The 230,686-nt window shown below is 36.6% G+C and carries 213 protein-coding genes (2 of these 213 running past the window's edge); 79 read left to right on the top strand and 134 right to left on the bottom strand.

The window, feature by feature from the left end; translation table 11 throughout:
* From RM706_RS11405 to RM706_RS11380, 6 genes are all read right to left on the bottom strand, one after another.
* Positions 1-202 carry the beginning of a substrate-binding domain-containing protein gene (locus RM706_RS11405; protein ID WP_311351562.1) on the bottom strand. 647 nt of this gene lie to the left of the window's left edge, so the window shows 202 of its 849 coding nt (coding positions 1-202); the start codon lies at positions 200-202; its stop codon lies off the left edge, out of view.
* The gene (gene ppk1 / locus RM706_RS11400) at positions 189-2,231 is read right to left on the bottom strand and encodes a polyphosphate kinase 1 (protein ID WP_311351560.1); all 2,043 of its coding nucleotides are present in this window, start codon (positions 2,229-2,231) and stop codon (positions 189-191) included. The genes RM706_RS11405 and ppk1 overlap by 14 nt, the downstream gene beginning before the upstream one ends.
* Positions 2,232-2,285: 54 nt before the next feature.
* Complete coding sequence (locus tag RM706_RS11395; RefSeq protein WP_311351558.1) at positions 2,286-3,152, bottom strand: nucleoside phosphorylase; 867 nt, start codon at positions 3,150-3,152, stop codon at positions 2,286-2,288.
* A 1-nt stretch (position 3,153) separates the two neighbouring features.
* A complete protein-coding gene (locus RM706_RS11390; RefSeq protein WP_311351556.1) occupies positions 3,154-4,086 on the bottom strand; it encodes a DUF1835 domain-containing protein in 933 nt (310 codons plus the stop codon).
* A gap of 148 nt (positions 4,087-4,234) precedes the next feature.
* Entirely contained in the window at positions 4,235-4,564 is a 330-nt protein-coding gene (locus RM706_RS11385) for a translation initiation factor (protein WP_311351554.1), read from the bottom strand.
* A gap of 2 nt (positions 4,565-4,566) precedes the next feature.
* Positions 4,567-5,517: an isopenicillin N synthase family dioxygenase gene (locus tag RM706_RS11380; RefSeq protein ID WP_311351552.1), complete on the bottom strand. Its 951-nt coding sequence runs from the start codon at positions 5,515-5,517 to the stop codon at positions 4,567-4,569.
* 111 nt (positions 5,518-5,628) lie between these two features.
* On the opposite strand from RM706_RS11380, the gene RM706_RS11375 reads away from it, so the two are divergent.
* From RM706_RS11375 to RM706_RS11320, 12 genes are all read left to right on the top strand, one after another.
* The gene (locus RM706_RS11375; protein WP_311351550.1) at positions 5,629-7,605 is read left to right on the top strand and encodes an alpha-ketoacid dehydrogenase subunit alpha/beta; all 1,977 of its coding nucleotides are present in this window, start codon (positions 5,629-5,631) and stop codon (positions 7,603-7,605) included.
* A gap of 95 nt (positions 7,606-7,700) precedes the next feature.
* Positions 7,701-8,183 (top strand): lipocalin family protein, encoded by a 483-nt coding sequence (locus RM706_RS11370; RefSeq protein WP_311351548.1) that lies wholly within the window; start codon positions 7,701-7,703, stop codon positions 8,181-8,183.
* 4 nt (positions 8,184-8,187) lie between these two features.
* Complete coding sequence (locus tag RM706_RS11365) at positions 8,188-8,880, top strand: YiaD family glycine zipper/OmpA-like lipoprotein (protein ID WP_311351546.1); 693 nt, start codon at positions 8,188-8,190, stop codon at positions 8,878-8,880.
* Positions 8,881-8,955: 75 nt separating this feature from the next.
* A complete protein-coding gene (locus tag RM706_RS11360; protein ID WP_311351544.1) occupies positions 8,956-10,071 on the top strand; it encodes an NAD(P)/FAD-dependent oxidoreductase in 1,116 nt (371 codons plus the stop codon).
* A complete protein-coding gene (locus RM706_RS11355) occupies positions 10,071-10,781 on the top strand; it encodes a methyltransferase domain-containing protein (protein WP_311351542.1) in 711 nt (236 codons plus the stop codon). Before RM706_RS11360 ends, RM706_RS11355 begins: the two co-directional genes overlap by 1 nt.
* Positions 10,782-10,784: 3 nt before the next feature.
* Positions 10,785-11,840, top strand: a complete 1,056-nt coding sequence (locus tag RM706_RS11350; protein WP_311351540.1) for a type III polyketide synthase — start codon at positions 10,785-10,787, stop codon at positions 11,838-11,840.
* Positions 11,840-12,628: an SDR family oxidoreductase gene (locus RM706_RS11345; RefSeq protein ID WP_311351538.1), complete on the top strand. Its 789-nt coding sequence runs from the start codon at positions 11,840-11,842 to the stop codon at positions 12,626-12,628. The genes RM706_RS11350 and RM706_RS11345 overlap by 1 nt, the downstream gene beginning before the upstream one ends.
* Positions 12,625-13,071, top strand: a complete 447-nt coding sequence (locus RM706_RS11340; protein WP_311351536.1) for a 3-hydroxyacyl-ACP dehydratase FabZ family protein — start codon at positions 12,625-12,627, stop codon at positions 13,069-13,071. Before RM706_RS11345 ends, RM706_RS11340 begins: the two co-directional genes overlap by 4 nt.
* Positions 13,061-14,341, top strand: coding sequence for a beta-ketoacyl-[acyl-carrier-protein] synthase family protein (locus tag RM706_RS11335; protein ID WP_311351534.1), 1,281 nt, complete (start codon positions 13,061-13,063; stop codon positions 14,339-14,341). The genes RM706_RS11340 and RM706_RS11335 overlap by 11 nt, the downstream gene beginning before the upstream one ends.
* Positions 14,338-14,592, top strand: a complete 255-nt coding sequence (locus RM706_RS11330; protein ID WP_311351532.1) for an acyl carrier protein — start codon at positions 14,338-14,340, stop codon at positions 14,590-14,592. The genes RM706_RS11335 and RM706_RS11330 overlap by 4 nt, the downstream gene beginning before the upstream one ends.
* Positions 14,589-15,017, top strand: coding sequence for a hypothetical protein (locus RM706_RS11325; RefSeq protein WP_311351530.1), 429 nt, complete (start codon positions 14,589-14,591; stop codon positions 15,015-15,017). The genes RM706_RS11330 and RM706_RS11325 overlap by 4 nt, the downstream gene beginning before the upstream one ends.
* A gap of 168 nt (positions 15,018-15,185) precedes the next feature.
* Positions 15,186-15,548, top strand: a complete 363-nt coding sequence (locus RM706_RS11320) for a hypothetical protein (protein WP_311351528.1) — start codon at positions 15,186-15,188, stop codon at positions 15,546-15,548.
* Here the strand turns inward: RM706_RS11320 and RM706_RS11315 are convergent.
* Together RM706_RS11315 and RM706_RS11310 are read right to left on the bottom strand one after the other, a co-directional pair.
* Positions 15,526-16,032 (bottom strand): YceI family protein, encoded by a 507-nt coding sequence (locus RM706_RS11315; protein ID WP_311351526.1) that lies wholly within the window; start codon positions 16,030-16,032, stop codon positions 15,526-15,528. The genes RM706_RS11320 and RM706_RS11315 overlap by 23 nt on opposite strands.
* Positions 16,033-16,092: 60 nt before the next feature.
* The gene (locus RM706_RS11310) at positions 16,093-16,401 is read right to left on the bottom strand and encodes an HPF/RaiA family ribosome-associated protein (RefSeq protein WP_311351523.1); all 309 of its coding nucleotides are present in this window, start codon (positions 16,399-16,401) and stop codon (positions 16,093-16,095) included.
* A 203-nt stretch (positions 16,402-16,604) separates the two neighbouring features.
* Here RM706_RS11310 and RM706_RS11305 point away from each other — a divergent pair, with 203 nt between their 5' ends.
* Positions 16,605-16,928, top strand: coding sequence for a hypothetical protein (locus RM706_RS11305; protein WP_311351521.1), 324 nt, complete (start codon positions 16,605-16,607; stop codon positions 16,926-16,928).
* 53 nt (positions 16,929-16,981) lie between these two features.
* Here RM706_RS11305 and RM706_RS11300 read toward each other — a convergent pair whose 3' ends face one another.
* From RM706_RS11300 to RM706_RS11270, 7 genes are all read right to left on the bottom strand, one after another.
* Entirely contained in the window at positions 16,982-17,953 is a 972-nt protein-coding gene (locus RM706_RS11300) for a tetratricopeptide repeat protein (RefSeq protein ID WP_311351520.1), read from the bottom strand.
* 15 nt (positions 17,954-17,968) lie between these two features.
* Positions 17,969-19,708: a gamma-glutamyltransferase gene (ggt, locus tag RM706_RS11295; RefSeq protein WP_311351518.1), complete on the bottom strand. Its 1,740-nt coding sequence runs from the start codon at positions 19,706-19,708 to the stop codon at positions 17,969-17,971.
* Positions 19,709-20,619: 911 nt separating this feature from the next.
* Complete coding sequence (locus RM706_RS11290; protein ID WP_311351516.1) at positions 20,620-21,087, bottom strand: cupin domain-containing protein; 468 nt, start codon at positions 21,085-21,087, stop codon at positions 20,620-20,622.
* A gap of 8 nt (positions 21,088-21,095) precedes the next feature.
* Complete coding sequence (locus RM706_RS11285; RefSeq protein WP_311351514.1) at positions 21,096-21,866, bottom strand: carboxymuconolactone decarboxylase family protein; 771 nt, start codon at positions 21,864-21,866, stop codon at positions 21,096-21,098.
* 10 nt (positions 21,867-21,876) lie between these two features.
* A complete protein-coding gene (locus RM706_RS11280) occupies positions 21,877-22,350 on the bottom strand; it encodes a cupin domain-containing protein (protein ID WP_311351512.1) in 474 nt (157 codons plus the stop codon).
* An 11-nt stretch (positions 22,351-22,361) separates the two neighbouring features.
* A complete protein-coding gene (locus RM706_RS11275; RefSeq protein ID WP_027067147.1) occupies positions 22,362-23,477 on the bottom strand; it encodes an alpha/beta hydrolase in 1,116 nt (371 codons plus the stop codon).
* A 46-nt stretch (positions 23,478-23,523) separates the two neighbouring features.
* On the bottom strand, positions 23,524-24,285 hold the full coding sequence (locus RM706_RS11270) for a hypothetical protein (RefSeq protein ID WP_311351507.1): 762 nt from the start codon (positions 24,283-24,285) through the stop codon (positions 23,524-23,526).
* Positions 24,286-24,435: 150 nt separating this feature from the next.
* On the opposite strand from RM706_RS11270, the gene RM706_RS11265 reads away from it, so the two are divergent.
* The gene (locus tag RM706_RS11265; RefSeq protein WP_311351505.1) at positions 24,436-25,350 is read left to right on the top strand and encodes a helix-turn-helix domain-containing protein; all 915 of its coding nucleotides are present in this window, start codon (positions 24,436-24,438) and stop codon (positions 25,348-25,350) included.
* 307 nt (positions 25,351-25,657) lie between these two features.
* On the opposite strand, the gene RM706_RS11260 is transcribed toward RM706_RS11265, so the two are convergent.
* Both RM706_RS11260 and RM706_RS11255 read right to left on the bottom strand, forming a co-directional pair.
* Positions 25,658-26,548, bottom strand: coding sequence for an alpha/beta hydrolase fold domain-containing protein (locus RM706_RS11260; RefSeq protein WP_311351502.1), 891 nt, complete (start codon positions 26,546-26,548; stop codon positions 25,658-25,660).
* A 35-nt stretch (positions 26,549-26,583) separates the two neighbouring features.
* Positions 26,584-27,135: a cyclic nucleotide-binding domain-containing protein gene (locus tag RM706_RS11255; protein ID WP_311351500.1), complete on the bottom strand. Its 552-nt coding sequence runs from the start codon at positions 27,133-27,135 to the stop codon at positions 26,584-26,586.
* Between the two features lie 173 nt (positions 27,136-27,308).
* Here RM706_RS11255 and RM706_RS11250 point away from each other — a divergent pair, with 173 nt between their 5' ends.
* Positions 27,309-28,169: a hypothetical protein gene (locus RM706_RS11250; RefSeq protein WP_311351497.1), complete on the top strand. Its 861-nt coding sequence runs from the start codon at positions 27,309-27,311 to the stop codon at positions 28,167-28,169.
* Between the two features lie 404 nt (positions 28,170-28,573).
* Here RM706_RS11250 and RM706_RS11245 read toward each other — a convergent pair whose 3' ends face one another.
* Positions 28,574-29,236: a LytTR family transcriptional regulator DNA-binding domain-containing protein gene (locus tag RM706_RS11245; protein ID WP_311351495.1), complete on the bottom strand. Its 663-nt coding sequence runs from the start codon at positions 29,234-29,236 to the stop codon at positions 28,574-28,576.
* A gap of 250 nt (positions 29,237-29,486) precedes the next feature.
* Positions 29,487-30,755 carry an amidohydrolase family protein gene (locus RM706_RS11240; RefSeq protein ID WP_311351493.1) on the bottom strand — a complete coding sequence of 423 codons (1,269 nt, stop codon included), beginning with the start codon at positions 30,753-30,755 and terminating at the stop codon, positions 29,487-29,489.
* A gap of 293 nt (positions 30,756-31,048) precedes the next feature.
* Here RM706_RS11240 and RM706_RS11235 point away from each other — a divergent pair, with 293 nt between their 5' ends.
* Positions 31,049-34,303 carry a WD40/YVTN/BNR-like repeat-containing protein gene (locus RM706_RS11235; protein WP_311351491.1) on the top strand — a complete coding sequence of 1,085 codons (3,255 nt, stop codon included), beginning with the start codon at positions 31,049-31,051 and terminating at the stop codon, positions 34,301-34,303.
* Positions 34,304-34,393: 90 nt separating this feature from the next.
* On the opposite strand, the gene RM706_RS11230 is transcribed toward RM706_RS11235, so the two are convergent.
* The 7 genes from RM706_RS11230 to RM706_RS11200 all read right to left on the bottom strand — a co-directional run bounded on the left by RM706_RS11230 (position 34,394) and on the right by RM706_RS11200 (position 43,198).
* Entirely contained in the window at positions 34,394-34,537 is a 144-nt protein-coding gene (locus RM706_RS11230) for a hypothetical protein (protein WP_311351489.1), read from the bottom strand.
* A gap of 73 nt (positions 34,538-34,610) precedes the next feature.
* On the bottom strand, positions 34,611-35,762 hold the full coding sequence (locus RM706_RS11225) for an NCS2 family permease (protein WP_311351487.1): 1,152 nt from the start codon (positions 35,760-35,762) through the stop codon (positions 34,611-34,613).
* 418 nt (positions 35,763-36,180) lie between these two features.
* Positions 36,181-39,270, bottom strand: a complete 3,090-nt coding sequence (locus RM706_RS11220; RefSeq protein WP_311351485.1) for a VPS10 domain-containing protein — start codon at positions 39,268-39,270, stop codon at positions 36,181-36,183.
* Entirely contained in the window at positions 39,270-40,724 is a 1,455-nt protein-coding gene (locus RM706_RS11215) for an aldo/keto reductase (RefSeq protein ID WP_311351483.1), read from the bottom strand. Before RM706_RS11215 ends, RM706_RS11220 begins: the two co-directional genes overlap by 1 nt.
* Positions 40,721-42,199, bottom strand: a complete 1,479-nt coding sequence (locus tag RM706_RS11210; RefSeq protein WP_311351479.1) for an APC family permease — start codon at positions 42,197-42,199, stop codon at positions 40,721-40,723. The genes RM706_RS11215 and RM706_RS11210 overlap by 4 nt, the downstream gene beginning before the upstream one ends.
* Positions 42,200-42,450: 251 nt before the next feature.
* Positions 42,451-42,978 (bottom strand): GNAT family N-acetyltransferase, encoded by a 528-nt coding sequence (locus RM706_RS11205; protein WP_311351477.1) that lies wholly within the window; start codon positions 42,976-42,978, stop codon positions 42,451-42,453.
* Positions 42,956-43,198 carry a hypothetical protein gene (locus RM706_RS11200; RefSeq protein WP_311351475.1) on the bottom strand — a complete coding sequence of 81 codons (243 nt, stop codon included), beginning with the start codon at positions 43,196-43,198 and terminating at the stop codon, positions 42,956-42,958. The genes RM706_RS11205 and RM706_RS11200 overlap by 23 nt, the downstream gene beginning before the upstream one ends.
* Before the next feature lie 71 nt (positions 43,199-43,269).
* On the opposite strand from RM706_RS11200, the gene RM706_RS11195 reads away from it, so the two are divergent.
* The gene (locus RM706_RS11195; protein WP_311351473.1) at positions 43,270-43,665 is read left to right on the top strand and encodes a winged helix-turn-helix transcriptional regulator; all 396 of its coding nucleotides are present in this window, start codon (positions 43,270-43,272) and stop codon (positions 43,663-43,665) included.
* Positions 43,666-43,814: 149 nt separating this feature from the next.
* Here RM706_RS11195 and RM706_RS11190 read toward each other — a convergent pair whose 3' ends face one another.
* A complete protein-coding gene (locus RM706_RS11190; RefSeq protein WP_311351471.1) occupies positions 43,815-45,836 on the bottom strand; it encodes a serine hydrolase in 2,022 nt (673 codons plus the stop codon).
* A 57-nt stretch (positions 45,837-45,893) separates the two neighbouring features.
* Positions 45,894-47,138, bottom strand: coding sequence for a serine hydrolase domain-containing protein (locus tag RM706_RS11185; protein WP_311351469.1), 1,245 nt, complete (start codon positions 47,136-47,138; stop codon positions 45,894-45,896).
* Positions 47,139-47,317: 179 nt separating this feature from the next.
* On the opposite strand from RM706_RS11185, the gene RM706_RS11180 reads away from it, so the two are divergent.
* The 3 genes from RM706_RS11180 to RM706_RS11170 all read left to right on the top strand — a co-directional run bounded on the left by RM706_RS11180 (position 47,318) and on the right by RM706_RS11170 (position 49,842).
* Positions 47,318-48,316, top strand: a complete 999-nt coding sequence (locus RM706_RS11180; RefSeq protein ID WP_311351467.1) for a sensor histidine kinase — start codon at positions 47,318-47,320, stop codon at positions 48,314-48,316.
* Positions 48,309-49,001, top strand: a complete 693-nt coding sequence (locus tag RM706_RS11175; RefSeq protein ID WP_311351465.1) for a LytR/AlgR family response regulator transcription factor — start codon at positions 48,309-48,311, stop codon at positions 48,999-49,001. Before RM706_RS11180 ends, RM706_RS11175 begins: the two co-directional genes overlap by 8 nt.
* A 70-nt stretch (positions 49,002-49,071) precedes the next feature.
* The gene (locus RM706_RS11170) at positions 49,072-49,842 is read left to right on the top strand and encodes a 3-keto-disaccharide hydrolase (RefSeq protein WP_311351462.1); all 771 of its coding nucleotides are present in this window, start codon (positions 49,072-49,074) and stop codon (positions 49,840-49,842) included.
* A gap of 42 nt (positions 49,843-49,884) precedes the next feature.
* On the opposite strand, the gene RM706_RS11165 is transcribed toward RM706_RS11170, so the two are convergent.
* From RM706_RS11165 to RM706_RS11070, 20 genes are all read right to left on the bottom strand, one after another.
* Complete coding sequence (locus RM706_RS11165) at positions 49,885-51,474, bottom strand: L-serine ammonia-lyase, iron-sulfur-dependent, subunit alpha (protein ID WP_311351460.1); 1,590 nt, start codon at positions 51,472-51,474, stop codon at positions 49,885-49,887.
* A 16-nt stretch (positions 51,475-51,490) separates the two neighbouring features.
* On the bottom strand, positions 51,491-54,517 hold the full coding sequence (locus tag RM706_RS11160) for a VPS10 domain-containing protein (RefSeq protein WP_311351459.1): 3,027 nt from the start codon (positions 54,515-54,517) through the stop codon (positions 51,491-51,493).
* Positions 54,518-54,563: 46 nt separating this feature from the next.
* The gene (gene ggt / locus RM706_RS11155; protein WP_311351457.1) at positions 54,564-56,261 is read right to left on the bottom strand and encodes a gamma-glutamyltransferase; all 1,698 of its coding nucleotides are present in this window, start codon (positions 56,259-56,261) and stop codon (positions 54,564-54,566) included.
* A 28-nt stretch (positions 56,262-56,289) separates the two neighbouring features.
* Positions 56,290-59,424 carry a WD40/YVTN/BNR-like repeat-containing protein gene (locus RM706_RS11150; protein WP_311351454.1) on the bottom strand — a complete coding sequence of 1,045 codons (3,135 nt, stop codon included), beginning with the start codon at positions 59,422-59,424 and terminating at the stop codon, positions 56,290-56,292.
* Positions 59,425-59,455: 31 nt separating this feature from the next.
* The gene (locus tag RM706_RS11145; protein ID WP_311351452.1) at positions 59,456-62,527 is read right to left on the bottom strand and encodes a VPS10 domain-containing protein; all 3,072 of its coding nucleotides are present in this window, start codon (positions 62,525-62,527) and stop codon (positions 59,456-59,458) included.
* Between the two features lie 118 nt (positions 62,528-62,645).
* On the bottom strand, positions 62,646-64,289 hold the full coding sequence (locus RM706_RS11140; protein WP_311351450.1) for a hypothetical protein: 1,644 nt from the start codon (positions 64,287-64,289) through the stop codon (positions 62,646-62,648).
* A gap of 152 nt (positions 64,290-64,441) precedes the next feature.
* The gene (locus tag RM706_RS11135) at positions 64,442-65,302 is read right to left on the bottom strand and encodes an MORN repeat-containing protein (RefSeq protein ID WP_311351448.1); all 861 of its coding nucleotides are present in this window, start codon (positions 65,300-65,302) and stop codon (positions 64,442-64,444) included.
* Positions 65,303-65,335: 33 nt separating this feature from the next.
* A complete protein-coding gene (locus tag RM706_RS11130; RefSeq protein ID WP_311351446.1) occupies positions 65,336-66,169 on the bottom strand; it encodes a DUF2490 domain-containing protein in 834 nt (277 codons plus the stop codon).
* Complete coding sequence (locus RM706_RS11125) at positions 66,169-68,139, bottom strand: hypothetical protein (protein ID WP_311351444.1); 1,971 nt, start codon at positions 68,137-68,139, stop codon at positions 66,169-66,171. The genes RM706_RS11130 and RM706_RS11125 overlap by 1 nt, the downstream gene beginning before the upstream one ends.
* 107 nt (positions 68,140-68,246) lie before the next feature.
* Complete coding sequence (locus tag RM706_RS11120) at positions 68,247-68,705, bottom strand: cold-shock protein (protein WP_311351442.1); 459 nt, start codon at positions 68,703-68,705, stop codon at positions 68,247-68,249.
* A gap of 162 nt (positions 68,706-68,867) precedes the next feature.
* Complete coding sequence (locus tag RM706_RS11115) at positions 68,868-69,917, bottom strand: MBL fold metallo-hydrolase (RefSeq protein ID WP_311351441.1); 1,050 nt, start codon at positions 69,915-69,917, stop codon at positions 68,868-68,870.
* A gap of 132 nt (positions 69,918-70,049) precedes the next feature.
* Positions 70,050-71,252: a PQQ-dependent sugar dehydrogenase gene (locus RM706_RS11110; protein WP_311351439.1), complete on the bottom strand. Its 1,203-nt coding sequence runs from the start codon at positions 71,250-71,252 to the stop codon at positions 70,050-70,052.
* Positions 71,253-71,336: 84 nt separating this feature from the next.
* Positions 71,337-71,891, bottom strand: a complete 555-nt coding sequence (locus tag RM706_RS11105) for a DUF4251 domain-containing protein (RefSeq protein WP_311351437.1) — start codon at positions 71,889-71,891, stop codon at positions 71,337-71,339.
* Positions 71,892-72,042: 151 nt separating this feature from the next.
* Complete coding sequence (locus RM706_RS11100; protein ID WP_311351435.1) at positions 72,043-73,680, bottom strand: N-acyl-D-amino-acid deacylase family protein; 1,638 nt, start codon at positions 73,678-73,680, stop codon at positions 72,043-72,045.
* Between the two features lie 100 nt (positions 73,681-73,780).
* Positions 73,781-74,539, bottom strand: coding sequence for a LytR/AlgR family response regulator transcription factor (locus RM706_RS11095; RefSeq protein ID WP_311351432.1), 759 nt, complete (start codon positions 74,537-74,539; stop codon positions 73,781-73,783).
* The gene (locus RM706_RS11090) at positions 74,520-75,554 is read right to left on the bottom strand and encodes a histidine kinase (RefSeq protein WP_311351430.1); all 1,035 of its coding nucleotides are present in this window, start codon (positions 75,552-75,554) and stop codon (positions 74,520-74,522) included. The genes RM706_RS11095 and RM706_RS11090 overlap by 20 nt, the downstream gene beginning before the upstream one ends.
* Positions 75,551-76,549, bottom strand: a complete 999-nt coding sequence (locus RM706_RS11085) for a sensor histidine kinase (RefSeq protein WP_311351428.1) — start codon at positions 76,547-76,549, stop codon at positions 75,551-75,553. The genes RM706_RS11090 and RM706_RS11085 overlap by 4 nt, the downstream gene beginning before the upstream one ends.
* Before the next feature lie 106 nt (positions 76,550-76,655).
* Positions 76,656-78,107 (bottom strand): hypothetical protein, encoded by a 1,452-nt coding sequence (locus RM706_RS11080; protein ID WP_311351426.1) that lies wholly within the window; start codon positions 78,105-78,107, stop codon positions 76,656-76,658.
* 158 nt (positions 78,108-78,265) lie between these two features.
* On the bottom strand, positions 78,266-78,955 hold the full coding sequence (locus RM706_RS11075) for a 3-keto-disaccharide hydrolase (protein WP_311351424.1): 690 nt from the start codon (positions 78,953-78,955) through the stop codon (positions 78,266-78,268).
* Between the two features lie 41 nt (positions 78,956-78,996).
* Positions 78,997-79,914 (bottom strand): EamA family transporter, encoded by a 918-nt coding sequence (locus RM706_RS11070; RefSeq protein WP_311351422.1) that lies wholly within the window; start codon positions 79,912-79,914, stop codon positions 78,997-78,999.
* Between the two features lie 113 nt (positions 79,915-80,027).
* Between RM706_RS11070 and RM706_RS11065 the strand changes: the two genes are divergently transcribed.
* Positions 80,028-80,645, top strand: a complete 618-nt coding sequence (locus tag RM706_RS11065) for a hypothetical protein (protein WP_311351420.1) — start codon at positions 80,028-80,030, stop codon at positions 80,643-80,645.
* Position 80,646: 1 nt separating this feature from the next.
* Here RM706_RS11065 and RM706_RS11060 read toward each other — a convergent pair whose 3' ends face one another.
* From RM706_RS11060 to treF, 5 genes are all read right to left on the bottom strand, one after another.
* On the bottom strand, positions 80,647-81,291 hold the full coding sequence (locus tag RM706_RS11060) for a class I SAM-dependent methyltransferase (protein ID WP_311351418.1): 645 nt from the start codon (positions 81,289-81,291) through the stop codon (positions 80,647-80,649).
* Between the two features lie 2 nt (positions 81,292-81,293).
* Entirely contained in the window at positions 81,294-84,548 is a 3,255-nt protein-coding gene (locus RM706_RS11055) for a WD40/YVTN/BNR-like repeat-containing protein (RefSeq protein WP_311351416.1), read from the bottom strand.
* 100 nt (positions 84,549-84,648) lie between these two features.
* Positions 84,649-85,056, bottom strand: coding sequence for a DUF3052 domain-containing protein (locus tag RM706_RS11050; protein ID WP_311351414.1), 408 nt, complete (start codon positions 85,054-85,056; stop codon positions 84,649-84,651).
* 35 nt (positions 85,057-85,091) lie between these two features.
* On the bottom strand, positions 85,092-86,177 hold the full coding sequence (locus RM706_RS11045) for a DUF2652 domain-containing protein (protein WP_311351412.1): 1,086 nt from the start codon (positions 86,175-86,177) through the stop codon (positions 85,092-85,094).
* Positions 86,178-86,236: 59 nt separating this feature from the next.
* Positions 86,237-87,826 carry an alpha,alpha-trehalase TreF gene (treF, locus tag RM706_RS11040; protein WP_311351410.1) on the bottom strand — a complete coding sequence of 530 codons (1,590 nt, stop codon included), beginning with the start codon at positions 87,824-87,826 and terminating at the stop codon, positions 86,237-86,239.
* An 86-nt stretch (positions 87,827-87,912) separates the two neighbouring features.
* Between treF and RM706_RS11035 the strand changes: the two genes are divergently transcribed.
* Complete coding sequence (locus RM706_RS11035) at positions 87,913-88,572, top strand: GntR family transcriptional regulator (protein WP_311351408.1); 660 nt, start codon at positions 87,913-87,915, stop codon at positions 88,570-88,572.
* 299 nt (positions 88,573-88,871) lie between these two features.
* Positions 88,872-89,012 carry a hypothetical protein gene (locus RM706_RS11030; RefSeq protein ID WP_311351406.1) on the top strand — a complete coding sequence of 47 codons (141 nt, stop codon included), beginning with the start codon at positions 88,872-88,874 and terminating at the stop codon, positions 89,010-89,012.
* Here the strand turns inward: RM706_RS11030 and RM706_RS11025 are convergent.
* The 12 genes from RM706_RS11025 to RM706_RS10970 form a co-directional block, all read right to left on the bottom strand.
* The gene (locus RM706_RS11025) at positions 89,009-90,088 is read right to left on the bottom strand and encodes an amidohydrolase family protein (RefSeq protein ID WP_311351404.1); all 1,080 of its coding nucleotides are present in this window, start codon (positions 90,086-90,088) and stop codon (positions 89,009-89,011) included. The genes RM706_RS11030 and RM706_RS11025 overlap by 4 nt on opposite strands.
* 18 nt (positions 90,089-90,106) lie before the next feature.
* A complete protein-coding gene (locus tag RM706_RS11020) occupies positions 90,107-90,709 on the bottom strand; it encodes a nucleotidyltransferase family protein (protein WP_311351402.1) in 603 nt (200 codons plus the stop codon).
* Positions 90,702-91,709 carry an XdhC family protein gene (locus RM706_RS11015; RefSeq protein WP_311351400.1) on the bottom strand — a complete coding sequence of 336 codons (1,008 nt, stop codon included), beginning with the start codon at positions 91,707-91,709 and terminating at the stop codon, positions 90,702-90,704. The genes RM706_RS11020 and RM706_RS11015 overlap by 8 nt, the downstream gene beginning before the upstream one ends.
* Position 91,710: 1 nt before the next feature.
* A complete protein-coding gene (locus RM706_RS11010) occupies positions 91,711-92,907 on the bottom strand; it encodes a molybdopterin molybdotransferase MoeA (protein WP_311351397.1) in 1,197 nt (398 codons plus the stop codon).
* Entirely contained in the window at positions 92,904-93,686 is a 783-nt protein-coding gene (locus tag RM706_RS11005; protein ID WP_311351395.1) for a sulfite exporter TauE/SafE family protein, read from the bottom strand. Before RM706_RS11005 ends, RM706_RS11010 begins: the two co-directional genes overlap by 4 nt.
* A complete protein-coding gene (locus RM706_RS11000) occupies positions 93,677-94,747 on the bottom strand; it encodes a ThiF family adenylyltransferase (RefSeq protein ID WP_311351393.1) in 1,071 nt (356 codons plus the stop codon). Before RM706_RS11000 ends, RM706_RS11005 begins: the two co-directional genes overlap by 10 nt.
* Positions 94,740-95,336 (bottom strand): NTP transferase domain-containing protein, encoded by a 597-nt coding sequence (locus tag RM706_RS10995; protein ID WP_311351391.1) that lies wholly within the window; start codon positions 95,334-95,336, stop codon positions 94,740-94,742. Before RM706_RS10995 ends, RM706_RS11000 begins: the two co-directional genes overlap by 8 nt.
* A gap of 14 nt (positions 95,337-95,350) precedes the next feature.
* Complete coding sequence (gene moaA, locus RM706_RS10990) at positions 95,351-96,334, bottom strand: GTP 3',8-cyclase MoaA (RefSeq protein ID WP_311351389.1); 984 nt, start codon at positions 96,332-96,334, stop codon at positions 95,351-95,353.
* Positions 96,335-96,362: 28 nt separating this feature from the next.
* On the bottom strand, positions 96,363-96,617 hold the full coding sequence (locus RM706_RS10985; protein ID WP_311351387.1) for a MoaD/ThiS family protein: 255 nt from the start codon (positions 96,615-96,617) through the stop codon (positions 96,363-96,365).
* 5 nt (positions 96,618-96,622) lie between these two features.
* Complete coding sequence (locus RM706_RS10980) at positions 96,623-98,857, bottom strand: xanthine dehydrogenase family protein molybdopterin-binding subunit (protein ID WP_311351385.1); 2,235 nt, start codon at positions 98,855-98,857, stop codon at positions 96,623-96,625.
* Between the two features lie 11 nt (positions 98,858-98,868).
* Positions 98,869-99,330: a (2Fe-2S)-binding protein gene (locus RM706_RS10975; RefSeq protein WP_311351383.1), complete on the bottom strand. Its 462-nt coding sequence runs from the start codon at positions 99,328-99,330 to the stop codon at positions 98,869-98,871.
* A gap of 104 nt (positions 99,331-99,434) precedes the next feature.
* Positions 99,435-100,373 (bottom strand): polysaccharide deacetylase family protein, encoded by a 939-nt coding sequence (locus RM706_RS10970; RefSeq protein ID WP_311351381.1) that lies wholly within the window; start codon positions 100,371-100,373, stop codon positions 99,435-99,437.
* 94 nt (positions 100,374-100,467) lie between these two features.
* Between RM706_RS10970 and RM706_RS10965 the strand changes: the two genes are divergently transcribed.
* Together RM706_RS10965 and RM706_RS10960 are read left to right on the top strand one after the other, a co-directional pair.
* Entirely contained in the window at positions 100,468-101,556 is a 1,089-nt protein-coding gene (locus RM706_RS10965) for a vWA domain-containing protein (protein WP_311351379.1), read from the top strand.
* A 66-nt stretch (positions 101,557-101,622) separates the two neighbouring features.
* The gene (locus RM706_RS10960) at positions 101,623-102,543 is read left to right on the top strand and encodes a 3-keto-disaccharide hydrolase (RefSeq protein WP_311351377.1); all 921 of its coding nucleotides are present in this window, start codon (positions 101,623-101,625) and stop codon (positions 102,541-102,543) included.
* An 18-nt stretch (positions 102,544-102,561) separates the two neighbouring features.
* Here RM706_RS10960 and RM706_RS10955 read toward each other — a convergent pair whose 3' ends face one another.
* On the bottom strand, positions 102,562-103,167 hold the full coding sequence (locus RM706_RS10955) for a 3-keto-disaccharide hydrolase (RefSeq protein ID WP_311351375.1): 606 nt from the start codon (positions 103,165-103,167) through the stop codon (positions 102,562-102,564).
* A gap of 173 nt (positions 103,168-103,340) precedes the next feature.
* On the opposite strand from RM706_RS10955, the gene RM706_RS10950 reads away from it, so the two are divergent.
* Positions 103,341-103,508, top strand: a complete 168-nt coding sequence (locus RM706_RS10950; protein WP_311351372.1) for a hypothetical protein — start codon at positions 103,341-103,343, stop codon at positions 103,506-103,508.
* Here RM706_RS10950 and RM706_RS10945 read toward each other — a convergent pair.
* The 5 genes from RM706_RS10945 to RM706_RS10925 are packed head-to-tail and all read right to left on the bottom strand — an operon-like array spanning position 103,505 to position 108,480.
* Entirely contained in the window at positions 103,505-104,983 is a 1,479-nt protein-coding gene (locus tag RM706_RS10945) for a M14 family metallopeptidase (protein WP_311351369.1), read from the bottom strand. The genes RM706_RS10950 and RM706_RS10945 overlap by 4 nt on opposite strands.
* A gap of 5 nt (positions 104,984-104,988) precedes the next feature.
* A complete protein-coding gene (locus tag RM706_RS10940; RefSeq protein ID WP_311351367.1) occupies positions 104,989-105,657 on the bottom strand; it encodes an N-acetylmuramoyl-L-alanine amidase in 669 nt (222 codons plus the stop codon).
* Complete coding sequence (locus RM706_RS10935; RefSeq protein ID WP_311351365.1) at positions 105,654-106,085, bottom strand: 3D domain-containing protein; 432 nt, start codon at positions 106,083-106,085, stop codon at positions 105,654-105,656. Before RM706_RS10935 ends, RM706_RS10940 begins: the two co-directional genes overlap by 4 nt.
* On the bottom strand, positions 106,082-107,563 hold the full coding sequence (locus RM706_RS10930) for an FG-GAP repeat domain-containing protein (protein ID WP_311351363.1): 1,482 nt from the start codon (positions 107,561-107,563) through the stop codon (positions 106,082-106,084). Before RM706_RS10930 ends, RM706_RS10935 begins: the two co-directional genes overlap by 4 nt.
* A gap of 44 nt (positions 107,564-107,607) precedes the next feature.
* A complete protein-coding gene (locus RM706_RS10925; protein WP_311351361.1) occupies positions 107,608-108,480 on the bottom strand; it encodes a pirin family protein in 873 nt (290 codons plus the stop codon).
* A gap of 57 nt (positions 108,481-108,537) precedes the next feature.
* On the opposite strand from RM706_RS10925, the gene RM706_RS10920 reads away from it, so the two are divergent.
* Positions 108,538-109,872, top strand: a complete 1,335-nt coding sequence (locus RM706_RS10920; protein WP_311351359.1) for a serine hydrolase domain-containing protein — start codon at positions 108,538-108,540, stop codon at positions 109,870-109,872.
* A gap of 458 nt (positions 109,873-110,330) precedes the next feature.
* On the opposite strand, the gene RM706_RS10915 is transcribed toward RM706_RS10920, so the two are convergent.
* From RM706_RS10915 to RM706_RS10905, 3 genes are read right to left on the bottom strand one after another with little or no spacing between them, the layout of a single operon-like run.
* Positions 110,331-111,176, bottom strand: a complete 846-nt coding sequence (locus RM706_RS10915; RefSeq protein WP_311351357.1) for a 1,4-dihydroxy-2-naphthoyl-CoA synthase — start codon at positions 111,174-111,176, stop codon at positions 110,331-110,333.
* A 2-nt stretch (positions 111,177-111,178) separates the two neighbouring features.
* A complete protein-coding gene (locus tag RM706_RS10910) occupies positions 111,179-111,535 on the bottom strand; it encodes a hypothetical protein (protein WP_311351355.1) in 357 nt (118 codons plus the stop codon).
* Between the two features lies 1 nt (position 111,536).
* Positions 111,537-112,166: a SatD family protein gene (locus RM706_RS10905; protein WP_311351353.1), complete on the bottom strand. Its 630-nt coding sequence runs from the start codon at positions 112,164-112,166 to the stop codon at positions 111,537-111,539.
* A 311-nt stretch (positions 112,167-112,477) separates the two neighbouring features.
* Between RM706_RS10905 and RM706_RS10900 the strand changes: the two genes are divergently transcribed.
* Together RM706_RS10900 and RM706_RS10895 are read left to right on the top strand one after the other, a co-directional pair.
* On the top strand, positions 112,478-114,085 hold the full coding sequence (locus RM706_RS10900) for an MFS transporter (protein ID WP_311351352.1): 1,608 nt from the start codon (positions 112,478-112,480) through the stop codon (positions 114,083-114,085).
* Between the two features lie 16 nt (positions 114,086-114,101).
* Complete coding sequence (locus RM706_RS10895) at positions 114,102-115,484, top strand: GH1 family beta-glucosidase (RefSeq protein WP_311351350.1); 1,383 nt, start codon at positions 114,102-114,104, stop codon at positions 115,482-115,484.
* A gap of 107 nt (positions 115,485-115,591) precedes the next feature.
* On the opposite strand, the gene RM706_RS10890 is transcribed toward RM706_RS10895, so the two are convergent.
* Together RM706_RS10890 and RM706_RS10885 are read right to left on the bottom strand one after the other, a co-directional pair.
* Positions 115,592-116,830: a glycosyltransferase gene (locus RM706_RS10890; RefSeq protein ID WP_311351348.1), complete on the bottom strand. Its 1,239-nt coding sequence runs from the start codon at positions 116,828-116,830 to the stop codon at positions 115,592-115,594.
* Between the two features lies 1 nt (position 116,831).
* Positions 116,832-118,343, bottom strand: a complete 1,512-nt coding sequence (locus RM706_RS10885; RefSeq protein WP_311351346.1) for a DEAD/DEAH box helicase — start codon at positions 118,341-118,343, stop codon at positions 116,832-116,834.
* Positions 118,344-118,584: 241 nt separating this feature from the next.
* On the opposite strand from RM706_RS10885, the gene RM706_RS10880 reads away from it, so the two are divergent.
* Entirely contained in the window at positions 118,585-119,448 is an 864-nt protein-coding gene (locus tag RM706_RS10880) for a sigma-70 family RNA polymerase sigma factor (protein ID WP_311351344.1), read from the top strand.
* A gap of 548 nt (positions 119,449-119,996) precedes the next feature.
* Entirely contained in the window at positions 119,997-121,229 is a 1,233-nt protein-coding gene (locus tag RM706_RS10875) for an interleukin-like EMT inducer domain-containing protein (RefSeq protein ID WP_311351342.1), read from the top strand.
* Positions 121,230-121,239: 10 nt separating this feature from the next.
* Here RM706_RS10875 and RM706_RS10870 read toward each other — a convergent pair whose 3' ends face one another.
* The 7 genes from RM706_RS10870 to RM706_RS10840 form a co-directional block, all read right to left on the bottom strand.
* Positions 121,240-122,571, bottom strand: coding sequence for a YaiO family outer membrane beta-barrel protein (locus RM706_RS10870; RefSeq protein ID WP_311351340.1), 1,332 nt, complete (start codon positions 122,569-122,571; stop codon positions 121,240-121,242).
* A 4-nt stretch (positions 122,572-122,575) separates the two neighbouring features.
* Positions 122,576-124,909 (bottom strand): LTA synthase family protein, encoded by a 2,334-nt coding sequence (locus RM706_RS10865; RefSeq protein ID WP_311351338.1) that lies wholly within the window; start codon positions 124,907-124,909, stop codon positions 122,576-122,578.
* 9 nt (positions 124,910-124,918) lie between these two features.
* Positions 124,919-126,349 (bottom strand): glycosyltransferase family 2 protein, encoded by a 1,431-nt coding sequence (locus RM706_RS10860; protein ID WP_311351337.1) that lies wholly within the window; start codon positions 126,347-126,349, stop codon positions 124,919-124,921.
* Position 126,350: 1 nt separating this feature from the next.
* Positions 126,351-128,333: a HEAT repeat domain-containing protein gene (locus RM706_RS10855; RefSeq protein WP_311351335.1), complete on the bottom strand. Its 1,983-nt coding sequence runs from the start codon at positions 128,331-128,333 to the stop codon at positions 126,351-126,353.
* A 143-nt stretch (positions 128,334-128,476) separates the two neighbouring features.
* A complete protein-coding gene (locus RM706_RS10850) occupies positions 128,477-128,857 on the bottom strand; it encodes a response regulator transcription factor (protein ID WP_311351333.1) in 381 nt (126 codons plus the stop codon).
* A gap of 16 nt (positions 128,858-128,873) precedes the next feature.
* Positions 128,874-130,613, bottom strand: coding sequence for an ATP-binding protein (locus tag RM706_RS10845; RefSeq protein ID WP_311351331.1), 1,740 nt, complete (start codon positions 130,611-130,613; stop codon positions 128,874-128,876).
* Positions 130,614-131,150: 537 nt separating this feature from the next.
* On the bottom strand, positions 131,151-131,555 hold the full coding sequence (locus RM706_RS10840) for an acyl-CoA thioesterase (RefSeq protein ID WP_311351329.1): 405 nt from the start codon (positions 131,553-131,555) through the stop codon (positions 131,151-131,153).
* Between the two features lie 197 nt (positions 131,556-131,752).
* Between RM706_RS10840 and RM706_RS10835 the strand changes: the two genes are divergently transcribed.
* The gene (locus RM706_RS10835) at positions 131,753-132,604 is read left to right on the top strand and encodes a phosphatidylserine decarboxylase (protein WP_311351327.1); all 852 of its coding nucleotides are present in this window, start codon (positions 131,753-131,755) and stop codon (positions 132,602-132,604) included.
* Here RM706_RS10835 and RM706_RS10830 read toward each other — a convergent pair.
* Positions 132,601-133,497: a DUF72 domain-containing protein gene (locus RM706_RS10830; protein ID WP_311351325.1), complete on the bottom strand. Its 897-nt coding sequence runs from the start codon at positions 133,495-133,497 to the stop codon at positions 132,601-132,603. The two genes, RM706_RS10835 and RM706_RS10830, sit on opposite strands and share 4 nt — an antisense overlap.
* Positions 133,498-133,648: 151 nt before the next feature.
* Between RM706_RS10830 and RM706_RS10825 the strand changes: the two genes are divergently transcribed.
* The 3 genes from RM706_RS10825 to RM706_RS10815 all read left to right on the top strand — a co-directional run bounded on the left by RM706_RS10825 (position 133,649) and on the right by RM706_RS10815 (position 138,063).
* A complete protein-coding gene (locus RM706_RS10825) occupies positions 133,649-134,416 on the top strand; it encodes an outer membrane lipoprotein-sorting protein (RefSeq protein ID WP_311351323.1) in 768 nt (255 codons plus the stop codon).
* Between the two features lie 60 nt (positions 134,417-134,476).
* Positions 134,477-137,509, top strand: a complete 3,033-nt coding sequence (locus tag RM706_RS10820) for a WD40/YVTN/BNR-like repeat-containing protein (protein ID WP_311351321.1) — start codon at positions 134,477-134,479, stop codon at positions 137,507-137,509.
* Positions 137,510-137,652: 143 nt separating this feature from the next.
* Positions 137,653-138,063, top strand: a complete 411-nt coding sequence (locus tag RM706_RS10815; protein ID WP_311351319.1) for a glyoxalase — start codon at positions 137,653-137,655, stop codon at positions 138,061-138,063.
* Here RM706_RS10815 and RM706_RS10810 read toward each other — a convergent pair.
* The gene (locus tag RM706_RS10810; protein WP_311351317.1) at positions 138,052-138,732 is read right to left on the bottom strand and encodes a DUF2461 domain-containing protein; all 681 of its coding nucleotides are present in this window, start codon (positions 138,730-138,732) and stop codon (positions 138,052-138,054) included. The two genes, RM706_RS10815 and RM706_RS10810, sit on opposite strands and share 12 nt — an antisense overlap.
* Before the next feature lie 101 nt (positions 138,733-138,833).
* Here RM706_RS10810 and epsC point away from each other — a divergent pair, with 101 nt between their 5' ends.
* Both epsC and cysM read left to right on the top strand, forming a co-directional pair.
* On the top strand, positions 138,834-139,625 hold the full coding sequence (epsC, locus tag RM706_RS10805) for a serine O-acetyltransferase EpsC (RefSeq protein WP_311351315.1): 792 nt from the start codon (positions 138,834-138,836) through the stop codon (positions 139,623-139,625).
* Entirely contained in the window at positions 139,618-140,502 is an 885-nt protein-coding gene (gene cysM / locus RM706_RS10800) for a cysteine synthase CysM (RefSeq protein ID WP_311351313.1), read from the top strand. The genes epsC and cysM overlap by 8 nt, the downstream gene beginning before the upstream one ends.
* Here cysM and RM706_RS10795 read toward each other — a convergent pair.
* Positions 140,491-141,231, bottom strand: coding sequence for an alpha/beta hydrolase (locus RM706_RS10795; protein ID WP_311351311.1), 741 nt, complete (start codon positions 141,229-141,231; stop codon positions 140,491-140,493). The genes cysM and RM706_RS10795 overlap by 12 nt on opposite strands.
* A gap of 46 nt (positions 141,232-141,277) precedes the next feature.
* Complete coding sequence (locus RM706_RS10790) at positions 141,278-142,153, bottom strand: alpha/beta hydrolase (RefSeq protein ID WP_311351309.1); 876 nt, start codon at positions 142,151-142,153, stop codon at positions 141,278-141,280.
* A gap of 122 nt (positions 142,154-142,275) precedes the next feature.
* Between RM706_RS10790 and RM706_RS10785 the strand changes: the two genes are divergently transcribed.
* Complete coding sequence (locus tag RM706_RS10785; RefSeq protein ID WP_311351307.1) at positions 142,276-143,502, top strand: DUF418 domain-containing protein; 1,227 nt, start codon at positions 142,276-142,278, stop codon at positions 143,500-143,502.
* A gap of 1 nt (position 143,503) precedes the next feature.
* Here the strand turns inward: RM706_RS10785 and RM706_RS10780 are convergent, their stop codons facing one another.
* Positions 143,504-144,967: an AAA family ATPase gene (locus tag RM706_RS10780; protein WP_311351305.1), complete on the bottom strand. Its 1,464-nt coding sequence runs from the start codon at positions 144,965-144,967 to the stop codon at positions 143,504-143,506.
* A gap of 2 nt (positions 144,968-144,969) precedes the next feature.
* Positions 144,970-146,133 (bottom strand): vWA domain-containing protein, encoded by a 1,164-nt coding sequence (locus RM706_RS10775; protein WP_311351304.1) that lies wholly within the window; start codon positions 146,131-146,133, stop codon positions 144,970-144,972.
* Positions 146,134-146,210: 77 nt separating this feature from the next.
* Between RM706_RS10775 and RM706_RS10770 the strand changes: the two genes are divergently transcribed.
* On the top strand, positions 146,211-147,020 hold the full coding sequence (locus RM706_RS10770; RefSeq protein WP_311351302.1) for a DUF1853 family protein: 810 nt from the start codon (positions 146,211-146,213) through the stop codon (positions 147,018-147,020).
* A 47-nt stretch (positions 147,021-147,067) separates the two neighbouring features.
* Here the strand turns inward: RM706_RS10770 and RM706_RS10765 are convergent, their stop codons facing one another.
* From RM706_RS10765 to RM706_RS10755, 3 genes are all read right to left on the bottom strand, one after another.
* Positions 147,068-147,508 (bottom strand): hypothetical protein, encoded by a 441-nt coding sequence (locus RM706_RS10765; protein WP_311351300.1) that lies wholly within the window; start codon positions 147,506-147,508, stop codon positions 147,068-147,070.
* Between the two features lie 164 nt (positions 147,509-147,672).
* Complete coding sequence (locus RM706_RS10760) at positions 147,673-148,521, bottom strand: DUF4249 family protein (RefSeq protein WP_311351298.1); 849 nt, start codon at positions 148,519-148,521, stop codon at positions 147,673-147,675.
* Positions 148,522-148,524: 3 nt separating this feature from the next.
* Positions 148,525-150,930 (bottom strand): TonB-dependent receptor, encoded by a 2,406-nt coding sequence (locus tag RM706_RS10755; protein ID WP_311351296.1) that lies wholly within the window; start codon positions 150,928-150,930, stop codon positions 148,525-148,527.
* 263 nt (positions 150,931-151,193) lie between these two features.
* On the opposite strand from RM706_RS10755, the gene RM706_RS10750 reads away from it, so the two are divergent.
* Positions 151,194-152,753: a sulfatase family protein gene (locus tag RM706_RS10750; RefSeq protein WP_311351294.1), complete on the top strand. Its 1,560-nt coding sequence runs from the start codon at positions 151,194-151,196 to the stop codon at positions 152,751-152,753.
* Between the two features lie 372 nt (positions 152,754-153,125).
* On the opposite strand, the gene RM706_RS10745 is transcribed toward RM706_RS10750, so the two are convergent.
* On the bottom strand, positions 153,126-155,561 hold the full coding sequence (locus RM706_RS10745; RefSeq protein WP_311351292.1) for a TonB-dependent receptor: 2,436 nt from the start codon (positions 155,559-155,561) through the stop codon (positions 153,126-153,128).
* A 241-nt stretch (positions 155,562-155,802) separates the two neighbouring features.
* Between RM706_RS10745 and RM706_RS10740 the strand changes: the two genes are divergently transcribed.
* The 8 genes from RM706_RS10740 to RM706_RS10705 all read left to right on the top strand — a co-directional run bounded on the left by RM706_RS10740 (position 155,803) and on the right by RM706_RS10705 (position 161,550).
* Positions 155,803-156,936: a sensor histidine kinase gene (locus RM706_RS10740; RefSeq protein WP_311351290.1), complete on the top strand. Its 1,134-nt coding sequence runs from the start codon at positions 155,803-155,805 to the stop codon at positions 156,934-156,936.
* Entirely contained in the window at positions 156,933-157,661 is a 729-nt protein-coding gene (locus RM706_RS10735) for a LytR/AlgR family response regulator transcription factor (RefSeq protein WP_311351288.1), read from the top strand. The genes RM706_RS10740 and RM706_RS10735 overlap by 4 nt, the downstream gene beginning before the upstream one ends.
* A gap of 124 nt (positions 157,662-157,785) precedes the next feature.
* Positions 157,786-158,328, top strand: coding sequence for an RNA polymerase sigma factor (locus RM706_RS10730; RefSeq protein WP_311351286.1), 543 nt, complete (start codon positions 157,786-157,788; stop codon positions 158,326-158,328).
* Positions 158,328-158,864 carry a hypothetical protein gene (locus RM706_RS10725; protein WP_311351284.1) on the top strand — a complete coding sequence of 179 codons (537 nt, stop codon included), beginning with the start codon at positions 158,328-158,330 and terminating at the stop codon, positions 158,862-158,864. The genes RM706_RS10730 and RM706_RS10725 overlap by 1 nt, the downstream gene beginning before the upstream one ends.
* Positions 158,848-159,933 (top strand): hypothetical protein, encoded by a 1,086-nt coding sequence (locus RM706_RS10720; protein ID WP_311351281.1) that lies wholly within the window; start codon positions 158,848-158,850, stop codon positions 159,931-159,933. Before RM706_RS10725 ends, RM706_RS10720 begins: the two co-directional genes overlap by 17 nt.
* A 79-nt stretch (positions 159,934-160,012) precedes the next feature.
* Positions 160,013-160,678: a hypothetical protein gene (locus tag RM706_RS10715; protein WP_311351279.1), complete on the top strand. Its 666-nt coding sequence runs from the start codon at positions 160,013-160,015 to the stop codon at positions 160,676-160,678.
* A gap of 27 nt (positions 160,679-160,705) precedes the next feature.
* Positions 160,706-160,843, top strand: a complete 138-nt coding sequence (locus tag RM706_RS10710) for a hypothetical protein (protein ID WP_311351276.1) — start codon at positions 160,706-160,708, stop codon at positions 160,841-160,843.
* A 56-nt stretch (positions 160,844-160,899) separates the two neighbouring features.
* Positions 160,900-161,550: a head GIN domain-containing protein gene (locus RM706_RS10705; protein ID WP_311351274.1), complete on the top strand. Its 651-nt coding sequence runs from the start codon at positions 160,900-160,902 to the stop codon at positions 161,548-161,550.
* Positions 161,551-161,629: 79 nt separating this feature from the next.
* Here the strand turns inward: RM706_RS10705 and RM706_RS10700 are convergent, their stop codons facing one another.
* The 23 genes from RM706_RS10700 to RM706_RS10590 form a co-directional block, all read right to left on the bottom strand.
* Positions 161,630-162,574, bottom strand: coding sequence for a hypothetical protein (locus RM706_RS10700; protein WP_311351272.1), 945 nt, complete (start codon positions 162,572-162,574; stop codon positions 161,630-161,632).
* A 12-nt stretch (positions 162,575-162,586) separates the two neighbouring features.
* Positions 162,587-163,087: a Cif family virulence factor gene (locus tag RM706_RS10695; protein ID WP_311351270.1), complete on the bottom strand. Its 501-nt coding sequence runs from the start codon at positions 163,085-163,087 to the stop codon at positions 162,587-162,589.
* Positions 163,088-163,315: 228 nt separating this feature from the next.
* The gene (gene hisIE, locus RM706_RS10690; protein WP_311351268.1) at positions 163,316-163,912 is read right to left on the bottom strand and encodes a bifunctional phosphoribosyl-AMP cyclohydrolase/phosphoribosyl-ATP diphosphatase HisIE; all 597 of its coding nucleotides are present in this window, start codon (positions 163,910-163,912) and stop codon (positions 163,316-163,318) included.
* Entirely contained in the window at positions 163,909-164,664 is a 756-nt protein-coding gene (hisF, locus tag RM706_RS10685) for an imidazole glycerol phosphate synthase subunit HisF (RefSeq protein ID WP_311351266.1), read from the bottom strand. Before hisF ends, hisIE begins: the two co-directional genes overlap by 4 nt.
* The gene (locus tag RM706_RS10680; protein ID WP_311351264.1) at positions 164,665-165,186 is read right to left on the bottom strand and encodes a DinB family protein; all 522 of its coding nucleotides are present in this window, start codon (positions 165,184-165,186) and stop codon (positions 164,665-164,667) included. It abuts the gene before it with no gap.
* Positions 165,180-165,956 (bottom strand): 1-(5-phosphoribosyl)-5-[(5-phosphoribosylamino)methylideneamino]imidazole-4-carboxamide isomerase, encoded by a 777-nt coding sequence (locus RM706_RS10675; RefSeq protein ID WP_311351262.1) that lies wholly within the window; start codon positions 165,954-165,956, stop codon positions 165,180-165,182. The genes RM706_RS10680 and RM706_RS10675 overlap by 7 nt, the downstream gene beginning before the upstream one ends.
* Entirely contained in the window at positions 165,956-166,372 is a 417-nt protein-coding gene (locus RM706_RS10670) for a GNAT family N-acetyltransferase (protein WP_311351260.1), read from the bottom strand. Before RM706_RS10670 ends, RM706_RS10675 begins: the two co-directional genes overlap by 1 nt.
* Position 166,373: 1 nt before the next feature.
* Positions 166,374-166,952 (bottom strand): imidazole glycerol phosphate synthase subunit HisH, encoded by a 579-nt coding sequence (gene hisH, locus RM706_RS10665; RefSeq protein WP_311351259.1) that lies wholly within the window; start codon positions 166,950-166,952, stop codon positions 166,374-166,376.
* Positions 166,953-168,089 carry a bifunctional histidinol-phosphatase/imidazoleglycerol-phosphate dehydratase HisB gene (gene hisB, locus RM706_RS10660; RefSeq protein ID WP_311351256.1) on the bottom strand — a complete coding sequence of 379 codons (1,137 nt, stop codon included), beginning with the start codon at positions 168,087-168,089 and terminating at the stop codon, positions 166,953-166,955.
* Complete coding sequence (hisC, locus tag RM706_RS10655) at positions 168,089-169,132, bottom strand: histidinol-phosphate transaminase (protein ID WP_311351254.1); 1,044 nt, start codon at positions 169,130-169,132, stop codon at positions 168,089-168,091. The genes hisB and hisC overlap by 1 nt, the downstream gene beginning before the upstream one ends.
* Complete coding sequence (gene hisD, locus RM706_RS10650; RefSeq protein ID WP_311351252.1) at positions 169,129-170,412, bottom strand: histidinol dehydrogenase; 1,284 nt, start codon at positions 170,410-170,412, stop codon at positions 169,129-169,131. Before hisD ends, hisC begins: the two co-directional genes overlap by 4 nt.
* Positions 170,412-170,864, bottom strand: coding sequence for a GNAT family N-acetyltransferase (locus RM706_RS10645; RefSeq protein ID WP_311351250.1), 453 nt, complete (start codon positions 170,862-170,864; stop codon positions 170,412-170,414). Before RM706_RS10645 ends, hisD begins: the two co-directional genes overlap by 1 nt.
* Positions 170,864-171,721, bottom strand: a complete 858-nt coding sequence (gene hisG, locus RM706_RS10640) for an ATP phosphoribosyltransferase (RefSeq protein WP_311351248.1) — start codon at positions 171,719-171,721, stop codon at positions 170,864-170,866. Before hisG ends, RM706_RS10645 begins: the two co-directional genes overlap by 1 nt.
* A 198-nt stretch (positions 171,722-171,919) precedes the next feature.
* A complete protein-coding gene (locus RM706_RS10635; protein WP_311351246.1) occupies positions 171,920-172,735 on the bottom strand; it encodes a prohibitin family protein in 816 nt (271 codons plus the stop codon).
* An 11-nt stretch (positions 172,736-172,746) separates the two neighbouring features.
* Positions 172,747-174,777, bottom strand: coding sequence for a VWA domain-containing protein (locus RM706_RS10630; RefSeq protein ID WP_311351244.1), 2,031 nt, complete (start codon positions 174,775-174,777; stop codon positions 172,747-172,749).
* A 27-nt stretch (positions 174,778-174,804) separates the two neighbouring features.
* Entirely contained in the window at positions 174,805-175,551 is a 747-nt protein-coding gene (fabG, locus tag RM706_RS10625; RefSeq protein WP_311351241.1) for a 3-oxoacyl-[acyl-carrier-protein] reductase, read from the bottom strand.
* Between the two features lie 102 nt (positions 175,552-175,653).
* A complete protein-coding gene (gene sucD, locus RM706_RS10620) occupies positions 175,654-176,526 on the bottom strand; it encodes a succinate--CoA ligase subunit alpha (RefSeq protein WP_311351239.1) in 873 nt (290 codons plus the stop codon).
* Positions 176,527-176,592: 66 nt separating this feature from the next.
* A complete protein-coding gene (locus RM706_RS10615; RefSeq protein WP_311351237.1) occupies positions 176,593-177,528 on the bottom strand; it encodes a UDP-3-O-(3-hydroxymyristoyl)glucosamine N-acyltransferase in 936 nt (311 codons plus the stop codon).
* A 7-nt stretch (positions 177,529-177,535) separates the two neighbouring features.
* A complete protein-coding gene (gene efp / locus RM706_RS10610; RefSeq protein WP_311351235.1) occupies positions 177,536-178,102 on the bottom strand; it encodes an elongation factor P in 567 nt (188 codons plus the stop codon).
* Positions 178,103-178,104: 2 nt separating this feature from the next.
* Positions 178,105-178,890, bottom strand: coding sequence for an acyl-ACP--UDP-N-acetylglucosamine O-acyltransferase (gene lpxA, locus RM706_RS10605; RefSeq protein ID WP_311351233.1), 786 nt, complete (start codon positions 178,888-178,890; stop codon positions 178,105-178,107).
* 1 nt (position 178,891) lies between these two features.
* Positions 178,892-180,295: a bifunctional UDP-3-O-[3-hydroxymyristoyl] N-acetylglucosamine deacetylase/3-hydroxyacyl-ACP dehydratase gene (locus tag RM706_RS10600; RefSeq protein ID WP_311351231.1), complete on the bottom strand. Its 1,404-nt coding sequence runs from the start codon at positions 180,293-180,295 to the stop codon at positions 178,892-178,894.
* On the bottom strand, positions 180,279-181,313 hold the full coding sequence (lpxD, locus tag RM706_RS10595; protein ID WP_311351229.1) for a UDP-3-O-(3-hydroxymyristoyl)glucosamine N-acyltransferase: 1,035 nt from the start codon (positions 181,311-181,313) through the stop codon (positions 180,279-180,281). Before lpxD ends, RM706_RS10600 begins: the two co-directional genes overlap by 17 nt.
* 23 nt (positions 181,314-181,336) lie before the next feature.
* Positions 181,337-182,563 (bottom strand): HD domain-containing protein, encoded by a 1,227-nt coding sequence (locus tag RM706_RS10590; RefSeq protein WP_311351227.1) that lies wholly within the window; start codon positions 182,561-182,563, stop codon positions 181,337-181,339.
* Between the two features lie 36 nt (positions 182,564-182,599).
* On the opposite strand from RM706_RS10590, the gene porX reads away from it, so the two are divergent.
* The 6 genes from porX (at position 182,600) to RM706_RS10560 (ending at position 187,120) form a co-directional block, all read left to right on the top strand.
* Positions 182,600-184,144, top strand: coding sequence for a T9SS response regulator signal transducer PorX (gene porX / locus RM706_RS10585; RefSeq protein WP_311351225.1), 1,545 nt, complete (start codon positions 182,600-182,602; stop codon positions 184,142-184,144).
* 8 nt (positions 184,145-184,152) lie between these two features.
* On the top strand, positions 184,153-184,563 hold the full coding sequence (gene tsaE, locus RM706_RS10580; RefSeq protein WP_311351223.1) for a tRNA (adenosine(37)-N6)-threonylcarbamoyltransferase complex ATPase subunit type 1 TsaE: 411 nt from the start codon (positions 184,153-184,155) through the stop codon (positions 184,561-184,563).
* A 180-nt stretch (positions 184,564-184,743) separates the two neighbouring features.
* Complete coding sequence (locus tag RM706_RS10575; RefSeq protein WP_311351221.1) at positions 184,744-184,872, top strand: hypothetical protein; 129 nt, start codon at positions 184,744-184,746, stop codon at positions 184,870-184,872.
* A gap of 89 nt (positions 184,873-184,961) precedes the next feature.
* Positions 184,962-185,522: a hypothetical protein gene (locus RM706_RS10570; RefSeq protein ID WP_311351219.1), complete on the top strand. Its 561-nt coding sequence runs from the start codon at positions 184,962-184,964 to the stop codon at positions 185,520-185,522.
* 42 nt (positions 185,523-185,564) lie between these two features.
* Entirely contained in the window at positions 185,565-186,764 is a 1,200-nt protein-coding gene (locus tag RM706_RS10565; RefSeq protein ID WP_311351218.1) for an alanine dehydrogenase, read from the top strand.
* Positions 186,764-187,120: a DUF4258 domain-containing protein gene (locus RM706_RS10560; RefSeq protein WP_311351216.1), complete on the top strand. Its 357-nt coding sequence runs from the start codon at positions 186,764-186,766 to the stop codon at positions 187,118-187,120. The genes RM706_RS10565 and RM706_RS10560 overlap by 1 nt, the downstream gene beginning before the upstream one ends.
* On the opposite strand, the gene RM706_RS10555 is transcribed toward RM706_RS10560, so the two are convergent.
* Positions 187,117-188,283: a proline dehydrogenase family protein gene (locus RM706_RS10555; RefSeq protein WP_311351214.1), complete on the bottom strand. Its 1,167-nt coding sequence runs from the start codon at positions 188,281-188,283 to the stop codon at positions 187,117-187,119. The two genes, RM706_RS10560 and RM706_RS10555, sit on opposite strands and share 4 nt — an antisense overlap.
* Before the next feature lie 91 nt (positions 188,284-188,374).
* Here RM706_RS10555 and aroB point away from each other — a divergent pair, with 91 nt between their 5' ends.
* Both aroB and RM706_RS10545 read left to right on the top strand, forming a co-directional pair.
* The gene (aroB, locus tag RM706_RS10550; protein ID WP_311351212.1) at positions 188,375-189,430 is read left to right on the top strand and encodes a 3-dehydroquinate synthase; all 1,056 of its coding nucleotides are present in this window, start codon (positions 188,375-188,377) and stop codon (positions 189,428-189,430) included.
* Between the two features lie 94 nt (positions 189,431-189,524).
* The gene (locus RM706_RS10545) at positions 189,525-189,821 is read left to right on the top strand and encodes a hypothetical protein (RefSeq protein WP_311351210.1); all 297 of its coding nucleotides are present in this window, start codon (positions 189,525-189,527) and stop codon (positions 189,819-189,821) included.
* 11 nt (positions 189,822-189,832) lie between these two features.
* On the opposite strand, the gene RM706_RS10540 is transcribed toward RM706_RS10545, so the two are convergent.
* Positions 189,833-190,360, bottom strand: coding sequence for a DinB family protein (locus RM706_RS10540; protein ID WP_311351208.1), 528 nt, complete (start codon positions 190,358-190,360; stop codon positions 189,833-189,835).
* Between the two features lie 12 nt (positions 190,361-190,372).
* Complete coding sequence (locus tag RM706_RS10535; RefSeq protein ID WP_311351206.1) at positions 190,373-190,852, bottom strand: Lrp/AsnC family transcriptional regulator; 480 nt, start codon at positions 190,850-190,852, stop codon at positions 190,373-190,375.
* 439 nt (positions 190,853-191,291) lie between these two features.
* Between RM706_RS10535 and RM706_RS10530 the strand changes: the two genes are divergently transcribed.
* The 3 genes from RM706_RS10530 to RM706_RS10520 are packed head-to-tail and all read left to right on the top strand — an operon-like array spanning position 191,292 to position 192,883.
* Positions 191,292-191,651 carry a helix-turn-helix transcriptional regulator gene (locus tag RM706_RS10530; RefSeq protein WP_311351204.1) on the top strand — a complete coding sequence of 120 codons (360 nt, stop codon included), beginning with the start codon at positions 191,292-191,294 and terminating at the stop codon, positions 191,649-191,651.
* 36 nt (positions 191,652-191,687) lie between these two features.
* Positions 191,688-192,065, top strand: coding sequence for a DNA topoisomerase IV (locus RM706_RS10525; protein ID WP_311351202.1), 378 nt, complete (start codon positions 191,688-191,690; stop codon positions 192,063-192,065).
* Positions 192,066-192,067: 2 nt separating this feature from the next.
* Positions 192,068-192,883, top strand: coding sequence for a TerC family protein (locus RM706_RS10520; protein WP_311351200.1), 816 nt, complete (start codon positions 192,068-192,070; stop codon positions 192,881-192,883).
* A 44-nt stretch (positions 192,884-192,927) separates the two neighbouring features.
* On the opposite strand, the gene RM706_RS10515 is transcribed toward RM706_RS10520, so the two are convergent.
* From RM706_RS10515 to RM706_RS10495, 5 genes are all read right to left on the bottom strand, one after another.
* Positions 192,928-193,884, bottom strand: coding sequence for a sterol desaturase family protein (locus RM706_RS10515; protein ID WP_311351197.1), 957 nt, complete (start codon positions 193,882-193,884; stop codon positions 192,928-192,930).
* A 66-nt stretch (positions 193,885-193,950) separates the two neighbouring features.
* Entirely contained in the window at positions 193,951-196,581 is a 2,631-nt protein-coding gene (locus tag RM706_RS10510) for a DNA gyrase/topoisomerase IV subunit A (protein ID WP_311351195.1), read from the bottom strand.
* Positions 196,582-196,608: 27 nt separating this feature from the next.
* Complete coding sequence (locus RM706_RS10505; RefSeq protein ID WP_311351193.1) at positions 196,609-198,465, bottom strand: DNA topoisomerase IV subunit B; 1,857 nt, start codon at positions 198,463-198,465, stop codon at positions 196,609-196,611.
* 103 nt (positions 198,466-198,568) lie between these two features.
* Positions 198,569-199,663: a redox-regulated ATPase YchF gene (gene ychF, locus RM706_RS10500; RefSeq protein ID WP_311351191.1), complete on the bottom strand. Its 1,095-nt coding sequence runs from the start codon at positions 199,661-199,663 to the stop codon at positions 198,569-198,571.
* A 56-nt stretch (positions 199,664-199,719) separates the two neighbouring features.
* On the bottom strand, positions 199,720-199,848 hold the full coding sequence (locus RM706_RS10495) for a hypothetical protein (protein ID WP_311351189.1): 129 nt from the start codon (positions 199,846-199,848) through the stop codon (positions 199,720-199,722).
* Between the two features lie 136 nt (positions 199,849-199,984).
* On the opposite strand from RM706_RS10495, the gene RM706_RS10490 reads away from it, so the two are divergent.
* Positions 199,985-200,761 (top strand): agmatinase family protein, encoded by a 777-nt coding sequence (locus tag RM706_RS10490; RefSeq protein WP_311351187.1) that lies wholly within the window; start codon positions 199,985-199,987, stop codon positions 200,759-200,761.
* Positions 200,762-200,767: 6 nt separating this feature from the next.
* On the opposite strand, the gene RM706_RS10485 is transcribed toward RM706_RS10490, so the two are convergent.
* Entirely contained in the window at positions 200,768-201,121 is a 354-nt protein-coding gene (locus RM706_RS10485; protein WP_311351185.1) for a 4Fe-4S dicluster domain-containing protein, read from the bottom strand.
* 83 nt (positions 201,122-201,204) lie between these two features.
* Between RM706_RS10485 and RM706_RS10480 the strand changes: the two genes are divergently transcribed.
* The 9 genes from RM706_RS10480 (at position 201,205) to RM706_RS10440 (ending at position 209,578) form a co-directional block, all read left to right on the top strand.
* Complete coding sequence (locus tag RM706_RS10480) at positions 201,205-202,251, top strand: acyl-CoA reductase (protein WP_311351182.1); 1,047 nt, start codon at positions 201,205-201,207, stop codon at positions 202,249-202,251.
* A 127-nt stretch (positions 202,252-202,378) separates the two neighbouring features.
* Positions 202,379-203,443 (top strand): 3-phosphoserine/phosphohydroxythreonine transaminase, encoded by a 1,065-nt coding sequence (serC, locus tag RM706_RS10475; protein ID WP_311351180.1) that lies wholly within the window; start codon positions 202,379-202,381, stop codon positions 203,441-203,443.
* Position 203,444: 1 nt separating this feature from the next.
* Positions 203,445-204,395: a D-2-hydroxyacid dehydrogenase gene (locus RM706_RS10470; protein ID WP_311351178.1), complete on the top strand. Its 951-nt coding sequence runs from the start codon at positions 203,445-203,447 to the stop codon at positions 204,393-204,395.
* 79 nt (positions 204,396-204,474) lie between these two features.
* Positions 204,475-205,116 carry a DUF937 domain-containing protein gene (locus RM706_RS10465; protein WP_311351176.1) on the top strand — a complete coding sequence of 214 codons (642 nt, stop codon included), beginning with the start codon at positions 204,475-204,477 and terminating at the stop codon, positions 205,114-205,116.
* A 66-nt stretch (positions 205,117-205,182) separates the two neighbouring features.
* Positions 205,183-205,644 (top strand): DUF6146 family protein, encoded by a 462-nt coding sequence (locus RM706_RS10460; RefSeq protein WP_311351174.1) that lies wholly within the window; start codon positions 205,183-205,185, stop codon positions 205,642-205,644.
* Positions 205,645-205,673: 29 nt separating this feature from the next.
* Positions 205,674-206,195, top strand: a complete 522-nt coding sequence (locus RM706_RS10455; RefSeq protein WP_311351172.1) for a DUF6787 family protein — start codon at positions 205,674-205,676, stop codon at positions 206,193-206,195.
* A gap of 48 nt (positions 206,196-206,243) precedes the next feature.
* A complete protein-coding gene (locus RM706_RS10450; RefSeq protein ID WP_311351170.1) occupies positions 206,244-206,546 on the top strand; it encodes a hypothetical protein in 303 nt (100 codons plus the stop codon).
* A gap of 55 nt (positions 206,547-206,601) precedes the next feature.
* Positions 206,602-208,998, top strand: coding sequence for a TonB-dependent receptor (locus RM706_RS10445; RefSeq protein ID WP_311351167.1), 2,397 nt, complete (start codon positions 206,602-206,604; stop codon positions 208,996-208,998).
* 22 nt (positions 208,999-209,020) lie between these two features.
* The gene (locus RM706_RS10440) at positions 209,021-209,578 is read left to right on the top strand and encodes a type 1 periplasmic binding fold superfamily protein (protein WP_311351165.1); all 558 of its coding nucleotides are present in this window, start codon (positions 209,021-209,023) and stop codon (positions 209,576-209,578) included.
* A 466-nt stretch (positions 209,579-210,044) separates the two neighbouring features.
* On the opposite strand, the gene RM706_RS10435 is transcribed toward RM706_RS10440, so the two are convergent.
* The gene (locus RM706_RS10435; RefSeq protein ID WP_311351163.1) at positions 210,045-211,427 is read right to left on the bottom strand and encodes an SH3 domain-containing protein; all 1,383 of its coding nucleotides are present in this window, start codon (positions 211,425-211,427) and stop codon (positions 210,045-210,047) included.
* A gap of 165 nt (positions 211,428-211,592) precedes the next feature.
* Between RM706_RS10435 and ggt (RM706_RS10430) the strand changes: the two genes are divergently transcribed.
* The 6 genes from ggt (RM706_RS10430) to RM706_RS10405 all read left to right on the top strand — a co-directional run bounded on the left by ggt (RM706_RS10430) (position 211,593) and on the right by RM706_RS10405 (position 218,658).
* A complete protein-coding gene (gene ggt, locus RM706_RS10430; protein ID WP_311351161.1) occupies positions 211,593-213,290 on the top strand; it encodes a gamma-glutamyltransferase in 1,698 nt (565 codons plus the stop codon).
* Between the two features lie 346 nt (positions 213,291-213,636).
* A complete protein-coding gene (locus tag RM706_RS10425) occupies positions 213,637-215,040 on the top strand; it encodes a YfcC family protein (protein ID WP_311351159.1) in 1,404 nt (467 codons plus the stop codon).
* 5 nt (positions 215,041-215,045) lie between these two features.
* Positions 215,046-216,212, top strand: a complete 1,167-nt coding sequence (argE, locus tag RM706_RS10420; protein WP_311351156.1) for an acetylornithine deacetylase — start codon at positions 215,046-215,048, stop codon at positions 216,210-216,212.
* 58 nt (positions 216,213-216,270) lie between these two features.
* Positions 216,271-217,545: a dipeptidase gene (locus RM706_RS10415; protein ID WP_311351154.1), complete on the top strand. Its 1,275-nt coding sequence runs from the start codon at positions 216,271-216,273 to the stop codon at positions 217,543-217,545.
* Between the two features lie 10 nt (positions 217,546-217,555).
* Positions 217,556-218,074 (top strand): DUF6702 family protein, encoded by a 519-nt coding sequence (locus RM706_RS10410; RefSeq protein WP_311351152.1) that lies wholly within the window; start codon positions 217,556-217,558, stop codon positions 218,072-218,074.
* A gap of 2 nt (positions 218,075-218,076) precedes the next feature.
* Complete coding sequence (locus RM706_RS10405; RefSeq protein ID WP_311351150.1) at positions 218,077-218,658, top strand: HupE/UreJ family protein; 582 nt, start codon at positions 218,077-218,079, stop codon at positions 218,656-218,658.
* A 197-nt stretch (positions 218,659-218,855) separates the two neighbouring features.
* Here RM706_RS10405 and RM706_RS10400 read toward each other — a convergent pair whose 3' ends face one another.
* Entirely contained in the window at positions 218,856-219,044 is a 189-nt protein-coding gene (locus RM706_RS10400; RefSeq protein ID WP_311351148.1) for a molybdopterin-binding domain-containing protein, read from the bottom strand.
* 84 nt (positions 219,045-219,128) lie between these two features.
* Here RM706_RS10400 and folE (RM706_RS10395) point away from each other — a divergent pair, with 84 nt between their 5' ends.
* Positions 219,129-219,791 carry a GTP cyclohydrolase I FolE gene (gene folE / locus RM706_RS10395; protein WP_311351146.1) on the top strand — a complete coding sequence of 221 codons (663 nt, stop codon included), beginning with the start codon at positions 219,129-219,131 and terminating at the stop codon, positions 219,789-219,791.
* A gap of 11 nt (positions 219,792-219,802) precedes the next feature.
* Here folE (RM706_RS10395) and RM706_RS10390 read toward each other — a convergent pair whose 3' ends face one another.
* The 4 genes from RM706_RS10390 to msrA are packed head-to-tail and all read right to left on the bottom strand — an operon-like array spanning position 219,803 to position 222,401.
* Entirely contained in the window at positions 219,803-220,855 is a 1,053-nt protein-coding gene (locus RM706_RS10390) for a succinylglutamate desuccinylase/aspartoacylase family protein (protein WP_311351144.1), read from the bottom strand.
* Positions 220,856-220,899: 44 nt separating this feature from the next.
* Positions 220,900-221,181: a hypothetical protein gene (locus tag RM706_RS10385; protein WP_311351142.1), complete on the bottom strand. Its 282-nt coding sequence runs from the start codon at positions 221,179-221,181 to the stop codon at positions 220,900-220,902.
* 54 nt (positions 221,182-221,235) lie between these two features.
* Positions 221,236-221,835, bottom strand: a complete 600-nt coding sequence (gene folE, locus RM706_RS10380) for a GTP cyclohydrolase I FolE (RefSeq protein ID WP_311351140.1) — start codon at positions 221,833-221,835, stop codon at positions 221,236-221,238.
* Positions 221,836-221,837: 2 nt separating this feature from the next.
* Complete coding sequence (gene msrA, locus RM706_RS10375; RefSeq protein ID WP_311351137.1) at positions 221,838-222,401, bottom strand: peptide-methionine (S)-S-oxide reductase MsrA; 564 nt, start codon at positions 222,399-222,401, stop codon at positions 221,838-221,840.
* A 151-nt stretch (positions 222,402-222,552) separates the two neighbouring features.
* Here msrA and RM706_RS10370 point away from each other — a divergent pair, with 151 nt between their 5' ends.
* Entirely contained in the window at positions 222,553-223,215 is a 663-nt protein-coding gene (locus tag RM706_RS10370) for an ABC transporter ATP-binding protein (RefSeq protein WP_311351135.1), read from the top strand.
* Between the two features lie 10 nt (positions 223,216-223,225).
* Positions 223,226-223,990 carry a TIGR02757 family protein gene (locus RM706_RS10365; protein WP_311351134.1) on the top strand — a complete coding sequence of 255 codons (765 nt, stop codon included), beginning with the start codon at positions 223,226-223,228 and terminating at the stop codon, positions 223,988-223,990.
* 3 nt (positions 223,991-223,993) lie between these two features.
* On the opposite strand, the gene RM706_RS10360 is transcribed toward RM706_RS10365, so the two are convergent.
* The 3 genes from RM706_RS10360 to RM706_RS10350 all read right to left on the bottom strand — a co-directional run bounded on the left by RM706_RS10360 (position 223,994) and on the right by RM706_RS10350 (position 229,639).
* The gene (locus RM706_RS10360; protein WP_311351132.1) at positions 223,994-226,051 is read right to left on the bottom strand and encodes a fasciclin domain-containing protein; all 2,058 of its coding nucleotides are present in this window, start codon (positions 226,049-226,051) and stop codon (positions 223,994-223,996) included.
* A 111-nt stretch (positions 226,052-226,162) separates the two neighbouring features.
* Entirely contained in the window at positions 226,163-228,007 is a 1,845-nt protein-coding gene (locus tag RM706_RS10355; RefSeq protein ID WP_311351129.1) for a cytochrome-c peroxidase, read from the bottom strand.
* An 81-nt stretch (positions 228,008-228,088) separates the two neighbouring features.
* A complete protein-coding gene (locus RM706_RS10350) occupies positions 228,089-229,639 on the bottom strand; it encodes a PhoX family protein (RefSeq protein ID WP_311351127.1) in 1,551 nt (516 codons plus the stop codon).
* Between the two features lie 499 nt (positions 229,640-230,138).
* On the opposite strand from RM706_RS10350, the gene RM706_RS10345 reads away from it, so the two are divergent.
* Positions 230,139-230,686, top strand: the start of a protein-coding gene (locus tag RM706_RS10345) for a VCBS repeat-containing protein (protein WP_311351124.1). Its footprint extends 2,686 nt past the window's final position; 548 of the gene's 3,234 nt are visible here — the first part of the coding sequence; its start codon is at positions 230,139-230,141; its stop codon lies beyond the right edge, outside the window.

The following is a 230,686-nucleotide window of genomic DNA, read 5'->3' as shown; positions in this document are numbered from 1 at the left end:
TACTTTTTATAAGCCCTTCGGTTAAAATAATGGCTAAGTCAGTCTCTCCGTCAGCCAACATTTTAGACATTCTGCCGGTACCCTCAGGGATATCGGTCCATTCTAGGTTGATACCGCGTGTTTCAAAAGCTCCATCTTCAATGGCCAAATGCCAGGGTAAGTTAAAGTGTTCTGGTACTCCAATGATGTCAACTTTTTTCATGAAGTCTATCTTTCAAATAATCATAAATCGCATATTGCGAGCGTATCGAATTTTCATTGGGCTCTTTCTTCACCCGAGTGTTAGAATCTTCAATATCTAAAATACGGGCTTTTACATTATCGGCAAGTTGAATTTCTAAAATATCCTTTAACTCCTTAAAAATATCCTTATCTAAAATAGGGGTCAATACTTCAATACGTTTATCTAAATTTCGTGTCATCCAATCCGCAGAACCAATATACATGAGTTCTTCACCCCCGTTTTCAAAGACATAGATTCTGCCATGTTCCAAAAATCGGTCTACGATACTGGTGATATAAATTGGTTTTTCTCCTGGAAGTAATTCAGACTCCTTTTTGGGAATCAAGCAACAGAAACCACGCACCAATAAACGTATTTCAACCCCAGCCTCACTTGCCTCGTAAAGCGCGGCAATCATTTTAGAGTCTTCTAAACTGTTCATCTTAAGGGTGATTTTTGCTTGTTTATTCCGCTTAGCGTTGTCTATTTCGTTTTTAATAAGCTCTAAGAATGTACTGCGCGTGGTAAATGGAGACACCAGAAGGTATTTCAGTTTAGGAATTATAAGCTTGCGTTCAAGAATGTCAAAGACTTGTGATAGCTCTTCTGTTATCTTATGATGAGCAGTGAACAATCCGTGATCACAATATAACTTTGCCGTTTTGGCGTTAAAGTTTCCTGTGCCGATATACGCATAACGTTCGACTTTGTTATCTATGAGTCGCGCTACCAAGGCAATCTTTGAGTGCACTTTTATGTTTGGTACACTGAATAAAACAGTGGCGCCTTTTTCTTCAAAAATTCTACCCCATTTTATATTATTTTCTTCATCAAAGCGTGCTTGCGCTTCAACAAACAGTAGCACTTTTTTTCCGTTCTCCAAGGCTTTTAAAATGGAGTCTGTAAGCTTTGAGGTCTTTGCAATTCTATATAAAGACATCTTTATACTGGAAACAGTATCATCTGAAGCAGCCTCATTTATAAAACGTTCAACCGTTTCAAACTCTTGATATGGAAAATGGACCAATTGGTCTTTTTCTGCAATAACTTTAAATATATTCTTGGTTAATGATAAGGTAGGGTGCTTTAAAGGTGGTTTGGACATATATTGCAATACAGTACTATTTTCGGGGGTTGGAAACCCAAAAAAATCGGACATATTATGATATCCCCCCCCTAAGAACATATCAACATCACTGATATCTAGTTGTTTTTTTAAGGCATCTTGCAATTCTGTAGGCATGTTCATATCATACAATAAACGGGTAGGTTGTCCCGATTTTCTTTTGCCTAAAGATTGATATATTTTTTCGACCAGGGCAGCATCTGTATAATCATCTTCTAAATAGAGCTCAGCATCTCTAGATAATTTGATAGCATAAGAATTGATCACAGTCTTCCCTGAAATTATTTTGTGTATATTAAGTCTGATTGCATCATCTAAAAAGATATAATTGCTTCCCGCTCCAGGGATTTGAATAAACCTTGAACATTGCTTGGTAGGAATTTCAATGACATCAAAATCATCTGATTTAATATGAACAACAAGGTACAAATGCCCATCTTTTAAATCAGCTGGACTAACAATATCAATGGTTTTGCAATGAACTAGTATTGAAGTGTCAAAAAAGGAATCAAGAAAATCTAACTGCTCTTGATTAAGTTCACTTCTTTTTCTAATGTAGGTATCATGTTGCCTAAGCTCTGTTAAAGTTTCTTCAATAATCTTTCCGAACTGGGTTTGTTGCTCAGAAACTTTAGCCAAAATAAACTTCAACTTCTTATTTGCTTTGAGAACCAGTTTTTTTCTCAATTCTTTGTCAACAGCTTTTAATTGCCTTAATTGCGAGATTCTAACTTTGAAAAACTCATCAAGATTAGACGAGAATATGGCTAAAAACTTGAGACGTTCTAGTAGGGGGGTAGTTTTATTTGCGGCTTCGAGCAATACGCGCTCATTAAAATACAGCCAATTGACATCACGGTTTTTAAGTTTTCTATTTTGCATAACTACATTTTCTCAAAAATAGTTATTAGAATTACCAGCAACTTAAAGCTAATGTTAAGTCAATTGTTGTAAGCAATACTGAATTAAAGAATCAACGGTTTTATTGGGTTCTTTTGAAAATGCCCCAGTAGCTCTATTGGCTAAAATAGCATTCATGGAAACTGCCTTGTGCCCAAGTAATTTGGATAAACCATAAATACCTGCGGTTTCCATTTCAAGATTTGTAATAGCCCTATTTTTAAAACGAAATTCTTGAAGTTTTTGATGGAAGTCCGCTAAGTTGGGTTTCAAACGTAACTGCCTTCCCTGTGGAGCGTAAAAACCAGCATTTGTTATGGTAACACCTAATCGTATATGATTTCCCAAAAATATTTTCGCTACAGTTTCATCACAGTCAAATGCGTAAGGCCTGATGCCTTTATGGTTCCAGTTTAAGTATGGTTCCAACTTTTGGAGTAATTCATTATTCTGGAGGTTTTTTTCTGAGTAAAAGTGTAAAAGTCCATCCAAGCCTATTGCAGTTTGCGACAAAAGAAAAGTATCTACAGGAATATCCTTTTGAATCGCCCCGGATGTTCCAATTCTAATAATATCTAGACTGGATTTTTGCTGTTTTACCTTTCTGGTCCTCAAATCAATATTGACCAATGCATCAAGCTCATTTAAAACAATGTCAATATTGTCAGTTCCTATGCCTGTAGAAATGACAGTGATTCGTTTTTTATTTAAAATGCCGGTGTGGGTAATGAACTCACGCTTCCCTTTTTTTAATTCAATGCTATCAAAATACTTGGAAACATCATGAACACGTTCTGGATCACCAACCGTTACAACTGTTGGTGCAATGTCTTCTGGAAGAAGGTTTAAATGGTAAATACTGCCATCAGGATTGAGAATCAACTCTGATTCGGCTATGGACATATTATAATTTTAAAATTCTGTCGGTATCAGTATTGTATAAGAAGTTATATTTTAAAGCACCACCTAAAAATGCTTCATTATCGCGAAGCGATGCGTAATAATTACTTTCATTAGCTAAAACTTGCTTGCCAACTTTGGTAACCCTAACAGGGTTGAATGAAGAAAACAAAGGTTTTATTGAAGTTAGTAGTCGTTCATATTGAGTATCACCATACCCATAAAGGTTAGGCGTGGTTAAAATCTTTCTTAAAAAGTCTTTTTTAGACTTGGGCTTTTCAGTAAGCGCAATGTTCAACATACTGCTTTCAACTGCATTAAGTCCATTCTTGATACTCGGGAATCTTTTCAAGTGCGCAGTAACGGCATCAGAAAGGTAATCAAACTGGTAATTTTCAAAATCTGTCAAGTTTTCTAATCGTATCGGATTGTCGCTACAATAAAGTTGCCAAACATAATCGGCATATTCGACATCGTCTTGAGATAGAACTATACGATTTTCATAAAGCCCCAATAATTGCTCATCGTTCAATTCTCCAAGAGCATAAAGCTTATCTGTTTCGTCTTCTTTACCACTGCATATCAAAGAAATTTCAGCATGCCTTCGGTGTGTTTTCAACCAACTCAATACGGCTAACATATTTATTTGGCAGAAGAGATCATATTCAAACCATAGAACTATTTGATCTTGTTGTTTGTGGTTACAAAGCGACCGATATTCCTTTAGGGTCTTTTCTACAAACCAAGATTTTGAAACTTTATAATTTTTATTGAGAAATTCAAAACGTGTTTTCCAAAAGGTTTCACTGCCCACGTTACAAAGGGTCTGGCCTTCACAGAGCATTTCTCTCCAGGTAATAATATCGCCTTTCAGGGGGAGCGATTGTAGTTTATTTGTGAAACTGTCCCCGTTGGTAATATGCAACAGTGATTTCATTTTCAGTCTTAGTTTCGTTGGTTAGAATTTCTAAAAGTAAACTTAAAACAAAAAAAACAAAAATAATTTCATGAAAACATAGGTCGTTCGTCGTTAAATTTAACAGTTGGTCGAATAATCGAACATAATAAAGCAACCTTTTAGAGCATTACCCCCCAACTCTTTTTACTAAAAAGCCTTTGTCTTTCAAGAAGTCCATTATCTTATCGCGATAGTCCCCTTGAATAATGATCTTATCATTTTTATAACTTCCACCGACGCTCAAAAACGATTTAATTTCTTTTGCTAATTGTTTAAAGTCCTTATCTGCACCAGTATACCCCTCTAAAATAGTAATCGGTTTACCCTTACGTTTTTCATATTTGCAGATAATGGGCATTTCTTGCATCCAAATATTCGAATCTGGAATTTTGGCTGAAGTATCTTCTTCAGGAGTATGGTCTGGAAATAGATTCTTGAGTTGGTCGCTTAAATCCATAGTTATTTCTTTACCAATCCCAATTCAATTAAACGCTCTTGCAAGTAGGCACCAGCAGTAATATCCTCAAAGTTTTTTGGGTTATCGGCGGTCACACAATCTTCAAGGCAATTAAGCGGCATCTCGCTCACTGGGTGCATAAAAAAGGGAATGGAATATCGAGAAGTGCCCCATAACTCTTTAGGTGGATTCACTACTTGATGAATTGTAGATTTTAATTTATTGTTCGTCAATCGCGACAACATATCACCAACATTAATCATTAATTGGTCTGGTCTGGCTATGGCATCTACCCATTCTTCATTGTGATTTTTTACTTGCAAGCCTTTACCGTGTGCGCCCATCAATAAGGTTATAAGATTGATGTCGCCATGGGCAGCTGCCCTTACCGCATTTTTAGGTTCTTCCTTTATGGGCGGATAGTGTATGGGCCTTAGAATTGAGTTGCCATTCTTAATCCATTCGTCAAAATAGGTTTCTTCCAAATTTAAATGCAAGGCCAAGGCACGAAGTACATACTTTGCTGTTTTTTCAAGCATCTGGTAGGTTTCTTTGCCAACCGAATTAAAATTGGGCAATTCTTCAACCATAACATTATTAGGATATTCAGCTTCCAATCTCGGGTTGTCTTCAACATACTGCCCAAAATGCCAAAACTCTTTTAAATCACCTTCTTTTCTTCCTTTAGCATGTTCTTTTCCAAAAGAGGTGTATCCACGTTGACCACCAATCCCTTCAATTTCATAGGCATCTTTTGTTTCTTGCCGCAGTGCAAAGAATTTTTTGATTTCATCATACAATTGAGCTACTAGCTCTTCGGAAAGAAAATGCCCGCTCAGCGCAACAAACCCGATGTCTTCGAACGCACTTCCAATTTCTTTGATGAACTTGGATTTACGTTCTGGATTTTCTGAAATAAAGTCCTTTAAATCAACACTTGGTATAGCACTCATGACGAAAATGATTTTAGAGAATCAAATTTAAACATTCTTGACTAACCTATTCATATGAAATACAACTGTGCCTAGCTTTTTTACTACATTTAACCCATTGAAAATTTAGGTATGCGTTATCATATTGGCGATTTAGACCAAGAAACACTTTTAGGGCTTTATGAGAAGATGTTAAAGCCCAGAATGATAGAAGAGAAGATGTTGATTTTGCTTAGACAAGGCAAAATTTCAAAATGGTTTAGTGGTATTGGGCAAGAGGCTATTTCGGTAGGGGTAACTGCAGCTTTAAAAGAAGAAGAATATATTTTGCCAATGCATCGCAACCTGGGTGTGTTTACCACAAGAGATGTCCCGTTAAATCGTCTTTTTTCGCAATGGCAGGGCAAAGCTAAGGGGTTTACAAAAGGTAGGGACAGAAGCTTCCATTTTGGTTCTCAAGAACATAGAATAGTGGGTATGATTTCGCATTTAGGCCCTCAGTTGGGTGTTGCTGACGGAATCGCATTAGCTGATGTACTTCGCAAAAAAAGAAGGGTCACCGCCGCATTTACCGGCGAGGGAGCTACTAGCGAAGGAGATTTTCATGAAGCTTTAAATGTGGCTTCAGTTTGGAACTTACCAGTGTTATTTTGCATCGAAAATAATGGATATGGACTGTCAACCCCCACAAACGAACAGTACAATTGCGAGCATTTGGTGGATAGGGCGAAGGGTTATGGAATGGAGTGTCGTATTATTGATGGCAATAACATTCTTGAAGTCCATTCTAAAATAGTAGAGTTATGCAAAGCGCTAAGAAAACGTTCACGACCAGTTTTATTGGAATTTAAGACCTTTAGAATGCGGGGTCATGAAGAGGCAAGTGGCACAAAATATGTGCCTGAGAAATTAATGAAACAATGGGCCAAGAAAGACCCCATCTCAAATTATGAAACCTTTCTTTTGAAAGAAGGAGTACTATCGGAAAAAAAAATTGAAGGGTTAAAAGAAAAGATAGCTGAAGAGATCAACGCTAACCTTGAACTTGCTTTTGCAGAAGACGCTATTAATTCAAATGTAAGTAATGAATTAAATGATGTGTATCATGGTTTTAATTATCAAGAATTTAAAAGAAATAATGAAGTAAAAAATATTCGGTTTGTTGATGCGATTTCAGATGGGTTGCGGCAATCTATGGAGCAGCACAATGAGTTGGTGATTATGGGGCAAGATGTTGCTGAATATGGAGGTGTTTTTAAAATTACGGAAGGTTTTGTAAAGCAGTTCGGAAAAAAACGGGTCCGAAATACGCCTATTTGCGAATCCGCTATTGTTTCGGCTGCCATGGGCCTATCCATTAATGGCATGAAGGCTGTGGTTGAGATGCAATTTGCAGATTTTGTAAGCTCAGGGTTTAACCCTGTAGTCAATTATTTGGCAAAGGTGCATTACCGTTGGGCACAAAAAGCAGATGTGGTTATTAGAATGCCATGTGGAGGTGGTGTTGGGGCAGGACCTTTTCATTCTCAGACCAATGAGGCATGGTTTACAAAAACACCAGGATTAAAGGTGGTCTATCCTGCTTTTCCAGAAGATGCGAAAGGACTTTTGATTACAGCGATAAACGATCCGAACCCTGTTCTGTTTTTTGAACATAAAGGTCTATATCGAAGTGTTTATGGTGATGTTCCAGAAAATTATTATTCAATTCCTCTTGGTGTTGCCAGCCTTTTGAAGGAAGGTGATGAAGTGACTATTGTCAGTTATGGCGCAGGGGTGCATTGGGCATTGGAAACTTTAGAAAATCATCCTAAACTTCATGCAGACTTAATTGATTTAAGAAGCTTGCAACCTTTGGATTGGAAAGCAATATACTCATCAGTACGAAAAACGGGAAGATTAATAATTCTGCAAGAAGATACCTTATTTGGGGGGATAGCTAGTGATATTGCCGCACAGGTTATGGAGCAATGCTTTGAATATCTTGATGCTCCTATTAAAAGGGTAGGCAGTATTGAAACTCCAGTTCCTTTTGCTAAAAACCTAGAAAATGACTACTTACCTCGAAAACGTTTTGAAGATGTCTTGCTAGAATTGGTTGCTTATTGATACTTGTTATTGGTCGATTTTAACAAATATTAACAAAAGTTGGAAGTCGATTTTTTAACCTGTGCGTATATAAATAAACACTCAAAAATTTAATTATGCGAACGACACGATTTTTATGGATAATGACCTTTGTTATCATCCTATCTTCTTGTTCAGTTTCTAAATCTGCTCGAGAACAGCGAAACCTTTTAAGCGGAACCTGGCAACTGAACGATATTTCTTATCAAAACAATACTGGAAACTTCAAATCTGTAATCTTTGGAGATGCCGAAGACATCTGCTTTGAGGGCAGTGATTGGTTTTTTAGGGATAATAACAGTACGGGGCGCTATACAATAAAGAGTAGTTCACTTTGTCAATCTGGAGATCGTTTTATAAAATGGTCCGTTATCGAACCAGCAGACCGATTGAGCCAATTACAGTTCAAGTTTATTGATGAAAAACGAAATGATGTGTCAGGCGGTCGCGGATATAGGTTGGACATAGCGAATCTAAATGCGCAAACCATGACATTGAAATCTAATGTTTCTGTAGATGGCGAGCCAATTACAATTGTATACGAATTCACAAAAAAATAAAACGATGAGAAGACTCATAAAAAAGAGTACACTATTATTTTTAGCATTTGGATTGCTGTTAGGATGCAAGACCATTCAAAACGCTAACAACAAGCAAAAGGGAGCGGTTATTGGAGCTTCCGGCGGCGCCGTTCTTGGTGGGGTCATTGGTAACAACGTCGGTAAAGGAAATACTGCCTTAGGTGCGATTATAGGCGCTGTAGTAGGTGGTGCGGCTGGCGGATATATCGGCAACCGAATGGATCGTCAGGCCGAGCGAATTGAGGAGGAGATACCTGGTGCTGAGGTAGTGCGCGTAGGAGAAGGCATCAATGTTACTTTTAATGAGGATGCCGGAGTCTATTTTGACACCAATAAATCTGAAGTTAAAGGCACTTCAGCAACAACCTTAGATAAACTGGCTAGTATTTTTAGTGAATATCCCAACTCAAATATTTTGGTAGAAGGCCATACGGATAGTGCAGGGAGTGATGAGTACAATATGTCGCTATCTCAACAGAGAGCTGAATCTGTTACAAAGTATTTAGTAACCAAGGGAGTTAACAATAGTCGTTTTAGTACTAAATGGTATGGAGAAAACCAACCAAAGGCCAGTAATGAAACCGCAGAGGGCAAAGCGAAAAATCGAAGAGTAGAATTGGCGATTGTTGCTAGTGAAGAGCTAAAACAAGAAGCATTTGATCAGACTAAGAATTAATTCTATCCAATTTTAAAAATAAATCCCGGCCAATTGGTCGGGATTTATTGTTTTAAGAGGTATCTTCCTGCCGCTATGAATTATGATGTCGTTATCATTGGAGGCGGTTTGGCGGGACTGACCGCTGCCCTTCATTTAAACCAAAGTGGTTTTCAGGTCTCGGTCGTTGAAAAAAACCAATATCCAAATCACAAGGTTTGTGGCGAATATGTTTCAAATGAAGTCAAGCCTTATCTAAAAAACCTAGGAGTTGACTTGGATAACATGGAGTGCCCCCAAATTGATACGCTACAACTCAGCACGCATTCTGGTCAAAGCATTACTGCTAAACTCCCCTTGGGTGGTTTTGGGATCAGTCGATATGAGCTTGATGCTATTTTATATCAAAATGCATTGGTTAGAAATATTCCGTTTTTCTTTGGAACGGCCACTGATATTCAATTCTTAAATGATAATTTTCACATTACTGTTCCAGGCCATCAAAAGCTTAAGGCAAAATGGGTCATTGGTGCATATGGTAAGCGATCTATTCTTGATAAAAAGTTAAATAGGACCTTTATGTCCAACAAATCACCTTGGCTTGGTGTCAAGTGCCACTATGCCTATGATGATTTCCCTAACAATTTAGTGGCATTACACAATTTTAAAGGTGGTTATGGAGGCCTCTCAAAAACGGAGCGAGGACACGTGAACTTTTGTTACCTAACCACTTTTGAGAGTTTTAAAAATTACAAAAACGTGGCCGAGTTTAATCTAAAAGTTGTTTCTCTAAACCCCTTTCTCGGGCAATTCTTAAGAAATGCAAGTCCAGTTTTTGAAAAGCCGATAAGTATTGCTCAAGTATCTTTTGAAAGAAAAAAACCGGTACAGAACCATATTTTAATGTGTGGTGATAGTGCAGGGCTTATACATCCACTTTGTGGCAATGGTATGGCCATGGCTATCCACGCAGCTAAAATCGCATCTGAATGCATAATCCAAAGTAAAGTTCAGAGCAGGGATTTCATAGAAAAAGCGTATGCTAAAAGATGGAAAAAAGAATTTCGCAATCGGTTGTGGACGGGGAGGCAGCTTCAAAGGTTGTTGATAAGTGAATTCGGTGCAAATATGGCGATAAGGACGGTGACAAAGTCTGAAAAATTATTGCGGAGCATGATTAGGCGTACTCATGGAAAACCTATATTAGTATAATGGACTTTACATCGCGTAGCAAAGAATCAGAATTGATGGATGATCCAAAAATGGATGCTGAAAAGTATCGCGAAGCATATTTAGACATTAATCGGTGCAACAGATTATTAGGCGGATATGGAATAACCATCAATGCAGTTAAAAGTTTGCTCAAGAAGCCTGTTAAAAAATCGTATACGATTTTGGATATGGGATGCGGAGATGGTGAAATGCTAAGAAGAATCTCGAAAGCATTTGAAAAACAAGGACTTGAGGCCAAACTAATAGGAGTAGACTTAAGGGATGATGTGTTGGATATAGCAAGGTCAAAATCAAAAGAATACACAAACATAAATTTTACAAAACAGGATATTCTTGAGTTAAAGGATGATTTTGATTGCGATATTGTCTTGTGTACTTTGACCATGCATCACTTTACCGATGAGCAAATACATATATTTTTAAAAAAGTTCAATACTCTTGCAAAAATAGGAGTCGTTATCAATGACTTAGAACGAAGTAAACTGTCTTACGGTCTTTTTAAACTGTTCAGTATAGTATTTATTAAAACTGCAATTGCTAAATATGATGGTTTGGTTTCCATTAGTAAAGGTTTTCGAAAAAAAGAACTATTGACTTATTCAAGACAATTAAAAACAGCAATCCATACCATAAAATGGAAGTGGGCCTTTCGCTACGTGTGGGTAATGCAAACAAATCGACTAAATTAAGCTATGGGTATCGTAAAGATAGCGGGTGTTTCAAAAGCATTGCCAAAATATACCAGAACAACATCTGACATTATTCCTTTTGTAAACCTTTGGCTTGCAGGTAAAGATGAGCGTTTTCGTCGAAAGGTGGTGAAGATATTTGAAGGTGCCGGAGTGGATAAACGCTATGGAATTATGGATATTGAAGAGGTTTTTACCGCTACTTCATTTAAGGCTAAAAACGACATCTATGTTCGGGAAGTAAAAGATTTAGGCTCAAAGGCCCTGACAAGGGCCTTGACTAAGGCCAATTGGGATGCTGGGAGCATTGATTATATCATTACCGTAAGTTGCACTGGGATCATGATTCCGTCATTGGACGCCTATTTGATCAATGACTTGGGCTTAAAACAGGACGTTGTTCGCTTACCAGTCACTGAAATGGGGTGTGCTGCAGGGGTTTCAGGTATCATCTATGCGGCCAACTTTCTAAAGAACAATCCAGGAAAAAGAGCCGCGATTGTCGCTGTTGAGAGTCCGACAGCAACCTTTCAGCTTGACGACTTTTCAATGGCAAATATGGTGAGCGCAGCAATTTTTGGTGATGGGGCTGCTGCCGTACTCTTATCATCAGAAGTAGGTGCCACTGGTCCGCATATAGTTGGCGAAGAGATGTATCATTTTAAAGACGCTACACATATGATGGGCTTTGATTTGACCAATACTGGCTTAAAGATGATATTGGATCCTTCGGTGCCAGCGGTTATTGCAGAACACTTCCCAAATATTGTACATCCTTTTTTGGCTAAGCATGATTCTTCCATTGAAAAGGTCAATCATTTGATATTTCACCCAGGAGGAAGGAAAATTGTTCAAACCGTGGAAGAATTGTTTGGTAAATTAGGGAAAGAAATTGATGATACCCGTACTATTTTGAAAGAGTACGGTAATATGAGCAGTTGCACCGTGCTTTATGTTTTAGAACGATTTCTAAATAAAGAAATATCAAAAGGAGAACAAGGTCTGATTTTGAGCTTTGGGCCTGGTTTTTCCGCGCAACGTGTACTTATTGAATGGTAATGAAAAAAGAAGACAAAAAGGATTGGGCATTAATTCTTGGAGGTAGTAGCGGTTTGGGCCTGGCAACAGCAATTAAACTCTCAAAACACAATTTTAATATTATTGTTATACATAGAGACAAAAGGTCTGATATAGAATTAATTAATGATAAATTTCAAGAAATTACTTCAAGTAGTTCAAAACTGATTTCTTTTAATGCGGATGCCACCAATGGCGCAAAGCAAAAGCTATTGATGGGTGAAATAGCGCATGCGTTGGCTGGTGCTAAGATTAAGGTGCTGGTGCATAGTATTGCGAAGGGTAATTTGAAACCCATGTATGCTAAAGAGGGTTTGGAGCTGCAGAATCAAGACTTTAACCTAACCATAGATGCTATGGCGGTTTCATTTTATGATTGGGTAAAGCTTTTGGTGTCTGATAGCTTATTTACTGAAGATGCCCGTGCGATTGCATTTACCAGTGAAGGCAACTCAAAGGCATGGGTGAATTATGGTGCCGTATCCGCCGCCAAAGCCGCACTTGAGGCAATAATGAGGAACATTGCTTTGGAATTCGCTTCGGTTGGTGTGAAAGCGAATTGTATTCAGGCCGGAATAACCCTTACCAAGTCATTTGAAATGATACCCGGGAGTGTTGTTTTAAAAGAATCTGCGCTCGAAAGAAATCCCAATGGTCGTCTAACAACACCCGAAGATGTTGCCAATGCATTGTATTTGCTGACCATGCCGGAAGCAAAATGGATTACGGGAACCATAATTAAAGTTGATGGAGGGGAGAGCTTACAATGACCAACGAAGAAATTTTAAAAAAACTACCGTATTCCGAACCCTTTCTTTTTGTGGATCTACTCCAAGAAGTAAATGAAAACGTTGTGGTCGGTAGCTATACCTTCTCAAAGAATGCGGCTTTTTACAAAGGGCATTTTAAGAACAATCCCGTTACTCCAGGGGTGATTCTAACAGAATGCTGCGCGCAAATTGGGGTGGTATGTTTAGGGATTTATCTATTGAAGCAAGAGTTGAAAAAGACTATTCAAATTGGACTTTCAAGTGCTGAGATGGAATTTCTTTTGCCTGTTTATCCTAATGAAAAGGTGAAAGTGGTTTCAGAAAAGGTGTATTTTCGATTTCAAAAACTGAAATGTAAAGTGAAAATGTACAATGCTGCTGACAAATTGGTCTGTAAAGGCACGATATCCGGTATGTTTAAAGCTAATTCTAATGAAAAATAGGGTAGTGGTCACTGGTTTAGGAGTGTGTGCCCCTAATGGTGTTGGGCTAGGGACTTTTCGGGAATCGCTTGTTCAGGCAAAAAGCGGAATAACACATTATGAAGATTTACAGAAACTTAAATTTTCATGTCAAGTCGCTGGAAAACCGAATATTAATACTGTTAACTTGAATGAGTACTTTAGTAAAGTTCAGCTGAGAGGACTTGACTCAAGCGGACTGATTTATGGTGTTCTTGCTGGAGTTGATGCTTGGAAGGATGCGCAGCTAGTGAAGTCGAACGACACCAATCCGGATTGGGATTCAGGAATTGTATTTGGAACTGGAATTTTAGGCGTGGATAAGTTCCGTGACTCCATTTACAAGCTTGATAAAGGTGATGTAAGGCGATTGGGCAGCACTTCGGTCATACAGACCATGGCTAGCGGAATAAGTGCTTATCTGGGCGGTATTTTAGGGTTGGGCAATCAAGTAACTACTAATTCTTCGGCCTGCACCACAGGAACGGAGGCTATTTTAATGGGTTTTGAACGCATTCAATCGGGCAAAGCAAAAAGAATGTTGGTCGGTAGCTGCTCGGATAGTGGGCCTTATGTTTGGGGCGGATTCGATGCTATGCGGATCCTGCCAAGAAAGTTTAACGAAACTCCTGATAAGGCAAGTAGGCCAATGAGTGCCACCGCTGCTGGATTTGTGCCAGGAAGTGGGGCCGGGGCCTTAGTTTTAGAATCTTTGGAAAGTGCGTTGGCAAGGGGTGTCAAGATATACGCTGAAGTTTTGGGAGGCGCCATAAATAGTGGTGGTCAAAGGGCAGGAGGGAGCATGACCGCACCCAACAATGCTGCAGTTCAACGGTGCATTCAAGAAGCAATAGCCAATGCAGGCATTGATGCAGAGGCTATTGATGCTATAAATGGACATTTAACGGCAACCACAAAAGATACCACGGAGATTGAAAATTGGTGCCAAGCCTTGAATCGAAGAGGTGATGAATTCCCTTATGTAAACTCCTTTAAAAGCCATTTTGGGCATTGCTTGGCTGCTGCAGGCAGTATAGAAAGTGTGGCGGCAGTATTGCAATTGGAACAGCATCAGCTATTTGCAAATTTAAATTGTGAAGATGTGCATCCTGATATTTTAAAACTGGTTTCCAATGATAAAATTCCAAGAGAAACCCTTAATTTTCCAGCAAAAATTATTGCTAAGGCGAGTTTTGGATTTGGCGATGTCAATGCTTGTCTTATTCTTAGCAAGTATCAAGATAGTCTATGAAAGAAGAAGAAAAATACCAAAAATTAAAAGAAATTGTTAAAACATATCTACCTGATGATGTGGATGTTGAATCAATTCAATTAGAAAGTAACTTTACCACTGAGCTGAACATCAATTCTGCAAACCTGGTTGATATCGTTTTGGATGTAGAGGATGTTTTCGACATTCGTTTGGAGAATGAAGACATGGATGGTATGCAAACTGTTAACGATGCTTTGATGATTATAAACAAAAAGATAGCAGGAGAATGAATGAGTTTTTGGACTGGGCATTGCCCAAACTCAAGGTTGATACAAAGTTAGTGCTAACCTATTGTATTATTTATTTTTCTTGGGGGCTCTTAATGAATTGGTTTGGCGCGGAAGTTCAAATTGCCAAATTCACCTATTGGTGGCAAGTCATTACATGTTATATCCTTTATATGGTGCCAATTTCCCTTTTATTAAGGGGGTTGCCCTTTCATGCCCAGTATGCTTATGGCCTTGTTGCCATGGGCTTGTTGGAGTTTGGAGGTTATGCATTGGAAACTTCGTATGCGTATCCCAATAACCTGTTAGATCAGTTTTTTAACGAACGTAATTTCAGCTTAGGGATGGCGCTCTTCTTTGCGTTATACTTTCCTATTGGTAACTGGGGTGTTGGTAAGATTCATCAAAGCGTATTTGGCAAGGCCTAGCCTTTTGGCGATTAATTCCTCCAGTTTATAGAAGCCTCATTGGGCCTTTATTGCATCGCTCTCGATATGTTGTTGTTTATTATCGTTGAAATGTTGTTTTTAGCTTCATTTTATGATTTCAATAAAAAGCTATAGTAAATTTATTCCCAGAACACTAGATGAAATAGAATGAAAGGAATGTATTGCCTGCTTTCTTTTGCATTCTTGGCACTTAATTTGAGTGCGCAAGAGAGTGCTAAAGAGGTTATGCTCAAAAAGCAAAAAGCGTACAACGATCGAACCATGGTTCAGCGATTTGAAAAAAAGATGATTCCTACCGCTGCAGATCGCATTAGAATCCGTCAGGAAAATGAGGAGAAACGAAAAAGTCTGTTGGTAATGATTGATACTTCAACAGTCATTAAAGATAAACTGAGGGCGCGATTAAAGCACGATGTAATGCACGATCCATTTTCAAGTCGTTTGCAAAAATTCGTGGCTTTATATAAAGTTGAGAAAATGCCTATGGCTATTGCTCAAAACGAAAAGTAATCTTCACAAGGTTGTCTTCGCGTTTTTTCTTGATTTTTATATCAAAATCATAGGAGTAGAGCTCCGCACTACCAACTAGGGTATCACCGTCTCGCTTAAACTCGATGACTAAGGGCTTTTTTATCCCTTTTAAGGTCAAAACGCCTTTAACCACATAGTCAATACCATTTTGGTTTATTTCAGAGCTTTTGAAGTGTATTCTCGGATAGTCGTTTTTGTCAAAATACTTACCGCTTTTTAGAGACCAATTGCGAAGTCCATTATTGGTGTCTAAGGTTTCTACGGCCACAGAGCCTTCGAAATAAGAATTTTCGAGTTGATTCCAATCTATGCGCGACTTTGATTCGAAGCCCGATATGGTTCCTTTTACTTCTTTATTAACAAATTCAAAACTAATGGCACCTTTTCTAATATTGGATTGTTGTGCCTGTATGGTAAGGCCATAAGAAAGGAAAAGGAACGTATATAGAAGCTTTTTAATCATTTTTGACATTGTTTTGCCTTTAAAACTAAGTCAAAAAACCCACAAAAACTTATATATGACTTAATGTGAAAGCATTTTACCCTTCTTTTTTGATAATTGTGATTCAAGTTCATGAATAACATCAAGCATTGCACTTTCTAAGTCCCCTTTATTGGATTCTGCGAAAAGCAAGGGGCCGGGCACACTTAATCTAATGGTACAGATTTTACCCGAAGTAGGGGAGTAGGAATGGGTAAGTTCAGTCTTGAAGAAAACGATGGCCCTTACCACAAAACTATATTTAACTGCGAGTTTGTTTAACTTTTTTAATGTTTTTTCTTCCAGTAGATTACTGGCTTTAACGCCTTTATATTCGAAGATAACTTCCATAGTATTTTAGATTTTAAAAACAATAGAATAGATAATTACAATGACAATTAATTTATTTTCAATGTGTTATTGAAAACTTAATACAAAGGTAAGGGGTGTTAAATTTTTAAAAGATGACATTTGTCATAGAATAAACTATAAGATTTTTCGTAATTTATACTCAGATAATACGATAAACAAAGTAAGACGTAAAATTTATATTTGTGACAACGGTAGGAGCTATAAAAGATTTAGATCAATTGGTCGTTCGTTTAGAACGAAATCACAGATGTGTGCTCCGCCAAATTAATAAGATGAATTCTTATCGTTTTGAACCCAAAGACTATGAATGCTTTATCAGACTGCGAGATTTGCGATTGAGTTTAAAACAGCTATCACAAGACCAAATGAACTTATTTGATCAATTACAAAGAAACACCTATCAATTCAATGAGGCTACCGAATTGGTTGAAGAAGTATTACAGCGTTTTAAAAAGATAGAAGGTGAATTGGCGTCTTATTTGTTGGACACTAAGGGGTATTACTAGCTTATTGTGATAAGCACTCTTCAAAGCTAATTAAAATGGGTTGAAAGCCTTTTTTATTCTTTTTTTGTTGTTCTTATGGCTAGCTCTTTATCGGTCACCACGAAAGCCCAAGAATTCCAAAATGGGGTTTTAACTATATTTTTATAATATTTTAGCGCGGTTGCTTCATCACCATTATAAAGATACCAACTGCCTATTCCATAGGCACATGTCATTTCGCTGCCATTCCACTCTGACACTGGTTTTTCAGGTGCTATTAATTCTTCAGGTTTTAGTACCCCTTTATATACCATTAGTCTTTTGAAATACACATAATTATGATCCGTGTCATAATCTTTAGGAATGGTTTCCAACAGTGCCATAGCGCTTTTAGAATTACCATTTTTTTGATAACAATTGTACAACCAATCCGTAGCACCGACGCTGTTTTTGCTGGTTATGGCGGTTGACAAACACTTTTTATAGGCCTCGGCTGCTTGAGCGAAGTCTTGATTTAAATAGTGGTATAACCCGATATGATACCAAATCCAAAATTCAAAGGTACCTTTAGGCTTTCCGTCTGCGTAGTATTCTATATCCTTCGCAGAAACTTCATTCATTAAGCCTTCTGCTTTTTTCAAATCGGTGATGGCTTTATCGAGCTTCCTGATATTGAGGTATCGATGTCCTCTGTGGCGTAATAATCGATAGGAGTTAGGGTATTTTTCTAATCCCTCTGTATACACCCCAATCGCCTTGTTATATTGATTTAACTCGATGTGGTACCCACCTAAGACCTCATAGTCGAGTTCAGTTAGTGTACCGATAGCATGAACGGAATCTATGCGCTTTTTGTATTTGATGAGTTTGGTCGAATCAACCTCCCTTTGAAATAGTTTTTCGCCCCCAAAAGAAGTAGCTTCCACAATTTTGTCTTTGATTTTTGAAACTGTTTCCTTTTGTTGTGGTGGGCTTATTGTTTTCTCTTTACATCCCACCATTAAAAAAATAAAAAGACCAACGATAATACTATTTTGATTTTTCATTTTAGAAAATTTAATTCAATACCCTGCTGCTACAGCATCTCCGGTGCGCGTGTTATCAGCTGCCCCTTCAAAAGAGCCGTCTTTTCGAACCAATATGGCCTCGGTTCTGCCCAATTGTTCTCTAACCAGTATTTGATGCCCTAGCGCTCTTAACTTTCCGGCAACTAAGCTGTCAATGGAACCTTCCTCGGCAATAATCCTATCGGGCAGCCATTGTGAGTGCAGTTTTTTAGCGTCTACTGCTTCTTGCATGGTCATACCATGGTCAATAACATTTAAAATATTTTGATAATTGATATTGATAATTGTTGAACCACCTGGCGTACCGACAACCATAAAAAGGGCTCCATTTTTCTCCACAATAGTAGGGCTCATACTGCTTAACATACGTTTATTAGGGGCAATGGCATTTGCTTCGCCACCTACGAGCCCGAAAATATTAGGAAAACCAGGTTTAATGCTAAAATTGTTCATTTCATTGTTCAAGAAAAATCCAGCACCGTCAACCATTACTTTACAGCCAAAATAACCAACCAGGGTAACTGTAATGGATACTGCATTGCCATCTTTATCGGCGATGGAAAAGTGGGTGGTTTCCAAGCTTTCAATTTTGTCCACTTTGCCCGCTTTTATTTCTTCTGAAGGGGTGGCTTTAGCCAAATCGATAGTGGCATTTCGATTGGCGATATAAGCGCTGTCCAATAACATATCCATAGGAACATCATAAAAGGCCAAATCGCCCATGTGTTCCGCCCGGTCTGCATAGGCACGACGCTGCAATTCGGTCATTACGTGAATACTTTCTGCAGTATTGTGCCCCATCTCTTTTAAGTTATAGGCATTGGAGCCTTTAAATAATTGGGCAAGAATGAGTCCGCCACTAGAGGATGGAGGCATAGAAATAATTTTATATTCATCTCTATAATCAACCTCGATAGCGTCGCGCCAGACCGATGTATAGCTGTCTAAATCTTCTTGAGTGATGATACCACCACCAGATTTCATTTCTTTAATAATCAAATCGGCAACTTCACCTTTGTAAAAGCCATCTCTGCCGTTATCCCTAATGGCAGTCAATGTTTTGGCGAGGTCTTTCTGTACAAGAGAATCGCCTTCTTTCCACTCTTTAAGAAACAACATGGTAGAATCGTTCACTTTTTTTAACTGTGGCTGTGAGCGGTTAAAATACCAAGCATCATAATCTGAAATAGCTACGCCGCTTTCTGCGAGATCAATGGCAGGTTGAATCAATTCTTTAAAATCAACGGAACCAAATTTTTTGTGAATTTGGTCCATACCATCAACGGTGCCCGGGGTACAGGCCGCTAAATGCCCCAAAAGTGCCTTTTGGTTCATCACAGAATCGGTTTGAGGATCTATGAACATATTTCGAGAAGCAGCGGCAGGAGCGGTTTCACGAAAATCAAGCGCGCCTTTTTTTCCTTCGGCAGTTCTATAGACCATATAACCGCCACCGCCTAAATTTCCTGCCTTTGGCAAAACAACGGATAGCGCATATTTTACGGCAATGGCGGCGTCAAAAGCATTACCGCCATTTTTTAGAACGGCCAAACCAACTTTAGTGGCTATGGGGTGGGCGGTAACGACCATACCATTGGCGCCAACAACACCTTCATTTTCCGTTCTGGGAATTTGAACTTCAGCTAATTTGTTGTTTTTATCGGTTTGATTCGTTCTACAATTACATAGTAGTATGAAAAATAAAAGTGTGCATAGTTTTTTGGTCAGTTGCATTAGGCTATGGTATTGATGTAGATTACAAATTACAATTTTATAATTTATGTTTTAAGAGTAGAGGATTTAGGAGACTGGAATAGAGTTGTTGCAGGGAACATCAAAAATCCTATTTTACATAATATAAATTATAGTACAAAGTATAGCATTTGAACCACACAAAAGAATATACGTTTGTAAGCTATAATTCTATATTATATAAAATATCCCTCAAGCTCTGAGAATCGATTAAAACTTACAACAGGGTCATTAAACTTTTTTAAGCGGTGTCTGCGACGCATATTTTCATTTGTACCATAATTTGCCGTTATGTAAAATAGCCGCTGCCAAACGCTCGATTGCTTTTTAAAATCAAATTGCTCAGGCAATTTATTTTAAACACAATTTGCCACCGCTTGCCAACGCCATTTAAAAGCTAGCATTTTAGATTCTTTCAAAATTTGAGTATTCGAGGAAATGTGTGCAAAATTTTTTTCTACGACATTCTCGTCAGCTTGCCGCAACAGCTAAAAATTACTCTGCGAGATAATTTCTTAGCCCTTGCTACTTCTCGTCTTGTTTGAAGTTTTTTTGAATGTGTTCCTAACATTATGTAAAATAGACTTTTCAGCATTGTACGCGTAAGCGTTTTTATTTATCTTTTTTTCTTGATAAAAAAAGAAACAAAAAAATCAAGGCTTACAGATAATTTTAGAAACAATGTACGGCTAAGTCGCTATATTCTAGAAATCATTTTAACTCTTAAGACCACTTTGAACTCTTTGAAACATTAAGATGGTCAACAAACCTTATAACCAGCCATCTAGAATATGGCCGCTCCCCTCGCCTATTGTTTAGCTAAAATTCTCTTAGGCCATAACGTTTACTTCAATAACCAACATTTTAGAAACTACTTTTGAATAGAAAATTATTCAGATACCATTATATTCTTCGTCTAAAACCGGTTTAAACCACTGCGTGGGTCCTTTATCGCGACTTGAAATTGCTATATGTGCAAACTCGGAATTTGGAGCGGCACCATGCCAATGTTTAATATTTGGTAAACACTTTATCGTCTCTCCAATGCGTAATATACGTTTGGGTTTTCCTTCTTCTTGATAGTAACCTTCACCTTGGGTTACGATTAATATTTGCCCTGCCGGATGTGAATGCCAATTGGTACGTGCAGCGGGTTCAAAAGTAACCAAACCGGCATACATGGTATTTAAACTGTCCGGTGCTGCCAACATATTTAACCATGCGGTACCTGTAAAATTCGAATTTTCTATTTTAGTCCCTTTCTCGAAAAGTTGAACTTCCTTTTTACTTTCCTTTGGCGTGTTACATGCTGTCAAAAGTATCAGTAAAATGGCAATAGTATAGTATCCAGTATTTTTCATGGTTGTTTTTATTCAGTTCGTCTTTTCAATACTTCTGTAAGGACTGTTTTTGTTGCAAAAACATTGTCTTCAGTTGTAGTAATCACTAAGGTTTCAGTAAACTCTTTCAATTGTTCGGCTTGCCAGCCAACGTTCAATGAAAGGTTTAAGTGGCTTCTTAGCATAGGCTTTAAACTTCCCAAACTTGCAATGACGGAAATGGTCACCAGTTCACGTTGTTTATAGGTAAGCACATCTCGCTCAAAAATATCCGCAAATAAATGCTCTTTAAGAAACCTGTCCATTTCGGGTGAAAACTTTTGGTATTCTGGTTTTCCATCTAACGGTCGTCCAACAAGTTCTTCCAAAATAGTCTTTCCTCGTTCATATTTGCTTCTAGAATCGTCAATAGTTGTGGCTTCTGGGCCCCATTCATCTTCTATACCTTTAGCCGTCCTTTCTTCCAGTACTACTAAAAGTGTTTGCAAACCGCGTATACTTCTTGGGAACCCGGCATAGGCGTACAAATGAACCAATACCTCTTTGGCTTCATTCACGGTTAGCTTATGATCTAATCCTTCATGGAGAACATCCTTGAGCTGAGATAAATTGCCTTGGGCAGTGTGACTTGCAATTTTGATCATACTTTTCTCTTGGTTGGATAAAGCATTGTCTGATGTTGCTTGTTGCGCTATTGATTGACAGCTGATAAATAATACTAACCCGACGAATATATTCGCCGTGCGAAAGATATTTTTTAAACGCATGATAGGTACTGGTCTTGATGACGTTACTTTCATTAGTGGTGAATTAGTCGTTCAGTTGATCGGCAACACTATCATAATATTCTTGTGTTAGCACTTCGGTCCATGTGGTGGGTTGTCCTCCTCCATAAATTGCTAAATAGGTAACATCACTATCTTTAGTGGAAGCATGCCAGTGCTCTGTTTCTTTATCACATTTGATCACATCACCTGCTTTAAGTATCACAGGGTCTTTTCCTCTTTCTTGATAATAACCTTCACCGTCTACGTAAATAAGAACTTGAGAGGTTGAATGTTTATGCCAGTCTAACGTAGAATTAGCCTTAAAAGTGGCTTTGGTAATATTAAAGTCGGTTTCATCATCAGCCTGTAATACACCGTTCAACCAAGCTTCGCCAATATAATGCGTATTGGGTGCCTTGAAGCCCTCGTCTTTGTATGAAGACACTTTGTAGTCCGTATTTTGGGCAAAAATGCAAATAGGAAGCATAAACAGTACTGTTGTAATTAGATTTTTCATTTCTTTTTTTTTTAGTTTAATTTCTTTTCTTCTAGCCAATTGTACATCACATCGGCTATTTCTTGATTATTTAAATCGGACATGGGAAAGTGTGTATTTCCTTTGATTCCTATTTCTGGTAACACTACTAAAGTAACGTCACCACCAGCGTCATTTACGGTTTTTTTCCATTTACGAGCCATAGAAAGAGCGGCACGCCATTGGTCTTGACCAGGGTTTTCAACCTCAGTTTCAGGGATGTAATCCCCATAATAAATTACAATAGGAATCTTGGTCAGTTTTTGAAACTCTTCCATAGAAACACCTTTAGCACGTAATGTTCCGCCCACATAAGAAATGGGCTCAGGAATGTTATCTTCCGGAAAAACAAAATTACTACCAGGTTCGTACGCTACTATAGCTTTTATTCGATTGGTCTTTAGAGCGGCACTCCAACCTTGTCCGCCACTATGGGAATGGGTAACAAGGATTCCGTCACCAATTTTTCCGAATAATTGAGAAACCGCTTCAATATTAAGATTGATGTTTAAAGGTCCCGTATCTGGAGTACTACTACGGAAGAATTGATTTAAAGCTTCAGGGTCCTTAGAAAATTGAACGTTCGGATAAAAACGTTTACCCTCGCCCATTCTGAATATGCCGAACCACAGTTGGTCTTCAGTTTTAGCTTCCAATGTTTTTGGTTCTAAGCTTTGTCCTGCCAATCCCCTTCTGGGTTGATCTAATAAATAGACAGGATACCGTTTTTTAAGGAATATACTTTGAAATCCTTCCCTGCCATCTGGAGTGCTTTGCCAAGTTCGCATGGACTGACCGTAGCCGTGCCAAAACACTAGAGGAAGCTTACGCGGTTCCGTAGGAATTTGATAAAATACCGATGCGTGATCACCATGCAAGGTCTGCCCTTCGGTACTTTGATTTGTGGGATTAAAAGCACCATGGGCAATGGGGTCAAAAGAGCCTGGACTTTGCTTAACCGAACCACCAACGGCAAAAGTCCCCTGTTTTTGAATAGAAATAATATCATTTGATTCAACAGGAGTATCTGCTATTTGCTTGTTTTGTTCATTACAGCCAATACATAAAAGTATGCTTGTAAGTACTAATGTATATTTTAGCTTTATCATGTATTACTTTGTTTTTGTAGTCATTTTAATAAGGGTATGCCTTTTCTTAAATCTTTCTCTTTGTTGGAAAGCTATAGTTCAATAGCACGCTCCAAGTGAAATCATCATCGGGCAATATTTGGGTGCTTATGCCTTTATTTACAACACCTGTCAACGAAAATGGACACTGTTCTTTACCAATGGTCAAGAACGCTGAGGTATAATATCCGGTGAGATCGTCAGAGGTAAGATAGTAAACTTGTGGTGTAAAATTCATATAAAACGATTCTGAAATGGGAATTTGACTAAAGGTAGCATTAAGCACCAAAAAATTAGTTTCTTTTACCCCTTCATCAAAACCGCGGGCATACAGGTAATACATACCAATACTAGTATGCTTTGATAATTTATAGCTGGGTACCACTTCGGCACCTAAATATCTTCTAGAATCTAAAAGTTCTTCGGTATTTCCGTTTCTAATAACATTTACAGTTCTAAAATTCAGTCCGGGATGCGCCCCTACCCTCAGTGAAAACTTTTCTTTTTCAATCGCCTTATAGCGAAACCAAAAAAGCATAGTCCACGGTTTGGCATCGAGAGAAAAACGCATGTCAGGCTCAAAACTTAACTTTTTTTTGGTGAATTTTAAATCGAACAGCAAAGCGGGATCATCTAAAGAAAAAGAAGGAACTAATGAAACGCCATTATGGGTTATACTTGCACTTCCTCTAAAGTCATCTAAAAACCTATAGTTTTTATCTTTTGCATTTTCCTGCGCATTAGCAGTACTTAATAACAGCAATAACATTAAAGTTCCTATCTTCTTCATTGTACGTGATTACAATGCCAAAATTAGGGGAAGAACTTAGGTGCGGTACTACCCAAATAACGGATGTTTATACCAAAATTACAGATAATACATATGTAGCTTGATGATGTGATCATCAATAGGTTATCTTTATTTCAAATACAATGAGTCGTGAAGAATATTTTAGAAATTAAAACCATTGTAGACTACTTTAAATTGAGAAATTACGAAGTTCTGCATCCTTTGGTAGGTATTGTCGATTTTAAAAAGGTAAACCAAACCGGATATACCAATCAGAAGTACGACGGATTTCATTACAGCTGTTATGCTATTTTTTTGAAGGATGCCGTGGGCTGTAAATTAAAGTATGGAGGTAACTCATATGATTATGACGAAGGTACTTTGGTTTTTATGGCGCCCAACCAGACTATTGAACTTGGCGGTTATGAACCGGGTTTTGTACCCAAAGGCTATGCTTTGCTTTTTCACCCAGACCTATTGCTGGGTACAAGTTTGGCAAAAAAGATTCACGAATTTAATTTCTTTGCGTACTCAAGTAATGAGGCTTTGCATTTATCCGCTAAAGAGCGAAAGCTAATCTTGAGTTTATTGGAAAAAATTCAGTTTGAATTGGAACAGCCCATTGATAAACATAGCAAGAAACTGATTGTGACCAATATTGAGCTATTTTTAGACTATTGCCTTCGTTTTTATGACAGGCAATTCATTACACGTGAAGTAGTGAATAAGGGTACTTTAGAGAAGTTTGATCATCTACTTTCTCAATATTTTTCATCGGAAAAGCCAAAAATTAATGGTTTACCTTCAGTAGCATATTTTGCGGATCAGCTTCATTTATCTTCCAATTATTTTGGTGATCTGGTTAAAAAGGAAACCGGCAAATCTGCCCAAGAATTTATTCAAGCGAAATTGATAGATGTAGCTAAGGAAAAAGTTTTCGACCCTAACAAATCAGTGAGTGAAATCGCCTATGAACTAGGTTTTAAATATCCGCAACACTTTAGTCGGTTGTTCAAACAAAAAGTAGGGCGTTCCCCTAAGGAGTTTAGGACCTCTATTAATTAATTGAGGTTAAAACCATTTCACACACATTACACTCCCCTCCTACCGTCGGCTCGTATAATAAGTGTTCCATTACCTTTAGAAGAAAGTTTTTAGAAAGAAAAAAACAAGGAAAAAAGTAGAAACTTTCGCTTTTAACCAAAGCTCAAGTTACATAACGCGGAACATTATGATACATTTTGTATTATTGGTTTAGCCAGTGGCTGAAGCAAAAATCAAGAAAGATGATGCGGCTGCCAATATACTGTAAAGGTTAAATCAAAAACGTAAATCATAATTCTATTATGTCAAATATCCCTTCCAAAGCCGGTTATTGTTTCAAATACTTGTCCAAAAAAGTAATGACTTTACCTATATTTTCTTTATTTGAAAATTTAGCTCCGCCGTGCTTACCGCCCTCAATTACTTCAAATCGTACGTCTTCCTTACCCAACACTTGGTACAATTTATGTGCAAAACTTTGACTCTGAATATATGGGATAAGAGGGTCTTTGTTGCCGACTTGTACATAAAATGGAGGGTCGGAATCATCAATATAGGTTTCTGGATTCGCGCTTTGAACTAGATGGAAGTTTTCAGGGGCTGATATATCAGCTCCGATATACTTGCTCTCAAGGACTACGTTAAAAGACTCTTTAAATCCCAACTGTTTCGCATCGCGCTTCATTGTGGTAAAATCAATAGGTCCGAACCAATCTACGCAAGCCTGTATTTTGGTCGACTCATTTTTGAAAAAGCCCACACTACCATCTATGTATTTGTTTCCCGCCGAGGTTCCTATCATGGCCGATAGGTTACCGCCTGCAGAAGAGCCCCAACACCCAATTCTATCAGGGTTAACGGAGTAGTTAGCCGCATTTCCCCTTGTAAAGCGGATGGCTGCCTTAATATCGTGGATCGCAGCCGGAAAGATCGCTTCTCCACTCAATCTATAGTTCACGCAAATGGCTACATATTCATTGGCGACCAGTATCTTTGCCAAGGAATACTTGGCTTTCTTGTCCCCTGATTTGAATCCTCCACCGTGAATTAAAAGCACCGCTGGAAACGGACCAGCACCATCTGGTATAAAAATATCCATCTTTTGTGCTGCCGAGTCGTTGGCGTACCTCACATCACGATGCTGATTCTCTATTGAGGACATATTAGTACACCCATATAGAATTACATAAAGCACTAAGAGCCAAGTCTTTGTTTTCATAGCTTTTGGAAATCAGTTATCTACGCTTACTAAATTCACTTAATTCTGCTTAACCATTCGGCTGATACCCCAATAAATTCTGCGATATATTTAGCTGGTATTTGTCTTACAACTTCAGGACACGCTTCGCTCAGATATTGATACATCCTTTTGGTGGTAAGGGTTATTAATTTAGTATGGAATTCGTTGATTGCCAAAAGAGCATATATAGTTTCTTCCATATAAGCCTTTTTTAAGGAATCATCTTTTTCTAGTCTTTTTAGTATAACACTCTTTTGAAGAACAAGCAGTTCTGAATGCATTATAGCTTTGAGCTGGGAGTTGGAAATGGAGTCGCTGAAGTAGCTATCAATTACGGTCATTATTGGATGAAATGATTGTAGATGGAAGTTGATTGTGCGCAAACTGTCGAAGACCACATTATAGTTTTGGCAAACAAACCCACCATTCAAAATCAAAAAAACCTTATCACATTTTTCTCCTATATCCACAATGCATTCAGAAGGTCTTACCGTCTTATGAGTGCCCTTCTCTTTAAAAAAATCAAATATCTGGTTTTTATGATGGTATCTCGATTGGTCTATCATACAAAAGTCGATTTAATTGGTAAGTACGCACAAAACAGATTAAGACAAATGTTACGAAAAAATAAATGAAAAAATCTTTAATTAAGTCAATTTCATTTCTACTTGATAGTCCTAATTTTAAGTTGATGATTCGTCTAAAGTAATGCAATAAATCAACCGTTAAAAAAACTGATATGAGCCAATCAAAAAAACTAATCGTTCCGAAATCCAGAGATTTTGGTTGGGAGCTGAAACCCATCACATCAACCTATTTTAAGGTGCTGAGGAACAGATCCAATCAAATTTGTGTGGTATTAGAGCATTCACTACTTCGAGGAGTGACCACAGAAATGATTTATTGGTGGTTCAAGCATTTTACTAAACTGCAAGTGAAATTGATAGATATTCCGGGCTATGAAGGACAGAAAGTACCGGGGTATTTGTTGTGGCATCCATCAGATCATGTTAGTGCAGAACTAAAGGGCAAACTAGGCACGGAAGGCACGGCAAGGGCTGGAGCGAAGATCCATATTAAAGAGGTCATGCAATATAAAAAGTATCAATTGAAGTATCCGGTAGATCAAGAGTTGAGTATATTTTATCATGAACGGGATGGTTGGGGCATGGGAAAAAAAGTTCCATTTATCGGTCCAATGATGTCGCTGCGAATAAGCTATAAAGATGTCTATGAAGACAATAAAATCATAGGGGTGCATTATCATTATGAAGTAGTCGCCGGATCTCATAAACAGAACATTTTCGCCAAAAAAATCACGCAGAAAATCGTTGGAAATTTTGATACTGAATTTTGGGAAGCCTGGCTGACCCATAATACCATAGAAGTGGGTGTGTTCGAAAATTTTTTACCAGCCTTGTTTGAGCAACGTCATGATATAAACAATCTCACCTACTCTAAAAAAATGAACACCATAACAGAGAGTGCTGCAAGCCAAAGTGGTCATAACAAAGCATTATTTGAGGAACGCGTAAAGGGCTATAGCGAAAGTAGGGATGCTTTTCAGTATCAAGGAGTAACGAAAAAGAGCTTTTTGTGAAATAATAGCTTGTGAGTGATCAACAAAAGTAGTCAATCGTTTATTTGAACTTTGATTTTAAATAAATTTCCGATAGAATATGTGATTAAGAATAATTCTAAAGGCAATCTGAATAAGTCAAATAAAATGCAAAACATACTCCAACAATATAAAACTTAAGAAATAACTGGGCTTTTAATCATTCCACACACATTACACTCTCCTTCTCCGATAGCTATCGAGATCAGCTTGTATAACAAGTGTTCATTGCTTTTTTTATGAGAATTTTTAGAAGAAAAATTTAAAGGGAGAATTGGTCAATTCGTTTGCCGGCCGTCATCTAGTTCCTACTTCAAAAGGTTTAGAAAACCTTTTTTATCCGGTGCTCCTAAGCTCAAGTTATCCTTCGACTACGCTTGAAACCTTTAGCGCTCTATTAGTTTATTGCCAATAATAGATTGATAAACTTGGATGCGAAGGGCCCTACTAATTTTAATTTTAGTTTTCCCTATGTGAATTAAATTACCTTCTAGCTTGCTCACATGATTTATACCAATCAAATAATATCGATGAACCCTCATAAATTTTTCCGCAGGTAGTTCCTTCTCAATATTCTTTAAAGAAACCAAAGTTAGGTATCTGTCTTTATGAATTGTGTTGATATACACATAGTCGTTAGCAGTTTCTATATACGTTATATCATCTAAAAAGACTTTGACCACCATACCATCTGACTTAATAAAAATATGGCTCTGACCATTTTTTGTATTTACTTTCTCATCTAACATTACATAGATATTGTTTAAGGAATTAAAGAGAAAGTGTTGGTTTATTTGATTGTTCGTAAAACCTATCTCAGATTCCAAGTGCTTTTGCTCTAAGTCTTTTATTAATTGCTCTTTTTTATACCATTCATCTATCAAAAACAAAGTCATGGATAAACATAATGATATAATAACTTCAGTAATAATAGCTACTCTTCCTCTTAAGGAAGTAAAAAAGTTAGACGTTTGTATATTGATATTTTCAAAGTAAAACGCCAAGTAAGATGACGCCAGCAGCGTGATACCTACCATACTTAAAGCCATTAGCAAAATGTAACTTGAAATTCTTTTTTTTAATAGATATCTGGGAATTAAAACATACAAGTTGATATATATTAAAGCTGCATAAGACAAAAACGGTACTGCATTTGTCTTTAAGTTTTCTAATATGCTACTATTATAGTTTAGATCATGTACGCTCCATAATAAGAGATATAGCAGCCAAAATATGATATGCTTTGAGATTTTACTGAAGTTAAAAACCATGGAGTTGAAGTTAAGTATTTGAATATAATTATTTTAGCAAACAACCTTCTTTAACTCTAAGAACTATACTTTTATTAATATTTGAAATATCGTTTAATGGGTTTTTATCCAATACCAAAAAACTGCCCTCATAACCATCTTCGAGCTTCCCAACTTTGCGGTTTGGAAAAATGGTACCTACCGCGTTCTCTGTCCACATCTTTAACAATTCCAAATTCGAAAAGACCTGCAATTCATGTAAAAAATTAAATTCATCAACAGAATTGTCATTATAAATGTCTGAGCCAATAGCCAATTTTACCCCTACCTTTTTTAATAATTTCAAATTGTTAATTACATTAGCCACTAGGTCTTTATAATTTTCTTTATCCTTATTCTTTTTAACCAAAGAGATTGTCGTTACCACTGTAATACCTTTTTTTTTAGCCAATAGGGCATCTTCAATGGCAATGGGTTTTCCATTATGAATCTCTGGTAAATGTGCAATCTCGTCAACATCTGCATTGACCGCTACATGAAAATCATAAGCTGTGTTGGCATGCACGCTGACTCTTAAATTAGATTGGTGAGCTTTCTTCACCACTTCCGGAAAAATCTTTGGGTCCAAGCCCTTTCTTCCAAAAAAAGCGGTATCATTTTTTCGTTTATCATAGGCTTCAGAATGTAGTAACATTGTTTTTATAAAGTCAGGGGAAAAAGATAGAATCGAATCCCACTTTATATGTAAATCTTCAAGAGTATTGATAATGACATATCCATGATACTCCATTTCTTCTACAGAATTGAACAATCCTTTAAAACGTCCGTAACCAAAAAACTTTTCTCGTAGCGCAATGGGGTGTCCACCCTTAGCAGTCAATGGAGCATGGGCCATACTCACATCTAAACCGTCAGGTTTGTTATAATGATACATTAAAGGCGCGATTCTTTTTTTTATTGAGGATAGTAGTTTCACATAAAACACGCCATTATCTAGATAGCTATTAATTCGTTCCTCCAATTTATAAGCACTTTCAAGATTATGATTATGGGCTTCGGCGAACGGAGGAATTATATATTTTCCAAATAGATTTATAACAGTATCTATTTCTGCCTCTTTTTCAAAACTTATTAAACTGTTTTTTAGCCAGACCGTTTTCTTCTTAAATGTCTTTCCATTGAACCAATTACCTTCAATAAATTTTATCGTTTGATTATTGGGGTTTTTTTTCTCGGAATCTATGCCGTCAATTTTTTGTGAAGAATTACGAGATAAAGTTAAAAATGCCAATAAGGCGAGCATGTAGCATTTTTTCATTTGTATTTGCTTTTTCGCAAGCTTATTGTGAAAAAAACTAAAGCTAAAAATTAATCGCTCCGTGGTAAGTCGCAGTAGGTAGAAGGCAATAGTAATAGGTAAATGTATTTAATAGTAATGCCATTTCATAAACCTGGGTGCCGGTAGGCAGGCATTATTGTATATTATGATTTAAATTAAGGTAAAATTCTTTTGACCAAGCCGATATAAAACTCTAAAAAAAGTCTTGTGCATTTCCGTTAATGATGATACAGAATTTGATTATTTTTAGAAGGTAACTAACTACAAAAAAAATGAAAACACCTTTCCGTATTTTTTGCACCTTTATTTTCGCGCTCTTAACGAGCTATACAACTACGGCCCAAGAGTCTGATGCTACTAGCAGCCCCTTTGATGGCCTTAAACTTCGAAGTATTGGTCCGGCCTTTATGAGCGGACGAATTGCCGATATTGCGATTCACCCCTACAACGAAAACATTTGGTATGTTGCCGTAGGTTCAGGTGGTGTATGGAAAACCATGAATTCAGGTACTACATGGACACCCATCTTCGAAAAGGAAACCTCCTACTCTATCGGAACCGTGGCTATAGACCCAAACCATACGGAAACCATTTGGGTAGGCACCGGTGAAGATTCTGGAGGGCGCCATGTTGGATTTGGCGACGGTGTCTATCGTAGTGATGATGGCGGACAAACATGGACCAATATGGGCCTAAAAGAAACACAACATATCTCACGCGTTATTGTACACCCAGAAAACAGCAATACGGTATGGGTTACGGCACAAGGGCCGCTTTGGAACAAGGGTGGACAAAGGGGACTGTATAAAACTACCGATGGCGGTAAAACCTGGAAAAAAACACTAGGTGACGATGCTTGGACCGGGGTTACGGAGTTGGTCTATAATCCCACAAACCCGGATCGTATGTACGCAGCTACTTGGCAGCGCCATAGGACTGTTGCAGCTTATATAGGCAATGGCCCGGGAACGGCCTTATATCGTAGTGATGATGGTGGTGATACTTGGGAGAAACTCACCAATGGGCTGCCTAAAACCCCAATGGGTAAAACTGGTTTGGCAATTTCACCGCATAATCCAGAGGTGTTGTATGCGGCTATTGAACTTGATCGTAGAAAAGGCGCCTTATACCGCTCTAATGACGGTGGTAGTTCTTGGTCCAAACAATCCAATACCATAAGTGGTGGAACCGGCCCGCATTACTATCAAGAATTGTATGCCTCACCGCACCAAAAAGATTGCCTGTACCTTATGGACAATACCATGCAGATTTCTGAAGATGGTGGAAAAACCTTCTACAGAATGAATAGAAACAATAAGCACGGTGACAATCATGCGATAGCCTTTAAAAAACACGATCCCAATTATCTACTCGTGGGAACAGATGGTGGCTTGTACGAGTCTTTTGACCTGACAAAATCCTGGAAATATATCGAGAATTTACCGGTGACCCAGTTTTATAAATTAGCTGTGGATGATGCCGAACCTTTTTATAACATCTATGGAGGTACACAAGATAATAGTACCGAAGGTGGTCCTTCTCGTACCAATAATATCCATGGCATTCAAAATAGTGATTGGCGTGTTGTTCTTAATTGGGATGGCCACCAACCTGCTACGGAACCAGGAAACCCAAATATTGTATATGCAGAGCGGCAAGAAGGCACACTGTCCCGTTTGGATATGAAAACCGGGGAAGCTGTTGATATACAACCGCAACCAGCGGTAGGTGATGCGATACCACGTTTTAATTGGGATGCGCCCATACTGGTAAGTCCACACAAACCCTCCACGATCTTCTTTGCATCGCAACGGGTTTGGAAATCTGAAAATCGAGGGGATTCATGGACACCAATATCAGACGACCTCACTAAAAATGAAGAACGCATTACCTTGCCCATTATGGGCAGACAACAGTCTTGGGACAATGCCTGGGATGTATTGGCCATGTCCAACTACAATACCGTCACATCACTTTCCGAATCTCCAAAACAAGAAGGGCTGATCTATGCTGGAACCGATGATGGATTGATCAATGTTACGGAAAATGGTGGCACCAATTGGAGACAGATCAAGGTAAATCAACTTCCGGGTGTGCCGTCCACTGCTTTTGTGAACGATATTAAAGCGGACCTACATGATGCCAATACCGTTTATGTGGCTTTGGATAATCATAAGTACGGTGATTTTAGACCTTACTTGTACAAGAGCACCGATAAAGGGCAATCTTGGGTGTCTTTGACCAAATCGATTCCGGAAAATCATTTGGTATGGCGATTGGTACAAGACCACGTCTCCCCCAACCTATTGTTCATTGGTACTGAATTTGGTCTGTTCTTTTCGGTTAATGGAGGAAAGCAATGGACCGCTCTAAAAGGGAACGTACCCACAATTTCTTTTAGGGATTTGGCCGTACAAAAACGTGAAAACGATTTGGTGGCGGCATCCTTTGGACGAGGGTTTTATATTCTTGATGACTATGCTGTATTGAGGGAAATAGCTGCGGATGCTTTGAATGCGCCGGCAAAGTTATTTTCTATACGTGATCCTTGGTGGTATGTTCAGCGGGCCCATCTAAGCTTTGAAGCGAATAAAGGGAGCCAAGGGGATTCTCATTTTGTTGCTCCCAATCCGGACTTTGGAGCTGTATTCACCTATTATCTTAAGGAAGCACCTGTATTACAAAAAGAATTGCGTAAGAAAAAGGAAAAGCGCCTTACCAATCAGAATATTCCTTTTTCTGGATGGGACGCCTTAGAAGAAGAAAAATTAGAACAGAAACCCCATTTAGTTTTTGTGGTTAAGAACAATGCTGGTGAAGTGGTACGCAATATCTCTAAAGAAGCTACCTCAGGAATTCATAGGACTGCTTGGGATTTGAGATATCCTAGTCCAAGCGCAATAGCATTGGGCGAAACCAAAAAACCAAATGACGATGAAGGCCCTAAAGGTTTGTTAGCACCACCAGGGAGGTATAGCGTAACGATGTATCTCTCTCACAAAGGTAGTGTTGAACAGCTTGATTCTCCTGTAGATTTTGAAGTAAAGCCGCTGTATAAAAACACACTGGAAGGGTCATCAATGGAACTGGCATCAGCTTTTTGGCGCAGTTTTGAGCGCGCATCGCGCACATCGTATAAAATTGATAAAGCTATAGCCAAAGCCGAGAAAAAGACCAAGGCATTGCAAAAAGCATTGATGGCTAGCACCGCCAATACAGCAAATGGCCTAAAGCAAATAAAAGCCATACGGGATCAAATCAATACACTAAAATCGGATTACTATGGTAATCAGGCCAAATCGGAAATCGGCGAAAAAAATCCTAGATCGGTTAGCGATAGATTATTTACCATCTATTTAAGTTTGGAGCGATCTACGTATGGACCAACGGAAACCAACAAAACGCAAATGCAGATTATTACTAATATGCTCACTAAAGCTGAAAACGATTTAAACGCCATTGTAAGTGCCATGGATAAGTTTGAAGCCCTGTTAAAAGCTTCAGGTGCTCCGTATATTGATGATTAAATCAAAAAGTTATAAATCGATATTAAAAAAGGGTTGCATAAATGCAACCCTTATAGCTAAAAAAATAGGAGATTACGATGCCCCTTTGCTTTAAAAATAAGGTAAAGGAGTTCCGCTTTTCCAACCAGGTTCCGCTTTCTTGATTTTTGGCATTAAAAACTTCATAGGAAACGTCACTTGGCTGTCAAAAGACAGTGCCGAAGCGACTCTTTTAGATAAGGGCGGCAAATGCATAAATATTTTTTTGGTCTTGCCGAAAACTCCTCCACCGCCTCCTCCTATGAAAACATCTTGTACCAAACATAGGCTACAACCAGAGGAATACTAAGGACAGCAGGCAAATAACGATAAGTGTTGGATTGATTTCCCTATACTTGCCCGTACTTATCTTAAGCAAGGCATAACTTAAAAATCCAAAAACAATTCCCGTAGTAATGCTGTAGGCCAAGGGCATAAGTAACATTGTTAAGAAAACAGGAATGGCTTCCTCGGTCTTATCCCAGTTGATTTTGGTCAAGGGCTTCATCATAAAGGCACCAACCAATACCAAGGCTATGGAGCTTGCAATGCTGGGAACAAGGGCCAAAACAGGAGAGAAAAACAGTAAAGGCAAAAACAAAATACCAACGGTAATGGCTGTTGCACCTGTTTTTCCGCCCTCTCGAATACCAACGGCAGATTCGATATAGGTCGTACCCGAACTCGTACCCGCAAGTCCTGAAAAAAGGGTAGCAACGGCATCCACGAAAAGAGACTTTTTTAGGTTGGTAGGATTACCGTCAGAGTCCGTTCTTCCCGCTGCTTCTGAAAGCCCCATAAAGGTAGAAAGGCTGTCAAAGAGGTCGGTAAAGGCAAAAACAAAAATTACTGGGAGATATGCATAGCGCAGCGCTCCCAAAATATCTGCTTTAAACAGCAAGCTAAAATCGGGCATGGCCAAGATACCCTGAAAATTGACCAAGGTGGGTGTCTCAAAACCCAAAATAGAAGCATCTCCCCACCATCTGCCTATGGGCCATGCCAATACCGTAGTTAATATAATACCTAATATCATCGCCCCTGGTACCTTTTTAACAATGAATATCGTGGTAAGGCCCAAACCCAGTAAAAAGGTCAACCGTACAGGGTCGTGCAAAGAACCTATACCTACCAAAGTCGCCGTATCATCCACAACGAACAGGGCATTCTGAAAACCGATAAATGCAATAAATAATCCAATACCAGAGGCAATGGCATAGCGCAATACCTGTGGAACGGAGGTAACTATCTTATCACGTAGCTTAAAAACACTTAATACCAAGAAAAGTACACCTGCCCAAAAAACCACGCCCAAAGCAATTTCATAAGGTATGTCCATCCCCAATACGACCGAAAAAGTAAAAAAGGCATTGAGCCCCATTCCCGGTGCTATCACAAAGGGATTCTTGGCATACAAGCCCATCATAATACTTCCAAGCACATACCAGTACTGTGGAAGTTACGGCAGCTTCAAAGGGCATGCCGGTTTTGGATAAGATGGCCGGATTAACAATGACAATATAAAAAGTGGCCAAGAACGAGCTTATTCCAGCTAGGACTTCCGTTCGGTTGAATGTTGAGTAAGCTCTCAAGCCATTGAATTTAGGGAAAATAGTTGTATTCTGTAAGCGGCAACGCCCATTTTTATAGAATCTATAAAATTTTAATCCTCAAACACTTTTTTTATGATTTTACTTCAAATACTTTCTCAAGGCAATAAAGTCCATGTAATAAGCCCAAAGGATTTATAATTGGAATTATCTAAAACGAGATGGATCTATTTGTTGCTGACAATTGCCTAACACAAAGGGTTTGAAAAAAAGAGACTAAGCTATCTTTTTATTTAAACAACAGCGATTTCAATCTTTCCGTTCTGTTTTCCTTTCCTCTATTTTTGCTTCAAAGGGCTTCCAAGTAGCCTTCAAATAATCTTCAAAAAGGTCACCAAAAGCATTGACTAGAGTTCGAGCTTCATCTATTAATTCCAATTCTTGTGCTGATGGCATCTGATGGCTTGATTGGAACTTGCGCCTTGCCTCCTTCAGCTTACTTATGGCGGTTACCTCAAAGCTTTGCCATGCCCCCACTTGGCGGGGTTCTGGAGTTCCAAGGACTTGGTAGCGCAGCAAATCGATTTCTTTGGAAAGTGCTTTGATTTCTTCCATCCATACAGTTTCATCGGTTTCCGAGAGGGATTCCATCAAGGTTTGCAATACCCCCTGCTGATTCTTTAGGATCTTGAGCTGCTGTTGCAAACACGCGTTAAGCTGTTCGATTTCCTTTTGCGCTTCATATAACGCAATGTCGATTTTTGGATCAAAATCAAAACGTGGGTCAGGGATCACTTTGATCACAGTTTTTGCCATTGCTTCCCCATATTTTAATTCAGCGCTATAGGTGCCCGGGAGTACGGCAATTCCTTCTTCACCAGCAATTTTCTCTTCTAAGCCCCAACGGATATAGTTTAACCCGTCTATAGCCATGGTATCCGCTTTAAAAGAATTGATCTCGTCTCCCTCTGCATTTAAGATCCGAATGTTTAAGCGTTGATTAGGCTTTGATGATTGTACAAAGTAAGGAATGTCAACTTGCTTGAAAGCGCGGTTGTCCCCTTCAAAAGTAGTATGGAAGCCGGTCCAAATATTACCCGGCGCATTAATGAACAAACCTTTGACCTGTACTACAGGATTAACCTTAGGAACAACTAAAGTTTGGTCAATACCCGATTTGGCATAGGTGCGCATGGCTTGCAGGTCATCTATGATCCAAATTGCCCTTCCAAAAGTGCCAATGATAAGTGCAGATTCCCGCTCTTGTATCTTCAAATCCATAGTAGAAACTGATGGGAATCCATTTTTGATCTGTTCCCAAACTTGCCCTTCGTTGAAGCTTACCCACAGTCCATTTTCTGTACCTAAAAAAACCAAGTTCTTTTCAACAGGGTCTTGAATAAAGCTTAGAGTGTATCCAAAAACAGGCGCGTCTTTGTTTACAATACTTTTCCAAGATTTGCCATAGTCATCCGTTTTGAAGAGGTAAGGCGTGTAGTCTCCCTTGCGGTAATTGTTCACTACCGCCCATGCAGAGCCCACGGAATGTCTTGAGGCATGAATACGGGCCACCCAAGCTCCTTTGGGCATATTGATATTGTTTTTCCCTACTTCATTCCAGGTCTTTCCCCCATCTTGGGTAAGCTGTATGTGGCCATCATCTGTACCCGCCCAGATGACATCTTTAGATAAAGGGCTTGGAGCAATACTTAAAATGGTATTATAGAACTCTGCCCCTGAGGCATCCAAGGTAAGTCCGCCATAGTCGCGTTTCTGCTGCACAGCTATGTTTGTTGTAAGATCTGGAGAGGTTACTTCCCAAGTTTTGCCCTTATCCTTACTTCGATGGACAAATTGGCTCCCATAATAAACTGCCCCTGGGTCGTGTGGGTCTTGGGCAAAGGCCGCGTTCCAATGAAATCTAAGACGTGGAAAACCTTTCGGAGTTGGTGGTTTTATACTACTGTAATACCCCCCGATCTTATCATAGCGATACAGACTTCCATTTTGGGAGGTGCCATAACCAAAGCGTTTATCTTGTAAATCAGGTGAAATGTAGAATCCATCGCCACCAACCAAATACTGCCAATAGAGCGTGCGTATCCCTCCTCTTCTCCACACGTATCCAGGACCGTACCAGTTGCCATTGTCCTGCATGCCCCCATAGACGTTATAAGGAATTCCTTCGTCAACATTGATCTGATAGAACTGTGCCACAGGAATGGTTTCTGGAAAATACCAACTCTCCCCCTTATCCCGGGTGATGCCTATGCCCCCATCACCACCAATAATATAGAAATCCGCATCATCGGGAGACATCCAGAAAGCATGGAAATCGGCATGGATTCCCTTGGTTTCATCTGCCGGAATCTGCGGCGTAGGATCAAAACTTATTCCGCCATCATAACTTACAGAGAGGGGTTGATAAATATTATATAGGAGGTTAGGGTCATCGGAACTAACCGCCAACTCTTGAAAATAAAAGGGGCGATTATTGGTGAATTTTGGGTTGTTATTGATCATTTTCCAGGAGTCACCGCCATCATCACTTCGGTACAGGGCATTTTTAGAGGCTTCCACCTTTGCGTAAATACGATTGGAATCGCTTGGTGCAATCGCTAATCCGATTCGCCCAAGCTCATTTTGGGGAAGCCCATTCTCGGAAGTCAAACGCTTCCAATTGTCCCCACCATCTAAGGTCATATATAGCCCAGAACCCACACCGCCGGAGACAAAGCTAAAAGGCGTTCTTTGATGGTCGTATAGTGCTACAAGCAGCTTATTTGGGTTTTCAGGGTCCATCACCATATCAGCAACACCCGAAGTGGTATTGGTGTACAAGATTTTTTCCCAACTTTTGCCACCGTCCTTGGTCCTGTAAAGCCCTCGCTCTTCTGTTGGTGTAAAGGTGTCCCCCATGGCACCCACAAAAACCGTATTACTGTCTTTTGGATGTGCAATAATTCGATGGATTGTTTTTGTGGCCTCGAGGCCCATATGTTTCCAAGTCTTTCCAGCATCTATGCTTTTGAATATGCCCATACCTAGGTTCATGGAATTCCTTGGATTTCCTTCCCCTGTGCCCACCCAAAGTACATTGGGTTGGTCTTGTTGAATGGCGATGGCGCCGATATTTTGGGTTGGATTATCATCAAAGATTGGTTCCCATCGCGTTCCACCATTTTCAGATTTCCATACTCCGCCACTGGCAGCACCTACGTACATGGTGTTTTGATCCGAATGGACCACATCAATCGCAGTAATCCGCCCACTCATATTGGCCGGGCCAACACTTCTAATTTTGAGGTTTTTAAAATTGTCTAAATGGTTGGTTTGACCATTCACTTGGCCAAATACCAATACGAATAGTACACTTATGATAAAGGTGGTATATTTCATTATTTAAGGGTTGCTTCTGCTTCTATCTCTACTTTATAACCTTCCCCTACCAATTTGGCCCCTACCAACGTATTGGCGGGTTGAATATCCTTGAACCGTTCCCCGTGTGCCCTTGCTACAGGTTCCCAGTCATTGACATCGTTCACAAATATCCTTGTTCGACTTACGTCTTCTAAGGTACCTCCCAAAGATAGGATCGCCCCTTCTATTTTGTCTATGATAAAGTGGGTCTGTGCCTTCAGGTCCTTACCTCCGATAAGGAGATTGCCATGAGTTGCCGTAGTTCCTGATACTTTAATCGTATTTCCTAATTTTATTGCTCTTGAGTAGCCGGCCATATCTTCCCAATAAGTTCCACTTACAACCAACTGATTTCCATTCTTTGCAGTTTTTATCTCATAGGGTGCCGGAAATCCTTTTAGGTGGTGGCTTAAATCTCCCGATGCCGTCAAGAAAGGAGGTTTTCTGTATTCATCTCCACAGTCGCCATGAATGTGATTCAAACCTGCCAATTGTTCTTGGATTACCTTAAAATCCTCTTCATCAAAATGACTATTGAACAACTTTACGGTATCACCTATATGTTCACTTTGTCCCAATCGTGCGCCAACGATTACCCCAGCCACATGGGATTGACTTAAAATGAATTTGGTGGCTATATTGGCAATAGAAATTTTATGCTTGTTAGCAATGGGTTTTAGGGTCTGTAAGAGGTTTTGAAAGTCAGACCAGCTTCCAGCCTCATCAATAAACCGCTTATACTTCATCTGGGACCAAGTAAAGCTTTCATTAACCTTAGGTTCTGGCTTATTTAGCCATTTGTCACTTAAAAAACCTCCTGCCAGGGTTCCGAAAGCCAGCAATTTAACCCCGTACTGCTCGCATACATTTTTCATTTCCCCACTGGCCCGCTGATCGAGCAATGAGTAGCAGACTTGATTGGATACCAATTGTATGCCACTTGCCAGTGCTATTCTTAAATGGGCAGCGTCAAAATTTGTGACGCCTAAATGCTTTATCAAACCCTGTTTTTTTAATTCCTGAAGTTCAAAGAGCGTATCGAGCCAAGCAGGATCCGGATATGACCAAGCATGATACTGTAAAAGATCGAGCTGTGATGATTGTAGTCGTGAAAGTGCCCTTTCAATAGCCTTGCGAACAGTTTCTTTGCTCACCTTGCCCGGTTCGGGAACCCATTTGGTCAATAATTGTACTTTATCGCCTCCTTGAACCTGATTCTTAAATGCACCGGCGATTACCTCGGCGGAGCCATAATGATCGGCCATATCAAACGTACACAAACCTGCTTTTGCATAGGGTTTCATGTATTTGGCGGTCTCGATTGGATCAAGTGTGTTGCCATCTCTTTCTAGGTCGGCAATTTGCCATAAACCCGTCAATACCCTTGAGATTTTTAGCCCGGGAGCCAATTGGATATACATTTCTTCTTTCATTCTTTAGGTAATTTAGTAAAAAGGGCCTTGAGATCTTTCCCACTACGTTTTAGGGCCCTTGTTTTAAAATAATAGATGGCTGAACCAATGCCCATAACAATGAGCCAAACAGGTGTAGACCGGAAATACCAGGCTTCAACATCCGCATTTAGGTCTTTTGCCGTGTGCACCGTTAAAAATAACATTAAGAGCAATACCCCTCCAAATCCAATAATCTGTTGCATGCCTAAACTACGTACCATTTTAATCTCTTGAGCCAGAGTTGGATTCACTTTGGTAATGGTGACCAATGTCAAACACATAAGCAGGAAATTCACCATCATGGAGGTTACCATAATGTCAATTCCAAGAAAAAAATCACCTGCAAAATGACTGCCCAAGACACCTATGGAAGCAATGGCACCGCTTAAATATAAGGCCCTGTGCGGTGTTTTGTATTTTTGATGGGTGCTAGCGATCTTGCTTGGAAAAATACCATCATCCGCCCACGCAAAGACTAAACGGGAAACAGATAATAGCATTGCCGGTAAATCATTGATCAAAGCGATTGCTGCACCGAACAAGATTGCTACAGATAGACCAATCGGCAGTAGTGGGCTAATCAGTCCGGGTGCTGTAATATCCTTAAATTGTGCTTGCTTCGCTACATAGCCCCACGGAATCGCATGGTACACAGCTATAGTATATAAGAAATAGAAGCTTCCTACTATGAAGATGGCCAGTAAAATAGCTTTAGGAAGTGTTTTTGTCGGGCGTTTTGCTTCCCCTCCAGCTTGGGCTATCGCGTCAAAACCAATAAAGCTTGAAAATAGTATAGCAGCGGCAGAAAGAAAGACAAGTGGATCAAAATCACCTTTAGCACCGTTTATGAATGACACACTTTCGGGTACCACCACCCCATAAGCCTCTTGATCGAACAGAAAGCCCGTGACCACGACTACAACTCCCAGAGCAAACATAATAAACATCAAGGGCACTACGGTACGCTCATAGAATTTGCCACCCTTAATATTTATATAGACAAAAAGCCAGATGAGCCCTAATGCGATGCCTATTCTAACCACGGCAACCTCCATAAGATTTGCCGCTTGGGTCCATGCTAGACCTATAAATACATCCCGGATAAATGGAACAATAATGTACGCAATTACACCAATCACAATGGATAAACCAAACCACTGGGAGAAACTTGCAATGAATCCAAGGTAAGGGTTAAGTCCTCTACTGGCATAAATATAGCTACCCCCTGCTCGTGGCATGGCCGAAGCCAAAGAACCATAGGCAAAAGCCGCTAATAAAGCGGGTAGCATAGCAAAGAGGAAAGCAGGTAACACATACGGACCTATACCAGGTACACTTCGATGCATCATAAAAGGAACTACATTTATTGACGCTCCCAGCATCGAACAGATGCCCGTAGCGGTCAAAGACAATAGTCCAATCTTTCTTGAAAGGCGAGTAGACGTTTCGGACAAGATTAATGGTTTGGTATTAGAAACCTAAAGATAAGCCTAATTACTAAATGAATATTGTATTACAGATGGGTTAAAAGTATTTTCCTGATGTATGGATATGAACTCATAAACAACTATGTGTTGTACTGGGGTAGTATGGTAGGTTCATAATTAAAAATAACCTCGTTTAATTATTAAAAAACAACTTCTTTTTTCTTAATTGGTACCATAACCTGAAAAGACTCTTATGCTAAAGGAGACGACATAGTTTTTTATGATTTTTTATAAAGCGATTTTGCCATTGCCCAAAATTGAAAATTGTCATTACCTATATTGAATTGATGTGTTCCAATTTTATTAAAATCATTTCTTTTGTAAAAATCAATTGCTCTCTCATTACCCTCATACACGGACAGCCAGATTTTTTCACTTCCCTTTTCAGCTGCTTTTTGCAATAAAAGATTTTGTAATCTTTTCCCAATCTTCATAGAAAGAAAGCCTCGAAGCACATAGATTTTTTGCAGCTGACTGACATTTGCACTATCAATAAATGAAGATTTAGATTTCAATTTTAATTTAGCATAGCCCACAGGTAACCTATCAACAAAAGCAATCCAATACACATTGTTTTCTTTCTCTAAACTTTTCTCAATCTTATTAACTTCGAAAGTGGCATTCAAGTAATTCTTTAATCCTACTTTATCTGTAAATAAATGTTCAAATGCTTCTGTAAATGTTATTCGACCGAGCATTGCTATAAAGGTGGCATCTTCCTTTTTAGCCAATCGTATCTGTTCCATATGTTCTGATTTTAAGTTGGTATAAGCGGTAAGCATGCAAAACAACCGCAATAGCGCACCCAATTATGATAGGTTTTGCCTGTATAAGAATTCCATAAATTATATAAATACAGTTCGCAATTAACGAAATTACCCGTAATCGCCATTCACCTTTGGCGGCCATGGAATAGAGATTGAGTGTTAGTGCAAAATATCCAAAAATGTCCGAAATGGCTTCCATATTTATAATAACTATACTTTTTACAGTATAAAAGTATTTTTAATATCTTTACCGTGCAATAACTGTCATTGATGACAGGTCAAATTGTGGTTATGATTATAGATGGAAAACAGAAAGCGTACCAAGTAAACGAGAAAACCTTTCATTGTGGTACCAATGCCACTTTATACTTTATAGGTGGAAAATGGAAAAGCGTCATTATCTGGTACCTAAGAAATGGAGAAATGCGATTTTCTCAATTAAAAAAATTGATGCCCGACATTACAGAAAAAATGTTAAGTCTACAGCTTAAAGCGTTACAAGCGGATGCCATTTTGGATCGAAAGGTTTTTGGAATTAAACCGCCAAATCGTGTGGAATACTCTTTGACTGATTTTGGGAAGAGTTTTGTGCCCGTTATTAAGAAAATAACTGAATGGGGAATTGAATATTCAGAATCCAAGGGTAGACTTATAGATGTAGACTGAATTTTTATTCATTGACCATTATACAAACATGACCCTTCCACATTATGATGTAAATTGATTGTTCATGTATCCGCTTGTGCTTTTTTGTCCTTCTTTATAGTATTGCAGGCATTTAAGAATAGTGCTTCTTTAAAAGTACGTTTTTCTAATTATTTAGATTTTGATACTATTGGTTGTTTATCAGTAAATGCTGGTATGACAGTTTCAAAAATTGGAGTCATGATTTTATCATCCTCTCGATCATAACCGTTGATAACAATGGTTAAGTCGAGTTCCTCTACGACCATAACACGTTGTCCACCACCTCCCCAAGCAAGAGTTGCGTCATAACTTTTATTACCGACCTTTACTGGTGTATAGTACCAAAAATACCCATAAAGATAGTTTTTAGGCATCCAATCTATTGCAGGTCTTACGATGCCACTTGTCGCTTTTTCTAGATATGCTGCAGAAATGAATTGTTTCCCATTCAATTTACCCTTATTTTGTACTAAATGCCCCAACTTGATCATGTCACGAGACATGATACTTGCACGCCATCCGGCTTGTGGTAGGCCACTTGCATGTTTTGCCCATTTATAATTGGTAATACCAAGCTTATCAAGTAACTCATTTTTAATAAAGTCCTCCGCTGTTCCTGGCACAACAGCGTCAATAACCGTCATCACTAGCATGGGATTGAAATTACCATACAAATAAACCTGAGACTCATCAGTTATGGGTTTGCTGTATTCAAGTAAGGTTTGAACCAGCCCCTGCCCTTTCAATTTTATAGAATCATTCTCAACTTCTTTCCATTTCTCATTATCAATAGTTAATCCTCCATGCATTGTCAATGCTTTATGAAGTGTAATTTTCTCTGCTCCTTTTGTAAATTTTTCAGAGTTCATATTTTTTAGAAAATGAATCAGAGGTTTGTTTAGATCTTCCATAGTTAGATAACCTAACTGAATTGCCCTCCCTAAGGCCAAACTGGTATAGCCTTTTACTGCAGATGCCTGTCCATGTGGCAAATCAATACGACCTTTTTTGTAATAGGATTCATATACCAATTTGTTCTTATGTGAAATAAGTAATGCATCGTAATTACCGTATTTGTCATCAAAAATATCTTGAGACAATTTGAGGATGGCATTTTGATCTTTGCTATCTACCGCTAAAGTATCAACTGCTATTCCATCTTTTCGGTCTTCTGGAGTTGTGGTGACAAATGCATTATTGAGATGTGGAACATCCCAGAACGAGACGTCATAGTTAGCACTTGAAACAGGACTCATCAAGGATGACAACCAGGCAACACTACGAACTGTTGTCATAGGGAATGCAGTTGAATGATTACCATCAATCACCTCTTTTAGCACAGCTAAACCGCCATCTCTTCTATCCTTCAATAATTTAACAAAAGCCTCGATAGATTCTGCTGCCTCCTTCTCTAAGGAGCCATGCGAAATAAAAACATTGGCCTTCAGACTCGAGTTGCTATTTGACGCTTCATAAGGTCCGAATTTCAAATTAAGTTCAGATAAATTATCAAGTTCACCTTTAACCGTTGGACTACCAATAATGTAATTGTTAAAGGTATCAGGTTGAGACAGTAATATATATGCCCCAAATTCACCACTCAGCGAATATCCAAAATAAGTACGACTGTTTGTATCTGTTCGATACGTATTGTCAACATAGTTAATCACGTCATTTCGAATGAAGTCCAAATGGTTATTGGCTTGTCCTGGTTGATATTTTTTTTGAATTTCTGGATTGCTGTGTTTGCTAATCGAATAATCACGAAACCGACTAACATGGGCTCCGACTTCGTTTTTCAGGTCTTCATCGATGTCCTTCTGCCAAGAGATCCCAACTAGAATAATATCTTCAAGAATGAATTCTTGACAGGCAGATAGCATTTCAAGATGCCACATAGCATCTGTATAATAAATAACAGGATATGTTTTATTTGTGTTCTCAGAATAACCTTCAGGCAACTCTATATACAATTCATAGTTTCTTTCTGTATTGGTATCTTTTATCGGTATAACCTGAATTTGTGGTAGTACCAAGGAAGTTCCTTTCACTATTTGCGAATTTCCCTTTACACTAGTTTCTTGTGCAAAGGAAGTATTTGAAAGCATAATGACTGACAGTACTAATAATATAGTTGTTCTTATTTTCATATTCTTTAATTAGTGATTGATATTCGTATATATTTAACGTTTACAGTGTAGATTATTTTAATCAAGATCAAACAGTCCAGATTTTGAAAGTTGTCGAGAAATGACATGAAGTTGATTGCTTTCACGATCAGTATTGGCAGTTCCAAAAAATGCAATAACCAAATCTTTTGAAGGAGATATATAAAGGCCTTGCCCCCCATGTGCGCCTTTATAAAAATCACCATCTTCGTAGACTGCGCCCCATTGATAACTTTTATATATCATCTCTTCTGAATACCGTGACTTCTTTTTTAGGTTTTTGTTTACGTCTCGGATTTTATATAAGTGCGAATCAGAAATTAATGGATGGGCACTCTTTCTTCCACTTGGCGTAAACGCTAGACCAAATCGAGCGAGATCGCGAAGTGTTGTAGATATGCCATCGAGGTATGAAAGAGCGAGTCCATTGGTATTGGTTCCTAAAAGGGCACTAGATTCTGCCCCAATTTTCCTCCATATTTCCCGTTCTACAAAATCGCTAAAGGTAAGTCCACTAATCTTCTCTACTAATAGTGTCAATAGCATAGCATCGGCATTACTAAATTGGTACTCCGTCCCCGATGGTTTAGATGATTTCGAAGTGGCTAAATCTTCAATGGGATCAAAACTCACCTCATAGGTCTCTAATGGCTGATAATCAATTCCAGAACTCATGGAAAGAATATCGATTATGGGAACACCTTCCCAACCTGATCCTTCAAGAGCATCAAAGTAGTAATCAATAGGTTTGCTGGTATCGATTAAACCTCTATCCTCCAAAATAGCTATTGAAGTACTCACATAGACTTGTGTAATTAGAAAATTAACGTGCAAATCGGTTGGGAACATTCTCGGATATCCTTCGAAGACAATTTTGCCTTTATGAATTATAATTAAGCCATTAACCTCTACCTGTTGTACATAGTCGTTTAATGATAGGCCGCCTCCTTTTTTTAAATCTTTTGACGTCATAAAATTTTTCACATCAGTTCTAGGCATTTCTTCAAGAATTTTTGGCGTATTTGACCTAAGTATGCGTGAATGTTTCTTTATTTCAGAGAAGTTTAGATAATAATAGCGTTCCAAATCACCATACTCGGTCCAATTGCCTCCTTCAAAAATGCGTTTATGGAATCCATATATTTCTTCTTTTGTAAATCCGGAATAATCATACGTTTCATATTTTGGAATTGAAGTGCTTGAGATATCAGTATTCTTTTTTGATTCGTTTTTACAGGATTGAAAAAGAATTATAATGAAGAGGACTGAGATTCTATTTTTCATTTATTTTCTCACTTAAACGTTTTGATAAAAATATGTCTTGATTCTTCTTTAATTTCTAAAAATGTATAAATACAACAATTAAATGATAAAGTCATTTCGTCATTGATATAAGCCTTTTGTAAGAAATTAAGACGATTTGTATTTGTAGATAGTATCTTTAGTAGCTCTTAAAAGAGTTCATGTTTAAAAAGTCTTTACGGCATACCATACTCCTTAATATAGGTGCCTTTTTATTGGTAGCCATGCTTGAAATATTGGGCGGATGGTTATTCAGAGATAAATATGATACAACCTATTCTTTTTATGCCTGGCAACTAAGTTATGCAGCCGCTATTATGGGCGTCATTTGGGTAAACCATTTTATCCTTATTCCGTTTGTTTATGATAAGAAAGGTTATGTACTCTATGGTATGCTGCTTATAGCGACCATATTTCTTGGTGCTTTTTTAAAGGCATACCCAGAGTGGATTGGTGTTTACAAAATGTCCTCTTTTCTTATATATACCACGGGTACTGGGATGGCAGCCTTTTTTTTAAGAAGAAATCTAATCATTCAAAGGGAGAATGCCGAAAAAGATAAATTACAAAGAGAGATAGAACTTAACTATTTAAAGGAGCAGGTAAATCCGCATTTTTTGTTTAACTCATTAAATAGTATTTATTCGCTTTCTAGACAGCAATCACTAGAAACTCCAGATCTGGTTATGCAGCTTTCAGAACTCATGCGATATCAATTAGAGAGTTCTAAAAAAGACACTGTTTTATTAAAAGAAGAGCTTGAATTTATAGAAAATTATTTGTTGCTTGAAGAAAAAAGATTGAGTAAACGTTGTACCATTGAGTTCTTGATTGGAGGCGATTTGTTGGATTTTAGGATAGCACCTATGTTGCTAATTCCATTTGTTGAGAATGCAATCAAACATGGTGCCCATAGCACTAATAGGCAGAGTACTATCGATGTTTCGGCTTCTTTAGAGGATACTACATTTCATTTTTCCGTAGTGAATTCGAAGCCTCTTGCAATTGCCAAATTCAATAGAGAAGGATTAGGGCTTGAAAATGTGAAAAGACGGTTAAGTCTGCTATACCCAAAATCGCATTCATTGCATATTGAAGAAACTGAAAAGTTATACCGGGTTAATTTAGCTATTGATTTAAAAGTTCAAATTAATGATTAAGGTAGGCATAATAGACGATGAAATACTGGCGCGTAAAGTATTAGAAGATTACTGTGCTAAAATTGAGAGTTTTAAAGTCCTTCTAAGTACTGGAAATCCGCTTGAATTTATCAATTTTACCCAGAAAAATGAAGTTGATCTTATTTTTCTTGATATTAAAATGCCAGAACTCAATGGTATGGAAATTTTAAATTCTCTGATCTACCCCCCTAAGGTTATTTTAACAACGGCCTATTCTGAATATGCCTTGGAAAGTTATAATTATGGCGTCGTTGATTATTTGCTGAAACCTATACGTATTGAACGCTTCTTAAAAGCCATAAATAAGGTCACAGCTTCCAAAATTGAACCATCAATACAGCACATTGAAAGTCAAGAACTTCAAATAAAGCATGACGGCATACCAATCAATATTTCATTTAAATCAATTCTATATATACAAAGTTTTGGTAACTATCTAAAAATCTTCACGGATTCAAGAATGTACTTAATTTCTGAAACACTTACCAATATCATTATAGTACTGTCTGAAAACTTCCAACGAACGCATAAATCCTATATTGCCAATTTGAGTAGGGTTGCTAAAGCCACCTCAAACTATTTGATAATTAATGATAAAAAAGTACCTGTGAGCCCAATGTATAAAATCATAGTCCGGAATAAAATAATTGCTTTGACAAAGTAATAATCGTGTCAACTTTAATTCCATACAGATCAGAATATTATTGTAATTTTTACTTTTAAATAAATTTATAGTGAGGAATTTCTTCTTTAGCTTGTCGATAATTATACTTTTTATGGTCTCTTGTCAAACGGATAAAAACTCCGAAAAACGAATTTGGCGTACAAAAAAGTGGGTCATTAAAAATCAGGTGCACAATCAGTTATCGGATTTCGAAAAGGAACAGGGTTGGGCATTGCTTTTTAATGGTGAAACTTTAAACGGCTGGCATCTATACAATAAACCAGATTCTACCCAGTTTTCTGCTTGGGAAGTTCGGGATGGTATACTTTTTTGTAACGCTGCTAATGAAAACAGGGTCTTTGGAGATTTGGTCACTAATAAAGAATACGAAAATTACGAGCTTGTATTTGATTGGCAAATGGCCATACGTGGAAACGGAGGTGTTTTTATAAATGTACAAGAGTCTCCAGAATTCAGCGCTACCTATCAGACTGGACCAGAATACCAATTATTAGATCCAAACCATTCTGACACTAACACGGCTTTGAAAAAAGCAGGCTGCTTGTGGGGAGTATCTAACCAGCTCAATCCGGTAGAAGTTAATAACACTGGACAATGGAATACGACTAAAATCGTACAACATAATGGAAAAATTGAATTTTACCTTAATGGAAAACTAACTGCTAAGGAGGATTTTACTTCAGCAGATTGGAAAAATAAAATTGCTTCGTCTCGTTTTAAAGATGCGGTAAATTTTGGAGAGGCAACCAAAGGCAAAATTGCACTTCAAAACTGGTATTTCAATGCTTGGTTCCGCAATATGAAAATTCGGGTATTTTAAAAAAACTCAACTTTTTCTTTGAAACACCCTTAATATTTCAATTTAGCAGACCTTAAAAAAAGTTTTGTTTTTATTGGTTTTACCACCATTTAGTTTGGCTTCAATTTCTTTGGCTGTTTTGGTGATGGCAAGTCCACCAAGACCTGTACAGCACAAGGTATTTGGCATGGCATCACCCACCTTTTTCATAGTTTCTATAACCTCATCTAAAGGAATTAGATGGTTATAATCAGACAAAGCCATATTGGCACAAGAAATTGCATTACTAGCGGCCATTACATTGCGATTCAAACAAGGTGCCTCTACCCTATCAGCGATCATATCGCAAACCATACCTAAACTTGATTGTAATGCCATTGATGCGGCGGATAAAGATTGTTCAAGACTACCTTGTTTTAAACTGACAATACCTGCCGCCGCCATACCAGAGCCTGAACCGCACTCTGCCATGCAACCACCTACTTCTGCAGCAAAAGTAGCATGCCCTGCTATGAATACCCCTATTAGCCCAGCGGACAACAACGCTTTGACTTTGTGGTCTTCAGCAAGCTCCAATATTTTAGCTACGCCAATTATTGCTCCGGGCAAAGCCCCGCACGAGCCAGCGGTAGGTGCCGCTACGATAACCCCCATGGAACTTTTCACCTCCATAATGGCCGAGGTATAAAGAACAACTGTATTGAGCACATCTCCATTAACCAGTTTCTTGCCATTCATTTTTTCTTGAAATGTAAGTGATTGCGGTCCCAAAATACGGTCTTTATAAGCAGTGCCTTTTAAACCGGTTATTATGGCATTTTCCATTATTCGTAGAATTGAACGCATTTTTTCAAAGACTTCTTCCTCCGAAAGATTACCTCTTATGCTTTCATAGTTTAAAGCTAATTGCCATAATTCTAAATTCTTGTCCGCATTATAATCGAGCATTTCATTGCAGGTAATGAATGGGACTTGTAAAGTCTTACTGGCCAGAATAGGTAGTACTGGATCAAGTCTTTTTAAAAAAAGAACCCCTTTCATTTTTTCCAATTTAGACTCCAAATCGGCCGAAATGAAACGATTTGCCTTAATTTCAATAAAATTAAAGGTTCCCTTTCGTAAAGCTATTTCGTCACATGAAAATTGTTCTGCTATCTCATGAATCATATTAAAGCCGGACTCAACGTAAATCAAAGTCTGATAATAATCACCTTGCATAGCAACCTTAGCGCCATCAATCTCTACGATTTGAATCATGCCACCACCAAGTGAAAGAGCTGTTAATTCCCTAGTCTCCCTTTCATTCTTTAGTGTAATCTTATAAGTATTTGGGTGTGAGGCCCCGATATCATGAATTTTTATCTCAACTTGAATATTAGCCTCTTCAATTGCCTTTAGGTATTGTGGCAAACGCTCTTCATCGGCATCCCAGCCTAAAAACCCCCCGAACAAGCCCATATCCGACCCCTGTCCTTCATGGGTTGTGGCAAGAGAACCATTTGGAGCAAATTCTATGAAAACTTCTTTGATATCCCCATCCATTAAATCACGACATATGCGCCCTATGCGCAAAGAGGCTGCACAATGTGAGCTAGAAGGTCCGCGCATGACCGGGCCAATAACATCGTTAAAAATACTGGGATAGCTATTCATAAGTTAAAGACTTAATTTATAAGGCTTGTGCCTTTAGCGCTTTAAGTTGCTTTTGTAGCTCAGCCAAACGAAGTTGAGCATCTTTGCCAGGCACTTGATCTGCACTACCAACAGCATATTGTAAATACGCTATTTGAGATAAAAGCATTTGTTGTGGATAGGCACCTTCAGCATTCTTTAAACTAGCCAAAATGGACTCTTTTTTCGACTGTATATCAGTATTTTCTTTGGTGGTCTGTTTTTTCAGGCCTTTTATTTCTTTTTCTAAAGATGCTTCAAATTGCCGTGCTTCAGATAACAAGTCAAGCACTTGACGTTGCATACGCTGTTGTACTTCCAAATTTTGATGACTAAGCCCTTGTGATTCAACTTTGGGATCCATTAAGATTTTAAAGCGCTGTTTTAGCGCCGTGTCACCAACAGTAAGTTGCACATGATAGTTTCCTGGTAAAACCATCGGACCATCCTTAAAGCGTCTTTTTTTCTCCTTATGCCAAGCTCCTTTAGTCCTTAAATCCCAAGCAAAACGATGAAGTCCTTTGGTAGCCTCCAATTTAGAATTGACAAAACGGAAGGTTTCGCTCAAATCCATATTTTCCACTTCTTCCACTGAGCTTTCAATTAATGTGCTATCGGATACTATGGTACTGACAACAGTACCGCTGGTATCTAAAATTTCTAATTGAATTCCCTTTTTCACATCTTTTGGCAAATAGTAATCGATATACACTGTTGTCCTAGGGAACTCAGGAAATTTAGAAGTACGTATTTTTGGATATTGATAGCGATACGTATCATCAGGTTGAAATAATACTGGAGTGTTCTCAAGGTCAGTTATCGCTTGCTGACGCAGGCTGGTGATATTGTCCAAAATCCAAAAGCCTCTGCCCATGGTACTTAACACCATATCACCTCTGAAAATTTTAATATCCGTAATTGGGGTTACAGGCAAATTTTGCTGGAAAGATTGCCATGATTTACCATCATTCAGAGAAACGTACACTCCATATTCTGTACCTGCGTAAAGCAATCCTTTTTTAACAGGGTCTTCACGTAAAACTCGTGTGGTATGGTCATTTGCAATTCCGTTGTCTGATGTGCTTAACAAAGTCCAACTGGCACCATAATCATTGGTCTTATAGAGATAAGGTTTGTCATCACCCAATAAGTGTCTATCTACTGCTATATATGCTGTGGCTTCATCAAAATGCGATGGCGCAATAGATTCTACCCTACCTCCTTCTGGTAATTTTTTAGGTGTCACATTTTGCCAATTTTTACCGCCATCTTTTGTTACCGAAACCACACCATCGTTAGAACCTGTCCATATCAACCCTTCCTTTAATTTTGACTCTCGGATGGAATAAAGGGTACTGTAATATTCTTCTCCTGTGATATCACGGGTAATTGGGCTACCTGAAATTACTTGTTTATCAGCTTCAAAAGCCGTCAAATCTGGTGAAATGGTTTCCCATTCATAGCCATCAGAGTCTGTTTTGTGTAAAAACTGTGATCCATGATACACCACATCAGGATTATGGGGAGATACATGCACGGGTGCTACTCTTTGAAAACGGTATTTTAAATCCTTCGGATTATGGCCATAGATATTTGATGCTCCAACATAATATGCTTTTTCCGTGCCTGTTAATTTATTAAACACGCCAAAGCGCCCTTTACAATTGGCATACACAATATTATGATTGCCAGGTTTTGGCACTGCGGGACCTGTTTCACAACCTCCGGTATTGATGATCCAAGCTTTGCCTGGGTCTTGAACTGCACTTGGCGGAAAACTCGGTACGGCAATAGTAGTATAGTTGTCTTGTTGGCCTGCATACAACCAATACGGGTATTGGTCGTCCACTTCGACCTGATACAATTCTGCGGTGGGTTGATTGAACTGTGAAGACCAGGTCTCTCCTCCATTAAAACTAACATTGGCACCACCATCATTAGCCTGAATCAATAATTGTGGATTCTCAGGGTTAATCCAAATATCATGATTATCGCCATGTGGAACACTCATTCGTTTCCAGTTCTTCCCGCCATCCATAGATTTTAAAAGTGGGTTGGCATTGGAATAAACAATATCAGGATTGGTAGGATCCAGTTCTACATTGGTATAGTAGAACGGTCTATTGACTAACCGGATATCATCGGAAATATGTTCAAATGATTTCCCTTGGTCTACAGACTTGTAGAGCCCCTGTTCCCCTTCTGGAGCTTCAATGATGGCATAAACGATACTTGAATTCACCGGAGATACAGCTAGGTCTATCTTACCAATGGTTTCTTTGGGAAGGCCTTCTTCAAGTTTTATCCAATCTTTGCCTCCATTAACAGACTTATAAATTCCGCCTTCTTTGTTTGTTCCCCCCGATATGATTGTCCAAGGCTTGCGTTCCGCTTTCCACGCAGCAGCGTAGATTACATTTGGATTGCTTGGTAATAGTTCTAAATCTGCAAACCCAACTTTATCCGAGATAAATAATACTTTTTCCCAATTTTCTCCGCCATCGGTCGTCTTATATATGCCTCTCTCTGGATTACTTTTAAAAGCATTGCCAATGGCTGCTACCCATACGATGTTGCTGTTAGTGGGGTCAATCTCGACCGCACCAATTTGACCAACACTTTTAAGACCGATATGTTGCCATGTCTTGCCTGCATCAATTGATTTATACATTCCTTTTCCAGAAATCACATTGCTTCTTAAGCCATCAGAACCTGTACCTATATAAACAATATTTGGGTCATTTGATGCAACTTGAATTGCACCAATTGAAGGTGTACTGAAAAACCCATCAGAAACATTGTTCCAAGTAGTGCCATAATCTTTTGATTTCCAAACCCCTCCTCCAGATGAACCTAGGTAAAATGTTCCAGGCTCCAAGGTAGTTCCGGTTACCGTGGTAACCCGTCCTCCCCGTTCAGGGCCAACGGTACGATATTGTAAGGCCTCAAAGTCCTGTGAAGTTAGTGTAGCACTTAGCATTAAAAATAATACTATAAATAGTTTTGAATTTGGTAAAAAGGTCATATTAAATTGTTATTAAATTATTAGTGAAGGCGCCTACCAGATTTTTTTAATATCCGGCTGCCTGTCCATCTTTTCTTGATTCAGAAGCTCCTGAATATACATTATGTTCCAAATCAATACCTATAGCTTGGTATCCTCCGAACATGCCCACTCCAAAACCTATTCGATGCCCTTTTTTTCTTAGCTCCCTTAGGGTTTCTGATTGAAATCCACTCTCTAAATAGAGGGTTCCGCCGTTGCTCATTTTTGAACCCGTGGGTTGTGAACTTCCACGATGTCGCATTCTTGGAGCATCACCAGCTTCCTGTAAATTCATTCCGAAATCAATTAAATTGGCCACGATTTGAGCGTGCCCCTGAGGCTGCACCGCACCGCCCATAAGGCCGAAACTTACCCATGGCTTGCCATCCTTGGTTATAAAGGCTGGTATAATCGTATGAAATGGACGTTTGCCAGGTTCTAGTGCATTCGCATGATTTTTATCTTGAACATTAAACATCTGCCCACGGTTTTGAAGTACAAAGCCCAGTCCGTCAGGTACCATGCCCGAAGCAAATTCAGAATAAATACTCTGAATAAAAGAGACCATATTCCCGTCTTTGTCGGCAACGGTCAAATAGGTCGTATTTCCGGTTTCTATTTCCATATCCCCAGCAGGATAGGTATCAGCTGCTTGATTAGGACTGATAAGATTTCTTCTTTTTGAGGCATACGCATCTGACAGCAAAACTTCCAAAGGAATTTGATTGAATTCTGGATCAGCATAAAATTTTGCGCGATCCTCATAGGCCAATTTTTTAGCTTCGGTAAGTGTATGTAAATATTCATCACTACCAAAACCCATAGCAGCAATATCATAGCCCTCTAGGATATTCAACATTTGAAGCGCGGCCGTACCTTGACCATTGGGAGGAAGTTCCCATACCTCATAGCCTCGGTAATTAACCGAAACTGGGTCAACCCAGTTAGAGGTGTGATTGGCCAAATCTTCGTAAGACAAAAAGCCCTTGTGTTTTTTCATATAACTGGCAATGGTCTTGGCAATCTCCCCTTTGTAAAAGACATCACGACCCTTTTGAGCAATTTGCTCATAAGTATTGGCCAAATCAGGATTTTGAAAAACTTCGCCTTTTATTGGTGGTCTACCATTGGTCATATAAGTTTCAGCAAAGCCAGGTTGATCTTTAACTGCTTCAAAGTTCGAAGCCATTTCATGGGCAATAACCTCAGAGACAGGAAATCCATCACGACCGTATTTGATAGCGGGACTTAAAATACTCTCCATGGGCAGTTTTCCAAATTTATCATGTAATTTGAACCAACCATCAACGCAGCCCGGTACTGATACTGGCAATGAACCATAAAAAGGAACGTATTTCATTTCCCTTTCCATAAAATAATCAATAGATAATGATTTAGGTGCTCGCCCACTACCATTTAGACCATATAATTTCTTTTCTTCTGCAGACCATACTATAGCGAAAACATCACCACCAATACCACAACTTGCCGGTTCTACAAGTCCCAAAACAGCGTTTGCGGCAATAGCAGCATCAATAGCATTTCCTCCTTCTTTTAAAATATCTAAGGCTACTTGAGTGGCCAACGGTTGGCTTGTAGCCGCCATTCCATTTTGAGCCAAAACCTCGGAGCGAGTAGTAAAAGTTTCACCCGTTAATCGGTCTTGGGCATTTGATGTAAACGCTAAAGACAAAAAAACTAAAATTGAAAACGAAAACTTCATGTCAAAATATATTTTTAAATGGTGCGTACTATTTAGGCCAATAAAGTTCAGGCAATCCTGAAGATTTTAAGAGCTGATTGTATTTTGGCACTTGGATACTTTTGATTTTTGACAAACTAGAATTAAGAACATCCCATTGTCTCATATAATCTTTCGCAACATCTCTAGTTCCTTGCGTTACAGGTAGATTCCCTTTTCCAGTTCGATTTAAAAAGTGTTTAAACTTAATCAAAAGGCGGGCTTCAAACATATAATTACTCTGAAAGGTTCGCATTTCTTTCTGAAGTATTTCAGCTATCCAATCATCAATATTTTGGTTCAGCGTCTTGCCTTCTAGTTTAAGATTTTGATCATCAGTTTCACCTAAAACAAATTGCAATTGTTTTTTAATTTTTCTTAGGTCACGAACTCCTTTGGTCATTTCTTTTGCACCTTTATATATCGACCTTGATATTTGATCACGATCTTCATAGGCTTCGGCAGCTTTAGGAATACTGTTAGCAATACGTGGGTCAATTTTAATTTCAAAACCTTGGGTTTGTTCAAAATCACCTATTGTAAGTTTTACACTGTATGATCCTGGTTTGGCATTGTAAGCTGTTAAATCACGATTGGTGGTGTATAGTTCTGTCAGGCAGTCGAATATTCCTATCTTCATGTTCCATGAATAGCGATGCGTACCTTGTTTTCTTTTTAATTGCGGTTTTACCAGCGAATCACAACCAACTCTAGGAACCTTGCTATATTCTGAATGAATTACTTCTTCTGAACTATCCATAATTTCAATGGACATAGGAGTATCTTTAGATAATTCTTTATTTAGTACATAATGGATTTGGACTCCTTTAGGCGGATTTTTACCTAGCCCTCCATCGATACTATAGGCAACCGAAAGCTCCGTATTTACATCATTTGGTTGATATAGGTAATAATTCGAAGAGGCAATTTCTTCACTTATTTGATGTAATGGTGTCAAATCATCTAAAATCCAAAGAGCTCTACCTTGCGTGGCCACTACCAAATCTTTACGTTTTACACGTAAGTCCGTAATTGGAACTTCAGGTAAATTATTCTGAAGTGGAAGCCATTGCTTACCATCATTAAAAGAAACAAAAACCCCTGTTTCGGTACCTGCATATAACAATCCTTTTTGGTCAGGATCTTCCCGAACACTTCTAGCAAAGGTATCATTGGGGATGCCATTTACAATTTTTGTCCAACTGGTTCCATAATCATTCGTTTTAAAAATATGGGGTGTAAAATCATTCATTTTATATCCTGCTACGGCGATATAGGCAGTTGCTGGGTCATGGGGAGAAGGTTCTACAACATTGATGATACTTTCCTTGAGTCCATCAGGTGTCACATTTGTCCAGGTTTCGCCACCATCTTGGGTAACATGTACCAAACCATCATCCGAACCTACCCAAATCACACCTTCTCTTAAAGGCGATTCTTCAATATTGAATAGATTGTTATAGCTTTCTGCAGTAATCTGTTCGTTACTTATGGGTTCTCCACCTTTACCTTGATGTCCTTTGTCGTTTCTAGTTAAGTCCTCACTCAAGGTTTCCCAAGTCACTCCCCTATCTGAAGATTTCATCACGTATTGCGAACCGTAATAAATTACATTGGGATTATGGGGAGAGACAATTACAGGGCCATTCCAGTTCGCCCGGTATTTTAAATTTTTAGGTTGTTCACCTGTTACCCGAGTGGGATATGGCATCACCATTCGTGTATTATCTATATCACGGTCCCATTCCACAAAATTACTAGCAAAGTAAGTGGAATATACATATCTGGGGTTGTTAGGGTCAACGGCGACCGTTGAAGATTCTCCAGCTCGCATAACGTCCCAATGCATTTCCCCGATACCGTTGTCCATTACGCGACTGTCAATGGCAATGGTGCTATTGTCTTGTTGCCCAGAATAGATACGATATGGATGACCGTTATCTGTAATCAAACGATAAAACTGACCCGTAGGTTGATTGTACATCGTTGACCATGTCCCACCTCCGTTAAAGGTAACGGAACCACCACCATCATTGGCATTGACCATGATGTCATTATTGTCCGGATTAATCCATAAATCATGATGATCCACATGACTGCCTTTCATTCCTTTGAATGTTTTTCCTCCATCAATGGATTTCATTGCAAAGCTGTTCATTACCCAAACTTCATCTTCATCAATGGGATCTGCGATGATATGCATATAATACCATGAGCGAGCATAGGTAGTGGCATCATTGGTCATTTGTTTGAAACTTTCCCCAGCATCTTCTGAACGGTATACACCTGCTTTGTCCCCTAAAGCGTCAATGGCGATATAAACAATGTTTGGATTGGCCGGAGAAATATCAATTCCCATTTTGCCTTTTAGCTCAGGCAATCCTTTGTTGATTTCTTTCCAATTTTTACCCCCATCAGTTGTTTTATAAATGCGACATCCCGGACCACCATTATGAACCACCCATGGCTTACGCCAGAATTCCCATGAAGCCACCATCATAAAATCGGGATTATTCGGATCAACGGTCATATCGACGATTCCAGAATTCTCGTTTACATAGAGGATTTTCTCAAAGGTTTCTCCACCATCTTCTGAAAGATATACCCCTCTTTCTTCATTTGGTCCCCAAGGATTTCCTTGTGCAGCAACATAAACTTTATCAGGGTTATCCGGATGTACAAATACATCACTGATATGACGTGTTTTTTGTAATCCCATATGCTTCCAGGTTTTTCCTGCATCAGTTGATTTGTACAGCCCATCACCGTGGGAAGTTTTTACGCCTCGAACAGGTGATTCCCCGGTACCAACGTATATAATATTGGAATTGGATGGTGCGGGGGTGATATCTCCGATTCCTGTCGTTTTGAAAAAACCATCGGAGATATTGTCCCAAGTATTGCCTCCATCCGTAGTCTTCCAAACACCTCCACCTGTAGCACCCATGTAGTAGGTGAAAATATCGTCGGTAATTCCCGATACCGTCGTGGAACGCCCTCCACGGAAAGGACCAATATTTCTATATTCCATTGACTCGTATAGTTTTTCTGATATTGCTGAAGGTGTACTTTTTTTCTGTCGTTGTCCAAAAAGACTGGTCGTCATCAATAAAATAAGGACGAGTGCATAAAGGTTGGCTTTCATATCTAGTTTCAATTTGTGTTCTTTATCTAAATTATCTTGATATGGATGTCCATATAGATTTCATTTCATCGGTTTGCATCCAAAGTTTTTTGACAGCCTCTTCAGTTGGCACCGTTGGTCTTGAATCTGAATTTTGAAGTATCACCAAAAGGTAAAGCAGTTTCTCCTGAAGTTTGACAATAGTCTCATTTTCTAATGAAGTAGCCCGAATACTGCCGTAAAGTGGGTCACCATTTTCAGGATTTCCTATACCTATAAATGCCATTATTGTTGATTTCTTTTTTGAACGAAGTTTACCGCTCTCTAATTTCGCCATGCTGGTCTCCCTTATATCTTGCAATTCAAGATAGGCCTTATAAACATCCATAGATAGTTCTGTTTGCAGTTGCAAATCGGAATCGGTAAGTTTTGAACGCGGATCTAAATGCACTGAAAACTCTTTTTCATGGATTGAACCATCCACGGTCAATCGCACTTTATATTTTCCAGGGGCAACAAAAGGGCCCACAGGTCCTACTGGAGTGTTCTTAAGTACTGCGGCAATAGCATATGTACGTTTTGCCCCAGGCGGGTCAGCATATCTTAGATTCCAAGTAAAACGTTGATGTCCTTTTTTTGAAGAAGGTTTTGTAAGAGGTCGCATCCAATACGTAGGATGCGGTAATTTGGTGCTATCTGGGTATTGAAGTATATCTTGACTACTGAAACGATTGATCAGTACATTATCCGCATCCAAAATTTCAAGGGTCACTTTTTGAGCGTCATCGGGAAGAAAATAATCTATAAAAGCCCCATCGGGTGGATTCTCACCAGTAGGTTCTTCTGGGGGTAAGGGTGTATCCGCAAACATATTAAAGCGAACACGAAAAACATCGCTCGGTTCAAATAAATGTGGCTTACTGTCATCGGTAAGCCCGACCAATTCCCGCAACGGACTAAAATCGTCCAAAATCCATATGGAGCGACCGTGCGTACCAATGACCAAATCGTTTTCATGAATCACTAAGTCACGGATTGAAGAAGCCGGCATATTGCTTCTAAGGGATTGCCAATTGGTACCATCATCTATGGAAAAATACACTTCTCGTTCCGTACCCGCAAATAATAGTCCATTTGATGTGTGGTCTTCTCGCACCGTATTTACAGGTCCTATAGGGTTCATTCCTTTGGTGATCTTCTTCCATGTTTTACCAAAATCATGCGTTTTATAAATCAAAGGTTTCATATTATCATTACGAATCGAGTTCACCGCTATATAGGCAGTACCTTCATTAAAGTGACTGGCATCTATTTGTGAGATTTTATCCCATGGCCCTATTTCGGGTGGAGTGACGTTTATCCAATTTTTGCCGCCATTTTGGGTAACATGAATTAATCCATCATCCGTTCCTGCCCATATTACATCCTTGTTTAATGGTGATGGGCCTAATGCATAAACAATAGCACGAGGTGGAATCGGTTTATTTGAATCGGCCACATAATCTTTAAAATGAGGAGGTACTTGGGTTTCACCTCGGGTTAAGTCAGGACTAATCTTTTCCCAAGCTTGTCCGCCATTCAAGGTTTTAAAAACCATGTTTGTTCCGAATAATAGCATCTGGTCATCCGCAGGATGAAACATCAATGGCATTGTTCGTATAAATCGAACTTCACCCGACCTCAGTATTTCAGGTGCTACTACTTGAGATTGTCCTGTGTGCTTATCAAAGCGAATAACTCTACCGCCATAAATAATATTTGGATCTTTGGGGTCAGGAGCAACATAAGCGTATTCATCAGCACCCACGCCCATAAATTCTCGAAACGAAATTTGCCCCCCATTACTTCTACTTGCAACGGCAATGGCACCACTCTCTTGTTGTCCGCCATACACCCAATACGGAAATTGATTGTCCGTGCTTACATGGTACAATTGTGCTGTGGGCTGATTGTACCATGAACTCCATGTTTTTCCTCCATTAACGGTCACTACAGCACCTTGGTCTGCAGCAAAGAGCATAATGTCGGGGTATAAAGGATTAATCCAAATACGGTGGTAATCATCACCTCCCGGAGCTCCTTTAAGGGAAGTCCAACTCTTTCCTCCATCTTCCGATTTATAGGAAGCTATATTTCCAACAAATAGCACGTTTTCATTTATGGGATGCACTTTGATTTCAGCAAAGTCACTACCTCTTCCCCATAATCGATAATCAGTAGTTAGCAATGACCAGCTTTCTCCTGCATCGTTGCTACCATATATTCCTCCTTTTTCTTTCGCATCAACGGTTGCATACATTTTATTTGAGTCGCTATGCGCAATGGCAACCCCAATTCTACCTAAGCCTTGCGATGCCATGGGTAGACCTTTCGTAATTTTTTTCCAAGTCGCTCCCCCATCTATAGATTTATAAAGTCCACTATTAGATCCTGAAAATTTTGCATTTTCCCATGGACCTTCTAAATGTTCCCACATATCGGCAAATAGGATATTTGGGTTATTAGGGTCGAACTCCACTTGAACTGCTCCCGTACTTTTATTAATATAAAGCGTCTTCTCCCAATTTTTTCCGCCGTCTAAAGAACGGAATATACCCCTCATTTCATTTGGTCCGTAGGGATGCCCTAATCCTGCAACAAAAACAATATCAGGATTCGTTGGGTGAACAATTACCCGACTCACCTGCTGAATATCATCTAAACCAATATGTTTCCAAGTCATACCACCGTCCGTAGTCTTGAACATGCCATCGCCTACAGCCAGATCAGGTCGGTGCAGCCCTTCACCCGTACCCACATAGATAATATCAGGATTTGTAGGCGATACTGCTAAATCACCCACTGAACCCGTCGGCGCATCATCAAAAATTGGATTCCATGTACGGCCGTAATCATCCGTTTTCCATACGCCACCATTATTATGCCCAAAGAAAAATACATTTGGTTGTGTCGGAATCCCGACCGCCCCAACAGTACGTCCTCCGCGGAAAGGACCGATATTACGGTACTTCAGGGATTGATAAAATTGAGGTGTTATACTGTTTTGGGGAGTTATTTTCTTTTGACCAAAACCAAAAGTAGATAGCAGTAGCACTATCAAACAGGCGTAGCTGGCAATTTTCATAGGGTTGGTTAATTCGTGCTTTTAAATATAAGGAATTATGTGGTTAATTGAACCAACAAGCTTAGTATCTAAAATTTAAACCAACATCGTAAAATTCGTATTAGGAAAATGAAAAAATCTAAAGCTTTCCCTCTATTTTTTGTAACATTCGCTTTGCTGTGAAAGCTGCCCCTCCTTTATCTGAAATAGACAATACTTTTTTGTATGATTGTTTGGCAGATTTAAAGTCCTTCAGCTCCATCTGGGCTTGTGCTAAATTGCCCCAAGAGTTTTGTGAATCGGGAAAAAGTTCTGATGCCAATTCAAAAATGAATAGGGCACCCTGGTTGTTATTACCTAGCATAACGGCGCCAGCACCACTAAACTCGAGTTCAAAATCAATAAAGCTATACGCCTTGTCGTTGACCATTCGCTTCGCCTCTTTTCGTACTTGATTTAGATTACCATTTTTACGAAGTTTGTTTAGGTACTTCATAGGGTCCATCACAAAATTATGGGAATCAAAATCTAACACATGCTTTAGCAGAGGGTCTTGATTGGAAATATAATCTTCATAAGTCATTTCTACGCTATAATGGGGCTTAATGTAATCAGCATTTTGCCATTGTGATTTATCTTGCCACCATGCAAAGGAAAGATATACTGGAAGTCCTGATTTTGGTAAGACTACTCGTTTGTTATCTCCATAAAAGTTAATGTTTTCACTAGATGGTTCTCCGACAAACAAAACATTGGTATAGTTGTCTATTTCATTAATAAGGCTCTGAGCAGCAGAAAACGTTCTTCGGCCAGTTATTACAAAGAACTTTCCAGGCTGATTAATTTTCTTGTTAGAAATAATTCCTGTAATAATCGGCTTGTTCAAGAAGTTATTGCCCCCACCATTTAAACGAACATCTAAAACAAACTTATCAACCTCATTAGTATTAATAAATTCAAATACCCGATTATAAAAGTCTTCTACCTCTTCTATTTCATCATTCTGAATTCTGCTATGTCTAACGTAAACGGTTTTGGAACCCTCCAAATATTCATAATAGTATATCCTATCAAAATTTTTAAGGTAGTTTGGAGTGGTAGACTTATCGCGACCATTCACCCAATCCGAATCAGGTCTTATCTCTCCATAATGCATGGGTGGCCAAAGACTGGTTTTAGCCTCAATTTCATAATCAAATTGCTTCCCATCTTTTTCTAATGTTAAGGTTATTATTAGGTCTAATTTATCGGTAATACCCTGGGCATGGAGTACTTCAGGAATCGTCATATGTCGTAATCCATACGCATCAAAAAACATTGCGTTCTCTACAGGAACTGTTGGATATACTGCTTTGATTACTTCTTCAATAGGTACGCCTTCTATCGCCTTGACCTTTGCTCCCAAAAGGCTTTGATATTCTTCCCGAGCAGATTTAATACGGAGTCCATCCTTAAAACGATAAAATTCCACAGGAATACTATGAAACTGAACAGGACTATCACTATAAGCCATTCGAGTATGTCCATATTTAAATAAGGCAATAATCTTTGAAAACCCTACGACGACTTCATGTTGCTCCATTGACGGAATTGCCTTGTAGAAAGATTCTACTTCGTCATTAAATGCAGATTGACTTACTTTTTTGAATAAAAATGGATACTGTTGATTTACTATTTTTTGTAAATACCTAAGATCATTTTGCCATTCTTGAGTTGAGATATCATTTTGTGAAAAGCCAGAAAAAAATAAGAGCAATGTTAATATTGAAAAAACCTTTTTCATTTCCTTGTAGTTAGATTGTTGTATATCATTTGAACGCAAGGTCCGTATTGACATAAGAACTCAACAATATACTTTTCCGAAATGTAATGCCAGAATGATGAATTGTAGAATTTAGAAACCGATGCTGATATTGAATTACTTAAAAAGGTTTCCTAACGTCTAGTTTTCTTGTCTTTTTTATCTGTTTCGACAAGCTCATCGTTTTTCCAGAGACCGCTAGTTAGTACAGTACCATCTGCTGCGTAAAATTCTCCTTGCCCATTACGCCTATCATCTTTCCAAAATCCAATATATTTTTCACCGTTTGGCCAATAGTAGGTGCCAAGCCCATTTCGTTTGGCATGCGAATAACTACCCACATAATATTCTCCATCTGGCCAATAAAAAGTTCCTTGGCCATGGCGTTCGTTGTTAAGCCATTCACCTTCATATCGACTTCCTGTATCAAGCAAAGCAATTCCGAATCCGTTGGCCTTATTATTTCTTACCCGACCAACGTAATGCATTTGATTTCCTTTTTTACTTTTAAAAGTCAGATATTCCCCAAAAGATTTTTCTTGTAATTGTTTACGTAAGCGTCCCAGTTGTATTTTGGCTTTTTCGTGGGCAAAATTTAGGGAGTCATATCGCCTTATTTCAATTGGCGAAATTGCTTCATGAATATTCGAGGAATCATTTTCAATGGTGTCTTGCAAAGATGCTAATCGCTCTTCACTATAGGTTTTGATTTTTTGTGCTAAAGCAATTCGGAGTTTTACTCCCATACTGTCACTTCCAATTTCTTTGGCTATTTTATGATATGCTTGAATAGCAGTATGGTAATCACCAGAAAGCAAAAGAGAGTCTTTAGATACTAAATCTTCATATGTTGCCACGGTTTTTGCTAAATCAGTTTGATTGGCGTTAAATTCATGAAGCTGACGTTGTAATTTATTTGTTCTAAAAAATAACCCTAATGCGATAATGAGCGCAGCACCTAACAGAAGGTATGGTATAATGATTCTTTTTTTCATTTTCACAAAGTACTATGCTAAATACGTTTTAAATCAATCATTTAGATGTATCTCAGGCAACTTGTTTTTAACCTTTCTAAAATCTGGGGAAAAATACACATGAAAACGCATGGTCCAATTTTGTTTGAATACTCCAGCATTCTCTAAGGTTTGCCCTTGCGAATACATTAAGCCGCCAGCAACTGTCAATCTTGGTGTAAGAATGTAACCGATAGTTGTTGTTAACCGTAAATCTTCCATTACGCTGCCGACTACCGCCTTACCACTCTGCATGATCAATTCAGATTCTGGTGAAATATAGAGTGTCTTTGGCTCCAATTTGTGGTTGTTTAAAGGAATCTTCGCTCGAAACATATACCGCCACCTATTGCGAAATATATATTCGCTATTTTCTTTAAAACCTTGTGTCCATCGATGTTCAATTCGTATGCGGTGGTAAATCATCGCGCTATAGACTGGCTGAGCGAACTGGTATTGATGCCAAATTCTGAATTCTGGTACAACATTACGATCTTCTGAACTTTCATCAGTATTAAAATTAATACGCATTACACCACCTAGGGAAGCGTTAATTTTTTTGTTGTAAATATATCCTATGGCATGCCTATTATATATTTGGCCAATTTGTCCAATAAAAGGGGTGTCTTCAGTCTCTTCAAAGCGAAAATGAGTTTGTGCCACCCAAAACAATCGTTTTGAAATACGAATATTTCCATACGTATTAAACCAAATTTTGGTTTTAGGGTCTTTGAACTTAGATGCTGAAGGTAATAATTCGCCATCAATGTCTTGTGCATATAGACTCGGGTTTGTACACCATAGTAGAAAAGCAACAATCGCCAAAGTATATTTCTTATAACTACCCATTACTCTTGATCCGTGGTTAGAGGTTGTAATTCAAAAAGTTCTAGTACTACTATTGGGTCTGTTACTTTTCTAAGTTTACGTTCTAATTTTGAGGTATTTTCTACTCGTAACTCAAGCATGCGCTGATATGTCATGCTCATCAAATCATTTAGTTGATTTACTTGATTGCATTCAAACTCATTTTCAGCATGTTTTAGGAAATAGGGTATTATAAATTTTCTATATGCAGATGTAATTCTTTTTTTAACCTCCTCGTCCATTAACGTCGCCATGAACGGATTCCATATACGATCTTTATATTTTTCCTTAATAGTATCTTCTTGTTCCGGTAGCTGGGCAATATTTTTGGCCAATTTATTTATTTGAAGATAGCATGATAACAGTTTTTGGCCAGCAGATAATTTCGTATTTAGTTCTGTTAAGGCTGAATAATTGCTGAGTGCATTATCGGCATGCTTTTTTAAGCTATTTAGTGTTCTTTTGATATTACCACTGCTTTCAACACCTACAGAATCTATGTAGTTATGCATTTCATTGCGCTGTAAAATCAATTTTTCTTCAAGAGCTATCAATTCTTGTTGACGCTTTTCGTTTAACAAAGTCTGATTTAATTCAGCCTTAATAGCTTCCAAATTTGCCAAGATAGTCGTTGAGATATTTTGCATGGTTTTCAAATCAAATACAGAAAAATCTATGGTATTTGAAGATTGAAGTTTGAACGTTCGATTTATTTTAACAGAATCTAATGCTACTTCAATGTTAAATTCACTTTTGGGCTTAGTTTCATTCCAAAGACTTTCAAGAAGGTTTTTTCTTGGAGCAAACTCAAGAACCTTATTGTTTATGAATAATACAAGCTGTTTGAGCGGGTTCAAAACATCATTTGAAATTTGGTTGATAACCTCATATTTAAAGGCTGCTTCTTGATCTGATAATTTTAAAATATTCAGTTGGGTATCTTCTAAAAATGATTTGCTTATCAATTCTGCAGCATTATAATCAGCCAAAATTTGGTTTATTTGCTGTTCTTCTTCTTTTGAAAACGGAAAATATGGCACTTTTACTTTGAACTCTGGCAGAAAAGAAGATTCTCCTAATTCAGATAAGATGTCATCAATTTTTTTGTAATACCGGGCGTTTTGTGCCAAAAGACTTTGCATTTTTCCACCTACTGGCCTATCTGAATTTAAAATTGCATATTGGTATATCGCTAATGCTTCAATATATCGTGAATCAAGATTGATGATTTTTGTTTGGCCTGCGTAATTATCGTAAATAGGGGTTTCGTCTATAGAACCACTAGATTCAATTCTAATTTTTTGTAACAGCCCATCATTAAAAAACCAGCTTTCGTCAACACCAATGCCTGAAGAATCAAATAAAGACCATTCATCATGTGTTAGTCCGTTTCTTAAAAACCGACCTGCTAAGATTAAACTGTCATTTTCAATTCGGAAATTTTGCTGAGGAATACCCTTGTCAAAAATAATTGAGCTTTTGAACAAAGTTTCGGAGATTTTAGAATCTTCAATTTTATTGACACTATAAATCCAAGAACCATCTGGCTTTCCTAAGACTATATTACCCGAAGCTTCTTCTTGTACGCCGCTAATCGCAACGCGATATTGATAATCTACTACCTGCGACTCGTTGTTAGATTGAAATTGTCCAAATTGGAATTTCCAAAATCCATTGGGATAATTGTCTTGAAAACTTCCTGAGAAATCAAAAGTATAGTCTTGTTTTTGTAAAAGCGCATCGAGATTGGCTCTTTTTAATCGAAATGGACCATCAAATAGGGTGTCTGAATCAATAATCCGGTATGCATAATTAGCATCACCAGTATAATTACCGACGGATAATGGACCTTGATAGTTCAGCTTCTCCTGGGCTTCTACAGAAAAATTATAAAAGAGTAAAAAAGCGACTATAAAAGTTAACCGATATAAGCTTTGTGTGAATTGAAACACGTGATTAAAAATGATAGTTAGTTCTTAACTAATACGTGCTCATTAAGATTTTAGATGTTTTTAAAGTATAATTTTAGTACTATGAAGAACAAAAGAAGATAAAATGCTTATTTCACTAATGTCACTTTTACGGCATTCATTCCTTTCATACCTTTTTCAAGTTCAAAAGTGACCTTATCATTCTCGGTAATTTCATCAATTAAACCACTAACATGGCAGAAATATTTTTCTTGATTTTCGGTGTCTATAATAAAGCCAAATCCTTTTGACGTATCAAAAAATGAAACTTTTCCAGTTCTTACCGGGTCAAATTCTTCTTCATCTCCCTCTTCTTTTTTAGGAATGCCCAAAACAATGTCTTCAGCTTCAATCTCAACCTTCATTGTTGGGTCTGGCGGAGTATCTACTAGATTACCATTAAAGTCAACATATGCCATTGGAATTCCTCCACCATTTTCTTTAGCTTCAGCTCTTCTAGCCTCTTTCTTTTTTTGTTTGTCTTCACGTCTTTTTAAACGCTTTTTCTCTTTTTCGCTTTTACTATAAGTTTGTTGCGATTTCCCCATATATTAAATGTAATTATATTTTAAAAGAGATGTACATTTTTTAAAAAGTTGCTTGAACTTTAAAAAATTAATAATCCCTAAAGGTTTGCGGTATACTGTAAAGGTACAATCTTGTTTTAATTTAACGAATAATATTATTAATTGTATTTATTAAAAAGAGACTTAATTGTAATTCTCCCACCATTTTGGGGTCTTCTTCTTATATAGCTTAATTTCTTCACCAATTTTTGGAGTAATTATATTGACATTTAACTCTTCCGCTTTATTGATAACTCGATGAACAGGATCTGTCCAATCATGTAACGCCAATTTAAATGCGCCCCAATGTATGGGCATCATTAAATTTGCCTTTAGATCAACGGCGGCCTGAACCGTTTCTTCAGGAAACATATGAATATCGGGCCACATAGCATTATACTGTCCACATTCTAACATCGCAAAATCAAAAGGACCGTATTTATCACCTATCTCTTTAAAATGAACTTCATAACCACTATCACCACTGAAGAAAATAGACTCTGTTGTAGACTGAATGACCCAAGAACTCCATAAAGTACTCTGACCGGCATTGAATTTTCGGCCAGAAAAGTGTTGCGCAGGTGTACAAACCAATTGTAATTCTTCAAATTTGGTTTCTTGCCACCAATCCATTTCTTGTATCCGTTTTCTTTCCACGCCCCAGGCTTCCAAATGTATCCCAACCCCTAAAGGGACATAGAACAGATTAACTTTTTCTTTAAGCCTTTTTATTGAGCCATAGTCTAAATGGTCATAATGATCATGTGAAATGATAATTGCATCAATTTTAGGTAGTTTTTCAATTTCAATAGGCATTTCTGTATTGAATCTGTTACCACCCAACCAATTGTGCGGCGCAGCTACTTTGCCAAACATAGGATCGATTAAAATGTTCTTATCATTTATTTGTAATAAAAATGCTGAATGGCCAAACCAAATCAATCGGGTATTACCCTTATAATCTGCGATGGATAGAGAGTCAATCTTTTCTACTTCAATATTTCTTAAAGGCTTGCCATTGGGTACTTTGGTAAAGAAAAATTTGCGAGCTAGTGCCAAGGTTTCCGAGAATCTTAACTCTTTGGGAACATCTTTGATATTGACAAATTTTCCATTTTTAAAATTTGCTGATTTTGTATATGCTATTTGCTCCCCTTTTGATAAGTTTCCCCCAAAACTTGGATAGAAATTCACGAATAGAAGGTATGCTATTATCAATAGTATAATTATACTCCCTATCGTAATCATCATTTGCCTTAGTAGTTTTTTGATTTTTTTCAAAAGCAGAAGTTATTCTGAAAACTTACCTCTTTATTGTTAATAGGCCTAATAATTACTAGCTACTTGATTGCCCACATAGCTAACTCGATAAATAGCGTCACCAAAATCATCAGAAATCAACATGGAGCCATCCTTTAAGAAAAGAATATCAACAGGTCTTCCAAATTGTTCTTGGGATTCTTCATTCAACCAACCGTCCAAAAAAGTTTCATAAGCAACGGCTTTATCATTTTCTAGTTTTACAAGTGATATACGGTACCCTACTTTCTTGGTTCTATTCCAAGAGCCGTGTTCAGCAATAAAAGCGTAATTCCTATATTTTTCGGGAAACATGGTACCCTTATAAAATTTTACCGCTAATGGAGCAACATGAGCACCCAATCGTTGTACAGGCGCCACAAAATCTTCACAAGGTCGTTGGTCTCCGAACTCTGGATCTTTCACATCACCTCCATGACAGAACGGATAACCAAAATGTAGGCCAGCTTCTGAAATATGATTTAATTCACATGGAGGAATATCATCCCCCATCATATCACGACCATTATCGGTAAACCACATGTCACCTGTTTCTGGGTGCCAGGTAAAACCAACCGTATTGCGAACTCCATGCGCATAAATCTCACGATTACTGCCATCTGGATCCATTCGAGTGATACTTCCATAACGCTTGTCAGCAACAGTAGAATCACATATATTGCAGGGAGCTCCAACAGGTATGTACAATTTATCATCAGGCCCAAATGCAATGTACTTCCATCCATGGTGAAACTCTGTCGGGTAATCATCATAAACAACCTTTGGTTCAGGAACACTATCTAAATTGGATTCAATAGCGTCATATCGAAGTAGCCTACCCACTTCTGCTACATAAAGGGAACCGTTTCTAAAAGCAATTCCATTAGGCACTTCTAAAGTAGAATCTAAGATCATGGTGTGGTCTGCTCTGTAATCTTTATCTAAATCTTGAATCGCATAGACCGTTTTATCATTTCTGGTTCCCACAAATAAGGTGCCATTTTCACCCATAGCCATAGATCGAGCACCATCGATGCTGTCTGCATAAACCTCAATTTTAAAACCTTTAGGCAGGTTCAATCGGTCAATGGGTAATGCGGACTCCGGTTCATCATATTGTGTGAGTATTTCTGGCACTGTTTTCTCGGCAGCTTTTTCTTTACAGTTGATATAACAAGTAGTTAGTACTGCCAATGTGAATACAACAAGAATTTTTGATGGTATTTTCATCGATTTTAGTTCTATTTTTTAAGAAACTAAAATTAAACTATTTATTCTCCATTATAAAATCTATGAAAAACCTTCAGCAAACGGTTATTCAGCGATCTTTTTTAGCACACCTTGATAATTAATGGTCAGCCGTTCTGAACTATTAACATATAGAGAGACTGTATTATTTACAAATAAAACTGCGTTGATATCAAAAACTTCAGTGTTATTAGATGCTTTAAATTGTAACTCGTAGACTCCTTTTTTTTCATTAAAATATATTTTAAAGTCTTTAGCAACCCCATCAAATTGTATTCCTACATTACTATTATTATATGCCCCAGGCATTTGACGTTCTCCATAATAGGGAAGATTTGCAGAAACAGAATCCCCTTTTATTTCTAAAAAATTGTTCGTCCCCATCAAATTAATTCGATTTACGGCACTTCCCGGCGGCAATAGTCCCGCATTGGAAACGGCATTCATACTTCGAGTTGCAAGTGGATTAGCAAACTCAGCTTCAAATAGAAAAGACCCGCTTTCAACTAATCTATCTAGCGCCTCTAATTGCTCCGTATTATAAGAAGGTTTCGAAGAACTGCAAGCAGATATGACCAATAAAATTATGATTGCAATTAAAGTATTTTGATTTTTTTTCATGATGCCTAATTTTAGTTATTACCTGCAAAATAATTACTTAAACCCTTTTTATAAAGTATCAATGAGCGAACACTCAACATGGATGAGTAAAGTTACTAGCTAAAACAAAATATGTAAAATATACGCATCATTTTGACCTATTTAATTAAGATTATTTTTTATAACCTGGACCTTTAACAAATCGCCCAGGTGTCAATCCGGTATGCTCCCCATCTTTTAAAACTTGTTCACCGTTTACAAAAACATGCACAACGCCTTCTGCATATTGATGCGGATTTGTAAATGTGGCTTTATCGGTCACTTTTTCAGGGGCAAAAACCACAATATCCGCAAAATATCCTGGTTCTATTTTGCCGCGCTTTTTGAGTTTTAAATTCTCAGCTGGTAAAGACGTTAATTTTCGAATACCCTCTTCTAAAGAAATGACACCTTCATCCCTAGAAAATTTGCCCAGAACACGAATAAAAGAACCATAAGAACGCGGATGTGTACTTTGTTTAATAAATACGCCCTCATTGGTAAATGAACCAGCGTCGGAGCAGTAACTCACCCATGGTAAGGCCATTTTCTTTTTGATGTTTTCTTCAGACATGGAGAAATAAACAACCTGAATACGACTTCCATCTTGAATAATCAAATCTACTAATGTTTCTTCAGGACTTTTATTCCATTCCTCTGCTACCTCTGTTAAGTATTTTCCAACATATTTACGTAAAGGCTCTGACCTAAAACCAACCAATAATATGGTCTCTGGAGAATTTCTAAATTCTAATTCGTGAATAGCTTTCTTGCGGTTGTTAGTATTTTCTAATCTTTCTAACATGGCAGCAATACCTCCATCTCGAACCCAATCTGGCAATTGCACATGCAAGCCCGTAGAACTTGCATTATAAGTATACATATCGGCTGTTATTGGCAAACCTATATTTCTAGCAGAATCTATTTTTGCAATGGCAGCATCTAGCTTTCCCCAGTTCGCTTTTGATGAAGCCTTTAAATGATATACTTCAGCAGGTAAATCAGCCTCTTTTGAAATCTGAATTAATTCATCAATGCTTTCGAGCAACCTATCCCCTTCATTACGAATATGTGAGATATACATTCCATCACTTTCACCTGCCACTTTTGCTAGTTCAACAAGTTCTTCAGTACTGGCATACATGCTAGGGGCATATAGTAATGAACTAGAAATACCAACGGCACCTTCATCCATGGCTTGTTTGGTCAGTTTTTTCATTTTAGCAATTTCTTCATTAGTTGCAGGTCTGTTTTCATACCCGATTACGTGCTGCCTTAAAGTACCATTGCCAACAAACGAAGTAACATTAGTTGATACCCCTACATCTTCTAAGTGTTGCAAATACTCTCCTAGACTTGTCCACTCAACAGCAAATTTAATATCACCTTGATTCTCTTGCATCTCCTTTTTCATCGTTTCGTTTAATGGCCCCATAGATCTGCCCTCTCCCATTACTTCTAAGGTTACCCCTTGACGAATATCACTTTGAGAACGACCATCTTCTAAAAGCGAAACATTGGCCCAACTCAACATATTTATAAAACCAGGTGCTAAAGCCAAACCGTTTAGGTCAATTTCATTAATTCCAAATAAAGTGTTTGGTTTCGAAATGGCTGCAATGGTATCGGCAGAAATGGCAACATCCGCAGCATAAGCAGTTTTGCCCGTACCATCATACAATGTTGCATTTTTTAAAACAGTATCATAAATAGGAGTTGTGTTACAAGAAAAGATTACCAAACTTAAAAGCAGATAACAGAAATATCTCATGAGAACAGGGTTCAATTTACTAAGCCCATGTAAAATACTTAATTTTCGTCAAAGCAATCATTTGAAGACATTTTTTTCGAAATTTGAATCGAATAATAATTTAATTGCCTTCGAACCATTTTTTGAACATACCTACCTTTTCCCTACTGACAACGATTTCTTTATGAATATCAGGCGATAATGTCAATTTTAATCTACGATTAGCGTACACCATAACGTCGCTAATTGCTTTCAAAGCAACCACAAAGGCCCTATTGACACGATAATATAATTTTGGATTTAAAAGCTCTTCCAATGCTTCTAATTTATATTCGATAATATATTCTTTTCCTTTCTTTGTCCATAAAGAAACGTCGCGTCCTTCGGCCTGAAAAGCTATAATATCTTCAATGGGTATTGATTTTATATGATTTCCCACTTTTACTAAAAAACGGTCTTTATAACTCTTTTGCCTCATACTTTTAATGATGGGTGCCATCTGTTCAGTATTTGAAAACTGTTTCTGCATTACATCTAGCTTCTTTAATGCTCGTGACAGGTCAGTAAAGGTGATAGGTTTGAGCAAATAATCTATACTATTTACCTTAAATGCGTCAACGGCAAATTCGTCGAATGCAGTAGTGAAAATAACAGGTTTGTTGATGGTTATTTGCGAAAATATTTCAAAGCTTAAACCATCACTAAGTTGAACATCCATAAAGAATAAATCGACGTTAGTTTTGTTAGTTGTGATCCAAGGTATAGCTGTTTCCAGCGAATTTAGATGTGTCAAAACCTCAATAGCAGCATTATATTTTAAAAGATAACGTTCTAGTTTCTCGGCTGCCAAAGGTTCATCTTCAATGATTGCTATTCTCATGGTAGTGTAGTTTTGGTAGGTCAACTATCTTAAGGTTACCCTTCGTAGTTATTGTTATTTTTTGATCGGTATAATAAGTATAAGTTAGAACAATGTCCTTTAAACTCCCCATAGACAAATGCCGATTTAGTTTTTCTTCGGGAGAATAAGTAATCTTTAAATAATCATCTATTTCTTCCAATAGTATCTTTAAAGAATGCTTTTCAGAAACTATGGTCGTTCTTATTATACGCTCTAATAATGTTAATAGTGTGGTCGGTAAAACCCAATGTTTTGAATATAATTTACTTGTAAAAATTACATTTCTATATGGTAACTGATTAAACAGCTGCACTAGCGAATTCAAAATGTCTAATTCCTCTGATATCGGCACCAATTCTCTGTGCTGTTTTGTTAAAATATAACGATAGACACTTGAAAAATAATCTAAAAATTGCTCGGCTTCATCAGGGTTATCTTTCATTAACACCAGCATGGTTTCCATGCTTTCATAAAGTAATTTAGGATTTATTCCTTTTCTGAATTGTAGAAAATCTTCTTCGATTGCGTTCTTTGCATCTACTTCTTTTGAAATTTTTGTTGTGTTTATTTTATAGAGAAAATGATGGCTTATGTATAGCATGACATACACTAGAGTTATAAAAATAAAGATGACATTAAAAACATATAACTCTCTGATATTAACCTCGTATAACAATATATACTTAAAGTATAAGTACATAGTTGATGATACCAAAATCATCGTCATGATTAATGATACAATCAGTTGAATTACGATTTTAAGAATGAATGACTTTGGCTCTTTTAAGTGTTCAAAAAACAGTAAAGAAAACCGAGAAAATTCTTGAATTATATAGGCCAAACCAATACATGTGTAGAGTTCTTGACCTAAAAATGTTTCTTGAAGTTGTACAATATTATTATTTATTAAAAGGATTAAAAGGTAAACCAGAGTTCCGCTGAATAAAGGACTCAACAAACGAAAAAGCGGATGATGTACAAATAGCTTTTTCATTTAATCAAAGGGATTTTTACAGTAAAATCATAATGCCCATCTAAGATTTCTACTTTTCTATCGGAAAGCAGTTCATATCTGGATATAATATTCTTTAATCCAACTTTTGTAGAGCTTAACTGTTCTTTCTTCTTTGTTTTGGTATTGCTAACGATTATGCGTTTGTTTTCTGAGGTAATATTGATATTCAGTGGTTTGTTTTTATCAAAAGCATTATGCTTAATAGCATTTTCTATAAGTAGTTGAAGCGTTAAGGGAGGTATTTTTGAATCAAGAACATGGTAATCCAACTGAAGATTGATTGTCACACCATTGTCAAATCGTGTTTTAATTAAAAATAAATAGGAATTTACTAAAGACAACTCCTGATTTAGTGTAACCAAATTTGATTTATAATTGTTTAAAGTAAACTGATATGAATTACCAAGGGCTCTGATAAAAGTTTCGGCCTTTTCAATATCCTTTTGAAAAAGGGAGGCCAAAGAATTCATATTGTTGAAAAGAAAATGTGGACTAAGCTGCGATTTTAGCATCATCAATTGTAGTTCAGCTTGTTTTCTTTCCAATCGCAATTCCATCACTTGTCCTCTAGCGTAGTTATCATAAGAATACAGTGCGAAATAGACAATGTTATAAAGTATGGCAGTACAAAACAGGAGTATTCCCATTTTGATGAAAATATCCATTTTTTCTTGTTGGGAAAACAAGTAGTCATGGAGTCTATTATAGATAAAAAAAAACACCAAAAACAGCACATGGCCCAGTATCCAATTCCAGATAATTCCAGCAAGAATTCTAAGACCTGGAACTCTTTTGAAGGGTATAAATTGATTTAAAAAAGAATTGGAAAAAACTACAAAGTACAATATCAAAACACCTAAAAGCCCACTCAAGTAAAACTCTTTACTGCTTTGTAACGCATTAAAATTTACGAAGCTATAAATGAGAATACCCAATAAATATCCTATTAAGAGTAGGCTTAGATGCTTTCTCACGGTTGGTTGGTATAAGATGTTTTTTGAAAGCCACCGCATCCTACCAAATTAACAATAATTAAATAATTGTGTAGCTTGAATAGATGCAGTGCTTGTTTTAAGTCAATTATTGGATAGCTTTTAAGGCTCGGCCAAAATGAGATTCCGAATCAATATCCTTACATGCTCGGGTATAAGCATCTTTAACGCTTTCATTCTCATTTCTGACTTCGCTGGCAAAGCGCATTAAAGTTTCCGCCTTATGATAATCAGAATCGATTGAAATAGTTGCATCGAGTATTTGTGATAGCTCAGAGTTCGAAAAATCTTTTCGTGCAAGCGCCTTAAAAGCTTCTGCTTTATGAGAATCTGAGTCAATATCTTTGGTTGTTGAAAGGTAAGCTGTTAAACTAGGTCCATTTAAATCTTGTTGGTAGGCAATTTTCTTTAAAACATCACTCTTATGGCTATCTGATGACATATTTTTCTCCACTACGCTTAATAGATTTGATAAAGATTCATTATCAATCTTGTCATTGATCAAAGATTTGAAAATACTTGCCATATGATGATCCGAACTCATATTATCGACAGATGCCAACAAAGTATTAGAGACACTCTGCGAAATACCATCGGTTTCTAAGGCTTGTCGTAATACGTTCGCTTTGTGATGATCAGAATCAATTCCTTTAGCTGTGTTTATTAGAAGCTTTAAGTTATTCTCGGTTAGGGTTCTTTTACTCAGTACTTCTTGTAAAACGTTAGCTTTATGATGATCTGAGTCAATATCATCAGTAATAACAAAAAGGGCTTTCATTTGAGTATCAGAAATGGATCCATCTCGAATAGATTTTTTTAAGACTTCGGCCTTATGATGATCTGAATCAATATTACCCGTGGTATTGATATATGATGACGTAGTTGATTCGTAGGTTAAAAAGGCTTTTGTATTATTTTTGAGAATATCCGCACGATGGTGATCTGAATCTATATTAACAACTTCTCTTAGAACAGAATTTAAATCCTTTTCTTTTAAATCTTTCTCTAATAAAAGTTTGATATATCTGGCTTTAACATGACTACTGGTCATTTTTTCAACCTCATTCAGAACCTTGTACGATCCACCGGCTTTATAAAGTCGGTCAACTCGTTTCTCCGCCCCTAAGGTGGTCGATCGCACAACTTCAAGTAAGATTTCTGAAAGCCATTTTCTTCCTTCAGAATCAAAGTTTTTTTGAGAAGAACCTACATAATACTTTTTGATAAGATTACCTGAGTTATCGGGTTCTATATAAACTCTACGACGATTACCAAAGGCTGATTTCTTAATTTCCATATACCCCCCTTTTGAAATCGCAACAACGTCAGTATCATCATCAGATAGGGTAATGTTACCCTCGTATTCAATGGAAAAATTGTTCCCAAATCCGTTTTTGATTGAAATAGTAGTTTTGCCATTGCGGTTAATGTTCACAGAAGTGCTAGTCCGTTGCGCACTAATAACATTAGCATTTAAAACAAGAAGTAAAATGATGAGTTTTACTAAGAAAAGTGCAATGATTTTTGATAATTGATTCATGATTGTTCGCTTTTTGATTGATGAATAAATGATTGATTGTTTTGATTGATGAGGCAAATATGAAACGAACAAAGCCTATTTAAAAACCGAATGTAATGAATTGTACATTCCATGTAATGAATTGTACAATGTCAAAAAGTTATTATAGGCTAACTTTCTTATTTAGAACCTATTTGTTGAAGTTTTATTTCAGCAAATTCTACTTCTGAACCTTCTGCCTGTATTGCTATTTGACCTGAGGTGGCGGTGGAATTATAGCCATAATTCACTAAATTATCATTAATCCAAACCTTTACGGTTGTATTTATACATTCGACAACCAATGAATTCCATTCCCCGAGCGGTTTTTCTGAATCGTCAGTTAAGTTCTTAATACGTCTGAGCTTGCCTTCGGTGATGCCCCAATCTGATTTTGGACCCCGGCGTTCCTCCATATTGTCTGTGGTAATGTCTTCAACAATACACCAAAAATCACCTGCATTTTCATACATGAGCTGCACTTCAATAGATTTTGGAAACATTTTATAAAGTGCTCTTGGGGTGGAGGCATGTACTAAAACTCCGCAATTTCCTGGTTCACTTACAAAACGATACTGCAAGGTCAGTCTATAATTTTTAAAAGAGTCGTTTGTAATTAAGTGTCCTTGTGGTTCACCTAGGCTGACCAAATTCCCATTCCGGACCACAAATGGATTAATTGCACTTGTGATAGAATCCATGGCTGGAACATCAACATACCAGCCGTCAAGATTTTTTCCGTTAAATAATTGTTGTTCCTTAGCCATGGAACAGCCTTGTAAAGTGGCAATAATTAATGCAAAGAGAATATACTGTTCAAATAATCTCATAACCTTATGTAATGATTTTTCAAAGATAATTGAATGCACGATCATTTTCTGAAACGAGTAAATAATACTAACTTTTTCTTGGTATTTATAAAATATACCCCAGTAAGAAGAATAACAGCTGCAAATGCAGATTGTAGCGTGATTTCTTCATCCAAAAAATACCATCCTAATAACAAGGCTACAATAGGGTTCACGTACGTAGAGGTAGCAACTTTTTCCGGTGATACTGATTTCAATAAATAATTGAAGGAGGTAAAGGCAACAATGCTACCGAATACAATCAGCAGTAGCATTACTATTTGAACTTTAAAACTCCATGCTAAAGGATTACTCCACTGTTCGCCAACCAATACGCTCATTAAGGCTAGAAATAAGCCGCCTGCCATCATTTGATAACCCGTATTCACAAAATAGTTCTTTGGCAAATCAGCTTTCGATACAAAAAGGCTTCCATAGCCCCAACTTAGCATACAGAAAAAAATCATCACCATACCCCAAATTGCATTTTCTTGATTTAATATTTCTTTTTGCCCTACTAGTAAATAGATTCCTATCATACCCAATGCAACTCCAATCATGGACATGGGTTGGATTTTTTTGCCCTGTAATAGCCACATCATTACTAAAATAATCAAGGGTTGTGCTGAAATTTGTAGTGCCGCAAATCCGCTATCAACATATTTTAAAGCCCAAACTGCTAGTCCATTACCCAATGATAAAAAAAGAAAGCCAACAAACACGGTATTAAAAAATTGCTTTCTAGAGATGCTTAGTGATTTTCCAAGGAGCTTAGCAATACCAAAGATTAAAACACTTGCCATAAAAAATCGAACACCGGCCAACATAAATGCCGGCAACTCCATTACGGCTATTTTATTTAACAAGTAGGTAGAACCCCATATGACGTATATCGAGAAGAAGGCAAGTATGATCAACGCTTTATTTTGACTTTTACCCATTAAATCTTAGAATTCTTTATCAAATATATATCTTTCAAAGATGCATTTTAGTGCGACACTCATCCAAAATTTATTTCATTATATTAATACTATCTATAATCCATTTTTACGTTATGAAAACACTCATAATATTTCAAGTTTTCTTGATTTCAATTATTTCAATAGGTCAAGAAAAGCCTATTAAAGTAATTGAAGAAAAATCAAAAAATAGATTGATGCTCTACGCCTTGAATGAAACTGATAAAGATTATGATGTAGTGATGGCCGTAAAAGGAACCAATTTTAGGCAAAGTATGGCAAAACCCAGATTGACAAGGGTACCTGCAACTTCAAAAGTACTTATGAAAACCCTAATTCTTTTAAGGGATAAAACCCCCTCTTATTCTATTGATTTAAGCATAAATGATAGTTTATCTAAAAGGGCCGTTCGTAAGGAATATACTGTGGTAGAAGTTCCACCGAAAATGATAACACCAAAGAAGCATATTACCATTTACGGAATGAAAGAATGCTTGGCTTGTGATAGTATTGTTATAAGACTTAGTGAGAACAACTATATATTCAAGCAATTTAATTTAGAAGAAAAGCCCGAAATAAAGCAACAGCTAGAGGTTGCATTGGGAAATAAAAGCTTAGACTCGCTCAAAACGCCCATTGTAAATTTAGGCGGACATCTTTATACCTGGATCTCTAGTTTCGAACAATTGTTGGGCGAACTTCAAAAAGAGTAATTTAATTATTTGGTACAGCAATTACAAACCAAATTTGTTTCCCTGGATTCCGTTCCCATAGGCCAAAATTAGATTCTTCATATTCAATTTTGAACCCAGCTTCTTGCAATTCCTTTTTTACGTATTTTGAAGCCAAAGAATGTGCTTCGACCTGTTGCCTTCTTGGTTTTCCTTTTATTCTTGATTTAAGTTTTTCTAATAAAATTAATTTGCCATTGGGTTTCAAGGATTTATTAACATGTTCGAGCACTTCATGATAGTCTTCGATTTCATGATAAGTGTCGATGATATAAATGGCGTCAAAAATATTTATTGGAAGTTTAGGATTGTCATAATCCCCTAGAACAGTTGAAATGTTTTCTATTCCCCGATTTTTTGCATTTTTTTCCAATGCATCCAACCGGTATTTTTTTAAGTCAACGGCATAAATTTTTCCATTTTCACCAACTCTTTTTGCCAGATGTATAGACATATATCCTTCATGACATCCAATATCGGCTATAACATTGCCTTTCTGAACTTTTGTGATTTCAAAAAAATCTGAAATACGCATCCAATCATCTCTATCATTCCATTCGCTTTCAGTGTATTGTGAATAACCAAAAACACTAAAAACGAATAGTAAGATTAGAATTCGAAACTTCATGATCACTCTTCTGACAAGCTTTGACCTTCTATCCAAGGTGCACCGGCAGCCCTTAATTCTAATTCAAGAGCCGGAATAGTAGTCTCTACCAATTGACTCAGATCAGTCTTTACATTCTTAAGCTGTTGTTGGGCCCGTGCAAAAGCTTTCTTTTGATTACCGGTTGGTCCATACGTATTATTTAAAGCTACGTATCCAATGAAACCTCCATCTCGAGGTGAAAGTGCATTTCGCTCCCCTACTTCATTTTTAGATGGATTTCCATTCATAATAGCATCAATAGCCAGTAATGATTTTTGTGCAGAACTAATCTTATTGAATAATTCAGCTGAAGGTCTTTTTGCTTGCTGATAAGCTCTTTTCATAGCATTCAATTGTTTTTTAACCTTTTGAATTGTTGTGGTTGTTGCCATCATATTCTGTTGATAAACTTGAAAGGTTTCTCTGAACGCATTAATCTCAGCTATAGGTTTAGCTGGTAATGAGCCATCTTTAAGCTTTACCACCTCAAAAGTTCTTGGACCAGATAGTTCGATGAGCACTCCATCTTTATTTTGGTAAAGCGCGACTGAATAAGTTCCTGGAGTAGCTAAGTAAGGAGATCCCGTAAACTCTTCATTAGGATTTGGTTTTGGTGCTTTTAAAGGAATACCTGATCGGCTGGCATATGTTAAATTCCACGCCACTTTATTGAATCCTTTTTTGTTAGACCCATTTACCATATTTACAAGGTTGCCATCACTATCTTTTACCATTAAAACTAATTGCGGTTTTTCTTGGTTTTTTTCTGTAGCTAAAGCATCCCAACCCGGGAAAGGGATTGCTGCCTTTTGTTTGCTTAATTCTTTCTCCTTTTTTGTTCTGATTTCTTTTAAGGATTCTAACTTGTTAGGTAGGTAATAAGTAAAAATCGCACCATAATCTGGGTTTTTGGCGGCATATTGATTGTTTCCTTGACCATAAACTTCATCTTTTTGTATATACCAATATGCTGGTTTGGTATCAAAAAATTGAACTTCATTAGATTTAGAAGCATTATAATCTCGCAATGGACCAATATTATCCAAAACATAGAACCCCCGACCAAAAGAGGCCCCAACTAAATCGTCTTCTCTTCGTTGAATCGTAATGTCTCTAAAAGATATGGTTGGTAACCCTCCTTTGAGCTGTGTCCAACTACTTCCGCCATTGATCGTAAAATATACGCCGTATTCTGTTGCCGCAAACAACAGATCTTTCTTTTTATGATCTTGGACGATGCGCCAGGTAATCAACTTTTTAGGAAGATTACCATTGATGAAACCCCAAGTACTACCTTTATCAGTACTTTTTAGAAGAAATGGACGATAATCTCCTTCTTTATGGTTGTCCAATACTAAATAAACAGTATTTGCATCATACAAATCAGCCCTGACATCATTTACAAATGCACGTGAAGGAACTCCTTTGATAGTGCCAAGCATAATTTTTTTCCAGCTTTCACCACCATTCTCTGAAACTTGCAAAATGCCATCATCCGTGCCAGCATATAGTAAACCTTCTTGAACAGGTGATTCTGCTAAAGAAGTAATGGTGTTATAAACACTCATCGCACCCACATCCCATGGATTGTCCCAGCTTTGTTGCTTCCCAAGAATAGGGAGATTAAAACGTTCTTCGTTTCTAGTCAAGTCATTAGAAATAGCGGTCCAATCATCACCACGATTCTCTGATTTCCATACGCGGTATGATGCAAAATATAATCTTGTCGAATTATGAGGGCTTACCAAGATTGGAGCATCCCAATTAAAACGTTCGTGCGGGTCGCCAGCAGATGGTTGTGGTTGAATAAAAACGGTTTCACCTGTAGTTTGGTCAATACGCCATAACCACCCTTGTTGAAACTCTCCGTAAGTAATATCTGGGTTACCAGGTTCAGTGGCTGACTGATGCCCATCAGCCCCTAAGGTAATCCACCAATCTTGGTTTAAAATGCCATTTGTCCGTATTGTTCGAGATGGACCTCCATGCGAACCATTATCTTGGGTGCCTCCATAAACATTATAGAACGGTGTGCTATCATCAACTGCTACTTTGTAATATTGAGTTATTGGAAGGTTGTTAAAATAGCGCCAAGTAGTGGTTTTGTCATACGATTCATAAAGACCGCCATCTGTACCAAAAAGGACGTAATTTGGGTCACTCTTTTTAAAAGCCATTGCATGACTATCTACATGTTTTTTATCCTCATTTAAGTTGGTAAATGTCTTACCATGGTCATTAGATTCTTGCGAATAATTGCTCATTAGGTATAATTTCCCTTCTTGATGGGGTGAGGCAAACAGTTCTTGATAATAATGCGGGCCTGTGCCACCTGAAACGGCATCTGATTGTTTTTTCCATGAGGCTCCGCCATTTGTCGAAATATATAAACCACCTTTCTTTCGGTCTAACTCAATTGCCGCATAAATCGTTTGATTATTAAAAGGAGATATAGCCAAACCTATTTTACCCATATTGGATTTTGGTAGGCCAGATTTTAATATGGTCCATGTTTTTCCGCCATCAGTTGATTTGTGAAGCCCTGAACCTGGTCCACCACCCATATAGGCAGCTACGGTACGATGCCTATCCCATGTAGCGGCATAGATGGTTTCAGGGTTCTCAGAATCAATGACAATATCGGTCACGCCTGTCCATTCATTATTTCCTAAGGTTCTGGTCCAAGTAGTGCCTCCATCTTCAGATACATAAAACCCGCGTTCTCCTCCTTTGCTCCAAAGTGGGCCTTGTGAAGCGACATATATGATATTAGAGTTATCAGGATGAACAATTATTTTAGAAAGATGCTCTGATTCTTTCAGTCCCATATTCTTCCAACTCTTCCCTTCATCATGGCTGACATAAATGCCATCTCCAAATCCGATATGTCGACCACCTACATTTTCACCCGTACCTACCCAAACCGTGCTTGGGTTGCTAGGGTCTATGGTCACGCAGCCCGTAGAGTAACTTTTTTCATTATCAAAAACCGGTTTGAAAGTGGTTCCAGCATTTTCTGTTTTCCAAACTCCACCTGAGGCTACAGCAATATACCATACACTTTCATTGTTAGGGTGAATAGCTATATCGGCGATACGACCAGATGTCAAAGCTGGACCAAGATTTCTAAATTCTAGACCTTTGTAGATGTCATCCTTAGTTTCTTGAGCATTAATAATTAAAATAAGGAACATAGAAAATAAAGCACTGATAATACTTTTGGAGAGAATTTTCATTATCGATTTTTTTGGTTAATTAGTTTGGTAAGTTAACCAATTGAAAGTCAAATTTTTATTAAAAAAATCAAAAAATGCGAGGATATTTATTAGAAGAACATTACCTTTCTTTAAGACGATATACAAACTTAAGTCCGCTCCAATTTTGATCTATAGCGGCAACTTTTATATCAACCAAACCAAGTTTTAGTAAATGTTCACGAATAGGTTCTCTCTTTAAATCCGTCTTAATCTTTGAACTTCCTTTTGGCCAACTTATCCAGAGTATTCCTGTCTTTTTTAAAGCTTTTTTACATCGCAGTCCATTTTTAATCAATTCATTTTCCGTTTTACAAAAAAGATGTATAAAATCTAATGAATTTAAATCCAACCTTTTTTTTAAAACAATTTCACAAGGTAAATCTGAAAACAAATCAAAGTAGTTGTCTGGTTGGTTAATCAGGGCGATTATAAAACCATTTTTAATTCCTAGCTTTTTAGCGAGTGGGGTATTTGAATAACTAGCCACTATGTTATCTTAATTGTTAAATTAGAAAACAGAAGTTACACATTTTCTATTTCTTCAATAAACCTTGATAAATTTATTATTGCATCATTGGTATTCTTTTTAAAAACCCTTTTGACAAACAAGGTGATCATTAACTTTTTTAATGGTGATTTGGCCTCCCAATATACTTCTGTTAAAAGTTTGCAGCGTTTCTCGTTTATTGGTGTAATCGTATAAAACTGATACAACTTATCTATAAAAGGTGGGCTTTCAGTCATCTCACCATAAACTATTTGATTACCATTAACATTTTTAGTTACAGTAACGAAATCAAAATTCTTACCATTTATTACACAAACATGTTCAGAACCATGTCGAGTGACTTCATTTTTGTTGAACTCAAACTTGTCAACACCCTTAACCCATTTATCGCGATACACATAATTCGTAATATATTCCAACAACCCTTCTGCACTTATTGGAAATTCTTGAAACACATTCAAATTCGCTTCTCTTTTGAAGGAAACTTTTTTTGGTGATTCAAATGGATTTAGGGTTAAGTTACCAGGTTCAATTACTGAATAGATGTATTCTAAACTCTTTTCGTCATAGGTGTCTGAACCTTGTCGAAAACGAAACAATTTGCTTGAATAGGTATATGATAACTGTATTTCAAGAGCTAGTGACCTACTTACCAAAACATAATTGTCGCTTTGAACTGAATTTTTTAGAAGGCGATGTGCTTCGATCACCTGTTGCCCAAATGGCTTGCGATTGCCTTGAACTTCAATATGCTGTAGATCTCCGCTATGTGCTATAATCTTTAATTCTAAATTGGGAGCAGTTGCGCAGGCGTTGCATGGGCAAATTCTATTTTTCTTAAGTAGTTCTAAATGACTATGAAAAGCAGTAAACATTGCCTCAATTTGAGCAAGTAAACGTTCTTGTGAAGGTATTTCATCTTCTTTATAGAAGAAAAGGGCATCTCCCTCTATTTCTGCTAGTTTTAAATTTTCAGTATTGGCAGAAACTAGAACTTCTAAAAGTTCAGAAATCACATGTTGACTATGTTCAACTTCAGTAGTTTGAATAAACTTTGTGTATCCAGAAATATCTGGGATAAATAGCAACGATTTTGCCATGAAGCTTTTAGTTATGGATATAATTTCTTAGTCTTAATTTTTACTAGAGCTAACAAAGATCAATCCTCTTTTGCTTCTATACGCTCCAAAATTTGTTTGAAACCTAAAGCAACGCCGTTTGTCCATCCAAAACCATCTTGAGTTTCATATTCACCTCCTCCTGATAATAAGGTCAAATCTTCGACATTATACTTCTCCATCATCTTACCAGTATTTTTATAAACTTTCTCGTTAAGTGCTAACCACCGTTTCATAATTTCTTTTGCTTCATCAATGTAACCATAATTTAATAGGCCATTAACAGCCATCCATTGCAAAGGGGCCCATCCATTGGGAGCATCCCATTGTTGCCCAGAGTTATTTAACGTCGTTACTAAGCCGCCAGGTTTAAGGAATTTTTTCATAATTACATCCTTGACTTTAGATGCTTGCTCTCTAGTCGCAATTTTGAAAAACATAGGATAAACCCCAGCTAATGTTAGCTTCTTACTTTTTTCAACTCTCCTGAAATTAAAATCCATATAGTAACCTTCATCTTCATCCCACATATATTCTTGAATTAAGGCTCTTCGCTGGCTTGCTTTTTCACTGAAATATTGATAGGCATTTTTATCACCTTTTAACCTTGAACCTTTTGCTAAGATCCTTTCATGATGATAGAGCAAGCAATTAAGATCTACCGGCAAAATAGAAGTGGTCGCAGTACTTGAAAAATCATCAGGACTTGAAAACCACCTTGAACTAAAATCCCAACCTGATTCAGCTCCTGAGCGTAAATCTTTATATAAACGCTGTTTTTGTTCTTTAGTCTCAAAGCTACTGGCCAAGTGCAAATCTTCCTTGTACGCCTCTGGACGTGGTGTTTGACCTGCATCCCAATATCGATTTAGAAAATCACCTTCAATCATCTGAACCACATGTTTACTAGCACCAAACGGACGATCAATAGAATCATGATTCATAAAAAAACCGTACTCTTTGCTTAACTCTGGTAAATAATAAAGAACCATGTTATCATCATCTCTTGCTAGGGCATTAACCATTAATGAATAAAAAGGTGGTTGCGATCTTGTGCGGTAATAGTCTCTTGTACCGTTCGGTATAAGTCCGATTGAGTCTATTAAAAAAGTGAAATTATCTACCATGTTTTTTGCTAGATCTTGCCGACCTGCAGCTAGAAGTCCTTCCATGGTAAAATAACTATCCCAATAATAGATTTCTTGAAAACGACCACCTGGGACAACATATGTTTTGGGCAATGGTATTCTTGACGAGTTGGCTACATACTCATCAGGACCTCTAGTCAACTTATCCCACATAGTATTGATATGCTCGTACATTGTTTTTGTAGTGTCTGTCTTAAATTCAAGGGACTCCATAGACTTGTCCATAAAGTTTTCCGTGACAAAATACTTCAAATTAAAGCCTACGCTATCTTTTGCATGCAAATATTGCTTTTCTAGAATCATATACGATTCTTTCGGAACCAAATCCACAAAGGTCTTTGAGTCTTTATAAATAGCGGCAAGTTGCACATCTTTAAATAACTGGGTTTTATAAAGACTATCGACATTAGATACTGATTTATCATTTTTACAAGAGCTAATTATCATAGTTATACCAAGTACAAGAATAAATTTTAAGCGCATTTTGATTGTTTTGATATTAGAAAACTAAATATAAGGCAATAATATAGAATTGTTTAAGTTTAAAATCGTATACGATTTAGTCGCCTATGAATTCTAAAGCAATATTGAGAAACAAAGTACGAAAACACCTTTTGAATAAAATATTGGATGGTAATTTGGCTATTGGCACAACATTGAACTTAGCCCAACTGTCAAGGGAATTAAAAGTTAGTGTAACCCCAGTACGTGAAGCACTTAGTCAATTAGAGCAAGCTAGAATTATTAAGGCAATTCCTAATAGAGGTTTTGTGATTCCAGAATTATCGTATGAAGAAGCTAGAGATATTTATGATACTATAGCTCGGCTTGAAGTTATAGCCCTAGAAAATTCAAACTTCAAAAAAAGTACGATTCATGCTCTGAGGGAACAACAGTTACATTTGCAACAAACACATACACATGTGGCTCGCTTAAATTCCAGAATTACTTTTCATCACCTACTGGTACAAGATTGTACAAATCAAATATTGTTAGCTATTCTGGAAGATTTAGAAGCAAGAATATTGTTCTATGAACAGCTTTTTATTACCGACTCATCGTTCTATGAGCAAATTGATAATCAAAACGAATCTATTATACAGGCCATAGAAGAAGATAACATCCCTACTGCTGCTCTAATTTTAAAAATGAATTGGATGAATATTTTTGAACATGTTCGACATAAATTAATTTTAAAAAAGACCGTATATCATACGGTATTGAAATAATTACTCTAACTCTTTTAAAATACATTCTGCCGAATTTGTCTTGTTCTAATAACACCAATAACCCCACTTTGTAAATAATGTCAGAAAAATTACAGCTATCGGCATAAACCATAACCAAGTTCCACCATGAAGTAGTAAATCTTTTCCGTTTAAAATTTTTACTGCTACGGACAAAACGGTTTAATTAAAATAAAACAAAGCAATGTTCTTAATTGCCATATAAGAAACCATCCCAGAAAGATCTAATTTTTTTTAATGGCCTAAGAACAATAGAGTGGGAAAATAAGCGTTTTTAAATCATGCAGTTTTTGAACAAACAGATTGAAGTTCTGTCTAAGAAGAAAAAACCATCCTTGATAAGAAGGCAAATTTCATGCGGAATTTTTCAAGAAGTGCCACAAGCTTCTTCTGAAAACAATCAAGAAAAAATATTAGATTAATCTTTAAATATAGACTTGTCCAAGCCTGGAATAAGATTCAAAGCATTTTTGTAGTAGACTTTTTTGAGAACACCATCGGGTAAATCCAATCCATACATTGCCCAAAACGCATGGTATTTTTTATAATACGGAAAGTACTCATCAGCGGTTTCTAAAACTCTAAAGTAGGTAGGGAACTCTTCTGGTTTCCAGCTATCTTTTCCAAAGAGAATACGGTCTTGATATTTTATAAAAAATGCTTTTGCTTGTTTTGGTTGACGTCCTAATTCTGCAATAACAGCTGCAATTCCCACAGACATATTAGGTATTTCATCTAGCAACTCCCCTAGCCTTTTCAAATCGTTTGCATACCACCCCATATGGGCATTGATAAATTTAGTTTTTGGATGTTTTTTAAACATTCTATGCTGTTCGTCAATAATTTGTTGCCAAGGAGCTGGATTAGTGTCTGAACGTTTTCTTCTAGGTCTAGTTTTAAGTTCTAACCATCGTTCGTTATCACTGTTCATTGGATCCCAAAATGGTTTGGGGTCGGCAGCATGAATTAAAACAGGAATTCCCAATTCACCGCATTTGGCCCATACGGGATCTAAACGTGGGTCATCAATAGCTATTCTTTTTCCATATATATCTTTATTCCGTAGTCCGAGGCTTTTGTAAACTTTTAACCCTTTCGCTCCAGCTTTTATATCAGCATCAAGTTGTGCAGCCGCCTTTGCACCCCAGCCACTGTTTCCTACACCGCTAAAATCTACATTGGCAAAAATTGCGAATCGATTTGGATAGCGGTCATTAACATTTTTGAGCATAGCACGAAGTCCTTGCCCTGAACCACCACTTAAATTAACCATGATTCCTTCATTAAGTTTATCCATATCAGCTATTAGTGTGGACAAATCTTGTTCGGCCATTCTAAACTGATGACTATGGACATCTATAAATTTAAATTTTGCACTTGAGGTAGGATTTTCAGGAACTATTAGAGTTGACTTCGGATTATAATCTTCAAAACTCATTTCTTGAGCTGAGATTAACGTTACAGAAAGTAAGATAATCAGAATCAAAATTTGTTTCATCTTTCTTTAATTGAGGGTTTACTTTGATCTAACTAGTAGTTGATTATAAGTTTCTGGGGTATCAATATCTATTTCCTTTCCATTAGGATTTAAGCTGCTTAAATATTGAACATGTCTTTGCATCAAAGATCTGGCACCATAGTCTTTGCTCAATTTACGCAATTCATTGAACAATGAATTGTGAAAAAAAGCAGGGACACCATTTTTATCTCCATAAGACGTGGCTACTATTCTGTTTTTTGAAGTGCCAAAAAGTTGATTTAACTCATTTAAATAGCTACCATCCAATAGTGGTTGATCGCCCAACATAATCAAAAGCGCATCAAAAAGATGACCTTTTTGAATCTTTGATACTCCTACTGCAATTGAAGTTCCCATGCCTTGTTTCCAACTAGGGTTAAAAATAACAGAAACCTCATTTGATAATGTTTTTTCAATGGAATCTTTATTAGCTCCAAGTACTACAAAAATATGTTCAGAGACATAATTGGCTTGGGCAATAGCATGATTTAATAGCGTAGTTTCACCCCAAGGTAACAACTGTTTGCTTTGTCCCATACGAGTTGATGCTCCAGCTGCAAGTATTAAAACAGCTATATTATTGTTTTTTTCATTAGGCATGAATTCTACCTGATTTTTCTTTAAGTAGTATCGGTTGCACTTTGTTGGTGACCGATAGAATTTCGGCGACTACAGAAACAGCTATTTCTTGCGGAGTTTCTGCCCCAACTGCTATACCCGCCGGTCCATGAATTTGAGCAATGAACTCTTCAGAAACGTTAGGGAACCTCTCTATCAAATCATCAAAAAGTTTCTCTCGTCTTCTTGCTGGCCCCAATAAACCAAAGTATGCTGGTCGCTCATTTTTAAGTGAAATCAAATATTGTAAGTCTTTTACATAACTATGAGTCATCAAAACAACAGCAGTTTGCTTGTCAACATTTAGTCTTAGCGTTTCTGGATCGGTGTTTAAAAAATCAGTTGCACCAGGAAAATCTGTCAAAGTCTTACCTTCTTTAGGGTTGGCAACCACGGTTACTTCCCATCCTGTCATGGAAGCATATCCGCATAATTGCACGGCATCATGTTCTGCCCCGATAATAATCATTTTAAAACAAGGATTTAATGTATGAGAGAAAATCAGATTATCAGCTTTTTGGGAAAAAGAATTTTGTAGGGGTTGAGTCTGGTCTTCAAACTTAAAAACAGAGCCGAAAGTCACATCTTCTAAATGCTCTTTTTGAAAATAACTTTCAATTAAAAAGTTTTTTCGATTTTTAATGGTGCTCCAAAAGGTTTCTAAAAAAATAGCGTTTGGTTCAAAATATTCTAAAAGAATATATAGGATACCTTCACAACCCAAACGATATCGCCCATCATAAGTCATCACTTTTGCAACTTTGCTTTTAAAAACTGAAGCTGCCTGAAGAAATACTTCCTTCTCTACGCATCCTCCGCTAACGGCGCCCACCATTTTACCATCTTCTTGCAAAAGCATACGAACTCCTGGTCTGCGATATGACGAACCATCAAGGGCAACCACTGTTGCTAAAACACATTTTATGTTATTGGCGGCAGCTTGTTCATAGGCCTTGACTATTTTTTTGAGCTCATGGGTCATTTTATACTATTCTTTTAGTAGGAATGAAAACTACTTCTTGACCTATCTTATATGCACGATTTGGTGCAAGTTTGATAAAACCATTTGATTTGGTCAAACTTGTTAAATCACCAGAGCCATTACTATGAATCAGATTTGCAACTATTTTTGAGGATTTTAGTATAGCCTTAGCTCTAATGAATCGAGTCAAGTCGGTTGTATTTTCAAACTCCTCCTCTAAAATTACGTTTATTTCATGATTCTGTAGTCCCAAAGATTTGTTAAGCCACGGAAGAAAGTACACATAAAAATTAGCAAAAGTTGAACCTGGATTGCCAGGGAATCCAAAAATGGTAGTTTGCGTAGCTTGATGCTTACCAAACCAAAATGGTTTACCAGGTCGCTGCTTTACTTTATGAAATATTTTTGTAATTCCCAATTCTAGGAAAACTTCGGGGAGATAATCGTACTTCCCTTTTGACACGCCGCCGCTCAATAACACTACATCATTCTCGGACATTATAGTGGTCAGGGCATTCATTGTATCTATTTTATCATCAGCTATGTGAATGGTATCTGGTGAAATACCCTTGTCAAGAAGCCCCGCTTCAAGTGTATAGGAATTTGATTTTCTTATTTGATGTGGTTTGGGGGTTTCATCTACATTCACTAATTCATTTCCGGTGGAAACCAAACATACCTTTGGGTTCTTTTTGACCAATATAGTAGACTTTCCCACTGATGCCAAAATCCCTATTTCAGCAGCTGCAATTCGTAACCCCTTTTTTAAGATCAAGGCTCCCTCTTGTTCATCAGTACCTTTTGAATGAATGTTCTGACCTTTTATAATGGGTTTAGTTAAGGCTGCAAACCCATCTTGAATTGTAATATGTTCATACATTACAACGGTATCTGAATTTTTTGGCAAGACAGCTCCCGTCATGACCTCAATACAACTTGTGTTGTCATTGAGGGTTAATTGAGGAGTTCCGGCAGGGGCTATCGCTTGAATTTTAAATTTGGATATTCCTTTTGAAATACCATGATAGTTTAAGGCGATACCATCTTTAGTAGCCCTATTAAAAGGCGGAAAATCACGGTCAGCAAAGACGTTTTCAGCTAAAACTCTTCCATTAGCTTTATGTAAGGGAATAGAAACTTCTCCATATTCATTGGAATTACCTAAAACGAATGCCAATGCCTCTTGAAATTCAATCATGAAAATAAATTAATTTGTAATCCGTTATTAAGTAGTACGCGAACACCTACAAATAAAACCAAAAATGCTGTTAGTAAGCGTATACCTTTTGCTGAAATCTTACCTAAGCTCAAGCGCACGCCGATTTGTCCACCAGCCAAGACGGCAATCAAAAGACCGATTATCTCGGGCCAAAATAATTCAAAAGTCCCGCTAGCAACCAGGCCCGTAATCCCCGAAATTGAATTTACAAGAATGAAAAAACTGGCCAGAGCAGCAATGGTAATGGGTTTGTCCCATCTCATTTGATTTAGAATTGGTGCCAAAAAAATTCCGCCGCCAATTCCTACTAACCCAGATAATAAACCAATACCTGCACCGAGCAAATAGGACATGCTACGAGGGTATTTTGAAGGCGTATAATTGGGTTTTAAATTCATGGTTTGAAACACCAATGCCACTGCAGAAATAATCAAAGTACTACCAAGTATTATAAAAAATATCGTCTCACTTAATTGAAAGGATGCTCCTAAAAAGGCCATAGGAACACTGGTTACAATAAAAGGTAAAAACTTTTTAAACTTTAAGTGGCCATTTTTGTAAAACAAATAACAACTGCCCAAAACGACTATTAAATTACAAAGTAAGGCTGTACTTCTGATAACAAAGAAGCCAGTAAGCAATAAAGTCAGAATTGCTAGGTAACTAGAGCCTCCACCAAAGCCAACAGAGGCGTACAAAAGCGCTACTACAAGGAAAACCAGCATCAACAATGCTAAATCACCAAAAGCTAATGACATATTAAGGCCATTTTGCCCATACCCCCCGAAACACTGTACATGCTTGTATTTGAGTATTCTTTCTGGAGCGACTGCAATGCGATTTCACTACGTTTGCCCGACTGACAAATAAAATAAACCGGCATAGAAAAATCAATGCTCTGTAGACTGTTTTCCAACTCAGGTAATGGAACATTAATTGCATTTGGTAGATGAAATTCTTCAAACTCATCTGGATTGCGAACATCAACTAGCTGAACGAAATGTCTTTTATTAAGTTCATCAAAATCTTCAGCCTCAATACTGTTTTCTATAGAACACAATGAAAAGCCGTAATCTTCTTTTAGTTCAACAATCGTTTTGTTCTCTACTCGAGCCTTAAAACCAATCTTTTGTATTGTTTGTGTCAATCCATCAAATAACAATAATTTTCCTGATAACACCTCTCCCACTTCCGTAATTACTTTTACTACTTCTAGAGCCTGCAGTGTTCCTATAATTCCTGGTAAAATGCCTAAAACACCATTTTCATCACAATTTAGGATTTCATTGTTTTTTGGCATATTGGGAAACAAGCAACGATATGTTGGTCCGTTTTTAAAATTGAAAACGCTTATTTGCCCTTCAAAGGCATGCAACGCACCATAAATAAAGGGTTTGTTCAAAATGACACAAGCATCGTTAATCAAATAGCGGGTAGCGAAATTATCTGTAGCATCTACTACAACATCAAAATCTTTTATAATAGTAAGAGCGTTGTCCTTAGTCAAAAACTCAGTGAATGCTTTGACAATAGTATTGGAATTCTGTGCTCTTAGTTTTTCAAAAGCTATACTCAACTTTTGTTTGCCTAAATCGGTTTCGCTGTACAATACCTGTCGTTGCAGATTATGTAGTTCAATGATGTCATTATCCATGATACCAATAGTACCTACTCCCATGGCATTTAAATAAGTGGCAACAGGTATTCCCAATCCACCCAAACCAATTATTAATATCTTACTATTGGCTAATTTTAGCTGATTCTCTGCACCAAAACTTTCTAAACTTGTTTGCCTTAAATACCTGGTATCATCATTCATCTTCGACTTTTGATTTTGCAAATTCATATTCTGATAATGAATTGGCATTAAACAAAACTTCATCAGTCTTAGGAAAAATCAATTTCACATCTGAATTTATCAAAAATTTCCTGGGACATGAACTCCCTGCGGTTTGCATATAAGCAATGGCTTTTTGTAGTCCAAAAGGTTCCCAGATAGCTGCCAAAGGCTCCGGAAGTCCACTTTCTTTAGTAGCATAAGCGGTAGCAGCTTTATTTGTATCACGCTGCACGACCAAGTTCCTTAATGACTTTTGGTTTAATAATGGCAAATCACAAGCTAAAACTAACCAAGCAATTTTTGGGTAGGCTTTATGTGCGCTTAAAATACCATTCAATGGACCGCGATATTCATCCTCATCTAGGATTGCATCAAATTTATTTTGTAATTGATCTTCTTGTTCTGAGCGAATACTTAAAAAGGTCTTATCACAAACTTGTTCAGCAAGTTGATACATATATTCACGTTGTGGAATGCCATCATAGTAAGTAATAAGCCCCTTATCGTTGCCCATTCGAGTGCTTTTTCCGCCTGAGAGTATTAAACCATATAGTTTAGTCTTGCCCATAATATGCTCTTAGATTAACCTCCAATAGAAGTCATTGAACTCTCAAAGACCCCTGTATGTTCTTTTTGTGCATCAAACCCGCTCTTGGCACGATTACCCACGGCTCTCAAGATTGCATTTTCAACTCCTACTTTGGTGTCTTTGCCTCGTAATATAGTTCTAAGATTTGCTTTTGGGCTTCCGTACAAACAAGTAATAACATCTCCTGTTGCTGTTATTCTTAGGCGGTTACAACTGCCACAGAAGGTGCGACTAAAAGAAGGTATTAATCCAAAGGTGCCTTTATGATCTTTAATTTTATAATTAATAGATGTTGATGTTTTTGGAGATTCTAATTTGAGATAATCAGGGAAGTGATTTGTGATATGAGCTAAAATGACTTGATAATCCCAAGCAATTTTCTGAAATGATTTACTACCGCCATTAAATGGCATTTCTTCTAAAAAACGAACGGAAACAGGATAATGCTTCATTAATGCTAGTATAGGAATAATATCCTGCTCATTTTGTCCATCTAGAACGATAAAATTAATGCGGACATTAAAACCTTCCGTAATTAATCTAATTAGATTACCATGAACTGTATCGTATTGATTTCTTCGTGTTATTCTTTCAAAAGTTGTCCTATCTATTGCATCAAGACTTACATTGATGTTTTTAATCCCAAGGTTCTTTAACTCATCAATATATGGTCCAATTAGAGTTGCATTCGTAGTGATAGAAATGTCATCAAGGCCATCTAATTGCTTAAGATAACGGAGTAATTCCATCAAATTTTTACGTACGAATGGTTCCCCACCAGTAATTCTAATTTTATTCACACCTTGACTAACTAAAACCTTGCTTACTTTTTTAAGCTCATCGATGGTCAATAGCTTGTCATTATTAACAAAATTTATGCCCTCTGCAGGCATACAATAATTACAACGCAAGTTGCACCTATCAGTGACAGCTAAACGCAAATAATTGATTTCTCTATTGTGATTATCTACTAACATTCAAAGTCGGAGTTATTAACTTCCAATTTTATCCACCACTAACTGGCGGAATTAATGCAATTTCGTCATAAGAATTGATTTCTTCATGGTCTTCTGCATAATTGTTGTTTACGGCAATTGCAAGGGAAGAAAGTTTATCTAATTCAGGATACGTATTTCCCAAAAAACCACGTAATTCTTTTACGGTTTTCGGAATGCTTCTTCCGGAAATGCTAGCTGTAGGTATAGAAAGAGAGGGGCTACCAACAATATCTTTGGTAACCCCAAACAATAAAATTGTCATATTCATTATCCTATTACAGGTTCTTCTAGAACTTTTAATAATTCCGGATTCTTAGTAAATGGCTGTTGGTAAATACGCCTGCCAGTAGCGGCCTTTAAGGCATTAGCGACAGCGCCACCCGCCGGTGGTAATGTTGGTTCACCTAGACCAGTTGGGGCCAATTCATTCTGAATTAAATGGACTTCGACTTTTGGGGCTTCTTTCATTCTAATTAAGCGATAACGGTCGAAGTTATGCGCTATTGGTATTCCTTCATTAAAACCAAAATCACCGTACATAGAATGTCCTACCCCATCAATTACGCCGCCTTCTATTTGATTTAGTGCTCCTAATGGATTTACTACGATTCCACAATCTACGACACAAGTGATTTTCTTAACCACTGGACTATCATTTTCGATAACGACATCAGCCACTTCTGACACATGGGTATTATGACAATAGTAATTCACAAAACCTTGGTAAACTCCTTTTGGTTGAGTTCCCCATCCTGATTTTTCAACTGCAGTTTCAATTACTTTTATCATTCGCTCGGGTGAATATTCAATACGCTCGTCCGCATCAGCATCTACTTTTTTGAGTAAGTCAAGGCGCAATTGTACTTTATCAACTTCCATAACTTCTGCAAGTTCATCAAAGAAACTTTGCTCCGCATATGCCAAGAAATTAGTGTACGGAGCCCTCCAAGCTCCGGTGGTAATGTTACTCTTGTAGCTTTTGGTGTCAACTTGATAATTTTCAATCGCTCCAGCGGGGAAGAAATTTGGAATCAAGCCATACATATTATCATTGATAGCAGCTTCTTTTAAATGATAACCCGTTATTTGGCCATCCTTTACAGAAGCTTTAATACGATATTTTATTGCTGGTCGATAAACCCCCACTGCCATATCATCTTCCCTACTATAAATGACTTTTACCGGTTTTCTAATCGCATCTGAGATTTCAGCAGCTTCCACTACAAAATCTCCATACAAACGACGACCAAAGCCGCCACCCATTCGAGTCATTTCAAGTAATATTTCATCCTCTTCCCTACCTAATAATTTTGCAATTAATCCCGCTTTCCATGCAGGGGTCTGTATTGGTCCGACCAAGTGCACTTTCTCATCGGTTACATCTGCAAAAAAGTTCATGGGCTCCATACAGTTATGTGGTAAGAAAGGAGATTCATAGGTGCGTTCTAAAACCATATCTGCTTCTGCAAATGCCTTTTTGACATCGCCATCTTTTCGCCTTGTATCGAACTGTGTACCATCTAAAAAACCAGTCAACATTTGGTCGTGATTTGCGGTACTTTCCATAAGAATATCGTTTTCCCACTCTGCTTTTATGGCTTCTTTTGCCTTCATGGCTTGCCAAGTAGATTCAGCAATCACAACAACCTTGTCACTGCTTGATATTTTACTTTCAAAGCTAGGGTCTTCTTCAAAAAGCTTTTGGACTTTTTCTCCTATTTTAATAATATCAATAACTCCAGGCATTGATTTGGCCTCAGTATCATCATAGGATATTAACTTATGCCCAAAAGCCGGAGGACGTAAAACCGAGGCATAGACCATACCTTCTTTTTTATAATCCAATCCAAACAGTGGTTTACCTGTCGTAATTTTATCGATATCGACATTTTGAATATTTTGACCAATGATTTTATAATCCTTAGGGTCTTTAAGTTTTATATCTTCTGGAACTTCCAATAAGGCAGCTTCATTTACCACATCTCCATAACCTAGGGTTTCACCTGCTGCATTTGTGATTACTCCTTCACTCACCATGCACTCAGATGGGTCAACTCCCCAACGAGTTGCAGCGGCATTAATCAACATTTGCTTTGCTGTCGCGCCCGTTTGCCGCAAAGGTTCCCAGCCATGGCGGATAGATTGACTACCACCAGCGACTTGACGTGTATAATTTTCAGTATCTAGAATCCCTTGTTCTACGTAAACGTTTTCCCAGGCAACATCTAATTCTTCAGCTATGAGCATAGGCATTGCCGTTTTCACTCCTTGCCCTATTTCAGGATTTGGAGAAAAAATGGTGACCTCACCAGTCTCCGCAATTTTAATAAAAGCATTGAAATCTTTATAATCCAGTTGCGACAAGTCAATTTCAGGCTCTAACTTTACTTCGGGCTTACAGGATTGAAGCAGATTGAATCCAATCAGCATTCCTCCACCTGCTAAGGAAGAAGTTCTCATAAAAGCCCTTCTACTAAATGTAATATTTGATTTTGTTGACATTTTTTTGGGTTTTATGACATTTGTTCAGCAGCTTTTTCAACCGCTCTATATATTCTATTGTAAGAAGCACATCTACATATATTTCCGTGCATGGCATCTTTGATTTCTCCTTCTGTAGGATTAGGGTTCTTTTCTAAGAAAGCAGAGGCTGTCATTATCTGACCGGCCTGGCAATATCCGCATTGCGGTACATCAACTTCCTTCCAAGCTTCTTGAACAGGGTGTTTTCCATCTTCAGAAAGGCCCTCAATTGTAGTAATAGATTTTCCATCAAGTTGTTCCAATGTCATGGAGCAACTTCGCATAGCTGTCCCATCAACATGAATTGTGCACGCACCACACTGACCTATTCCGCAGCCATACTTGGTGCCCACTAAATCTAAATGATCTCTTAAGACCCATAATACGGGAGTATCAGCTGAAACATCTACTGATTGAGACTTCCCATTTACTTTGATTTGATACGTCGGCATAGTTTATTGAATTGATTCTTTGTTGGCTTCAAGTTACCAAAAATTAAAAAGGATTGCTGATTTTTAACAGCTAGTATTTTTCTTTAACAATTTTTTACAAGTAATCAATTTTTTGATCGTACAATCTTATCCCTTATTTCTCTCCATGTAACCAAAATAATATTGTTTTCTTTTAACAGCTTTTGGCAAACCTCACTTGAAAAGAAATCATTGTCAGCTTGACGCCAAGTTGATCCCCAATTCCTTTTTCCAATGGTTACTGCACGCATTTCTTCGTCATCATACGCCAAATGAATTAGAAAAGTATTCAATCCTGGTTCTAATTTGTTTATAGTTTTGGTATAAAAATTATCCATACCATTTTCGAAATCTATAGGGCTGGCGGTATATAATTTATCCACTGTTATTTGATTTCCTTCTAACATTAAGTTCATAATCTCGGTTTCTTTAAGCATATCGTTTTCTACCAATAAAACTGGCAACTGAAATTGATTGCCAACTTCTAAATATTTCTTTAAAAATTCTTTAGAAGAAACTGCAGTACCCATATGCGCATCAAGGTGAGTGACGTCAATTTTATTTTGTAATGCCTTCTTAACTTGATTTTTCAATTCAAGTCTTATATGTTCAGGATTGCCATTTTGAACGACTGCAGGAATGTTGTCATAGAAGAATCCATTTTTATTAACTATGGTATTAACAGAATCCTTTGAAGTGACTGGACCCCATTTATAAGAAGTCCACTCGCTATTAAGTGTTAAATGAACTCCAATATCAAAATTGCTATTGTTTTTGAAATACTGAGCAACCTCAGGAAACCAAGGGCATGGAACCATTATACTCCCAGAATTAACTGGTGTAGATTCCAAACTCTTGATACTGGCCCTATTTTCTGAATGGCTAAGACCTAAATCATCGGCATGAATTATAAGTAATTTTGCTTCCTTTGGATAACCCAACTTTTGAGCCACATTTTGTGAGTAAGACAGCTCGTGGGCGCACAATAAACTTATCAGAATAATTATTTTGATGTTATTTGTCATAAGAAACAATTGTTATTGAAACTACAAAATTTTCTTAATGTACACTATTGGTTTAGTTTTTGCGTTGTTTGGAAAGAACCATAAAATTTTGAAAATGAAAACCTACGCGAAGTCTTTTCTGTCGATACTTGTTTTTGTCCTTTTCGTTTCTTGCGGTAATTCTGATGATGACGTGAATTTTAATCTCAATCAAGGAGAACTCGGCAAAGGTGAAAACCCCGATTCTTGTTTAGGATTTGATGATAACGAACTTTTATTGTCAATTCAAGAAGAATTTACAACATTACCTGGCAAAGTATCCATACTGTTCAAAGTAACCGATATGCTCGGGAATCCTATTTCTGGACTATCTGCTGACCAGTTCACTATTTACGAGCAAGGTAGAAATGATGACTGCTTTAATACAATTTCATCTTCTGAATCTTTTGCAAGAATTTCACCTAACTCACAAGTTTTTAATAACAATACCCTTCTTGTTCTCGATTTAAGCAATTCTGTTTTACAAAGTAGTCTTGATGAGCTAAAAGTAGCATCAACAAGTTTTGTGAATAATGTGATGCCATCGCCTGCTACCGATTGGTTCAAAATGGCCATTTATTGGTTTGATGGTGAAGATGTACTGCACTTATTAAATCCGCTAACGTCTTCCATAGCCGAACTTACTGCTGCGATTGATGGTATAGATGAAAATATTAGTAATGACCCTTCGACAGACCTTTATGGTGCTGTAATTAAATCGACCAATATTGCTGAAGAGTTGATTCAAGAAACGAATCAAAATGAAGCGATTGGGGCTGCTTCTGTGGTTTTGTTTACAGATGGAACGGACCAGGCATCCCGATTTACAGAGCAAAGTGCTTTAAACGCTGTCAATAACGCCAACCCAAATATTTCATTTTTTACCATTGGCCTAGGCGCGGAGATTGACACCCAAATTTTAAGTGATATTGGTAAAACTGCAAGTGTAGTGGCAAGCGATGCCGCAGAATTGGAGACTACTTTTAACCAAATATCAGCTCGTGTATCTGAACAAGCAAACAGTTTTTATCTTTTTGAGTATTGTACCCCCAAACGTGATGGTAGCGGCGAAAATAATTTAGTTATTCAGTTGACTGATGGAGCGTTACAAGGTGCAGTGCAAACAAAGTTTAATGCCACCGGTTTTATTGGAGGTTGTGAATAGCATCTTTTCATTATTTTAATGTATTGATTTTAGTATATTGTGGGTTAATTTATATTTTATACCCATATGAAATTCATTGTACTATTTCTAGCAATTTGTCTGCTAACATTATGTGTAACTGCTCAAGAAGTAAATCCTTTAGAAGGAAGGTGGGACATAGAAATGGATTTTGAAGGTAAAAAAGTTCCTTCTTGGTTAGAAATAAGACATTCAGGTCATGCTACGTTAGTTGGTCGATTTGTATTTGCTTTTGGCAGCGCTCGACCCATTGCTGAAATCGTTGAAAATGAGGGTTCTATAGGTTTTGCCATTCCTAGACAGTGGGAACCGGAAGGTGGAGATATGGAATTCAATGCCGAACTTATAGATTCTGAACTTATAGGCACCATGACATATGTTGATGGGAAACAATATAATTGGAAAGCCTCTAGAGCTCCTGACTTAATTCGTACTTCAAGCGTAAAATGGGAAAATCCAATTGTACTTTTTAATGGAAGTGACCTAAGTGGATGGCATGCAGAAGGTGAAAATCAATGGGTGGTTGAAAATGGAATTCTAAAAAGTCCACAGTCTGGTTCAAACCTTATTAGTGATGAAAAGTTTACTGATTTTAAAGCACATATAGAATTTCGGTACCCAAAGGGCAGCAATAGCGGCGTTTATCTTAGAGGGCGCTATGAAGTTCAGATAGCGGATAATATAGGATTACCAGCTTCAGACATATATTTCAGTGGGATTTATGGCTTTTTAGAGCCTAATGAAAATGTCGCAAAAGCCGCTGGTGAATGGCAGACATATGATATTACTTTAATCGGTAGAAGAGTTACTGTGGTTGCCAATGGAAAAACGGTAATTAATGACCAAACCATTCCTGGAATTACTGGAGGTGCTATCGATAGCAAAGAAGGGGAACCAGGACCATTTTTAATTCAGGGGGATCATGGTCCTATAGAATTCAGAAAGTTTGTGGTCACTCCAGTCCAATAAATTAAGCTACCAACTTTTTTACTTTACTACTGGCTGAACATTAATATTTCGCCATTTGACCTTAATTCCACCTCCATCATGTATTTGCAAGGCAATAGCACCTTTACCTTTGCCAATTTTTTCATCTTTTATTTGAACCATTTCCACTCCATTAAGATAGGTAGTGATTTCGGCCCCATTGGCAATGATTTTCATGCTGTTCCATTGTCCCATTTTCAGCATATTGTCCTTACCGCTATCTGGTTTAATCAGCCAACCTCGCCCATAAGATTCATAAATACCTCCGGTATGCTTTGTCGGTGGGGCAACCTCTACCTGCCACCCAGTTACCTTTGTCCCCTCAAAAGTAGATCTAAAGAATACCCCGCTGTTTCCATTAGCTTCTTGTTTGAACTCTAAAGTCAATTCAAAATTGTCATAGTGCTTTTCCGTGGATAAATATCCGTAAGCCTCATCAGGTCCACTTTCGCAAATCAATTCTCCATTTTCAACATACCATTTTTCGGTACCGTGGATAACCCAGCCATCTAAATTTTCACCATTAAAAAGAGTGGTTTTTTTCTGTCCAAAGGTCGTAAGACTAATTGCAAATAATAATAGATAGAGAAGATGGCTTTTTTTCATTTTAAAGTGTTTTTTGATTAATTGAAAGATACTGAAATTCTTTATAACTGTTTTTCGACTCTTTAGTATCTAATAAAAAGTAGGGTTTCATGGCCCATTGGTTGTTTTATTATTGAAAACTTATTAGAACATCCTAAAAACTAAACATTTATTAAACTCAAAAAAACACTATTATGGATGTTATTCAAGATGTATTAAAAAATGGACCTATAGCTGCATTTCCCTTTTGGACTCAGGGGATTTTACTTTCTATCTTTTCAAGTATTGTTTGTACACTAATGGGTATGTTGGTTGTTTTATTGACTTATGAAAGCGGTATTGCCATTCAATTTGGTTATTAGCGATAAATCAGCGCATTTGAAAAATTTTGATTATCCAATGGTTTTCTAACATCAATTAAAAAACCATTAATAATAGCGTGCGTTATTTTGCCGTTTTTCTCAAGAAAAAAGGTCGGATTCATGCCCGGTTGCAATCTAAAGTCATTTAATTTATAGTTGGTGGGCACTACATGTAATGGAGAGTTAGAATACTTAAGCTCTTTAGGGATATTGGTCATTCTGATATAAGCTTGACCGAATTTTAAAAATGATTCACTATTTAAGATGTAAAAGCCTTCTTCATTTCCACTTGAAGGAACTGTTTTTGCTACCATTCGTGGAGGAACTATTTTGTAACCAGCTCCATCAAAATTCTCATAACCATAGTAGGTTGATAGGTCTCCTTGATCCGCAATAACACTCTTGTAATGAAATTTTATACGCCTTTCATTATCAATTTCATTTCTGTGAATTCCTAAATCCAAAACATAATTCTTACCTAAAAGTTCATAAGTGACATTCTCAATTTTTAAGTCAAATAACTTTCTGTCATTTTGAGGAATTTCTTCATATTTATCAATGGAAATATCCTTATAACTGCCATTTGCAATGGTATAAATTGCAGAAAGAAGAGAAACATAATTAAGTTTTCGAATCTCTTGTTTTTCAGCATCATTCTTGTAACCTCCAGATTCTATCAAAATGGTACTGGTGCCCCATTTTTGGATATTATCTCCGAAAGCCCTTGGTTCAAAAGCATCATTATATCGCCCCACTTGACCAGGTGCATAACGCTGAATAACAGTATTCATGAATACTATTACTTTCATAGCATTACCTCGCTTTTCATTGATTTCTTTTTCATAATTGTATGCAGGAGCTAAATAAGATATTGTTGCTGGTTTAGGTGTGCGTTCTGCATTATAATATGTGCTTTGATCGTGAAGATTAAAACCAAAATCTGCATCTAAACTGTCTCTAACTCTTTTTAAAGTCTGCCCTTCTGGTGATTGTAAACGTAAAGCATCACGATTGATATCAATACCTAAGGTATTCCGGCGCTGATATTTTTCAGCCCCATCAGGATTTAACATCGGTAAAAAATGTAATTTTAATTTAGAGAGAATCAGCGCTTTTTCTTTTTGAAGATTATCTGAATCTAAAAAATTAAAAATATCAAAAATGGCCTGTGTCGCTGTTGGCTCATTACCATGCATTTGTGACCATAAAAAAACATTAATTTTACCTGTGCCGATACTAATTAAGTTCAAATCTCGACCTTCAATAGACTCGCCAACCTTATTCACCTCAAACAGAGCATTTGTAGAAAGGTCTTCAATCAAAGGTTCTAGCTGAATGTATTTGATTCGTCTTTTACTTAAAGTGATTTCTTTATATTTTCCATAGGTCTCATATAGTTTTTCAGTAATCTCTTGTGACTCTCCAAAATGAAAAACAAATAAAGAGGTCAATAAAACTAAAAATCTTGATTTCATAATTTTCACTTTTCAGGAACGGCTTTAAAATTAAACTTTTTAGTAGCTTTTCGCACCTTTTTCATGAACTCTTCCCCCGGATCAGTCTTTTCTGTTCTATAGCCATCATCAACTTCTAACCAAAGTGGATGATCTTCAAAATCGGTATACTCGTAATGCCCAATCAAATATTCAATATCATATTTTTCAGCTAGATGCTTTACCAGCCAAATATTCGCTTTTAGCTGCGCTTTTGTCAACGGTAAATCAGAAGTTCCACCCACATTTTCAACCCCTATGGCACAATGGTTTAAACCGATAACATGCCTTGCCATTATAGTCTCTGGCATTAAACGGTGAATAGTGCCATCTCTGTCTACCAAAAAATGTGCGGAAACATTTAAACCACTTACATTTTCAATATCAGGTCGCCAATTAGGAAGTGTAGGATTTTTGAAAGCCTCAAATGATTCCTCAAAAGTTGGAATCACGGTCCAATGAAGTACTATCATTCTTGGTAGTATGTCAGGAGAATCTTGTTCTAGCTTATAACGCCGTGATAAATACTCCTTGGTTAGTTCTATACGTTCTTTGCTAAAGGTGATGGGCTTGTCTACAATCGATTTCTTCGTAGTGCACGAAATCAAAAAAATGTATACAATTAAAAGTGTACTATATCTTTTTGTTCTTTTCATTTTGTATTTAATGTATCAATTGGTATTGCATAACAAATCTGTAAATTTTTCTTCCCCCAATTTCTTGCTGATTTTACATCATTACCCATATAAATATCGATTCTGTTTGTCCATTTACGGTTCATCTTGTCCTTTACATAAAAAGTATCAGGGAAAGTATCGATTTTTACCATTGTATTGTGATCTATGCCTAATGTCAATAAATCCCTTGAAACCGCAATACACTTCATACCAGGTATTAAGGTGTCTCCCCATGCAGCTATGTTAGGATTACCAAGCGTTTGCCAAGTCACCGAATTATATGCAGATACGGTAACTTGATGCCCAAACCAGTTGTGTTTATTAGGGGATATACTTTTTTTATTCTGATTGCAACTTGCTAGAATAACAAGAAGTATAAACAAGAAAAAAACAAGTGATTGTTTCAATTCAATTTGTTTTCCAGTATTAGTATGTCTACATTATTCTCTGACCATCGTTTTGATAAATCTTTGGGCACTGGAGTAAAAACATAGGTAAAAGAACTTAAAATAATATCTTCATCACCATCACTATCAATATCAGCCGCATCCATTAGAAACCACCGTCCTGCATTTGGATCCGTTAAAACTTTAGTGGTAAAATTATAATTTTTTGAATCTTTATTCTCTAAATAAACAAACGAAAGCTCCGGTGCTTTTTCGTAATCAGGGAAAGTACTAATCAACCCGAAATCTACATCACCATCTTGATCAAAATCTCTTGCTAGTACACGGGTAGCTCCATTTAAAGGATAGAAATAAGTCTCTTTGAAGTTATTTGACCCATCATTTAAATGAATTCGCATGCCATGGTAGGGCTTGTGAACATAAGATTTGTCGGCATTATCGCCATTTACAGTAATAATATCATCAAAACCATCTCCGTTATAATCTACCAATTCATACCAACTACTGCCATATACAGAACGAAACTCAAGCACCTTATCAGCTCTGAACTTAAGGTTATCTTCTTGGTACAATATGGTTATACTTTCCATTGCCTGAGAAGTCAATGTTATCAAATCTGTTCTACCGTCTTTATTCATGTCTTTTGCTATGGTTCTGATACAGCCAGGTTGATTCAATAATTCCTTTTTGTAGTAACCCATACTATCGTTTTTAATCAGTAGGGATAAACTACCGGTCTTGTCTCCAAACTCACTAACGACCAATTCTTGTTTCCCATCTTTGTTTAAATCTTCCACTAAAGTATGTACTGGTCTATGAAATTTAATACTTAAACCAAGCGTATCCCCACTAATTTTAGAAAACAACTTTCCTTGTTCCAACTCTGAAGGATCTAAAATTCCTACCTCAGTAACTATTTCTAATGACTCTTGGTGATTGAACCAAGTAATAGGTGTTTTACCCTGATAGTGTTGGGTAATGTTATTTGAATTGAAATTGTATGAGCGTAAACTACTAGAGATATCACCAAAAAATAATCGTTGTTGATCTGATTCTAAATAAGTTATAAATGCACCGTTCTGATCATCTAAGGCTAGGGGTTTGGAATGAAATTGTTCAATAATAGAGTTGTTAGGTAGCTGTGTTAAAGGTAATTTGTCAGGTGCTAAAGAGATAATATAATTCTTTAACAGAAGCCAGTCTTGAAGTTTGATTTTTGGTCTAAATCCCGACTTCGCAGTAATTGGATTTTGATACATTTCTTCAATATCCATTCTAGATAACATATCAGGAAGAATGGAATTCTCCCAGATATCTTTTGGAAGCTCATCAATTTTTGGGACAATATGACAGCTGGCGCAATACTGATTATAAAGAACTTCTTCCCTTTTCTGTTTCTTTGAGTTACAAGAATTTAAGCCTAACAAATAAATAGCTGAGAGCGCCATAAACGTTAAAAAATTCTTGTTTGAAAGCATATAGCCGATTTGGTACTAAAATACGAGCATTTTTGGCCTATTTCCTAATTTGGTAATGGAACATAAGAAGTATCATTTTCCATCATTGGAAAACTCTTATTTTTCCACGCCTTTTTTGCTTCCTCAATTTTCTCTTTTGAGCTAGAAACATAGTTCCAGTAAATATATCGTTCTTCAGGAAAGGGTTCACCACCAAAAAGTAAGAGATGTGAGTTTGGATTTAGGGTTATATCACATGTGTCTTCAACTTTAGAAACTAAAATATTACCTTTTCCTACAGTTTCTCCACAGGCCGCAATACTGCCTTTAACAATACAAATGCCTATTTCTCCTTTAAGTTTACCATTGATATTAAGTGCAAAAGTATCTGCGTTTTTGATTTCAACCATAAATAGTGATGAATAGGTAGGTACCGGTGACTTTTGACCATACCCCTCACCCGCTATTAAAGTGAATTTTGCAGAGCCTTCTTCCCATTTTGGTAACTCAGCTCCTTTCATATGATGAAAATCAGGAGCCACATCTTCTAAATCCTTGGGCAGTGCCACCCATATTTGATAGCCGTGAGCTATAAATTCGCTGCCATTTCGCAGATTTTTTGGGGTTCGTTCAGAATGTGACACTCCTTTTCCAGCTGTCATCCAATTTACTGAGCCGGGCTGTATCAATTGCTTTGTACCGATACTATCTTCATGCATAATTTCGCCCTCAAGCATAAAAGTAAGGGTAGAAAGACCAATGTGTGGATGTTGGTCTACATCCATATATTTTGTAGGACCTAATTTTGTAGGTCCCATATGATCTATAAATATAAATGGACCTATCATTCTTTTTTTTCGAAATGGAATTAATCTGCCTACCAAAAAGTCTCCAATATCACGACTACGTTCTTCAATAATCAATCCAATATTTGACATAGTGTAAATGCTTATATTTAGTCCACAAAAGTTACAATAAAACCAGCAACTCTTAGTATGAAAATTTTCAAAAGAATCCTTTTAGTATTTATACTTATTATCGCCATTTTAGTATACTTCAATTATTCCAAATTAAACATTATTTCAGGTTATGCTTCAAAATATATGGCGTCTAGCATTAACATTGGAGGTCATTCTTCCACTTACATTATTGAAAATGATTTAGCAATGCCTTTAATTGAACTAACCGACACCGAATTTGATACCCAAGAGCGCACTGCAAAAGCATCTGTGTATGGATTAATGACCAGAAAGGCAGTAGATCGAGGAGGTTTAGGTAGTGTTTTGGTCAACAATGATTACTCGGAAGGCGAACAATACTTACAACCGCGAAGGAATTTCAAGAAAATTGATAAACCTTACCCTTATGGACATTTACCTAAAAAGGATACGGTTTTTGAAAACGTTGATTACGATTTATTGCAAAAAGCAGTAACACTTCCATTTTCGAATGAGGCTATACAGAAAACCAGAACACTTTTGGTATTATACAAAGGTCACTTATTACATGAAAGTTATATTGATGGATTTGATAAAAATACCCCAATTTTAGGTTGGTCTATGAGCAAGAGCGTTTTAGCCACATGCTTTGGGGTTTTGCAAAAGAAAGGTAGACTTAAAGTAGACTGGCCTGCACCAATAGCTGAATGGAAAGATGATGAACGCAGGAATATCACTTTAAACCATTTATTGCGTATGCAAAGCGGGTTGGAATGGAATGAAGATTATGGCGGAATTTCTGATGTCACCAAAATGTTATTTTTAGACAGCGATATGACCAAGGCGCAGCTAGATAAAATGGCCATCGCAAAACCTACAGAAATATGGAATTATTCTTCTGGAACTACCAATCTTTTATCTGGTATATTACGACAACAATTCAGGTCACATCAAGAATATCTTAATTTTCCCTACAAGTCATTTATTGATAAAATTGGGGCGCACAGTATGCTTATTGAAGCAGATTTGAAGGGAAACTATGTAGGGTCTTCATATACTTGGGCAACTACTCGAGATTGGGCTCGCATAGGACAATTATACTTAGATAATGGAAAATGGAACGATGAACAGCTATTTGATGCGGAATGGATTGATTATATTACTACTGTCACAGATTTATCGAACGGTACTTATGGGGCTCATTTTTGGTTGAATGCAGAAGGCAAATTTCCTGATGTGCCTAAAGACCTCTATTCTATGAATGGTTTTCAAGGTCAATATGTATTTATTATTCCTTCAAAAGACCTTGTTGTGGTGCGTACCGGCTTAGCAGAAGATCCAGAATTTGATATTAATGGGTTTTTGTCGAGCCTTATTATAGCTATAAAATAAAAGATATAAATAACCAGAAAACACATTCAGCTAGCATCACCACAAAAGCTAGCCACTTCACAACAATAATTTCAAATACGAGAACACTGGGCCTACATTTATACTGTAATAATTAAGTAAATAATTTTTTTCATTTTCATATAGTGTTCTCGTAAAAGAGCCTCAGTCGAAAGACGAGGCTCTTTTTAGTTTGTAACTATGTGTTTGATATTCAATGGTAAACGATAGTAATTCTCACGCTAGTTAAAACCGTTATTTAACCACAAAAGTAGTTTGGTTCACAACAATAATTTCAAAAGCAGGTGCTCTGGGGGTACATTTACAGTGTAATAATCAAGTAAATAAATTTTTTCATTTTCATATAGTGTTCTCGTAAAAGAGCCTCAGTCGAAAGACGAGGCTCTTTTTAGTTGAACCCATTGCGTTCTTTTGGTATTTAGAAACAGATGAGATTAAAATTAAGGTAACCACTTATCCTCACCAAAGTTGGGCTTTCGTTTTTCTAAAAAGGCATTGCGCCCTTCTTTCGCCTCATCCGTCATATAAGCTAAACGCGTAGCCTCCCCTGCAAATACTTGTTGCCCCACCATACCGTCATCGGTTAGGTTCATGGCAAACTTTAGCATTTTGATGGAAGTGGGCGACTTTTCTAAAACTTCTTGGGCCCATTGATAGGCCGTAGTTTCCAATTCTTCATGAGGAACCACGGCATTGACCATCCCCATTTCAAAAGCTTCTTTGGCAGAGTAGTTACGACCTAAAAAGAAAATCTCCCTTGCCTTTTTTTGGCCAACCATTTTGGCAAGATAGGCCGAACCATAGCCCCCATCAAAACTGGTCACGTCAGCATCGGTTTGTTTGAAAATAGCATGTTCTTTACTGGCCAAAGTCATATCACAAACTACATGTAAACTGTGACCTCCACCAACTGCCCAGCCCGGCACGACAGCAATAACTACTTTAGGCATAAACCTAATCATGCGTTGTACTTCTAAAATATTCAATCGATGTTGGCCATCTTGCCCTACATATCCTTGATGCCCCCTGGCCTTCTGATCTCCACCACTACAAAAAGACCAAATACCGTCTTTGGTGGACGGCCCTTCGGCAGATAATAAAACCACTCCAATCGAAGTATCTTCTTGTGCATCATAAAATGCCTTTATCAATTCGCTAGTAGTATTTGGTCTGAAGGCATTACGTACATTAGGTCGATTAAAAGCTATTCGGGCTACCCCATTATTTTTCTTATAAGTGATATCTTCAAATTCTATGGCAGTTTGCCAGTTGATGGTTGTATTCATTCTTAAGTAAATTTTATATGCTCTTTAAATAACAAATATCCGATTACAGCTGCAGCTATTGAAATAAAATTACCGACTATGAAGTAATCGTTATTCACTTTGTTTTCTTTATCACTATCTAAACGAGTCCCCAGTTTTATTGCTCCAAATAAAATTAATGCCCCACCTTGAAAACCGGTCAAAAGTAAAAATGTCAAGAATATCCTTTCCAAAAAACCTTTGAGCCATGAGGAGAATTTTTGTGAAAGATTTTTTCTCGAAAATTTAGGGTCTAACCATTTCGAAACGGTATAAAAGATGATAATCAATAAAACTTCCACAATCACATAATAAAGAATTTGGTATTTGAAATCATGCATTTTATAGAATATTTAAAATTATATTTTTAATAATATTATACTCTTCAATCCGAAGTGTTTTCCTTTTTTTCCATGGCCCGGAACGTGTCTTATATAAGCCCATTTTTTTTAAATTTTTGTAGTCGTCATTTTCTAAAAATGCCGATATAATTTTGTAATCCGAGTTTTTCCAATCACTTTTAATGGATTGATATAATTTCATACACAAACTTAGTTGTACATCTTTTGTACTATTCAAGTGAATAAAATAGTTATCCCCGGTTTCTTTTAATGTTTTAAGTGCTTCCCTAGCCATAGTTAGGCCTGGGCCATACATTTCATAAGCGATTTCCTCATTAATTTTCGTATCAATTTCACCGTATACCAGTGAATATCTGAGCTTAAAAGGATATTGATTGGCGATAATGGACTCTTCTAAAAAAAAGAGAAGTTCGAAAAGTGATTTTGGGCCTTTAACAATTCCTTGAAATTCATCTCCAAGAGTAATGGTCAATGGGGATAAAATTTGATTCTTAAACTCGTCGTTGACCAAATGTGTAAGTTCTTTAAATTGCCTCATAAAATCGTCTTTTTTGTTAATTTGACGACTTGAGATAATATCTGCCATTATAATATTATAACCTTGCTCCATTTTATTTCCTCTTTATGGAAATTATTTGAATTATTTCCTAAATATGGAAACAATATACAAAATTTCCGTTTATTGGAAACAAAAAATACAATTATTTAGAGTCAGTAGTAAAGTTTGCCTGCTAAATATTACAATTTTTCAAACTTTGGTAAGAAATCAAATCTATCTAAAACATTTCAAAACTTATTATTAAATACCTACTATAACTTAGAAGTTAAGAATTGGATATTCAAAAAAGTATGAATTGTATACAAAAATATCTACTCTAGATTTTCATTACATTTGAGTCATAACCATAACAACCAATACCGATGAACCAAAAAGTCTCTTTAAAAGAAAAGATTGGCTATGCCTTAGGGGATGGTGCTGCAAATATCGCATGGCGTGGTGTAGCAACTTTCTTATTTATTTTCTACACTGATGTTTTTGGCCTTAGTCCGGTTACGGTTGGAGTACTTTTTTTAGTTGCTAGATCCAGTGATGGCATAAGTGATGTGCTCATGGGTATTATTGGTGACCGTACTAAGTCAAAGTATGGTAAGTTCCGTCCCTGGATTTTATGGACTGCCATTCCACTTGGTGTGATTTTGTCCTTATTATTTACTAGTCCGGAACTGACTGAAAATGGTAAAATTGTTTATGCCTATATCACCTACATCTTTTTCACCCTTTTGTATACGGCCAACAACATTCCTTATGGGGCATTAATGGCCGTAATGACCGGTGATGATAAAGAACGAACCAGTATTGGATCTTTTCGTATGGTAGGTGCCTTTGCAGGTGGAATGTTGGTACAAGGAGCCCTACTTTTTTTAGTAGTATATTTTGGTAATGTGAATCCAAAAATTGAAGTTAATTCTATAAACAAAGATCAATATCAAGTAGCCGTGACCGCTACTCAAGATATGGAGCATGTCAATATCAAAACCGAAAATGGTATTGCCCTTTTTTCATGGGAGAATGAGGCTCTAAATGCAGAAGATAATGCCCCAACGACAAGCAAAAGCTTTGCTATGAAAGACGGTGAAGAATACACCTTTTTACTGTCTGGGGAGAAAGACATTACAACAGATTCCATTACACTTATTGACCAGAAAAGCGGATACGGTACTTCGATGTATGTAATGTCTGCTTTATTGGCCATACTGATGTTAATTACTTTTTATACCACTCGTGAACGGGTATTACCACCTAAAAACCAAAAGACTAATCTAAAACAAGATTTTGCTGATCTTATTAAAAATAAGCCTTGGTTAGTTTTGTTAGGCATCGGCTTACTTTTTAACATATATAACTCTATAAAACAAGGTATTGTCGTTATTTACTTCACTCACTATTTAAATGACCAGTTACTATCCGCTTCGTATTTAATTGCGTTAATGTTGGCCTCAATACTCGGCGCATTTTTGACGGCTTCATTGAGTAAAAAATTGGGTAAACGCAATTTGTTTATTTATGCCCTCATTTTTTCAGGCCTGGTCAATGCGTTGTTGGTATTTTGCACTCCAGAAGATATCTCGGCGATTTTTACTTTAGGTATTGTTTCTGAATTTGCCGCGGCAATGTTCCCAACCCTGTTCTTCGTAATGTTGGGCGACGCTGCAGATTTTTCAGAATGGAAAAATGAGCGTCGTGCCACTGGACTGATTTATTCTGCTGGTTCTTTTGCCACTAAATTTGGTGGTGGTATCGCCGGAGCCATAATAGGCTTGGTATTGGGGGCTTTTCATTATAACGGGCAAGATAGTACTAGTATTCAAGGAGCTTTTCCTGGAATGGTGATGTTAATGAGCTGGGTGCCTGCTATTGTTTCGCTGTTAGCAGCAGGGCTGATGTTCTTATATCCGCTAAACGCTAAGAAAATGGAACAAATCACTAAAGAATTAAATGAACGTAGAACGCTAGAAAAAGCTTCTTAAAAACACTTACTAATTCATGAATACATTTCCTGATGATTTTATTTGGGGCACTGCAACCTCTTCGTATCAAATTGAAGGTGGACACGATAAAGATGGTAAGGGTCCTTCTATATGGGATGCCTTTTGTACGATACCAGGTAAAATATATAAGGGTGAAACAGGTAATGTTGCCTGTGACCATTATCATCGCTTTAGAGAAGATATTCAATTGATGAAGCAAATGGGTGTAAAAGCATATCGTTTCTCTATTTCTTGGGCGCGCATTCTGCCCACTGGAAAAGGCCAGGTTAATGAATCGGGAATTCAATTTTATTCAGATGTAATCGACGAGCTTTTAAAAGCTGATATAGAGCCTTGGATAACCTTATACCATTGGGATTTACCGCTCGCTCTGCAGCTTGAAGATGACGGTTGGTTGGGCAAGCCTATTATTGATTACTTTGCGGCTTATGCCAAAATCTGTTTTGAACGTTTTGGTGATCGATGCAAAAATTGGATTACCCTAAATGAATCATGGGTCGTGGCTATTTTAGGTTATGGGCAAGGTGTTTTTGCTCCTGGTAGGGTTTCAAATTCAGAACCTTACCTGGCCGCCCATCACCTCATTTTAGCTCATGCCAAAGCTGTTCACGAGTACAAAAACAACTTTTCACATCATGGTGGTCAAATAGGCATGACCAACAATTGTGATTGGCGCGAACCCTTAACGGATAGTGAAGATGATAAAGCGGCTGCTGAACGTGCCTTACAGTTTTTTGTTTCCTGGTTTGCAGATCCTATTTATAAAGGTGATTATCCCGAGGTAATGAAAGAGCGTTTAGGGGAACGCCTACCTAGATTCTCCAAGGAAGAAAAAGTAATGATTAAGGGGACTTCTGATTTCTTTGGTTTAAACCACTATACCACCATGTTGGCCGCTGAAAATCATGGTATTGCTAAAGAGCAAAATGTGTATGGCAACGGAGGTATTTCTGAAGATCAAAATGTAGATCTATCATTAGACCCTAGTTGGAAAACTACCCTTATGAATTGGGCTGTTGTGCCATGGGGTTGTACAAAATTGCTGCATTGGATTGCTTCGCGCTATGATAACCCAGATATTATAATCACTGAAAACGGCTGTGCTTACCCTGATGAATTAACTAATGGGCAGGTCAATGACCGAGAGCGCTTAACTTTTTATAAAACCTATTTGCAAGCTTGTCAAAAAGCAATCGATGAGGGAGTAAAACTTAAAGGGTATTTTGCTTGGTCATTTATGGATAATTTTGAATGGGCATCTGGCTATGAAAAGCGTTTTGGATTACATTATGTAGATTTTGAAACTTTAAAGCGAACACCCAAATCATCAGCTAAATGGTTTGCAAAGGCAATTAGAAGTAGCAGTGCCGATGTTTAGAATTGTAATTCTTTTTAACTAAAACTCATAAATAAGAACAGCGACCTTTCTAACAGTTGTAGGTGATCAGTATGGGAAGGTTGGAGAGGCAATAAGTTTTTAGAGTTCTATTTTTCCTTATTTTTTTCTTCAATCCATTTACTCATAAACTTAGTGCTTGCCATGGTTTCATCTTGCAATAAACCTCCTATGAAATTTGAAGTACGGTGTTCTACCAAGTTTTGTTGAAGCTTTTCAATCTTTTCAAAAAGCCTGGGAGCTAGGATATTCTTGTTAAAAATGGAATTTATAGTCTGGAACCCCGCTGATTGAAAATTGACCCATTTATTCTCATCTTTATAAAGTGCTACGGCTGCTTGGGCAAATTCTAATGTGTTTTTGGCAATTACCACCGGTAGGCATTTTGTAGTAAACATGCCCTCTGAACCTATCGTTGTGGTCACAGTTGGGGTGCCGTTTTGCATGGCTTCAGTTAATTTGCCTTTGATGCCCGCTCCAAAGCGCAGTGGAGCTAAGTTGATTCTTGCCTTTCGTAGTTCACCATCCAAGTCATCCATCCAACCATGAATGAGAAACCCTATTTGAGGTTGATTTAATTCTTTTATTCGTTGTGGCAAATAGGCCCCGTAGATATGAACCTTAGCAAATGGCAACTCTTTTCGAATTAAAGGCCAAATAGCTTCTTTTAAATATCTTACAGCATCAATATTTGGGGTATGTTTACCATTGCCAAAACATATAAAGTCGCTACGTTTTTCAAAAGTTTGATACGTCTCTTGTTTTGTTTTAGTAACTGTATCTAACAAAAAGGGTAGATGAAATAATAACTCTGAAGAAATTTTAAGTTCTGCTGTTAAAAGCTTTCTTTCGTAGTGAGATACAAGTAAAGTCAAGTCTGACCGATAGACGCTGGCAATTTCGCGTTTGGTCATGTTATTCTGAAGCCACACCTTAATTGTAAACTTCTCCCCTTTTTTATGTGCTAATTGTCTAGAATTCCTTAAAGAATGCAAATCCTCCGTATTTAAAATTCTTAAGGCTTTAGGTGCACATTGAGCGACCCGCCATCCAAATTGCTCTTCGACCATAAATCGGTCAAAAATCACCACATCAGGTTTCAATTCTTTTACAAAATTGTTAAAGCTAGAATCATTTAATAAAATTGATTCGGTTTGAATTTCAAATTGCTCTAAATCTTCTGAAAACTTTGTTTTTACGGCTGTGGTCGCAAAAGTTACTTGGAATCCTTTTTCTTTAAAAACCTTTAGCAACTGCAACATGCGTTGCCCGGCAGCTGTCGTTTTGGGTTCAGGCCAAATATATCCGATAAATAAGGCCTTTGCCATCTTACATCATTTGTGCAAACTTCTTTGAAATGCTGGAGCGTAGCTTTCGTTCATAGTCTTCCTCTAACCATTCTTTATAGTTTTTGGTATTGTTCATAATACAATAGGAATACTGTCGCACACGATAAGCTATTTCATCTTTGAGTTCCTTGGCTAAAATTCGAGCATCAAAAACATCTTCGCTATTTTCTACACATATTTGCGCATGCTGCTCAATACTGCGTTCTAGAACTAGCTTTGACTTTCCACCTTCGGCAAAGACTTTTTTGTATTCAGCTTTAATATCAAAGTGAATATTAGCCGACTTAGTAAATTTTGTCTTTAGTTCGTCAGGCATTTCATAAATGAACTCTTTTTCAATCTCCTCATCATTTTTTATGTTTTCTAAATAAAAATCTGGGAAATGAAAAATCTCTTGCCAATCTACAGGTGAATCCCATGGCCCGAAACGGGCGATATTATTACCAAGATCAATAACATTAAAATTATCTTTATTAGGCAATACCCTCGATCCACGACCTATCATTTGAAAATATAAAGTTAGGGACCGTGTTGCGCGATTGAGAATTATGGATTCTACTGTAGGTTCGTCAAAACCTGTGGTTAAAATACTTACTGAACTCAAAATGGCATCTGAGGTTTCAGAAAACCATTGCAAAATTTCTTTGCGTTCCGCAGCGGTATTTCGATTGTCTAAATGGCGTACATTGTATCCAGCCTTTTTAAAGGTTTCATAAACGTAATGTGATGTGTTGATGCCATTATTGAAAATCAAGGTTTTAGTCCCTTTGGCCACTTCTTCATAGGCAGTCATAAGTTTGCCTAACATACTCTGATTACCATAAAATTCATCCGAAGATTTTACTGTATAGTCGCCATGTATACCAAGCTTTAAACTTCGTAAACTCACATCAAAATTGTAAAGATTTGCCTTGGACAAAAAACGTTTCTCAATCAGTGACTTGATAGACTTGCCCACGATCAATTTTTTGTAGTGATCTTTCATGGGCAATTTTATATTAGAACTTAAAGGAGTTGCCGTTACACCTAAAATAGTGGACTCTTCAAAATACTTAAACAATTTTCTGAATGAATTATAATGCGCCTCATCAATAATGACTAGTCCAATATCATTAAGTTTGACCTTATCTTCTTGCAGCCTATTGTTCAAGGTTTCGACCATTGCAACAAAACACATGTATTCGTTTTGGTCGTCCAATTCTTTTACGTCACTATTGATGATTTTATTGGTGACCCCAAAACCGTGGAGCATTTTAGAAGTTTGTCTGCTCAACTCAATACGATGGGTAAGCACAACAACCTTCTTTTTTGATTGCTCAATATAACGACGTGTGATTTCTGAGAAAACAACTGTTTTACCCCCGCCTGTGGGCAACTGGTACAACAGATTACTGCCTTGGGGCATCTCATCAAGCTGTTTGAAGATTCTTGTCAAATCTTCCAACTGGTAATCGTATAAGGTTTTTATAGCAACTTTTTTCTGTACCTCCAAAGAGTATATACTTTATAATTCGTTAATAACAAACCTTACAAAATTAGTAGATTTTTGAGCTTATATTTTGTTCTATGCATGGAAATGTTTCAAATACTATCAACAATTTCAAATCACTCTTTGTAAAATACAATTTATTGACTTGCTCATAAAAATTTGATAAGAATACGCAATCTCATTTGGAAATGCGGTTCTAAAAATGTATTATGAGGTCTTATACTTATTAAAACCAGAATATAGAATGAGGCAACTTAAAATCATTAAGCAGGTAACCAACCGTGAATCCAAATCCTTAGATAAATACCTACAAGACATTAGTAAAATTGATTTAATAACTGCCCAAGAAGAAGTTGAATTAGCACAAAGAATACGAACAGGAGATCAAGTTGCACTTGAAAAACTAACCAACGCGAACCTTAGGTTTGTTGTTTCGGTAGCAAAGCAATATCAAAATCAAGGTCTAAAATTGCCTGATTTGATTAATGAAGGAAACGTTGGATTGGTAAAAGCAGCCAAACGTTTTGATGAAACCCGTGGATTTAAATTTATATCGTATGCTGTATGGTGGATTCGGCAATCCATATTACAAGCTTTGGCTGAACAATCGCGTGTGGTTCGTTTACCATTGAACAAGATTGGGTCTATCAATAAAATAAAGAAGACATTTTCTTACTTAGAACAAGCACATGAAAGACCTCCGTCTGCAGAAGAAATAGCAAAGGAGTTGGATATGACCGTTACCGAAGTGAAACAGTCTTTAAAAAATTCTGGTCGCCACGTATCGATGGATGCTCCCTTAAAAGAAGGGGAAACTTCTAACTTATATGATGTAATGCGTGCTGGAGAATCACCAAAACCGGATAAAGATTTGATGCACCAGTCATTGAATACAGAAATCAATAGAGCCCTAGATACATTATCGCCTAGAGAAGCGGATGTTGTGCGTTTGTATTATGGTATTGGAGAACAGCCATCAATGACTTTAGAAGAGATCGGTAGTACTTTTGATTTGACCAGAGAACGTGTTCGACAGATTCGTGAAAAAGCAATACGAAAGCTACGCCACAATTCTAAAAGTAAGATTCTCAAAACATATTTGGGTTAAACCTGTGTTTTTGCCCCACAAAAAAAGGGGTTCTTTATCTAAAGAACCCCTTTTTTCTGATATACACTAAACTTAAGAACAATTCAATTGATTAATGTTATAGTCAACTAATATGTCATTCAAATTCTGAATGAAGTTAACATAAGCACTGTTTTCTTGGTTTTGTCTTTCCATCATCTCAATATTTTTGGGCAGGCTATAGGTAATCTAATTCTGCCAATTCGTTCAAACTCAAAATTTCATTTAATTCTTGCAAAAAGGCTAAATACTCTTCGCCGTAGGTGTCGTACAACATGCTAATTCAGGTTTTAAAATTCGGGTCTGTTGTTATAAACGTAAACTTATCTTAAACATTATGTAGCTACAATAATTTGTGGTGAAGTAGCCAAAAGTTGTTGTGAAGATATTTGTAAGAGTATACTTTCAAAATATAGCGATATGCACATTGCCTCTATTTATCCGCAATAAGGTATTATGAGAAGCGTTTTAGAGTCAGTGTTGTTTAAACATAAGATTTTCAGTGCGCCAAACTATATAAAGAACTAAAGATGCTCTTGTCAAAAACATTTGTACCCGTATTTCTAAGTATTACTTTATTTATTAGCTTTTTCCAAGAAACTATTGCGCAAAAAGAAACTTTAATTATTAATAGTAATGGCTTCAATGCAAAAAAGAGAAGTAGTTTTAATATAGGCGGTATTGAAGAAAAGGTTGAAAGAGGACTCACTTTAATTCACTTCAATAGTTCTAAAAAACATGAGTTTAAGGGTTTTGACACCTATGGTAGTGAGGAAGCTTTAGATGAGTTGGTTACTCATATTCAAAAGATGCTCGCTCAAAAGACTACATTTGCAATTTTAGCTCATGATTCGGCTGTTAAAGGCTCACTTTCAAAGTCTAAAGAGCTTATACAAATGGGTCTAGTGCAATTGAGTAGCTTAAAAAGTAGACAGGCCTATGTGATGTATGCAATAAATGGTCAACTAAAGGAAGTTGTGGATGATTTATCAGTTGAAGAAAGTATTTCCATTCCGGATAACATATCAGATAATCAAATATATTTCCCAAGAATCACCTATGAGTTTGAACCTAGCAATGACCGCTATATTGCCCATGCCGCTGGTGAGGTAAATGGCATTAAATCTACCAATTCAAAAGAAGCATTGGATGAGAACTATAAAAAAGGTTTTCGTCTTTTCGAGCTAGATATTATTAAGACATCTGATGGTAAACTAGTAGCTGCACATGATTGGAAAATGTGGTCTAGATTTACAGATTACGGTGGAAGTCTACCTCCATCACATTCAGAATTTATGAAGCACAAAATATATGGTGATTATACCACTCTTGATATGACGGGGATTAACCAATGGTTTGCAACTCACCCCGATGCTATTTTGATAACTGATAAGTTAAATGACCCCGTTGCATTTGCAGAAGCATTTGTAGATAAGAGCAGACTTATTATGGAGTTATTCAGTATGATGTCAATGGATGAAGCTTCAAGAGAAGGTATCAATATTATGATTTCACAAGATCCTTTGTTCGCACTCAAAGGCGACAAAATGAATTACCTAAAAGTTAATAATATCAAATATGCTGCAGTTTCTAGAAGAATCATCAGAAACCAAACAAAATTATTGCTCGAGCTAAAGAAGAATGATATTAAAGTTTACGTTTACAATGTAAATTTTGATCCAGGAAAAGATGAAAAGTATGTTCAAGAAAACGAAATAGGGCTTGTTTATGGCATGTATGCTGATAAATGGGTGTTTGATTGATAAAACAACCTTAGAATTTAACCTGATAAGTCATTCCCGCCGAAATTGCCCAAAAGAAATTATTAGAATCAAATGCTAATTCTTGTCTTCTTACGCCTAAATTTGCCCTATAAATATTGGGCGATTTTTTGGTAGTGAATTGATACTGTATACTTAAACGCTGTGATTCTACATAAAGAACGGTTTCGGATAGTAAGTCATCTCCAACAATCAATTGCTGTAATTCTGGAGAGAAACCCATTCCAATACTTACTCCCATAAAGTTTTCTGCATCTTTAAGGTACTTACGAACTAACAGATTCCCCGAAATACTCCATAGACTACCTTCTCTTGGTGAAATAAAGGAACGTAAAGAATAATAGTAGTTGCCCTTGTAATACCCTAACGAATTGGTAATCGCTTTCACTGTTTGCGTTGTTGTACTTAAATAACGACCACCTGCGGAAAATTCTATAGCATTGGGCAGGTTCATGTAAATATCGCCACCAAATTTTTGACTGGGATATATTGATGCATTCGAATACCCATAATTTAAATAGGCGTAAAATCGTTTTAGAAATTTTGGGTAAAAATCAATATCATACTGTAAACCATGAACCCCATTACGGTTGCTGTAGTTTATTTTAGGAATGAGTGCCCCTATTTTTGTCTGCCTTCTAAAAGAAACACTTGAAAATATAACAGGATCATATCTTTCATTAAATACGGTAAAAGCATTATTGACGCCTATCCTATTTTTTGGTTCTACATTTTCTTCTTCAGTTTTACCCTCCTCTTTTTTAGGAGCTTCTATCTTTTTGGAAACCTTTTTGGGCCCACTCTTTAATTGCTTTTTTGAAGCCTTACTACTTTTAAGATTGGTTTCTACGTTGTGCCAGCCCTTTTCGGCATACTTAATATTAGAAATACCTTCTAAAGCTAAGCCCATCAACCGTTGCAACTCTTCATCATTTTCAATATAGATTATAGCTTTGTTAGCAAGGCCTAAGGCAATGGAATTTGTCTTCGCATACAACTCGTTCTTAATGGCAGATATCCAAACACCGCGCTTGGTTTTGTCTTGAGATAGTATTTTATTGAATTCGCTGCGGGCCTTATCGTATTGCCCATTCCAACTATAAGTGCTTGCCAGTAAGAAAAGAGCATCAAGATTTTCTGAAGTAATTGATGGATTTTCTTCCAGTATTTTCTTTGCTGAGTTGTACTTTCCATCATAAGCCAACTCATAGGCCTCTTCATAATTATCATCTTCAAAATTTATTGAAGCCAAGTCTTGTGAAAAAACTTCTGCACCTATTACTATTAGGAATATTAGTAAATATGTCTGTTTGTTATATCTCATTTAACTAATTCGAGGCTACAATTCGATTTTTTCTTGCTTCGTTTCTAGCTCTTGATATTTTATCAGCTATTTCATTGGCACTAGAACTGTTTTGATTTACGATATCTATTAATTCAAGTGCTTCTTTATGTCTTTCATCCCAATAATAAACATCAAATAAAGCGGCATAAGAATCAATATAATTTGGATTCATTTTGATACAGCCATTCAATATTTCTATTGCCTTCTTACGATTACCGATCCATGCATTGACTCTACCCGTTAAAATTTTAGTATCGATATGACTTGGAGATTCAGACATAATATATCTACTTAATAACAATGCTTTATCGTATTCTTTATCAAATGCAAAATCTCTTGCTTTGAAATATAGTTTATCGGAATCATACTCATTTAGTAAGCTATTGAACCATACAAGTTCACTATTAGAGAATTTTTCAGTCTTTACAGCAAAAATGGCCAAGCTATCCGGAATGATTTTATCATTGGTAGTTACATAGGCATTTACTGATTTAAAGGCATTAAGCCTATCTTCAATACCTGAGCCTCCGAACGAGGTTCCCAAATCCATATTTTCATCCAACTCAAAAACCGTCCCATCTGAAAAGACCTTTTCACCACTTACATATTCTTTTAATTCATTTTTATTGCGCATTAATGGGATGTTCTTAGTGGATCTAAATTCTGTAGCTACATCAAGCGCCCCCCCCATCCACGCTACCTTTTTGGGCATTTTTAATTCGTAGCTATTTTCTAACATGGACAACAAACTTGGCGTAACATCAAAATGCGAAGAAACCGAACTCATTTTTCTTGAGGTATTCAATAAAGGGCTATAAACAATCAAAGGAACATGAAAACGACTCATTGTATTCCGCTGAGGAATAGGTATTAACCTATGATCCCCAGTTATAATAAAAATAGTATTGTCGTAATTTGGTTGTTTTTTATATTCTTCAAGTGCATATTTCACCGCGTCGTCGGTATAGAGTAGCGTGGCAAAGACATTACTGTTTTTCTTGATGACCTTTTCGCTTTTTCTATCGTATTCACTTTTAGATAAAATATGTTTTACTTCTTTCTCGTAAAATTCTTGTTGGGGGGGAATAAAGGGTTCGTGGTTGCTAATGGTCATATAAGCTTCTACGCGCGGTTGACTAGCTTTTCTTGGCAAACTCATACTCTTTTTAAACAATTCTTTGTCAGGATACCCCCATGAAGACCCGGCAGCATCTTCGGCCTGCATTTTATATTGATTACCGAAACCAGACTTATCTAATACGAAATCAAGGTTTTCGCTCAACAAAAATCTATCCACACCATCAAAAGAACTATTAGTACCTTGATAAAAGGAAGTGTGGTAACCGTTATTCTTGAGGATGCTAAACAAAGTGAATTTATTCGGATACTTTTCCAGTTCCATAAATCCGCTCTTCCCAAAAGGTAATGAACCCATTAATGATGGTAATACTCCAAAAGTTCGACCTGTAGTACTCAAACAATTTTCCCAATAAAGCGCTTTTGTACTAAGAGAATCTAAAAAGGGTGTAAATCCACCAAACTCAGCCCCTTCACCAACGAAATCTCTTCCCAGACCCTCGACTATAATGAAAACAATATTGGGTTTCTCTTCTTTTAAATTAAAATACCCCCCAAGCACATTTTCTATTTGCTGTGACTTAATTAAAGGATATTCTACATTGGCTTCATAACTGGTATCTTCTGTGGTTGAATTATAAAGATTTATGGCTAAGTATTGACTTTTGTTTTGATTAATTGGTTTCCCTTCTAAGAATAGGGTTGAAATAAACAAACTAAATAAGATAATAGTAAAAGGGTACATGCGCCCTAGGTAATGGTAATACCTTGATGTTAGCTTGTACATTCCAAAAAACAAGCCTATGATTACTATTATACCCAATACGGGCAAAATAGAAATACCTCCGGAATTGGAAATTGTCATTTTAATATCAGAAAAGCTATAACCCAATAAATCTGAACCTAACGGAACTAGAGCTGTGCAGTAATAACTGACAAGCATGGCTTCAATGATCAATAAAAAAATCAAGAGTGCGAACACTAAGTTTAGGCCATATGAAGGTCTATAGTTTTCCCAAAAATTAAATGGGAATACTAGTATTAATGCGATTACAGATGCATAACCTAATTGATGAGCAACAGCGATGAAAAAACTGGCACTTAAAATAGTATCGACAACTCCTTTGAAATAAAGAGTGGTGTATTGATATACAGATAATACGAAGAGTATCGCAAAAAATGCAATTATCAACCTTGTATATTGCTTTAAGGTATATCTATCACGTTGACTCGTATTCATTTAAATAGTTTAAGTTGCTTTAGCAAAACCTTTTCTTACCTGTGAACCCCAACCTGATTTTACCCTAAATAGTTTTTTATAATTTCCACGAACTGCGGCCCACACTACAATTGGGTGAAATGCTATTGGCTCTATTATTGAACAAAGCATTAAAATCAGAATATCTTTGGTCTTTTTGTACTCGTTATAAGTGTACACGTCCCATAAAATGGCGTAAAATGAAAACATAATGGAGAACATGTAAATAGTTGCAGTAATGGCTATAAAAAACTCCCAATTTAGAATGCCTAAATACCAGAACAAAATGATGGTGAAAAACCCAAAAAATTCTAGCAAAGGGGCAAGCCATTCATAGAAAAACCAGTATGGATAACTCACCAAACCTAATCTGCCAAACTTTGAATTGAAAAACATGTCTTTATGTTTGAACAAAGTTTCAAGATTTCCTCTAGCCCAACGGTCACGTTGATTCACTAGTATCTTTAAATCTTCTGGTACTTCTGTCCAGCATAAAGGATCAGGAATATATTCTATAGTGTATGCTTCTTTTCGTTCATGCATATAACGCCTCATTCTAAAAATAATCTCCATGTCCTCACCAACAGTACCTGTATCATAACCACCAACTGCTAAGGCAATTTCACGATCGAAAAAACCAAATGCTCCTGAGATGATTAAAAGACTATCTATCCTGCTCCAAGCCATTCTCCCTAAAAGAAAAGAACGTGTATACTCTAGTAGTTGAAATTTTGCCAACCAATTTTTTGGTAATCTAATATCCTCTAAAGTGCCACCAGAAATACCACAAGAATTAGCAATTCGTATGACTCCACCCACTGCAATTACCCTCTTTTTACTTCTTTGAAAAAAAGACTTGACGACATGTAATAGCGCATCAGGTTTAAGCAAGCAATCAACATCAATACAACCGACATATTTGCTGTCAGAAAGATATATGCCTGTATTTATGGCATCAGATTTACCACCATTCTCTTTATCAATAACTGTTAATTTTGAAAAAGATGGTTGTTTAGACTTGTAAATACCTCTTATAGGTTTTGACTTCCAATTTGGATCTATTTGCCTATCTACTTTCTCAAGATGATATGCGTTTATCATCTTTTCCATGGTATCATCTTTACTACCATCATTAACAACCATGACTTCATAGTTCACGTATTTGAGAGATAATAACGAACGGATGTTCTCAACAATAGTCAAACCCTCATTATAAGCTGGTGCTATTATTGTTATAGATGGTGCCAATGGTGATGCCATAATTTTTGACATTTCACCGATACTATTTTTGTTTCTATAATGTATAGCGTTTCTTGTAGATAGATAAGCCATTATACTGAACATGGTAAACAACACCACAGAAAATGCTAAAAAGACTGTGTTTATATATTCTAAAATGATATCGAAGATTCCGCCACTCATCTTATACTATATTTTCAGTTTTTACCATTACTTCATATTCTCTGGATAATTCAAAATTGAGGCCCAAATCTTCTTTTTTATTATTCGTGCCATATAAGATGCCCAATTCGTCATATAGAAAACAAAGTTCCAATGGAATGCGCTCATCTTCGCTTCTTTTCTGCATTGATGGATCTACCTTAGTTTCATCTAGCAATGATTGTAAGTCATTGAAATCCATTTCGCTAATATCATGCTGAATGTTTTCTTGGTCTTCATTTTTGGTGTAGATAAGATTAGCATTGCCTGATTGACCTATACTAATTTTATTAATCTGTTTGATGGCTTTTTTTGCTAGCTTTTGGATGTTATTACTTTCTGTTCTGCACAATTGTTCTAAAAAAGGGATTTCTTTTTTATCACCAACAGCTATGATTTCTTTAATCAGAATTTCCTTAGAATCATTATCAGATGCATATTGATAGAGCTCATAAAAAATACTATGTTCTGGTAGTATTATTTCTGAAGCTTCAAATTCTGATTTGGCTTCTGTTCGAGGTGTTGAGGTTATTGAAGTGGGAACTTTTTTAGTTGCTCCCATGCCTACTTGTTTTAAGGTGTTAAAGGCTCTAAAACGCAATTCTGTATCATCTTCATTTTCCATGATGAATTCCAACAACTGTATTTCGCGTTTATCACCGACACTTTCAATAGTGTCTATAAACTTATTCCGCTCTTCAGACGACATTTCGGTATAATCGTTTTGAACCTCGGTCAAATCTTTATTATCATCTGATTCCTTTATATCTAACAGTCCTAATGAATTATTTAGTGATTTATCAAGTTCATGCTCCATTTCTTCTATCGCGAAATCAGGCTTTTCGGGAATTTCTTTTGGTGGTTGTTCCCTTGTATTTGTATGCTTTTCTAACAAATCATAAATCTCTATTTCATCTACTTCAATCTCTTTAGTCTCAATTTCCGCATCTTCTTTGATAACGACTTCAGTAAATTCAACCTCAATTTCAAGAAAGTCTAAATCATAAAGTCCGCTAATGGATTTAGTAATTGGAGAAGCAAGATTTTCAATAATATCTTTCGTTGGCAGTATAGAGTCCGGTGAAATAGTATTTATTGCTCCATGAGCTCTGTTTACAACGGCAAAATTGCTTTCTAGTCTACCGATTTCATGCAAAAACATTAAGTCGCCTTCATCACCGACCTGACTAATAGTATTTAAAATTTCCACTTTAACCAACGCACTACACTTCCAAAATACTTTCTTGAGAATATCCAGATGTTCTGAAAAATTGAAATCTTTGATACAGAGAACTGCAGCAATTTTTACTTCATCGTTTTTATGTTTTACTAATTCAGCAATTGATTCTGAAGCTTCATTTTGATTGAAATGTTTAATTAATCGCAAACAAAACAATACAACGTCTTTATTAGGAGAGATTAGCCATGCTTTGAACTTGGGCGGTCTATAGTTTTCTATGCTACCTAAAGCTTCGATTAGCTTTAGTTGCTGCCATTCGCTGATAGCATATTTTGTAGTATCAAGCAAATAATTAATTCCCTCTGATTTAAGGGATACAATCGAAATTTCTGCTTGTTTTCTTACTACTCCTCTCTTGTCATTAACAAACTTTGAAATGAAATGAAAAGCGTCAGAGACTTTCATCTGTGAAAGTTCAAGAATACCTTGCGATACAATATTCCAACGCCAGCTTGCTAGTTTTTTATAAGAGTCATGATGCAAACCTAATTCCACATACAACTTAAAAAGGCGCTGTCTTGTGCCGCCTGCTACATCTTTTTGAAGATCGAAAAGAATATCAGCCAGTATGGTTCTAAAATATTTGCTGCTAAGATATTCTCGTATTTTGATTTTTAATTCTACATATTCCTTCTGCTCCTCTTTTGGATCTTGTGGACTATGGAACAGAAAATTACTAATGATAGGAGCCAGTTCGTAGCGTTTGTTCTTTCTTTTTGAGAACATAACAGAAGTTCTCTTCTTAAATATAAATATGAAAAAGAAATATAGTCCCGCTAAAACAACGAATAACATAGTCAGATCCCACAAAAGATCAGTATGTATTTTTGGGGAACTAATGAAAAAGGGAAGGTTATATGTTTTGGCAGCTAAGAACAATAGTATCTATCAATTTCTCTCGAGACCCTGATCAATAATTCTGATGGACTCACCGGTTTAGCAATAAAATCATTGGCACCCATTTTAAAGGCACTTATTACATTTTCTTCATTGGATGCTGCCGAGATTAGGATAATGGGGATGTCTGATTTTAAATCGTTCCGTAAATAATCAACAAGCTCAATACCTGAAAAATATGGCATCATCACGTCGCAAATGATTGCATCTGGCAGGTGTTCAGCAATATCTCGTTTTACTTCTCTGCCATTTGATTTAATGGCTACCGCATAGCCATCTTTTTCTAACCTATATTTTAATAAGGAAGCCAACATCGCGTCGTCTTCAGCTAATAGTAGTTTTTTTGGTTCCAATATGGGGGTGTTTGGTTTAGTTTGTTTTTAGCTTATTGATTTCATAATCTATTTGTCGCTCAACTTTTGGATATTCCTTTAAGAATCGGTCATATAACAAATCAAGGTTTTTATGGTTACTGCTTGTTTTGCATACCTCAGAGATTTGTTCACATATTTCTGATAAGGTTCTTGTCTCCATCATTTTTAAAGACGACTTAATCTTATGGGTAGCAAAGCCTATACCTTGTACATTATTGCTTTGTAAGTGCATTTTTACTTTACCAATGAACTCAAATATGTTTTGCTTAAAAAGTCTTATCAACTCATCTAAAAGTTCTGTTTGACCCAAGCACTCTTCTAAAATAGAATCGAGATTCACCAATCTTGATTCATCTACTATTGGGACTGTTTTTGACCTGATATCCCTTATATTATTTATTTTGTACAAGTTATGTTCTATTAATGCATGCAGTTCATCTGCATTGTATGGCTTAAGGATGAAATCAGTAATCCCCACTCTATCACAGTTTTCTTTATCTACTGAACTGTAATCAGCGGATAATGCAATAATCGGAATGTTTTTAATTTGTTTGTCAACACTATTTCTTATCCGATCTGAAATTTGAAAACCGCTCATATTCGGCATTTTTAAATCCATTAATACCAAATCAAAATGATGGTTTTCCAATAGTTTTAGTCCATATATACCATTATCTGTAATAAACGTATCGCAACCCCAGGTTTTAAGGCGATTTTCCATCAGTTTTTGATTTAACATATTATCCTCAAAAACCAATATTTTAGTCCCTGTAAGACTTTTTTTCTTATTTGGATTGCTCGGCGTATTTAATTTTTTCTGCTCAGCTCCTTTCGTATTTTTCTCAAAAGGCAAAACTACTTTGAATGTTGTTCCCTTACCTAAGGTGCTACTAACTGCTATGCAGCCACCTAACTTTTCAACCAATTCTTTGACAATACTCAACCCCAGTCCTGAACCACCATATTTTAATTGGATATCAGATTCAGCCTGTTTATAGGTCTCGAAAATCTGTTTTAATTTATCATTTGCAATACCGATACCGGTATCCATAATGTTAAATTGTAAATAGGTTTTATGGGTTTCATTGGCTTTTAGACTCACTACGAGCTCTATTTTTCCTTTTTGGACAAACTTTATAGCGTTACCAAGCAGATTTAATAGTATTTGAGAAAGCCTAGATGGATCACCAACGAGGTTTTTAGGCACATTTTTATCTAAAGTAACATTCAATGCAATATTTTTATTAGTGATCAAAGTCTTACATAAAAAACCAACTTCATTAACCAGATTGTTCAAATTGAAAGGAACTTTTGTAAACTTTTCTCTTCCTGTAGCTAGTTTTGAAAATTCTAAGAGTTCATTGGTTATATTCATTAAGTTTTGTGATGCCGACCCTAACGCACTGATCAATTCTAATTGTTCTTGACTTAATTCTGTTTCTTTCAACAAATCAATAAAGCCCATAATTCCATTCAATGGTGTTCTAATCTCATGACTAACATTTGCAATTACATTATGTTCCTCTCGAGTTGAAATGTTCGAGGGTTTTATTTCTTCAAAATCAACTGCTATTTCTTGGTAATCTCCAAAAACCTTGGTTTCTAGACCATTCTTAAAAGAAGCAAAAGACCTTTTTAATTTTGCAGCTTCTGAGCTGTTTAATTCAGAAAAAGAAAAACGGTCGAGACCATTTTCTAACTTTGATAATTGCGATAGTAATTCTCTAGTATCCAACGACTAAAACTTTAGAAGAGATTGTTCTAATCCATTAAAACTGGCTAACAATCTGGTTTATATTATTTTAAAACTCTCTATTTCATGCGCTGTTTGCAATTATTTGTTACCTATGGGCGGTTATTTGTTGTCAAAATGACTTATTTGTAGGTATAGTAATTTTTTTTATAAAAAACTCTTATCTCAAGTAGCATTAATTTCAATTTTTTCATATGATGAGAAGAAAAACAAAACATGGAAATATTAGAAGAGAAAGCACAAATTATATGGAAAAACAATTACAGTTAAAATCTATGATGATAGCTACGAAATAGCTTCATTGATAGCATTACTTATTAGATCTAACTAACAGAAAAACAGATGAATATATTTAAGATTTCGAAAAATTTGATGAAGTATTAAATTTTCAAAACTGGATAAGACCAAGAATACAAACGATTATGAACAGAGATGCTATCTTAAAATAAGATATTTCTAAACTAATAATTAAAGTAAAGATTTTTAAAATACTAGAAAACAGGTTAGTATAAAAAAAATTTAATTATCCTTTTCTTTTTTAGCGAGTCTATCTTTTACAAATTCTATTTTGGTCTTACCATGTGGCTTGGGTTTTCCATGTTCATCAAGATTGACCATTATAATATTATCAACTGTCACGATGGTTTCTTGAGTCATCTTATTGCGGACCTCACAATTTAGATTTAGTGAACTCTTACCAAATTTGAATACGTCAATGCCTATTTCAATAACATCACCCTCGATGGCCGTGCTCATGAAGTTTATCTCAGACATATATTTGGTCACCACTCTTCTGTTCTCGAGCTGTATGATGCTATAAAGTGCCGCTTCTTCATCAATCCAAGCAAGTACTTTACCCCCAAATAAAGTTCCATTTGCATTTAAATCTTCAGGTTTAACCCATTTACGTGTATGAAAGCGCATTTTATTTTTTTTACAAAATTATATTAGAAATACGTTTTAAGGCTTTAATCGGTTCTCTTCTTTTAATTTTAACAAATACTTTTACAGAATTATAATGTTTGTTAATACAACAATAAAGTTTTCTTAATTGATTGGTTTTGGAATTGTGGATAAGATAAATTCAAGAACCAATAAACAAGCAATCATTATCAATCATCATGGAAACTGCATCACCTTATTATTCCGATCCCAGTTTTACTATATTTAAAGTGCCCCGCTGGAGAGCTTATTTTTACAAATTTTTATCTGTTAATGTTTGGGGAGCAGTTCCAAGTAACCTACAACGAAGTATTTCGGCATGGTATTCCAATTTTTACAATACAAAAGCATCCAAACACATCATCAAACCCTATATCAAACTAAATTATACAGATAAAGACTATCTTGATAAGTTCAAACCCCCGTTTGGAAAATCTTCTTTCGATACCTTTCAAGATTTCTTTACTAGAGAATTTAAAAGTCTACCTATAAGCAAAAGTAACACCGTTTGGCCATGTGAAGGACTTTTGTGTGAAGAAGGAAAAGTAGATAGTATAAAAAATGTGCATGTAAAATATGATATAAAAACTGTTGATACGGTTTTTGGATTGAAAAAAAATAGTATTCCGAAAGATTATACGTTCACCAATGTTTTTTTACACAATAAAAACTATCATAGGATTCACGCACCTATTGATGGAACTATTACAAGAATACAACACGTACCTGGCGATTTGGTTGTTTTACGTCCGTGGATCTACAAACAAAACCCCTCTTTACCAGCTTTTAGAAATGAGCGGTGTAATATTGACATTACGGACACTAAAGGTAAAATATGGTATTTATCAATAGTAGGAGGTCCAGCAGTGGGTACAATAGAATTAGGTAATGATATTTTCGAAGGGGCAAAAGTCAAAAAGTTGAATGAGTTGGCTCTATTTCATTTGGGGTCAACTTGTTGCATGGCTTCACCACTAACACCGAGATTTCACTCCATGAACACTTTTGTCGAAATGGGATCTACTTATTAAAAAAGGCCAGGCTGTTGGTCACCAAGCGTTTTTGGTATTTGCAGATTAGTCTTCAATTTACGATTAAGGTTGTCAATAAAATATGCCGATAATAAAGGAGATTCTAACTCCATATTTTGATGGACAAAAAAATGTATTTTACTTAAACCCAAAGACTTCCAATCTTTTAACTTTTTTACCCAATCTTCTAATCGTGTATAATCAGTAGGATGATTTGCCCCTACATAACGCACAAAAGCCTCGTTTGTGGTCAATCTCATGTGCATAATATCTCTTCTGCCGGCCGTGTCAACTAAAACGTTGGCAATATTGTTTTCTTGTAATAAGTGATATAATTCTTGAGAAACTTTTTCATCATTAAACCAATCTGTATGTCTAAACTCCATAGCTAATGGAAATTCATTCGGCCAATATTCTATAAAACGTACTACCCTATCCCAGTTTTTTGGCCCAAAGTTATTGTGCATTTGTAAAAAAATTGTTCCTAATTTCTCTTTCAACAAAGAAGTTACTTCCAAATAGCGATCTACAACTCCATATACTTTTTCGTTCATTCGGCGTAAATGGCTGACCTCATTATTCATTTTTGGGAAAAACTTAAAATTTGAAGGGGTTTTGTCATACCATTTTTGGTAGGTTTCAGCAGGAAATATTCGATAAAAGGTTGCATTTAACTCTATAGAATTGAATTGTGTTGAATAATACTCCAATTCATCTTTTGTTCCTCTGGGATAGAAATTCTTAAGATCTTGTCGATTCCATTTCGCACAACCAATATGAACCTGTAATGGTTTTGCATCGTTGTTATTTGACAGCAAAACTCCTGTATCCGGATGATCTAAAGGGAAAGTGAAATCTATTAATTCGGGGTTATCGACTTTACCAAACTTCATATGATATTTTTACCATATAAAGATATAAATTTAGATGTTTTACTTGTTAAAAATCATTTTTCACAAAATCTAAATCTTATTTAATTAGATTAAAGTGTAACAATTTGCTTTACCTTAATACCTATAGCTAATTCTAACAAAATTACTTAAAATGAAAACACTAAAAATTAGTATTACTATTTTACTTTTTGCATTTGTAATTCCGCTACAAGCGCAAACAGTTGATGAAATTATTTCCAATTATTTTGAAAATACCGGTGGTATGGATAATTGGAAGAATATAGAAGGAATGAAAATGACAGCCAAGGTAAATCAAGGTGGTATGGAGATTCCCTTAGAAATCTATCAAATGAAAGACGGAAAACAAATGACTGTTATAAACTTTCAGGGAAAGGAACTCAAGCAAGGAGTGTATGATGGCGAAACGCTATGGAGTCATAATTTCATGACGATGAAAGCAGAGAAAAGTGATGCGGAACAGACTGCAAATTTTAAATTGGACACCAATGATTTTCCTGATTCATTTATGGATTATAAAGAAAAAGGGTATACCGCTGAATTGTTAGGAAAAGAAACTATTGATGGGGCAGAAACGTATAAAATCAAATTGATTAAAGAACCTGTTACTGTTGATGGAAATCAAGAAGATGATGTGTCATTTTACTTTTTTGACACAGAAAATTTTGTGCCAATTGCAATTCATCAAGAAATAAAATCAGGGCCGGCTAAAGGGCAAATGTCCGAGACTACAATGAGTGATTACCAAGAAGTCGATGGTCTCTACTTTCCGTTTTCAATGACACAAGGTGTGAAAGATGGTCAATCGCAGCCTATAACTATTGATACTATCGAACTCAACCCAACGATAGATTCGACTTTATTTGCATTCCCTGCAGAAATGGCCGAAGAGAAAAAATAATAGCTATTAACTTATAAGAGAACCTGTTATGAGTCTCTTTTTCTTAAAAAACTATAAATCATGCGAAAACTATTTCTTGTAAGTCTAGCATTAGGGCTTTGTGCAATAGGCACAGGGTATTCCCAAAGTTTAGAATCCATAGATGGAAAAGCGCTATTTGGTGACATAAGTGCGAGACATATTGGTCCTGCCTTGATGAGTGGTCGAATCAATGATATGGAAATCCACCCGACCAATAGTAGAATTATTTATGCAGGCACGGCTGGCGGAGGCGTATGGAAATCGAACGATTCAGGTACAAGTTTTAACCCAATTTTTGATGACTATTGCCAATCAATCGGAGCGGTTGCTTTAGATCCCAATGACCCAGATAAGACAATTTATGTAGGTACAGGGGAAACATGGACACGTAATAGTGTATCCGTTGGGGATGGTTTGTACAAGTCTGTTGACGGTGGGGCTAACTGGATAAAACTTGGTTTTGAAAATTCAGAACGAATTGCAAATATCATTATAAACCCTAATAACTCAAATGAAGTTTATATTGCAGTTTTAGGTGCACTTTGGGGAGATAATGAAGAGCGAGGCGTCTATAAATCAAACGATGCCGGTATAACTTGGGAAAAGCTACTTTATGTTGACCAAAAAACCGGTTGTGCCGATTTGGCAATAGATCCAAAAAATTCTAATATTTTATATGCTTCAATGTGGGAATTTAGGAGAACGGCTTGGTCTTTTGAATCTGGCGGTGCAAATAGCGCACTTTACAAATCAACAGATGCTGGTAAAACCTGGAACAAGATTCATAATGGTTTTCCAGAAGGAAAACTTGGCCGTCTGGCAATAGCTGTGGCACCTTCCAATCCAAAAGTACTTTATACGGTTATAGAGGCGGAAAAAAATGAAAGGAAGGGATTGTATCGTAGTAATGATGCAGGTGCTTCTTGGGAGCAATTGAATAATGACTTTGGTATTACAGTAAGACCATTTTACTTTTCAAGAATTGTAGTTGATCCAAAGAATGAAGATGTCGTTGTCAAAGCTGGTTTAAGCGGTTCTATTTCAAGAGATGGTGGGAAAACCTTTAAAAATCTTGGTAATATGCACTCAGACATTCATGATATTGTTTTTAGTATTAAAGATTCTGATGTGATGTATGTCGGCACTGATGGCGGAGTATACCGTAGCTGGGATGGTGGTACTAATATGGAAATCGTTGAAAATCTACCACTATCACAATTTTATCAAATTAGTGTAGATGATGCTGAACCTTATAATGTATATGGTGGACTACAAGACAATGGTTCTTGGTGGGGTCCTTCATCTTCTCCTGGTGGGGTAGAAGCAAGAGACTGGAATTCGGTTGGTTACGGTGATGGGTTTCGTGTTCTAAAGCATCCTACAAAAAATATCATTTACTCCGAAATGCAAGGAGCAGATAACGTCTGGCGTACTGATGTGGATAGAAATTTAACAAAAACAATTCAGCCTTTACAAGTATCTGAAGATCAGAAACTGCGTTGGAATTGGAATGCACCAATGGCAGTCAGTATACATCAACCGGATCGTTTTTATATGGGAAGCCAATATGTGCATAAATCAGAAGATATGGGTGATAGTTGGACAATTATTTCACCAGATTTAACTACTAATAACCGAACCAAGCAAAATCAAGAAGATTCAGGTGGTTTATCAAAAGACAACTCTGGCGCAGAAAACCATACAACTATTTTTACCATTGCAGAATCTCCTTTAGATGAAAAAGTAATCTGGGTGGGTACGGATGATGGAAATGTGCAGGTCACCCAAGATGGTGGAAAAACATGGACAAATACTATAGAAAATGTATCGGGATTACCTGCGAACACTTGGTGTTATCATATTGAGGCCAGCACTTTTAATAAAGGAACCGCCTATGCTGTTTTTGATGGACACACTATGAATGATAAAAATCCATATGCCTATAAAACAACAGATTTTGGCGAAACTTGGACCAATATAATTTCTGATGATGTAGTCGGTTTTGTAAGAAATATACAAGAGGACTATGTGAATCCTGATTTATTGTTTTTAGGAACCGAGTTTGGTTTATATATTACTATGGATGGTGGAAAAAACTGGAAGAAATTCATGAATAATATGCCTTCAGTGGCGATACACTTTATTGATTTGCAAAAAAGAACAAGTGATTTGGTTATGGGTACACATGGCAGAGGGGTCATTATAATAGATGATATATCTCCTTTACGGGATATCAATAATGACATTTTAGCCAAAAATGTACATTTCTTTGAAACTCCAGAAACTGTTATTGATGAAACGAGCGTATTTTCAGGAAATTTTGGTAGCGAAACACAGTTCGTAGGATCTAATAAAACGAAAGATGTTCAAATTAAGTACTACTTAAAAAAACGACATACTTTCGGTAAAATGACAATGGAAATTCAAGATATGGAAGGCAATCTTATTGCCGAATTAGGTCCGGGTAAATCAAAAGGCATTAATATAGTTAACTGGAATTATACGCGTAAACAACCAAAAGTCGCAAAAGGAAAAACCTTTACTTTTGGTGGGTTTACATCGCCACAAGTGCCAGCAGGAACCTATAAAGTAGTCCTTAAAAAGGGCAAAGAAACCTTTGAACATAGTTTTAATTTAGTTTACGATGAAAAATCTCCATTGACATCAGGTGATAGGGAATTGAAGAATAGCACCACTATGCAGCTCTATGATATGACTCAAGAGTTAGCCTATTTGGTATATGAAGTAGATGAAATCTTAACCAATGCTGAAGCAAATGGTGATTCAAAAACTGTTTCTAAATTAACAACATTAAAAGAAACTTTGGTCATTACTACTGGGGACAATTATGTTGGTTCTGCCGAACCGCAACTACGTGAAAAAATGACAGACCTTTATAGCAAGTTGGCGTCCAGTTACGATAGGCCTTCCAATGCCGAATTGGAAAATTTAAAAGTAATTGTGTCTAGATTTACAAAAGCAAAAGAAGATTTTCTAAAGCTGAAAACTAAATATTTTAAAAAGCAACCACTTGAACTAAAGTCTTTTGAGACTTTTTTAGAAAGTAAATAATATCCATCAAAAATCATTAAAACCATCACATTTATTTAGGTAAATTGTGGTGGTCTTATTGTTTATAAACCGTTAACAACTCGTATTCGCTGACTTTATTAACAGTATATACATGCCGTAACTTTATATAAACGATCTTTATTATGAATGATAGGTCAGATAGTCTATTGAAGGTACGTCCTGAAATCAAGACTACCCAACTGAATGCCATGATGGGTAATGATGAGCGATTTCAAAATGAAACTTTACGTCCAATTATTAAATTTCAAAACCTTTTATTAGTTGAAGTCTTCAAAAATTACATAAAAAAGCATAAAAACGCTTTTTATGAATTTTCTTTGGAGAAAAGGTTGGAATATATTGAAAAGTCTATTCAAAAAGATATCAAGTTCAGAAATTCTTTAAAAGGAATGATTATTGGTCAATTTACCGTTGAAGAATATGCTCTTTACATTCAAAACTCATCAGCACTAAATAAGCGTATGATGAATATGGTTATTGAGCGCTTAAAAGACCAAATGCAATTATTGGAGAACGAAGCCTTAGCCTATTAAAGATTCTCCGTTTAGATTTGTTGTCAATATAGAGCTCATTAGATCAAAATAAGGTCGTATTGCCTTGAACGAATTGTCAACCTGGTTTAGAAAGTCTTTTGAAAGAACTTCTTTGTCAGAAAAGTTTCTGACGAAAATAAATTGCTTTTGACGTATCAGATCAATTTCTTGGTGTTCTTTATCAAATCCTTTAGGAGCTGTTTTTACTGCATCACCCTGTAATTCTCCCCATGTCTTTTTAAAATCGGTATTCGAGATAATCTTGCGAAAGTTAGAAGCATCCACTTCCAATTCTTTTCTAATTCTATGCAAATCTTCTTTATTGGGATCCCAAAAGCCAGTAGCAATAAAAGTCTCACTAGGTTTTAATCTAAGGTAATACCCACCTCTACGCTCTGCTCCCGCTCTAGAGAAAGAACCTGCAAAATGCGATTTATATGGTGTTTTATCTTTTGAGAAACGAACATCACGATAAATTCTAAACATTTTCAATTTCTCAATTTGGTCATGCTTATTTAGATGCTCCATTACACTGCCATAAAAAGATTTCACATCTGTTTCGTGTAATTTATATTTATCTTTGTGTTCTGCAAACCACTCCCGGTTGTTATTCGTTTCTAGTTTTTTTAAAAAATCAAACGCTTCCTTTTTCACCGTTGTATTAACCATATTCCGAATAAGTCATATTTTATGCTAAAGTTAACCATTTTGATTATTGCTGTTTTTTTATAAAAGCTAAATTTGATGTGTTTATCACAAATATTTTCTAAATGAATAAGCAAATTATCATAGAACAGCTTAAAAAGCACAAAAAACAACCCTATTTAGACTATAGACTAAAAAGGAATACAGAAAAATTTACTGATATGCTGTTTTATACCCTCTTTGATATTAATACGGATGTAGAGGTGCACCTTGCCCAACTAGAAACACAATTTGATGGTTTAGTTGATTTGGCCTGTTGGGAAATCGAAAAGCCTTGCAAAAAAGTATGGCAAAATTATATTGCAGAACTTCCTTTAATTCTTGAAAAATTAAACTTGGATGCTGAAGCTATTCTAAATTGCGATCCTGCCTCTTTATCCGTTCAAGAAGTATATATGGCGTATCCTGGGTTTTATGCGATTGCAATTTACCGACTAGCAAACGTTTTGTATAAGGAGGGTTTTCCATTAGTACCGCGATTAATGACCGAATATGCGCACCGACAAACAGGTGTTGATATTAACCCTGGAGCGACAATAGGGGCTTCATTTTTTATTGATCATGCTACAGGGGTGGTTATTGGAGAAACTGCAGTAATTAAAGACCATGTAAAATTGTACCAAGGTGTTACTTTGGGGGCTTTATTTGTAAATAAATCACTTCAAAAAACTAAGAGACACCCAACTATTGAATCGAATGTGACCATTTATGCAAATGCTACCATTCTTGGAGGAGAAACAGTTATTGGTGAAAATACTGTAATTGGTGGTAATGCTTGGTTAACAACCTCTGTACCTGCAAATTCTAAAGTATATCATACCCCTGAAATACAAATAAAAACCCCATCTAATGTCTAATTCTCTTTTAGATTTAATAGGAAATACCCCTTTGGTGGAATCAAAAGTCCTCAACACCAATCCAAATGTAAAACTCTATTTTAAGTTAGAAGGGCATAATCCGGGTGGTAGTGTTAAAGATCGTCCAGCCTATAATATGATTAAAAATGGGCTGGAGCGCGGCGATTTTTCTAAAGATTCTAAGCTTATTGAAGCAACTAGCGGAAATACGGGTATTGGATTGGCTATGGTTGCAGGAGTTTATGGTTTGGATATCGAACTCGTAATGCCTGAAAATTCTACTGTAGAAAGAATACAAACAATGCGGGCATATGGTGCTAAAGTTACCTTAACATCATCAGATATAGGAATTGAAGGTGCACGAGATTATGCGGAAAGTAAAGTTGCTAATGATAGTTACATTATGGTCAATCAATTTGGGAACGATGACAATTGGAAAGCTCATTATACTACAACAGGGCCTGAGGTTTGGAAGGATACTAATGGTAAAATCACTCATTTTGTTTCTAGTATGGGCACTACAGGAACAATAACTGGAACTTCGACTTATTTAAAAGAACAAAACTCAGAAGTAAAAATTATTGGGGTACAACCAGAAGAGGGTGCACGTATTCCCGGTATTAGAAAATGGTCCCCAGAATATGTTCCAGAAATTTATAATCCCAAAAAAGTAGACGATATTCTATACGTCAACGAAAAAGATGCTATTGTCATGGCAAAAAAGTTGGCTATGGAAGAAGGGATATTTTCTGGTATGAGCAGTGGTGGTGCAGCCACAATTGCATTGAGGTTAGCTTCTCAACTAGAGAGCGGAGTTATTGTTTCTATTATTTGTGATCGTGGCGACCGGTATTTATCATCCAATCTATTTGATTGATAAAGCATTACCTATATTTTTTTGATATGTGCTAAACTGCACCAAATCATTGTGACCACCTCCTTCAATAGTGATAAACTCTTTAGGTTCATTGGCAGCGCGATAAAGACTTGCCCCAGACTCATAAGGAACAATTGCGTCTTCAGTGCCATGAAAAATGGTGATAGGACAATTCACTTTTTGAATATATCTATTGGATTCAAATTGATACTTCAAAAGTAATTTTAATGGTAAGAATGAAAATCGAGTTTTGGCCACATCATACAAATTGTAAAAAGGGGTTTCTAAAACCAATTTTGAAGGTTTGGTTTTTGAAGCCAGTTGCGTAGCAATGGCAGCCCCTAATGAACGCCCATAAATAGTTATTTCTTTTTCACGATAATTTTCAAGGGCATAGTTATAAAATAATTGCGCATCACTAAACAAATGTTTCTCACTAAGCTTACCAGTGCTCTTGCCATATGTGCGATAATCCATAATTATCACTGCATAACTTTTTTTCACAAAATAGGTCGCTATTTCTCCCCATCGCGATAAGTCCCCAGCATTACCATGAAAGTAAAGAATCACCCCTTTCGGGTCTTCTATTTTAAAATGCAATCCGTTTAAAGTTGCGCCGTCTGGGGTATTCAAAAAGAACTCCTCGAAAGATTCTGAGAATTGATAAACATGGTTTTGGGGCAACTTTGTGGGGAGGAAAATAAATTTTTCTTGTAAAAAATATAGCATAGTACAAATTAGAAGAAATATAGCAATGAGTATGAGACCAACTCTTTTAAACTTTCGCATTAGATGGTTTAGAGCTATGTTTAACATGAATGCTAGAACCTTCTAAATTCACTTTCTCCGGTTTTGAATTTACTATTTCTGAGAGCATTTTATGATAAGCTTCAAAAGTGTTTAGATTTTTATGTCCACCGCCAATCACAGTATGGAGCGTTGTAGTTTTTGGATTAATGCGAGATAGTTTCACACTGGTCTTATAAGGTATTAAACGATCATCTGTTCCATGTATGATATGAATCGGACAATTCACATATTTTAACCATTTGTAAGTAGGCATTGGGAATTTGATTAACAACGATAAGGGCATAAAAGGAATATATTTTTTCGCTACTTTACTCAGACTATAATACGGAGCGTCTAAAATCAACATTCTAGGATTGTTCATTGAAGCTAACTTCGTTGCAAAGCCAGAACCCAAAGATCTTCCATAAAGTATTATATATTTCTCAGAAACCTTCTCTTTTATCTTGTTGTAAATAACCTGCATATCGCGCTTTACCGCTTTTTGTGTTCTACGACCAGTACTTTTACCAAAACCGCGATAGTCTACCATAATAACGTCATAACCATGTCGGGTAAAATCAACGGCAAACTTTCCCCACCCTTTAATACTTTTTGAGTTTCCTTTTAGATAAAAAACCACACCTTTTGGTTTTTGGGCTTTAAAACGTAGGCCATTGATGATGGCCCCATCCCTAGTTTCTATATTGTATTCTTCAGTTTCTTGATTTTCATAGTAAAATTGAAAATCCTTTGAAAGTTTTTCTGGCTTAAAAAGAAAATAGTCTTGGAGTAAATAAAGTAATAAGCTTATTACCAAATAAACACTTGCTATTACAATAAGAATATAAAGCCAATATGGCATGTCTACTATTTCTTTGAAAATACAAAAAATATTAAGAATCACATTTAACACTAAAAAATTACCTTTTACTGTAACTTCCTAGTTATTCCGTAGTCATATTGATGTTATCAATCAACTAAAAGATGCCAACAACCATTCAAAATCAATCAGCTTTTCAAAGAATCGAAGTCATTGATGCCCTTCGTGGTTTTTCATTAGCTGGAATTGTATTCTGCCACATGCTCGAAAATTTTGTTGCCTCTCCAATACCTATGACGGCTATTGAAGCTATGAATCCCTCTATCATTGACCAAATAGCCGACGGTTTTGTTAGTTTTCTTTTTAGGGGGAAATTCTTTGCACTATTCTCTTTCCTTTTTGGACTGAGCTTTTTTATTCAAATGGACAATGGAAGTAAAAGAGGTACTAGTTTTGGTGGTCGTTTTTTTTGGCGTTTAGTCATATTATTTGCGATTGGATTCCTGCATAGTATGTTCTACCGCGGCGATATTTTGACGCTATATGCATTTTTAGGAGTTTTCTTGATTCCCTTTTATAAAGTGAATAATAAATGGCTTCTTGGTATAGCTGCTTTATTGTTCTTAGGTATTGGTCGCTATGTGGTGTTCTATTTCACCAATGGAGAGGGCTTGTTCACAAAAGAAGAATTAAGCCCAGATAGTCCTATGATAGCGGCTTATTTCGAATTACTACAAAATGGTTCAATTATTGAAGTTTTTAAATCAAACGCCATAGAAGGTAATATCAATAAATCGGAGTTTCAGTTTGGAGTATTTTCTAGAGGGTATTTAACCTTCGGCTTTTTCTTGTTAGGTCTCTTTATCGGTAGAATTGAATTTTTCAAAAACTATTTGACAAAAAAAAAGCTCATTAAACGTCTATGGGTTGGGGCTTTGATACTTTTAGGTATTTCTATAGTCTCTATGGCAGGAATTTTTTCATCTATGGGACCTGATGTTCAATTTAATTCTTGGACTTCAATGTTTGGTCTTACTTTTTTTGATTTAATGAATGTTGCTATGACTATATTAATTGTGGCTATTTTTATCATTCTGTACAAGAAAAATAAGCCGAAAAAGTTTTTAGAAAAGTTTATTCCTTATGGTAAAATGGCATTGACCAATTATGTTTTTCAAAGCATTGTAGGAACTTTTATTTTTTTTGGATGGGGTCTAGGCTACTTAGCCAAAATACCCAATAGTTATGTATTCTTAATGGCAATAGTCATTATTACCATACAGATGTGGCTCAGCAAAATATGGCAAAAATATTTCTACTACGGACCCTTAGAATGGATTTGGAGAAGTCTGACATTTTTTAAATTAATGCCTATGAAACGAAAAATTTAATTTATAGGCCGCTAATGTAACTACCATACATATCTTTAAAACGTATCCCATCTGACATACGGTATTTGCTCAATTTTTTATGGGCAACTAGCCCCCATAAAGCTAGTTCCTTAATAAAGTAACTGTCATTTTTATTTAAATTGGGATGATGCTCCTTCAACAATTGATTTAAAGGAGAGATCGAGTCTAATTTTGATCTATAAGTTTTGTCGTCATCTTCATCTAGAAGCTCCAGCGCCTCTTGATCAAAAAACCAAGAAATTAGTTCATCATATGGGGTTTCTGCATCTTTGTGCTCTAGCTTATTGATTTTAGGAAATAGGTTTGGAAAAAGCGTTTTGATAGCATCATCAATTAAGTTCTCTGCTACAAAGGCAGCTCCCTCCTGCTCGCCTTCATATACCAATTCTATTTTACCTGTGATAGCAGGCACCACGCCCATAAAATCACTTAAACGAATGATTGTGTTGCTTTCCCCCGACTTTAAAATTCTCCGTTCTGCAGTGCTTAAGAGGTTTTCAAAGGCAGTGATACTCATACGGGCACTAACACCACTTTTGGCATCTACATATTCACTGTCCCTGGCCTCAAAACTAATCTGTTCTAGCAAATCCATAGCCAATTCTGGCACATGTACCAAATCAGATTGTCTTTCATCTAAATTTGCCTCTTGCTTGGTAATGCGCTTTGCAGTAGAGATATCTTCCGGGTAATGCGTTAAGATTTGAGAACCAATCCTATCTTTTAAAGGTGTCACAATACTGCCTCTATTGGTATAATCTTCTGGATTGGCAGTAAAAATGAACTGCAAGTCTAAAGGTAAACGGAGTTTAAAGCCTCTAATTTGAATATCGCCCTCTTGTAGTATATTAAATAAGGATACTTGGATACGTGCTTGTAAATCAGGTAATTCATTGATTACAAAAATACATCGGTTAGCTCTGGGTATCATCCCAAAATGAATCACACGGTCGTCGGCATAGCTTAATTTTAAGTTTGCCGCTTTTATAGGATCTACATCGCCAATCAAATCAGCAACTGTGACATCTGGAGTAGCCAATTTTTCATAAAAACGTTCATTTCTATGTAGCCATGAAATAGGGGTGTCATCCCCTTTTTCTTTTATCAGTTCAATAGCAAAACGTGACATGGGCAGCAGTGGATCATCATGAATTTCTGAACCTTCGACTAAGGGTATATATTCATCCAACAAGTTTACCATTAATCTAGCCAAACGTGTTTTTGCCTGACCTCGTAAACCTAATAGGTTAATATTATGTCTTGAAAGTATCGCTCGTTCCAATTCGGGGATGACCGAATTTTCATACCCCCAAACCCCTTCAAAAACATTCTCGTGGTTCTTAATTTTTTCAATGAGGTTATTTCGCAACTCATCTTTGATACTTTTAGATTGGTATCCTGATTTTTTGAGCTGTCCAAGTGTTTTTATAGCATTTATGTTCATTCTTACTTTATTCTTTTCCTGCGGTTATTTTCATAATCTTCAAAAATCATCTCGCCCAAACCTTTTAAGCCCGTATAAAATGCTTTTCCTTTATTCGCTTGTGTAAATTCTCTTATAAACTGCATCAAATAGGGGTCTTGTGCAATCATAAACGTAGTTATCGGAATATGTAATTTCCTAGCCTGAGATGCCATAGCATAGCACTTTTCAACAATATAATCATCCAATCCCACACTGTTCTTGTAATACGTGCCGTCAGGCATTCTTAAACAACTCGGTTTGCCATCGGTAATCATAAATATTTGTTTGTTCGTATTCCGCTTTCTACGTAACATATCCATTGCCAATTGTAAACCTGCAACAGTATTGGTATGATAGGGCCCAACTTTTAAATAAGGTAAATCTTTAATAGGTATCGGCCAGGCATCATTACCAAAAACTAAAATATCTAAAGTGTCTTTTGGGTATCTTGTGGTAATTAACTCTGCCAAGGCCATGGCAACTTTTTTTGCAGGAGTAATTCGGTCTTCGCCATATAAGATCATGCTGTGACTTATATCAATCATGAGCACCGTACTCATTTGCGCTTTGTACTGGGTATCTTCAACTACTAAATCACCTTCATCCAGCATAAAATTTCCAATACCATGGTTGATTTGAGCATTTTTAAGACTTTCTGTCATTGAAATACAATCTAAACCATCGCCGTACCGATATTCCCTAAACTCGCCGGTATGTTCGTCTCCCCTACCTGATTTACCAGTTTTATGATTACCAGAGCCACTGCGCTTTATTTTGCCGAAAATTTGGTCGAGTGCCCGTTGGCGAATCATTCTTTCTAACTTGGCAGTTATTGAAATGGTGCCTTTACCACTTCCTCCATCACCTTCCTCACCTTCCTCTCCCATTTGACCGCCTCCATCTTCAAATTCTTCACGTATATATCCCTTGGCTTTTAAATCTTCTATAAAATCATCAATGGTATAATCGTCTGTTGTGAGTTCATATTCTTTATCCAATTCACGCAGCCAGTCAATTGCCTCGTCAAAATCACCAGATGTATGCGTGATAAGTTCTTGAAAAATCTCAAAAAGTTTTTCAAAGGGAGATAAATTAGGCGCTTCGTAGGATGTAAAACGAAATCCTTTTCTCAAATTCATAGCCATCATATAAAATTAAGACTTTCTATTTTCATGAACTGCCCTTTAAAGAAAACTTAACGGTTTCGTTTAAGTTTGCATTCATGGACAAGGAATTATGTTTTGGTTTTTACGAAACTCACCCCTTATGGGTTTATGAACAATTTGGGGTAACCCAATTTAAGTTTCCAGACCTTGACCTTCTAAATTTCACCGCACAACTGATTCCCGAAAAATTAAGGTTAGGGCATAAAATGGAATACGTTTTCGAGCAATTGTTACAGTATTCGAAAACTTGGGAAGTCTTGGCCAAGAATATTTTGGTTGATCACGGAAAAACTCGTTTAGGAGAACTTGATTTTCTGCTAAAAAACAGAGAGACACAGCGAATTCATCACGTGGAGCTTGCCTACAAGTTTTATATCATTAATCCTGAAATAACCGAGCCTATTTACCGTCTCATGGGGCCAAATAAACGGGATATGTTCTATACCAAAATCGATAAGTTAAGAAATAAGCAATTTCCTTTGCTTTTCAGCAATGAATTAACGGAGAAGCTCCACAGTTTAGAACTCAATCCTCTTGAAATACAGCAACAAGCCTGTTTTAAGGCACAGTTGTTTTCACCTTATGGAGTTGATTCAATGACCATACGACCCTTAAACAAAAAATGTATCCAGGGACGTTGGATTCGGTTCGACGATTTCAATACTACTGAATTTAAGAAGTCTAAATATTATATTACTTATAAACAGGAATGGGTTTTAATGCCATCTGCAAATCGATTATTCACTTCACATTATGAAACCTTGCTTAACATTAATCTTAGAATGTTGAAAGAAAATGCACCTATGCTTTGGATGAGGAAACCTAACGGTCAGCTTGAAAAACTTTTTATAGTTTGGTGGAAATAAAAAAGCCTTCTAAATAGAAGGCCTTCCTAATGCATATAACAATAAATCTATCTTTTAAAGATATATCGTGTAATAAAAATACCATTGGCATCTCCTTTTCCCCCTGCGCTCTCCACGGCGCTAGTTACAAAAGCTAATTCCCAGCCTTCAATGATCATATTATTAATTTTAGAAGTCAAAAGAGCATCATTAGCAGCAATATTTTGGAATCTAATACCCCCAATATTATAGAAATTCAACAATTTGGTTTCCTCAAAATTTTTCACCCGAATATCTTTTCTACTTGACTTATTTCTAGTATTATCTTCATCAGTCTGAACACTAGTGTATTCTTTATAATCTTTATCCTCCTTAGCATTAATGATTCGTGAACGACCCAATCCACTGGGTACAATAGATTCTACACTGGTAATTACTTTGTACTCTTGTGCAGTTAAACTTAAAAGGGTTACCATCCCAAAAATTACAGTTGTTACTATTTTTTTCATTTAATTGTTTTTATTTGATAACCTAAAGACAAAATACTTTTTCTAGGGTTGCATTAAGTACTATGTAATGCTACGTATTTGAGAATATTTTAACAATTGCCTAAAAGTAAAAAGCGTCAGGCTCTAGAAACCCGACACTTTCCACACATCAATCAAACCTAAACTTAATCTTCTATAAAGGTGTAGCTGGTTCTAACTACCTCGGATAATCTAAAATATCCAAAGGCATAGCTATCAGCGTTTGTTGTATTGATACAATTACCTTTTACAGCAACGGGAGTGGCTTCAAAGAGTCCAACACCCCCAATTTGATCAATTAAAATATCTATATAGTTGTAGTAAGCTCTAGAAACACCGTACATCTCTATATCAACAATGTCATCTGGTTGAAAAGGAAGTACATTTTCATCTTCATTTTCTTCAATCTCATACCACCAATCAATTTCATTCCCATTTACAAATTCATCATCAGCTTCTTCAAGTTCCGGTAACAAATCACCCCTACGTTGAAACTTAAACAGATAATTGTTTCCTTCTTCCGGTGGATCAGTAAATATTACGTGCACCTCTAAAACATCATCTTCAAAACCATCTTCGCGATCTTGAAAAACATCAGTGATTTCAGTTACTCCTGTCATGGTCTCCGTAGCTGAAAATATTTCTCCATTATAACTAATTTGTAAGGTGTATGATTGCCCTAGAATAGGTTCGAAATTGGTTGTTAAGTATTCCCCGTTGGATTGATGCTCAAAAATGAAGTTAGCTCCACTACTATCATTTGTGACAATTACGTTTGCACTCGTAACAGCTGTTTGGGTATTGGTGTCAAAAAAAGCGGTGGACTCACTTAATTTTATCGTTTGAATATTTCCTTGGGTTCCTTTCTCCCAGTCTAAAGAAGCCTCAACAACTAATCGTGTTGGACCTTCTTGGACAGGCACATCTATGACATCAGTACACGAGCTTAGAAAAGCCAGTACAATGAATAATGAAAATTTGATATACGTTCGCATGTCTTAAAATTTAAAGTTATAGGTTAGTGATGGTACGATACCGAAAATGGCGGTCCGGGTGGCTTCATTGGCTCCGGTCTCCACATTTTGACCGAAAGAAATAGAAGCGGCATTTCTTCTGTTGTAGGCGTTATAAATTCCGAGTACCCATTCTCCCTTTAAGCGGTTTTGAGGCTTTTTATTGGGTTTGTAGTTGATAGATAAATCTAAACGGTGATAGGCTGGCAATCGGTCAGAATTTCGAGGTGCATAACTCGCAATCGAGAGTCCTTCATATTGATATTGCCCATTGGGATAGGTAACTGGTCGCCCAGTTTGGAAAACCAAGTTGGTACCAAAGCTCCATTTATCATTTAAGCGATACGCAGCAGAGATGGAAATATCATGGGTTCTATCAAAAACCGCATTATACCATTCTCCGTCATTGATACCCAAACCACCTGCAGTGCCGCCGGGAGTGCGCTGCTCTGATTTTGACAAGGTATAGGCAATCCAACCTGTAAAATCCCCCTCGTTCTTACGGAATAAAAGTTCTAAACCGTAGGCGCGCATTTCACCATTTAAAATTTCAGTCTCAATAGTGTTTTGCCCAATAAGGTCTGATCCATCTATATAATCTATTCTATTATCCACCGTCTTATAGTAAGCTTCTGCTTCTACAGAGTATGTTTTATCCTTAAAATTTCGGAAATAGCCTATTGCGTACTGGTCTGACAACTGTGGTTTTATAAACTTGCCACTTGGCGTCCAAACATCCAAAGGTGTTGCAGATGAAGTGTTAGAAAGCAAATGAATGTACTGTGCTGTTCTGGAATATCCAGCCTTTACGGAAGATTCTTCATTTAACAAATATGAAAAAGAAACACGAGGCTCTAAATTTTCAAAAGTTTCAATGGCATCGCCTTTAGCAAAATCAGTTTCTCCAATGCCAACACCACGTTCGTAAATACCCAAAATTGGGTTGTATACTACGGGTTGACTATTGGCATAGTCAGTTAAAGCCTGTCCACCTAATCTTGTAAATGCGCTATAGCGCAAACCATATTGCGCGGTTAAGTTTGAGGTTAACTGATGTTCTGCATTTACATACAATCCGGTTTCAACTGCTTTTTTACGGTCTAGTTTTAAGGGGTTTACTGCAGAAGTCTCTGAAGTAGGATTTACCTGCCCAGGATCAAAATCATAATAAATACCGCTTGCACCAAAGTCTAATTTAAATTGATTGCTCAGATAATACTTTAAATCGTATTTCAGATTATAATTGGTGATGGAAGATTTCCAATCAAAAGCTTCCATTGAAAAACCTAGATCATAATCGTAACGACTGGCAATTGCTGATAAGTTTGAAAACAATCGGTCGTTAAATATATGGTTCCAACGCAGGTTTCCTGAAGTATTACCATAACTACTGTCAAAACTATTGCCTATTTTAAAGGCATCTCGACCAAAATAACCTGATAAAAACAGCTTGTTCGTTGGGTTAATGCTATAGTTAGATTTTAAATTCAGGTCATAAAAACTCACACTATTGGTCTCTCCCGCTAGCTTTAAAAGTAAATCGGCATATGAGCGTCTACCTGCAATTAAGAACGAACCTTTATCATTAAACATAGGGCCTTCAAGTGTTAATCGGCTAGATATAATTCCGATTCCCCCAGTAGCAGCAAAGTTTTTATTGTTCCCGTCTTTTTGGCGCACATCGAGTACCGAAGAAACTCGACCCCCAAAACGAGCAGGAATTCCCCCTTTATACAATTTCATGTCTTTGATGGCATCGGCATTAAAAACTGAAAAGAAGCCAAACATATGCGAGGTATTGTAAATAATGGCCTCGTCTAGCAAAACCAAATTTTGGTCAGAGGCGCCACCACGTACATGAAAGCCCCCACTACCCTCACCATTGCTGGTCACCCCGGGCAGCATTTGTAGCGATTTTAAAATATCTACCTCACCCAATACTACGGGCATCTGTTTTACGGTACCAATGTTCAGTTTTAACACACTCATCTCTGGTTTGCGCAGTAAAGCCCGTTCTGGTTCTTCGGCAGTGACCACTACCTCTTCTAACTGGGTGGAATTCTCTGAGATTTCGTAATCCAATTTTTGGTCACGGTTTAAAGTGATGTTGGCATTGATTTCTTGATAACCCATATACGAAACATTTAAAATGTAATCGCCTTGAGGTGCGGTAATGGAATAAAATCCATACTCGTTGGTGACCCCACCAATGGTGGTGCCCTTTAAGAAAACGGAAGCGCCATAGAGGGTCTCTCCATTACTTTTATCTGCAATGGTACCGTTAATGGTGTAGTTGCTTTGACCCATAACCAAGGCGCTTACTAAAAAGAATGCCCATAACGACCAAACGGTATGGCGTACAAATGGGTCTTTGGTATTCTGTCTGTTCATTTTTTGATTGAGTTTATGATTGCTATTAATTTTCAATACTTAGAGACAGACCAAAAAACAAAGGGTTGCATTAAATGGTGAAATAAGGTTTTTATTATATAGAAATGTAAGAGGAAAAGAGGATGTTTCAAGGAGGGGTATAAAATGGAAATATAGTAACTTGTTACTATATCAATTGTCGGCAACAAGCCTGATGATTTGAATATGCTTAGTTGCATGTTTGCAACTAAGCATAAATTTTTTATTTTGAATCTCTGATAACTATGAAGAAGAAACTATTTAATTACTTTTTATTGACAATAATTGCCTGTGGGCTTTTTTCTGCATGTCAGCGAAATGGAGAAAAAGAAGAAAACGGATCGACTAAAAATCCGAACATAGTCTTTATTTATATGGATGATTTAGGTTATGGGGATGTAAGTGCCTATGGAGCTATAGACCTACAAACCCCTAATATTGACAAATTGGCAAATGGAGGTGTTCGATTTATAGATGGTCATTCCACCTCAGCAACTTGTACCCCTAGTAGATATGCCTTACTAACCGGAGTATACCCTTGGAGAAATAAAGATGCAAAGATACTTCCTGGGACTGCACCATTGTTAATAGGAAGTGATCAGCTAACAGTTCCTAAAATGTTAAAAGAAAAAGGGTACCATACAGGAATTGTTGGTAAATGGCATCTGGGACTAGGTACTGGCCATACAAATTGGAATAAGAGAGTTTCACCAGGACCTAATGAAGTCGGGTTTGATTTCTCTTATATTATGGCCGCAACACAAGACCGTGTACCAACAGTTTATATTGAAGATGGCCATGTAGTAAATTTAGATTCTAATGACCCAATTGAAATAGATTATAAAAATAATTTTAAAGGCGAGCCAACTGGGAAAAACAATCCTGAATTAATTACAATGAAATGGCATCATGGTCATAATAATAGCATTGTTAATGGTATTCCGAGAATAGGGTTCATGAAAGGTGGTGAAACAGCCAAATGGAGTGATATTGATATGGCCGATCATTTCTTAGCTAAGGCGAAAAAATATGTGATAAATCATAAAGAAGAGCCATTTTTTCTCTACTATGCAATGCAGCAGCCACATGTACCACGTACCCCACATCCACGATTTGTTGGTAAAACAGGATTAGGCGCCAGAGGAGATGTTATTGCCGAAGCAGATTGGTGCATTGGAGAGTTTATAAATACACTTGAAAAAGAGGGGATATTGGAAAATACATTTATTGTATTCACAAGTGACAATGGTCCTGTTTTAAATGATGGATATTATGATGACGCCGTTGAAAAACTTGGAAACCATACTCCCAATGGTGGGCTTAGAGGTGGAAAATACAGTTTGTTTGAAGCAGGCACACGTGTTCCGTTTATTACTTATTGGAAAGGGAAAATCGAACCTCAGGTATCGGATGCACTTGTTTGTCAGGTTGATTTACTTTCTTCGCTGGCTAGTCTGGTTGGAAGCGATAAGAAAGGGCAGGATAGCGAAGCGTTACTTGATGTTTTTACAGGGAAAAATAAACAAGGTAGAGATGAACTTATTATTGAAGCAACAACAAGAACAGCTTTACGAAAAGGAAAATGGCTAATGATTCCTCAGTATAATGGATCAGCTAAAAACAAGTGGGTGGATATAGAGTTGGGCAATAGTAAAAAATATCAATTATACGATTTGAATGAAGATATTGCTCAACAAAACAATTTGGCTAACAAGAATCCCAAAAAGCTGAATGAAATGCTTAGCGCTTTTAAGGCCATTTATGGAAAAGAATATTCTAGAACTCAAAAATTAGAATTAAAATAATAAGGCCAGTTGCCAAAAATGCATAAAAATAATAGCCAAGATAGTAGTAAATTCAGTAGTTTCGGCCTGATTCCACTTTCTTGTAACTTGAAAGGATTGAAGCCCAAAATAGGCTACAATTCTTATTCTAACGCTATACAGTATTGGCATTCCAGCATCAGTTAAAATTATGAATCATAGGTTAAAGATTTAAAAGAGCTTATAAAAATTGAAAAAACAAAACCTCAGGTTATAGTATTAGATACAATCTAATCAGAAACAAACTTAAGATGGCTAAAAATCATCGAGGATTTTCAGTTTTATGTGTACTTGTCAAGTTAAGTGCTACCCCACATAACAACTCATAACTGAGACGTCAAATTACTTTTGACATTATAATCTAGACTTCTCCGTATCCGCCCCTGTTTTACCCCTAGCTTCTTTTACTTTTTTATTCCCAAAAGGGTAGGTATAACTCACTCTAAAAATTCGTGAAAAACCTGATTCTGGGCTGTAGGTTCCGGTAAATACATCTCCAAACGCTTCTCGTGTTAGTGTGCCATATTTAAAACCAATATCCAAACTCTGAAAAATGTCAGTTACGGCAAATTGTAAGCTACTACCATTTTTAAATTCTTTTTTGACACCCACATTCAAAATACCAAATCCCTCATTTCTAGTACTGCCATTAAAATGCCGTGAGGTATACCAACCCGATATTTCTAAGGACAGGTTAGCAGGCAATCGCATGGTTTGACTTCCGTTAAAATTGTAGTGTATATAGTCATGTGTTATGCGCTCATCGGTATGCAATAACTTAAACTTTCGAATCCCTAAAGTGCCATTAAGGTTAATGTCCCACCAATGGGCAACACGAATGGGAACATTGGTTTGTACATCGATATTCCGCTGATACTCCATATTTACCGGGGCTACTACGGCAAGATTACTTTGAGGGTTTCGCGTTATCTGAAAACGAGCAATGGGGTTGTTTTCGTTAGCCGCCAATAATGAGATGCTAAACGATTTGTTGTTGTACGTAAGGCTAATATTATCGGTTATGGCAGGCAGTAGTTGTGGGTTTCCACTAAATACCGAAGTAGGTCCGTTATAGATTAAAAAGGAGGCCAAATCAGAGTAATTGGGTCGCGTAATACGCTTGTTATAGGCAAAATTAAGTGCTGTAGTGTCTGAAAAAGCGTGCGTAGCAAAAAAGGATGGAAATAGTTTTTCAAAACTGCGGTCAAGCGTGTTATCATCAAAATCTTGGTCCCAATATTCATAGCGTAAACCCAGCTGAACCTTTAACTTTTCAGAAATGCTATAATCGGTCAAGGCATAGGCCGCGCCAATGGTTTCTTTATTTTCTAACGTACTTATAAATCGGTCATCAGGTACAAATTCATCTCCTTCCAAAATTTCAATACGCGCGTCATTAACAGTATTGGATAATGACCCTTTTATACCACCTTCTAGGGAGGCTTTTTCGTTGATAGTATGTTCATAATCCAATTTTAGTACCCCAACATTGATATCAGTTTCGTTAAAGCCACGATTTCCATTGTTATAGATTTCACTTTCGGGTTGAAAAGGGTCGCCATTTTCATCAAAATAGAAACTGTTTACTTCATTAGGGGTTTGGCTGTTGTAATTGATGTAATCTCCCGTTATCATAAAACTATTTTTCTCTCCGGTCTTTTCATAATACACAGAAGAGGTTAAATTCTTTAGGTTTCCATCACCATTTAGACGAATTTGAGCTTCTAAAAAAGGGTTAATGATAAAATCGTACAAGCCTAAATTTTGGGTCATAACCAAAGGCCTAGACTGATTGAACAAGGCACTAGCGCCAAATGAGGAAGTTTCTGAGACTTGGTATTCATAGCCTAGATTGAGATTGTGATTTCGATTTATCTGTTGTGTTCTGCTCGTAAAGTCGATAGCGGTATTTCCTCCCAAAACAGGAATTTCACTTACACCCACCCCTCTAAATCCGCTAAAAGTATCGTCATAAGAGAAGGTGTAACTGCCAAATATCGTGGAGCGCTCACCCCCATAATTAAGGGAAAGTCCAGTTGTTTGCTTAACGCCTTTACCATAGCCAGTACTTAAATTAAGGTTACCCCGAATGCCCAGAGTTTCATTTTTACTCATTACAATATTGATGATACCCGCATTACCATCTACATCATACCGTGCAGACGGATTAGTCAATAGTTCTATTCGTTCAATAGTATTGGCACTCATTCCGTTGAGCATGGCAATTAAATCTGCTATTGGGATGCGTTGCGCCTTTCCATTTATCATAATCAGCGTGCCACTTTTGCCATTTAGTGAAAAGGTATTGTTGTACTGGTCCAGAATTACGCCTGGAGAACGCTCTAACAATTGCAGGGCGGTACTGCCCTGAGTCATTACACTCGCCTGTACATTTATGATACTACCCTCTTGCGTTCGTTGTATCAATTTTCGTTGTCCCCTAACTTCAACACCTTGTAGCGAGGTAACTTCCTCTTCTAAGATAATTTTCTCAAAATCCTTTTTGAAATCAGTACCAGAAATGGTGAACGGTTCAGAATTCCATGTTTTGAAGGATAAAAGGTCTATACGGAGCATAAATGTGCCCTGGTTTGCATAATTTATAACAAAAAAACCATCTTCATTAGTAATAACCCCTGTTTGCAAGGCGGAATCTGGATGACTATAAATCATAACGTTAGCATAAGACACGGGATTACCATCAACATCGACCACGGAACCCACTAATTGACCGAATAACAGTTCAACAGAGGCTAAGCAGCATACTAGAAATAGGATATATGATTTCATTGATACGAATTTGACTGCAAGTAGTAAGAATCAAAATCGTCATGAAAAAGAGAATGACATGCGGGGCGATTTACTTTATCACCAGAAGAAATGGCGGGTTTTTCTACTGAATTGCACTCATAATACTGAAAAATGTATTTCGTCAAGTATTCGTTACCTGACATCAAGTTGTGAAATACCCAGTTTGATATTGGCTGCTAACCGTTGTATCTTGTTGTTTAAAGTGCCTTTTTAACGAATTATGACTACAAACAGTTTAACGCATATCACCTCTTTTTTAGAAAGATATAAAATACACCACGTGCTATTCTGGGCCGTATATCACTTTGCGTGGTGGACTTTGTTCACGGGCAGCATATCCAAAGTATTTGATTCCATAATGGTGCCTTACGGGGTCGTCAAGTTTTTAGGATATGTAGTATATCAGGCTTTAGGGGTATATTTTTGTCTGTACGTTCTGGTTCCGAAGTTTTTACAAAAAGGAAAATACCTAGCTTTCTTTCTTTCAATAATTGGGGTAATTATACTGATGGCTGCAGCGATAACGGCTAATTATTATTTAGCAGCAATAATTGCTAATGAATCAGTATACGAGTTGTACAATATCTCCCCTGAGACTCCCATTACCATATTCAAACATAATACATTGCCCTCTTGTGTTGGGGCTACTACCTTGGGTTTAAGCATAAAATTGACCAAAATTTGGGTAGCTTCTCAAAAAAGGCAACAAGCTTTGGAAAAAGAAAAATTGGAGACTGAGTTAAAATTCTTGAAATCACAATTCAATCCCCATTTTTTGTTCAATACCATCAACTCCATTTTTGTGCTCATCAATAAAAACCCAAAAATGGCTTCCGATTCTTTGGTAAAGTTTTCCAGTCTGTTGAGGTATCAACTTTATGAGTGCAATAGTCATAAAATTCCTTTGAAAAATGAGCTGGCATATATTGAAAGCTTTATGGAGTTGGAAAGTCTTCGGCAAAATCAAAATTTTGAGCTCAAGGCCGATATTCCAAAAGTAGATGATGAACTCACTATTGCACCTTTCATTTTGATACCCTTTATTGAAAATGCTTTTAAACACCTATCTGAAGACCAAGAACTCAAAAAATGGATTCAATTAAACATTAGCTTAGATCGAAACAATCTACATTTTCAGTTAATCAATAGCGCCAATTTTGAATTACAGCATACCTTACCCGAAGGAGTGGCTTACGGCGGATTAGGCCTTAATAATGTAAAACGACGCTTGGCTATTATTTATCCCAATGAACACGCTTTGCTCATAACAAAAGGAAAAGACATTCATACGGTGACCTTAAATTTAAAATTAGAACAGAAGACTGCTATACCGTTAAAAAAAGTTAGCGGATGATGAACTGCATTGTTATAGATGATGAGCCATTAGCAAGAGAATGTATTGTAAATTACATTGGTCAGGTCGATTTTATGAATTATGCAGGTACCGGTGTTTCTGCCTTGGAAATCCCTCAATTATTAGCAGAAAATGATATTGATTTATTGTTTTTGGATGTTCAAATGCCCCTAATGAATGGATTAGAGTACTTAAAGTCCAATCCTACTCCGCCTATGACCATTTTAACTACGGCTTTTCCAAACTACGCTATAGAAGGATTCGATTTAAATGTGCTCGATTATCTTTTAAAACCAATTTCTTTTAATCGTTTTTTTACCGCTGCAACAAAGGCCAAGCAGCATTTCGAACTATTGCGAAAAAGAGGTGTTTCAGTCTCAAAAGATGAGGAACGTGGTTGCTTTTTCATTAAGTGTGATGGTAAATACGAGAAGATTTATCATGATGAAATTCTTTTTGTGCAAGCCATGCAGAATTATGTCATTATTCAAACCAACAAGCGCAAGTATGTAAGCTTACTCTCCTTAAAAAATGTGGTTGAAAAATTAGGAACTGTTGCCTTTGCTCAAGTCCACAAATCATATGTTATTGCATTAGACAAGATTGAAGGTGTTGCCAAACATGAGATTCAAATTCAAATGTATAAGATTCCAATGAGTCGCCATTACAAAAAAGATGTGTTGCCCAAGATTTTAAAAGACAATTTATGGGATGGTAAGGTTTAAATCTTACTAAAGTATTCACTTACGTTACTACCTCTAACCAAATATTTTTACTTTTTTTTCTTCTAAATGCAACCCTTTACTTTTGCAATTGTCTTTAGTAACACACATCAACCTTTAATACCCTTTGACGACCGAAGTCCGTTTTACGCATCAATCGCTTGTAGAAAGCTGCAAGAAAGGCCATAGTGGTTCACAATACGAGCTGTTTGAGCTCTATGTAGATGCTATGTACAACGTGAGCATGCGGTTTTTGGGTACTAAAGAAGATGCTGAAGATGTAGTACAGGACAGTTTTGTAGATGCTTTTAAAAATCTAAAAAGTTTTAAATATGAAAGCTCTTTTGGGGCTTGGTTAAAACGAATCGTCATTAATAAAAGTATTAACCACTTAAGAGCAAAGCGCATTGCTGTGGTACCTATGGATGCCCATGAATTTCATTTAACTAATGAAGAACCAGTTGAAGTAGTAGATGCTGTGGATATTAAAAAAGTACAGTTGGGCATTGCCCAATTGCCAACAGGATACAAACAGATTATTAATTTATACCTCATTGAGGGATACGATCATGTTGAAATAGGAGAAATATTGGGGATAGCTACGGCAACCTCGAAATCGCAATATCATAGAGCCAAGAAAAAACTAGTAGAAATTATTAAAGAATTGTAATGGACAATTTTGAAAAACATATTAGAGATAACGCTGCTCAGTTTGATGAGCATAAGGCAGACCGCGCTAAAATGTGGGCTAATATCTCCAACGAGCTAGAAAAAGAAGAACCTAAGGTGATTCCTCTTTGGAAATCACCAATGATAAGAGTAGCTGCGAGTGTACTGTTGCTAATAGGTATTACCAGTTTTATAGGGCTTTCCGTTTTTAGTGGTGATGAACAAACGCAATATGCAAGTAAAGAATTATTAGATATTGATATGCACTATCAAAACTTGGTATCGTACCAAGTAAAGTTGGTGCAAAACAATCCTAACCTAACAGATGATGATAAAGCCGAGTTTTTATCCTTTATGGATGAACTTGATGTGGAATATGAAACCTTACGTATAGAAATGCGAAACAACCTAGATAATGAGCGAGTGCTTGAGGCTATTGTTGCCAATTATAAAAAACGAATCGAGCTCATTGAAAATTTACTGAAGCAGATAAATGATTCTAAATCACAAGAAGAAAATTATGGATACACACTATAAAAAAGTCTTATGGCTAGCCATGGTGCTATTCTCGGTTCAATTGGTTACCGGGCAAGAAAGAGTATCTAAAACCGTAGAAAAGAGCTTTTCTTTTACCAATGCTGGAGCCCTACAGTTAGAGAACAAGTATGGAAACATTAACCTTTCTGGATGGGATAAGAACGAAGTCTCCATAAAGATTTCTATCAAGGTCAATCATAGAAAAAAGGATAATGCCAAAGATTTATTGAAGCGAGTAAACCCCAAATTTAAATCGAGTAGTGACAACGTGTCTGTCGTCTCTGAAATTGCAAATAAAAATACAGGCTGGTTTGCCGATTTTTTCAATAGTGCAAACCCTATTGATAGTGAACGTAGTCACGTGCAAATTGATTATGAGGTGTTCTTACCAAAAAAGACAAAACTTAAGGTAACCAATCGCTTTGGTGATGTTATTATTGATGGTTGGAGTGGGCAACTAAACACTATAATAGAACATGGTGACCTATGGTTGGGCGAAAACTTGAGCAAGGCAGATATTATATTAAAATTCGGAAAGCTACGTGCCAAGGATATGGATTATGCCAGCCTAAATCTTAAAAACGGAAAATTGGAGATGGATAATTCTAAAAGCCTGCGCTTAAATAGCAGTGGAACGGAAATCAATATGAATTCTGTGACCTCTTTAGAGATTTATTCCAATAAAGATGATATTCTTGCCACTGAAATTGGTACTGTTTATGGGAATTTAAAGTTTAGTACCATGGAGATTAGTAAGCTGACCAAAGATATAGACTTGAGTATGAAAATAGCTGATTTTAGGGTTTTTAAAATCTTAGAGCCTGCTGCTGAAATTTCCATAGAACAAGAATCTTCTGAGATTAGACTTGCAGTAACTCACTTTTCACACCACTTCAAGGCTACCCTAGAACAAGGCCTAGTGCGTTTGCCCAAGTCTTTTGAAAATGTAAACTCCAATATGCTAGATAAAGGTCGAAAGCTGAGAGAAATTGAAGCTACTTATGGTCACGAAAAGATGGGTTCAATCGTCATACAAGGATTAAAAGGAATTATAACCTTGCAAGAATAAATTTTTATCAAAAGGTGCAACCCTCGAATTTTTTTAATGTCTTTATTACAATCAATCTAGAATTATAAAACCTAACAAAATGAACAATCAAAAAGCGAGCATATTTTTATTACTTCTGTTTCTTGGCTTTCAAACCTATGCCCAAGATAATGAAGGAGAATATATCACCTTTAATGATCGTAAGAACGTGGTGCATGGTGTATATGTAGGACTCACAATGGCTTATGGAGAAATTGAAGGGGAGGACACTTATATTGGAGGGATAAAAGTAGCTTATGTAGCCAACCAACAATTTGAAGTTGGTTTTGAAGGTAAATTTCTGTATTCTGAACAAAACATTTTTAATACTACCAACAATCTCAATGAAGATTTATTTGCGGCCTATGCTGGTTTTCATTTAGAGCCTATTTTCTTTAGCAAATCTAGAGTAAACCTCTCTTTTCCTTTATTTATTGGTGGTGGTGCAGTAGGCTATATAGACGGTGATGCTGTGAGAAGAGATGAAGATATTAATATTGATGAGGATGATGTGGATCCGGTGTTCGTTTTAGAACCGGGTATGAGCGCCCTTTTTAATATTTCTAGATATGTTCAGTTAGAGGCAGGGATAAAATATCGTTTTTCAAGTAAAATAGAGTTAGCCAACAGTCCTATTGATCGAATTAATGGTTTTTCTGGTGGGATTGGTATTAAGCTAGGCATTTTTAATATGGGTAGAAACCGTTATAAAAAACAGTTGAATTAATAAAAACATCATTCAAAAATCAAAATCATGAAATCATCATTCAAAAATCAGAAAATCAACACAGTTTGGGTATTTACAGAAGATAATCAAGTCTTTATCAAAAAAGGGAAATACAATCGCAATTATGTTCCCTTGCGATGGATTCCGGTGACCATTTCAGAATAATGAAATGAGACTCAGAAACAAGTTCAGGGTATCGATGAAAATTAAAATCAATCAAAATGAAATCAAAATCAATCATCACAATTTTAATATTTGTAGCAATTCTATTTACATCATGTGATAATGAAACAATTCGCGCAGAGGGAGAAGTAACTACTAGAAGTTTCTCTTTTACCAATTATACTGGCTTAAGAGCTTCAGATTCGTTTTCTGTTTTTGTCACTTTTTCTGATACCGAAGAAAGTATCGAAATCGATGCTAATGACAATTTGCATAAAAATATTGTTGTTGAGCAAGATGGAAATAATTTGGTCATTAGATTACGTGATAATGTCTCCATAAAAGGTCGGTCGACCCTAAATGTGTATATAGTTACAAATGACCTATCAAAATTTGACCTTAGTGGGGCATCTGAAGTTAGCTTAGAAAATGATTGGACTACCAAAGCAGCTGAAATTGTATTATCTGGGGCTTCTAATCTTGAAGGAAAAATTAACACCGAACAATTGATAGTTAAATTAGACGGGGCATCTGATTTAGATTTATTTGGAAGTGCTAATTCTTTAAATGCCAGATTATCAGGAAGTAGCACGTTTAAAGATTATGATTTATCAATTAATGATTTAACCATTGAATTTTCTGGCTCAAGTGATGCCTTTTTGACAGTTAATGAAACCATCGATGCAGAGGCCTCTGGGCCAGTTCTTTGAGCTATAAGGGCAATGCTAAAATTATCAGACAAGAATTAAGCGGAAGTTCTGAAATTAAGAAAAGAGACTAATATTTTGATTATTCATTTGGAGAGGAATTATAAATGACCTTTTTAATTTTCAAGCCTCCTTCTTTTGAACTAAAAACAAACAAATTCTTCGTTCTAAATGTAATGGGAGGATTTTCATTTTTGGGATAGTAAGTTCCAATTACTTGACCTCGCATCAATACTAAATTTTCAAAAGTTTCGATTTCAATGATTTTATGACGCATTTCAGCACTACCGTATTTACGTTGTTCCTTTAAATGAATACGCAATGCTTCTTTACCCAAGTTTACTTTACTCCCCGGGGCCATATGAACTATGGAGTCGTCATATACCTTTAGTTGTTGGTCAACAGTTAGTGCCTTATTATCAAGAATAGCTAAGACTTCTTCAATTTGGTTTCTTAAGGTCGTTTTTTCTTGTTTTGCCAAACGCACAAAAGTGCCCTCGTAAAAAAGCCCTGTTGGTGAATCATCTAAACCAAATTGAACCGATTTCATGTGGTATTTGTCTTCTGTGATCCACTTGTAGCTATAGACCCTATAAGTATTCTTGTGCTCACCTTCAAAACTAATTTTAAGTCGCACATCTCCTCTCTCGGAAATACTACCTGCTCCTACCCCTACTCTAAGTTCACCAAAACTTGACAAGTGGTTTACTTCTTTTGTGACAGGGTTATACGACCAAAAGATATGACCATTAGGTTTAGGACCATCAATAATAGAAAATAAGCTATTTTTTGTATTAACCTGTGACGAAATCGTATGATGTTTAGGTATGGTAAGAGTATCCGTCGTACTACCCCAATTTTGTATCCATTTATCATCTTGAAGGGTCCACTCACCAATAAAATTTTGAAAAGGGTTATCTAATCGGTTTAATTCTTGCTTTCCATTAGTTTCAAATTTAATAACGGCCTCTTGAGAAAAACTTTTTGTCAAGTAAAACGCCACAAGTACAACTATAATTTTTTTCACTTTTATTTGGTTTTATTCTTGATAAGGTTGAATAATTTCGTGAATGGTGGCCCAACCTGTTGGGCTTTCATCGGAACGTTGTAAAACAATTAGTGTACGACCTCTAAACACAAATGGATCATCACCATTTTTTGGTATTAGTTCCAATCCAAAACGCATTTGCTTCACAACGACATCGTCAAAATATAGAAAGACTTCCGTAGCCTTTTCATCAAGAAATCTTAAATCAAAATTTTCCATGGTACCTTTTAGTCCCTGCAACACCTCTTCTCGGCCATTTTTAATATCCATATAACTCAACGCCTTTTGTACATCAGGGTGATGATATAACTTTATACTTTCAATATCTCCTTTCGCAAAAGCCTCTCGTACGGCAAGCCCTGTTTTTTCGATTTGGGCAATGACCTCTTCTTTAGTTGACTTTTTTTCTTCAACAACTTCTTGTTTTTGATTGCAAGAAGCTACTATCGCAATCATTAAGATATTTAATATGACAATCCATTTCTTTTTCATGGTTTTCTCTGATTTTTATCAAAGAAATATGAAGAAGAGGATTGGTAAAAATGTTATTGTCTAGAAGTAGTATATAATTGACAAGAGGTGGTAAATCGATTACATGTTGTAAAAATCAGTGTTCTTCTAATAAAATATCGCTTTTCATCAGTTAATATTGACCTGTTCTCAGTTTCTGTGATGAAATAAGAGTCAAAAACTTAGTATTTAGGTTCTTTTAAAAAAGAATTAATGTCGTGCCCCCAATACTTTAACCACATCATTCAATTTATAACCTTTGGCCTGAAGTAAAATTAAGTAGTGAAATAGCAAATCAGCACTTTCGTTCAAGAACAATTCATCATTGTTATCTTTAGCTTCAATTACAGTCTCCACCGCTTCTTCGCCTACTTTTTGGGCTATTTTGTTGATACCGTCTCTAAACAATGAAGCCACATAGCTTTTTTTGTCATCTTTATTTTCTTTACGGGACGTAATTACATTTTCTAGCTCTGATAAAAAACCATAGGATTGGTCATTCTCTTCTCCCCAACAAGTATCGGTGCCTGTATGACAAGTAGGTCCTGCGGGTTTAACTTGGATCAATAGCGTATCGTGGTCACAATCATTTTTTATACCGACAAGATTCAGAAAATTGCCGCTCTCTTCTCCTTTAGTCCACAATCTTTGCTTACTTCTACTGAAAAAGGTCACTTTTTTAGTTTCTTGAGTAACTTTTATGGCCTCTTCATTCATATAACCCAACATCAACACATTCTTTGTAATCGCATCTTGTACAATTGCTGGAACCAGCCTGTCTTTATTTTTGGTAAAATCTAGTTTCATATTCGTATCGGAATACCTTCCTTTTTTAATTTGTTTTTTAAATCTTTAATCTCGATTTCCTTAAAATGGAATACACTGGCGGCTAATGCTGCATCTGCTTTACCTATTTTAAAAGTTTCTGAAAAATGATCCATTTTTCCTGCACCACCTGAAGCGATGATAGGAATATTCAATTCTTCGGATAATCGGGCTAATGCCATATTTGCAAAACCATTTTTTGTCCCATCATTATCCATTGAGGTAAACAAAACTTCACCAGCCCCTCTCTTTTCAACTTCTTCTGCCCATTCAAATAAATCAAGCTCTGTTGGCACTTTACCACCCACTAAGTGAACTTTCCAGTTTTCGTCTATTTTTTTAGCATCAATAGCCACAACAATGCATTGTGAGCCAAACTTTGCTACCAATTCATTAATTAATTCTGGACGTTTAACAGCTGACGAATTAATAGAAACTTTATCTGCGCCATTTTTAAGCAAGACATCTACATCTTCTATCGAAGATATTCCACCTCCGACAGTAAACGGAATGTTTAGTTTTTCAGCAACATGATACACTAATTCTGCAAGGGTCTTACGTTTTTGCTCGGTTGCAGATATATCAAGAAAAACAAGCTCATCAGCACCTTCTTCGGCATATCGTTGGGCTAATTCTACTGGATCACCGGCATCACGTAAATCAACAAAATTGACACCCTTAACGGTTCTACCATCTTTTATGTCTAAACAAGGAATAATTCTCTTCGTTAGCATCTATTCTTCATTTTTAATATTTAAGTCTATTCCGTCATAAAAACCCAGAGCCTTATTATTCAGTTGCTTTGCCCAAAAAGCGATTTGACCAGTATGATAGCTATAATGTTCTACCACATGAAGAATGACTCCAATACCAGAAAAATGAAATCCTTGAACATCTCTCTTTTTCAGCCATTGACCTATTGTTGCGTTTTCAATAGTTGACTTTGCATCCGAAACGGTGTTCAAAAGTTTACTTAACAATTCTTTTTTTGTTAGACCTGAAGAGGTTTCGAATTCACTATCTCTATCTCTTACATCTTCAGTTTCACCTAAAGAAGAAATCGCATATTGAGTCATATTGCCACATAGATGTAAAATTAAGTTTCCCACACTATTGGAGGCTTTATTTGACCTTAACCATAGTTGTTCTTCAGTAAGAGTATCAAAAGCAATAGAAATCATTCGTGTGTTTTCATCTAAACGATATATAACATTTTCTACAAACTCATTTATTGCTTTATTATCCGTGGCTACCATGTCAGTATGTATTCTTCCAATTGTTTTAAAGTAATTCTATTCTCGTAGATGGCCTTACCAATAATAACACCTTCACAGCCCAGTTCTTGGAGTTTTGGCAATTCTTCATATGCCGAGATACCCCCGCTTGCGATTAAGTTAATACCTATCGCTTCAAAATCTCCGACTCCGGCTCCAGTGACGGTAGTTTTATGCACCTTAGTTTCATTTAACAATTTTCTATATAAATCAAAAGAAGGACCTTGTAGCATACCGTCTTTAGAAATATCAGTACAAATCACATACTTGACCCCAATTTTTTGATATCCTATTACAAAGGGAATCAACTTCTCACTTGATTCTTCTTGCCATCCAGAAACTGCAACATTTTCATCTAAAACATCAGCTCCCAAAACAACTTTGTCCGTTCCGTAAACATTCAGCCATCGCAAGAAGGTAGATCTATCTTTTATAGCAATACTGCCCCCTGTAATTTGGTTTGCTCCGTTATCAAAAGCTATTCGTAAATCGTCGTCTGATTTTAATCCTCCTCCAAAATCTATTTTTAAGTTTGTTTTTGAAGCGATTTGTTCTAAAACCTTATAATTCACAATATGCTTTGACTTAGCACCATCTAAATCAACTAAATGTAAATATTCAACACCATGTGCCTCAAAAGATTTGGCAACTTCCAAGGGACTTTCGTTATAAATTTTCTTCGTATTAAAATCCCCTTTTGAAAGACGTACGCATTTACCTTCGATAATGTCGATAGCGGGTATTATTCTCATTATACTCTTTTCTTTAACATCCAGGTTTCTGGATTTTTAATTTTTTCAAAACCAAATTTGCCATAAAGGGCATGTGCGTCATTCGTTCTTAATCCAATTCCATTTACATCTGCGATTTCAGGTCTTTGCAATATATGATCTATTAGTTTTATAGAAATTCCTTTGCCTCTACATTCTTTCGCGACAAAAACATCCATTATCCATGCAAATACTACTTGATCAGTAACTAATCTAGCAAAACCAATCTGTTTTTGTTCCAAATTGTAAACACCAAAGCACAGTGAGTTTTCAATAGACCTAAGAACATTTTCTATTGATCTACCCTTTGCCCAATATGATTGTTCTGAAAGATAGCTATGAATAAAAAAGGTATCGAGTTTAGATTTATTATCTGAAATAAAAAATTCTTCAACCATCTCAAATTGAAATAAAATTCTCTAAAATTTTTACACCATATTTCCCTGATTTCTCTGGATGAAATTGAGTGCCATAAAAGTTATCTTTTTGTAAAGCCGCACTATATTCCAAACCATATTCACATGTTGCAATGGTTTCAATAGCTTTTGGAGCATAAAAACTATGCACCAAATAAATGTAATCTTCATTAAGCTTTTGAAATAATGGAGATTTTAAATTCTCAATCTTATTCCAACCTATCTGAGGCACTTTGACACCAGAATTGAACTTAAGAACATCCACATCAAAAATCCCCAAACCTTTTGTCTTTCCCTCTTCAGAAGAATTGCACATTAATTGCATACCTAAGCAAATTCCAAGAACTGGTTGCTTTAGTTTTGGAATTAATCTATTCAACCCGCTCTGGGTCAGTTTACTCATGGCGCTACTTGCCTCACCTACTCCTGGAAATATGACCCTATCTGCCTCTTCAATAGTTCTGATATCATTACTCAATTGCGCTTCAACACCTAATCTTTGAAAAGCAAATTTTATACTTTGAATGTTACCAGCACCATAATCTACTATTACTAACTTCATTTACAATATTCCTTTTGTTGATGGCAATACCATCTTTTCTAAATCTCTTTTAACGGCCATTTTAATTGACTTTGCAAAGGCTTTAAAAATTGCCTCTATTTTATGGTGCTCATTAGTTCCCTCGGCTTTGATGTTTAAATTTGCTTTGGCTCCATCAGTGAACGATTTAAAGAAATGGTAAAACATTTCGGTTGGCATATCACCGACCATTTCACGTTTAAAATCTGCATCCCAAACCAACCAGTTACGGCCGCCAAAATCGATGGCAACTTGGGCCAAACAATCATCCATTGGTAAACAGAACCCATACCGTTCAATTCCAATTTTATTGCCCAAAGCATCATAGAATACTTCTCCTAAAGCAATAGCAGTATCTTCAATTGTATGATGTTCATCTACTTCTAAGTCACCATCAACATGTAGTTGCAAATCCATTTGTCCATGCCTTGCCAGTTGGTCTAGCATGTGATCAAAAAAGGAAAGTCCGGTTTTAATATCACTTTTTCCTGTGCCATCAAGATTTAGCTCAATTTGAATATCCGTTTCTTTTGTTTTTCGGTGGACTTCAGCATAACGAGACCTCGTTTTTAAAAACCCATAAATCTTTTCCCAATCGTTGGACTGCAATGCAATGTGAACAGATAAGTCTTTCTCTGTAACAGTTATTTCACCGGTACCTAAAAGCGTTTTATCGTCAATAAAAATTCCTTTTGCACCCAAATTCTTAGCTAACTCCATATCCGTTAATCGGTCCCCAATTACAAATGAGTTTTCTAAATCATAAGTATCGGTGAAATACTTTGTTAAGAGTCCGGTTTTAGGTTTTCTCGTATTTGCATTCTCATGTGGGAATGTTTTGTCTATATAAATTTCATCAAATACGACCCCCTCATTTTCAAAAGATTTTAAAACAAAATTATGTACAGGCCAAAAGCTTTCTTCTGGAAACTCGTCCGTTCCCAAACCGTCTTGATTCGTAATCATTACTAATTTATAATCCAACTCTTTCGCAATTTTACCCAAATAAGTAAATACCTTAGGGTAAAATATCATTTTTTCAAATGCATCTATTTGCTCATCAACAGTTTCTTTAATGATAGTGCCATCTCTATCTATGAACAGTATTTTTTGTGCCATTATTTAAGTGTTTTTAATACTTCAAGTAATCTATCATTCTCTAATGCGGTTCCAATTGTAAATCGGAGCGTATTCTTACATAAAGGTTGTGTGCTCCTATTACGAACAACTATACCTTTATCTAGCAATTGACGGTATCTAAGAGCTGCATCATCTACTTGAACTAGCACGAAGTTAGCTTCAGAAGAAAATATTTTTGCGATAAAAGAGACTTCAGAAAAAGCTTTTACCATTCTTTTTCGTTCAGATAGAATTTGTGTTACCTCAGATTTTACTTTTTTAACATTCAATACCCTTTCTAAAGCCCTGTTTTGCGTCAACTCATTTACATTATATGGTGGTTTTAATTTGTTTAAAACCGAAATGATTTCTTTTGAAGCGATGCAAATACCTAGTCGAACACCAGCCATACCATAAGCCTTAGAAAGTGTTTGGGCAATAACCAAATTTTTATATTTTGATATTTTGGAAACCCAACTTTTCTGAGCAGAAAAATCGATATATGCCTCATCAATAATCACCAACCCTTTAAACTCATTCAGTAGTTTCTCAATATTGTTTATTGAAATACTATTTCCGGTTGGATTATTAGGTGAGCAAATAAAGAGCAGTTTAGAGTTGCTGTTTGTCCCTTTCAATATTGCATTTATATCGGGCTGAAATTCATCAGTCAATAAAACTTCCCTATTTTCTATATCGTTGATACTTGAAAGTACTTTATATATTCCATAGGTAGGTGGTAACGTGATAATGTTGTCAATTTTAGGCTCACAAAAAGCTCTAAAAAGTAAATCAAGAACTTCGTCACTACCGTTGCCCAATAGTATGTTATCCTTTTCTATTCCTTTTTGTTGAGCCAAGACAGACTTTAGACTGCGTTGCTGTGGGTCAGGATAACGATTTACACCATTTTCAAACGGATTTTCATTTGCATCTAAAAAAACCATATCTGAGCCGTCTGATACATATTCATCACGCGCAGAAGAATAGGGTGTCAATTCTTTTACACTTTCTCGAGTTATATTGTCTAAGTTGAAACTCATTTTAAACTATTCAATCTTAAGGTAATCGCATTCTTATGTGCTTGTAAGCCCTCGGCTTCCGCCATAACTTCAATAGCATTGCCAATTTTTTCTATACCCTTTTCAGTAATTTTTTGAAACGTCATACTTTTCATAAAACTATCTAGATTCACGCCGCTATATTGTTTTGCATAACCATTTGTTGGTAAGGTGTGATTAGTGCCAGAGGCATAATCACCAGCACTTTCAGGCGTATAGTTTCCTATAAAAACCGATCCTGCATTAAAGGTATTGTCTATATAAAAATCCTCATTCTTTGAACATATGATGTAATGCTCAGGGCCATACACATTGATTAAGTCTATAGCTGTGCCATCATCTTCAACATATATCAATTTGCTGTTTTCTATTGCTTTTCGTGCAATTTTTTTTCTTGGTAAGTCTTTTATTTGTTTCTCGACTTCTAACTCCACGGCGTCAATCATTTTTTCTGAAGTGGAAACTAAGATGACCTGACTATCAGTACCATGTTCTGCCTGACTTAATAAATCAGAAGCAACAAATGCTGCGTCAGCCGTGTCGTCTGCAACAACTAAAAGCTCACTTGGTCCAGCTGGCATATCAATTGCGACTCCATATTTGGTGGCGATTTGTTTCGCAACCGTTACAAATTGATTTCCAGGACCAAAGATTTTATATACTTGGGGAATACTTTCTGTTCCAAAAGTCATTCCTGCGATTGCCTGGATTCCACCAACTTTAAAAATTTGTGATACGCCGCATAACTGTGCTGTATATAGAATAGCGGGGTTTAATTTTCCTTCTTTATCAGGAGGCGAACACAGCACAATTTCTTTACAGCCAGCAATATTCGCAGGAATTGCCAACATCAAAATAGTTGAGAATAACGGAGCTGTTCCCCCTGGAATATAAAGTCCCACTTTTTGTATGGGCCTTTTTTCTTGCCAGCATAATACCCCGGAAGTAGTCTCTATTTCTACTCGATCGGTTATTTGTGCTTTGTGAAAGGTTTCGATATTTGATTTTGCTAACCGAATAGCTGTCTTAAGATTATCTGAAACAAGTGTTCTTGCTTCTTCCACTTCTAAAGCTGAAACAAGTAAATCATCCAATGAAACACCATCAAATTGTTGAGTATATTTTCTTAAAATAGCATCACCATCTTTTTTCACTTCTTTAAAAATATCGTTTACAATATCTTCAATTGCGTCAATTGTTTGAGTTGGTCTTTTTAAGATTTCATTCCAATCGGTTCTATTCGGTTTATAAATTTTATTCATTACTTTATTTGATTGAATTTTTTAAAGCCGTGAATAGCTAAAGACTCAAACCCTTGTCTTTCCCAAAATTGTTGTCCTTTTTTGTTTGCCACATAAAAATTTACTTCTGCGGCCTCACAACCGATTTTCTTTGCATATTCAAAAACATAATCCAACATTAATTCCCCAACACCTCTACTTCGATATTCTTTCTTAACAAAAACATTATCTGGTTCTATGTGCTTCCCAGCATAGAGCTTATACAGTATCCATACTCCACAAATACCTATTAGTTCGTCATTATCATAAACTCCTACACATTCATACCCTCCCATTTTAAGCATTTTTTTTAATCTATTTTCTAAAACCTCATGTGTTATTTTACCCCTATTTAGTTCAAAAGCTAAAGGCACTATTGATTCCATTTTGTCATAAGGAATAAGTTGTACTATTAGTTTGTCATTTACACACATTATAAAACCATTTTTTCAATTGGACAAACCAAAATACCTTCTGCACCTGCTGATTTTAATTCATCTATTACTTCCCAAAAAGTATCTTTATTAATCACAGTGTGCACAGAACTCCACCCTTCCTCTGCAAGCGGTAAAACAGTAGGACTACGCATACCAGGCAACAAAGCTAATATTTCATCTAATTTTTCATTTGGAGCATTTAATAAAACATATTTTGACTTTCTTGCTCTTAAAACGGATTGAATTCTGAATTGTAGTTTAGTCAATAGTGATTTTCTATCTTTATTGATTTGAGGCGAAACAGCTAAAACTGCTTCACTGGTCAACATGACCTCTACTTCTTTAAGACCATTTTTAAACAAAGTACTGCCACTAGAAACAATATCACAAATGCCATCCGCGAGTCCTATGTTTGGAGCAATCTCTACTGAACCGTTAATGATATGGAGTTCTGCGGATACTCCTTTGGAATCAAAATATTGTTTTACAGTATTTGGATAAGAAGTCGCTATTCTTTTCCCTTCAAAATCTTTTATAGAATTGTACTCTACTGACTTTGGAACTGCAAGTGATACTTTACACTTAGAAAAATTCAAACGTTCCACTATAGTTATTCCCTGCCCTTTTTCAATCAGTACATTCTCACCAATTATAGCAATGTCCACTACTCCGTCTCTTAAGTATTGAGGAATATCTCCGTTTCTAAGATAAAATACTTCTAACGGAAAATTTCGCGCTGTGGCTTTTAATTGATCTTTTCCATTATCAATGGATATTCCTGCTTCCTTTAAAATCTTGAGAGAGTCTTCATTTAAACGTCCGCTTTTTTGAATAGCAATTCTAATTTTTGTCATCTTTAAATTTTGGTGTTCAAACAATCAAAATGGGCAAAAACAAAACCCGTTTGATTGCTCAAACGGGTTTTTAATTATTTTGAAATACACAAAATATCGTTACCTCGCCTGAGCGTGTATTACGATATGATGGTGTGTATTATTTCTTTTCATAATGCCGTAAAATTAAAACTTAATTTTTATACAAAAAAGCAATTTTTAGTTATTTCCCAAAATTAAAGGTAATCCGTCACCCCCAGAGCCAACTACAACTACTTTGGCATTCGGTGACTTTGAAAGCTCTAAAGTAGCATCTATTCCTTTATCTTGGAGAATCTTATCTGTTAACGAAGCACTCAATATACGGTTTGCATCTGCTTTACCCTGAGCTTCGATGCGTACTTTCTGGGCTTCTTTCTCAGCGGTCACAAGTCTAAACTCATATTCCAGTGATTCTTGCTCCTGTTTTAATTTTCGCTCAATAGCATCTTTTATGGTTGGAGGCAAGGTCACATCACGAACCAAAAATTCGTTTAATTGGATGTATTCATCATCAACAATTCTTTTGGTCTCTTCAAAAATTTCTGCTTGAATCGCATCTCGTTTACTAGAATATAGTTGCTCTGGTGTATAACGCCCAACTACAGAACGAGCTGCTGACCTAATGGTTGGTAGAAGGACTCGTTGTACATAGTCTTCACCTTTTTCTTGGTGTAACTTGCCCAAGTCCTTATATTTTGGCTGAAACCAAGCCGAACCATCCAATTTTATATCCAAACCATTACTGGAAAGCACATTCATTTTTTCAAAGACCTCTTGTTGTCGCACTTCATATATATAAACCTTATTCCAAGGGGCTACGATATGAAAACCCTCACCCAAAGGTGATTCGTCAGTTACAACACCTCCGCCAAACGTCTTATAAAGAACCCCAGCTTCTCCTGAACCGATGGTTATTGCAGATTTTGATATTAAAACAATGCCTAAAATTATGGCAAATACTAAGGGTAATGCAATTTTGGGTAATCTATCCATTCTTTTGATTTTTATAAAAGTCCGTTATATTTTCTAATAAACCATTCAAGGGCCAAAGCAAGCACAATAATTGCTAATAACCAGTGAAAATCTATTAAAGATACTACATTTTTAGTGTTTTTTTGGGTTGGAGTATATTGCAGATTTGAAGTTAATGATTCAATTAAAGAATTTAATTGAGATGGGTAATATAATTCCCCTCCTGTTTTTTCTGCTAGACGTTTTAATTTTTTATCGTTTGAAGATGAAAATTGACTTTCTAAATCAAAATCTAAGACGGTAAACCTTCCTGTCTTTTTTAAATTCTCATCTTTTACCGTAACAATAAAATTATATTCTCCAGCTTCCAAACCACTTAAGTCTGCTTCATAACTATTTGTTTTTAAAAGCATTGGCCTTTCTCCTGAAAATACACCATCCGATTTCTCTAAAGATAGAATCAAGTTGGCATTTGAGTCAAAAGTGTATGTTTCATCAAAATATGCTGCCATGAGATTCATGTCTGCCGAACCATTAAAAATGGTTTCATAATCCAATTCTAATCTACTTTTTTGATTGGAATCAGACAGATAAAGCATTGTTTTTGAAATGAGATTATCGAAATAATCAAAGCCTTTATCTTCTCTATAAGCCTGCATACGCCATTTCCAAATGTCTTCGCCAAAAAGTGTAGCTTCTTTCACATCTTTGTCATCAAAAATTAAAAGAAGTGGTTCATTTAGATTTACTCCCTTGATTTTTTGATATGCTATTGTTTCAAAAGGTTTTGTAATTAAAATCTCACCTAAATTGCTCTTTAATGGCGGGTAGCCTGCAAAAGAAATGGTACTAATATCAAAAAGACTAAATGCTTCATTTTTTACTGGAACAATGGCCTCACTTTGATTGTATACCTCTTTTGAAAAACTGTTTTGTATTTGATTTAGAAAGTTCCAATCGGTTTGTAACCCCGTAACTGTGAATATACTTGCTCTTTTATTTTTTATAAAGTTATAGGTCTCACCAAAAGATCTGTTGGGTTGGTATAGGATAAAAACATCAGTATCTTCTAAAATTTCTTTTGAAGAATTTGGAGCGATTATATTAACCACCCTTTGTTCATTGGATTCAATAGCTTTTTTGAGCATTCCGATATCAGGGTGCTTTATCGATGAAACTATGGTAATATTTGTTTTTTCATCTATTACCTCTATAGCAATGGTCTTCTTATTATTCCCTAGATTCTTTTCATTATTAATTGAATCAATTTGAACCCTTATGTTTTGGATTCCTACACTACTAGCATCCAATAATGTATTTACCGTTATATTGTTTTGATTGGCATTCAGCTTTATAAGCTCTCTATATACTTCTTTATTTTCAACAAAGATTCGTACAGGCGTCTCTATTGACCTATCGCCTGAATAAGCAATGTTTACTTCCAAAGGATAACTGTTCTTTAGAAAGGCATATTTATTACTGTTAACCTGACTTATGCGAATATCTTCATAAGTCGTGGTGTCACCCAGAACGATTGGATATATGTTGATATCATTATTCAAGGTTTCAAATTCATAATCAGGACCAAAAGTAGAATTACCATCGCTCAATAGAATAATTGCACTATTACCACCGCGGTGAATGTCATTAATTGAAGCAAGTGTTTTGGCAATATTTGTAATAGGTTTATCAAAGTTCAAACTATCTGAATCGTCAAGTGATTCTCCAAAGGAATAGGTCGCTAAATCGAAACGTTCTAATAATGACATGTTTTTACTGAGGTTGTTGAAAATAGCTTTTGCTATTGAGTCGCCTTCAAGGGAAGCTATTGAAGAAGAATTATCAATAGCCAGAATTAGATTAGATTTTTCAAGGCTGTAATTATTCTTTGTGAATTTTGGGTTTATAAGTAGCACCAACAGACCAAATACCATTATGAACCTTAAAAAAGCCAGAATCTTGTTAATTCGGTTTTCCTTTTTTTTGAAAAAATATTGGAACCATGCGAATGCAAACGAAAAAATAGCCGCTAAAAAAATCAATACTACCGTCGTGGTTTGCATTAAGAATTGTTAAATCAAATTAAGCCTTTAAGTCAACATACCTCCATCAACATTAAGTACTTGTCCTGTGACGTAAGCAGATAAATCTGAGGCTAAAAACAAACAGGCATTGGCAACATCTTCTGGTGTACCTCCTCGTTTTAATGGAATTGCATCACGCCAACCTTGAACGGTCTTTTCATCTAGTTTATCAGTCATTTCTGTTTCGATAAACCCAGGAGCAATAGCATTACATCGGATGTTTCGAGAGCCTAATTCTAAAGCAACAGATTTTGTGAAACCTATCATTCCTGCTTTGGATGCTGCATAATTAGTTTGTCCTGCATTCCCTTTTACACCAACAACACTGCTCATGTTAATAATTGAACCTTTGCGCTGTTTTAAGAAGGTACGTTGGATTGCTTTAGTCATATTAAAAACAGATTTTAAATTGATTTCGATTACAGAATCAAAATCTTCTTCCCCCATACGCATTAAAAGATTATCCTTAGTAATACCCGCGTTGTTTATTAATACATCAATTCCATCAAAATCAGTAAGAACAGATTTTACCAATTCTTCTGCTGCATCAAAACTAGCTGCATTGCTCTTATAAGCTTTAGCCATAACTCCTAAACTGATTAATTCTTTTTCCAGAGCCAAAGCTGGCCCTTCACTAGAACTATAGGTAAACGCAACATTGGCGCCATGCTCAGCAAAAACCTTTGCTATTCCCATTCCGATTCCTCGGCTTGCGCCCGTAATGATGACATTTTTATCTTGAAGTAATTTCATGTTGAAAATTTGTTGGTGGTTATCCAAATATAAGTGTTGCTAAATTTAATTAAATAAAAAAATCCCGATTAATTCGGGATTTATAATAGTTTTAACGGATTATTAAGCCATTACCGCTTTCACTTTTTTTCCTATTTCTGCTGGTGAATCTACTACATGAATGCCACATTCTGCCATGATTCTCTTTTTAGCCTGTGCAGTGTCATCACTGCCGCCAACTATTGCTCCGGCATGCCCCATAGTTCTACCTGCAGGTGCGGTTTCACCAGCTATAAAACCAACTATCGGTTTTTTACTGCCGCTTTCTTTATACCAATTTGCCGCATCAGCTTCTAATTGACCACCAATTTCACCAATCATGACTACACATTCGGTTTCTGGGTCATTAATCAACATTTCAACCGCTTGCTTTGTGGTAGTTCCAATAATAGGGTCACCTCCGATACCGATAGCTGTAGTGATACCTAATCCTTGGCGAACAACTTGATCTGCCGCTTCGTAGGTCAATGTGCCCGATTTAGAGACAATACCAACGCCGCCTGTTTTAAAAACAAAACCGGGCATAATACCCACTTTAGCTTCTCCTGGTGTGATCACACCAGGACAATTAGGTCCGACCAGTGTACAGTCCATGTTTTTAATATAGTTATTGGCTTTGACCATATCAGCAACGGGTATACCTTCTGTAATCGTAATTATAACTTTGATTCCTGCGTTAGCAGATTCCATAATTGCATCTGCCGCAAAAGCCGGAGGAACAAAAATGATAGATGTATCTGCACCAACTTTTTGAACTGCTTCTTCGACGGTGTTAAAAACCGGTTTTCCTAAATGCTCTTGACCTCCTTTACCGGGTGTTACGCCACCAACAATGTTAGTTCCATATTCAATCATTTGCTCGGCATGAAAAGTACCTTCACTACCTGTAAAACCTTGTACAATTATTTTAGAATCTTTATTAACTAAAACACTCATGTTTTCTTGTTTATAATTGTTGACAAAAATAGTTTTTTGAAAGTCAAATAAAAAGCAATCAACCAGCTATTTGTTTTCTAATTTTTTAAGTAATGAAGGCATATTCTTTATTGTTGCCAATTCTTTCATTTTCGCCCTGGCTTCTACAGCGGGACTGCCAAAATAAGTTTTACCGCCTTCCAATGAGTTTGCAATACCAGATTGTGCATAAACTACTGCACCTTTTCCAATAGTAATTCCGCTGATAACACCTACCTGCCCCCAAAGCGTCACCTCATCTTCTACAACCACACAGCCTGCAATTCCAGTATGTGAAGCTATAAGGCATTTTTTTCCTAATATGGTATCATGCCCAATTTGAATTTGATTATCCAATTTTGAACCTTCCCCGATAGTAGTATCACCTGTTACCCCTCTATCAATCGTACAACCAGCACCGATATCAACGTTATCCTCAATGATTACTCTTCCGCCAGAAATCAACTTATCAAATCCGGTTGGGCGTTTTTTATAATAAAAGGCATCTGCACCTAAAATAGTACCTGCATGAATGGTTACATTATTACCTATTACACAATCATCATAGATGGAAACGTTTGCATGAATCAAGCAATTATCACCAATGACTACATCATTTCCGATAAAGCCATTTGGTTGTATTACGGTATTCTTTCCTATTTTAGAAGAAGGTGAAATTGATGAATTTGATTCATTAAAAGGTTTAAAATATTTTGTGAGGATGTTAAAATCTCGGAATGGGTCATCGGAGATTAAGAGTGCTTTACCTTTTGGACAATCTACCTTTTTATTGATGAGCACGATGGTGGCAGCAGAACTCAATGCCTTATCATAATACTTTGGGTGATCAACAAAAACAATATCTCCAGATTCAACAACATGAATTTCATTCATGCCTAAAACAGGAAAATCTGCTTTGCCAACGAACTCCGCTGAGATTAAGTCTGCAATTTCTCTTAACAAATACGTTTTAGGAAACTTCATTAAATTGTTATTCCTTAACCCGTTCTAAATAGGCGCCTTTTTCAGTGTCAATTTTAATTTTATCGCCTTCATTTATAAAAAGGGGCACATTGATTCGAGCTCCAGTTTCTACGGTTGCGGGTTTCGTTGCGTTGGTAGCTGTATTACCTTTGACTCCAGGTTCAGAATGAGTAACTTCTAAAACTACACTCGCGGGCATTTCTACCGAAAGTGGCATACTATCTTCTGTATTAAAAAGAATTTTTACTACTTCACCTTCTTTTAATAAATCTGGAGCGTCCAAGGTTTCTTTTTGCAATGCTATTTGGTTATAGTCATCAGTATTCATAAAATGAAAAGTGTCTCCTTCTGGGTACAAATATTGGTAAGATCTGGTTTCAACACGGACATCATCAATCTTATGCCCCGCTGAAAAGGTATTATCAATAACTTTACCAGTAGTTACACTTTTTAATTTAGTTCTTACAAACGCTGGACCTTTACCAGGTTTTACATGTAAAAATTCTATAATCTTAAAAATATCATGATTATATCTAATGCATAATCCTTTTCTAATATCTGAAGTACTTGCCATAATTAATTTGAACTAAAATATCCTTTCATTATTCCGCGTTGGGAATCCCTAATAAATTGTAATATCTCATCTCGCTCTGGAGTTGCTTCCATCTCAGCTTCGATTATAGAAGCCGCTTGAGAATTATTATAATTACGTTGGTATAAAATCCTATATATATTTTGAATCTCACGGATTTTATCTGATTGAAAACCTCTTCTGCGCAATCCAATGGAATTGATACCCACATAAGAAAGCGGCTCTCTAGCCGCTTTTACAAATGGCGGAACATCTTTTCTAACCAAAGAACCACCTGTAACGAAAGCATGTTTACCGATAGATACGAATTGATGTACAGCTACCATACCAGCTAAAACTACATTTTCACCAATAGTAACGTGACCGGCAAGAGTTGAATCGTTGCTGAAAATACACCCATCGCTTACAAAACAATCATGGGCAATATGGCAATACGCCATTATTAAACAATTATTGCCAATAACCGTTTTCATTCTGTCAGCGGTCCCTTTATTTATAGTGGCACATTCCCTAATGGTGGTGTTGTTCCCTATTTGTACAGTAGTTTCTTCTCCTTGGTACTTTAAATCTTGCGGTGGAGCTGAAATGACTGCTCCTGGAAAAATATTACAGTTTTTACCAATACGTGCGCCTTCCATAATGGTTACATTAGAACCTATCCAAGTTCCTTCTCCAATAGTAACATTATTATGTATCGTTGTAAATGGCTCAATAACCACGTTTTTAGCTATTTTGGCACCTGGGTGTACATATGCTAGAGGTTGGTTCATACTATTCTCCTTTAACTTTTACAATTTGTGCCATAATTTCTGCTTCAGAGACTAGTTTGCCATTTGCATATGCCCGTGCTTGCATTTGACATAAACCACGTCGAATAGGGGTCATTAAATCCAATTTAAAAATCAATGAATCCCCTGGAACAACTTGTTGTTTGTAACGAACATTGTCAATCTTCAAAAGATAGGTCAAATAATTTTCAGGATCAGGAACGGTACTTAAAACTAAAATTCCACCAGTCTGCGCCATGGCCTCGAGCTGCAAAACTCCTGGCATCACCGGCGCTCCAGGAAAATGACCGACAAAAAAGGGCTCATTCATAGTCACATTCTTCATTCCGATGACATGTTGTTCAGAGAGTTCCAAAATTTTATCAACCAATAAGAATGGAGGCCTATGTGGAAGCATTTCCATAATCGCAGTGATATCCTTTATTGGCTTTGCATGCAAATTCACTTCAGGAACATAGTTTCTGCGTTCTTGCTTGACGATTTTTTTTAATTTTTTAGCAAATTGAGTATTTACGAAATGACCAGGTTTATTAGCAATAACCTTACCTTGAATTCGTGTTCCCGAAAGAGCCAAGTCTCCGATAACATCAAGTAATTTATGCCTAGCAGCTTCATTCGGCTGATGAAGGGTCAAATTATCTAAAATACCATTTGGCTTAACGGATAGCTTTTTTTTATCGAAAGCCTTTTCCAATTTTTTCATGGTAGATTCAGAAATCTCCTTATCTACATAAACAATAGCATTGTTGAGATCACCTCCTTTAATCAATCCGTGTTCTAAAAGCATTTCCAATTCATGCAAAAAACTAAAGGTTCTTGCATTGGATATTTCCGTTTTAAAATCCGAAATATGTTCTAGAGTTGCATTTTGGGTACCTAATACTTTTGTTCCAAAATCAACCATAGTGGTCACTTGATATTCATCAGAAGGAATTACGGTTATTTCACTTCCAGTAGCCTCATCTTTATAGGTTATAACATCTTTGACAACATAGACTTCTCGTTCTTGTTCTTGCTCAACGATACCAGCTTCTTCTAAAGCTTCAACAAAAAACTTTGATGAACCGTCCATGATAGGTGGTTCAGGAGCATCTAACTTTATTAGCACATTGTCAATGTCCATTCCTATCAATGCTGCAAGAACGTGTTCTGAAGTTTGTATTTTAACACCATTCTTTTCAAGATTAGTCCCTCGCTGCGTATTAACCACATAATTGGCATCAGCTTCAATGATAGGCTCACCCTCCAAATCAACCCTTTTAAAAGCAAACCCATGATTTTCAAGAGCTGGCATGAAGGTCATAGTAACATTCTCACCCGTATGAAGCCCTACTCCTTTTAGAGTAACTTCTTTAGCAATAGTACGTTGTTTATTTTCTGTCTTCACTGTCAATTTTCTTTTCTATTTCAGAAATTCGGTTAACAATTCTCGGTAAATTCTTAAAATGGACGTATGATTTATTATAATCACCATAATTTAATGCTGGTGACCCCTGCAAAACCTCATCATCCTTTACATTTCGGCCAATGCCAGATTGCGCTTGTATTCGAACACGATCGCCTATTGTGATGTGGCCAACAATCCCTACCTGCCCACCTATCAAACAATTTCTTCCGATTTTGGTAGAACCAGCGATTCCTGTTTGTGCAGCAATGGCCGTATGCTCTCCAATTTCAACATTATGGGCTATCTGAATTTGATTGTCTAGTTTAACACCTTTTCTAAGAACTGTAGAACCTAAAGTAGCTCTGTCAATGGTAGTACCTGCTCCAACATCCACATTGTCTTCTAATATTACATTGCCGGTTTGTGGTACTTTGCTGTATTCCCCTTTTTCGTTAGGGGTGAAACCAAACCCATCAGCACCTATAATAGCACCACTGTGAATGACACATCCATTGCCTATAATAGACTCAGAATATATTTTTGCACCGGCAAAAATCAAGACATCATCGCCTATCGTAACATTGTCACCAATATATGCATTAGGGTAAACCTTTACATTATTACCTAATTCTACATTTTCTCCTAAATAAGAAAACGCTCCCAAGTAAAACCCCTCCCCATAAGAAGCCGATTTTGAAACAAAAGAAGGGTTTTCAATGCCTACCTTATTATTTTTTACTTGATTGTAGTATTCTAATAACTTTGAAAATGACTTATAAGCATCTTCTACCTTTATTAGAGTAGTAGAAATCTCTTGTTCGGGAATAAAATCTTTATTTACAATAGTTATCGAAGCCTTGGTCGAATAGATGTAAGAAGTATACTTAGGGTTTGCCAAAAAAGTCAAAGATCCCTTTTCACCATCCTCAATTTTTGCAAGCTTATGAACGGCTGTCTGAGGATTTCCCTCAACCTCTCCTTCTAAAATACCTGCAATTTGGGTAGCTGTAAATTTCATTTTGGCAAAAGTAAGAAAATTTGTTAAACGCTTTCCTTCGGATAACAAACATAATATTTAGTGACTGTCTTTGACAAAGCTTTTAAATTCAAATGATCGGAAGCCTTTGCAACGTCTGTCAGTTTTTCATTTTTCCTTAAAATATTGATGTTCTGGTACTTTTCATTGTAAGCCCTATTGCTAATCTCTCCTGAAATCACAAAATAATCTAACTCACTAGCCTTTACATTATAATTAGCTTTCACCCATTCCTTCTTTTCAATTATCTTGGCCTGATCAATCGGTTTGTTTTTAATTTTGATTTCCAATAAGTTGCGATATAAGAGCATGGAACTGAGTTTAGCTAAGATAAAATCTGAGTGAAATTGCCAAGATTTTAGTGCAGAAAGGATATCTACGTCATCTAAGCGTGAAAATTGTAATAAAGTCTCGTCATCAAAGTGCTCATTGTCTTTTCTATTAAGAAAATAAGAAAGTGCATCCGAACATGACAAATTGTGATTTGAAGCAACTATTTTTCTAGCCCTATGTATCAATTTTATCAGTAATTGTTCCGCTACAAGACTGGTCTTGTGCAAATAAACTTGCCAATACATAAACCTTCTTGCCATAAGAAATTTCTCCACCGAGTAAATACCTTTCTCTTCAACTACAAGCTCACCATCAAATACATTGAGCATTGTTATCATACGTTCAGAGCTTATATTTCCTTCCGTAACCCCGGTATAAAAACTATCCCTTTTCAAATAGTCTAAGCGATCCATATCAAGTTGACTAGACACTAATTGGTTCAAGAACTTTTTAGGATGTTCTCCTTTAAAAATAGCAATGGCTGTTGTCAACGCTCCTTTAAATTCTTGGTTGAGTTTTTCCATAAACAGCAGAGAAATGGTTTCATGATTTTCATTAGGAACTAAGTGGTGCTCAAGAGCGTGTGAAAATGGCCCATGACCAATATCATGTAAAAGAATAGCAACTAAAAGACCAATTTCTTCATCATTGTTAACACTAATGCTTTTGAACCTTAAAACCCTAATTGCTTGATTCATAAGGTGCATACTACCCAAGGCATGGTGAAAACGGGTATGATGTGCTCCAGGATAAACCAAAAAAGAGAGCCCCATTTGTGATATTCTTCGCAGTCTTTGAAAGTAAGGATGACCTATTAGGTTAAAAATAAGTTCATTGGGAGTGCCAATAAAACCATAGATTGGATCGTTAAATATTTTAAGCTTGTTGGTCTGTGCCAAAAGGTTTTATTTTCGAGAGAACAAAGATACTACTATATGAACAAGATTTCCATTTTATGGGTTGATGATGAAATTGACCTACTTAAGCCTCATATTTTATTTTTACAAAACAAAGATTATAGTGTTATTACTTCTCCGAGTGGTCAGGATGCTTTGGACGAGCTTAAAGAAAGAAATTTTGATATTGTTTTTTTAGATGAGAACATGCCCGGTCTATCTGGTTTGGAAACATTGAGCGAATTAAAAAAAATGGACCCTACCCTGCCCGTGGTAATGATTACCAAAAGCGAAGAAGAGTATATTATGGATGAGGCCATCGGCAGCAAAATTGCTGACTATCTGATTAAGCCCGTCAATCCCAATCAAATATTATTGTCATTAAAAAAAAGTTTGGACAATTCGCGTTTGGTCTCAGAACGAACTACTGCTAATTACCAACAAGAATTTCGAAAGATTGCCATGGATCTGTCTATGATAAATTCTTATGAAGAATGGGCAGACCTATATAAAAAATTGATTTATTGGGAGTTACAATTAGAGGAAATTGAAGACTCAGGAATGTTCGAAATATTGGAGTCACAGAAAGTGGAGGCCAATAATCAGTTTAGCAAATTTATTGACAAGAACTATCCGGACTGGTTTAGTTCTGAAAATGCGCCCACGCTTTCACATACACTATTTAAGAGGAAAGTGGTGCCAGAATTAGAAAATACATCTACCCTACTTGTCGTGGTTGATAATTTACGATATGACCAATGGTTAGCTTTTGAAGATGTGGTTTCCAATTTCTATAAAAAGAAGAGCGAGACACCGTATTTTAGTATTCTGCCCACTGCCACCCAGTATGCTAGAAATGCCATTTTTTCAGGATTAACACCATTAGAAATGGAGAAACAACACCCTAACTGGTGGAAAAATGATAATGATGAGGGTGGAAAAAACCTTTTTGAAGCTGAGTTCTTAGGGGCTCAGTTGCAACGACTAAATCTTGATTTAAAATGGGATTATTATAAAATCAGTAGTCTAAAACAAGGTAAACAACTTACTCAGAACTTCCGTTCTCAAAAGGAAAACGATTTAACAGTTATCGTTTACAATTTTGTGGATATGCTTTCCCACTCTAAAACCGAAATGGAAGTAATCAAAGAATTGGCCAGCAATGACAAAGCATATAGGTCATTAACCTTAAGCTGGTTTAAAAACTCACCTCTATTCGATATTATTCAACAAGCCCAACAAATGGGCAAAAAATTAATCATAACAACCGATCATGGTACGATCAATGTAAAACAACCTTCTAAGGTTATTGGTGATAGAGAAACCAGTCTTAATCTGCGATATAAAACCGGACGCAGTCTCACCTATCAAGATAAGGAAGTATTGGCTGCCAAGAACCCCCAAAATATTCAACTGCCCAATATTAATGTGAGCAGTTCATATATTTTCGCTAAGAACGATTTGTTTTTTGCCTATCCCAATAATTATAATCATTATGTAGGATATTATAGAAATACCTATCAGCATGGCGGCATTTCTTTGGAAGAAATGATTATCCCTTTCGTAGTTTTGGAGTCAAAATAAATTGATTAATGCCTGAATTGTATTTTAATAATAGTCAGTTAGGTGTCATTGCTAAAAAACTTCTAAAAGAAGAAAAACAAAAGTGTTTTTGCTTCTATGGTCAAATGGGTGTTGGCAAGACCACTCTTATCAAGAACTTATTGCAAGAGCTGGGTGCTATTGATTTGGGACATAGTCCTACTTTTGGATTGGTCAACGAATATGATAATGCACAGAATAAACTGTTGGCTTATCATTTTGATTTTTATAGGATTGAAAACGAAGAAGAGGTATACGATATGGGCATTGAAGAGTACTTCAGCCAAGATGCATATATCTTTATTGAATGGCCCGAAAAGATTCCCAACCTTATTCCCAAGGATGCTTTGACGATCAAACTACAGTTTATCGATGAAAATACCCGCCGCATCGAATATTAATTCTTACAAATGAGTTCTTAAGATTCTTTTTTTACATTCACGGGAAGAGGATTGATTACCGATGAAAAGGTTAAAATTTCAGTTGAAGTGCTTATTTTATCGATGAAATGCATTTTCATTGTAATTTTTTCCTACATTTGTCCTTAATGAATTCATTTATTAACCAAAAATTTTAGTACGATGAACACTAAAAGAGTAATTTTTGGAATCTTGGCTATTGTAATGTTGGCTACTACTGCAGTATCTACCATGACTGTTGATGATCAAGATACAGGAATCGAAAAACGCAAGCTTAAAGCACCTAAGTAAGGTGCATTGTTTTTTATCGTTCCGAATAAGAAAGGGCAACATACTAATGCTGCCCTTTTTTCGTTTTACCCACATAAGAGTTATCGAAAATGAGTGGGAAATCTAAATTTAATCAACTGGCCAAAAAGAGGATCATTATAGAATCTCTTATTGCAGGTTTAATTATTTTGTCCCCTTTTATTTTTAAAGGTCATGAATACTTACCCAGCGATGAATCCGTAGAATCAGTAAGCATTTTATGGTTTGAGTTTGGAAAATGGGGTTTTACTGACTTAGAAACCCATGGTTGGTTTTTACTAAGCAAAGTTGTACCACTTTACTTATTTATGATATGGTTTTTTACTTGTAAGCATTGGTGGTACCATATCATTATTATCCCAATTGTAATGTATGGGTTTCAAATTGTTGAAATATATATGCCTGACAACGAAGTCGTTGATAGTCAAAATGTCTTATGGTTATTGCCAGTTTGTATTGTTGTAATCCCTTTTGTATACTTTATTCGTTTAAAGCTCTACGACAAACATGTTCATGGTATTGATTTGGAAGCCATGGATGAAGAGCTTACTATACTTAAAGCGAAAGAAGAGTTGCGAAAAGAACGTGAGAAGCTTGAACAGCGAAAAGAGACCCTAGCGAAAAAAATGTAAATTTGTTCTGACTGTTTCTGCAATAGTTTCAATTTACATTTAATGAACCAACCTTCATCTCCATTTAGCAAACAACAATTACTTCCTCAAGAAGAAATGCTTGAGGTCTTAAAACAAAAGGGAGAATTATTTATTGGTATTCCTAAAGAAAACCAATATCAAGAAAAGCGCATTTGTTTAACCCCTGATGCTGTCAATGCTATTGTCGCAAACGGACATCGGGTAATGATTGAAGCTGGTGCTGGGGAAGGCGCTAATTACTCAGATAAAGATTATACCGAAGCTGGTGCAGAAATCAGTAACGATACTAAAAAGGTTTTTTCATGTCCTCTGATTTTAAAGGTAGAGCCCCCTACTTTATCGGAAATTGAATTGCTAAATCCGCAAGCTACGATAATCTCTGCACTACAAATAAAAACCCAATCAAAGAAGTATTTTGAGCAATTAGCTCAGAAACGAATTACAGCTATTGCTTTTGAATATATTAGAGACGAAGATGGAAAATACCCAGCAGTGCGATCTTTAAGTGAAATTGCAGGTATCTCTTCTATTTTAATTGCCGCTGAGCTTATGGCTACTACCAATATGGGCAATGGGTTGATGTTTGGCAACATTACAGGTGTACCCCCGGTAGAAGTGGTTATTATTGGTGCAGGAACAGTTGGAGAGTTTGCCGCCCGATCGGCATTGGGCATGGGCGCAAATATTAAAGTCTTCGATAATTCTCTTACAAAACTCAGAAATATTCAAACCAATCTAAATCGAACAGTTTATACCTCTACCATACAACCGAAAAACCTTTTAAAATCTTTAAAGCGTTGTGATGTGGCCATTGGAGCAACCAGAGGCAAAGACCGTTCACCTGTTGTGGTTTCAAGTACTATGGTTGAGCATATGAAAAAAGGAGCCGTTGTAATAGATGTCAGTATCGATATGGGCGGGTGTTTTGAAACATCAGAAATTACCACCCATAAAAAACCCACAGTTGAAAAGTTTGGTGTAATCCATTATGGTGTACCCAATATACCATCGCGTTATCCAAGAACCTCTTCCATATCAATAAGCAACATATTCACACCATATTTACTGAAGATTGGAGAAGATGGCGGGTTAGAAAACTCATTGCGATTTGATAAGGGCCTTCGAAATGGTTTATATATGTATCATGGCATTTTAACAAATAAATCTGTTGGGGAGTGGTTTTCCCTTTCATATAACGATATTAATTTCCTCATTTTTTAATGGCATTTATAAAACGCTTAGGCTGGTATTTAGTGGGGCTTTCCATAGGTATTATTTTCTTGGCCTTTTTTCTCAAAAAGAAGTCAGAAGAAACTGGAACATCATTCTGTTATTTTCCCAACTGCCGGGTATTGAAAGATATTAGATCAAAACCTATTACCTACTCTGATGAAGTTGCGCATGTATTCAAGGTGGATTCCATTACATGGAAAGACTTTTTTGAAGAGGGCAATGTCGATTTTGGTAAAAGCGATACCAAATCAAAACCTTGTAAAATTTATTTTATCTCGAATAAAGAGCAAACTATTAAGGTAAAAAACTGTCCTGATAAAGTTGAAGTGGTAGAAGTATATTAAATTTTTCTTCTAGCTCTTTCTTTTTTCAACAATTCCAGCTCTCTTGTAGTTTGCCCGGCCACTGAAGTATTCTCTTCGGCCCTCCTGATTAGATAAGGCATAACATCCCTCACTGGCCCATATGGAAGATACTTAGATACGTTATACCCATTGGCCGCTAAATTAAAACTGATATGGTCACTCATACCATATAGTTGGCCAAACCAAATGCGATCACTATTATTAGGTATTTCCCTGGTTTTCATGGCTTCCATGAGCTTGTAACAACTTTGTTCGTTATGGGTGCCCGAAAAAATGGTAAATACATCCATATTGTCGAGCATGTAGGTAATCGCAGTATCAAAATTGTCATCTGTGGCTACTTTTGAAATACAGATTGGGCTTTTGTAAGCTTTATCATCTGCACGATCATTTTCCTTTTCCATATATGCCCCTCTTACCACTTTAATTCCTATCTTAAAGTTCATTTTATTGGCTTCTTTACAGAGTTTTTCCAAATAAACAAGTCTATCCCATCGGTACATCTGTGCCGTATTAAAAACAACTGCTTTTCTTTTGTTGTATTTACGCATCATGTCATGAGCGAGTTGATCAGCAGCATCTTGAATCCAACTTTCCTCAGCATCAATCAGTAAGGCAACATCTAGATCATAAGCTTTCTTGCATACTTTATCATACCTATGTACAACCCTGTCCCACTCTTCACGTTCCAATTGGGTAAATGCTCTTTTTGAGCTCATTTTTTCAAAAAGTTCAAATCGCCCAAAAGCTGATGGTTTAAAGACAGCAAACGGAATAGCATCCTTTTCTTTAACAAAATCAAGTACTTCAAGTACTTTTGCCAAGGCACTATCCAATTGATTTTCTACATGTTTACCTTCAACGGAATAATCAAGAATAGAACTAACTTTTTCTTCATACATCTTCTCAATAATAGGCAAACAATCTTGCTCATTTACCCCACCACAAAAATGATCAAAAACAGTAGCTCTAATTAGGCCCTCGACAGGCAAATGTGCATTAATTGCAAAGTTCGTTACTGCGGTTCCAATCTTTACCAAAGGTTGATTTGCTATTAACTTGAATAAAAAATATGCCCTTTCGAGCTCGGAGTCACTCTTTAGTTTAAACGCCGTTGAAGTATCCTCAAAAATTTGGTTCATATTTGTGAAATTCTCAAAGAAACAAAGATAAGCACCATCATAAGATGCTGCCCATTAAAATATATCTTTATTTTGTAATACATTTTTCTGTATGGAATCAGTTATTAATACGGCTCATGAAATTCATTTTGGCGAATTGGCAAAAGCAGCACTTCAACAATATTTGAATCAAAACCAGTATTCAAAAATATTTTTGCTTGTTGATGAAAACACGAATAAACATTGTTTGGGCCCGTTCTCCAAAATCTATACAGATCAGACTGAAAGACCAATTGTAATAAAGACCGGAGAAATCAACAAGACTATAAGCACTTGCGTTGATGTTTGGGACGCATTGTCAAACCTTGGTGGTGATAGAAAAAGTATACTTCTAAATTTAGGTGGTGGCGTTGTAACAGATTTGGGTGGCTTTGTTGCCTCGACTTTTAAACGAGGAATTGATTTTATAAACGTTCCCACCACCCTATTGGCTATGGTTGACGCTTCTGTTGGTGGTAAAACTGGTGTTGATTTAGGTGTTTTAAAAAATCAAGTTGGGGTGATTAACCAACCCAAAATGGTTTTAATTTTCCCAGAGTTTTTAGAAACTCTTGAAGAAAGACAGCTCAAAAGCGGTTATGCCGAAATGTTGAAACATGGTTTGATTGCGGATAAGCACTATTGGAATAAGCTGGTTCAACTTAATGAGAGCGATTATAAGTCTCATATTCAAGAATCTATACTCATAAAAAATGGTGTTGTCGAACAAGATCCTACTGAACAAGGGGTGCGCAAAAAACTTAATTTCGGTCATACTTTAGGCCATGCTATTGAATCTTATTTTCTTGAGCATCCTGATAAAAAAACTTTATTGCATGGTGAGGCAATAGCTATCGGCATGATCCTAGAGGGATATCTTTCACACCAACTAACCGGAATGTCAAGAATTGAATTGGAAGAAATTAAAAAGGTCTTTTTGAATAATTATGATAAGGTGAGTTTTACCCAAGAAGATATTAATATCATCATTGATTTATTGAAACATGACAAAAAGAACTCCCATGGCAATATTAATTTTGTTTTGTTAGAAGAAATCGGAAGTGCCATTACAGATGTAAAGGTACCTTTCAATTTATTCAAAGAGGCATTCGCTTACTACATAGAATAAAAGTTTCATATACTAAATCTTGATATTGACAACTCTTTAAATCGTAGGGCGCTAAATTTACTTAGCTTAGGTAAGCAAACCATAAAGACCTACGATGAAACGCATTATTGTTGATTACAAAAGACTTGACCATTCCGTTGCAGCACTATTGATTGATTTATATCCTCATGGTTACGGTGATGAAGACATCATTGTTTTAAAAAAACCAGGGGGAGAATTGGTGGAAGCAGTTGAAGTTAGAACTGATGATACAATTTACTTAGTCAAAATCAGTAAAAGCCTCTCTAATTTTATTTCAAACTTTGAAGAAAACATTGAAAAAGAATTAGAAAACACCTCTGAAAATCAGTTTTTAGAAAAAGAGCATAGTTCTGATGATGATATAGAATAAAAAGATTCTTTTTAATCTATTGAAATCAAGTAACGCTCTTTTAGAATATTTAGGTGATGTATTTGATGCCCACTAATAATAAAGCCTAATGCGCGAACGCTCATGATTGAATTACTTGCGATACCATTACGGTTTAGAAATTCTTGCTTAAACGATCTGAATAAAGCAATGCTGGCATTTCTAATCGCTGTATACTCATCCAAGATTTCAGCTTTTGTTTTGGTCGAAGCCCCGCATTCTAAAATATAAACATCTTGGTCAAAACCAGGTAAAGGGGTAGTTTCCTTTCTATAAAACCGCAATGCTCTATATTGAAAAATACGCTCTGTATCTATCAGGTCCATCAATACTTCAGCAATGGTCCATTTACCCGTATCGTACTTAAAACCGAGCTTGCTTTCAGGAATTCGAGTTATTAAATCTACCATAGCAATCAACCCATATTCCAATGAAGGCATTAAATCTTCAGCGCCTAATGCGTTAATGTATGGTCTATAATATGGGTTATACTCTCCTTCAGGAAGTTCAGAAGCTTTCAAATACCATATAGGTTAAAGTTCATTGAAAATGGTATGCATCAAACGTTTTTTATCATTGATGCTCTCTTCTAATGAAATCATTGTTTCAGTTCTACTAATACCTTCAATATCGTCAATCTTGAAAATGATATTTTTAGCATGTGTAGTATCCTTTGCTCTTATCTTACAAAAGATGTTAAACTTACCTGTTGTAATATGTGCGACAGTGACATAAGGTATCTCTTTAAGACGTTGAAGGACAAACTTGGTCTGATGGGTTTTTTCTAAAAAAATACCTATATATGCGATAAAAGAATATCCAAGTTTGACATAATCTAATGTTAACGAAGAGCCCTTAATTATTCCTGCTTCTTCCATTTTTTTTACCCTCACATGCACCGTACCCGCAGAAATCAACAATTTCTTTGCAATATCCGTAAAAGGCGTTCTTGTATTATCGATAAGCATGTCCAGAATCTGGTGATCTATCTCGTCTAATTTAACTTTACTCATTACAATAGTATTTTCAACAAAATTAATGAATTATAAAATAATGCATAACATTATCCATTATTTTTTGAAAATTATGTAAGAAAATGATGTCTTTTAACGATTTTAACAGATTTCTGCCATGGTTTTCTGTAACCTTAGGAGCTAGACAGTAGAAACGAGCCTTTAAATTTTATGTGAAATTAATTCTGAGGCTAAAACAATCAACTCAATTAACATTTGTAAATCACAGTACAACTACTTCCCATTCTTTTCCGGAGCTGTATGTTACAATTGTAAAAAATAAAATGTTATTTAGAGTATATAGTTTTATATTGTTGAATATCAGATTTTTAAAACATATTACTTAAATAATTTTATATATAAATAAGCATTCCCTATTCCTTAAATAGTTCTAATTAAGATAATATCGAGTATTTTTGATTTTAAATAAGTTGCAATTGTGAATATTGATTTTATCACTCGACTGAGACATATCCTTAGCCATTATGCGCTAAGTCCTTCTCTCTTTGCGGACCAAATTGGCGTGCCGAGATCAAGCATGTCACACCTGCTCTCTGGACGAAATAAGCCAAGCTTGGATTTTGTTCTTAAGATCATTGATAAATTTCCTGATGTAGATTTATATTGGTTATTAAAAGGTAGAGGTTCTTTTCCATCTAAAATGGAAAGTAATCCCTCTTCTCCATTAACAGGTGACCTTTCTTCAATAAAGAGCAGTGTAATGGATACCAAAAAAATCGACCGGGTTATCGTTTTTTATGAAGACGGAACTTTTGAATCTTATAATCCAAGTAAATAGATTTCAAAAACCATTCGTATTTACTATTTTTCAGGCATGAAAAAACCGACCTACTATCTCATTTTAATTTTATTTTGTCTTTCATGTAAAACCCCACCTGAGCGGAACTGCGCAGATTACAAGACCGGAACATTTGAATTCACTTCTATTGTTAATGGTGAAGAAATGACTACAATCTTTGAGCGTATCGGTAAATTGGAAATAGATTACTTTCAAGGAAAGCAAGATTCCTCTACCGTGAGATGGATTAACGAGTGCGAATATATTTTAAAAAGGGTAAATCCGAAAAATAGAATCGAGGAAAAACCAATTCACATAAAAATTTTGACAACTACCGATAGTTCTTATACATTTGAATTTAATACTGTTGGTGAAACTAAAAAACTCAGAGGAACCGCATTTAAAAAACACTGACCATGTTCGAAATTTTTGCTAGTCCAGATGCTTGGATGGCCCTACTAACATTAACTTTTCTAGAGATTATATTGGGTATTGATAATATCATTTTTATTTCAATAGCTGCTGGAAAGCTAGAAGAGAAAGACCGAAAAAAAGCCACCAACTTAGGGTTGGTGCTCGCCATGGGTATGCGCATTGTACTGCTATTCGGAATCACTTGGCTCACCTCTTTAAAAAAGCCTTTTTTGGTATTGAATGAATCATGGCTGCACGGCGGCATAAGTTGGCAAGCACTGATTTTGTTCTTAGGAGGACTCTTTTTGTTATACAAAAGCACCAAAGAAATACATGAGAAAGTTGAAGATCGTGGTCATGATGAACGTGAGGTAAAAAAAGGACAATCCAATTCGATGACCAATGCAATCGTTCAAATCACCATAATCAATATTGTATTTTCTTTTGATTCTATATTGACAGCAATTGGAATGACCAATGGAATCTCTCCCAACCCAAATGACGCTCTCGTTTTGATGATTGTTGCAGTAGTTATTTCAGTAGTCATTATGATGCTCTTTGCAAACCCTGTTGGAGAATTTGTAAATAAGCACCCTTCTATTCAGGTATTAGGACTTTCATTTTTGATTTTAATAGGGTTCATGTTAATTGCAGAAGCCGCTCATTTATCGCATTTAGTGGTATTTGGAAATGAGGTTGGCGCCATACCTAAAGGGTACCTTTACTTCGCGATTGCCTTTTCATTAATGGTAGAGTTCTTGGATATGCGAATGCGCAAAAACAAGAAGCCAAATGAAGAGATTATCGAAGAAGATTAAAACAAAAAACCTCTTAACAGAGGTTTTTCTTCTATAAACGTTCATCAATTTGGTCTGCTAAAAGCCATTTTAGGATTAGCTTTCTTTTGTTTTTCAAAAAGTGCTTGCTGCTGTTTCACTGTCATAGTGCTTCCATCATGACTCCATCCTGGGGGTCCAAAAATGTACTTTAACTTATGGGATAATTTGGGTGATTTCTTCATATCATTCCAAATATCAGCGAATTCATGGGTAAGTATCACTACCGGGTTATATGATTGTGGAGAATGAATAACTCCATATTTAACATCAACACCATCATCCAACTCTTTCCAAGTACCGAATATCTTATCAAAAATATTTAAAAAGCCACCATGGTTTTTATCAAGGTATTCTACATTTTGCGCATGGTGAACTTGGTGCATGGTGTGCGTATTGAAAATCTTTTCTATAAAGCCCATCTTAGGTACATATACAGAGTGTAACTGAAACTGCCACAATGCTTCTATCCCTAAACAGACAACAACCATTTCTGGTGGAAATCCAATCGCTGGCATCCACATATAAAAAAGTGGCTTGTAGAGAATTGTAAACCATCCGTTTCGTACCGCTGTCCCCAAATTAAAGTTGTCGGACGAATGGTGAACAATATGGGCAGCCCAAAGAATTCGTATTTCATGGTTTGCCCGGTGAAACCAGTAGTAAGTAAAGTCATCAGCCAGCATACAAAGCAACCAAGCATACCAAACATAGCCGAAAGATTCATAACCTAAGAAGTTTTGCCTAACACCATCGATTAACGGATTGCATAATTCATATACTCCCTCAAAAAGTACGATAGCGAATATAACCTTAAACAAAGGACCAAGAAATGCAGACACAACGCCCATAAAACCACTTGCGGCTAAATCCTTCCAATCATATAAATCATCATCTCCATGAGTTTTGCTATAAGTCAATTCAAATAAGATAAAGGCAATAAAAACAGGTACTCCGTATACTAACGGGTTAGTAAAATCCATATATAAAAATTATGTAAAAGTTAGTGCGTGTCTTATAGTTGGCGGTAAAGTAGGTAGAAAATTGTTTTAAAACAAAGTTGTTTGATCATTACCTTCGTCATTACTTTTTATATCATTATCCGTTTCCTTTATATTCTCATCCTCAACTATGACCTCGATTTCATTAGTTGGTTGCTCTTCAGGCTCTTCAAAATGCAATGCTTCTAATGCATTTACATTTTTAACTCTTTCAGCTGTCAATTGATTCCCTAAAGCCTTGATTCCCTTGATTGAAATAAAATCTTCCACATCCACGGTTAAATTAGGCTTGGCGTCTTTTCCTCGTGGTTTTGCAAACTCTAATTCAACGACGGGTCTCCAGTCTGTAGCAATTAATTCTAATTGAGATTTTGGGTGCTCGCTAATAACCAATTCTTCTTTACCTGTACTTTCAATTAAAAATCGCTTAATGTAATATCGTTCTTTTTCTCCATCAAAATAGATTATTGAAATAGGCTTTTTAGGATTCCACTTCTCCAAAACAATCATATCATCATCAAAACGACTATTCAAGTCGGGAGTAATAGTTTTTACGAAACCTTTTTGATTGGCAACCAACAACATATCATCTGGTCTGAATTCTCCCAAAAGCTCACCACGGTCATCAACATTAAGTCGACCAACAATATCATCAAACCAAATCTTTCTTGGTTTAAGAGTCGAAAGCCCCTTTTCTTTGAGCTCAATCCTTTTTACCGGGTACTTAGTCACGATATTGCCTTTAGACCCCCTGCCCTTTATTAAAACATCAGCAAAATCAATATCCCACTTCAACTTTTTAATACTCCCAGATTGTCGCAAATGAACGGTTACCACTTCAGCCTCACCATTTGGGTTGGCACTAAAGTATAACACGTCAGAGTTGGCCTTTCCGGTAGTTAAAGGGTAAAGCCTATCACGAGTAATACTCGTTACATTAAATCGCTTGATATAACTAGGCCCGCCTCTACCATCTTTGTAGATCATATTAAAGGTAGTACGCTTATCTTTCTTTTTGAAAACCGCTACATGAATGATATTCTTATCAATAAAAGTTTTAGAATCGACTTTTGTGATCATCATTTCTCCTTTTTTTGTAAAAACGATAATGTCATCGATATCACTACAATCGGTCACGTATTCGTCTCTTCGTAATGAAGTACCCACAAACCCTTCTTCACGATTCACATAAAGCTTGGTGTTTCTAATAACAACCTTTGTAGCCTCGATGTCATCAAAAATTCGAATTTCAGATTTGCGCTCCCTACCCTTGCCGTATTTCTTTTTCAATTCTTGGAAATAAGCAATAGCAAAATCGATAAGGTTAGCCAAATGATTTTTGGTCTCTGCAATACGCTCTTCTAAATTGTCTAGATATTGTTTCGCCTTATCCAAATCGAACTTTGAAATTCTTTTAATACGAATTTCAGTTAACCGAACAATGTCTTCTTCAGTAACAGCGCGCCTTAAATGCTTCGTATGTGGCTGTAGTCCTTTATCAATAGCAGATAAAACCCCTTCCCATGTTTCTTCTTCTTCAATCTCTCTATAGATGCGGTTTTCAATAAAAATTCGCTCCAATGAAGCGAAATGCCATTGTTCTTCTAGTTCATTCAGCTGTATCTCAAGTTCAGCTTTTAAAAGCTCAACCGTATTATCCGTGGACCGCTTCAACATTTCCGTCATACCCATAAAAATGGGTTTGTTGTCTTCAATGATACAGCCTAAGGGCGAAATAGATGATTCGCAGGCGGTAAATGCATAAAGGGCATCAATAGTTTTATCTGGAGAAATACCACTTGGTATATGTACCAAAATCTCAACATCGGCAGCAGTATTATCCTCAATTTTCTTAACTTTTATCTTTCCTTTATCATTAGCTTTGAGGATAGAATCTATTAAAGAAGAAGTATTGGTGCCGTAAGGTATCTCTTTGATAACTAGGATATTCTTATCAAGAGTTTCAATTCTTGCACGAACGCGTATCTTACCCCCTCTTAGTCCATCATTATAATTGGTTACATCAATAATTCCAGAAGTTGGAAAATCTGGAAAAAGCTTAAAACCTTTTCGTTTTAAATGTTTTATAGAGGCGTCGATAAGCTCATTGAAGTTGTGCGCTAAAACTTTAGTCGATAACCCAACCGCAATTCCTTCGGCCCCCTGCGCCAAAAGCAAAGGAAACTTTACGGGAAGATTAACAGGCTCTTTTTTTCTCCCGTCATAAGAAAGTTGCCATTCTGTGATTTTTGGGCTAAAAATGACATCTAAAGCGAATTTTGATAAGCGAGCCTCAATATACCTTGAAGCAGCGGCCCTATCACCAGTTAAAATATTACCCCAGTTACCTTGAGTGTCAATTAAAAGGTCTTTTTGGCCTATTTGCACCATGGCATCGGCAATACTTGCATCACCATGAGGGTGATACTGCATCGTATGACCTACAACATTGGCCACTTTGTTGTAACGCCCATCATCTAATTCTTTTAAGGAGTGCATGATACGACGCTGCACAGGTTTAAAACCATCTTCAATGGCAGGAACTGCACGCTCAAGAATCACATATGAGGCATAATCTAAAAACCAATCTTTATACATGCCCGTCACACGGGTCAGCGCATCTTCAGAAGCCTCTTCTTCACTGGGGAAGCCTTCTGTCAATTCTTCATTCTCTTCCATGTATTATTCTACGCTTATCAATTTGATTTATAATTGATTTTCTTCAACTAAATCAAGTTCTACTTTAAGATTTTTTATGATGAATTTCTGTCGATCTGGGGTATTTTTACCCATATAGAACTTCAATAATTCTTCTATGGACATTGCTTTGTCTAACATAACAGGTTCTAATCTGATATCGTCACCAATAAAGTGTTGAAATTCATCAGGTGAAATTTCCCCTAATCCCTTAAATCGTGTTATCTCTGGTTTGCCGGTAAGCTTTTCAATAGCAATTCTTCTTTCTTCATCACTATAACAATAAATTGTCTCCTTTTTATTTCTCACTCGAAACAAGGGGGTCTGAAGAATATATAAATGGTTTTCTTTTATCAGTTCTGGAAAAAACTGTAAAAAGAAGGTAATCAACAATAAGCGAATATGCATTCCATCTACATCGGCATCAGTAGCAATTACGATATTGTTGTACCGTAAATCTTCCATAGAATCTTCAATATTCAAAGCAGCTTGTAATAAATTAAACTCCTCATTCTCATAGACTATCTTTTTAGACATTCCGTAAGAATTCAAAGGTTTTCCCCTGAGACTGAAAACTGCTTGTGTATTTACATCCCTTGATTTGGTAATAGATCCAGAAGCAGAATCACCTTCGGTAATAAACAACGTACTTTCCAACCGCCTATCTTTCTTCATATCTTGAAGGTGTACGCGACAGTCTCGAAGTTTCTTATTGTGCAAACTCGCCTTTTTAGCCCTATCTCTAGCCAATTTTCGAATACCTGAAAGTTCTTTCCGTTCTTTTTCAGCCTGGACTATCTTTTTTTGAAGGCTTTCAGCGACCGTTGGATTCTTATGCAAATGATTGTCTAAATACCTGCCAATAAAATCATTGATATATGTCCTAACGGTAGGTAAATCACCCCCCATGTCGGTAGAACCCAATTTCGTTTTGGTCTGACTTTCAAAGACAGGTTCCATTACTTTGATAGCGATCGCCGAAATGATAGATTTTCGAATATCTGAAGAGTCATAGTTCTTACCGTAATGCTCACGAACGGTTTTTACGATGGCTTCTCTAAATGCTGCCTGGTGGGTTCCCCCCTGCGTAGTATGTTGACCGTTTACAAAAGAATGATACTCTTCGCTATACTGTGTTTTACTATGTGTGATAGCAACCTCAATGTCGTTACCCTTTAAATGGATTATTGGGTAAAGAAAATCTTCTTGATTATTGTTATCCTCCAATAGATCTTTCAAACCATTCTCTGAATGGAATTTCTCGCCGTTAAAAACAATGGTAAGTCCAGGATTGAGATAAACATAGTTTTTGAGCATACGTTCGATATACTCATTGCGATACTTGAATTTTTTAAAAATAGACTCATCAGGCACAAAACTTACCTGTGTTCCACGCCGTTTAGAAGAATCAATCAATTCTTCATTAACCAGATTACCAGCTTTGAACTCTGCCGTTTTCGATTTGCCATCACGAATTGACTCTACCCTAAAATGATTGGAAAGTGCATTCACGGCTTTGGTACCTACCCCATTCAACCCAACAGATTTTTTAAAGGCCCGGGAATCGTATTTTCCACCGGTATTCATTTTGGAAACCACATCGACTACCTTGCCTAAAGGTATACCCCTACCGTAATCCCGCACACGTACCTCACTGTCTTTAATGGCAATTTCAATGGTCTTACCTGCACCCATAACAAACTCATCGATACAGTTGTCTATGACTTCTTTTAGTAGAATATAGATGCCATCATCGGCAGAAGAACCATCGCCCAATTTACCAATGTACATACCAGGACGCATACGAATATGTTCCTTCCAATCGAGGGAACGAATATTGTCTTCGGTATATTTGGTGTTTGCCATTAAAACAGGATTATCCTTGCAATATAGAATTTAGGCGGAAAAATCAAAATGTAAGCCCAAGAAAGTAATCAACAAAAGGTGTTAGGAACTATTAAAGATACTTTTATACGTTAAACCTAAAATGCATCACATCGCCATCTTTAACAATGTATTCCTTTCCTTCAACACGCATTTTACCAGCCTCTTTTACCTTAGCTTCGCTACCAAAATTGACATAATCATCATAGGCTATTACTTCTGCCCGTATAAATCCTTTTTCAAAATCAGTATGGATAACTCCAGCTGCTTGCGGAGCAGTTGCCCCAATGGGAATGGTCCAAGCCCGAACCTCCTTTTCACCAGCGGTGAAATACGTTTCAAGATTTAATAGTTTATAGGCCCCACGTATCAATTTTGCCGAACCTGGTTCTGAAAGACCCAAATCTTCTAAAAATAGTTGACGTTCCTCAAAAGTCTCTAATTCTGTAATGTCAGCCTCAGTACCAACGGCCAAAAAGATGACTTCGGCATTCTCGTTAGCCACAGCTGCTTTTACTTTTTCAACATATCCATTACCTCTAACAGCACCGTCTTCATCAACATTACAAACATACATCACTGGTTTATCAGTAATTAATTGCAAAGGTTTGGCAAATTCAGCTTTTTCATCATCACTTAGTTCAATAGCACGAACTGAGGTGCCCGCCTCTAGACCATCTTTGAGCTTAATCAGCACTGCTTCTTCCTTTTGAGCTTCTTTATTGCCAGTTTTGGCAGCTCTTTTGACCTTGTCCAGCTTTTTCTCCACACTTTCAAGATCTTTTAACTGCAGCTCCATATCAATGGTTTCTTTATCCCGAATTGGATCTACAGAACCATCAACATGAACAATATTGTCATTGTCAAAACAGCGCAACACGTGAAGAATTGCATCTGTTTCTCGTATGTTGCCCAAAAATTGGTTTCCGAGTCCTTCACCTTTGCTTGCTCCTTTTACCAAACCAGCAATATCAACTATTTCAACCGTAGCGGGAATTACCTTTTCAGGATTTACTAAAGATTCCAGCTTTTCCAATCTCGAATCAGGAACATTTACCACTCCTATGTTTGGCTCAATAGTACAAAATGGAAAATTGGCACTTTGTGCTTTAGCATTGGACAAACAATTAAATAATGTTGATTTGCCTACATTGGGCAATCCTACTATTCCTGCTTTCATTTTCTCGTTTTAAGGCTGCAAATATAAGGTGAAGTTTTTGATGCCACTAGTCGCTTTTAAGCGCCTCTAAGGAATTGATAAATCAAAATAGTAATAACAGCAATGATACCAAAGATGGCCAATGCAGATAAAATACAGCCTATATCTTTCCAAACACCACTATATTCTTTCTCTTTTTTCTCCATAAGACACAAAAATAGGAAGAGTGAAAAGGATTTTATCCATAACCAAAAGAAAATGTTTTAGTGTTTGTAAAGTAGCAGCTGGTCATTTGAAAATCACAAATCAACTTATGGTAATAAGCTTTCTTATATTTATTAAATGAAAAAAATAAACCTACAGGGGATGTTATACGATGAAAAGTCATCTTATAGACAGGGTCCAAAATTGGCACCACCTCTTATTCGAGAGGCTTATCATAGTGATTCTTCAAACTATCATGCAGAAAATGGCAATTTAATCAACCCAGCTCTTATCGATGATAAAGGAGACTTTACCATTAATTCTTATTTTGATATTGAAACAATAACAAGTAAAAATCTTCAAAAAAACATACCCCTATTAACATTTGGGGGTGACCACTCTATTACTTTTCCTATAATAAAGGCATTTCATGCAGTTTATGGGAAATTAGATATTTTACATATTGACGCCCATAGTGACTTGTATGAAGATTTTGAAGGCGACACCCACTCCCATGCTTGCCCTTTTTATAATATAATGAAAAATGGATTAGCAGAAAACCTATATCAAGTCGGCATTAGAACATTGAATACCAAACAGCTTGCTAATGCAGAACGATTCGGTGTGAAAATCAATGAAATGAAAGATTTTGAATCTTTCAAAATGCCAGTCTTTAAAAACCCACTATATCTATCTGTAGACATTGATGCCTTAGACCCTGCCTTTGCTCCAGGGGTATCACATCATGAACCTGGCGGTTTGAGTACTCGACAAGTAATTCAAATCATCCAAGATATAAATGGATCTCTTGTTGGTGCTGACATAGTGGAATATAATCCCAATCGAGATTTAAATAGTATGACCGCAATGGTATGTGGAAAGTTGTTTAAAGAAATTAGTTCGAAAATGATCTAAAGAAAACTATCCATCGGGATGCATAAATTTTTGCTTGCCCAAGAGCTCTTCTTCAGTCTCAACGATATCTTCATCAGGAACACAGCAATCTACAGGACAAACCGCGGCACATTGGGGTTCTTCATGAAAACCCATACATTCAGTACACTTATCAGGAGAAATATAATAGATTTCATCACTTATGGGCTCTTGTACCTCATCGGCATTGACGGCTTTTCCGTTCGGAAGTATTACATCACCTTTTAATGAGGTTCCGTCACCATAACGCCATTCATCAGCACCTTCGTAAATGGCGGTATTAGGACATTCAGGCTCACAAGCACCACAATTAATGCATTCATCAGTAATTATAATCGCCATAATTTTCTTTTTTAATGCTAAACTAAACTAGCATCGCTATTTTTGCACAAAAATAAACCCCAATCAAGTACTTTACAAATATAATGCCGGTACAACCCCACATTTTAGATGCTTTTATTAAACTAGGTAACTTTTTAAGAGATTTTTGTGAAAATAAACAGTCCGAGACGAATCCCTGGGCAATTAAACTAAATGATGCAATTACCAAGGTCGGACATCAGAATGGTTGGTTCACCAGGCCAAATGTCATAAATGCACTTGTTTCTTGGGGAGAATTGTTGACTAAGGAGAAAATCAATCTTTGGTTATCTGATTATGATGATCTTGATAAAGGTGCTCAAACGACTGTCGCTATTATTATGGCCGGAAATATCCCCTTGGTGGGCTTTCACGATTTTTTATCTGTTTTGATTACTGGTAATAAGGTCATCACAAAGCTCTCTTCCAATGACTCTATTTTATTACCGTTCATCGCTGAATTTTTAATTGACATAGCTCCTAGCTTAAAAGAAAGCATACAATTTACTCAAGATAAATTAGAAGGTTTTAATGCCGTTATTGCCACTGGCAGTAATAATACGAGTAGATATTTTGATTACTATTTTGGTAAGTACCCAAATATTATAAGAAAAAATAGAAGCTCAATTGCTGTTTTGACAGGAGCCGAGACCAAAGAACAGCTTAATGAACTTGGCAAAGATATTTTTCAATATTTTGGTTTGGGATGCCGCAGCGTATCAAAACTCTTTGTACCCAAAGACTACGATTTTAGGGTCTTTTTTGAATCAATATTTGATTATCAAGATATTATAAATACACATAAGTATGCCAATAATTATGATTATAATAAGGCGGTTTTTTTAATGTCCGATTTTAAAATCTTCGACAATAATTTTTTGTTGCTTAAAGAAGATGTGGCTTATGCCTCACCCATTGGTACCTTGTACTATGAATATTATGATGATTTAGATACTTTAAATAAAAAACTTCTTAATGACGCACAAGAATTACAATGTGTCGTTGCGGGTTCAGAAATAAGCAATAGCATACCCTTTGGAAGTACCCAAGACCCCGGTCTAAATGACTATGCAGATAGGGTCGATACGATAGACTTTTTATTGAAACTTTAATTACAAAACACCTGTTTTCGTTTCATTAAATTTTTAAGACCTTTGCCGCTTAATTATGACCTAGTAACCATCTATTAAAAATATTTCAAATATGATAGTTGGGGTTCTGAAACCATAAATTGAACTAATGAAAAAACATAATTTTAGTGCGGGACCTTGCATTTTACCGCAAGAAGTAATGAAAAAAGCAGCAGATGCAGTTGTAGAACTAGACGGCAGCGGCCTTTCATTAATTGAAATTTCCCACAGGAGTGCCGCTTTTGTGGAGATTATGGAAAATGCCCGTTCGCTAGCTTTGGAACTATTAGATTTAAAGGATAAAGGATACGTTGCCCTTTTTCTTCAAGGCGGCGCGAGCATGCAATTTTTGGCAACTGCCTATAACTTGTTAGAGCGCAAAGCTGGGTATGTAAATACCGGCACGTGGAGTTTAAAAGCAATTAAGGAAGCCCGATTATATGGTGAAGTGCTTGAGGTGGCTTCTTCACAAGAACAAAACTTCAATTTTATTCCAAAAGGTTACATTATTCCTAAAGGGCTGGATTATCTCCATCTAACTTCGAACAATACCATCTTCGGAACACAGGTAAAAGAATTTCCAAAAACAGATTGCCCTTTGGTATGTGATATGAGTTCAGATATCTTTTCGCGCCAATTAGATTTTTCACAATTTGATTTGATTTACGCGGGAGCTCAAAAAAATATGGGGCCTGCTGGTACCACATTAGTAGTCATTAAAGAAGACATTTTGGGCAAGGTTACCAGAAAAATACCTTCTATGCTGGATTACAAAACACATATTTCTAAAGATAGTATGTTCAATACGCCACCTGTATTTGCAGTTTACGTTTCTATGTTGACCATGCAGTGGTTGAAAGATATGGGCGGAATACCTGCAATTGAAGAAATAAATGAAAAGAAGGCTAACCTAATCTATTCAGAAATTGACCTGAATCCTGTTTTTTCAGGTTTTGCAGCAAAAGAAGACCGCTCACATATGAACGCAACGTTCAATATTACTGATGACACTTTAAAAGAGACTTTTGACAAACAATGTAAAGAGGCGGGAATTAATGGCATCAATGGACATCGGTCTGTTGGGGGATATCGTGCATCCATGTATAATGCATTGTCTCTTGAAAGTGTTGGCACTTTGGTAGATATAATGAGTGAATTAGAACGAAAAGGATAATATGAGAATATTAGCAAACGACGGTATTTCACCATCGGGTATAGAAAATTTAGAATCATCTGGTTTTGAAGTTATTACCACCAAAGTGGCTCAAGAACAATTAAGTAATTTTATCAACGACCATAAAATAGCTGCCATTTTGGTTCGAAGCGCTACCGAAGTACGTAAAAAAGAAATTGATGCTTGCCCCACATTAAAGCTAATTGGTCGTGGCGGTGTTGGAATGGATAATATTGATGTGGACTATGCCAGGTCTAAAGGATTGCATGTAATAAACACACCTGCGGCTTCATCTGAATCTGTTGCAGAACTTGTTTTTGCACATCTCTTTAGTGGAGTTCGGTTTTTGCATGATGCTAACCGCAATATGCCTCTTGAAGGTGATAGCAAGTTTAAACAGCTTAAAAAAGCATACGCGAATGGGTCAGAATTAAGAGGTAAAACATTAGGAATTGTCGGATTTGGTAGAATAGGTCAAGCTACTGCTAAAGTTGCTTTAGGCTTGGGCATGAAGGTGATTTTTACGGACCATAATCAAGAGGAGAAAAATATTGTTTTAAGCTTTTTTGACGGGCAAAAAATTGATTTCAAACTTCAAAATAACGCTTTTGATAAGGTCATAAAAAATTCAGATTTCATCACAATTCATGTACCCACTCAAAAAGACTATGTCATCGGAAAAAATGAGTTTGAACAAATGAAAGATGGCGTAGGTATTATAAATGCCTCTCGCGGAGGAACTTTAGATGAAGTAGCTTTGGTTGATGCCCTTGAAAGTGGCAAAGTATCTTTTGCCGGATTAGATGTTTATGAATCTGAACCAAATCCAGAAATTCGAATTTTGATGCAACCGAAAATTTCATTGACACCACATATCGGTGCAGCAACGGTTGAAGCACAAGATAGAATCGGGGTTGAGCTTTCCAACCAAATCATCGAACTATTGAAATAATCATTATAAAGGCAAAATAAAGCTTAGCAAGGTGACTTTTTTTGTACATTGTGTGTCTTAAAAATAAACACTTATAAAAATGTCAGGATTATTAGAATTAATCAATAGCCCAATGGGCAAACAACTAATCAGCGGAGTAGCTGGTCAAACTGGTCAACCAGAAAACAAAACTGCTGATGTATTGGCCATGGCAATGCCTATGCTAATGGGTGCAATGAAAAAAAATGCCTCAACGCCAGGTGGTGCAGAAGGTTTGATGAACGCGTTATCTTCAAAACATGATGGAAGCATTTTAGATAATCTGGGCGGTTTGTTCGGTGGTGGTGTTGACCAATCTGTAATGGATGATGGTGCTGGAATTTTAGGTCACATATTCGGAAGCAAACAACCTCAAGTAGAAAATGCTTTGAGCAGTAAATCAGGTATAGATGCAGGATCCGTTGCTCAAATACTTCAAATAGCCGCCCCACTATTATTAGGCTTTTTAGGAAAAGAAACTAAACAACAAAACGTTAGCAGTCCTGATGCATTGAGTGGACTTTTAGGTGGTTTAATGGGAGGTAATAGTGCAGCAAATAAGCAACAATCATTAATCGAATCATTTCTAGATTCAGATGGGGATGGCAGCGTTATTGATGATTTAGCAGGAATGGTACTTAATAGCGGAGGGCAAAAGAAAAGTGGTCTTGGTGGATTACTAGGAGGTCTTTTCGGAAAATAAGCTTACCAAAATATATTTAACAAGCCATTTAGAACTTCTAAATGGCTTTTTTTGTAAATTAAGTCCATGAAAAAGAAACAAATACATTGCTTTTTTATCTTGATTATGCTTTTTCTCGTTAATATAACCTTACATGGTCAAGAAGAAGAAGTAGTAGTTCTCACCGAAACAGAAAAAGAAATATTTGAAACCTCGGATGATAGCAATGAAAATGAAATTTCTGAAGAATCTGAATATGATATTGTCATTATGGATGTCGGGTTTAATACGTGGTTGAACCGAATAGCCCAACCCAAGGGGTATTATTCTCAAGGTTTTATGGAAAACCGCAATTATCTTTACGTGCTTGAGTGGAATAGAAGGGTATTGCAACCTAGTGTTTTTGACCCCCTACTTTATGAACTTCGAATAAATTATGAACAGAACGTTGACTACGGCTATGACGTAAATTATCAGTTGTACAACTACTTTATTTATTTTCAGAGACGATACAATCAAAGACTAGGTCCCTTTCTGCCTCGAATTTAATGGCTAAATTTACTGTCGAAAATTAATCGATGGAAAAATTCAAGAATCGCTGGGAGATTACCAAAAATTGGCAATTGACGTTTCCCATTCTAGGCGTTGTTCTATTAGTGCTAACAGCATATTACTTCTCACGAAGACTTTTACATTTTTTTAATCTTAACAATACATCGTTTGAATGGGTTTTTACTTTATCTGTATCCATTGTATTCTTCTATATTTTCTTACGCATTTCACTTTGGTGTTTTGAAAAGCTTAAAAACAAATGGATAGTTGAATACCGTTGGCAAATGATTGCCATATTTATTGTATTTGCAATCACTGGTAGCACCTCTTTAAGGGTAGGTAGGCCGATTATGCGCCATCTAGGCATCACACAAGAAAACCTACAGCCCATTATCTATTGGGTTTTGTATATCGTTGTCGGACTTATTTTTTATCAAGTCTTTTTGGTAATTTTCGGATGGCTCTTTGGTCAACATAAATTCTTTTGGAATTTTGAAAAAAAAATGCTCAAGCGCATGGGGCTAGGTTTTCTATTTAGAAAATTGTGATTTTATTAACATTATAGGTACTCTGAAATATTATAAATTCGCAAGACCGTGAAAGATTTTTTTAAAATAATTTCTTTGCTTTCCTTTGTTATTTTGATGTTTATCAAAGTATCGAGCTTTCACGTGTACTCCCATGTTGGCCATGATGATGATACGTCCATTGAAAATTGTAGTTCTTGTGAGCTTGCTATTGAGCATCAACAAACTGCGTTTATAGCTCCAGCCACAATAAGTCTAGAAAAAAAACTTATCGGAGAGGATTTTTCAGCTGTTGAGACGTACTACCAATCTTTTACTTTACAGATAGCATCATCTGACTTTTTCTCAAGGCCTCCACCTTTTGTTGTCTAACGTCGGTTTTTAGATAGAACTCTCTACCCAGTTTATGGGATTACAAATTCGTTAGATGAAAAAAATATTCATTCCTATGCTGTTTTTCAGCACTTTAACATCATCCATAGCTCAAGACTGTTATTCAAGTCTTAGAGGTAAAGTTATGGACTACCACAACAAAACTGTTCTTGGTCAAGCCTCCATTTTAATCATTGGTGAGAAAATACAGGCCTATAGCGATTCAAATGGAAATTATGTTATAAATGGTATTTGTGATGGTTATTATGAGTTAGAAGTAACCCATCCCTCATGTGCAACCATAATAATTCCGATTAACATTAATGGCAGCACAGACCTTGAAATTAAATTGGAGCATCATTTAGAAGAGCTAGAAGAAGTTAAAGTAATTGGTGATGCGATTTTTGACAAAACCAATTCCGCACAAGAAGTAGCACTGAAAAGTGAGGTGCTAGAAAAATTTAGCACTGCAAGTTTGGGCGATGCCCTTAAGCAATTGGGAGGTGTCTCAACTTTGAACACAGGATCTAATATTGTGAAACCTGCTATTCATGGGCTCAACGGTAGTAGAGTTTTGATTCTAAATGACGGTGTACGCATGCAAGATATGGAGTGGGGCGATGAGCATGCACCCAATATAGATATAAATTCAGCGGGAACCATTTCAGTTGTAAAAGGCGCTTCAGCATTGCAATATGGAGGAGATGCCATTGGGGGAACCATAATTTTGGAGCAGTCGAAATTTCCTGTAAAGGATACCTTATTCGGGAAAACGTTGTTAAACGCCGTAAGTAATGGCCGCGGTGGTAATCTAGCTTCGGAAATTACAAGGGTCTATAAAAATGGCTTTTTCTTGAAAGGCCAAGGTTCTTATAAACAGCTAGGGGATCAAGAAGCTCCTGACTATATCTTATCCAATACAGGAATACAAGAAATTGGAGCTTCAGTTCAACTAGGAAAGCGTTTATTAGAATGGGGAATCACAGGCCGGTACGCGTATTATGATGCAGAGATAGCCATATTGCGTGCCTCACATATTGGAAATATTGATGACCTAATACGTAGTATTAATAGTGGCCAACCAGAGATTATCCTTCCATTTACATATGATATAGGCAACCCAAGACAAAAAGTTAGACATCATTTGGGTAAGTTGCAATTTTATAGGCGCTTTGAGGGCCTTGGAAAGTTAAATGTTCAATATGACTTTCAAAATAACAGAAGATTTGAGTTCGATGTCAGAAGAGGTGAACGAAGTGATCAAGCTTCGATTGATTTAGAATTGAAGACCCATACCCTATCTAGTGATTTTAAATGGGACAGCAACGAATCACTAAAGCTGCAGTTTGGATTAATGGGCAGACACCAAGATAATTTTGCAAACCCAGCTACTGGAGTAAGAAGGCTTATACCCGATTATGAGAAATATGATTTTGGAAGTTTTCTTATTGGGGAATATCGCTTGAACAATAAATGGACACTGGATGCTGGCATTAGATACGACTATACTAGAGTGGATGCACTTAAGTTTTATCAAACAACTAGATGGGAAGAACGTGGTTACGATGTTGAATTTCCTGACTTGGTCATTGATGACAGAGGAACACAGCTATTGACCAATCCAGTTTTCGATTATAATAATATTTCAGCTACGGTGGGATTTAATTACAATTCAAATGAAGATGATAATTTAAAATTCAATTATGCCTTGTCACAAAGGGCACCAAATCCGTCAGAATTGTTCAGTGATGGTCTGCATCACTCTGCCGCGCGTATTGAATTGGGAGATATAAGAATAGGTAGTGAAACCTCTAACAAGCTCATGTTGTCTTATACTAGAGATTTCAAAAAATGGGGTTTTACTTTAGAACCTTATGCAAACTTTATCCGTGATTTTATTCTTTTAGAACCTACCGGAGTGGAGTTTACACTTAGAGGCGCCTTTCCAGTATGGGCTTATAGGCAAACCGATGTAAGGATTTTAGGGGTGGACATATCTGCCTATTCAGATTGGACGACCAATTGGCGAACAGAACATATTTTTTCGCTCGTGAAAGGGAAAGATGTAGACCGTGATTTGGCATTGATCAATATCCCTTCTGCAAACTTTTCCAATACCCTGCTTTTTACTAAACAGGAATGGAAAGGCCTAGAGCTTTCACTTCAAAGTCAATATGTTTTTAGACAAAATGAAGTGCCACCGAATATTTCAGTTTTCTCTCCAGAACAACAAGAGGAAGTTCTGTTAGAAATTAATTCGCCCCCTGATGCCTATCACGTATTAAATTTTAATTCAAAATTGGTCTTTAATCTTGGCCAAAATTCTTTAACAACCTCATTAGCAGTAAATAATTTATGGAATACCAATTATAGGGAATACTTGAATCGTCAGCGCTTTTTTGCTGATGACTTGGGTAGGAACGTCATTTTACAATTAAAACTCAATTATTAATCTTAATCATTTATTTTTTGTTATGAAAGCAGTCAAATTTTTATCAATGTTAGCCCTAAGCGGAGTTTTGTTCATCTCATGTTCTGATGATGATGACACACCACCAGAAGAAGTAAACGAAGAAGAAGTAATTACGACCATGACCGTTGCACTGGCACCACAAGGGGGTGGTGACACTATTACTTTGCAATCTAGGGATATCGATGGTGATGGCCCTGGAGCGCCAGTAGTTACCGTTTCTGGTTCTTTAGCAGGAAACACCACCTACACTGGTGCTATTGTTCTTTTGAACGAGACGGAAACTCCGGCTGAAGATATCACTGAAGAAGTTGCAGAAGAAGATGATGAACACCAGTTCTTCTTTCAAACTACAGGATCTATTGCTAGTGTAGACTATGGTGATACCGATGGAAATGGAAATCCCGTTGGTATTGTATTTACATTGGATACCGATACAGCAGGTGCAGCATCAATTACGATTACTTTGCGCCACGAACCTAAAAAACCAAACGATGGTACTCTGGCAGATGCAGGCGGAGAAACAGATATTGCACAAACTTTTGACTTGACTGTTCAATAATGACCAATTTTATTGAAAAATTAGGGAGTGGTTAACACCCATTCCCTTTTATCCATGAAAGCCATGAAATCACAAAAAGTGTTTGGAATTTACTGGCCACTCTACTTATATTACAGTTAACCTATGAGAGCTTTCATATTTTCACTTCCCATACATTACAAACCCACATAGAAAAGATGTGTTACCACACCTAAAATTATGAAACCAGTCTTAGTTGTCGTCTCTGCCCACAATTATTAGGTCAAGCCTTATTTTTACGGTGTCTTCCGTTGAACTTATTGGGTTGTGTTATCTTTTATTCTTGTCATTAGTAGCACGAAAATTCTTATTTCTCCAGCTTATACTATCCATTTAAATCGTGGTCCTCAATAAGTCTCATTTTAAATTATTTTTACTTCTTTCAATGCAAAAGCATGATAAAAAGATACTTTGCTAAAGCAGTTCTAAAAATCAAGTATTACGTTAATCAACGTTCAAGAATATTAGCCATGGCGTATATCTCTTCAATCAAGGGTATTGTAACTCCATTATTCCCGGCACCAGCTAAAACCGAAGTAATCACAGCTTCCCCGATGATATACCTTCCACTTAATCTGCCATCTTGGTTCTGATGAATACCTTCAATTGGATAGCTTTTTAGATTATTGGCAAGTTCTTCATTGGAATAAGAAGTTTTTAACCCCCAAATGGCATGGAAGATCAATGGTTCCTCATTCGGAGAGTTACCGACATATAACATATTATGCCCTTTTTTTCTTAAAATGGTTTGAAAAGGAATGCCCTTATTTTTAATTAAATCGGTCTTCTGTTCAATGCTGCCCGCTAACTCGAATTTATTACCCACTTCAATCTGATCTTCTGAATCGCGTGGCAACCAAATTTTATAAGTTGCGAATAAATCACGAATCATTGAGGAGCAATCTCGATTCTCCAAATTGCCGCCCCAGCCATAAGGTCTTCCTTGTAATTGGGAAACCAATTGCTTCAAATGCACCCCATTGAATTCATAATCATCAAAAGCAAGAAGGCTTTTGTCTACTTCTGCTTTTAAGAAATGAGCATTCTGCAATTCATCTGTAATGGCATAGTAAGCGAAGACTTTATTAGTATCCTTAGATTCTTCATAGGGCAATACCATCCCCATTTTTGCATTTAAGGCAAGACTAGAGGCAGAATTGCTTAGATTAAGTTTATCCGACAAGGGCATCGCGTAATTACTGGTCTGCCATTTTTCAATGAAATCAATGGAAACTATTGCCAAATCGTGCATGGCCACCCAACCTTTATAATATGGGCTAATTAAATAACACCATTGTTTATCATTGGTTAGATGAAGTAATTGTAAAGGCGTATTGGCCCAAAGGTTGGTCTCTTGAAAGTAATCAAATGGATATCCCTCCCCTGCCTTGGAATAGAGGTCAAACCCAGGTCGGTTTGTTGGCAATCTCCTTAAATTGGTATGTGCGATTACAATCCCTTTTTTTAGAAAATTGGGGAAACTTACCATATCAACATTATTCACTATTTCTTCTCGAAGGAACTTTTTGTGCGGTTTTTTATTCTCGCCATACCATTCATCGTCTCTTAAGTAATTCTCTAAATAGGTCAACTTTTTCCCGGGAAATGAATCGAGAATTCCCAATACTTCTGCAGATTGAAGTTCCCAAGGCAAAAAGTGGTTTTCTATAAACTTCCTTTGAACTGCATCCGAAATTTGCGCCTCGCCCTGGGGATATGTTATGTCTTTTGAACCGAAAGTTTCGATTTCTTGAATTGATTCAGCTCTCTCTTCATTTTTACAACTAAAAAACAAGCTACAAAAAATAAGTAAAAGTAAAATGTAACGCATAACCAATTATACTTAATTCGGCTTTGCCGAAAGATTTAATATCAGTTGAAATTACTTCTTATCTCAGAAACCGCAAACCACCATCGAAACAAAACTTGACGTTACTACTAATCCAATGCTGCTCCATTCAATTTTTGTACTTTAGAAAAGTATAAAAATCTACTAATGAAAACTATTTTTTTGTTTCTATCCTGCGTACTTATTTCAATTCCATTTTTAAATGCCCAAGATCGAATTACCGGGGAATCTTTTGCTACCCGATCTGTAGTATTAGGTCAAAGTGGTATGGTGGCCACCAGTCACCCCTTAGCTACTCAAATCGGCTTGGATATGCTCAAAAGCGGCGGAAACGCCATAGATGCCGCTATTGCCGCCAATGCCGCACTTGGATTAATGGAGCCTACTGGATGTGGTGTGGGAGGAGATCTTTTTGCCATTGTTTGGGATGGAAAAACCAAAAAACTATATGGATTGAATGCTAGTGGTCGATCTCCCCAAAAACTAACATTGGAATACTTCGAAAAGGAAGGGATGGAAAAAATTCCATCGTATGGCCCGTTGCCCATCAGTGTGCCAGGAGCAGTAGATGGTTGGTTTGAATTGCATTCTAAGTTCGGTTCAAAGCCCATGACCCAAATTTTGTCCCCTGCAATAGACTATGCTGAAAAAGGGTTTCCACTGACTGAATTGATTGCATGGTATATACAACGCACAGTGCCATTTTTTGAGTCGAAAGATTTTCCAAATATTGAGGATATCTATAAATCGCAAAATGGCGGAAAACTGCCCAATGAAGGCGAAATTTATAGAAATCCATACTTAGCCAATACGTATAAAAAAATTGCTGAGGGCGGGCGTGATGCCTTCTATAAAGGAGAAATTGCGAAAACAGTTGGAAAATTTATTAAAGAACAAGGTGGTTTTCTCTCTGCTAAAGACTTTGCGGCTCATAAGTCGGAGTGGGTAGAACCTGTATCCATTAATTATAGAGGTTACGATGTTTGGGAACTTCCACCAAATAGTCAGGGGATTGCTGCATTACAAATGCTACAAATATTGGAAGGGTATGACTTTTCAAACATAGAATTTGGAAGTGCGGAACACCTGCATCTTTTTACCGAAGCTAAAAAATTGGCTTTTGAAGATCGTGCTAAATATTACGCCGATATGGATTTCTTTGATATACCCGTTGAGGAATTACTTTCAGAAGACTACTCCAAATCTAGAAGGGAACAAATCGGAGAGCGCGCAGGAACCTATTCTGCTGGGGAAATTTCCGCAGGAGAGACCATCTACATGACCGTTGCAGATAATGAAGGAACAATGATTTCCTTAATCCAAAGTAATTACCGTGGTATGGGGTCCGGCATGGCACCTCCAAAATTGGGTTTTATGTTACAAGACCGAGGAGAATTGTTCAGTCTTAAAAGAGGACAGGCCAATACGTACGAACCGGGCAAACGGCCTTTTCATACCATCATTCCTGCTTTTATGACCAAAGATGGCAAGCCTGTTCTCAGTTTTGGTGTGATGGGGGGTGATTTTCAACCAATGGGCCATACCCAGATTGTCATGAACCTCGTTGATTTTGGGATGAACATTCAAGAAGCGGGCGATGCTCCTCGCTGGGACCATACCGGTGGGGCCTCCCCTATGGGCCAAACAACGGAAAATACGGGATTGATTCGCACAGAATCTGGAATCCCCTACTCGACTATACGTGGGCTAATGGACAAAGGTCATCGAATGGGCACTGCTCGAGGAATTTATGGCGGATACCAAGCCATTTTATGGGACGATGAAAACAAAGTATATCATGGTGCTTCAGAAAGTCGTAAAGATGGACAAGCAGCTGGGTATTAGGAAATAAATCTATTTTCAAAAGAAAATAGATCGCAATAGCTGTGATTTTTTATTTGGTTCATTGCTTAATTCCAAATAGCAAATGAGAGTTTCCCTTGACGCTTGTTTGGCAACTGAAAAGGAACTAGAATCAAAAACCTGGATTGAGGGTTATCAAGATGAATGGCCAGTAGAACGAGCCTATGCATTAGATTAACTAAAACTCTATTTTTAAGTTATACCTATTCTTTAAGCGATATCTTCTGATTTGGTCTGTTTCGAATATTTTAGTTTAAATTGAATCAAAATGATAAAATTCAGCTAAATTGGTTCCATACCAAAAAATATACAGCAGTTACTGATATAAATGAGCAAATCGGAACCAAAAGCCCTTTCTCTTTTTCAACGTATTCCCCATGCCATCACGATGTTGTTTGGTATAATTATTCTTGTAACCATATTGACTTATATTCTTCCGGCCGGTGCCTATGAACGCGTATTAGTTGATGGAAGAAATGCGGTAATTCCTAATTCTTATAAAACCATTGCCTCTACACCTATTGGAATCCTAGATATGTTTAAAGCCATACCCTTAGGCTTTAAAGCTGCAGTTGAAATCATCTTTATAGTGCTTTCAGGCGGCATTATGTTTGGTTTTATGGAAAAATCAAAAGCGGTGGAGAATGCAGTCGGTACTCTTGTTAAAAAGCTAGGCTTTAAACGAAAATACCTCATTATCATTATCATGACTTTTATCTACGGAATATTGGGCGTAGCCGTAGGGTATGAAAACAATATTGCAATGGTGCCCATTGCCGCTGTTCTAAGCCTAGCTTTAGGTGGTGATTTGATTTTGGCAGCTGGTATCTCGGTGGGTGCAATGACCATTGGCTTTGGGCTTTCACCTATTAATCCTTATACGGTTGGAACAGGACATAAGTTGGCAGAACTACCTATGTTCTCTGGTGCCTTTTTACGCAGTTGTCTTTGTTTTTCGGCATTAAGCGTTATGGCGTATTACAATGTTCGGTATTTCAAAAAGATTTCTATCGATGCTTCCAAGAGTTTGGGAAAAGGGCTTGATGTCAATAATTTGGCTTTATCAAAACCTATTCAAGATTACGTCCTAAGTAAAAATAATTGGATGGTAATTACCATTTTTATCGGAGGTTTACTGGCTATTTTATATGGTGTATTCAACTTACATTGGTATATCAATGAGCTTTCTGCGGTATTCTTGATCATTGCCCTTCTTTGTGGTTTAGTTTCTAGAATGAGTGCGACTACGATGAGCGAAACCGTTTTAAATGCGGTTGCCATAGCTGGGCCCGGAGCCTTTATGGTTGGTTTTGCAACCTCTATTAAGGTGCTAATGGAAATGGGAAATATCAGCGATACCATCTCCTATCAACTTTCTTCTTTATTACAAGGATTGCCCTTATACGCCTCAGCCATTTGTATGTCGATCTCACAGTCCATAATTAATTTTTTTATTCCCTCAGGCAGTGGGCAAGCCTTAGCAACACTGCCGGTAATGTTGCCCCTTGGTGAAACTTTGGGTTTATCGCGGCAGATTACAATATTAGCTTTTCAAATTGGTGATGGGCTATCAAACCTCGTCAATCCTACTCTTGGTGGGCTAATTGCGATGCTAAGTATGTGTCGGGTACCTATTGACCGTTGGATTCGTTTTATTTTTCCCGTTTTAATCAGTGTGCTATGCCTTGCCTTTTTGGCTTTAATTATAGCCGTTACCATAAATTATAGTTAGTACTTATGAACGTTGAAGAAGTTTTACAAAAATTGGTTTCATTCCCAGTATTAGGTGGACAAAGTAATTTAAGCATTCTCAATTGGATCAAAGAAGTGTTGGAATCCAAAGGTGTTACCGTTCATTTAGTGCCTAATGAAGAAGACAATAAAGCATCCTTGCATTGTCGAATAGGGCCTGCTGTAGATGGAGGTGTTATCCTTTCTGGGCATATGGACGTTGTGCCCGTTGAAGGTCAAGAATGGACTACGGATCCTTTTGTACTCACCGATAAAAATGATGGAAAATTATATGGAAGAGGTTCTTGTGATATGAAAGGGTTTTTAGCCTGCTGTATCGCTGCACTGCCGCAAATGCTAAAAGCTGATTTAAAGAAACCTATCTATTTTGCTTTTTCGTATGATGAAGAAATAGGTTGTTTGGCAGCGCCAGAATTGGCCCGAGCTATTAGAAACCAGTATACCGAAACCCCAAAATATGCTCTTATTGGCGAGCCTTCAATGATGGAACCCATAGTTGGACAGAAGGGCATTTATATTATGGAAACCTATGTAAACGGTTCTGCCGGGCATAGTAGCCGCATCAAACAAGAAATCAGTGCCATTCATGAGACCATGCGTTTAATTCTTTGGTTAGAAAACAAAATGGACCAATTGATTGCCGATGGACGGTTGGACGACCGTTTTCACCCACCCCACTCTTCCATTCATATCGGATTGGTCAAAGGGGGCATTGCCCCCAATGTTATTGCTGACAAAGCCCACTTTTATTGGGATCTTCGTACCATTCCAATGGATGACATTGAAGGGATTGTAGCTGACTTTGAAGCCTATTGTCGTGAAAGAGAAGAAGTACTTAGATTGATTTTCCCTGATTTTAGTATTAAAAACGTTGAACATCACCCGTCCGTTCCACATTTAGACACCAAAGCGGATGATGATATTGTAGGTCTGATTAAAAGAATATCAGGAAACTCAAAGCTGGACACTGTTTCATATGCGGCCGAAGCTGGACAATTCGCTAACGAAGGCTTCCAATCCGCCATTTGTGGACCCGGTTCCATAGCACAGGCACACCGAGCCGATGAATTTATTGCCAAGGACCAATTGCAAAAGGGAATGGAGATGATGAACAAGTTGATTCGAGAACTATCTAATGAAAAATTTACCTAGCATCAGTACATCTATTATCGTATATTTAATCATCCTTATATTAACCAAATTCATTCAAATGATACGTAAAAACTATATTCTTTGCTTTCTACTAGTACTTGTGATATGTGGCTGCAAACAAAAGACAGCTAATCAAGAACCTAAAACGGAAACAGAAGAAGAATTGGTACAACGGGCACTTGAAATACACAAAAAAGTACTTACGGTCGATACTCATGCCGATACACCACTGCGCATGATTGAACCTGGATTTGATATGTCTGTACGACATGACCCAAACGAAACTGGTTCAAAAGTAGATTATCCTCGAATGAAAGAGGGTGGTTTGGATGCCATTTTCTTTGCCGCTTTTGTAGCTCAGGATATTCGTGACGATGACGGAAACTCCAGGGCAAAAGCGTTATGCCTGCAGATGATTGACTCTGTAAAAGCATCAACAGAAAGAAATTCAGATGTTGTTGGCTTGGCATTGAATCCTGATGATGCTTATGCTTTGGAAAAAGAAGGTAAGCGGGCCATTTATGTAGGTATTGAAAACGGGTATCCTATTGGATCCGATCTTTCGAATGTTGAAGAATATTATGATAAAGGAGTAAGATACATCACGCTGGTACACTCGTCAAATAATGATTTAGCAGACTCAGCAACTGATGAAAATGGTACCGAACATGGAGGAATCAGTGAGTTTGGCGCAAAAGTAGTTGGTGAAATGAACCGTTTGGGTATTATGGTAGACATTTCTCATGGAAATGACAGTGTCTTCTATGATGCTATTAAACTATCAAAAGCTCCAATTATAGCGAGTCATTCTAACGCTCGTTCTGTAACTGATCATAGACGAAATATGACCGATGAAATGCTAACGCTTATGGCAGAAAATGGAGGCGTTGTACAATTGACCATGTTAGCGGATTACCTTCGTGAAGCTCCACCAAATATCGAACGCGACTCTGCTATGGCAGCACTTCGTGCCAATATGAAGCCTATCAGTGAAATGACTGATGAAGAAAGGTCAGCCTTACGTAAGCAGTTTCAGGAGATTAACGAAACATATCCCAATCCACCTGCTACGGTAAAACATGTGGCTGATCACATTGATCATATCGTAAAAGTCGCTGGAATAGATCATGTAGGTATTGGTTGTGATTTTGATGGTGGTGGAGGTATTCAAGGTATTTTTGATGCCAGTGAAGTGATGAATATTACGATTGAATTAGTCAGACGTGGTTATACCGAAGAGCAGATTGAAAAAATCTGGGGCGGTAATTTAATTCGTGTTTTCAAAGAAGTTCAAGAGATTGCCGCAAAAATGGGTTCCGATGAATCTGCCTAGTTGATTTTATATGTTGGTGATTTTTCGGTGGTCAATAGCTTTTTTATGCTTACTTCTTTGTGGGGGTTCAGAAATTCATCCACTACGATTGTCGTTATGTGAAATTGAATACTCTTCAAGCGATGAATTGTTGTCCATTAATCTAAAACTGTTTTTGACCGATGTCAATGAAGCCATTGTTTTTGACCCCAATAGCAAAGAATTGGCTTTTTGTCAACCGAACGAATCAGACAAAGCCAATCAGATGCTGATGGATTATGTCAATCGATTTTTCTACGTTAAAGTGAACAAAAAGATCATAGACCTTAAAATAAAGCGAAAAAGATTAGGTGGAGAAGGAGAAAATACGGCACTCTGGGTTTATTTTGAACATAAACAGTCCACTCCATTGACTTCATTAGAAATCAAAAATGCTGTTTTTACCGACCTTTTTTTTGATCAGAACAACATTGTTTATGTTCATATGAAAGGTGGATCAAAAAGTATGATGCTCAACAAAAAAACACCGGTCCATCAACTTAAATTTTAAGAATGCATCCTTTTGAATTTTACCTAAAACTTGGTTTTGAGCATATTGCCGATATGACGGCTTACGACCACATACTTTTCTTGGTTGCTCTCTGTGCTGTATATCGGATTGAGGAATGGAAAAAAATCCTCATTTTGGTAACTGCATTTACAATAGGTCATAGCATAACCCTAGTTCTCGTTTCGCTAGATTTATTTTCTATTCCTTCAAGCATCATTAAGTTTCTTATTCCATTAACGATTTTTGCAACTGCCATTCATAATGTGTTAGGTTCTGATCAGGCGGTAAAATCAGTAAAAATGAAACGGAATTATGTTATGGCGCTATTTTTCGGAATGATTCATGGAATGGACTTTTCTAACTACTTCAAGGCACTTATAATGGATCCCTCTGACATTGTAGTTCCATTATTAGGTTTTAATGTGGGTATTGAACTGGGCCAATTATTGATCGTTTTTTTTATCGTTGGAATTGCCTTTATATTTCTTCATCTTTTGAAAGTAAAACACCGCGAATGGAATCTTTTTATTTCTGGTGCAGCAGCAGGAATGTCATTGGTATCTATGGTAGAAAGTATTTCCTGAAAAAGTATACCGGGTATCTAATCAAGGTGATATGACACGTACGCTCTTTTTTACCAAAATAGTTTAATTGTGCTATTCATCTTCATCAGATTAACAGTAATCAAATCTTTTATATTGGATGCTATTTATCCATTCTCCAAAAAATTATCTGTGATAGCCATTCTCAATATTGTAGGAATGGATAGTTAAATCTTCTCTTAAGAATGAACAGGTCGAAATACTTTCATCTTGTCTTGATATGTTTCAAGAAACGGCCCTTCAATCAAGTCTATGCAATAGGGAATAGCAGGGAAGACCGCCTCTAAACATTCAGCGATTGCCTTAGGCTTGCCTGGTAAGTTGAGGATTAAAGTTCTGTTCCTGATGCCTGCCGTTAGTCTAATCATTTTTTATCTTTACAACCGAAAGTACTGCAGTCATTGTATCGAAGAGTAGGCTCAAGACAAGCTACCATAACTAAAAGCAATTGAATGTTAGATATTGAAAAAATTGAGGCTTTAGGAGATCAGCATATTGCCACTTCTTTGGAAACTCCAATGCGGAAGGATGCATTTTTACTTAGTGAGGAAGAAAAAATTGAACGCATTCAAAAGTACTTTCAAAAAATAATGGAAACATTAGGCTTAGATCTTAATGATGATAGCCTTTCAGGAACACCCTATCGATTTGCCAAAATGTACGTAAAAGAGTTGTTTTATGGGTTAAGTCCTGAAAATCGCCCTAAAATTTCAACTTTTGAAAATAAATATGGGTATCAAAAGATGCTTGTTGAACAAGATATTACCATTGATTCTTCTTGTGAACATCACTTTTTGCCTATTATAGGTCATGCCCATGTTGGCTACATACCAAAGGACAAAGTAGTAGGATTATCGAAAATCAATCGCTTGGTAGATTATTACGCTCACAGACCTCAAGTACAAGAGCGTCTCTGTCTTCAGATTTTAAATGATTTGCAGGAGACTTTAGAAACTCCTGATGTGATTGTTATAGTTAACGCAAAACATCTTTGTGTATCTTCTCGGGGAATTAAGGATAAAGAAAGCTTTACTACTACTTTGGAATATGGCGGAAAATTTAATGATGAACAGCTTCGAAATGAATTCTATGGACTTCTAAAGAACGGCCATTAAAACCTTTAAGCTTATTTATTCTCCTCTAAAAAACTACTAATACACATTACGGTATTACCTTTATTAATAGGTGGAGTTGCCAACATGTAAAGGATAATACCGCTTTTCGAAGCCTTATATTCTTCGAGAATAGTGCCAAATTCATCAGTTGTATAACCCACTACAGCATCTTTTTGAACGGAATCTCCAGCTTTATAAGAACTATAAAAAATACCTTTTTTATTGGACCTTATATAGACTTGGTCATTTAATCTAATAGGTTTCTTTTTTAAGACATGCTTTTTGTTATACATTTTCATATCTGTAAGCATATTATAAACCCCATTCTTCACTAATTCAACCGCTTCTTCTTGTACATTACCAAGCTTTCCTGATTCAATACTTAAAGCTGTTTTACCATCTTGAACGGCCTGCTTAAAAACGTATTTTGCGGGGTCTTCATCACTTAGTGCATAAGGGTATGATACCACATATTCAAATCCACTAATTTCGGAAAGTTGTTTGGCCTGTTGGGTCTGTTCTGGGCGGTTTTTATTATCATAATAACAGATAAAGGGTAAAAGATCTTCAGGTGCGTCTCCCCCATGAATATCTAAAAACACATCACTTACAGGTATAATGTTTGTTGTAATCAGATGGGCAAGCTGTTGGGTAATGGTACCATCTATATTTCCAGGAAAGGCATTGTTTAAATTTATCCCATCCACAGGATTTATGAAAGGCGTACGGTTATAAAAAGAACCCCTATTCGCTATCGGTATAAAGATAATTGTACCAGACAAAGAGTCTATATGTATTTCTTGCATTAATTGTTGGGTAGCGACGATTGGAGGATATTCAAAACCATGTACGCCAGCAACAATAGTAAAAACTGGTCCATCTGCTTTTCCCTTAAATATAGAAATCGGCAAATACCCTTCGTTACCAAGACTATCAGAAACGGCTATCTTAAGATTATGTTTAGAGGGTCTTTTGGTGCTTTCAAAACTACTTTTGAATTCATTTTGGGATTGTAAAAAGTGAATAGATATAATACATAAAACTGATAGTAGTCTTTTCAACATTCTATTGGTTTTAATTATTGAAATTGTAACATGATAGATATTAGTTATTTCTTTTTACCAGCTAAGAGATAGGTGTACACCCACATGATGGTAAAGGTTGGTATCACATCAAGCCCAGGAATAAGTTCTTCCACAAAAGTCACAACACCAGCTGCCTGACCAATTTTACCCTTATACATCCTTGTCATTAACCAACCGGCAACAGGTGCCCAAATTACATCCGAAAACTCTCCTATACCTGGTACTGCAAATGATAGCATCCCAAGGGCATCAAACAATAAACCTAAGAAAAGGTTTCTAATTTTATTATCCTCTGTTTTTGACATATCGAAAAATAGTAATTCCGCATGACATTGAAACAAAAGAAATGCCAAAAATTATTATGATAAATCTGAGCTGATTAGCTTTAAAAACTCATTACGGGTTTCAATTTTTTCAAATTGCCCCCTAAAACCGGAAGTGGTGGTTACTGAATTCTGTTTTTGAACGCCACGCATCATCATACACATATGAGAGGCTTCAATGACTACTGCAACGCCTTTAGGCCGCAACGTATCGTTTAAACACTCTAAAATATTATGGGTCAATCGTTCTTGAACCTGAAGTCTTCTTGCAAAAACATCTACAATTCGCGGAATCTTACTTAAACCAACAATATGTCCATTCGGAATGTAAGCAATATGTGCCTTTCCAAAAAAAGGAAGCATATGGTGCTCACAAAGTGAATACACCTCGATGTCTTTAATAATGACCATATCATCATAATCTTCCTTAAACATGGCTCCTTTTAAAATTTCAGCAGCATCTTGCTGGTAGCCTTGCGTTAGAAAAAGCATAGCTTTTGCGGCACGCTCGGGTGTTTTCTCAAGCCCTTCGCGCTCAACGTCTTCCCCTATTTCATCAATGATTTTTGAAAACCGTTCCTTAACCTCATTGGTGACTTCAATATTATATTCTTCTAAATTCTTGTATGGTGCCATAGTTATGCGGTAGTCTTTTTTAATTTGTTGGCGTAATACTTTTTTATTTTGTTGATTTTCGGGTCTATTATGAATTGGCAATAAGGTTGTGCCCTATTTTCATTATAAAAGTTTTGATGGTCTTTTTCAGCATCATAGAATAGCTTCTCTTTAGATATAGCAGTTACAATAGGGCTCTTAAAAACTTGCTCTTTTTCTAAAAATACTATAAAATCTTCAGCAGCTTTCTTTTGTCTCACGTTTGTATAGAAAATTTCACTTCGATATTGGGTACCAACATCATTGCCTTGCCGATTCAAAGTTGTTGGATCATGGGTAGCAAAAAAAACTTCTAAAAGTTCTTCAAAAGATATCTCTTGAGCATTAAAAGTGATTTTTATAGCTTCTGCATGCCCAGTACGTCCTGTGCAAATCTCTCTATATGCGGGGTTTTTAATAGCCCCACCTGTATAGCCCGAAACCACTTCTGAAACCCCTTTTAATCGTTGAAAAATTGCCTCGGTACACCAAAAGCAACCATTGGCAAAAATAGCTATCTCTTGTTGTAAATTATTTTGTTCACTCATTTCGTGTAAATGTTAAACAATTTATCTTATTTCGCAAATTACCATTTGCATTTAACTTTTGCTTAGTAGTCGGAAACTTAGTGAAATACTTAAAAAAAGTATTTTTGTTCTGAAAGTAGTTATATGTACTTTCACACCCAATTTATTGTACATGATTAAAGCCACCAATGTTCAAAAGTACTACGGAAATCTTCAAGTATTAAAAGGGGTAAACCTTGAAATTAAAAAAAGTGAAATTATTTCAATAGTTGGCGCATCTGGAGCAGGAAAAACTACTTTGCTTCAGATTTTAGGAACTTTAGACTCCCCTACTAATCCTGAAGATAGCACGGTAGAAATCAACGGTATTGATGTTACTAAGCTTAGCCCTAAGAACCTTGCTAAATTCAGAAACGAGCATATTGGTTTTATTTTTCAGTTTCATCAATTGTTACCCGAATTCAGTGCTTTAGAAAATGTTTGTATTCCTGCATTTATAAAAAAAACAAACAAAACGGAAGCTGAAAAAAGAGGTAAAGAGTTATTGAATTTTTTAGGCTTATCTGACCGATACCATCATAGGCCGAAAGAACTCTCTGGAGGCGAACAGCAGCGAGTTGCTGTGGCGAGGGCGCTGATTAATAATCCTTCTGTAGTATTTGCCGATGAACCTAGTGGCAACCTAGATTCCGAAAGTGCTGAAAATTTACACCAACTCTTTTTTAAGTTAAGGGAAGAATATGGGCAAACTTTTGTCATTGTTACGCACAATACGGAATTGGCCAATATGGCCGATAGAAAACTGACTATGGTAGATGGTACCATTGTTACCTAAATTTTAATTCATGACCAAGGCGGAATTAAAAGAGTTTTTAGATGAAAAAGCGGAACAATATGAACATCCAAAATTTTTAGAGGCAGACCCCATTCAAATACCGCACCGTTTTACCATAAAAGAGGATATTGAAATTAGCGCTTTCTTAACGGCGACTATTGCCTGGGGCAATCGAAAGAGCATTATCAATAATGCATCAAGAATGATGGAAATGCTTGATAACGCTCCTTATGATTTTATAAAGAATCACAAAGTATCTGATTTAGATTCACTAGCTTCTTTTGTACACCGCACCTTTAATGGTGATGACTTTCAATACTTCGTTAAGGCTTTAAAAAATATTTATTCATTTCATGGTGGACTAGAATCCTTATTTAAAAAACACCAAAAGGTAAATACCCTGCAACCGTCCATTTCAAAATTTAAAGAGGTCTTTTTTGAAATTCCGCATCAAAAAAGAACTACCAAGCATGTTTCAAATCCCTTAAAAGGTTCAGCAGCAAAGCGTATCAATATGTTTTTACGTTGGATGGTACGCCCCTCAGATAAAGGTGTAGACTTTGGACTTTGGAAAGGCATCTCTCCTTCTCTGCTCTCATGTCCTTTAGATGTACATTCAGGAAACGTCGCTCGCAAACTGAAACTTCTAAAGCGCAAACAGAACGATGCCAAGTCATTGACCGAACTTGATAAAAACTTGAGAAAGTTTGATGCCAAAGACCCCGTCAAGTATGATTTTGCCTTATTCGGGCTTGGTGTTTTTGAAAAATTTTAACTTTTATAGTGCATCTAAAACTTCTTGTGGCAACAATACTTTATCAATGAAGTGAATTACTCCCTTCAATACTTCAACATCAGCAGTGGTAACGTTCGCCGGATGACCTGTTTTATCTACAATAGAAACTCCATTGCTCAAACTAACCGATACGGATTCGCCTTGAAATGTGCCTGCAGATTGACCATCCATCAATACATTAGAAGTTAAGGTAGATCTTTCTATTAAATGATATGATAATATGGTAGTCAACAGTTCTAAATCTTGAACAGTATTGAAATCAGCTAAAGAATCATATCCATCAAGTGAGGCAAACAAATCTAAAAACGCATTATTGGTCGGTAAGAAAAATGTGAATTCCTGTTGTATAGCGTCATTAAACTCTTCTTCCAAAAGAACAAATAGATCCTGAACAAACTCTGAATCTTCAACAGCAGCAATTACATCAATTAATGTTTCATTGATATCCATAGCTATGGTTTCAATAACCGATTGTGGCAACAAAACTCGGTCAATGGTATGAATCACTCCATTCTTTGCTGGAATATCTGTTATTTCAATAGCGGCCGGAACTTGTAATACATCAACTAGACCAAATCCACTTTCCGTAGTGACAACGTCTAAAGTGTTGTCTCCTGATAACGTATTTATAGTTGCGACAGACAAATCTGAAGAGGTGGTAGTACCTGGTAAAACATGATATAGTAATACCTGACGTAATAATGCTATCTCTTCTTCTGAAGTGAAATCTTGTATGCTTGTAAATTGACTGCCAAAAACAGCTAACAAACCAGAAAGCGCATCATCTGTAGGTGCAAATACTGTAAAAGGACCTTCACTATCCAAAGTTTCCAATAGACCGGTAAGCTCTAAGGCTTCTTTTAAAAATGTAAAACCTTCTGTTTCTTCAACTAATTCAGCAATAGTTTTACCCTGAACTTCATTTAAAGAATCTAAAAACTCTTGTACCTCTGTAGGAATTAAAATCTTATCAATAATGTGCACTACTCCATTCGAAGCTTCATTATCAGCGGAAAGAATGTTTGCATCAACGTCAGATGCGTCACCAACAACGAACGTGTCTCCCGAAGCAATAATTTCTATGGATTCGTCTGTAAGCAATGTGGGAATGGTACCAGCGGTCAAATCTGTAGACATGATATTGCTATCAACGACATGGTACAATAAAATTTGTTTTAATATTTCAATTTCAATGAAGTTATCAAAATCGTCGAAGCTATTAAAACTATCACCCAATGCGGTGAACAATCCATCTGCAGCCGCATTAGTTGGTGCAAATACTGTGAATGGACCTTCAGCACTTAATGCATCAACCAAACCAGCCTTGATCAATGCTTCTTCTAATAGGGAAAGTTCTTCTGTTTCTGTAACCAGCTCAACAATACTTGGCTTCGGAAAAAGTTGGTCTAGAACCGCTTGGGGCAATAAAATTTTATCAATAACATGAACAACACCATTTGACGCTTCATTATCAGCACCAATAACTTCCGCCAAATCTTCAGTTTTATCCTGTATAAAAACATTACCATCAACAAGAATTGTTAATGACTCTGTTTGCAGTGTTTCTAATTCTGTTTGGTCAGAAAGGTTATCAGAGAATGTTGATTCATTACTTATTACATGATATTTTAAAATTTCTGTCAATAATGCAAGTTCAGTTTCCTCATCAAAATCATCTAGCGATTCAAACGCATCTAATTGTCCAAGTAAAGTTCCAAAAGCAGCATTACTAGGTGCAAAAACAGTATTTTCTCCTTCAGCTGAAAGTGCGGCAACCAAATCATTATTAGTGGTCAATGCTGCCACCAACAAACTTAAATCATCAACTGATTGTGCCAATTCAACAATGTTAGGTAACAATTCTTCCATTCCATCATTGTCATCATTATCGGTCTGGTCCATGTCATCATCGGTCTGCTCCATATCATCAGTGTTATCGGCAACAGCGTTATCATCATTGCTACAAGCAGCAAATAATAGAGTGAGAACTATGAAAATAGATTTGTAAATGTGAGGTGTAAAAAAACTTTTATTATTCATTTTTGGTGTTCTTAAATTTTTGTAGAAGTTAATTTTTTGTGGTACGATTTACGTGAAACCAATTTTAACAATCTGTTAGGTCTAGTTTAAGTTTTTGTGAAAGCCTTATTATTAATCATTTATATCCTCATCAATTTCAATAAATCGTTTATCTGTAAGGGTTTTCATAAATGAAATGACATCATTTATTTCATTTTCACTTAGGTTTAATGAATCAGAAGGTAAGGTTTGATAAGGTACATCAAGACCCATACCCTGTCCACCACCAACATTATAAAATTGCATGACCTCTTCCAAGCTATTATAAACACCGTTATGCATGTATGGTGCTGTTAATTCTGCATTTCTTACCGTTGATGTTTTAAAGAAGTTTCGCTTTTCTTCAACCTTATACGGGTAATACTGGCCTGGGTCTTCATCTAAAATCGGATGTTCAAAACTTGCATTTTGCGGCACACCAAGATTCTCAAACTCCGTTTCCATGTATTTAGGGGGTACCGTGCCATTGAACGCAGGTGGAAAATGACAGGTGGCGCAAGCCGCTTTGCCCATAAAGAGATTAAAACCAGAAATTTCTTCTTCTGTGAGAGTCTCCTCATATCCTTGCATGTTTCTGTCAAATTTTGAGTCAAATGGAGCCAAGCTTCTAATGTAAGTGGCAATGGCATGACGCGCATTTTTATTGTTAATCTTTCCGTTGTAGAGCGAATCAAACTGAATAACATATTCCGGGTTTGATTGAATTCGCTGTTCCATTTTATCCAAATCCATGTGAAATTCATTTTCATTGTTGACCACATTCACGATTTGGTCTTCAAGTCCAGTGGCACGACCATCGTAAAACATGGTTTTTTGATACACCGCATAGGTCAATGTGGGAGTGTTACGTTGTAGTTCCACATTTCCCTCACCTCTAGCCTTTTTGAGCCCATCTGTAAATGCTTTGTCTTTGTGATGGCAACTTGCACAACTTATATTTCCTTTATTTGATAGAGACTTGTCATTAAATAACATACGCCCAAGTGCAATACGTTCTTCAGAAATTTCCGGTGAACGGGGAGGCGCAAATTTTTTGACATTAAAAAAATCTTTATCGAAAAGATTGTCAGCTGTTGAATTCAAGTTACGTGAAGTATTCAATTTAATATTCCAATCTACAGCAGTTTCGTTGATAAGCCCAAGTTGTATATTCGTATGGTTTTTTATGAAATGATACCTATTGAATGTATCAAAATCCCCTATTTTTAAGTCTGATATGGTATTATCTATTTCATTTATCCAAGATTGATACAATTCTTTGGATGTAAAGGCCTGCGCATAAATGGCAAGAACTTCTTTTATGGTCTCATAATTATAAATGGCCTCGTTCAAAGAGTTGGCCAACATCGGAGAATCAAAACCTGTAATACCTTTGGTAGCTACATTTACAATGGCATCCCGCAGCATCTTTAGATGATGTCTATCCATTTGTCTTATCAGGATATGATTTTTGCGGATGTAGGGTATTCGTACTTTTAGATATTCAATGACATATTCAACATTTTTATTTTCAAATCCGTCTTCGGCATACAATAGCTCTTCTAGTACTTGATAACTTTTTGGTTTCATAACCTTTATATCTGTATAGTCATCAATTTCAACTTTTAATAAATTGGGAGCATTCATAGACAGGTAATTCTCGTAATCATATGCCATTAGCATGGGCTCTGCTCTTTTGTACCACTCCCTACTCTTTAAAAAATTAGCTTTGTTTTCATTCAATGTTTTCAAGGTATCTACTTTTTGAATATAGTAGGCTGCACTATCCAGAGTTTTAAAATAATGGTTTCGAATGGCATCATTGAACATGGACTCTTTATCAGAAGAGATTGAAAAGGCCAATATTTTTTCCTCTTTTTTACAAGAAGTTATGCCTAGTAGTATAAAAACTGTGAAAAAATAATTCTTGAATTTCATAACAATACAAATAAAATAGAAGAAACAAAAAGGTTCCCTAAATCGGGAACCCTTTGTTTGTTTAACATTTTTTGAATCAAACTATCTTGGAAGACCAGTAATCTTGAACAAGAAAGATCCTTCCAATCTTGCAGCGTCTTCAGTAATCGCTGTGGGATCGAAAAACTTCATTCCGTCAGGTCTTACAGCAGTTTCAGGGGTAGTACTAAAGTTCCAACCATGGACCTGAGCCCCAGCCAAGAAAGTAGGTTCTGTAGCACCAATTATATCGGTTACATCGATCATACCTGTAATTTCCCAATTACTGGTTGTAACACCATAGCCAAGAGCAGCGGCACCTTGTTGGTTACATTCCAATACTTCTTTAACATCACCAGTATTCAAATCTAATTGCCATAGTTTTGCAAACCCCTGAATCTCAGGGTTCAAATCAGCATAACCATTTGGATCTTCTTGAACATAGGCATAGTTAGTAGTCACTACAATGTTATCAGGTGAGTGCATACCATCGGCCTTACCACCTTCTAAGTCACCATCCATAACTACTTCCAATTTAGCATCACCGGTTGGGTCATCAGGATTCATGATTAACTTGTAAACACGTCCAAAAGTAGTACCTCTATTCGCCAAATCAGGATTATCTGAGCGGTATCTACCAGTAGCGTTGAAATAAACTTCTCTATTAGCTTCAGCGGAACCTCTTCTCCAGTCGATATCCTCAATTCTTTGGAAACCTATGGCCAATGAATCGATACCTTCTTGGTTCAATTCGTCAATCGTTCTTTCAGTTACTTTAACCCACTCTACATCATATTCGGTACCTTCGGCCATACCCATTTCAAATAATTGACCGCCTTCACCAATACCAGTTTCTACAGGGTTCTTTCCACGAAGCACATAAAGATCTCCACCGCTTAAATCACCCAAACCACCAACATACATTGCAAAGTGAGATTCTGGATACGTATTGTTACTATCATCATCACCCATGAATACTACAGTCTGTCCTGGGTAGGCATCTTTACCAATAACAACAGCATTTTCAGTTGACCACTCACCTAATGCAGGAAGCCTATCAGCTTGAACTCTGTCTTCAGTATCACGGAATGGGTTTACAGAATAAACCCCTTTGGCGTTTCCGCCCCATTCACCACCGGATAGATATAGTGGACCAAAACCGTGCTCTTCTGGGGTAATAGAAGAACCTGAACATTGTGCAGTAAAGGCAGTGGCAGTAGCACTAACAATATAGTCTCCTTTATAAGGCTGCAAATCAGAATTCATCATAATTCTGGCGATTGAAAAATCAGATTCCAAATTGTTGATGAAAGCGTATGTTCCATCTCCATTTGGGTATAGTGCAGCACCATCCATAAAAGACCCGTATACGAAAGTAGAATCGGAAGGCAAGATGTCTGCTGAGGACAAAATCATGTTCAATTCTGCACTGCTCGCAAACTCACCTTTAAGGGTGAATACGCCATCAGGTACTACAGAACTGGTCAATGGCGTCATCTCTGCGGTTGGCTCATCGCCACCGTCATCTCCGCCGCCGATAAAATCATCAATCTGGTCGCAAGAAGTCACAGCAACTAAGCCACCAAGTAATAATAAATTTTTAAGTGTTTTCATTTTCAATTTTAGGTTTAGAAAGAAATTAGTATAGGATTCTTTTCAAAAATACTTCCTGTTACTCTTAAACCTTGTTAATTAAAAATGGTCATAAAATGAACTAAACTTCATTTTAATGTTAAATAGTTAAGACAATGTTACTATTTAGATAAGGTCTTAATAAGTAAAAAAACTGTTTAACATATTCACATAAACCATGTATTATTTTTCTGAGCTTGACGGTAGTAATAATGTAGGAATTACTGCCAAAACCGAAGATAGAATCACAGATTTAGTTTGTTTTAATTATTAAACAATGCTTTTCAGACAATAAAGAACTAAATCCGTAATAAGGTTCATAGTTCAATGTGATTGTTTTTAGACTTTGGCAATGGATATAGTTTCAAGATGGCTCTCTTATAAATAAAATAAAAAGCGCATTAAAAGAACGTTAAGTAATCGAGAAATGATTGAAGGGTCGGTTTGTTCAAATTAAATTAGTCGCCAAACCAATTTTGACATGACATCTAAATTTCCTCTGGCCTTAATACCGCTTCTAATAGCAAACGTTTTTTTACAATCGTGTAAGCAAGCAAAGAGTGATAGCCCTATGGAACTTATGAATCCCGCTGAAATAGGAATTGACTTTGTCAATCAACTTAGTTTTGACAAAGATTTTAATGGATACAACTATAGAAATTACTACAATGGTGGTGGCGTGGCAATCGGAGATATCAATAATGATGGTCTTACGGACATTTATTTCACCGCAAACCTTGAAAAGAATCGACTCTATCTGAATAAAGGAGATTTCACTTTTGAAGATATTACAGAAAAGTCAGGAACGGGAGGGAAAAGCTCTTGGTCAACAGGAGTGAGTATGGTTGACATCAACTCAGATGGCCTTTTGGACATTTATGTATGTAACTCGGGTGATATACGAATGACCAATAAACAAAACGAACTTTTCATTAACAACGGTGACCTGACTTTTACCGAAAGTGCTTTGCAGTACAATCTTGCCGATGTCGGGTTTGGAACACACGCTTCCTTTTTCGATTATGACAA

The organism is Croceitalea rosinachiae, assembly GCF_031846445.1.
In the GTDB taxonomy this organism is placed as follows: Bacteria; Bacteroidota; Bacteroidia; order Flavobacteriales; family Flavobacteriaceae; genus Croceitalea; species Croceitalea rosinachiae.
Note: the sequence above shows the minus strand (reverse complement) of the source record. Positions and strands in the feature narration are given on the sequence as shown.

Bases quoted from the DNA above. Each gene is read 5' to 3' on its own strand.
- efp (WP_311351235.1), bottom strand. From the start codon at position 178,102: ATGGCAAGTACTTCAGATATTAGAAAAGGATTATGCATTAGATATAAT.
- RM706_RS10970 (WP_311351381.1), bottom strand. From the start codon at position 100,373: ATGACAAATAACATCAAAATAATTATTCTGATAAGTTTATTGTGCGCC.
- RM706_RS11100 (WP_311351435.1), bottom strand. From the start codon at position 73,680: ATGAGATATTTCTGTTATCTGCTTTTAAGTTTGGTAATCTTTTCTTGT.
- RM706_RS11095 (WP_311351432.1), bottom strand. From the start codon at position 74,539: ATGAGAATAGCAATCATTGAAGATGAACCTTTGGCAGCCGAGAAACTA.
- ppk1 (WP_311351560.1), bottom strand. From the start codon at position 2,231: ATGCAAAATAGAAAACTTAAAAACCGTGATGTCAATTGGCTGTATTTT.
- RM706_RS11340 (WP_311351536.1), top strand. From the start codon at position 12,625: ATGACCAACGAAGAAATTTTAAAAAAACTACCGTATTCCGAACCCTTT.
- RM706_RS10945 (WP_311351369.1), bottom strand. From the start codon at position 104,983: ATGAAATCAAGATTTTTAGTTTTATTGACCTCTTTATTTGTTTTTCAT.
- RM706_RS10740 (WP_311351290.1), top strand. From the start codon at position 155,803: ATGACTACAAACAGTTTAACGCATATCACCTCTTTTTTAGAAAGATAT.
- RM706_RS10675 (WP_311351262.1), bottom strand. From the start codon at position 165,956: ATGAGAATAATACCCGCTATCGACATTATCGAAGGTAAATGCGTACGT.
- RM706_RS11080 (WP_311351426.1), bottom strand. From the start codon at position 78,107: ATGAATCAATTATCAAAAATCATTGCACTTTTCTTAGTAAAACTCATC.
- RM706_RS10355 (WP_311351129.1), bottom strand. From the start codon at position 228,007: ATGAAATTCAAGAATTATTTTTTCACAGTTTTTATACTACTAGGCATA.
- RM706_RS11325 (WP_311351530.1), top strand. From the start codon at position 14,589: ATGAATGAGTTTTTGGACTGGGCATTGCCCAAACTCAAGGTTGATACA.
- RM706_RS11290 (WP_311351516.1), bottom strand. From the start codon at position 21,087: ATGAAAAATACTGGATACTATACTATTGCCATTTTACTGATACTTTTG.
- RM706_RS10570 (WP_311351219.1), top strand. From the start codon at position 184,962: ATGAGTGGGAAATCTAAATTTAATCAACTGGCCAAAAAGAGGATCATT.
- RM706_RS10705 (WP_311351274.1), top strand. From the start codon at position 160,900: ATGAAATCAAAATCAATCATCACAATTTTAATATTTGTAGCAATTCTA.
- RM706_RS10480 (WP_311351182.1), top strand. From the start codon at position 201,205: ATGCCGGTACAACCCCACATTTTAGATGCTTTTATTAAACTAGGTAAC.
- RM706_RS11380 (WP_311351552.1), bottom strand. From the start codon at position 5,517: ATGAGTGCTATACCAAGTGTTGATTTAAAGGACTTTATTTCAGAAAAT.
- RM706_RS11020 (WP_311351402.1), bottom strand. From the start codon at position 90,709: ATGCCTAATGAAAAAAACAATAATATAGCTGTTTTAATACTTGCAGCT.
- RM706_RS10350 (WP_311351127.1), bottom strand. From the start codon at position 229,639: ATGAAAACACTTAAAAATTTATTATTACTTGGTGGCTTAGTTGCTGTG.
- RM706_RS11270 (WP_311351507.1), bottom strand. From the start codon at position 24,285: ATGAAGAAGATAGGAACTTTAATGTTATTGCTGTTATTAAGTACTGCT.
- RM706_RS11165 (WP_311351460.1), bottom strand. From the start codon at position 51,474: ATGAATAGCTATCCCAGTATTTTTAACGATGTTATTGGCCCGGTCATG.
- RM706_RS10445 (WP_311351167.1), top strand. From the start codon at position 206,602: ATGAAAAAAATATTCATTCCTATGCTGTTTTTCAGCACTTTAACATCA.
- RM706_RS11395 (WP_311351558.1), bottom strand. From the start codon at position 3,152: ATGTCCATAGCCGAATCAGAGTTGATTCTCAATCCTGATGGCAGTATT.
- RM706_RS10760 (WP_311351298.1), bottom strand. From the start codon at position 148,521: ATGCGAACGTATATCAAATTTTCATTATTCATTGTACTGGCTTTTCTA.
- RM706_RS10865 (WP_311351338.1), bottom strand. From the start codon at position 124,909: ATGAATACGAGTCAACGTGATAGATATACCTTAAAGCAATATACAAGG.
- RM706_RS10520 (WP_311351200.1), top strand. From the start codon at position 192,068: ATGTTCGAAATTTTTGCTAGTCCAGATGCTTGGATGGCCCTACTAACA.
- RM706_RS10915 (WP_311351357.1), bottom strand. From the start codon at position 111,176: ATGAATACAACCATCAACTGGCAAACTGCCATAGAATTTGAAGATATC.
- RM706_RS10875 (WP_311351342.1), top strand. From the start codon at position 119,997: ATGCTCTTGTCAAAAACATTTGTACCCGTATTTCTAAGTATTACTTTA.
- RM706_RS10750 (WP_311351294.1), top strand. From the start codon at position 151,194: ATGAAGAAGAAACTATTTAATTACTTTTTATTGACAATAATTGCCTGT.
- RM706_RS11145 (WP_311351452.1), bottom strand. From the start codon at position 62,527: ATGAAAATTGCCAGCTACGCCTGTTTGATAGTGCTACTGCTATCTACT.
- RM706_RS10630 (WP_311351244.1), bottom strand. From the start codon at position 174,777: ATGCAAACCACGACGGTAGTATTGATTTTTTTAGCGGCTATTTTTTCG.
- RM706_RS11245 (WP_311351495.1), bottom strand. From the start codon at position 29,236: ATGGCTTTAAGTATGGTAGGTATCACGCTGCTGGCGTCATCTTACTTG.
- RM706_RS11135 (WP_311351448.1), bottom strand. From the start codon at position 65,302: ATGAAAAAAAGAATCATTATACCATACCTTCTGTTAGGTGCTGCGCTC.
- RM706_RS11360 (WP_311351544.1), top strand. From the start codon at position 8,956: ATGAATTATGATGTCGTTATCATTGGAGGCGGTTTGGCGGGACTGACC.
- moaA (WP_311351389.1), bottom strand. From the start codon at position 96,334: ATGTTAGTAGATAATCACAATAGAGAAATCAATTATTTGCGTTTAGCT.
- folE (WP_311351140.1), bottom strand. From the start codon at position 221,835: ATGGCACCATACAAGAATTTAGAAGAATATAATATTGAAGTCACCAAT.
- RM706_RS10635 (WP_311351246.1), bottom strand. From the start codon at position 172,735: ATGGATAGATTACCCAAAATTGCATTACCCTTAGTATTTGCCATAATT.
- RM706_RS10965 (WP_311351379.1), top strand. From the start codon at position 100,468: ATGAAAACCTACGCGAAGTCTTTTCTGTCGATACTTGTTTTTGTCCTT.
- RM706_RS11030 (WP_311351406.1), top strand. From the start codon at position 88,872: ATGCAGTTTTTGAACAAACAGATTGAAGTTCTGTCTAAGAAGAAAAAA.
- RM706_RS11195 (WP_311351473.1), top strand. From the start codon at position 43,270: ATGACAGGTCAAATTGTGGTTATGATTATAGATGGAAAACAGAAAGCG.
- RM706_RS10810 (WP_311351317.1), bottom strand. From the start codon at position 138,732: ATGGTTAATACAACGGTGAAAAAGGAAGCGTTTGATTTTTTAAAAAAA.
- RM706_RS10720 (WP_311351281.1), top strand. From the start codon at position 158,848: ATGGATACACACTATAAAAAAGTCTTATGGCTAGCCATGGTGCTATTC.
- RM706_RS10410 (WP_311351152.1), top strand. From the start codon at position 217,556: ATGTTGGTGATTTTTCGGTGGTCAATAGCTTTTTTATGCTTACTTCTT.
- RM706_RS10870 (WP_311351340.1), bottom strand. From the start codon at position 122,571: ATGAGATATAACAAACAGACATATTTACTAATATTCCTAATAGTAATA.
- RM706_RS11175 (WP_311351465.1), top strand. From the start codon at position 48,309: ATGATTAAGGTAGGCATAATAGACGATGAAATACTGGCGCGTAAAGTA.
- RM706_RS10785 (WP_311351307.1), top strand. From the start codon at position 142,276: ATGCCAACAACCATTCAAAATCAATCAGCTTTTCAAAGAATCGAAGTC.
- RM706_RS11310 (WP_311351523.1), bottom strand. From the start codon at position 16,401: ATGGAAGTTATCTTCGAATATAAAGGCGTTAAAGCCAGTAATCTACTG.
- RM706_RS11190 (WP_311351471.1), bottom strand. From the start codon at position 45,836: ATGAAAATAAGAACAACTATATTATTAGTACTGTCAGTCATTATGCTT.
- hisB (WP_311351256.1), bottom strand. From the start codon at position 168,089: ATGGCACAAAAAATACTGTTCATAGATAGAGATGGCACTATCATTAAA.
- RM706_RS10985 (WP_311351387.1), bottom strand. From the start codon at position 96,617: ATGACAATTTTATTGTTTGGGGTTACCAAAGATATTGTTGGTAGCCCC.
- hisH (WP_311351259.1), bottom strand. From the start codon at position 166,952: ATGAAGTTAGTAATAGTAGATTATGGTGCTGGTAACATTCAAAGTATA.
- RM706_RS10390 (WP_311351144.1), bottom strand. From the start codon at position 220,855: ATGTTGAAAAGACTACTATCAGTTTTATGTATTATATCTATTCACTTT.
- RM706_RS10790 (WP_311351309.1), bottom strand. From the start codon at position 142,153: ATGCCATATTGGCTTTATATTCTTATTGTAATAGCAAGTGTTTATTTG.
- RM706_RS10835 (WP_311351327.1), top strand. From the start codon at position 131,753: ATGGAAACTGCATCACCTTATTATTCCGATCCCAGTTTTACTATATTT.
- RM706_RS10995 (WP_311351391.1), bottom strand. From the start codon at position 95,336: ATGGGCAAGACTAAACTATATGGTTTAATACTCTCAGGCGGAAAAAGC.
- RM706_RS10855 (WP_311351335.1), bottom strand. From the start codon at position 128,333: ATGTTCTCAAAAAGAAAGAACAAACGCTACGAACTGGCTCCTATCATT.
- RM706_RS11035 (WP_311351408.1), top strand. From the start codon at position 87,913: ATGAATTCTAAAGCAATATTGAGAAACAAAGTACGAAAACACCTTTTG.
- RM706_RS10695 (WP_311351270.1), bottom strand. From the start codon at position 163,087: ATGAAAAAGAAATGGATTGTCATATTAAATATCTTAATGATTGCGATA.
- RM706_RS10485 (WP_311351185.1), bottom strand. From the start codon at position 201,121: ATGGCGATTATAATTACTGATGAATGCATTAATTGTGGTGCTTGTGAG.
- RM706_RS11375 (WP_311351550.1), top strand. From the start codon at position 5,629: ATGCGTTATCATATTGGCGATTTAGACCAAGAAACACTTTTAGGGCTT.
- RM706_RS10735 (WP_311351288.1), top strand. From the start codon at position 156,933: ATGATGAACTGCATTGTTATAGATGATGAGCCATTAGCAAGAGAATGT.
- RM706_RS10470 (WP_311351178.1), top strand. From the start codon at position 203,445: ATGAGAATATTAGCAAACGACGGTATTTCACCATCGGGTATAGAAAAT.
- RM706_RS10925 (WP_311351361.1), bottom strand. From the start codon at position 108,480: ATGTCAAATATTGGATTGATTATTGAAGAACGTAGTCGTGATATTGGA.
- RM706_RS10465 (WP_311351176.1), top strand. From the start codon at position 204,475: ATGTCAGGATTATTAGAATTAATCAATAGCCCAATGGGCAAACAACTA.
- RM706_RS11280 (WP_311351512.1), bottom strand. From the start codon at position 22,350: ATGAAAAATCTAATTACAACAGTACTGTTTATGCTTCCTATTTGCATT.
- RM706_RS11205 (WP_311351477.1), bottom strand. From the start codon at position 42,978: ATGGAACAGATACGATTGGCTAAAAAGGAAGATGCCACCTTTATAGCA.
- RM706_RS10900 (WP_311351352.1), top strand. From the start codon at position 112,478: ATGAACCAAAAAGTCTCTTTAAAAGAAAAGATTGGCTATGCCTTAGGG.
- treF (WP_311351410.1), bottom strand. From the start codon at position 87,826: ATGCGCTTAAAATTTATTCTTGTACTTGGTATAACTATGATAATTAGC.
- aroB (WP_311351212.1), top strand. From the start codon at position 188,375: ATGGAATCAGTTATTAATACGGCTCATGAAATTCATTTTGGCGAATTG.
- RM706_RS10435 (WP_311351163.1), bottom strand. From the start codon at position 211,427: ATGCGTTACATTTTACTTTTACTTATTTTTTGTAGCTTGTTTTTTAGT.
- RM706_RS10365 (WP_311351134.1), top strand. From the start codon at position 223,226: ATGACCAAGGCGGAATTAAAAGAGTTTTTAGATGAAAAAGCGGAACAA.
- RM706_RS10765 (WP_311351300.1), bottom strand. From the start codon at position 147,508: ATGAAAAAAATAGTAACAACTGTAATTTTTGGGATGGTAACCCTTTTA.
- RM706_RS11025 (WP_311351404.1), bottom strand. From the start codon at position 90,088: ATGAAACAAATTTTGATTCTGATTATCTTACTTTCTGTAACGTTAATC.
- RM706_RS10905 (WP_311351353.1), bottom strand. From the start codon at position 112,166: ATGGAGCAAGGTTATAATATTATAATGGCAGATATTATCTCAAGTCGT.
- RM706_RS11075 (WP_311351424.1), bottom strand. From the start codon at position 78,955: ATGAGATTATTTGAACAGTATATTCTCTTTGCATTAATTATTGCCACT.
- RM706_RS11215 (WP_311351483.1), bottom strand. From the start codon at position 40,724: ATGAAAGAAGAAATGTATATCCAATTGGCTCCCGGGCTAAAAATCTCA.
- RM706_RS11110 (WP_311351439.1), bottom strand. From the start codon at position 71,252: ATGAAAATACCATCAAAAATTCTTGTTGTATTCACATTGGCAGTACTA.
- hisG (WP_311351248.1), bottom strand. From the start codon at position 171,721: ATGACAAAAATTAGAATTGCTATTCAAAAAAGCGGACGTTTAAATGAA.
- RM706_RS11180 (WP_311351467.1), top strand. From the start codon at position 47,318: ATGTTTAAAAAGTCTTTACGGCATACCATACTCCTTAATATAGGTGCC.
- RM706_RS10840 (WP_311351329.1), bottom strand. From the start codon at position 131,555: ATGCGCTTTCATACACGTAAATGGGTTAAACCTGAAGATTTAAATGCA.
- RM706_RS11315 (WP_311351526.1), bottom strand. From the start codon at position 16,032: ATGATTAAAAAGCTTCTATATACGTTCCTTTTCCTTTCTTATGGCCTT.
- RM706_RS11250 (WP_311351497.1), top strand. From the start codon at position 27,309: ATGAGCCAATCAAAAAAACTAATCGTTCCGAAATCCAGAGATTTTGGT.
- ggt (WP_311351457.1), bottom strand. From the start codon at position 56,261: ATGAAGTTTTCGTTTTCAATTTTAGTTTTTTTGTCTTTAGCGTTTACA.
- RM706_RS11065 (WP_311351420.1), top strand. From the start codon at position 80,028: ATGAAAACACTCATAATATTTCAAGTTTTCTTGATTTCAATTATTTCA.
- RM706_RS10425 (WP_311351159.1), top strand. From the start codon at position 213,637: ATGAGCAAATCGGAACCAAAAGCCCTTTCTCTTTTTCAACGTATTCCC.
- RM706_RS10575 (WP_311351221.1), top strand. From the start codon at position 184,744: ATGAACACTAAAAGAGTAATTTTTGGAATCTTGGCTATTGTAATGTTG.
- RM706_RS10495 (WP_311351189.1), bottom strand. From the start codon at position 199,848: ATGGAGAAAAAAGAGAAAGAATATAGTGGTGTTTGGAAAGATATAGGC.
- RM706_RS10815 (WP_311351319.1), top strand. From the start codon at position 137,653: ATGAATGATAGGTCAGATAGTCTATTGAAGGTACGTCCTGAAATCAAG.
- RM706_RS11385 (WP_311351554.1), bottom strand. From the start codon at position 4,564: ATGGATTTAAGCGACCAACTCAAGAATCTATTTCCAGACCATACTCCT.
- RM706_RS11105 (WP_311351437.1), bottom strand. From the start codon at position 71,891: ATGAAAAAAAATCAAAATACTTTAATTGCAATCATAATTTTATTGGTC.
- fabG (WP_311351241.1), bottom strand. From the start codon at position 175,551: ATGAAATTACTTCAAGATAAAAATGTCATCATTACGGGCGCAAGCCGA.
- RM706_RS10960 (WP_311351377.1), top strand. From the start codon at position 101,623: ATGAAATTCATTGTACTATTTCTAGCAATTTGTCTGCTAACATTATGT.
- RM706_RS10770 (WP_311351302.1), top strand. From the start codon at position 146,211: ATGGACAAGGAATTATGTTTTGGTTTTTACGAAACTCACCCCTTATGG.
- RM706_RS10930 (WP_311351363.1), bottom strand. From the start codon at position 107,563: ATGCTTTCAAACAAGAATTTTTTAACGTTTATGGCGCTCTCAGCTATT.
- sucD (WP_311351239.1), bottom strand. From the start codon at position 176,526: ATGAGTGTTTTAGTTAATAAAGATTCTAAAATAATTGTACAAGGTTTT.
- RM706_RS10775 (WP_311351304.1), bottom strand. From the start codon at position 146,133: ATGGCTATGAATTTGAGAAAAGGATTTCGTTTTACATCCTACGAAGCG.
- RM706_RS11320 (WP_311351528.1), top strand. From the start codon at position 15,186: ATGAAAGGAATGTATTGCCTGCTTTCTTTTGCATTCTTGGCACTTAAT.
- RM706_RS11160 (WP_311351459.1), bottom strand. From the start codon at position 54,517: ATGACCTTTTTACCAAATTCAAAACTATTTATAGTATTATTTTTAATG.
- RM706_RS11275 (WP_027067147.1), bottom strand. From the start codon at position 23,477: ATGATAAAGCTAAAATATACATTAGTACTTACAAGCATACTTTTATGT.
- RM706_RS11060 (WP_311351418.1), bottom strand. From the start codon at position 81,291: ATGAAGTTTCGAATTCTAATCTTACTATTCGTTTTTAGTGTTTTTGGT.
- RM706_RS10920 (WP_311351359.1), top strand. From the start codon at position 108,538: ATGAAAATTTTCAAAAGAATCCTTTTAGTATTTATACTTATTATCGCC.
- RM706_RS10755 (WP_311351296.1), bottom strand. From the start codon at position 150,930: ATGAACAGACAGAATACCAAAGACCCATTTGTACGCCATACCGTTTGG.
- RM706_RS11130 (WP_311351446.1), bottom strand. From the start codon at position 66,169: ATGGGTAGTTATAAGAAATATACTTTGGCGATTGTTGCTTTTCTACTA.
- RM706_RS10830 (WP_311351325.1), bottom strand. From the start codon at position 133,497: ATGAAGTTTGGTAAAGTCGATAACCCCGAATTAATAGATTTCACTTTC.
- hisC (WP_311351254.1), bottom strand. From the start codon at position 169,132: ATGAGTTTCAACTTAGACAATATAACTCGAGAAAGTGTAAAAGAATTG.
- RM706_RS11120 (WP_311351442.1), bottom strand. From the start codon at position 68,705: ATGGGGAAATCGCAACAAACTTATAGTAAAAGCGAAAAAGAGAAAAAG.
- folE (WP_311351146.1), top strand. From the start codon at position 219,129: ATGTTAGATATTGAAAAAATTGAGGCTTTAGGAGATCAGCATATTGCC.
- RM706_RS10370 (WP_311351135.1), top strand. From the start codon at position 222,553: ATGATTAAAGCCACCAATGTTCAAAAGTACTACGGAAATCTTCAAGTA.
- RM706_RS10710 (WP_311351276.1), top strand. From the start codon at position 160,706: ATGAAATCATCATTCAAAAATCAGAAAATCAACACAGTTTGGGTATTT.
- RM706_RS10360 (WP_311351132.1), bottom strand. From the start codon at position 226,051: ATGAATAATAAAAGTTTTTTTACACCTCACATTTACAAATCTATTTTC.
- RM706_RS10820 (WP_311351321.1), top strand. From the start codon at position 134,477: ATGCGAAAACTATTTCTTGTAAGTCTAGCATTAGGGCTTTGTGCAATA.
- RM706_RS11285 (WP_311351514.1), bottom strand. From the start codon at position 21,866: ATGAAAGTAACGTCATCAAGACCAGTACCTATCATGCGTTTAAAAAAT.
- RM706_RS10860 (WP_311351337.1), bottom strand. From the start codon at position 126,349: ATGAGTGGCGGAATCTTCGATATCATTTTAGAATATATAAACACAGTC.
- RM706_RS10645 (WP_311351250.1), bottom strand. From the start codon at position 170,864: ATGTGTGTAAATGACAAACTAATAGTACAACTTATTCCTTATGACAAA.
- RM706_RS10910 (WP_311351355.1), bottom strand. From the start codon at position 111,535: ATGCATGATTTCAAATACCAAATTCTTTATTATGTGATTGTGGAAGTT.
- RM706_RS11000 (WP_311351393.1), bottom strand. From the start codon at position 94,747: ATGAATGATGATACCAGGTATTTAAGGCAAACAAGTTTAGAAAGTTTT.
- RM706_RS11260 (WP_311351502.1), bottom strand. From the start codon at position 26,548: ATGAAAACAAAGACTTGGCTCTTAGTGCTTTATGTAATTCTATATGGG.
- hisD (WP_311351252.1), bottom strand. From the start codon at position 170,412: ATGAATAAAATTTATAAACCGAATAGAACCGATTGGAATGAAATCTTA.
- tsaE (WP_311351223.1), top strand. From the start codon at position 184,153: ATGCCTGAATTGTATTTTAATAATAGTCAGTTAGGTGTCATTGCTAAA.
- RM706_RS11335 (WP_311351534.1), top strand. From the start codon at position 13,061: ATGAAAAATAGGGTAGTGGTCACTGGTTTAGGAGTGTGTGCCCCTAAT.
- RM706_RS11090 (WP_311351430.1), bottom strand. From the start codon at position 75,554: ATGAAAAAGCTATTTGTACATCATCCGCTTTTTCGTTTGTTGAGTCCT.
- RM706_RS11055 (WP_311351416.1), bottom strand. From the start codon at position 84,548: ATGAAAATTCTCTCCAAAAGTATTATCAGTGCTTTATTTTCTATGTTC.
- RM706_RS11070 (WP_311351422.1), bottom strand. From the start codon at position 79,914: ATGGGTAAAAGTCAAAATAAAGCGTTGATCATACTTGCCTTCTTCTCG.
- RM706_RS11220 (WP_311351485.1), bottom strand. From the start codon at position 39,270: ATGAAATATACCACCTTTATCATAAGTGTACTATTCGTATTGGTATTT.
- ggt (WP_311351161.1), top strand. From the start codon at position 211,593: ATGAAAACTATTTTTTTGTTTCTATCCTGCGTACTTATTTCAATTCCA.
- RM706_RS11185 (WP_311351469.1), bottom strand. From the start codon at position 47,138: ATGAAAAATAGAATCTCAGTCCTCTTCATTATAATTCTTTTTCAATCC.
- RM706_RS10940 (WP_311351367.1), bottom strand. From the start codon at position 105,657: ATGAAAAGAACAAAAAGATATAGTACACTTTTAATTGTATACATTTTT.
- RM706_RS10455 (WP_311351172.1), top strand. From the start codon at position 205,674: ATGGAAAAATTCAAGAATCGCTGGGAGATTACCAAAAATTGGCAATTG.
- lpxA (WP_311351233.1), bottom strand. From the start codon at position 178,890: ATGAACCAACCTCTAGCATATGTACACCCAGGTGCCAAAATAGCTAAA.
- RM706_RS10895 (WP_311351350.1), top strand. From the start codon at position 114,102: ATGAATACATTTCCTGATGATTTTATTTGGGGCACTGCAACCTCTTCG.
- RM706_RS10385 (WP_311351142.1), bottom strand. From the start codon at position 221,181: ATGTCAAAAACAGAGGATAATAAAATTAGAAACCTTTTCTTAGGTTTA.
- RM706_RS11345 (WP_311351538.1), top strand. From the start codon at position 11,840: ATGAAAAAAGAAGACAAAAAGGATTGGGCATTAATTCTTGGAGGTAGT.
- RM706_RS11365 (WP_311351546.1), top strand. From the start codon at position 8,188: ATGAGAAGACTCATAAAAAAGAGTACACTATTATTTTTAGCATTTGGA.
- RM706_RS10525 (WP_311351202.1), top strand. From the start codon at position 191,688: ATGAAAAAACCGACCTACTATCTCATTTTAATTTTATTTTGTCTTTCA.
- RM706_RS11355 (WP_311351542.1), top strand. From the start codon at position 10,071: ATGGACTTTACATCGCGTAGCAAAGAATCAGAATTGATGGATGATCCA.
- RM706_RS10670 (WP_311351260.1), bottom strand. From the start codon at position 166,372: ATGGTTGAAGAATTTTTTATTTCAGATAATAAATCTAAACTCGATACC.
- RM706_RS11370 (WP_311351548.1), top strand. From the start codon at position 7,701: ATGCGAACGACACGATTTTTATGGATAATGACCTTTGTTATCATCCTA.
- porX (WP_311351225.1), top strand. From the start codon at position 182,600: ATGAACAAGATTTCCATTTTATGGGTTGATGATGAAATTGACCTACTT.
- RM706_RS10680 (WP_311351264.1), bottom strand. From the start codon at position 165,186: ATGGTAGCCACGGATAATAAAGCAATAAATGAGTTTGTAGAAAATGTT.
- RM706_RS11150 (WP_311351454.1), bottom strand. From the start codon at position 59,424: ATGAAAGCCAACCTTTATGCACTCGTCCTTATTTTATTGATGACGACC.
- RM706_RS10515 (WP_311351197.1), bottom strand. From the start codon at position 193,884: ATGGATTTTACTAACCCGTTAGTATACGGAGTACCTGTTTTTATTGCC.
- RM706_RS10535 (WP_311351206.1), bottom strand. From the start codon at position 190,852: ATGAGTAAAGTTAAATTAGACGAGATAGATCACCAGATTCTGGACATG.
- RM706_RS10890 (WP_311351348.1), bottom strand. From the start codon at position 116,830: ATGGCAAAGGCCTTATTTATCGGATATATTTGGCCTGAACCCAAAACG.
- RM706_RS11010 (WP_311351397.1), bottom strand. From the start codon at position 92,907: ATGATTGAATTTCAAGAGGCATTGGCATTCGTTTTAGGTAATTCCAAT.
- RM706_RS11005 (WP_311351395.1), bottom strand. From the start codon at position 93,686: ATGTCATTAGCTTTTGGTGATTTAGCATTGTTGATGCTGGTTTTCCTT.
- RM706_RS11300 (WP_311351520.1), bottom strand. From the start codon at position 17,953: ATGAAAAATCAAAATAGTATTATCGTTGGTCTTTTTATTTTTTTAATG.
- RM706_RS10825 (WP_311351323.1), top strand. From the start codon at position 133,649: ATGAAAACACTAAAAATTAGTATTACTATTTTACTTTTTGCATTTGTA.
- RM706_RS11140 (WP_311351450.1), bottom strand. From the start codon at position 64,289: ATGAAAAAGGTTTTTTCAATATTAACATTGCTCTTATTTTTTTCTGGC.
- RM706_RS11045 (WP_311351412.1), bottom strand. From the start codon at position 86,177: ATGGCAAAATCGTTGCTATTTATCCCAGATATTTCTGGATACACAAAG.
- RM706_RS10415 (WP_311351154.1), top strand. From the start codon at position 216,271: ATGATACGTAAAAACTATATTCTTTGCTTTCTACTAGTACTTGTGATA.
- RM706_RS10400 (WP_311351148.1), bottom strand. From the start codon at position 219,044: ATGATTAGACTAACGGCAGGCATCAGGAACAGAACTTTAATCCTCAAC.
- RM706_RS10725 (WP_311351284.1), top strand. From the start codon at position 158,328: ATGGACAATTTTGAAAAACATATTAGAGATAACGCTGCTCAGTTTGAT.
- RM706_RS11200 (WP_311351475.1), bottom strand. From the start codon at position 43,198: ATGGAAGCCATTTCGGACATTTTTGGATATTTTGCACTAACACTCAAT.
- RM706_RS11230 (WP_311351489.1), bottom strand. From the start codon at position 34,537: ATGCATTTGCCGCCCTTATCTAAAAGAGTCGCTTCGGCACTGTCTTTT.
- RM706_RS10980 (WP_311351385.1), bottom strand. From the start codon at position 98,857: ATGTCAACAAAATCAAATATTACATTTAGTAGAAGGGCTTTTATGAGA.
- RM706_RS10460 (WP_311351174.1), top strand. From the start codon at position 205,183: ATGAAAAAGAAACAAATACATTGCTTTTTTATCTTGATTATGCTTTTT.
- RM706_RS10715 (WP_311351279.1), top strand. From the start codon at position 160,013: ATGAACAATCAAAAAGCGAGCATATTTTTATTACTTCTGTTTCTTGGC.
- RM706_RS11350 (WP_311351540.1), top strand. From the start codon at position 10,785: ATGGGTATCGTAAAGATAGCGGGTGTTTCAAAAGCATTGCCAAAATAT.
- RM706_RS11240 (WP_311351493.1), bottom strand. From the start codon at position 30,755: ATGAAAAAATGCTACATGCTCGCCTTATTGGCATTTTTAACTTTATCT.
- RM706_RS10780 (WP_311351305.1), bottom strand. From the start codon at position 144,967: ATGAACATAAATGCTATAAAAACACTTGGACAGCTCAAAAAATCAGGA.
- RM706_RS10505 (WP_311351193.1), bottom strand. From the start codon at position 198,465: ATGGCAAACACCAAATATACCGAAGACAATATTCGTTCCCTCGATTGG.
- RM706_RS10880 (WP_311351344.1), top strand. From the start codon at position 118,585: ATGAGGCAACTTAAAATCATTAAGCAGGTAACCAACCGTGAATCCAAA.
- hisF (WP_311351266.1), bottom strand. From the start codon at position 164,664: ATGCTAACGAAGAGAATTATTCCTTGTTTAGACATAAAAGATGGTAGA.
- msrA (WP_311351137.1), bottom strand. From the start codon at position 222,401: ATGAGTGAACAAAATAATTTACAACAAGAGATAGCTATTTTTGCCAAT.
- RM706_RS10545 (WP_311351210.1), top strand. From the start codon at position 189,525: ATGAAACGCATTATTGTTGATTACAAAAGACTTGACCATTCCGTTGCA.
- lpxD (WP_311351229.1), bottom strand. From the start codon at position 181,313: ATGAAATTTACAGCTACCCAAATTGCAGGTATTTTAGAAGGAGAGGTT.
- RM706_RS10955 (WP_311351375.1), bottom strand. From the start codon at position 103,167: ATGAAAAAAAGCCATCTTCTCTATCTATTATTATTTGCAATTAGTCTT.
- RM706_RS10510 (WP_311351195.1), bottom strand. From the start codon at position 196,581: ATGGAAGAGAATGAAGAATTGACAGAAGGCTTCCCCAGTGAAGAAGAG.
- RM706_RS10405 (WP_311351150.1), top strand. From the start codon at position 218,077: ATGCATCCTTTTGAATTTTACCTAAAACTTGGTTTTGAGCATATTGCC.
- RM706_RS11330 (WP_311351532.1), top strand. From the start codon at position 14,338: ATGAAAGAAGAAGAAAAATACCAAAAATTAAAAGAAATTGTTAAAACA.
- RM706_RS10975 (WP_311351383.1), bottom strand. From the start codon at position 99,330: ATGCCGACGTATCAAATCAAAGTAAATGGGAAGTCTCAATCAGTAGAT.
- RM706_RS10440 (WP_311351165.1), top strand. From the start codon at position 209,021: ATGAAAGCAGTCAAATTTTTATCAATGTTAGCCCTAAGCGGAGTTTTG.
- epsC (WP_311351315.1), top strand. From the start codon at position 138,834: ATGAATAAGCAAATTATCATAGAACAGCTTAAAAAGCACAAAAAACAA.
- RM706_RS11390 (WP_311351556.1), bottom strand. From the start codon at position 4,086: ATGAAATCACTGTTGCATATTACCAACGGGGACAGTTTCACAAATAAA.
- RM706_RS11235 (WP_311351491.1), top strand. From the start codon at position 31,049: ATGAAAACACCTTTCCGTATTTTTTGCACCTTTATTTTCGCGCTCTTA.
- RM706_RS11015 (WP_311351400.1), bottom strand. From the start codon at position 91,709: ATGACCCATGAGCTCAAAAAAATAGTCAAGGCCTATGAACAAGCTGCC.
- RM706_RS10490 (WP_311351187.1), top strand. From the start codon at position 199,985: ATGAAAAAAATAAACCTACAGGGGATGTTATACGATGAAAAGTCATCT.
- RM706_RS10745 (WP_311351292.1), bottom strand. From the start codon at position 155,561: ATGAAATCATATATCCTATTTCTAGTATGCTGCTTAGCCTCTGTTGAA.
- cysM (WP_311351313.1), top strand. From the start codon at position 139,618: ATGTCTAATTCTCTTTTAGATTTAATAGGAAATACCCCTTTGGTGGAA.
- RM706_RS10555 (WP_311351214.1), bottom strand. From the start codon at position 188,283: ATGAACCAAATTTTTGAGGATACTTCAACGGCGTTTAAACTAAAGAGT.
- RM706_RS10795 (WP_311351311.1), bottom strand. From the start codon at position 141,231: ATGCTATATTTTTTACAAGAAAAATTTATTTTCCTCCCCACAAAGTTG.
- ychF (WP_311351191.1), bottom strand. From the start codon at position 199,663: ATGAAAGCAGGAATAGTAGGATTGCCCAATGTAGGCAAATCAACATTA.
- RM706_RS10565 (WP_311351218.1), top strand. From the start codon at position 185,565: ATGAACCAACCTTCATCTCCATTTAGCAAACAACAATTACTTCCTCAA.
- serC (WP_311351180.1), top strand. From the start codon at position 202,379: ATGAAAAAACATAATTTTAGTGCGGGACCTTGCATTTTACCGCAAGAA.
- RM706_RS11255 (WP_311351500.1), bottom strand. From the start codon at position 27,135: ATGATAGACCAATCGAGATACCATCATAAAAACCAGATATTTGATTTT.
- RM706_RS10950 (WP_311351372.1), top strand. From the start codon at position 103,341: ATGGATGTTATTCAAGATGTATTAAAAAATGGACCTATAGCTGCATTT.
- argE (WP_311351156.1), top strand. From the start codon at position 215,046: ATGAACGTTGAAGAAGTTTTACAAAAATTGGTTTCATTCCCAGTATTA.
- hisIE (WP_311351268.1), bottom strand. From the start codon at position 163,912: ATGAAACTAGATTTTACCAAAAATAAAGACAGGCTGGTTCCAGCAATT.
- RM706_RS10560 (WP_311351216.1), top strand. From the start codon at position 186,764: ATGGCATTTATAAAACGCTTAGGCTGGTATTTAGTGGGGCTTTCCATA.
- RM706_RS10615 (WP_311351237.1), bottom strand. From the start codon at position 177,528: ATGAAGTTTCCTAAAACGTATTTGTTAAGAGAAATTGCAGACTTAATC.
- ggt (WP_311351518.1), bottom strand. From the start codon at position 19,708: ATGCAACTGACCAAAAAACTATGCACACTTTTATTTTTCATACTACTA.